Source organism: Hymenobacter polaris (genome assembly GCF_012927305.1).
Lineage (GTDB): Bacteria > Bacteroidota > Bacteroidia > Cytophagales > Hymenobacteraceae > Hymenobacter > Hymenobacter polaris.
The window spans coordinates 1-230686 of sequence record NZ_JABBGH010000002.1 but is presented as its reverse complement, the minus strand read 5'-3'; the positions used below and the strand labels follow the sequence as shown (position 1 = coordinate 230686).

General features: G+C 61.8%; 187 protein-coding genes, 4 tRNA genes, 3 pseudogenes and 1 riboswitch (1 of these 195 cut by a window edge). Of the genes and pseudogenes, 105 read left to right on the top strand and 89 right to left on the bottom strand.

Annotated features, from left to right (window positions below):
• The 6 genes from HHL22_RS11405 to HHL22_RS11380 all read left to right on the top strand — a co-directional run.
• On the top strand, positions 1-80 hold the final stretch of the coding sequence (locus tag HHL22_RS11405; protein WP_169531372.1) for a hypothetical protein. 3388 nt of this gene lie to the left of the window's left edge; the window shows 80 of its 3468 coding nt (coding positions 3389-3468); its start codon lies beyond the left edge, outside the window; the stop codon is at positions 78-80.
• Between the two features lie 188 nt (positions 81-268).
• Positions 269-1537: a hypothetical protein gene (locus HHL22_RS11400; RefSeq protein ID WP_169531371.1), complete on the top strand. Its 1269-nt coding sequence runs from the start codon at positions 269-271 to the stop codon at positions 1535-1537.
• Positions 1538-1685: 148 nt separating this feature from the next.
• On the top strand, positions 1686-3134 hold the full coding sequence (locus tag HHL22_RS11395) for a hypothetical protein (RefSeq protein WP_169531369.1): 1449 nt from the start codon (positions 1686-1688) through the stop codon (positions 3132-3134).
• Positions 3135-3271: 137 nt separating this feature from the next.
• Complete coding sequence (locus HHL22_RS11390) at positions 3272-3958, top strand: OmpA family protein (protein WP_169531367.1); 687 nt, start codon at positions 3272-3274, stop codon at positions 3956-3958.
• A gap of 13 nt (positions 3959-3971) precedes the next feature.
• Entirely contained in the window at positions 3972-4418 is a 447-nt protein-coding gene (locus tag HHL22_RS11385) for an SRPBCC family protein (protein ID WP_169531365.1), read from the top strand.
• Positions 4419-4544: 126 nt separating this feature from the next.
• A complete protein-coding gene (locus HHL22_RS11380) occupies positions 4545-5756 on the top strand; it encodes a class I SAM-dependent rRNA methyltransferase (protein WP_169531363.1) in 1212 nt (403 codons plus the stop codon).
• Between the two features lie 67 nt (positions 5757-5823).
• Here the strand turns inward: HHL22_RS11380 and HHL22_RS11375 are convergent, their stop codons facing one another.
• A complete protein-coding gene (locus HHL22_RS11375) occupies positions 5824-6228 on the bottom strand; it encodes an acyl-CoA thioesterase (RefSeq protein WP_169531361.1) in 405 nt (134 codons plus the stop codon).
• A gap of 158 nt (positions 6229-6386) precedes the next feature.
• Positions 6387-6589, bottom strand: a riboswitch (cobalamin riboswitch).
• Between the two features lie 110 nt (positions 6590-6699).
• Here HHL22_RS11375 and crtD point away from each other — a divergent pair.
• From crtD to HHL22_RS11355, 4 genes are all read left to right on the top strand, one after another.
• The gene (gene crtD, locus HHL22_RS11370; RefSeq protein WP_317172649.1) at positions 6700-8208 is read left to right on the top strand and encodes a 1-hydroxycarotenoid 3,4-desaturase CrtD; all 1509 of its coding nucleotides are present in this window, start codon (positions 6700-6702) and stop codon (positions 8206-8208) included.
• Positions 8209-8295: 87 nt separating this feature from the next.
• Positions 8296-8994: a carotenoid biosynthesis protein gene (locus HHL22_RS11365; protein ID WP_169531360.1), complete on the top strand. Its 699-nt coding sequence runs from the start codon at positions 8296-8298 to the stop codon at positions 8992-8994.
• 52 nt (positions 8995-9046) lie between these two features.
• Positions 9047-9661 (top strand): hypothetical protein, encoded by a 615-nt coding sequence (locus HHL22_RS11360; protein ID WP_169531358.1) that lies wholly within the window; start codon positions 9047-9049, stop codon positions 9659-9661.
• A gap of 110 nt (positions 9662-9771) precedes the next feature.
• The gene (locus HHL22_RS11355) at positions 9772-10365 is read left to right on the top strand and encodes an arylesterase (RefSeq protein ID WP_169531356.1); all 594 of its coding nucleotides are present in this window, start codon (positions 9772-9774) and stop codon (positions 10363-10365) included.
• A gap of 9 nt (positions 10366-10374) precedes the next feature.
• On the opposite strand, the gene HHL22_RS11350 is transcribed toward HHL22_RS11355, so the two are convergent.
• From HHL22_RS11350 to HHL22_RS11340, 3 genes are all read right to left on the bottom strand, one after another.
• Positions 10375-11370, bottom strand: a complete 996-nt coding sequence (locus HHL22_RS11350; RefSeq protein WP_169531354.1) for an ABC transporter ATP-binding protein — start codon at positions 11368-11370, stop codon at positions 10375-10377.
• Positions 11371-11776: 406 nt separating this feature from the next.
• Positions 11777-11859, bottom strand: a tRNA-Leu gene (locus tag HHL22_RS11345).
• Between the two features lie 461 nt (positions 11860-12320).
• Positions 12321-12396 (bottom strand) — tRNA-Gly (locus HHL22_RS11340).
• Between the two features lie 257 nt (positions 12397-12653).
• On the opposite strand from HHL22_RS11340, the gene HHL22_RS11335 reads away from it, so the two are divergent.
• The 3 genes from HHL22_RS11335 to HHL22_RS11325 all read left to right on the top strand — a co-directional run bounded on the left by HHL22_RS11335 (position 12654) and on the right by HHL22_RS11325 (position 14492).
• Positions 12654-13217, top strand: coding sequence for a fasciclin domain-containing protein (locus HHL22_RS11335; protein WP_169531352.1), 564 nt, complete (start codon positions 12654-12656; stop codon positions 13215-13217).
• 229 nt (positions 13218-13446) lie between these two features.
• Positions 13447-13995: a hypothetical protein gene (locus tag HHL22_RS11330; protein WP_169531350.1), complete on the top strand. Its 549-nt coding sequence runs from the start codon at positions 13447-13449 to the stop codon at positions 13993-13995.
• 56 nt (positions 13996-14051) lie between these two features.
• Complete coding sequence (locus HHL22_RS11325; protein ID WP_169531348.1) at positions 14052-14492, top strand: putative signal transducing protein; 441 nt, start codon at positions 14052-14054, stop codon at positions 14490-14492.
• 3 nt (positions 14493-14495) lie between these two features.
• On the opposite strand, the gene HHL22_RS11320 is transcribed toward HHL22_RS11325, so the two are convergent.
• Positions 14496-16010 (bottom strand): alpha/beta hydrolase family protein, encoded by a 1515-nt coding sequence (locus HHL22_RS11320; RefSeq protein ID WP_169531347.1) that lies wholly within the window; start codon positions 16008-16010, stop codon positions 14496-14498.
• Positions 16011-16155: 145 nt separating this feature from the next.
• Here HHL22_RS11320 and HHL22_RS11315 point away from each other — a divergent pair, with 145 nt between their 5' ends.
• The 4 genes from HHL22_RS11315 (at position 16156) to HHL22_RS11300 (ending at position 21115) form a co-directional block, all read left to right on the top strand.
• Entirely contained in the window at positions 16156-17058 is a 903-nt protein-coding gene (locus HHL22_RS11315; RefSeq protein ID WP_169531346.1) for an SDR family oxidoreductase, read from the top strand.
• A 249-nt stretch (positions 17059-17307) separates the two neighbouring features.
• A complete protein-coding gene (locus tag HHL22_RS11310) occupies positions 17308-17877 on the top strand; it encodes a gluconate 2-dehydrogenase subunit 3 family protein (RefSeq protein ID WP_169531345.1) in 570 nt (189 codons plus the stop codon).
• Between the two features lie 88 nt (positions 17878-17965).
• Positions 17966-19648, top strand: coding sequence for a GMC family oxidoreductase (locus HHL22_RS11305; RefSeq protein WP_169531344.1), 1683 nt, complete (start codon positions 17966-17968; stop codon positions 19646-19648).
• A 132-nt stretch (positions 19649-19780) separates the two neighbouring features.
• Positions 19781-21115: a family 1 glycosylhydrolase gene (locus HHL22_RS11300; protein ID WP_169531343.1), complete on the top strand. Its 1335-nt coding sequence runs from the start codon at positions 19781-19783 to the stop codon at positions 21113-21115.
• 130 nt (positions 21116-21245) lie between these two features.
• On the opposite strand, the gene HHL22_RS11295 is transcribed toward HHL22_RS11300, so the two are convergent.
• Positions 21246-22370 carry a DUF6268 family outer membrane beta-barrel protein gene (locus HHL22_RS11295; RefSeq protein WP_169531342.1) on the bottom strand — a complete coding sequence of 375 codons (1125 nt, stop codon included), beginning with the start codon at positions 22368-22370 and terminating at the stop codon, positions 21246-21248.
• Between the two features lie 195 nt (positions 22371-22565).
• Positions 22566-22946, bottom strand: coding sequence for a hypothetical protein (locus tag HHL22_RS11290; RefSeq protein ID WP_169531340.1), 381 nt, complete (start codon positions 22944-22946; stop codon positions 22566-22568).
• 493 nt (positions 22947-23439) lie between these two features.
• On the opposite strand from HHL22_RS11290, the gene HHL22_RS11285 reads away from it, so the two are divergent.
• Positions 23440-24519 carry a Fic family protein gene (locus HHL22_RS11285; protein ID WP_169531338.1) on the top strand — a complete coding sequence of 360 codons (1080 nt, stop codon included), beginning with the start codon at positions 23440-23442 and terminating at the stop codon, positions 24517-24519.
• Between the two features lie 2 nt (positions 24520-24521).
• Here HHL22_RS11285 and HHL22_RS11280 read toward each other — a convergent pair whose 3' ends face one another.
• A complete protein-coding gene (locus HHL22_RS11280) occupies positions 24522-25220 on the bottom strand; it encodes a hypothetical protein (protein ID WP_169531336.1) in 699 nt (232 codons plus the stop codon).
• 22 nt (positions 25221-25242) lie between these two features.
• Between HHL22_RS11280 and HHL22_RS11275 the strand changes: the two genes are divergently transcribed.
• Both HHL22_RS11275 and HHL22_RS11270 read left to right on the top strand, forming a co-directional pair.
• Positions 25243-25491 (top strand): hypothetical protein, encoded by a 249-nt coding sequence (locus tag HHL22_RS11275; protein ID WP_169531334.1) that lies wholly within the window; start codon positions 25243-25245, stop codon positions 25489-25491.
• Positions 25478-26428 (top strand): PDDEXK family nuclease, encoded by a 951-nt coding sequence (locus HHL22_RS11270; RefSeq protein ID WP_169531333.1) that lies wholly within the window; start codon positions 25478-25480, stop codon positions 26426-26428. Before HHL22_RS11275 ends, HHL22_RS11270 begins: the two co-directional genes overlap by 14 nt.
• 469 nt (positions 26429-26897) lie before the next feature.
• Here HHL22_RS11270 and HHL22_RS11265 read toward each other — a convergent pair whose 3' ends face one another.
• Together HHL22_RS11265 and HHL22_RS24060 are read right to left on the bottom strand one after the other, a co-directional pair.
• Positions 26898-28238, bottom strand: coding sequence for a M43 family zinc metalloprotease (locus HHL22_RS11265; RefSeq protein WP_169531332.1), 1341 nt, complete (start codon positions 28236-28238; stop codon positions 26898-26900).
• A 161-nt stretch (positions 28239-28399) separates the two neighbouring features.
• On the bottom strand, positions 28400-32515 hold the full coding sequence (locus HHL22_RS24060; protein ID WP_241738086.1) for a metallophosphoesterase: 4116 nt from the start codon (positions 32513-32515) through the stop codon (positions 28400-28402).
• Between the two features lie 303 nt (positions 32516-32818).
• Here HHL22_RS24060 and HHL22_RS11255 point away from each other — a divergent pair, with 303 nt between their 5' ends.
• Positions 32819-34120 carry a Pycsar system effector family protein gene (locus tag HHL22_RS11255; RefSeq protein ID WP_241738085.1) on the top strand — a complete coding sequence of 434 codons (1302 nt, stop codon included), beginning with the start codon at positions 32819-32821 and terminating at the stop codon, positions 34118-34120.
• Between the two features lie 32 nt (positions 34121-34152).
• Positions 34153-34224 (top strand) — tRNA-Arg (locus tag HHL22_RS11250).
• Between the two features lie 96 nt (positions 34225-34320).
• On the opposite strand, the gene HHL22_RS11245 is transcribed toward HHL22_RS11250, so the two are convergent.
• The 3 genes from HHL22_RS11245 to HHL22_RS11235 form a co-directional block, all read right to left on the bottom strand.
• Positions 34321-36906 (bottom strand): DUF5686 and carboxypeptidase-like regulatory domain-containing protein, encoded by a 2586-nt coding sequence (locus HHL22_RS11245; RefSeq protein WP_169531330.1) that lies wholly within the window; start codon positions 36904-36906, stop codon positions 34321-34323.
• Positions 36907-37095: 189 nt separating this feature from the next.
• Positions 37096-39201, bottom strand: coding sequence for a polyphosphate kinase 1 (gene ppk1 / locus HHL22_RS11240; RefSeq protein ID WP_169531328.1), 2106 nt, complete (start codon positions 39199-39201; stop codon positions 37096-37098).
• 118 nt (positions 39202-39319) lie between these two features.
• A complete protein-coding gene (locus HHL22_RS11235) occupies positions 39320-39817 on the bottom strand; it encodes a SixA phosphatase family protein (protein ID WP_169531326.1) in 498 nt (165 codons plus the stop codon).
• Between the two features lie 175 nt (positions 39818-39992).
• Between HHL22_RS11235 and HHL22_RS11230 the strand changes: the two genes are divergently transcribed.
• Together HHL22_RS11230 and HHL22_RS11225 are read left to right on the top strand one after the other, a co-directional pair.
• The gene (locus tag HHL22_RS11230) at positions 39993-41162 is read left to right on the top strand and encodes a TlpA disulfide reductase family protein (protein WP_169531324.1); all 1170 of its coding nucleotides are present in this window, start codon (positions 39993-39995) and stop codon (positions 41160-41162) included.
• Between the two features lie 141 nt (positions 41163-41303).
• Positions 41304-42452, top strand: coding sequence for a TlpA disulfide reductase family protein (locus HHL22_RS11225; RefSeq protein ID WP_169531322.1), 1149 nt, complete (start codon positions 41304-41306; stop codon positions 42450-42452).
• A gap of 166 nt (positions 42453-42618) precedes the next feature.
• Here HHL22_RS11225 and HHL22_RS11220 read toward each other — a convergent pair whose 3' ends face one another.
• From HHL22_RS11220 to fumC, 7 genes are all read right to left on the bottom strand, one after another.
• A complete protein-coding gene (locus HHL22_RS11220; RefSeq protein ID WP_169531320.1) occupies positions 42619-43110 on the bottom strand; it encodes a DinB family protein in 492 nt (163 codons plus the stop codon).
• Positions 43111-43188: 78 nt separating this feature from the next.
• Positions 43189-43650 carry a DUF6970 domain-containing protein gene (locus HHL22_RS11215; protein WP_169531318.1) on the bottom strand — a complete coding sequence of 154 codons (462 nt, stop codon included), beginning with the start codon at positions 43648-43650 and terminating at the stop codon, positions 43189-43191.
• Between the two features lie 70 nt (positions 43651-43720).
• On the bottom strand, positions 43721-44161 hold the full coding sequence (locus HHL22_RS11210) for a diacylglycerol kinase family protein (RefSeq protein ID WP_241738084.1): 441 nt from the start codon (positions 44159-44161) through the stop codon (positions 43721-43723).
• On the bottom strand, positions 44145-44738 hold the full coding sequence (locus HHL22_RS11205; RefSeq protein ID WP_169531316.1) for a GNAT family N-acetyltransferase: 594 nt from the start codon (positions 44736-44738) through the stop codon (positions 44145-44147). The genes HHL22_RS11210 and HHL22_RS11205 overlap by 17 nt, the downstream gene beginning before the upstream one ends.
• Before the next feature lie 158 nt (positions 44739-44896).
• The gene (locus tag HHL22_RS11200; protein ID WP_169531314.1) at positions 44897-45217 is read right to left on the bottom strand and encodes a hypothetical protein; all 321 of its coding nucleotides are present in this window, start codon (positions 45215-45217) and stop codon (positions 44897-44899) included.
• A gap of 131 nt (positions 45218-45348) precedes the next feature.
• Positions 45349-45966, bottom strand: coding sequence for a hypothetical protein (locus HHL22_RS11195; RefSeq protein ID WP_169531313.1), 618 nt, complete (start codon positions 45964-45966; stop codon positions 45349-45351).
• Positions 45967-46119: 153 nt separating this feature from the next.
• Positions 46120-47523: a class II fumarate hydratase gene (gene fumC / locus HHL22_RS11190; RefSeq protein WP_169531311.1), complete on the bottom strand. Its 1404-nt coding sequence runs from the start codon at positions 47521-47523 to the stop codon at positions 46120-46122.
• Between the two features lie 129 nt (positions 47524-47652).
• Here fumC and HHL22_RS11185 point away from each other — a divergent pair, with 129 nt between their 5' ends.
• The 3 genes from HHL22_RS11185 (at position 47653) to HHL22_RS11175 (ending at position 51395) form a co-directional block, all read left to right on the top strand.
• Positions 47653-47829 carry a hypothetical protein gene (locus HHL22_RS11185; RefSeq protein WP_169531309.1) on the top strand — a complete coding sequence of 59 codons (177 nt, stop codon included), beginning with the start codon at positions 47653-47655 and terminating at the stop codon, positions 47827-47829.
• A gap of 141 nt (positions 47830-47970) precedes the next feature.
• On the top strand, positions 47971-50226 hold the full coding sequence (locus HHL22_RS11180; protein ID WP_169531307.1) for a transferrin receptor-like dimerization domain-containing protein: 2256 nt from the start codon (positions 47971-47973) through the stop codon (positions 50224-50226).
• Positions 50227-50309: 83 nt separating this feature from the next.
• Positions 50310-51395, top strand: coding sequence for a proline iminopeptidase-family hydrolase (locus tag HHL22_RS11175; protein WP_169531306.1), 1086 nt, complete (start codon positions 50310-50312; stop codon positions 51393-51395).
• 82 nt (positions 51396-51477) lie between these two features.
• On the opposite strand, the gene HHL22_RS11170 is transcribed toward HHL22_RS11175, so the two are convergent.
• The 4 genes from HHL22_RS11170 to HHL22_RS11155 all read right to left on the bottom strand — a co-directional run bounded on the left by HHL22_RS11170 (position 51478) and on the right by HHL22_RS11155 (position 54183).
• Positions 51478-52626 (bottom strand): energy transducer TonB, encoded by a 1149-nt coding sequence (locus HHL22_RS11170; protein WP_169531304.1) that lies wholly within the window; start codon positions 52624-52626, stop codon positions 51478-51480.
• A gap of 31 nt (positions 52627-52657) precedes the next feature.
• On the bottom strand, positions 52658-53290 hold the full coding sequence (locus tag HHL22_RS11165) for an RNA polymerase sigma factor (RefSeq protein ID WP_169531302.1): 633 nt from the start codon (positions 53288-53290) through the stop codon (positions 52658-52660).
• Between the two features lie 153 nt (positions 53291-53443).
• On the bottom strand, positions 53444-53839 hold the full coding sequence (locus tag HHL22_RS11160; protein WP_169531300.1) for a hypothetical protein: 396 nt from the start codon (positions 53837-53839) through the stop codon (positions 53444-53446).
• 83 nt (positions 53840-53922) lie between these two features.
• A complete protein-coding gene (locus HHL22_RS11155) occupies positions 53923-54183 on the bottom strand; it encodes a hypothetical protein (RefSeq protein ID WP_169531298.1) in 261 nt (86 codons plus the stop codon).
• A 151-nt stretch (positions 54184-54334) separates the two neighbouring features.
• Here HHL22_RS11155 and HHL22_RS11150 point away from each other — a divergent pair, with 151 nt between their 5' ends.
• The 3 genes from HHL22_RS11150 (at position 54335) to HHL22_RS11140 (ending at position 57139) form a co-directional block, all read left to right on the top strand.
• Positions 54335-54736 carry a hypothetical protein gene (locus tag HHL22_RS11150; RefSeq protein WP_169531297.1) on the top strand — a complete coding sequence of 134 codons (402 nt, stop codon included), beginning with the start codon at positions 54335-54337 and terminating at the stop codon, positions 54734-54736.
• A 118-nt stretch (positions 54737-54854) separates the two neighbouring features.
• The gene (locus HHL22_RS11145; protein ID WP_169531295.1) at positions 54855-55868 is read left to right on the top strand and encodes a hypothetical protein; all 1014 of its coding nucleotides are present in this window, start codon (positions 54855-54857) and stop codon (positions 55866-55868) included.
• Between the two features lie 86 nt (positions 55869-55954).
• Entirely contained in the window at positions 55955-57139 is a 1185-nt protein-coding gene (locus HHL22_RS11140) for an L-dopachrome tautomerase-related protein (RefSeq protein ID WP_169531293.1), read from the top strand.
• On the opposite strand, the gene HHL22_RS11135 is transcribed toward HHL22_RS11140, so the two are convergent.
• A complete protein-coding gene (locus tag HHL22_RS11135; protein ID WP_169531292.1) occupies positions 57115-57618 on the bottom strand; it encodes an RlpA-like double-psi beta-barrel domain-containing protein in 504 nt (167 codons plus the stop codon). The genes HHL22_RS11140 and HHL22_RS11135 overlap by 25 nt on opposite strands.
• 845 nt (positions 57619-58463) lie before the next feature.
• Here HHL22_RS11135 and HHL22_RS11130 point away from each other — a divergent pair.
• The 6 genes from HHL22_RS11130 to HHL22_RS11105 all read left to right on the top strand — a co-directional run bounded on the left by HHL22_RS11130 (position 58464) and on the right by HHL22_RS11105 (position 66195).
• Positions 58464-61415 carry a 2-oxoglutarate dehydrogenase E1 component gene (locus HHL22_RS11130; protein WP_169531291.1) on the top strand — a complete coding sequence of 984 codons (2952 nt, stop codon included), beginning with the start codon at positions 58464-58466 and terminating at the stop codon, positions 61413-61415.
• A 118-nt stretch (positions 61416-61533) separates the two neighbouring features.
• Positions 61534-63195 (top strand): 2-oxoglutarate dehydrogenase complex dihydrolipoyllysine-residue succinyltransferase, encoded by a 1662-nt coding sequence (odhB, locus tag HHL22_RS11125; RefSeq protein ID WP_169531290.1) that lies wholly within the window; start codon positions 61534-61536, stop codon positions 63193-63195.
• A gap of 201 nt (positions 63196-63396) precedes the next feature.
• Positions 63397-64107, top strand: coding sequence for a Crp/Fnr family transcriptional regulator (locus tag HHL22_RS11120; protein WP_169531289.1), 711 nt, complete (start codon positions 63397-63399; stop codon positions 64105-64107).
• Between the two features lie 324 nt (positions 64108-64431).
• Positions 64432-64878 carry a hypothetical protein gene (locus HHL22_RS11115; protein ID WP_169531288.1) on the top strand — a complete coding sequence of 149 codons (447 nt, stop codon included), beginning with the start codon at positions 64432-64434 and terminating at the stop codon, positions 64876-64878.
• A 77-nt stretch (positions 64879-64955) separates the two neighbouring features.
• Entirely contained in the window at positions 64956-65633 is a 678-nt protein-coding gene (locus HHL22_RS11110) for a carboxypeptidase-like regulatory domain-containing protein (RefSeq protein WP_169531287.1), read from the top strand.
• A 181-nt stretch (positions 65634-65814) separates the two neighbouring features.
• Positions 65815-66195 carry a hypothetical protein gene (locus HHL22_RS11105; RefSeq protein ID WP_169531285.1) on the top strand — a complete coding sequence of 127 codons (381 nt, stop codon included), beginning with the start codon at positions 65815-65817 and terminating at the stop codon, positions 66193-66195.
• 90 nt (positions 66196-66285) lie between these two features.
• Here HHL22_RS11105 and HHL22_RS11100 read toward each other — a convergent pair whose 3' ends face one another.
• From HHL22_RS11100 to HHL22_RS11085, 4 genes are all read right to left on the bottom strand, one after another.
• Positions 66286-67533: a glutamate-5-semialdehyde dehydrogenase gene (locus HHL22_RS11100; RefSeq protein ID WP_169531283.1), complete on the bottom strand. Its 1248-nt coding sequence runs from the start codon at positions 67531-67533 to the stop codon at positions 66286-66288.
• 42 nt (positions 67534-67575) lie between these two features.
• On the bottom strand, positions 67576-68364 hold the full coding sequence (locus HHL22_RS11095; protein WP_169531281.1) for a hypothetical protein: 789 nt from the start codon (positions 68362-68364) through the stop codon (positions 67576-67578).
• A gap of 124 nt (positions 68365-68488) precedes the next feature.
• The gene (proB, locus tag HHL22_RS11090; RefSeq protein ID WP_169531279.1) at positions 68489-69571 is read right to left on the bottom strand and encodes a glutamate 5-kinase; all 1083 of its coding nucleotides are present in this window, start codon (positions 69569-69571) and stop codon (positions 68489-68491) included.
• Between the two features lie 131 nt (positions 69572-69702).
• Positions 69703-70695, bottom strand: a complete 993-nt coding sequence (locus HHL22_RS11085; protein ID WP_169531277.1) for an aldo/keto reductase — start codon at positions 70693-70695, stop codon at positions 69703-69705.
• Positions 70696-70957: 262 nt separating this feature from the next.
• On the opposite strand from HHL22_RS11085, the gene aqpZ reads away from it, so the two are divergent.
• The 3 genes from aqpZ to HHL22_RS11070 all read left to right on the top strand — a co-directional run bounded on the left by aqpZ (position 70958) and on the right by HHL22_RS11070 (position 75485).
• Positions 70958-71815, top strand: coding sequence for an aquaporin Z (gene aqpZ / locus HHL22_RS11080; RefSeq protein WP_169531275.1), 858 nt, complete (start codon positions 70958-70960; stop codon positions 71813-71815).
• 138 nt (positions 71816-71953) lie between these two features.
• On the top strand, positions 71954-72655 hold the full coding sequence (locus HHL22_RS11075; protein ID WP_169531273.1) for a DsbA family oxidoreductase: 702 nt from the start codon (positions 71954-71956) through the stop codon (positions 72653-72655).
• Between the two features lie 283 nt (positions 72656-72938).
• Positions 72939-75485 carry a TonB-dependent receptor plug domain-containing protein gene (locus tag HHL22_RS11070; RefSeq protein ID WP_169531272.1) on the top strand — a complete coding sequence of 849 codons (2547 nt, stop codon included), beginning with the start codon at positions 72939-72941 and terminating at the stop codon, positions 75483-75485.
• 290 nt (positions 75486-75775) lie between these two features.
• On the opposite strand, the gene mfd is transcribed toward HHL22_RS11070, so the two are convergent.
• Positions 75776-79246, bottom strand: coding sequence for a transcription-repair coupling factor (gene mfd / locus HHL22_RS11065; protein WP_169531270.1), 3471 nt, complete (start codon positions 79244-79246; stop codon positions 75776-75778).
• A 259-nt stretch (positions 79247-79505) separates the two neighbouring features.
• On the opposite strand from mfd, the gene HHL22_RS11060 reads away from it, so the two are divergent.
• The 3 genes from HHL22_RS11060 (at position 79506) to HHL22_RS11050 (ending at position 81889) form a co-directional block, all read left to right on the top strand.
• Positions 79506-79805, top strand: a complete 300-nt coding sequence (locus HHL22_RS11060) for a hypothetical protein (protein WP_169531268.1) — start codon at positions 79506-79508, stop codon at positions 79803-79805.
• A complete protein-coding gene (locus HHL22_RS11055; protein WP_169531266.1) occupies positions 79806-80552 on the top strand; it encodes a metal-dependent hydrolase in 747 nt (248 codons plus the stop codon).
• Positions 80553-80800: 248 nt separating this feature from the next.
• Positions 80801-81889, top strand: a complete 1089-nt coding sequence (locus HHL22_RS11050; RefSeq protein ID WP_169531265.1) for an NYN domain-containing protein — start codon at positions 80801-80803, stop codon at positions 81887-81889.
• An 81-nt stretch (positions 81890-81970) separates the two neighbouring features.
• On the opposite strand, the gene HHL22_RS11045 is transcribed toward HHL22_RS11050, so the two are convergent.
• Positions 81971-82426 (bottom strand): PaaI family thioesterase, encoded by a 456-nt coding sequence (locus tag HHL22_RS11045; RefSeq protein ID WP_169531263.1) that lies wholly within the window; start codon positions 82424-82426, stop codon positions 81971-81973.
• A gap of 101 nt (positions 82427-82527) precedes the next feature.
• On the opposite strand from HHL22_RS11045, the gene HHL22_RS11040 reads away from it, so the two are divergent.
• The 9 genes from HHL22_RS11040 (at position 82528) to HHL22_RS11000 (ending at position 90779) form a co-directional block, all read left to right on the top strand.
• Positions 82528-83019, top strand: a complete 492-nt coding sequence (locus HHL22_RS11040) for a YajQ family cyclic di-GMP-binding protein (protein ID WP_169531261.1) — start codon at positions 82528-82530, stop codon at positions 83017-83019.
• A 138-nt stretch (positions 83020-83157) separates the two neighbouring features.
• A complete protein-coding gene (locus HHL22_RS11035; RefSeq protein ID WP_262888379.1) occupies positions 83158-83949 on the top strand; it encodes a TerC family protein in 792 nt (263 codons plus the stop codon).
• 596 nt (positions 83950-84545) lie between these two features.
• Positions 84546-84947, top strand: a complete 402-nt coding sequence (locus tag HHL22_RS11030) for a CsgE family curli-type amyloid fiber assembly protein (protein ID WP_169531259.1) — start codon at positions 84546-84548, stop codon at positions 84945-84947.
• Positions 84948-85009: 62 nt separating this feature from the next.
• The gene (locus HHL22_RS11025; protein ID WP_169531257.1) at positions 85010-85426 is read left to right on the top strand and encodes a curli production assembly/transport component CsgF; all 417 of its coding nucleotides are present in this window, start codon (positions 85010-85012) and stop codon (positions 85424-85426) included.
• Between the two features lie 95 nt (positions 85427-85521).
• On the top strand, positions 85522-86934 hold the full coding sequence (locus HHL22_RS11020; protein ID WP_169531255.1) for a CsgG/HfaB family protein: 1413 nt from the start codon (positions 85522-85524) through the stop codon (positions 86932-86934).
• A 190-nt stretch (positions 86935-87124) separates the two neighbouring features.
• On the top strand, positions 87125-87961 hold the full coding sequence (locus tag HHL22_RS11015; RefSeq protein WP_169531253.1) for a hypothetical protein: 837 nt from the start codon (positions 87125-87127) through the stop codon (positions 87959-87961).
• A 283-nt stretch (positions 87962-88244) separates the two neighbouring features.
• Entirely contained in the window at positions 88245-88706 is a 462-nt protein-coding gene (locus tag HHL22_RS11010) for a hypothetical protein (RefSeq protein WP_169531251.1), read from the top strand.
• Positions 88707-88852: 146 nt separating this feature from the next.
• Entirely contained in the window at positions 88853-89221 is a 369-nt protein-coding gene (csgH, locus tag HHL22_RS11005; protein ID WP_169531249.1) for a curli-like amyloid fiber formation chaperone CsgH, read from the top strand.
• Between the two features lie 25 nt (positions 89222-89246).
• Entirely contained in the window at positions 89247-90779 is a 1533-nt protein-coding gene (locus HHL22_RS11000; protein WP_169531247.1) for a carboxypeptidase regulatory-like domain-containing protein, read from the top strand.
• Between the two features lie 76 nt (positions 90780-90855).
• Here the strand turns inward: HHL22_RS11000 and HHL22_RS10995 are convergent, their stop codons facing one another.
• From HHL22_RS10995 to HHL22_RS10980, 4 genes are all read right to left on the bottom strand, one after another.
• Complete coding sequence (locus tag HHL22_RS10995; protein ID WP_169531245.1) at positions 90856-91254, bottom strand: hypothetical protein; 399 nt, start codon at positions 91252-91254, stop codon at positions 90856-90858.
• 72 nt (positions 91255-91326) lie between these two features.
• Positions 91327-94134, bottom strand: coding sequence for a M36 family metallopeptidase (locus tag HHL22_RS10990; protein WP_169531243.1), 2808 nt, complete (start codon positions 94132-94134; stop codon positions 91327-91329).
• A gap of 129 nt (positions 94135-94263) precedes the next feature.
• On the bottom strand, positions 94264-94797 hold the full coding sequence (locus tag HHL22_RS10985; RefSeq protein ID WP_169531241.1) for an RNA methyltransferase: 534 nt from the start codon (positions 94795-94797) through the stop codon (positions 94264-94266).
• A 77-nt stretch (positions 94798-94874) separates the two neighbouring features.
• A complete protein-coding gene (locus HHL22_RS10980; protein ID WP_169531240.1) occupies positions 94875-95504 on the bottom strand; it encodes a TetR/AcrR family transcriptional regulator in 630 nt (209 codons plus the stop codon).
• 147 nt (positions 95505-95651) lie between these two features.
• On the opposite strand from HHL22_RS10980, the gene HHL22_RS10975 reads away from it, so the two are divergent.
• Both HHL22_RS10975 and mutS read left to right on the top strand, forming a co-directional pair.
• Complete coding sequence (locus HHL22_RS10975) at positions 95652-96512, top strand: NAD(P)H-binding protein (RefSeq protein WP_169531238.1); 861 nt, start codon at positions 95652-95654, stop codon at positions 96510-96512.
• Positions 96513-96762: 250 nt separating this feature from the next.
• The gene (gene mutS, locus HHL22_RS10970) at positions 96763-99423 is read left to right on the top strand and encodes a DNA mismatch repair protein MutS (protein WP_169532401.1); all 2661 of its coding nucleotides are present in this window, start codon (positions 96763-96765) and stop codon (positions 99421-99423) included.
• Between the two features lie 140 nt (positions 99424-99563).
• On the opposite strand, the gene HHL22_RS10965 is transcribed toward mutS, so the two are convergent.
• Positions 99564-100004: a hypothetical protein gene (locus HHL22_RS10965; RefSeq protein WP_169531236.1), complete on the bottom strand. Its 441-nt coding sequence runs from the start codon at positions 100002-100004 to the stop codon at positions 99564-99566.
• A 214-nt stretch (positions 100005-100218) separates the two neighbouring features.
• On the opposite strand from HHL22_RS10965, the gene msrA reads away from it, so the two are divergent.
• Positions 100219-100914: a peptide-methionine (S)-S-oxide reductase MsrA gene (gene msrA, locus HHL22_RS10960; RefSeq protein WP_169531234.1), complete on the top strand. Its 696-nt coding sequence runs from the start codon at positions 100219-100221 to the stop codon at positions 100912-100914.
• An 88-nt stretch (positions 100915-101002) separates the two neighbouring features.
• Here msrA and HHL22_RS10955 read toward each other — a convergent pair whose 3' ends face one another.
• A complete protein-coding gene (locus tag HHL22_RS10955; RefSeq protein WP_169531232.1) occupies positions 101003-101419 on the bottom strand; it encodes a hypothetical protein in 417 nt (138 codons plus the stop codon).
• A gap of 121 nt (positions 101420-101540) precedes the next feature.
• On the opposite strand from HHL22_RS10955, the gene HHL22_RS10950 reads away from it, so the two are divergent.
• Both HHL22_RS10950 and HHL22_RS10945 read left to right on the top strand, forming a co-directional pair.
• Positions 101541-102713, top strand: a complete 1173-nt coding sequence (locus HHL22_RS10950; protein ID WP_169531230.1) for a methionine aminotransferase — start codon at positions 101541-101543, stop codon at positions 102711-102713.
• Between the two features lie 211 nt (positions 102714-102924).
• On the top strand, positions 102925-103719 hold the full coding sequence (locus HHL22_RS10945) for an amidohydrolase (protein WP_169531229.1): 795 nt from the start codon (positions 102925-102927) through the stop codon (positions 103717-103719).
• A 105-nt stretch (positions 103720-103824) separates the two neighbouring features.
• Here the strand turns inward: HHL22_RS10945 and HHL22_RS10940 are convergent, their stop codons facing one another.
• The gene (locus HHL22_RS10940; RefSeq protein WP_169531228.1) at positions 103825-106158 is read right to left on the bottom strand and encodes a T9SS type A sorting domain-containing protein; all 2334 of its coding nucleotides are present in this window, start codon (positions 106156-106158) and stop codon (positions 103825-103827) included.
• Between the two features lie 238 nt (positions 106159-106396).
• Here HHL22_RS10940 and HHL22_RS10935 point away from each other — a divergent pair, with 238 nt between their 5' ends.
• The gene (locus HHL22_RS10935) at positions 106397-107695 is read left to right on the top strand and encodes a UDP-N-acetylmuramoyl-tripeptide--D-alanyl-D-alanine ligase (RefSeq protein ID WP_169531227.1); all 1299 of its coding nucleotides are present in this window, start codon (positions 106397-106399) and stop codon (positions 107693-107695) included.
• A 178-nt stretch (positions 107696-107873) separates the two neighbouring features.
• On the opposite strand, the gene rfbC is transcribed toward HHL22_RS10935, so the two are convergent.
• Positions 107874-108422: a dTDP-4-dehydrorhamnose 3,5-epimerase gene (rfbC, locus tag HHL22_RS10930; RefSeq protein ID WP_169531226.1), complete on the bottom strand. Its 549-nt coding sequence runs from the start codon at positions 108420-108422 to the stop codon at positions 107874-107876.
• 129 nt (positions 108423-108551) lie between these two features.
• A complete protein-coding gene (locus tag HHL22_RS10925; protein WP_169531225.1) occupies positions 108552-109670 on the bottom strand; it encodes a glycosyltransferase family 4 protein in 1119 nt (372 codons plus the stop codon).
• 176 nt (positions 109671-109846) lie between these two features.
• Between HHL22_RS10925 and HHL22_RS10920 the strand changes: the two genes are divergently transcribed.
• The 3 genes from HHL22_RS10920 (at position 109847) to HHL22_RS10915 (ending at position 113255) form a co-directional block, all read left to right on the top strand.
• Positions 109847-110137, top strand: a complete 291-nt coding sequence (locus HHL22_RS10920; RefSeq protein WP_169531224.1) for a c-type cytochrome — start codon at positions 109847-109849, stop codon at positions 110135-110137.
• Positions 110138-110220: 83 nt separating this feature from the next.
• The gene (locus HHL22_RS24240; RefSeq protein ID WP_262888378.1) at positions 110221-110349 is read left to right on the top strand and encodes a hypothetical protein; all 129 of its coding nucleotides are present in this window, start codon (positions 110221-110223) and stop codon (positions 110347-110349) included.
• Positions 110350-110477: 128 nt separating this feature from the next.
• The gene (locus tag HHL22_RS10915) at positions 110478-113255 is read left to right on the top strand and encodes a M16 family metallopeptidase (protein ID WP_169531223.1); all 2778 of its coding nucleotides are present in this window, start codon (positions 110478-110480) and stop codon (positions 113253-113255) included.
• A gap of 163 nt (positions 113256-113418) precedes the next feature.
• On the opposite strand, the gene HHL22_RS10910 is transcribed toward HHL22_RS10915, so the two are convergent.
• Positions 113419-114039 carry a Uma2 family endonuclease gene (locus HHL22_RS10910; RefSeq protein ID WP_169531222.1) on the bottom strand — a complete coding sequence of 207 codons (621 nt, stop codon included), beginning with the start codon at positions 114037-114039 and terminating at the stop codon, positions 113419-113421.
• Between the two features lie 91 nt (positions 114040-114130).
• Here HHL22_RS10910 and hflX point away from each other — a divergent pair, with 91 nt between their 5' ends.
• Positions 114131-115492: a GTPase HflX gene (gene hflX, locus HHL22_RS10905; RefSeq protein ID WP_169531220.1), complete on the top strand. Its 1362-nt coding sequence runs from the start codon at positions 114131-114133 to the stop codon at positions 115490-115492.
• A gap of 156 nt (positions 115493-115648) precedes the next feature.
• Here hflX and HHL22_RS10900 read toward each other — a convergent pair whose 3' ends face one another.
• Positions 115649-116179: an SRPBCC family protein gene (locus tag HHL22_RS10900; RefSeq protein ID WP_169531218.1), complete on the bottom strand. Its 531-nt coding sequence runs from the start codon at positions 116177-116179 to the stop codon at positions 115649-115651.
• Between the two features lie 164 nt (positions 116180-116343).
• On the opposite strand from HHL22_RS10900, the gene HHL22_RS10895 reads away from it, so the two are divergent.
• The 4 genes from HHL22_RS10895 to HHL22_RS10880 all read left to right on the top strand — a co-directional run bounded on the left by HHL22_RS10895 (position 116344) and on the right by HHL22_RS10880 (position 124201).
• Entirely contained in the window at positions 116344-117675 is a 1332-nt protein-coding gene (locus HHL22_RS10895; protein ID WP_169531217.1) for a leucine-rich repeat-containing protein kinase family protein, read from the top strand.
• Between the two features lie 321 nt (positions 117676-117996).
• Entirely contained in the window at positions 117997-119115 is a 1119-nt protein-coding gene (locus HHL22_RS10890; protein ID WP_241738083.1) for an efflux RND transporter periplasmic adaptor subunit, read from the top strand.
• A 164-nt stretch (positions 119116-119279) separates the two neighbouring features.
• Positions 119280-122531 (top strand): efflux RND transporter permease subunit, encoded by a 3252-nt coding sequence (locus HHL22_RS10885; RefSeq protein ID WP_169531213.1) that lies wholly within the window; start codon positions 119280-119282, stop codon positions 122529-122531.
• Positions 122532-122785: 254 nt separating this feature from the next.
• Positions 122786-124201, top strand: a complete 1416-nt coding sequence (locus HHL22_RS10880; protein ID WP_241738082.1) for an efflux transporter outer membrane subunit — start codon at positions 122786-122788, stop codon at positions 124199-124201.
• A 194-nt stretch (positions 124202-124395) separates the two neighbouring features.
• On the opposite strand, the gene HHL22_RS10875 is transcribed toward HHL22_RS10880, so the two are convergent.
• The 5 genes from HHL22_RS10875 to HHL22_RS10855 all read right to left on the bottom strand — a co-directional run bounded on the left by HHL22_RS10875 (position 124396) and on the right by HHL22_RS10855 (position 134319).
• Positions 124396-125967 carry a TolC family protein gene (locus HHL22_RS10875; RefSeq protein WP_241738081.1) on the bottom strand — a complete coding sequence of 524 codons (1572 nt, stop codon included), beginning with the start codon at positions 125965-125967 and terminating at the stop codon, positions 124396-124398.
• Between the two features lie 23 nt (positions 125968-125990).
• Positions 125991-127370 (bottom strand): HlyD family secretion protein, encoded by a 1380-nt coding sequence (locus HHL22_RS10870; protein ID WP_169531209.1) that lies wholly within the window; start codon positions 127368-127370, stop codon positions 125991-125993.
• Complete coding sequence (locus HHL22_RS10865) at positions 127363-128319, bottom strand: ABC transporter ATP-binding protein (protein WP_206680719.1); 957 nt, start codon at positions 128317-128319, stop codon at positions 127363-127365. Before HHL22_RS10865 ends, HHL22_RS10870 begins: the two co-directional genes overlap by 8 nt.
• 288 nt (positions 128320-128607) lie before the next feature.
• Positions 128608-131652 (bottom strand): AsmA family protein, encoded by a 3045-nt coding sequence (locus HHL22_RS10860; RefSeq protein ID WP_169531206.1) that lies wholly within the window; start codon positions 131650-131652, stop codon positions 128608-128610.
• 240 nt (positions 131653-131892) lie between these two features.
• Positions 131893-134319, bottom strand: coding sequence for a TonB-dependent receptor (locus HHL22_RS10855; protein WP_169531204.1), 2427 nt, complete (start codon positions 134317-134319; stop codon positions 131893-131895).
• 227 nt (positions 134320-134546) lie between these two features.
• Here HHL22_RS10855 and HHL22_RS10850 point away from each other — a divergent pair, with 227 nt between their 5' ends.
• Together HHL22_RS10850 and HHL22_RS10845 are read left to right on the top strand one after the other, a co-directional pair.
• A complete protein-coding gene (locus HHL22_RS10850) occupies positions 134547-135659 on the top strand; it encodes a sensor histidine kinase (protein ID WP_169531202.1) in 1113 nt (370 codons plus the stop codon).
• The gene (locus tag HHL22_RS10845; RefSeq protein WP_169531201.1) at positions 135656-136363 is read left to right on the top strand and encodes a LytR/AlgR family response regulator transcription factor; all 708 of its coding nucleotides are present in this window, start codon (positions 135656-135658) and stop codon (positions 136361-136363) included. The genes HHL22_RS10850 and HHL22_RS10845 overlap by 4 nt, the downstream gene beginning before the upstream one ends.
• A gap of 173 nt (positions 136364-136536) precedes the next feature.
• Here HHL22_RS10845 and HHL22_RS10840 read toward each other — a convergent pair whose 3' ends face one another.
• The gene (locus tag HHL22_RS10840; protein ID WP_169531199.1) at positions 136537-138147 is read right to left on the bottom strand and encodes a carboxylesterase/lipase family protein; all 1611 of its coding nucleotides are present in this window, start codon (positions 138145-138147) and stop codon (positions 136537-136539) included.
• A 238-nt stretch (positions 138148-138385) separates the two neighbouring features.
• Between HHL22_RS10840 and HHL22_RS10835 the strand changes: the two genes are divergently transcribed.
• Positions 138386-138835, top strand: a complete 450-nt coding sequence (locus HHL22_RS10835) for a DUF7674 family protein (RefSeq protein WP_169531197.1) — start codon at positions 138386-138388, stop codon at positions 138833-138835.
• Between the two features lie 109 nt (positions 138836-138944).
• Here HHL22_RS10835 and htpG read toward each other — a convergent pair whose 3' ends face one another.
• The 3 genes from htpG to HHL22_RS10820 form a co-directional block, all read right to left on the bottom strand.
• Positions 138945-140777 carry a molecular chaperone HtpG gene (gene htpG, locus HHL22_RS10830; RefSeq protein ID WP_169531195.1) on the bottom strand — a complete coding sequence of 611 codons (1833 nt, stop codon included), beginning with the start codon at positions 140775-140777 and terminating at the stop codon, positions 138945-138947.
• 101 nt (positions 140778-140878) lie between these two features.
• Positions 140879-141403 (bottom strand): hypothetical protein, encoded by a 525-nt coding sequence (locus tag HHL22_RS10825; protein ID WP_169531193.1) that lies wholly within the window; start codon positions 141401-141403, stop codon positions 140879-140881.
• Positions 141404-141574: 171 nt separating this feature from the next.
• Entirely contained in the window at positions 141575-142057 is a 483-nt protein-coding gene (locus HHL22_RS10820) for a hypothetical protein (protein WP_169531191.1), read from the bottom strand.
• A gap of 273 nt (positions 142058-142330) precedes the next feature.
• On the opposite strand from HHL22_RS10820, the gene HHL22_RS10815 reads away from it, so the two are divergent.
• The 9 genes from HHL22_RS10815 (at position 142331) to HHL22_RS10775 (ending at position 153338) form a co-directional block, all read left to right on the top strand.
• Positions 142331-142699, top strand: coding sequence for a hypothetical protein (locus HHL22_RS10815; RefSeq protein WP_169531189.1), 369 nt, complete (start codon positions 142331-142333; stop codon positions 142697-142699).
• Between the two features lie 212 nt (positions 142700-142911).
• A complete protein-coding gene (locus tag HHL22_RS10810; protein ID WP_195809277.1) occupies positions 142912-145380 on the top strand; it encodes a TonB-dependent receptor in 2469 nt (822 codons plus the stop codon).
• A gap of 218 nt (positions 145381-145598) precedes the next feature.
• Positions 145599-146561: a cation diffusion facilitator family transporter gene (locus tag HHL22_RS10805; RefSeq protein ID WP_169531188.1), complete on the top strand. Its 963-nt coding sequence runs from the start codon at positions 145599-145601 to the stop codon at positions 146559-146561.
• A gap of 33 nt (positions 146562-146594) precedes the next feature.
• On the top strand, positions 146595-147857 hold the full coding sequence (locus HHL22_RS10800; protein WP_169531186.1) for an MFS transporter: 1263 nt from the start codon (positions 146595-146597) through the stop codon (positions 147855-147857).
• Between the two features lie 175 nt (positions 147858-148032).
• Complete coding sequence (locus HHL22_RS10795) at positions 148033-148431, top strand: hypothetical protein (protein WP_169531185.1); 399 nt, start codon at positions 148033-148035, stop codon at positions 148429-148431.
• A gap of 112 nt (positions 148432-148543) precedes the next feature.
• Positions 148544-148984 (top strand): DUF6526 family protein, encoded by a 441-nt coding sequence (locus HHL22_RS10790; RefSeq protein ID WP_169531183.1) that lies wholly within the window; start codon positions 148544-148546, stop codon positions 148982-148984.
• Between the two features lie 57 nt (positions 148985-149041).
• Entirely contained in the window at positions 149042-150115 is a 1074-nt protein-coding gene (locus HHL22_RS10785) for an NAD(P)H-dependent flavin oxidoreductase (RefSeq protein ID WP_169531181.1), read from the top strand.
• Between the two features lie 68 nt (positions 150116-150183).
• Complete coding sequence (locus HHL22_RS10780; RefSeq protein ID WP_169531180.1) at positions 150184-150486, top strand: DUF4286 family protein; 303 nt, start codon at positions 150184-150186, stop codon at positions 150484-150486.
• A 971-nt stretch (positions 150487-151457) separates the two neighbouring features.
• Positions 151458-153338, top strand: a complete 1881-nt coding sequence (locus HHL22_RS10775) for an acyltransferase family protein (RefSeq protein WP_169531178.1) — start codon at positions 151458-151460, stop codon at positions 153336-153338.
• A 371-nt stretch (positions 153339-153709) separates the two neighbouring features.
• On the opposite strand, the gene HHL22_RS10770 is transcribed toward HHL22_RS10775, so the two are convergent.
• Together HHL22_RS10770 and HHL22_RS10765 are read right to left on the bottom strand one after the other, a co-directional pair.
• Positions 153710-155968 carry a prolyl oligopeptidase family serine peptidase gene (locus HHL22_RS10770; protein WP_169531176.1) on the bottom strand — a complete coding sequence of 753 codons (2259 nt, stop codon included), beginning with the start codon at positions 155966-155968 and terminating at the stop codon, positions 153710-153712.
• Positions 155969-156017: 49 nt separating this feature from the next.
• Positions 156018-156860: a hypothetical protein gene (locus HHL22_RS10765; RefSeq protein ID WP_169531175.1), complete on the bottom strand. Its 843-nt coding sequence runs from the start codon at positions 156858-156860 to the stop codon at positions 156018-156020.
• Positions 156861-156978: 118 nt separating this feature from the next.
• Between HHL22_RS10765 and panD the strand changes: the two genes are divergently transcribed.
• The 6 genes from panD (at position 156979) to HHL22_RS10735 (ending at position 162305) form a co-directional block, all read left to right on the top strand.
• Positions 156979-157326: an aspartate 1-decarboxylase gene (gene panD, locus HHL22_RS10760; RefSeq protein ID WP_169531173.1), complete on the top strand. Its 348-nt coding sequence runs from the start codon at positions 156979-156981 to the stop codon at positions 157324-157326.
• 116 nt (positions 157327-157442) lie between these two features.
• Positions 157443-158489: a lysylphosphatidylglycerol synthase transmembrane domain-containing protein gene (locus tag HHL22_RS10755; protein ID WP_169531172.1), complete on the top strand. Its 1047-nt coding sequence runs from the start codon at positions 157443-157445 to the stop codon at positions 158487-158489.
• 117 nt (positions 158490-158606) lie between these two features.
• Positions 158607-159080: a D-glycero-beta-D-manno-heptose 1-phosphate adenylyltransferase gene (gene rfaE2 / locus HHL22_RS10750; protein ID WP_169531170.1), complete on the top strand. Its 474-nt coding sequence runs from the start codon at positions 158607-158609 to the stop codon at positions 159078-159080.
• Between the two features lie 92 nt (positions 159081-159172).
• Positions 159173-159850: a zinc metallopeptidase gene (locus HHL22_RS10745; RefSeq protein ID WP_169531169.1), complete on the top strand. Its 678-nt coding sequence runs from the start codon at positions 159173-159175 to the stop codon at positions 159848-159850.
• A 193-nt stretch (positions 159851-160043) separates the two neighbouring features.
• A complete protein-coding gene (locus HHL22_RS10740) occupies positions 160044-161207 on the top strand; it encodes an acyl-CoA dehydrogenase family protein (protein ID WP_169531167.1) in 1164 nt (387 codons plus the stop codon).
• A gap of 171 nt (positions 161208-161378) precedes the next feature.
• Entirely contained in the window at positions 161379-162305 is a 927-nt protein-coding gene (locus HHL22_RS10735) for an AraC family transcriptional regulator (RefSeq protein WP_169531166.1), read from the top strand.
• A 102-nt stretch (positions 162306-162407) separates the two neighbouring features.
• Here HHL22_RS10735 and HHL22_RS10730 read toward each other — a convergent pair whose 3' ends face one another.
• The 4 genes from HHL22_RS10730 to HHL22_RS10715 all read right to left on the bottom strand — a co-directional run bounded on the left by HHL22_RS10730 (position 162408) and on the right by HHL22_RS10715 (position 165699).
• A complete protein-coding gene (locus tag HHL22_RS10730) occupies positions 162408-163469 on the bottom strand; it encodes a serine hydrolase domain-containing protein (protein ID WP_169531164.1) in 1062 nt (353 codons plus the stop codon).
• Positions 163470-163604: 135 nt separating this feature from the next.
• The gene (locus HHL22_RS10725; RefSeq protein ID WP_241738080.1) at positions 163605-164360 is read right to left on the bottom strand and encodes a geranylgeranylglyceryl/heptaprenylglyceryl phosphate synthase; all 756 of its coding nucleotides are present in this window, start codon (positions 164358-164360) and stop codon (positions 163605-163607) included.
• Positions 164353-165249 carry a hypothetical protein gene (locus tag HHL22_RS10720; RefSeq protein WP_169531161.1) on the bottom strand — a complete coding sequence of 299 codons (897 nt, stop codon included), beginning with the start codon at positions 165247-165249 and terminating at the stop codon, positions 164353-164355. Before HHL22_RS10720 ends, HHL22_RS10725 begins: the two co-directional genes overlap by 8 nt.
• 78 nt (positions 165250-165327) lie before the next feature.
• Positions 165328-165699, bottom strand: coding sequence for a phage holin family protein (locus HHL22_RS10715; protein WP_169531159.1), 372 nt, complete (start codon positions 165697-165699; stop codon positions 165328-165330).
• Positions 165700-165812: 113 nt separating this feature from the next.
• On the opposite strand from HHL22_RS10715, the gene HHL22_RS10710 reads away from it, so the two are divergent.
• Entirely contained in the window at positions 165813-167021 is a 1209-nt protein-coding gene (locus HHL22_RS10710) for a J domain-containing protein (RefSeq protein WP_206680718.1), read from the top strand.
• Between the two features lie 16 nt (positions 167022-167037).
• Here HHL22_RS10710 and HHL22_RS10705 read toward each other — a convergent pair whose 3' ends face one another.
• A complete protein-coding gene (locus tag HHL22_RS10705) occupies positions 167038-168024 on the bottom strand; it encodes a YpdA family putative bacillithiol disulfide reductase (RefSeq protein ID WP_169531157.1) in 987 nt (328 codons plus the stop codon).
• Between the two features lie 137 nt (positions 168025-168161).
• Here HHL22_RS10705 and HHL22_RS10700 point away from each other — a divergent pair, with 137 nt between their 5' ends.
• Entirely contained in the window at positions 168162-169091 is a 930-nt protein-coding gene (locus HHL22_RS10700; RefSeq protein ID WP_169531155.1) for a class I SAM-dependent methyltransferase, read from the top strand.
• Positions 169092-169223: 132 nt separating this feature from the next.
• Here the strand turns inward: HHL22_RS10700 and HHL22_RS10695 are convergent, their stop codons facing one another.
• The 10 genes from HHL22_RS10695 to gap form a co-directional block, all read right to left on the bottom strand.
• Positions 169224-169643 (bottom strand): DoxX family protein, encoded by a 420-nt coding sequence (locus tag HHL22_RS10695; protein ID WP_169531153.1) that lies wholly within the window; start codon positions 169641-169643, stop codon positions 169224-169226.
• Positions 169644-169718: 75 nt separating this feature from the next.
• Positions 169719-170183: a 3-oxoacyl-ACP synthase gene (locus HHL22_RS10690; RefSeq protein ID WP_169531152.1), complete on the bottom strand. Its 465-nt coding sequence runs from the start codon at positions 170181-170183 to the stop codon at positions 169719-169721.
• Positions 170180-172153 (bottom strand): glycoside hydrolase family 97 protein, encoded by a 1974-nt coding sequence (locus HHL22_RS10685; protein WP_169531150.1) that lies wholly within the window; start codon positions 172151-172153, stop codon positions 170180-170182. The genes HHL22_RS10690 and HHL22_RS10685 overlap by 4 nt, the downstream gene beginning before the upstream one ends.
• Positions 172154-172204: 51 nt before the next feature.
• Positions 172205-172636: a hypothetical protein gene (locus HHL22_RS10680; protein WP_169531148.1), complete on the bottom strand. Its 432-nt coding sequence runs from the start codon at positions 172634-172636 to the stop codon at positions 172205-172207.
• A 10-nt stretch (positions 172637-172646) separates the two neighbouring features.
• Positions 172647-173828 (bottom strand): hypothetical protein, encoded by a 1182-nt coding sequence (locus HHL22_RS10675; protein ID WP_169531147.1) that lies wholly within the window; start codon positions 173826-173828, stop codon positions 172647-172649.
• 80 nt (positions 173829-173908) lie between these two features.
• Positions 173909-176794: a DNA polymerase I gene (polA, locus tag HHL22_RS10670; protein WP_169531146.1), complete on the bottom strand. Its 2886-nt coding sequence runs from the start codon at positions 176792-176794 to the stop codon at positions 173909-173911.
• Positions 176795-177008: 214 nt separating this feature from the next.
• Complete coding sequence (locus tag HHL22_RS10665; RefSeq protein ID WP_169531144.1) at positions 177009-177353, bottom strand: translation initiation factor; 345 nt, start codon at positions 177351-177353, stop codon at positions 177009-177011.
• A gap of 11 nt (positions 177354-177364) precedes the next feature.
• Positions 177365-178162 carry a DUF3050 domain-containing protein gene (locus HHL22_RS10660; RefSeq protein ID WP_169531142.1) on the bottom strand — a complete coding sequence of 266 codons (798 nt, stop codon included), beginning with the start codon at positions 178160-178162 and terminating at the stop codon, positions 177365-177367.
• Positions 178163-178291: 129 nt separating this feature from the next.
• Positions 178292-179167 (bottom strand): diacylglycerol/lipid kinase family protein, encoded by an 876-nt coding sequence (locus tag HHL22_RS10655; protein WP_169531140.1) that lies wholly within the window; start codon positions 179165-179167, stop codon positions 178292-178294.
• A gap of 182 nt (positions 179168-179349) precedes the next feature.
• The gene (gene gap, locus HHL22_RS10650; protein WP_169531138.1) at positions 179350-180357 is read right to left on the bottom strand and encodes a type I glyceraldehyde-3-phosphate dehydrogenase; all 1008 of its coding nucleotides are present in this window, start codon (positions 180355-180357) and stop codon (positions 179350-179352) included.
• A gap of 268 nt (positions 180358-180625) precedes the next feature.
• Here gap and HHL22_RS10645 point away from each other — a divergent pair.
• Positions 180626-180697, top strand: a tRNA-Glu gene (locus HHL22_RS10645).
• 67 nt (positions 180698-180764) lie between these two features.
• On the opposite strand, the gene HHL22_RS10640 is transcribed toward HHL22_RS10645, so the two are convergent.
• The 4 genes from HHL22_RS10640 to HHL22_RS10625 all read right to left on the bottom strand — a co-directional run bounded on the left by HHL22_RS10640 (position 180765) and on the right by HHL22_RS10625 (position 182788).
• Entirely contained in the window at positions 180765-181118 is a 354-nt protein-coding gene (locus tag HHL22_RS10640; RefSeq protein ID WP_169531137.1) for a hypothetical protein, read from the bottom strand.
• Positions 181119-181192: 74 nt separating this feature from the next.
• Entirely contained in the window at positions 181193-181771 is a 579-nt protein-coding gene (locus HHL22_RS10635) for a recombinase family protein (RefSeq protein WP_169531135.1), read from the bottom strand.
• Positions 181768-181989: a hypothetical protein gene (locus tag HHL22_RS10630; protein ID WP_169531134.1), complete on the bottom strand. Its 222-nt coding sequence runs from the start codon at positions 181987-181989 to the stop codon at positions 181768-181770. Before HHL22_RS10630 ends, HHL22_RS10635 begins: the two co-directional genes overlap by 4 nt.
• Before the next feature lie 82 nt (positions 181990-182071).
• Positions 182072-182788, bottom strand: a complete 717-nt coding sequence (locus HHL22_RS10625) for a hypothetical protein (RefSeq protein ID WP_169531132.1) — start codon at positions 182786-182788, stop codon at positions 182072-182074.
• 415 nt (positions 182789-183203) lie between these two features.
• On the opposite strand from HHL22_RS10625, the gene HHL22_RS10620 reads away from it, so the two are divergent.
• The 5 genes from HHL22_RS10620 (at position 183204) to HHL22_RS10600 (ending at position 194600) form a co-directional block, all read left to right on the top strand.
• Entirely contained in the window at positions 183204-184043 is an 840-nt protein-coding gene (locus HHL22_RS10620; RefSeq protein ID WP_169531131.1) for a hypothetical protein, read from the top strand.
• 150 nt (positions 184044-184193) lie between these two features.
• A complete protein-coding gene (locus HHL22_RS10615) occupies positions 184194-184505 on the top strand; it encodes a YrhB domain-containing protein (protein WP_169531129.1) in 312 nt (103 codons plus the stop codon).
• Positions 184506-184878: 373 nt separating this feature from the next.
• On the top strand, positions 184879-190983 hold the full coding sequence (locus HHL22_RS10610) for an FG-GAP-like repeat-containing protein (protein WP_169531127.1): 6105 nt from the start codon (positions 184879-184881) through the stop codon (positions 190981-190983).
• A 157-nt stretch (positions 190984-191140) separates the two neighbouring features.
• The gene (locus HHL22_RS10605) at positions 191141-192565 is read left to right on the top strand and encodes an FG-GAP repeat domain-containing protein (protein ID WP_169531125.1); all 1425 of its coding nucleotides are present in this window, start codon (positions 191141-191143) and stop codon (positions 192563-192565) included.
• A 139-nt stretch (positions 192566-192704) separates the two neighbouring features.
• Complete coding sequence (locus tag HHL22_RS10600) at positions 192705-194600, top strand: T9SS type A sorting domain-containing protein (RefSeq protein ID WP_169531123.1); 1896 nt, start codon at positions 192705-192707, stop codon at positions 194598-194600.
• 266 nt (positions 194601-194866) lie between these two features.
• Here HHL22_RS10600 and HHL22_RS10595 read toward each other — a convergent pair whose 3' ends face one another.
• The 8 genes and pseudogenes from HHL22_RS10595 to HHL22_RS10560 all read right to left on the bottom strand — a co-directional run bounded on the left by HHL22_RS10595 (position 194867) and on the right by HHL22_RS10560 (position 202508).
• Positions 194867-195361 (bottom strand): carboxypeptidase-like regulatory domain-containing protein, encoded by a 495-nt coding sequence (locus tag HHL22_RS10595; RefSeq protein ID WP_169531121.1) that lies wholly within the window; start codon positions 195359-195361, stop codon positions 194867-194869.
• A gap of 271 nt (positions 195362-195632) precedes the next feature.
• Positions 195633-196738 (bottom strand): annotated as a pseudogene (locus HHL22_RS10590) (IS3 family transposase).
• Positions 196739-196874: 136 nt separating this feature from the next.
• Positions 196875-197561, bottom strand: coding sequence for a hypothetical protein (locus HHL22_RS10585; protein WP_169531119.1), 687 nt, complete (start codon positions 197559-197561; stop codon positions 196875-196877).
• On the bottom strand, positions 197561-198895 hold the full coding sequence (locus HHL22_RS10580) for an LVIVD repeat-containing protein (RefSeq protein WP_169531118.1): 1335 nt from the start codon (positions 198893-198895) through the stop codon (positions 197561-197563). Before HHL22_RS10580 ends, HHL22_RS10585 begins: the two co-directional genes overlap by 1 nt.
• Before the next feature lie 121 nt (positions 198896-199016).
• Positions 199017-199733: a ClpP family protease gene (locus tag HHL22_RS10575; protein WP_169531116.1), complete on the bottom strand. Its 717-nt coding sequence runs from the start codon at positions 199731-199733 to the stop codon at positions 199017-199019.
• Positions 199734-199837: 104 nt separating this feature from the next.
• Positions 199838-200122 (bottom strand): hypothetical protein, encoded by a 285-nt coding sequence (locus tag HHL22_RS10570; RefSeq protein WP_169531115.1) that lies wholly within the window; start codon positions 200120-200122, stop codon positions 199838-199840.
• 4 nt (positions 200123-200126) lie between these two features.
• The gene (locus HHL22_RS10565) at positions 200127-200696 is read right to left on the bottom strand and encodes an RNA polymerase sigma factor (protein ID WP_169531113.1); all 570 of its coding nucleotides are present in this window, start codon (positions 200694-200696) and stop codon (positions 200127-200129) included.
• A 300-nt stretch (positions 200697-200996) separates the two neighbouring features.
• Positions 200997-202508, bottom strand: coding sequence for an NAD(P)H-hydrate dehydratase (locus HHL22_RS10560; protein ID WP_169531111.1), 1512 nt, complete (start codon positions 202506-202508; stop codon positions 200997-200999).
• 381 nt (positions 202509-202889) lie between these two features.
• Here HHL22_RS10560 and msrB point away from each other — a divergent pair, with 381 nt between their 5' ends.
• The 3 genes from msrB to sdaAA all read left to right on the top strand — a co-directional run bounded on the left by msrB (position 202890) and on the right by sdaAA (position 206367).
• Positions 202890-203354, top strand: a complete 465-nt coding sequence (gene msrB / locus HHL22_RS10555) for a peptide-methionine (R)-S-oxide reductase MsrB (RefSeq protein WP_169531109.1) — start codon at positions 202890-202892, stop codon at positions 203352-203354.
• A gap of 119 nt (positions 203355-203473) precedes the next feature.
• Complete coding sequence (locus HHL22_RS10550) at positions 203474-205369, top strand: M48 family metallopeptidase (RefSeq protein ID WP_169531107.1); 1896 nt, start codon at positions 203474-203476, stop codon at positions 205367-205369.
• A gap of 101 nt (positions 205370-205470) precedes the next feature.
• Positions 205471-206367 (top strand): L-serine ammonia-lyase, iron-sulfur-dependent, subunit alpha, encoded by an 897-nt coding sequence (sdaAA, locus tag HHL22_RS10545; protein ID WP_169531106.1) that lies wholly within the window; start codon positions 205471-205473, stop codon positions 206365-206367.
• A gap of 156 nt (positions 206368-206523) precedes the next feature.
• Here the strand turns inward: sdaAA and HHL22_RS10540 are convergent, their stop codons facing one another.
• Genes HHL22_RS10540 through ispF form a run of 5 tightly spaced genes read right to left on the bottom strand, consistent with a single transcriptional unit; the run spans position 206524 to position 211641 of the window.
• The gene (locus HHL22_RS10540) at positions 206524-207582 is read right to left on the bottom strand and encodes a hypothetical protein (protein WP_169531104.1); all 1059 of its coding nucleotides are present in this window, start codon (positions 207580-207582) and stop codon (positions 206524-206526) included.
• 50 nt (positions 207583-207632) lie between these two features.
• Complete coding sequence (locus tag HHL22_RS10535) at positions 207633-209009, bottom strand: lactate utilization protein B (protein ID WP_169531103.1); 1377 nt, start codon at positions 209007-209009, stop codon at positions 207633-207635.
• 42 nt (positions 209010-209051) lie between these two features.
• Positions 209052-209423 carry a GxxExxY protein gene (locus HHL22_RS10530; RefSeq protein ID WP_169531101.1) on the bottom strand — a complete coding sequence of 124 codons (372 nt, stop codon included), beginning with the start codon at positions 209421-209423 and terminating at the stop codon, positions 209052-209054.
• Between the two features lie 49 nt (positions 209424-209472).
• Positions 209473-211140 carry a M28 family peptidase gene (locus tag HHL22_RS10525; RefSeq protein WP_169531099.1) on the bottom strand — a complete coding sequence of 556 codons (1668 nt, stop codon included), beginning with the start codon at positions 211138-211140 and terminating at the stop codon, positions 209473-209475.
• Positions 211141-211149: 9 nt separating this feature from the next.
• Entirely contained in the window at positions 211150-211641 is a 492-nt protein-coding gene (gene ispF, locus HHL22_RS10520; RefSeq protein WP_169531097.1) for a 2-C-methyl-D-erythritol 2,4-cyclodiphosphate synthase, read from the bottom strand.
• A gap of 256 nt (positions 211642-211897) precedes the next feature.
• On the opposite strand from ispF, the gene HHL22_RS10515 reads away from it, so the two are divergent.
• From HHL22_RS10515 to HHL22_RS10495, 5 genes are all read left to right on the top strand, one after another.
• On the top strand, positions 211898-212515 hold the full coding sequence (locus tag HHL22_RS10515) for a TetR/AcrR family transcriptional regulator (RefSeq protein WP_169531095.1): 618 nt from the start codon (positions 211898-211900) through the stop codon (positions 212513-212515).
• Positions 212516-212546: 31 nt separating this feature from the next.
• Entirely contained in the window at positions 212547-214193 is a 1647-nt protein-coding gene (locus HHL22_RS10510; RefSeq protein WP_169531093.1) for a TolC family protein, read from the top strand.
• A 105-nt stretch (positions 214194-214298) separates the two neighbouring features.
• Positions 214299-215441 carry an efflux RND transporter periplasmic adaptor subunit gene (locus HHL22_RS10505; protein WP_241738078.1) on the top strand — a complete coding sequence of 381 codons (1143 nt, stop codon included), beginning with the start codon at positions 214299-214301 and terminating at the stop codon, positions 215439-215441.
• A gap of 96 nt (positions 215442-215537) precedes the next feature.
• Positions 215538-218984 (top strand): efflux RND transporter permease subunit, encoded by a 3447-nt coding sequence (locus HHL22_RS10500; protein WP_169531092.1) that lies wholly within the window; start codon positions 215538-215540, stop codon positions 218982-218984.
• A 104-nt stretch (positions 218985-219088) separates the two neighbouring features.
• On the top strand, positions 219089-219355 hold the full coding sequence (locus tag HHL22_RS10495) for an acyl carrier protein (RefSeq protein WP_169531090.1): 267 nt from the start codon (positions 219089-219091) through the stop codon (positions 219353-219355).
• A gap of 572 nt (positions 219356-219927) precedes the next feature.
• Here HHL22_RS10495 and HHL22_RS24470 read toward each other — a convergent pair.
• Both HHL22_RS24470 and HHL22_RS10485 read right to left on the bottom strand, forming a co-directional pair.
• Positions 219928-220041, bottom strand: a pseudogene (locus HHL22_RS24470) (YkvA family protein); the annotation flags it as partial.
• 396 nt (positions 220042-220437) lie between these two features.
• Positions 220438-221139, bottom strand: coding sequence for a C40 family peptidase (locus HHL22_RS10485; RefSeq protein WP_169531088.1), 702 nt, complete (start codon positions 221137-221139; stop codon positions 220438-220440).
• A 326-nt stretch (positions 221140-221465) separates the two neighbouring features.
• Here HHL22_RS10485 and HHL22_RS10480 point away from each other — a divergent pair, with 326 nt between their 5' ends.
• The 4 genes from HHL22_RS10480 (at position 221466) to HHL22_RS10465 (ending at position 227953) form a co-directional block, all read left to right on the top strand.
• Positions 221466-221792 (top strand): DUF4157 domain-containing protein, encoded by a 327-nt coding sequence (locus HHL22_RS10480; protein ID WP_169531086.1) that lies wholly within the window; start codon positions 221466-221468, stop codon positions 221790-221792.
• 421 nt (positions 221793-222213) lie between these two features.
• Entirely contained in the window at positions 222214-223299 is a 1086-nt protein-coding gene (locus tag HHL22_RS10475; protein ID WP_169531084.1) for an efflux RND transporter periplasmic adaptor subunit, read from the top strand.
• Between the two features lie 30 nt (positions 223300-223329).
• Complete coding sequence (locus tag HHL22_RS10470) at positions 223330-226524, top strand: efflux RND transporter permease subunit (RefSeq protein WP_169531083.1); 3195 nt, start codon at positions 223330-223332, stop codon at positions 226522-226524.
• Positions 226517-227953: a TolC family protein gene (locus HHL22_RS10465; protein WP_169531081.1), complete on the top strand. Its 1437-nt coding sequence runs from the start codon at positions 226517-226519 to the stop codon at positions 227951-227953. The genes HHL22_RS10470 and HHL22_RS10465 overlap by 8 nt, the downstream gene beginning before the upstream one ends.
• A gap of 125 nt (positions 227954-228078) precedes the next feature.
• Here the strand turns inward: HHL22_RS10465 and HHL22_RS10460 are convergent, their stop codons facing one another.
• The gene (locus HHL22_RS10460; protein WP_169531079.1) at positions 228079-228810 is read right to left on the bottom strand and encodes an SDR family NAD(P)-dependent oxidoreductase; all 732 of its coding nucleotides are present in this window, start codon (positions 228808-228810) and stop codon (positions 228079-228081) included.
• 145 nt (positions 228811-228955) lie between these two features.
• On the opposite strand from HHL22_RS10460, the gene HHL22_RS10455 reads away from it, so the two are divergent.
• The gene (locus tag HHL22_RS10455; protein WP_169531077.1) at positions 228956-229684 is read left to right on the top strand and encodes a DUF421 domain-containing protein; all 729 of its coding nucleotides are present in this window, start codon (positions 228956-228958) and stop codon (positions 229682-229684) included.
• A 96-nt stretch (positions 229685-229780) separates the two neighbouring features.
• Positions 229781-230467, top strand: coding sequence for a hypothetical protein (locus HHL22_RS10450; RefSeq protein ID WP_169531075.1), 687 nt, complete (start codon positions 229781-229783; stop codon positions 230465-230467).
• Between the two features lie 101 nt (positions 230468-230568).
• Here the strand turns inward: HHL22_RS10450 and HHL22_RS10445 are convergent.
• Positions 230569-230686, bottom strand: a pseudogene (locus HHL22_RS10445) (IS5/IS1182 family transposase); the annotation flags it as partial.

Sequence of the window (230686 nt, the reverse complement as noted above, 5' to 3'; positions counted from 1 at the left end):
TACCCGAAACCCTGTTCTTTTTGCCCTTCAAAAACGCGCTCTACGTGCTCTCGCAGGTGCTGCACGGCCTGCCGGGGTAGAGTTATAAACCAGTCAGCTTAAAAAAGCACGTCATGCTGAGCTTGCCGAAGCATCTCTACCGCGGAAGTAATTCTAACGTTTGGATTAGCTACGCGGTAGAGATGCTTCGGCAGGCGGACGCCAGATGAGCATGACGTTCGTTTATAAAACTCGGCCAGCACCATCCTATCCAAACACCCGCCTTTCCATGACCTTACCCGCCCAAGCCCACCGCCTCTTGCTGGCCGCCCCTTTGCTGCTGGCCAGCACCCTAGGCCACGCCCAGGCCCCGGCCACCCGCGACGACAGCCTGAAGGGCCGCGTGTGGACGGCCACCGCCCAGCGCATCTGGGCCGATACTAAGCCGAGGGCGCCGCAGCCGGCCGCCTGGCCCACCAACGCGGCCTTCACGAGCTGGCTCAACCAGGAAGGCAAAAAGGAGAAAAGCGGCATCGGCCTGCTGCGGGGCGACGTGGTGCGGCAGTTGGGCGCGGGCCACCCCGCCACGGCCGCCCAGGTGGCGCAGGCCATCCTGGCCGAGGCCAGCCAGCCGCCCAAAAGCCGCGCCTGGCTGCAAAGGCTCGACCTGCCTGCCCTGCAAGCCGCCTTGCAAAAAGTAACGCCTACCGCCGCCCTGCCTGCCGCTGCCGCCGATACTGCCCGCCGCGCCGCCCCGCCGGTGCTGGCCACCAACGACTCGGCTATGGCGGCGCCAGCGCCCGCCACCGGCACACTCACCACCACCACGAGCGGCGGCTTTTTCGACCGGCACCCGTGGCTGGCGGGCCTGCTGGGCGTGCTGGTGGGCGCCGCGCTGGTAACGGCGGCCCGGCGCGCGCTGCGGCCGCGCTCGCGCCACCACAGCCGCCGCTCGCCCGAAACCTTAGCCACCCCTTTCAGCATGAACACCACCCCGCCCGACTCGTCGGAAGTACTGCGGCTGCAAGATGAAGTGCAGCGCCTAACGCACTACATCAAGCAGCTGGAAGCCAAGCTTCTGCACTACGAAAATGCCAATCCGGCCGATGCGGCCCTGGCTAGTACTCCGGCCGCCGTGCCCGAGCCCGCCCTGGCGCCGCCCGTGGCCCCAGCCGAAATGCCGCACCCATCGGCCGAGGCCGTCCCGGCCCCAACGACCGAAGCCGCGCCAGCGGCCGATGCGCCGCCCGCCCGCTACGGCCCGGTGCCCGAGACGCCCTACCTCGAAGACCGCAAGCTGACCGACGACCCGCTGCCCCAGTTGGCCCTGATGCTGCTGCCCGACCCCAATAACCCCGCGCAGGCCTCTTTCACGCTTAACCCGCACGTCAACCAAGCCATGCTCATCGGCGACGGGCTGACGCGCCTCGAGCAGTTTTTTGAGTACGAGCCGACCCTAGGGCGCGCCACCCTGGTAGAAGCCGCCGAGCCCGGCCTGCTGCAACGCCAAGGCGACGGCTGGCAGGTGCTGGAGCGCGCCTGGCTGGTGGTGAGCTAGCAGTGCTGAACCGAGCCGCCGCGTATTACACCCAAAAAAGAACGTCATGCTGAGCCTGCCGAAGCATCTCTACCGAACACTAGCGGCGCGGTAGAGATGCTTCGGCAGGCTCAGCATGACGTTCTTTTGTACTACTCTCTGTGCATCCATGACCCTCCAACTCCTCGAAATCGTCCTTATTCTGGCCCTGGTGGGCTGGCAGCTGTTCGTGTTCTGGGGCAACCGCCAACTCATCGAGCGGGTGGGCAGCATGTATCCGCCGGTGGCCCGCCTAGGGGTGAGCCCCGCCTACACGCCCGACGGCGCCAGCTACGACGCCCTGACGGTGGGCGGCGCCAGCCCCGAGTTTGGGCGCGTGGTGGCCGACACCAACGACTACCTGCAAGCCAACAAGGGCGCGGCGGCCGACTTCAACACCCTGCGCGACATTTCGGAGCGCGAGGCCACGCTGCTCGACGAGGAGATTCAGGCCCAGCTCTCGACTCCCCTGTACCTAGGGCTGCTGGGCACGTTTCTAGGAGCCATTATCGGGCTGCTGGCGCTAGTAAACCCACTCAGCAGTGCGGGCACCAGCTTCGGCAACGCCGACGTGACGCACTTTCTGGGTGGCGTGCTCATTGCCATGGGCGGCAGTTTTATGGGCCTGCTGCTGACCCTAGGGGGCAACCAGCTGCTAAAAGGGGCCCGGGCCCGCCGCGACCGCCTCAAGAACGACTACTACAGCTTCTTGCAGCGGGCCCTGCTGCCGCGCCTCAACTCGGACATGCAGCAGAGCATGAGCAACTTGAAGAGCGTGCTCGACACGTTCAATCAGGATTTCTTCGCCAAGATTCAGCAAGATTTCTTTGCCAAGGTGGCCGAGTTTACGCCGCTTATCGGGCGCATTACCGAGAATATCAGCATCCAAAAAGACTTCCTGGAGAAGCTACAAACCATCGGCTACACCGAGCTAGCCAACGCCACCATCAAGGTATTTGACCGGGTGGACGAGAGTGCGGCTTCGTTTGAGAAGTTCCTAGGGTACCAGCAGGCGCTGAACGTGAGCGTGCAGCAGGGCGCCGACACGGCCCGCACCGTCACGGCCCTGCTCGACCGGCTAGGCAGCCTCGAAAAATCGTTGAACCTGGTACCGCAGTATTTGCAGGAGCACGACGCCCGCATTCGGGAGCAGGCGCAGTTTTTTGGGCAGCACCAGGCCATCTTGGCCAAGATGAGCCAGGGCGTAAACCAGGCCCTGAGCGAGGACGCCGCCCAAATGAACCAGGTGCTGACCCGCCGCCGCGAGGAGTTTGAGGCCCAGGCCCAGGCGGCCCACGCGCAGTGGGGCGCCTACTTCCGCCAACTCAACCAGGATAACATCTACCAGAAAATCACCGAGTACCTGAATCCGTTTCAGCAGCTACCCGCCCAGCAGCGGGCCCTCAACCAACTGCAGGAAGAGCAGGCCCGCCGTAGCGCCCAGGCCCTGGCCGCCCTGCAGCAGCCCCTAGAGCAAAACCGCCAGATACAGGAGCAGCTGCTGCGCCAAACCGACCGCACCAACGCCCTGCTGGAGAAGCTGACGCAGCGCAACTGGCTGCAACGCCTGGTGGGGTAGAAAGATACTAGTTAACGTAACATAAAAGGCGGTCATGCTGAGCTTGCCGAAGCATCTCTACCGAACGAGACCCTAGGCAGCGTGATAGAGATGCTTCGGCAAGCTCAGCATGACCGCCTTATTGCCTAGACGCTCCCATGAACCAAAGCCGCCGCGACTTCTTCTGGCCCAGCTACGTCGATTTGATGACGGCGCTGTTCCTCATCATGCTGGTGCTGTTCGTGCTGAGCTACAAGCTGTTCCACGACAAGCAGACGGACCTGGAATCGGCCAACGCCCAGCTGAAGGTGCAGCTACGCGAGAAGCGCAAGATTGACGAGATAAAGGAGGCCCTGAAGCGGCTCGACAACTCGCGCTACTTCACTTACAACCAGACGTTTAAGCGTTACGAGCTGAATTTCGACGTGCTATTTCAGCCCGGCCGCTACGACTTGCCGCCCGCCGCCCAGCAGCCGCTGGTGCAGGCCGGCCGCTTCCTGCTCAATCAGATGCAGAGCCTGCGCAACGACGGCATTCAGTACCTGGTCATCATTGAGGGGCGGGCGGCCATGAACCCCAATTTTGCGCTCACCGCGCCCCAAAACGCTGATTTGCAGGCCGTGCGCGAGCTGAGCTACAACCGCGCCCTGGCCGTGGTGTACCTGTGGCAGCAGGCGGGCTTGCAGTTTCCTAAAAACATTGAGGTGCTGCCCGCCGGCAGTGGCTACCGCGGCGCCGGCCGCTACGGCGGCTACCAGCAGGAGCAGCTCAACAAGCGCTTCATCATCCAGATTCAACCCAAGATTGGCTCGCTCGACAGCGCGCCGGCCCCTAGGGCCCGCTAGCCGTATAGGGGCCATGCACTTGCTTCTTCGCTTTCCGGTGGGCCAGCCGCCGGCCCAGGTAGCAGCGGGCTTCACCCAGGCGCTGTTCGAGGCCCTGGCCCCGCCCTTCCCCAAGTCTCGGTTGCTGCGCTACGACGGCAACCGCACCGGCGACACGGTGGCCATTGAGCTGCGCCTGGGCCCGAAGCGCTGGCGCTGGGTGTCGCGCATCACCGACGACGGCGTGCTGCCCGACGGTACCCACTACTTCGTGGACGAGGGCCAGGAGCTGCCCGCGCCGCTACGCCAGTGGCGCCACCGCCACCTCATCGAGCCAGGGGGGCCTAGGGGCGGCAGCGTCATCGTGGAGGACATCACCTTCAGCACCGGCCGCGCCTGGCTCGACTACCTCATTTACCCCGCCATGTGGGGGCAGTTCCGGCTGCGCGGCCCGGTGTACAAGAGGGTGTTTAATACTTAGTGCTGAGCAAGTAGCAGGCAGTAGGTGCTTACCGACCACTGGCACGTTGGCATTCCGCGCAGCCTTGCGGTGCGACCTTTGCGGCTTCGACCGCCATTACGCACTACTCGTTAAGCACTAAAAGCTATGCCCGCTACCGTCGTTCTCAAGCCCGGCAAAGACCAGTCGCCCCGCCGCCGCCACCCCTGGGTATTTTCGGGCGCCATTGCCCGCCTGCTGGGCGAGGCCCGCGAGGGCGAGGCTGTGCGCGTAGAGGCCGCCGGCGGCGAGCTGCTGGGCACCGGGCATTTCTCGCCGGGCGGCTCCATCGCGGTGCGCTTGTTCGACTTCGGGCCCGCGGCCCAGCTGCCCAGCCCCGCCTTTTGGGAAGCGCGCCTGCGCAACGCCTACCAGCTGCGCCAGCGCCTAGGGCTAGCCAGCGGCCCTAGCCCCGCCGCCCCCACCAACGTGTACCGCCTGGCGCACGGCGAGGGCGACGGCCTGCCCGGCCTCATCGTGGACGTGTACGGCGACGTGGCCGTTATTCAGGCCCACAGCCCCGGCATGTACTACGCCCGCCACGAGCTAGCGGCGGCCATTAAAGCCGTACTGGGCGACGACGTGCGGGCCATTTACGACAAGAGCGCCGAAACCGTGCCCGCCCAGGCGGCGCCCGACGCCCGCAACGGCTACCTGCTGGGCGAGGCCAGCGGCCACGAGCACCTGGTGCACGAAAACGGCCACCAGTTTGCCGTGGATTGGGAAACGGGCCAGAAAACGGGCTTCTTCATCGACCAGCGCGACAACCGCGAGCTGCTGGCCCGCTACGCGCCCGGCCGCCGGGTGCTCAACACCTTTTGCTACACGGGCGGCTTCTCGGTGTACGCGCTGGCGGCCGGCGCCGCGCTGGTGCACTCCGTGGATGCCAGCAAGCGCGCCATCGAGCTGACCGAGCGCAACGTGGAGCTGAGCGGCTACCAGGCCCGCCACGAGGCATTTGCGCAAGACGTGCAGCACTTCTTCAAAAACCCGGCGAGCGAGCAGCCCTACGACCTCATTATTCTGGACCCACCGGCCTACGCCAAGCACCTGAGCGCCCGCCACAACGCCCTGATGGGCTACAAGCGCCTCAACCTGGCCGGCCTGCGCCACCTGGCGCCGGGCGGGCTGCTGTTCACCTTCTCGTGCTCGCAAGTGGTTAGCCCCGAGCTGTTTGAAGGCGCCGTGCTGGCCGCCGCCATCGAGGCCGGGCGGCCGGCGCGCATCCTGCACCGCCTCACCCAGCCCGCCGACCACCCCGTGAGCCTCTTCCACCCCGAGGGCGCCTACCTCAAGGGCCTGGTGCTGGCCGTGGAGTAAGCTGTCAATAACCAGTAAAGAACGTCATGCTTCCTGCGTCAGCACGACGTTCTTTCTGCTCTTACGTTTACCCCGCGGCGGCCACCGGCCGAATGGGCGTGGGCCGGCGCTGGTCGTCTACGGCCACGAATGTGAACGAGCCCGTTACGGCCAGCAGGCGGTCCTCCGAGTACATCTGCTCCACAAATAATTCGACGCGCACTTGCAGGCTGGTAGTGCCTACCCGCACCACGTTGCCAATCAGCTCGACCAGCGTACCTCCCGGAATGGGGTGGGTGAAATCGACTTTGTCGGAAGATACCGTTACCATTTTCAGGCGCGAAAAACGCGTGGCCGTGATGAAGGCCACTTCGTCCATCATGTGCAGCGTGGCGCCGCCAAACAGCGTATCGTAGTGGTTGACCGTGTTCGGAAAAACGGCTTTGAAGATGCGCGTTTCGGCGCGGGCAATCTGGTCGGCGAGGGCTAGCATGGGTAGCAGTTGAGGGGTAATGGCCCAGCGCCCGACTCACCTCCTGCCCACCCTAACTCCTTCATATAGGCCCAGCTACGCCCCGGCCAGCCGCTGCGCCGGGCAGCCGCTGGCCGCCGGCGTGCCAAACCTGATGCGGAGCCTCAAAGCGCGGAGGAAGCATCAAATGGCGGCCGGCAGGTCTCCTGACTCTGTGCCGGCCGGCCGCCCTTCCTTCTCAGCCGGCCCTAGGGCTAGCCAATGGAAAACTAGGGGGCGGAGGCCGCAATGGCACTTACAGTAGCGCGTCTGTGCGGGAGTTTCACCCGCTTCCCTTTTCATTCTGGCCCGAGGGCCAAAAACCGTCCGCTGGTTGATTGTTGAAATCGAAGCAGCTGTAAACCGCCCCGAAGGTAGGGCGCGGCGGCCGCCGGGCGGTATTTTCGTCCGGGCCGGGCAACTTCTACCCCGGCCCCAACGGTTATCAGCCCAGTGTTTACGACAAAACAAAAAAGCCCAACCCCGCGGCAGCCCGTGGCCATTATTGGGGCCGGCGTGGCGGGGCTGGCGGCGGCGGTGCGGCTGGCCGTGGCCGGGCACCCGGTTACGGTGTTCGAGGCCGCCGCTTCGTTTGGGGGCAAGATGCACGAGTTCAGCCTAGGGGGGCCGGCCGGCGCCTACCGCTTCGACGCGGGCCCCTCGCTGTTCACGCTGCCGCAGCTGGTGGACGATATTTTTCGGCTGGCTCACCGCGAACCCACCGATTACTTCCGCTACGAGCGCCTCGACCCCATCACCCAGTACTTCTTTGCCGATGGCACCCGCCTCACGGCCTGGGCCGACGCCCCGCGCTTCGCGGCCGAGGTAGAAGCCAAGCTGGGCGTGCCGGCCCCGGAAGTCGAGCAGTTTCTAACTCGCAGCGGGCGCGCCTACGACGCCACGGCGGGCACCTTCCTGCACAAGTCGCTGCACCGGCCCGGCACCTACCTGCGCGCCGAAACCCTGAAGGCCGTGGCCGCCCTGCCCTCCCTAGGGCTGGCCAGCACCATGCACGCGCGCCACCAAAAAGCCTTCGGGCAGGATGCGCGCCTGGTGCAGCTCTTCGACCGCTACGCCACCTACAACGGCTCGGACCCCTACCAGGCGCCGGCCACACTCTCGCTTATTCCGCACCTCGAGCACGGCATCGGCGCCTTCTACCCCGAGGGCGGCATCTACGCCATTGCCAGCAGCCTGCACCGCCTGGCCGAGGAGTTTGGGGTGAAGTTCCGCTTCAACGAGCCCGTGCGCGAGATTATCGCGGCCGGCGGGCACATCACGGCCGTGCGCACCGACCACGACGTATACGATTTTGGGCTGGTAGTGAGCAACATGGACGTGGTGCCCACCTACCGCCGCCTGCTGCCCAGCCACCCCGCCCCCGAGCGTACCCTTGCGCAGCCCCGCTCTTCTTCGGCGCTTATTTTTTACTGGGGCATCACCCGCGAGTTTGCCGAGCTGGACGTGCACAACATCTTCTTCTCGCAAGACTATAAAGCCGAGTTCGACGCCATTTTCCAACAGAAAACCCTGGCCGACGACGTGACAGTGTACGTGAACATCACCAGCAAGAAAACGCCCGCCGACGCGCCCCCAGGGCACGAAAACTGGTTTGTGATGGTGAACGTGCCCCACGACCAGGGCCAGGACTGGGCCGCCCTCACGCAGCGCACCCGGCGCGCCGTGCTGGCCCGCCTGCACCGGGCCCTGGGCGTTGATGTAGAACCGCTTATTGCTGCCGAGAAGGTATGGACGCCCCCCCAGATTGCGGCCGACACCTCCTCCCTAGGGGGTGCCCTCTACGGCAGCGCCAGCAACAACGCGCTGGCGGCCTTTTGGCGGCACCCCAACTTTTCGGGCCGCCTCGATGGGCTGTACTTTTGCGGCGGCTCGGTGCATCCGGGCGGCGGCATTCCCTTGTGTTTACTTTCGGCCAAAATCGTGGCCGAGCTAATTGGTTAAGAGTTAATTATGAATTAGAAAATTGTGAATTGACATAATGACTTAGTCAGCAATTCGTAATTTCTAATTCATAATTCAAAGCGAATTATGGAGTTTTCGACTATACCCGCGCCGCCGGCTACCCCCACACGGCTGCGGCTGGCGCAGGGACTGGTGCTGCTGTTTCACCTCACCGGGTTTGTGGGGTTAGCTTTCAGCCACGACCCGGCCTTCTACCTCAGGTTCACGCCCCTCACGCTGCTGCTGACGGCGGGGCTGCTGGCGGCGTTTCAGCCGGGGCGGGGCGTGCTGTTCTGGCTGTTTGCGGTGCAGGTGTTTCTGCTAGGCTTCCTGGCCGAGTTTGTGGGCGTGCACGGCGACATCATTGCGCGCCTGCTGGGGGTGCACGGGCCCATCCTTTTCGGCAGCTACGCCTATGGCCACACCCTAGGCCCGCAGTGGGGCGACGTGCCCTGGCTAATTGGCTTGAACTGGGTGGTAGTGACGTACTTGGCCGGTATGCTGGCCGCCTACCTGCCGGTGCCCAGCTGGGTGCGGGTGTTGGTGGGCGCCGCCCTCATGGTGGGCTTCGATTTGTGCCTGGAGCCGGTAGCCAGCCGCCTCGATTTCTGGCAGTGGGCGGGCAACATTATTCCGCTCAAGAACTTCCGCGACTGGTTTCTGCTTGCGCTCGTCACGCAGCTGCTGTTTGTGCGCGCCGGCTTCGTCAAGCGCAATGCGCTGGTGCCGCTGGTTTATTTGGTGCAGCTGCTATTCTTTTTCGGGTTGGGTTGGCTGCTAGCCTAACCGGGGCCTAGGGCGCACCGTTTGAGTGGTACTCGCACTATCTCTTTTCGTTATGGCCACGGCTACCGCTCCCTTCCTTCCCACCCCGCCCGCGGCTACTATGGTATTGCTACGCCAGCAGGGCGTGGCCGCGCCCAGCGAGACCGACCTGGCCCAGGCCGAAAACCTGCCGGCCGCCGCCTTTGCTGCCCGCTACCCCACCCGCACCGAGCTGCTGCGCCACGCCCTGCAGCTCGACCTGGAGCGCCAGAAGCTCGACCACGTGCGCCTTTACCAAGTGTTTCCATCGGCCGTGGAGCGGCTTTTTGGGCTGATTGGCTACTCCATCACCGACCTGGCCGCTACCAGCCCGCAGTACCTGGCCGACCTGCGCCAGCACGCGCCGGCCTGGGAGCTGTTGCAAGACCACCTGGCGGCTTACTCCTCGCCGCAGTTGCAACAGCTGCTCAACGATGGCATCCGGCAGGGGCTGTTTCGCAGTGACATCAATATTCAGCTGGTCACCATCATCATCGTGCAGCAGCTAGGCATCGTGCTCACGCCCAATATTTTCCCACCGATGGCGTCCTCCGCGGAGATATTTCGGAGCGTTTTTTTGTATTACATCCGGGGCCTGTGCACCGACGAGGGCGCCCGGCAAGCCGCCGGGCACTTTGCCCGCATGTAGGCCCTAGGGGCTGGCTCGGTAGCAAGCCCGCGGCCGCCCCTGCCGTCTAACTTTCTGCTGCTGCCCGGCCGCCAGCTCCCTAGGGGGCCGGTGGGCGGGGCAGCTTTCTTATGCAAAACATTATTTTCTTTGGCGATAGCCTAACGGCCGGCTACGGCCTGCCGGCCGCCGATAGCTTCCCGGCCCGCGTGCAGCACAAGCTCGACGCGGCGGGCCTGCCCTACCGCGCCCTCAACTACGGCGTAAGCGGCGAAACTAGCGCCGGGGGCCGCCAGCGCCTGCCCGCGGTGCTGGCCCGCCAGGCACCCGACGTATTTGTGCTGGCCCTAGGGGCCAACGACGGCCTGCGCGGCGTGCCCCTGCGCGATACTACCGCCAACCTGCGAGCCATCCTACAGGCGGTGCGGCAGCAGTTTCCGGCGGCCCTGCTGGTGCTGGCGGGCCTCGAGTTTCCTTTCGACCTGGGCCCGCTGGGCGTGCCAGCCCTGCGCACTTATGCCCAGGAATTTGGCGGCCTGTTTCGCCAGCTAGCCGCGGCCGAGGGCGTCGCCTTCATTCCGCACCTGCTGGCCGGCGTGCTGGGCCGCCCCGAGCTAAACCTGCCCGACCGCGTGCACCCCAACGCCGCCGGCCAGCAGGTGCTGGCAGCCAACGTATGGGCGGTGCTGGCCCCGCTGCTAGCCCAGCGCCATACGCCCGCCTAGCAGTTCCGGCTACTCGCCGTCGGCTAGCGGCACGGGCCAGCCAGGGGCGGCCAACGCTACCGTGCAGGCAGCTCCTACGGCGAGCGGTGCGCTGGCGGGCACCCGCACTACGCTGGCCGCCAGCTGCACTTCTACTTCATAGTAGCCGCCCTGGTAGCGCACGGCCCGCACCCGCCCTGGCTGGCCGGCGGTCTTAGACCGCGTCAGGCGCAACTGCTCGGGGCGCAGCAGCAGCGCAGTAGCCAGCGCGGCCGTAGCTTGGTCGGGCCGGTCGGGGCCATGCAGCAAGCTAAAATCGCCCAGCAGGCCGCCCACGTAGGCGTTGGCAGGCTGCTGGTACAGCTGCTGAGGCGTGCCGCGCTGCACCACTCGGCCCCGGTGCAGCACCAGCAGCTCGTCGGCCCAGCCTAGGGTGTCGGTGGCATCGTGCGATACCAGCACGCTGGTGATGGCCAACTGGCTGCCCACATCTTCCAGCACCTGCTGCAGTTCGCGCTTGTGGCCCCGGTCTAGGTTCGAGAATGGCTCGTCGAGCAGCAGCAGCCTAGGCGACCCCAGCAGCAGCCGGGCCAAGGCCACGCGCTGCTGCTCGCCGCCGCTCAGCTCGTGGGTTTTGCGCGGCAGCAAGTGGGCTATGCGGCACAGCACCAGCAGGCGCTGGGTTTCGGCGGCTGGGCGCTGGCTGGCATAGCGCAGCACCTGCTCGACCCGCAGAAAGCGCGGCAAATCAGACTTTTGGGACAGGTAGGCTACGCCGGGGTGGCCAGGCACCAGCGCATCGGCGGGCCGCATCACGCGCCGGCCGGCCACGCGCACGTCGCCGGTGCTGGGCTGCACTAGTCCCGCCAGCAGCTGCAGCAGCGTGCTTTTGCCGGCCCCGCTGGCACCTACCACCGCCAGGCGCTGCCCCGCCGCCAGCTCGAAGCTAAGTGGCGCCAGTACCTGCACGCCCTGCTCGGCCAAGCTAAGGTTGGTGACGAGCAAAAGCGGAGCAGCGGAAGTCATGTAGCGGGGAGGTGGCGGGAAGGCAAAAATACTGTTTCCTACACGGGGCCGAGGCTGCTACTCTTGCGTAAGTGCTCGATGCCCTAGGCCGGAGCGGTGCTTACTTCTCCGGCCGCCGGCCACACCAGGTGCTGGCTGGTATTAATTAAATGGGCGCCGAAACTGCTGCCCGTCGCACACGCCAGTCGTGCCCCGTCGAGGCACACGTACACCGGGCACCACCGGCTGCATTTTTTCTACTGCTGCGCACAGTAGATAACTAGGCAGCATAGAAATGGCGAAGTTCCCTTCCTAAACGCCACTCTTCTCATCCAGAAGTACCGATTGGCCTTTACGCAAAAAGCCCGGAAAATCGCTTCTACGACGCGAGAAGCGGTTTTCCGGGTCTTCCGGTTGTCGGCTATTGTACCAGAGACGGGACTCGAACCCGTACGTCCGTGAAGACAAGGGATTTTAAGTCCCTCGTGGCTACCATTACACCACTCTGGCTCAAGCAGTTATTTACTACTACAACCCTATTTTTACCGCAATAGCTTCCGGTCAGCGCGTGGCAGTCGGGGCAAAGTAACTGCAAATTTTCTAATCGGCAGTCGTTATCGATGCCAGCGCAGGGGTGCAATTCCAGCGTAATCGACTGGCTTCGCCATTTGTGCAGGCCACATTCCTCACGGCGCCAGGCTTTCATCTCTTCGTTAAGTAGCCGCTTCTTCAGTTCATAAGCGAAGCTGTAAGCGGAATTTTTGACTACGATTTCCGCCCAACGAGCAGGCGGCTAGGCTCCGTTTTGTATTTGCCACCCGTTGACACCAAGCTGATGCGCTTTAGCACCTGCCGCACCGATAGGCGGGCAGCCACAGCCTGCCGAAACTCGGCGCTAGTGCCTCACCATTTGCATGGAGCGACTATAAAGCCATAAAAACAAAAACGCCACCCTAGGGTGGCGTCTTATTTGGAGCGGGAGACGAGGTTCGAACTCGCGACCTCGACCTTGGCAAGGTCGCGCTCTACCAACTGAGCTACTCTCGCTAAAAGTCAATTCGCTGGTGGGCGGCGAATGATGATGCAAAGGTACGCTTTTTTTACTACTGAGCAAGTAGGCAAGACTATTTCAGTCGGCGGCCGAACGTTTTCAGTTCATTCTCAGGCCAAAAAAATTTGCTGTACTCAGGTTTTTTTACTGACCGCCCAGCTGGCAAGGAGTTTTTTTACAACCGCTAAATCCGCGTCGGGAACCAAGGCCGTAGGTGAGGCATCATTCATCCACTCCCCTTTTTCATTTCCTTATGAAATTCTCTTTTGCTTCGCTGGCGCTGGTAACGCTGCTCGGTACCGCTAGCATCCAGGCTGCCTCGGCCCAAACCATGGAAAAAACCGTGATGGTAGGCGGCGCGGCCATGTACCCCTCCAAGAATATCATCGAGAACGCCGTTAACTCGAAAGACCACACCACGCTGGTAGCCGCCGTGAAAGCCGCGGGCCTGGTAGAAACGCTGTCGGGCCCTGGTCCCTTCACCGTGTTTGCCCCCACCAACGAGGCCTTCAACAAGCTGCCCGCCGGCACGGTAGAAACGCTGGTGAAGCCCGAAAATAAAGAAACCCTTACCAAAATCCTGACCTACCACGTGGTAGCCGGCCGCATGACGGCCGCCGACCTCATGAAGGCCATCAAGGCTGGCGGCGGTAAGGCCATGCTCAAAACCGTGCAGGGCGAAACCCTGACGGCCATGATGAAAGGCAAGAAAATTGAACTGAAGGACGAGAAAGGCGGCATCGCTACGGTAACCATCCCCGACGTAATGCAAAGCAACGGCGTGATTCACGTTATCGACAAAGTGCTGATGCCCTAGTGCCCTGGCCTAACCGCCCCTTTTGTCAGCCCGCCGACCTATTCCTGGTCGGCGGGCTTTTGCGTGTTGAGGGGCCTAGGGCCCGGCCCCATTGGTAGCATCGCGGCGCCAAGTAGCGGCCAGCGCCGTAGCTATGAGGCCACCCAGCCAACCCGGCCCTAGGGCAGCCACCCCAGCCAGGCGGCGGGGCTTGGAGCTACGAGCGTAGCGGCGGCCGTAGTTTGGCGGTATGAAAGCCTTTTATAGCTGGGCAGCCCTAGGCGCAGCCGGCCTGGCGCTGCTGCTGACGGCCTGCGACTCGACGCCGCGCGAGCGCCAGGCCGTGGCGCGCCAGGAGCTAGCCAAGCTCGACACAGCGGCCCGCAACGGCGGCCGCACCTTGCACCGCCTAGGCCGCCAAGCAGTGGCCTACGATGCAGCCAACCGCGCCCGGCGCGCCACGCCCCTAAGCCCACGCGAGCAGCGGATTATGGACCAGCAGCTGCTGGGCGGCTACGCCGACCACATCGGCGAGCTAACGGTGCAGACTATCGCGGGGGCCTACGGCGAGCTGCTGCGGGCCACGCGGGTGCGCCAAGGCGGCTGGCAGCTGCGCGACTGGGACTACGCCCAGAACACCTACCAGCGCCTCAACCAGCAACTGGCGCGCATCCGGCTGGATTTGCCGGCGCGCAGCGAGGTGCGCATTCGGGCCTGGCAGGCCGAATTTGTGGCGCTGCGGGCCAGGCGCACGGCCAAAGATTTGCAGACGGCTACCAAGCAGGATAAGAATGATTAGCTGGCGCGGCGCGTTAGGCTTCTACGTAGCCGGCAGTTAGCACCGGCTTTTTACGCATGGCTTCGGCAACCGAAAATATTATTGTGCTCGGCACTTACTACGAGCCCGTGGCGGCGCACCTGGCGCGCACCCAGCTAGAGGCGGCCGGCATCGCGTGCTTTTTAAGCAACGAGAACCTGGTGTCGCTCAACCGCATGTATAGCCCGGTGGCGGGCGGAGTGCGCCTGCACGTGTACGCCCGCGACGCACCTCGGGCTGCCGAGGTACTGCGCGAGCTGCCCCACATGCACGCCGAGCGCGGTGGGCTGGCGGCCGCCCCCGCAGCCGGGGTGGCCCTCACGTGCCCGCGCTGCGGCTCGGCCGAGGTGGGGCGCGACGAGGAAGCGGCCCAGGCTGGCACGGGCAGTTGGTGGGCGGGCCTGCGCACTTGGCTGCGGCGCAACCAGCTGCTGGCTACCGGTGCCAACCACTGCTTCGGCTGCGGCCTCAACTTTTAGAACCTAGCCTTTGGGCGCCGCGCTGGGCCTAGAAGCCAGGCTCCGCCGCTTGGTGGCGGCGCTTGCCTTAGTTTTAGGGGCCGCCGCTGGGGGGCGGCGCACGGTTACGGGCAGGGGGGCGTGGGCGGGCTTAGTGTGGGCCTGCAGCCAGGTACGCAGGTACTCGAGGCCTTCGGGCGAAAACGCCGCCTGGCGCTCGCCGGCCACAATAGGCCATTGAGCGGGGTCGCCCTGAAACCAGTGATTGACGCCCGCCAGCTTGTGGGCTTCGACGCCGTAGGGGGTCTGGCGCAGGCCTTTTTGCAGCACGTTCAGGTTGCGGCTGGCGGCTACTTGCAAGTCGGCGGCGCCGCTGAGCAGCAGCACCGGGCAGCGCACGGCCGCCAGGCGGGCGGCGGGGTCAAAGTCGAGGAAGAAGCGCGACCAGGGCGAGGTGATTTGCGCGGCGCGGGCGCGGGCCATGGGCTCGTCGAGGGCGGTGTTACTGCTGCGCAGCAGGGCTATCACCTTGGTGCGGGCGGCGGCCTGGTTAGGAGTTTGGCGCACGGCGTCGATAATGCGGTCGTAGAGCTGCTGGGCGGCTTTTACCTGGCTGCCATCGGCCCCAATAAGGCGCATAATCTCGCCCTGCTGGCGGCGTAGCACCTCGCGGCCGGGCTGGCCGTAGCCGGCCAGTGATACGACAAAGGCGGGCTCGGTACCGGGGTCGGCGGCGGCCAGTAGGGCCACGTTGGCGCCTTCGCCGTGGCCGAGCAGGCCAATTTGGTTGGCGGCAATGAGCGGGCGGCTGCGTAAGAAGCCCATCGCGGCCTGAGCGTCGGTTACGAGGTCGGCGGTGGTGGCGCGCTGGTAGTCGCCGCCGCTCTTGCCCACGCCGCGGTCGTCGAAGCGCAGCACCGCGATGCCGCGCCGCGTCAGGTAGTCGGCCAGGATGCCAAACAGGTGGTAGCCCTGCAGGTCGGCGTCGCGGTCCTGCGGGCCCGAGTCGGACAGCAGCACGACGGCCGGGAAGGGCCCCTCGCCGGCGGGCACGGTGAGCGTGCCCGCCAGCTTAAACTTGCCCTCCGAGTTGAAGAATGTTACGTCGGACTCGCGGTAGGGCGGGGTGAGGCGCATTTGGCGGGCGGCCTGGGCGGCGGCCGGCGCGGCGCTTTTCTCTAGCACCAGCGGGGCACTTAGGCCCGGCTGCTGCCAGGTGCCTTCCAGCCGGGCACCACCGGCCAGCACCTTGCCCACGAAGCGGCTGCCGGCCTGCTCGATGCCAAGGGTGATGTTGTCATCTTTTAGGGTGACTTCGATGGGCATGCGGGCAATGCGCTGCTGCGGCACATCGAGGGCCCCGTAGTAGGTGCCGTTGCTGAGCGGCACGATGGTGATGCTGAGCGAAAGCGCGCCGCCCGGCACTTTCAGCGGGCCCTGCCACTGGCCGTTGAGGCGCAAAGCGTCGGGCGCCTGCGCCGAGCTGGAGCGGGCGTTAAATAGGAGGCTGGCAATCAGCAAAAAGTATAATTTCCACATAAAATAGCAAGCGGCTAAGAGCGTAAAATACCGGTGGGATAATACCTCGCAAAATAGTAGCGCGGCACCATAATAGCGCCTTTTGCTAGCCGTGGCCGCCATTTTTACGTAAGCCTTAGCCACCTAAAAATCTCTTTTTTTCGCTATGCCTGCCAAGAAGCCCGCCCCCCCTGCCCCACCCAAGCGCCCCACCGCTAAAGACATGGAGCACCACCGCCAGAAGCTACCCTACCCCGGCAAGCAGGCCGACATGGAGCTGCAGCCCCAAAGCAGCCTGGCCGCCTACCGCGCCGCGGGCAAGCTTGAAGGCAAGGTGGCCCTGATTACGGGCGGCGACTCGGGCATTGGGCGGGCCGTGGCGGTGGCCTTTTGCAAGGAGGGCGCCAACGTGGCCATCCTCTTCAACGAAAACCGCGCGGATGCCGAGCAAACGCAGAAAATGTGCGAAGCCGAGGGCCGCCAGTGCCAGCTGCTGCAGCTCGACGTGCGCGACCGGGAGCAGGCCTTTCAGGCGGTGCGGCTAGTGCGGGCCGAGCTGGGCGGGCTCAATATTCTGGTGAATAATGCGGCTTACCAGATGAGCCAGGAGAAGTTTGAGGATATTCCCGAGGCCCAGATTCGGCGCACGTTCGATACCAACATCCTCGGGTATATCTGGATGGCGCAGGCGGCTATTCCGCACCTGCAGGATGGCGACTGCATCATCAACACGGGCAGCATCGTGGGCATCGTGGGCAACAAGATTCTAGTGGACTATACCTGCAGCAAAGCGGGTATCCACGCCCTTACCAAGTCGCTGGCTATGTACTTAGGTGAGAAAAACATTCGGGTGAACGCCGTGATACCGGGCCCCATCTGGACGCCCAATATTCCGGGCACCATGCCTGACTCCGAAATTCGCAAGTATGGGCACGAGGTGGCGCTGAAGCGCCCCGGCCAGCCCGAGGAGCTAGCACCGGCCTACGTACTGCTGGCTTCGCAGGACGGCTCGTTTATGACCGGGGCGCTGGTGCACGTGACGGGCGGCAAGCTGAGCAGCGACGAGTAGCTTGCGGCGGGGCGCCCCTAGGGCCTGGGGCACTCCTAAAGCCAACCGGATTGTGGACAGCAACCCAGGTTATTTTTTTACGTTTGGTAGCTACAACAAGTCTGCAAGGGTAATGGTTAGCTGGTAGCACTGAGGCAGAACCGCCTACTCGCTAGCCTCGGCAGCGGGCCCGCTGCTCCCCAGGGGGCGGCCGACCGCTGAGCACCAGTTGGTCTAGCTCGTTGCTTCGTTTTCACGTCTTCTTTCCGTATGTCCTTCGAGGAACTGCTGCCAACCGACCACGTGTCGGAGCCTACCCGCGCGGCCCTAAGCCAGCGGCTGGCCGAAACTACCGAGCCCTACGAGCCCCAGTTGTTAGCTCCTGAAACCTTTCGGCTGCTCGAAGCCGTGGCGGCCCGCTTGTTTCCGCAGCCCGACCGGCCGCAGCCCATTCCGCTGGCCCCGGCCGTTGATAAGCGCCTGGCCAAGGGCGGCTCCGACGGCTGGCGCTACGACGCCATGCCGCCCGACCGCGAGGCGTATCGCCTAGGCCTGGGTGGCATCGGGCAAATTGCGCAGGCGCTATTTCAAACTGATTTTGAGGCCCTAGGCCCCGCCCAGCAGGATGAGGTGCTCAAGAGCCTGGCTGGCGGCAACCCGCCCGGCGAGGCGTGGCAGGAGCTGCCGGCCAACCGCTTTTTTGAGGAGATGCTGGCCGAGTTGACTGAAACCTACTATGCCCACCCCTGGGCCCAGGACGAAATTGGCTACACTGGCTACGCCGACCTGCCCCGCTGGGAGCGCATCGGCCTTAACGAAAAAGACCCTAGGGAGCAGTAGTGAATGGGTAAATGAGTGACTGAGCGAATGATTTCGCTTGCTCATGCTGCCCAGTCTTCACCAATCCGCTCATTTACTCATTTATTTTATGCCTGACGAAGAAGTTGCCGAAGAAGGCCTGCTGACGCCCACCGAGCCGGCCGTGCAAGACCCGCTGCTGCGCGAGCTGCTGGCCGAAAACGCCGCGCCCGCCGATACGCCCCAGGAGCAGCCCCAGCCCATAGCCAGCCCCAGCGAGGAGGTTGATTGCGTGGTCATTGGGCTAGGAGCGGGCGGGGCGCCATTGCTGGCTCGCCTGGCCCAGGCCGGGCTACAGGTGGTGGCCCTGGAAGCCGGCCCCTGGCACAACCCCGAAAAAGAATTTGCCACCGACGAGATGGCCCAGAACTTCCTGTTTTGGAACGACGAGCGCCTGAGCGCGGGCCAGGACCCGCTGGCGATGGGCAAAAACAACTCGGGCACCGGCGTGGGTGGCTCGACGCTGCACTACACTGCCTACACTCCTAGGCCCCTGCCCGACGACCTGCACCTGAAGCGCGACTTTGGGGTGGGCGAGGACTGGCCGCTGACCTACGATGACCTGGCGCCGTACTTTGAAGAGGTAGAGCAGTTTTTGGGCGTGTCGGGCCCCACGCCCTACCCTTGGGGCCCCGCCCGGTCCAAGGGTTATGCCCTACCGCCGCTGCCTCTCAATAGCGCCGCCCAGCTGATGGTGCACGGGGCCGAGAAAATTGGCATCAACACCTCGCCAGCGGCCAACGCGGCCCTTTCGGGCCCCTACTACCAGGAGGGCGTGGGCTGGCGCCAGGCTTGCACCAACCGAGGCTTTTGCCAGGCCGGCTGCTCGAACGGCGCCAAGGCCAGTATGGACGTGACGTATATCCCGCTGGCCGTGCGCTACGGGGCTGATATTCGGCCCAATAGCTACGTAACGGAGATTGAGAAGAACGAGCGGGGTGAGGTGTCGGCGGTGGTGTACACCCAAAATGGCCAACCCCACCGCCTGCCCTGCCGCCACCTCTTTATCTGCGCCGGCTCGGTAGAAACCCCTAGGCTGCTGCTGCTCAACGGGCTGGCGCTGAACAGCGGGCAAGTGGGCCGCAACCTGATGGCGCACACCGGCGTGCAGGTCTGGGGTACCTTTCCCGAGGAGGTGCGGCCCAACAAGGGCATTCCGGGCGGGCTTATTTCGCAGGATACGCACCGGCCAAAGGATGCGGATTTTGCGGGCGGCTACCTGCTGCAAAGTATTGGCGTAATGCCAGTTACGTTTGCCGGTCAGGTGGCGCGGGGACGCAAGCTCTGGGGCCAGCCGTTGCGCGACTACATGCGGCAGTTCAACCATATTGCGGGCATCAACATCCTGGGCGACTGCCTGCCGCACGCCAGCAACTACCTGGAACTGAGCGATGAGCTAGATGGCAAGCAGGTGCGCAAGCCGCGCCTTCACTTCACGGCCCAGGAAAACGAGCAGCGCATGAACAAGCATGCCTCCGCTATTATGCGCCGCATTTGGGAGGCTGCCGGAGCTACCGATGTGTGGGACTTCATGCGCTACGCCCACGTGATTGGCACGGCGCGCATGGGCCTGAGCGGCGACGATGCCGTGGTGGACCGCGACGGCCGCGCCTTTGACGTGCCCAACCTCTACATCAGCGACAACTCGACCTTCCCGAGCGCGCTGAGCGTGAATCCTGCGCTCACCATCATGGCGCTGAGCTTGCGCACCGCCGATAAGTTTTTGGAGCGCCAGCGGCGGCGCGATAAGTAGTAGCCTGTCCTTGCGAGCGCAGCGAAGCAATCGCACCAGAACGGGGCCGCCACGATGGCTTTGCGCCATTTAGTTATTGTAGTGCGATTGCTTCGCTGCGCTCGCAAGGACAGTCTCTCATTTTTCCACGCCATGAAATCCTTTCTTTCTGATATAACAGCCAAGTATGGCGACCACGGCTACGAGGGCGACCAGTACGGCGGGGCCGCCGGGCACAACGGCAACGGGCTGCCCACGGGCTTGCCCAACAACTTTATGTTTGCTACGGGCATCGAGTGTAGCTACCCTACTATCGACCACGGCAAAACTCGCCGCGACCAGCTGGCCGAGTGCGACCATTATAACCGCTACAAGGAAGACCTAGGGCTGGTAAAGGAGCTGGGCCTGAAGGTGCTGCGCTACGGCCTGCCGTACTACAAGATTCAGCAGGCGCCGGGCAAGTACGACTGGGAGTTTGCCGATTTGGCCATGGCCGAGATGCAGCGCCTGGGCATCACGCCCATCCTCGACCTGATGCACTTTGGCGTGCCCGACTGGCTAGGCAATTTCCAGAACCCCGAGCTGCCGGTGCACTTTGCTGACTACTGCGAGCAGGTGGCCAAGCGCTACCCCTGGGTGCGGTTCTACACGCCCGTAAACGAGATTTACGTCACGGCCAAGTCGAGCGCCAAGGATGGGGTGTGGAACGAGCAGCTCAAGGATGACAAAGCGTTTGTGACGGCCATGAAGCACACGGTGGCGGCCAGCATCATGGGCACCCAGCAAATTGCCAAGCAGCGGCCGGACTGCGTGATTGTGCAAAGCGAGTCGGCTGAGTTTATGCACGAGCTGCACGCCGAGCACACGCCCGCCGTGCAGATGGAAAACTCGCTCCGTTTTCTGTCGCTCGACCTGCTGTATGCCCATCAGCCCAGCGGCGAGGTACTCAACTATTTGTACGACAACGGTATGACGCGCAAGGAGTACGACTGGTTTATGGCCGGCGAGCCGCCCGGCTACCAGGTGATGGGCAACGACTACTACGGCCGCAACGAGAAAATCATGCTGCCTAACGGGGAAATCTGCACCAGCATGGACGTGCTGGGCTGGTATACCATTACGAGCGATTACTACCGGCGCTACCGCAAGCCCGTGATGCACACCGAAACCAACGTCTTCGACGCCAAGGAGGCCCCCAACTGGCTGTGGAAGCAGTGGACCAACATTCTGCGCATGCGTAAGGATGGGGTGCCGGTGCTGGGCTTCACCTGGTATTCGCTTATCGACCAGGTGGACTGGGACACGGGCCTGGCCAAAAAAAACGGCGTAGCAAACGCCTGCGGCCTCTACGACCTCGACCGCAAGCCCCGCCCCGTAGCCGATGCCTACAGGATGCTACTGCAAGAGTACGGCCAGATTACTATAGTGCCCCACGGCGAGTTGTTCGAGGTAACATCCCGGCCCGCCACGCTAAAGGTGGAGATTTAGCGGGCAATAAATCATTAAAAAAGCCCGTCATGCTGAGCCTGCCGAAGTATCTCTATCACGCCGTATTGTTCGGTAGAGATGCTTCGGCAGGCTCAGCATGACGGGCTGCTTTTTTGCTAAGGGTTACGCTTTAGCGCCGCACGCCGGCTTTTTCGAGCAGCTTGCGCGGGGGCACGGCAAATAGCTCGATGCTGACGTAGGGCGTGCCGCCGAGCTTGGTGCGGATAATTCGCTCGCGCGTGGCGTTGGTGTGGTCGAAGGCGTCGAAGGCGTAGTTGTAGCGGAAGCCGCCTTCGGCCCCTAGCCACAAAAAGGAGAGTAGCTCGCGCTCCCAGCGCAGGCGCAGCTTTACCTCGGTTTCGCGCAGCTCCAGGGTGCGCAGGGGCTGCTTTTCGGGCCCTAAGGGTAGCTCCTGGCGCAGGGCAATGAGGTAGTTGGCGCCGTCAACGCTGTAGCCGCCGTAGAAGATGGAGCGGTCGGAGGCGTTGTAGCGCGCCGCTACGCGAGCCGGAAACAGCGCCTCCAGGCCCCAGCGGTCGTTGAAGGTGCGGTTGTAGATGATGGCCGGATACAAACTGAGCCGCCCGAAGGTGTAGCCGTACTGAAAGCCCACGCCCCAGGCGAAGCGTGGGCTGCGCTTCCAGCCGTAAAATGCCTCGGCCGAGGCGCGCAGGTAGTTGGTGCCGTTTTGCAAGTCCTGGCCCGAGTTGTAATCGCCCGACAACTCGCCCTTGACGCGGGCCAAGTACCAGTGCACGGCATCGACGGGCCGAATGACGGCCAGCTGCACGCCGGTACTTTTCAGACCCTTGTTCTCGATGTTGTCGAAGAGGCTGTAGTTGGTGGGGCGGTCTTCAAACTTGAACTCTTCACGGTCGTAATTCAACCCCACAATTACCTTGAGGTGGGGGCGGTTCCAGGCCGGGATGTAGCCTTTGAAAATCAGCCGCCCATTGCGGCGCGCCTGGGTTTGGAAGTCATTGACTCCGCTCACCTGGGCCGTAGCGTTGACACTGAACGGCGCCGTGCGCTCGTAGTGCAGGATAATGCCCTTGCTAGGCCCCATGCCTATTACCGAAGGCACGGCAAACTGCTGCTTATCGCGCAAGTCGGGAGCGTGGCGAGTCGAATCGAGCGGCGTGGGCGCCGGCTCGGGGTAGATGCGCGGCACCTGCTGCGCCTGCGCACCAGCAGTTCCCAGCAGGCAGCCACCTATCAACCAGCTTTTTACAGTTAAAGGCGACGAGCTAGACATACGCAGAACCAAACGGATAGCGGGATACTTACGTGAAGCTTTGGTGGATGGATAATACCCGCGCCTGACCGCCCCGCCCCTAGGCCCCCAGCGGTTGCGAAGTTGCTAACGGGCCTGGGCGGGACCGACCAAAAAGCAAAAAAGCCCCGCTACCGCGTGGCAGCAGGGCTATTCTAGCTAAGGTACTGGGTCGGCTTACGCCGGATTGTCGGCGTCGCCAATTTTGCCGCCGTCGTTGGCTGAACTAGAGGCCGCGTTGCCTTCGCCATACTCCGAGTTATAGGCGGTGGTATTCTTGGTTTCGTTCTTGTGCTCTTGGTCTGAGCCGCCGCCATCGTTGCGGTTGGCGGCCGGCACTTGGGTGCCCGCGTGGCTGCTGCCTTTGGCCGAGTAAGCGGGGGCTCCCTCGTCATTTACATCGTTGCCGTGGTTGCCGCCGTGGTGGCCTGCGCTGTCGCTGGCGGGCTTGGTTTGCTGGTGGCTGCCTTGCTGCTGGGGGTTCACGCCGCTTTTGTTGGCGGGGGTGGCGGCGTCGCTACCGTCGGCCGGCGCTTGGGAGGGAGGATTGTTGGCCATGTGTGGGAAAGGAAAGGGTGATTTTCCTAGGGTGTACGGGCAGGGCCCAGGGGGGTTGGCATCGGCCCTAGGGGCAGGTAGCGGCAGCGGCGTCTCCAGAAGAACTGGCGCAGCTAGAATGAGTTGCTACTCGCTAACTGCCGTTCACGCCACATTAGCCTGCTATCGCTTTTGACTGCCTCACCCTGCGCGACGTGCAAAACCGGTAGCGCAACCAAGCCTGCCAACGTTGCTACTTACACTCTCACCAACATGCTACCCGCCAAACTGCCCCCTTCTTACCTAGTACGGAGAATTTGTGCGCGGCCTCGATGCCGTGGCGGCCACGCAGCGCAGGCAGAGATATGCTTTTTTGAATTTTCACCCAAGCACTGAACCAGCAGGTTACCTTCATGTAAAGAAACTACCGATTTTCTTTACACGTAACTGATAACGTGTAAAGAAAATCGGTAGTTTCTTTATACGTTATAGATATGTTACTCTTCAATAACTAATGACGGCTTCCTCGTGGCAACCTACCCCGCTACCACCCGCCGGCGAGTTGGAAACGCGGGCCATACTTAAAAAGCTGGCTACCGCCCACCGGGCGCTGGCTGAGCTAAAAGGCATTCTGGGGACGCTCCCCGATGCCGAGATTTTGCTGCACACGCTGCCTTTGCAGGAAGCCAAAGACAGCTCAGCAATCGAAAACATCATTACTACCCACGACGAATTGTTTCAGGCGGCTGTGCAAGCCAACGCGCCCATTACCCAGGCCGCCAAAGAGGTGCAGAATTATGCGGCGGCTTTGCAGCTAGGATTTGACTTGATTCGCCAGCACGGCTTTTTAAGCAGCAACCACTTGGTGCAGGTGCAGGCCGCGCTAGAGCACAACAACGCCGGCTACCGCCGCCTGCCCGGCACCACGCTCAAGAATGACAAAACCGGCGAGGTGATATACACGCCACCTCAAGACCATGCTACTATTCTGGACTTGATGAGCAACCTTGAGCAGTACCTCAATAATGATAACCTGAGCGATGCCGACCCCCTGGTGAAAATGGCCGTTCTGCATTTCCAGTTCGAGAGTATCCATCCCTTCTATGATGGCAACGGCCGCACCGGCCGTATTCTAAATATCTTGTACCTGGTGCTGAAAGGCCTGCTCGATTTGCCGGTACTGTACCTCAGCCGCTTCATCACCCAGCACAAGGCTGATTATTACCACCACTTGCAGCAGGTGCGCGACACCGGCAACTGGGAGCCGTGGCTGCTTTATCTCATCGCGGGCGTAGAGCAAACCGCCCAGGAAACCATCGCCCTCATCAAGGCTATGCGCCAGCTGATGCAGCAGACCCAGCAGCAGTTGCGGGGCTATAAGTTTTATAGCCAGGACCTGCTTTATCACTTGTTTCGCTACCCCTACACCCGCATCGAGTTCGTGCAGCAAGAGCTGGGCGTGAGCCGCCTCACGGCCGGCGCCTACCTCAATCAATTGGCTGCGCCCGGTGGCCTGTTGCAGAAGCACAAGCTCGGCAAGAGCAACTACTACGTCAACCAGCCGCTGTTTGAGTTGCTGGCGCGGCTGGGGTAAATTTATTCTCCTGCGTGGGGCGGCAGTCCTTTGTAACGGCTATTATAAATAGCTTGCACCTGCGCCGAAAAAGATTCTAAGCGTAGGGGCGAATCTGCCCTAGGAGCCTCGCCGCTTAGCTCACCTGTGTCGGGGTTCCAGATTACCAGTGCCGCTACTTCGGCCCGATGAAAAGAATCACTTACGTTGGTGCGGCCGGTTAGGCGTTCCAGCGTTTGAACCAATGCCGATAGCCGGGCTGGGCTGATGCACGGAGCAGGAATAATAACCATAAATCCAACTACTGCATGTGGAAACCGCGTGTGTACCATCGTGGCTTCCGTGGCAAGGTCATTCACCATGTTCTGCCAGTTCTTACCTACGCTTTTAGCATCATTCAACGTCTTGGAGTCGAAGGTGAAGCGGATACCATCGGGACGATAGCCAACGTCAAAATTTTGGGGTCGCACGCCACCAATGACGCGCACCGGGCCAACCTCCACGCAATCGGGCTGGGCGGGCTTGAGAGCGGTAGCGCTGGGCGCATAGTCAATTGGGATGCCACCCAGCATAGCGGCTAACGCCCGGCCAACCGTGACATCGAATAGGCGGCCCAAGTCGCTAGAAGAAAAAGGTGAGGTGCGACCTAAACTACCCCCTTTGGCTGTCCAAGCTACTCCAAAATCCAGTAGTTGTTCCGGCGCAATCGTCAGCGCGGGCATGGGTTGAAGAATCGCCTACTAGATGCTGCTTACTTTGCGTGTCATTTTAGTAGATGAGCCACTACCGCATTACATGAAACAGATGACTATCCCGGCAGAATCCGCTGAGCATCTTCGCCTAGCTATAGCAGAATATGATTTGTTGGAGGCGGCACTGCCAGAAGATAGCCTTTGGTCAACCGAAGACTACGCTGAATTACAGCAAATTTGTACTAAGTTGGTTCGTATTATACGCCCCTTCTCAACCAGTATTTCTAATGAAATTGCTTAGTACGAAAGCAAAGAAGCTATTACAGCCATTACGTAAAACTGAGGCAGAACTGAGTCGTTTTTTGGCAGAGCATTGGGTCATGCTTTTTCCTAACTATACATTTATTACTCGCGAGTTCAAATTAGATGGGCAAGTGCGCAGTAGAGGTACAGCTGGAAGAGTTGACATTCTAGCTTACAATCCATCCACAAAGCGGTTTATAGTTATAGAACTCAAAAAAGATAGGGATAAGAATATTAACGACCAAGCGAGTGATTACCGCGAATTTATCGAAGATAATTTCGCCGCGATTTACTTACTTGCTTTAGAACAGCACGAAATAATTCTTCCCAAGTCTACATTAATATCTAAGGATGTAGAAGTTGTTTTAATAGCTCAGGCCTTTAGCCAGCCAGATATAGAGCGTGCTCGTAAGAAAAAAGAAGTAATCACGCTTATCCGCTACGGGTGGTACGAGGAAGGTTATTTTTTACTAGATTTTCTAAATAATGACCCTGATGATGGGATTGAGAAGGAGAATAGCGAGAAAATACGTAAAATTAAAAATGTAATCGATGGCAAGCCAGTAACTACTGAAGTAGATTTGTATTTTGGGGTACTTCACGAAAGCAGCCGTCTGTATAATATATTCTATAATTTCTTGGCAAAGTATGGGTTGCCAGAAGTGCTAGTACAAAGCTCTAAAATAAAATTATCAACTCCTAATGGCCTAACTTTCTCTATAATTGCAAATACAGGCAAGGGAGGATACAAGGCTTTTTTACAAATTAATACTGACTTGGCTTTTACTGATAGCATTAATTTCACAACGGTTGACCGGATACGGCCGGGTCAAAAAAAGAAGGGCAGTGTAGGTAATGAGCGATACGAAGTGTTTATTCAAAATGAAAATCAGCTGTCTGCATTTATTGCTGCAATTGAAAACAAAGTAGGTTAATCTGCTTCTACAAAAGACTACAACTAACTCCTTGCTATTCTTGGCTGCTGGTAGGCTACGCGAGCCTCAGATTCAAATAACTTAGTAGCGCGTAATTGTTACCCTGCTGCTCGCGGAGTTGCTCCGAGCGCTAGTAGCTTAGCCGCTGCGGCCACTGCTAGCTCGCCGTCGCCACAGCTTGGCTCTAGCACTGTATCGGTAGGACGTTGAACTACCCAGTCGGCTAGGAACTGCGCAATAATGGGTGGAGTGTAATAACCACCGCGCAGTTTGGGCGTCAGGGTTTCTTCAATAAGCTCGGTAAGCATCAATACAGAGTAGCTAAAACAGTTGGCATCGTTCACTGCTAAGGTACTTCGCCTAGATTAAACTCAGGCGGCCATTACAAGCTATCAAAACACCGAGAAGCCCCGGCCGCCTCACTGGCAGCCGGGGCTTCTCGATGTTTCCTCCTTATCGGCCTAGGGGGCTACTCCTTTACCACTTGCTGGCGCAGCACGCCCGCGCCAGTATCCACGGCCACGTAGTAGAGGCCCTTGGGCAGGCTAGCTAGCTGCACCTGGCCCTGGCCGTCGTAGCGGGCTTCGGTCATCTCGCGGCCGCGCAAGTCGTACACGTGCACGGCGGCGCGGGCGGCATCTACCCCGGCGGGCAGGTCGAGGGTCAGCTTATCGGTGGCGGGGTTGGGGTAGAGGGCCAGCCGGGTAGCGGGCGAGGTAGCGGCCAGCATAGCCACGGCGGTGGCGCCCTTCGAGGTCAGGATGGCAGCCCTAGCCCCGCCGCTGGCAAAGAGGGCATTCATGCGGGCGCTCTGGCCGGTCGAGAACATGTACATGCAGGCGTCGTCCACGTAGTCCATGTAGTTCATGCTCATGTCGCCCTGGTTCGAGCAGCTCACGTGCGGAAACGCGGGGCAGCCGTAGTTTTCGCTGGCCTGGTTGGGCGTGTCGCTTACCTGGTCCGAGCCGGTGCAGGCGCCGTTGTCGTCGCCCCAGATGTGGCGCAGGTTCAGCCAGTGGCCTACTTCGTGGGTGGCGGTGCGGCCCAGGTCGTAGCTGCTGCTGTAGGTGCCGCCCGCGTATTTGGCGCGGCTACCGAAGGCCGAGTACAGGATAACTACGCCGTCGGTGCTGGCCGCGCCGCCCGGAAACTGCGCGTAGCCCAGCAGGCCGTTGCCCAGGTTGCAGGCCCACAGGTTCAGGTACTGGGTGGCATCCCAGGGGTCGTCGCCGCCGCGCTTCGAGCTTTTTACGGCGTCGTTGGTGCTCCACGATTTCACTTTGGTGGACTTGTGCACGATGCCCGTGGTGGCGGCCCCGCTGGGGTCGCGCTGGGCCAGCACAAACTGCACGCCCACGTTGGCCACCAGCCCAGCGTAGAGGCCGGGCGTTTTGGTATTGTCGGCGTTCAGCTGCTGGTAGTCCTCGTTGAGCACGGCAAGCTGCGACTGCACCTGCGCATCCGAAATATTCTGCGCGGCCGTGTTGTAGAGCACGTGCACCACCACCGGAATAACCACGGGGCCGCTAGTGGCCGCCGTGGCGCGGGTGGTAGCGCCGCCGCTTTGCACCAGGCGCTTGGCGTGCGCCTCGATGGCGGCCATGCGCTGGGCCTGTTCAGGGTTGGCAGCAAGCTGGGCGGCTAGCACTTCCATGGTGCCGCAGGCGCGGCGAGTGATGACCGGGGGCCGGTCGGCGGCCACGTCGGTCCGCTGGGCGGTGGTGCGCAGCTGCTCGGGCGCCTGAGCGTGGGCAAAGAGAGGGGCTAGGCAGCTAGCCGCGGCCAACACCGATAAGTAGAGTTTTTTCATGCGAGTGCAGGCGTGGGAATAGGGAAATAGAAGTACCTAGTTATGAAGAATAAATGATAAATGCAATAAGCCCCGGCGTTCCCGCGCGCCGTGCTTTGGTTGGCCGAAGCGGTGTGCGCGGAAAACGCCGGGGCTAGCAGCAAGCTAGGGCCCCTAGGGCCTTAAAACAGGAAGTCGAACCCCACAAACACCAGCCGCTCCTCGCCTACCGAGTACGTGACGTTGATAACTGTTTGGTCGAGGATGTTGGTGAATACGCCGCCGCCGAAGCCGGTGTGGAACGCGTCGAGGCCGGTGCGCGTGTCGTTGCCCGAGTACACGCGGCCCACGTCGGCTAGGCCCAGCACGCCGAAGGTGCCGGGGAAGAGGTAGGCGTTGTACTTGAAGAGGTGCAGGCGGGCCTCGAAGTTGCCGTAGAGCACGTCGCGGCCCGCGAAGCGCGTGCGGCGGTAGCCCCGTAGGTTGGTGGTGCCCCCTAGGGTGTTGGCCTGGTAAAAGCGGTAGTCGCCAATATTGTGCATCCAGCCCACGCGGCCAGCGTAGGTGAGGCGGAAGGGGAAGTTGGGCGTGAGGTAGGCTTTCAGCTCGGTAGCGAAGCGGCCGTAAGTCAGGCGCTCGCGGTCAAGTTGAAAGTTGTACTGAAACTCGTTGTGCCACTGAATACCGATGCGCGGGTCCTTGGGGCTCGACTGGGCCCCGAAGTCGATGTAGAGTAGCGCGCCCAGGTAGTTGTTGGCCTGGAAATCAGACTGCCGGATGCCGAAGCGCTGGTTTTGGTAGCGCGGGCCCGGCCGGCTACCGTTGGCGTTGATGCTATCGGCAATAACCGACCCTAGGGGCGACTGCTCGACCCGAAACCGGTCGTACTGCGGGCCAAAGCCGATTTTGCCGAAGGTAAATAGCTTCTGCTCGAAGGTGGGCGCCACGTAGAAGCGGTCGAAGCGCACGCGGTAGGCGCTGTTGACCGAGCGGTTGCTAATCTCGTCGTGGCCATCCACGGCGTAATTCTGGGTGTTGTTGCCGATGCCGAAGAAGTTGTAGAGCAACTGCGGGCCGTAGTACTGCGAGGCCACGTGCAAGTCGGTTTTACCCCCAAACACGCTCGTAAACTGCCCGCTGTAGCGAATATTGTAGGCCTCGCGGGCGGGCGCGTAGTTGGCCGTCAGGGTTTGCTCCGAACCAAAGGGCTCGCGCCGGAAGGCGTAGCGCCGGTGCGTGACGCCGCCGCCGATGAGCACGCCATCGTCGATGTTGTAGCCGAAGAACAGTGCCGGGCCGGTGTAGTTGAGGCGGTAGTCCTTGAGGTCAAAGCGATGTGGGTGGTCGTAGCGGCTCACCTCAATGCCGTCTTGCAGGCGCAGGCGGGCCTCGCCGCGCAGGTTGCGGATGACGTTGCCCGTGTCGGCGTCGTAAACCTGGGTGCGGTGCCGGAAGCCCGCCACCCGCGAATCGTCGATGATGGTATCGTGCCCAATGCCGCCAATGATGCGAATCTTGTGGCCCTGGTGCTCGTCGCCGCTTAGGTGGTACACATCCTCGCCGGCAATGCCGTAGAGGCGAATCTCGTCGGTTTTGCGGTCGAAGGTGCGGTCGTAGAGCACTTTAGTGAGCTGGCCTTTCTTGCTGATTTTCTGCATCACCACCCGCGTCTGGTGGTCGGGCAGGCGCGTCACGGTGAATTGCTCGTTTTTCTGCGAGCCGCGCACCTCCACGATGTCGGCCAGCAGGTCGGCGTACTTGCCGGCCACGTCGGGCAGCAGGGCGCGGCGGCTCTTCAGCTTGGCCACAATCTCGGCCCCGTGTTCGGCGTAAATCTGCTTGGGCCACTTTTCGGCAAAAGCCTTCTCAATCACCTCATCGGTCAGCAGGCTTTTCATAATCTCGGCCTGCTTTATCCACTCCGCGCGCGTGACGGCGCTCAAGTACAAGCGGTCGTTGCTGAGGCCGGTTTGGTTGAGGCCCTTGTAGTCGCCGTAGGTATAGCCGAAGTTCTGGAAGTTGCGCACCGCGAACTTCTTGGAAATCAGCGAGGGCAATACCCCGTCGCCCGAGAAGAAGGCAATGTCGCGGTCTTCGGGCACGGCCGTAAATACCTTGTCGCCGTCCTTGGTTTTGCGCTGGGCCCAGCGCCACTGGTCTTCGTGGCGGTCCCAGTCGCCAATCCACATATCAAACAGGCGCGAGCGGGCAAAGGCCGACTGGTCCACGCGGTTGTCGTTGTCTTGCAGCAGCTCTTCCAGCAGCTTGTCGGTGCTTACCAGCTTCTTGCTGTAGCCCAGCGCTTCGTCCATGTCCTGGTTGCCCTTGGCGTCTTCTTCGAGCGCGGCCGGCGTGTTGGCAAAGCGCTGCTGGTACTGCCCTAGGGCCGGGTCGTTAGGAATAAATACCCGGCGCGGACTGGTGTGCAGGATGCCCGCCGCCGTGGCCAGCGGGGGCAGCACAAACGAGGCGTAGGGGTGCTGGGCCGAAATCTGGTCTTGCAGCACGGCCAGGGCCAGCCCGGTGCGGAAGCCCGCGGGCAGCACGGCAGTGGGGTCTTTGTCGATGCCGCGCACCGTGAAGTAGCGGCCGTCCTCGTTGCGCACCTTCAGCGAAGCGGTTTGCTTGCCGCCGCCCACTTTGTAGGGAATCAGCCCGCCCTCGGCCGTCTTGATGTCGAGCACCGGAAAGGCCACCGGCGTGGCCCACTCGGCGCGGTAGTGGCGGCCCAGCAGCCAGTCGTGAAACTTGCCGTGCTGGTTGTAGGCGGGGTTTACGGCCGTTACTACCACGCTGTCGCGGTAGTTGGGGCGCCGGGCGGTAGAGGTAACTACCGGGGCGCCGGTGGGTAGGCCGGCGGCGCGGGCGGCGGCGGTTTCCAGGTCGTCCTTGCTTTGCTTGCCCCGGCGGGTTTGCTTGGTATTGGCTGGGGCGCGGGTGCCCTGCACGGGGCCCGCGTCGGGCTTGAGGGGGCTGACGGGGGCGCCCGGCCCGGTGGTAGCCACCGTGGCGCGGCCCCGGCTCAGCTTATCGTACACCTGCTGGCGATACACGCGGCGGGCGGTTTTGCCCTGGTCAGCGTCGTTGGGCACCAGGTACTCCACCCACACCTGGCCGTCGTCGTAGTAGTTGAGCTTGGCCAGGCCCTTCTCCTTGTCCGAGAACAGCGCGTCGCCGCCCGCGCCGGGCTTCACGTGCTGGGTTTTGCAGCCCGAGCCGCTGGTGATGAAGTAGCCCTGCACGTCGGGATTCTCGAAGTATTGCAGGTTGTGCTCGTGCCCGTTGGCGTAAATAATGTTGGGGTAACGCGCCATAATGTCGAGCAGCCCCTTGCGGTAGGCCTGGTACACGGGCGCCGCAATGTCTTGGGCAATACCGCCGTACATGCGCGCCAGGGGGTAAATAGAGCCGATAATGGGCAGCGGCAAATAGGCGTACTTGCTCACGATACTGAGCGGAAACACGTGGTCGGCAAACGTGAAGTAGCCGCCGTGAATGCCATCCGAGTACATGGGGTGGTGGGCCACCAGCAGGATGTGCTTGTCCTGGTTGTCCTTGATAATCTGCTCGATTTGCGCAAAGGCCTCGTCGGGGGTGCTGGCCCCGCAGGCGTCGCCCACGGGCCGGTTGGCCGGGTCGGTCAAGAACCACTGCGAGTCGAGGGCAATCATCACCAAATCGTCGCGCAGCCGGATTTCGTAGGGCCCCGAGCAGCTGCCGCGTGGCACGATAAAATCGCCGGTGTAGGCAAAGGCCGCCGAGTCGCTGGCCAGGTAGTACTCGGCGTAGTCCTGCTCGCGCTTCATTTGCTCGGCCCCGCCCTTGATGCCCTGAATCCAGTCGTGGTTGCCGGGCACCATGTACTTCTCGCCCTTGGTACCCCGAAACACGTCGAGCTGGGCGCGCAGGCGCGCTTCGGCCGTTTTGCGGTCGTAGGCGTCGGTGGGCGGCATGCCCTGGTTGTAAATATTATCGCCCAGGTACACGGTGGCGCTGCGGCGGCCGGCCGCCAGCAGCTGCTGGTGCAAAAAATTGAGCGACGGCTCCCCTCCCCTATCGACCAGAATCGGGCTGCCCACGTCGCCAATCAGAAACACCGAGTAGCGAATGCGAGTCGAGTCGGGCGGCAGGTTTTTTTCCCAGCCCCGCGCCTTACCGCGGTAGTTGGGCTTGTAGCTGGCGGGGGGATTAAACTCCGATTCGCCGGCTTCGCCCAACTCTTCTAGTTGGGCGTGGGCAATAAGCGGCAACGAAGCAAGCAGGCCCAGGCAGAAAACCAGGCGGTAAAAAAGCATCATAAGGATAAAATTACGCTACACCAGCACGGCGCAAATAGGCAAGCGCCCCTAGGGCCTCCAGGCCACGCCAAGCCGGGGCCGGCTCAGCTGCGCAAGGCGCTGCTACGCAAAGCTCGGCCGTAGGGTTAACTTAGCGCCCCAAGCCGCACGCCACCAGGCAGTTGCTGGCTGGCGGCCGGCCCTGGGGCACACCGGGCGCCCTAGGGCCGGCCGCACCCCCTAGGCTGCACCAACCCGCACCGGCCGGGCCGCGTTGAAAGGGCCGAACCACTTACCCGGTTGCCGTTGTTTCTTGCGTTGAATATGGCTACTACTACCCTACCGGCCGAGCCCGCCACCACCGAGCCTACCGCCCTGCCGGCGGAAGCTAAATCCGCGAAGGCTCCCCGCTCCGAACCGTCGGCGCTGGTGCAGCAGGCGCAGGCCTACCTCGAAAAGCTACTGCCCGCCGGCCTCGACCCGTGCCTTACCTACCACACCCTGGCCCACACCCAGTACGTGGTGAAGCAGGCCCACAGCCTGGCCGACGCCGCCAAGCTGAGCGCCGAAGACACCGAAAACCTGCTGCTGGCCGCCTGGTTTCACGACTCGGGCTACCTCGATACCTACGACGGGCACGAGTACAAGAGCCAAGCCCGCGCCGAAGCCTGGCTGCAAGAAAAGGGCATAGGGACGGCGCGCATTAAGCTGATTAAGAACCTCATCCGGGCTACCCACCGCAACGAACTAGCCACCACCGAGCTGGAGAAAATGATGGTGGATGCCGACATGAGCAACCTGGCTGCCGACGACTACCGCGCCCGCGCCGAGCTTATCCGCACCGAGTGGGAGCTGGCCCTCGACAAGTCGTACAGCACCCCCGACTGGGCCGAGCTGCAGCTCACCTTCATGCTGGCCCACAAGTACCAGTCGGAAGTGGGCAAGGAGCGCTATAAAAAGGCGCTCAAGGCCAACATCGAGGACCAGCGCGACCACCTCAAAAAGGCCGAGAAAAAGGCCAAGAAGAAGGAGAAGGAGCAGGTCGACACCTTTGCCCAGCCCAAGCGCGGCATCGAAACCATGTTCCGCACTATGTACTCCAACCACATGAAGCTGAGCGACATGGCCGACAAGAAAGCCAGCATGATGATTTCGCTTAACGCGGTTATCATGTCGGTGATTATCACCTACCTGGGGGCCAAGTCGTCGGTGCTGGCGCCCACGGGTGGCACCAGCTTCACGCGTAACCCCATTCTGGCCGTGCCCATGGGCATTTTGCTACTCACGGCGCTGGCCTCGGTCACGTCGGCCATCCTGTCGGCCCAACCCGACGTCACGAGTTTCAAGTGGCTGAAGCGCAACCCCGAAATCGCCACTAACCGCCGCGTTAACCTGCTCTTTTTCGGGCAGTTCACCAAGCTCAGTCTTCAGCACTTCCAAGAAGGGATGCGCGAGCTGATGCGCCAGAAAGATATGCTCTACAACAACATGGTAACTGACGTGTACTACCTGGGCGAAGTGCTCGACCGCAAGTACAAGCTGCTGCGCGTAAGCTATTCCATCTTCATGGTAGGCCTCATCCTCACTACGCTTTCGTTTTTGATTGTATTGGCGTATAAGATGTAGTGACTGCGCTAAGTAGCGTATTTTTACGGAATGGCTGCGTAGTTCAAGGGATAGAATAGGCGTTTCCTAAACGCTTGATAGCAGTTCGAATCTGCTCGTGGCTACATAGTTACCTTTAATAAAGCTTGAGCTTTTAAATAAAAAAGGCGGCCGAAGCAATTGCTTCGGCCGCCTTTTTTACTGCCCTTGCCCTAGGGCCCTTACAGCCGGAACTGTGCGCCCACTTTCACCCCAAAATTGGGGGGCGCCACACCGCCGCGCGTGGTAGGCGGCTGGTCGCGGTAGGTGATGCGGTGGATGAAATCGACCCGCAGGAATTTGAAAATATTCTCGATGCCGTAGCCAGCCTCAATGTAGGGCTGACGGCCCAGCGAGGGCAGCGCAAACTGGTTGCCGCGCCCGTCGATGGGCGAGAGCTTGTTGGCATCGGTGAGGCCGCCGTAGAGAAAATTGGCCGTGGCCACTAGGCGCCAGTTGAGGCTACGCACGCCCGGAATAGCGTTCAGGATAACGCCCTCAAAGTGGTGGTCGAGGCGCAGCGACACCGAGCGGTCGGTCACGAACTCGAAGTAATTGAGCAGGTTAAACGAGTTAGCGTTGTAGAAGGGCGTCTGGTTGCCGAGCGGCGTTTTCAGTAGCAGGTACGACACCTCCGACGGAATATAGCTGCCCTCGACGCGGTAGTTGAGGCGCCCGAAGTGACCCGCCGAAAAGCTGTGCGTCATCAGCAGGTTATACTTGTTGTACGTGTTATTGCCCCGAAACCAGTCGATAGTGCCGAAGGTGTAGCGGAAGGTGAACACCGGCCAACGCTTGAGGCCGATGGCACGACGACGGTTTTCGGCTTGCACCAGATTTTCGTCGGGTGCGTAGCGCGACTCCAGCACCACCTCCGTTTGGTGCAGGCGTTCGGGCGTCAGCATGTCGGGGTCGCCACCGGGCCTAGGCTGGGTACGCACCTGAAACTGCGGCACGCTATTCTGGTAGCGCAACGTCACGGTTTGGGTGAAGCCATGGAACAAGTCGCGCTGGGCACTTAGCAGCGCCAGGTCGCGCAGAATGGGTAGGCCCTCCTTAAAGCGGCCCCAGCGCGAAGCGGCTACGAAGAGGTTGTTGTCGGGCAAAAAGTCGTTGTCGAGGAGCGCGTACTGCTCCACATCGTGCCGAAATTCGCCTGTAAGCACCGTCCAGTGCTGGCGTTCGGCAATGTAGTTGGCCCGCAGCCCGTACTTAAAGCGGCCGTCCTTGGTGCCGTAGGCCACGTAGGGCTGCAGCACCCAGTTGCGGCTAAAGGCCGGTGTGGTGCGAAACCCTAGGCGGAAGCGCGCGCCCTCGAAGTTGTTGTAGGCAAAGGTGTTAATGATGGGCCCCAGCTCAATTAGGCCGTGGTTGCCCACCCGGCGGTAGCCGTTGATGAACAAGTCAATCCAGTCGAGGGTGCTTCGCACGGCGGGCAGCTCGCGGGCCGAGTCGAGCACGGCGAAAGTTTGGCGCTCGCTCAAGCTCAGGGTATCGGGCCGGTTTTTATCGAAGTAGCCCTCCGACTCGCCTTTGCGCAGCATGCCGCTCACCAGGCCACTGGTTTCGTTGTCGGTGCCCGGCTCCATCACGGTGTTCACGATGGGCTGGTTGTAGAAGCTGCCCTCGTGCGCCACGTTGCGCTCAAAATTAGAATTAAGCGTGGTGAAGCGCACGCGCATGGCGGCTTGCTTGTCGCCGGGGCGCACGGCCACCACCAGGCGGGTGCGCTGGGCCAGGCCCGGCCCCTGGCTAGGGGGGGTCAGCTCCTGAAAGATGCGCAGGTCGGTAACGAAGTTGAGGTTGGCGTGCTCGCTGGCAATCACGTCGATGCGGCGCAGCGCGTAGTGCTCCTTGGTTATCCAGATGGTGCCCGTAAAGGCCAGGTCGTGGTCGCGCTTGGGCTTTACCCCAATGCGGTAGCACACATCCGGCCCCACCAGCACCGAGTCTTGCAGGTCGTAGTCGTAGGTGAGGCGCCAGCCGGCCGCAATGGGTGAGGCAAAGTCCTTACCCAGAATGTTTTGCCAGTTGGGATAGAAGTCGAAGTTCTGGAAGTTCGAGCCCAGCATCTGACTCAGCACCGAGCCCTCCCGAGGGCCGGCGCCGCGCATCTGCTTGTGCTCGATGTCCTCGCGCCGGTGCAGGGGCGGGCCGTACTTCACGTACACCTTCGAGCCCACCTCGGAGGCAAACAGCGGCAGGGGTGCGTCGGCATCGGCGGCGGCGGCGGCGCCGTGGCGGGCGGCTAGCGCCCGCATGTCTTTCACCACCTTGCGGTTAGCCAGGGCCTTCGGGATGTCGGCCAAACTCACCTCGATGCGGTTGTAAGAGCTAAACTCGGCCGAGGTGAGGCTGGTGCGCTCGTTTTCGGGCTTGTGCTTCTGCACCTCGCGCAGGATGCGCCAGGCGGGGTTTTCGGGCTGGCGCGACGACACCACCACTTCGCCCAGGGCCACGCCGCCGCCCTTCTTCAGCCGGAACAGCACGGTTTGGGTGGGGTCGGCGCTCAGGTGCTTGGCCAGCCGCAGAAACCCTAGGGCCGAGGCCGCCAGCGAATCGGCCGGGCTGCCCAGCGCCAGCTTGAAGCGCCCCTCCACGTCGGCGGTGATGCCGGTGGAGGTGCGCGGCACGAAGATGGACGCGAAGGGCACGGGCTCGCCCGTGGCGGCCTCTACTACCTGCCCCGCAATGACAATTCGTTGGGCTACCGCCAGCCGGCTCTGCACCAGGCAAGCCAGCAACAGCAGCGAAACGCAAAATTTCATAGGTAGAGTTGCTGGAATACGCGCCGGATTTAAAAATAGAAAGGGAAGGCACGCAAGTTACGCAAAGTGCAGCGGCTTCTAAGTAGTTCCGCACCAAGGCGGCAACCGTTTTTTTACCGTCCAGTATCCGAATAATAACATTACCTATTCCAAGCCTTACAGCGGGCGCCTAGGGTCCTACTGCCGAGCTTAACCAGCCCTAGGCTTTTTGGCGCGGCGCGGCCGGGCCAGCTTTTTGAGGTAGCGGTACTCGGCTTCCTGGGCGCGCAGCGGCGGCTGGCCGTTGATGAGGTATTCGTTATCGAAGCCGCGGGCTTTCACGTTGTCGTGGCGCTCCAGGTCCAGCAGCTGGCGCACTTCGGCGCGCAGGCTTTCGTCGAGCACCGGGAAGGCCACCTCCACGCGCCGGTCGAGGTTGCGGGTCATAAAGTCGGCCGACGACAAATAGATTTTCTCCTCGCTGCCATTGGCAAACACGTAGATGCGGGCGTGCTCGAGGTAGCGGTCCACTAGGCCCCGCTGGCTGATGGTTTCGCTCTGGCCAGGCAGGCCCGGCACCAGGCAGCCAATGCCCCGAATCAGCAGCTCGATGTGCACCCCGGCCTGGCTGGCTTCGTAGAGCGCCGCCATCATGCCGGGGTCTTCCAAGGAGTTTATTTTCAAGATGATGTAGGCCTCCTCGCCCCGGCGCGCCCGTTCGACCTCGGCCCCGATGAGGCGCAGCAGCTGGGCGCGCAGCGTGAAGGGCGCCACCAGCAAGTGGCGCAGGTGGGTGGGCGCGGCGCCGGTTTGGAAGTAGCGAAACACTTGGTCAACCTCGGCGGTCATTTCCTCGTGGGCCGTAAACAAGCCGTGGTCGGCGTAGAGGTCGGCGGTGCTCTCGTTGAAGTTGCCGGTGCTGAGGTAGGCCAGGCGGCGGGGCTCATCGGTAGCCTCGTCGCGGCGCGTGAGGAGCAGCAGCTTGGCGTGGCACTTCAGCTCGGGCGGGGTGAAGATGACGTGGGCACCGGCGCGCTGCAGCTTCTCGGCCCAGAAGGTGTTGTTTTCCTCGTCGAAGCGCGCCTTTAGCTCCACTACTACCGTCACCTGCTTGCCGTTTTTGAGGGCTTTGAGCAGGGCCTTGACCACGGCGCTCTTGCTGGCCACCCGGTAGAGTGTGATGCTGAGGGCGCTCACCCTCGGGTCGTGGGCGGCTTCGCGCAGCAGGCGCGTCAGCACCTCGAAGCGCTGGTAGGGCGGGTGCAGCAGGTGGTCGCGCCGCAGCACGGCGGGCAGCAGCGGGCCGGTGCGCGGCAGCGTGGGGTGGGGCAGCGCGGGCCAGGCGGGGTTCAGCAAGTCGCGGCGCCCAAAGTCGGGGAAGCCGAAGAAATCGCGGAAGTTGTGGTAGCGGCTGCCGGCCACCAGCTCCTCGTCGGTGATGCCGGTTTTGTGCTTCACGGCGCGCAGCACGGCGGGGGGCATCGCGGGGTCGTAGAGCAGGCGGGCGGGGTAGCCGGTGGCGCGCTTGGCCAGGCTGCTGCGAATCTTGGCCAGCAAGTCGCCCGATACTTCTTCCTCGATGTCCAGCTCGGCGTCGCGGCTCAGCTTGATGGCGTTGACGGCCACCTGCTGGTAGCCCTCAAACATGCCGGGGGCACCCACCCGCACTACATCGTCGAGGAATAGCACGCGGTGCGGGCTATCGGGGGTGCCCGCGCCGCCGGGCAGCGCCACGAAGCGGCCGCCGTGGCGCTTGGTGGGCAGCTCCATCACCACCACGCGCTCGGCCGGCGCTTTCTTGGCCCTGCTGCCCTTGGCGGGGCCTAGGGGCCGGGTGAGGTGAAAGGTGAGGTAGCTGGCCTGGTCTTTCAGAAACAGGTGGTGCAGGGTATCATCCAGCACCACCGGCGAAAGCAGGTTGCGCACCTCGTCCTCGAAGTAGTGCTGCACCCACTCGCGCTCGGCGGCCGTCAACTCCTCGGGTTCGAGCAGGCAGATGCCAGCGGCTTTCAGGGCCGGCAGCAGCTCCTCGCGGAAGGTGCGGCCAAACAGCTCCTGCTGGCGCTGCACTTCGGCCAGCACCTCAGCCAGCAGGCGCTTGGGGCGGGCCTGGGGCAGCTGGGCGCGGGTTTTCTTCTTGAGCTTGACCAGGCGCCGCAGCGTAGCCACCCGCACCTTGAAAAACTCATCGAGGTTGGCCGAGAAGATGGCCAGGAACTTGAGGCGCTCGAGCAGCGGCACCGTGGGGCACTGCGCCTCTTGCAGCACGCGGGCATTAAAGCGCAGCCAGCTCAGGTCGCGAGGCAGAATTTCCATACCGCAGATTTAACGGATTTAACTGATTTCGCGGATACGCTTGCCGGTGGCAAGCTGACTACGCGGACCCTAGGGCTTAGGGGCATTTGGGTGGCTACTAGGGGCCTAGGGTCTAGGGCTAGCGCTCGTTGCGGGGGTAGTCGTAGAAGTAAAACTCGGCGTTGGCTTGCTTCACGTCAGCCCACTTATCGGCGGTGAAGCGCAGGCACATGATGGCAGCCGTGGGCATTTCGCCGTGCAGGGGCGAGGGCGAGAGATGGTTGGCCACGTCGGAGATGGTGGGGTTGTGACCCGTGAGCAGTACCGCCTCGGCGGTGTCGGGCAGGGCGCGCACCACGCCCAGCAGCGTGTCGAGGTCGGCCTGGTAGATGGCGGGCTCAATCTGAATAGTGTCGCGCTCGTAGCCCAGCTCGCGGGCCACCAGCACGGCGGTGCTCAGGGCGCGCACGGCGGGCGAGCTGACCAGCAAATCGGGGTGAATATCGCGCTTCACCAGGGCCTGGCCCATGCGGGGGGCGTCGTCGCGGCCGCGGTCGTTGAGGGGGCGCTCTTGGTCGCGCAGCTCGTCGAAGCTCCAACTCGACTTGGCGTGGCGCATGAGGTACAGGGTCTTCATCGCAGATTAAACGGATTTAACTGATTTCGTGGATACGCTTGCTAGCGCAAGCTGGCTACGTAGCCGTGAAAGAATAGTGTGGGTGCTAAGCTAGGGGCAGGGGCGCCAGCGTGTATATTGCGGGCTCACTAATCTAGGGTAACCCCTTGGGGGCAAGCACCCTGCCTGTGGTATTATGAAAACATTGCCCACGCGCCGCGCTTTGTCGCTGGCTCTGTCCCTAGGGGCCCCTACCCTGCTGTTTGCCCAAGGCGGCGCCTACACCGTGCAGGGCCAGCTCAGCAAAAAACTGCCGACTGGCAAAGCTTACATCCTCATGCCCAGCCCCACTGGCTTTCAGCTCGATTCGGCAGCCGTAAACAAGGGGCGTTTCACTTTTAAGGGCAATGTGACCGCCCCCGTAAAAGCACAGCTGTTAGTAGCCCAGCCCGGCCATCCCTTCTTCCTGAACCGTCCTAGTCATTATCAACCCATTACGATATTCCTGGAGCCGGGCACCGCGCGCGTCCTCAGTCCCGATTCACTGGCTCATGCTACCATCGGCGGCACAGCGCTCAACGTTGACCAGCAGCGCCTCAAGCAACTGACGCAGCTTACTACCGCCCGCATGGATGCCGTAATGGCCGAGTGGCGCGCTGCCACGCCCGAAAAGCGTAAGGACAAGGCCTTTGAAGACAGCATCGACAAGCGCAACGACGAAGCCGAGGCGGCTAACAACGTGCTACTGAAACAGTTCATCCAAAGCCATCCCAACAGCCTCGTTAGTCTTTATGCGCTAGAAGACCTAGGCGGCTTCGCGCCCGACGCGGCTGTGGTAGGGCCCATCTTCGAGGGGCTGACACCAAGCGTACGCCAGTCGGCTCGCGGGCAACGCTATGCTACCAAGCTCGACAAGATTCGCAAGCTGGCTATCGGTGCCGTCGCCCCCGATTTCACTCAAGCCGATGCTACTGGCAAGCAGGTGAAGCTGAGCGACTTCCGCGGCAAGTACGTGCTGGTAGACTTCTGGGCTAGCTGGTGCGGCCCCTGCCGCCGGGAAAATCCCAACGTGGTGGCTAATTATAACAAGTTCAGGGACAAGAATTTCACCGTACTAGGCGTGTCGCTCGACCAGCCTAGCGGCCGCGACGCTTGGCTAAAAGCCATCGACACCGACGGGCTGGCCTGGACGCAGGTATCAGACCTGAAAGGCTGGAAGAATGAGGCGGCCCAACTTTACGACATCCAGGCCATTCCGCAAAACCTGCTCATCGGCCCCGACGGCCGCATCGTGGCCAAGAATATCCGCGGCGAGGAGCTGGGCCAGAAGCTAGCCGCCGTGCTGCCCACTGCCTCGGCGCAGTAGGTCTGAACCGCGAAGCAGCAGCAACACTGGGCGGCCTAGTGGCTACCCCGGGCCGGTGGCCGGCCTACTCAGCGGCGAGTCAGTTGCCTATTCCTATTGGCTTACGGCCCGTTTTACGCTACTTCGCTACCCCTGCTACTCATGAAACTAACTCGCCTGCTGCCTCTCGCCTTGGCCACCCTGCTGGCCCCCACTACCCTGCTGGCCCAGGGTGGTTCCTACACCGTGCAGGGCCGGCTCAATCCAAAAACGCCGGCTACCAAGGCTTACTTACGCTACTGGGTAGCCCAAAAGATTGTGGCAGATTCAGCCGAGGTAGTGAAAGGGCGCTTCACTTTTAAGGGCCAAGTAACTGACCCTATGCCAGCCTACCTGTTTGTGCTACGGCCGGGCACCAAACCCACTGGCCTTGCTAATCGCAGCTACAAGCTTTATCTGGAACCGGGCACCATCAAGCTGAGCAGCCCCGATTCGCTACCCAACGCTACGCTATCCGGCACCCCGCTCAACGTAGCCCAGGCTCGCCTTGCAACCCAGCTGCGCCCCATCAGCGAGCGTGCGTGGGCCTTGGGGGCAGCGTTCCGCAACAACTCGCCCAAGCTGCAAGACACAGTATTTGCCGCGGACCAAGACCGACGCTTACATGCTGCCTGGGACGACGAGAAGGCCGGGCAGAAACAGTTCATCCGAAGCACCCCGCAAAGCATGGTGAGCTTGTTCGTCCTTGATGAGCTCAGCTACAATATCCTCGACCCCGCCGTGATGGGCCCCCTGTTTGATGGCTTGGCCCCGGCCGTGCGCAATAGCAAGCTTGGCCAAGAGTATGCCATCAAGCTGGCCAGGGCGCGCAAGCTGGCCGTGGGCAACCTAGCCCCCGACTTTACCCAGAACGACCCCAACGGCAAACCGGTGAAATTGAGTGACTACCGCGGCAAGTACGTGCTGGTGGACTTCTGGGCCAGCTGGTGCGGCCCCTGCCGCCAGGAGAACCCCAACGTGGTGGCCAGCTACAACAAGTTCAAGGACAAGAACTTTACCGTGCTGAGCGTGTCGCTCGACCAGCTCAGCGGCCGCGAAGACTGGCTCAAGGCCATCGAGGCCGACCACCTGACCTGGACCCAGCTGTCGGACCTGAAAGGAGGGAACAACGAGGTGGCCCAATTATATGACATTCAAGCTATTCCGCAAAACCTACTTATCGACCCCAATGGGCGCATAGTGGCCAAAAACCTCCGTGGCGAAGAGCTAAGCCAGAAGCTGGCCGCCGTGCTGCCCGCCGCCGCGCAGTAATTGTCTGAACCGCGGATTAAAGCGGATTTATCGGATTACACGGATTTTATGGATGGTTACAAACAGCTAAACTAAGCTCGCTAAAAAGAAAAGGCTGCCTGATTAGACAGCCTTTTTTACGTCCACAAAATTCGTGAAATCCGGAAAAATCCGCGCCAATCAGTGATTAGAGTTGCGGTTGCACTTGGCCGCTCATTTCGCGGCAGTAGGTGATGAAGTCGGAGTTAACGGGCTCCAGGCCACCCTCGCGCATTTTGGTGGCTACTTGGCCGCGGTGGTAGCTGGCGTGCACCACGCAGTGCGTGAGGATGTCGCTTACCTGGCTATCGAAGGCGTCGCCCTGCGAGTTGCTGTACTGGATGTGGCGGGTCAGCTCGGCTTCGTCGGTGGTTTGGCAGAGGTCGGCAAAGCGCTGCGAGGTTTGCTCATGCCAGTGGTGCAGGCCGGCCAGGTCGTGCTCCTGCCACACCTTGAGGGGGCTTTGGGTACCGCCGAGGCGAGCAATCCAGATGGCCTGGGCGTTGATAACGTGGCTGAAAATGCGCAGCGCACCGTGCGGAATCTCTTTGCCGGCGGCCACCGACGAGTCCATGCGGCGCAGCAGCGTTTCGTTGGCCCACACATTGAAGGTACCCAGCTTGGCAATGGTGTTAATCATGAGGGGAGAGGATGAAATTGGTAATCAAACGCAAAAGAACGTCATGCTCATCTGACGTTCTTTATTTTAAAGACTACCTCACCGCGGGTCTTGCCACACGAGCAGCTCGTTGGTTCTGCGCTTGTTAAAATTGGCGCAGCGGTCGTCGCCGCGGCCCGTGATGCCGCCTTCGGGGTGGCAGAGCACGGCGCCATTCTCGTCGTAGAGGGTTGAGTACTGGTCGCAGCACGGCGCCGATTCATAGTACACCGTCTGGTCGCGGTAGCGGTAGCGCGTGATGCGAATAACCGGGCTGCGCTTATGGGTAGAAAGGATGTTTTGGATGCGCTGGCGCAGCCACAGCGGCCGGGAGGAGCTATCGAGACGCATGGCCCGCTCGGGCACGGGGTCTACGGTGTTGGCGCTGGTGGGGGCTACGGTTTCATCGCTCACTAAGCCCGAAACGGGCGGCGTGGTGGGCGTGTTCACCACCACATCCTGCTGGCAGGCCCCGAGCAGCAGCGCCAGGCCGGTGGCCCCCGAAAGAAGTAAAGAACGCATAGTGCGAAGCAGCGTAAAAGGTAAAAGCTTCGCTGCTTTACGCCAAGCGCGCCCAATAGTTAGCGCGGCCCTAGGGCCCCCAGCGCGCCCACACCTTGGGCCCAAACACCAGCAGCCCCACCGCCAGCGCCGCCAGCGCGGCCAGCAGCACAGCCCCGGCGGCCACGTCCTTGGTCTTGCCCGCCAGCGGGTGGTAGCCCGGCGACACCAAATCGGTGAGCGCCTCGATAGCGGTGTTCACCAGCTCGGCCGTCCACACGCCGCCCACGGCCAGCGCCACCAGCGCCCACTCGAGGCGGCTAAGGCCCAGGTAGGCCCCTAGGGCCAGTACCACTACCGAAGCCGCCGCGTGAAACTGCAGGTGCAGCTCGGTGCGCAGCGCCACCGTCACCCCGCGCAGGGCGTGGCCGAAGCTGGCCGCCCGGCGGCGCAGCAGCCCCGGCCGCCGGGCGGGCGGCACCGGGTTGGGGGCCGGCCCTAGGGGGTCTGGAAAGCTAGCCGCGGGCATCATACTCGGCAAAGGTGGTGCGGCGCAGCTCGTCCCACTCGGGCCGAATAATGCTGAAAATCACCGTGTCGCGCCGCAGGTTGCCCTGCGTGATGCGGTGGCTGCGCAGGGTGCCCTCCTCGGTGGCGCCCATGCGGCGCATGGCGGTTTGCGACTTATGGTTGCGGCTATCGGTTTCCAGCTCCACGCGCTCGAAGCCCAGTTGGTCGAAGGCGTAGCTCAGCAGCAGGTGCTTGGCGGCGCGGTTGAGGCCGGTGCGCTGAAAATCGGCGCCCACCCAGGTGTAGCCGATGCTCAGGCGCTGGTCGGCGGGCACGATGTGGTAGTAGCTGGTGCTGCCCGCCAGCCGCCCCGTAGCCCGGTCAATAATGGCAAACGGATAGCGCTTTTCCTCGTGCCGCAGCTGAATGGCGTCGGCCATGTAGGCGGCCAGGCTCACGGTATCGTCGGCGCGGGTGAGGGTGTAGCGCCACAGCTCGGGGTTGAAGGCCACGGCTTTCAGCTCCTCAAAATCGGTGGCTTCGAGCGGGCGCAGGCGCACGCGGCTGTTTTCGAGCACGATATTTTGCGAGAAATCCATGGGCGATAGCGGGTAGGTGAGGCCGCAAAGATGCCCGCTAAACGCGTAACGCCGTGCCATCTGGCTGGGGCCAAGCCCCTAGGCCCTAGGCTGGCTACCAACGCAAACCGCCCCGCACCAAGGCGGTACGAGGCGGTTTGCTGCAGCGGTGGGGCCAACTAGCGCACCTGCCCGTCGTGCTTCTGGCGGTAGATGGCGCGGCTGTCGCGGTTTTCAGTGCGGCGCAAATCCTGGCGCTCCTGGGCGGTTACCACGCCGTCAGCGCGGTCGGCGCGGCGCTCGGCGGTCAGGCCGGCTTCGCGGCCGCGCAGGCGGGCGGCTTCGCGCGGGGTCAGCTCGCCCGAGGCCACCCCTTGGCGGATGCGCGCCCGCTGGTTTTGCTCGCGGGCCCGCACTACGGGCGTGGCGGTTTGAGCTTGGGCGGTGGCCAGGCTGGCTACTACCAGCAGCATAGTGGCCGAAAACAGACGCTTAAACATGGCAATACTGGGAAAGAATGTGGGAGATAAAATGGCCCGCCGTAGCAAGCTGTACTGCCCGTTGGATGCACTGCCAGCGCGCGGGTTTAATGCCCAGTTTAAAAAATCACCACGCTCCCCAAGAGGCACCCCTAGGGCTGAGCGGAGCAGTGCGCCGCCGCGTAGGCCTGGTAGTCGGCGTAGGCAGGCTCGGCCACCAGGGTTTTGAGGGCGCGCACGTGCGGGTCGGCCAGGTTATCCGACTGGCTGCGCAGCAGCATAAAGCGCAGGCCGGTTTGCAGCGGGCCGCAGTCGCCGGCTTCGGCCAGGGCCTTGGTTTTCAGCAGGGAGTAGTCGAAGGCGGCGCGCTCGCTAGCCTGCGAATTGCGCTGGGCGGGCGGCACGGCCCGGAAGTAGTGCAGGTGGCCCACCTCGTGGTAAAGCACCACCACCAGCCGGTTGTCGTCGAAGCCGGGCCTAGGCTGCTCCAGAAAGCGCCGGTCGAGCCGCACCGCCCCATTGCCAAAGGCGGCCGCCGGCGAGCCCAGTGGCCCGCGGGCGTCTACCACCACGAAGCGCCGCAGCAGCGGGTCGTGCTGGCGCACGTCGGCCAGGGCCTGGGTGAACTTGGGGTACTGCCGGGCGGCCTGGGCAAATAGGGCTTGCGCCGTGGCATCGTCAACGGGCGTGGCTTGGCCGAGGCCCTGGCCTTCCTGGGCTTTAGCGAACAGCGGCGCGGCCAGAAGGGCTGTAAGGAGGAGGTTACGCATAGCCGGCTTCTACGGAAATAAGCCCAGGTAAGCTGCTACTAAAGAACGTCATGCTGAGCTTGTCGAAGCATCTCTATCGAACACGACTGGCGCGGTAGAGATGCTTCGACAAACTCAGCATGACGTTCGGTTTACAACAAAGTACCCCTAGGGCTACTTCACGTCGCCCACCATGTCTTCGGGCTTCAGCCACTCGTCGAACTGCTCGGGGGTGACGTAGCCGAGCTGCACGGCAGTTTCCTTCAGGGTCGAGTGGTTTTTGTGGGCGGTTTGGGCAATTTCGGCCGCTTTGTAGTAGCCGATGTGGGGGTTGAGGGCCGTCACCAGCATCAGGCTGCTATCGACGTGCTTCTTGATATTGGGCAGAATGGGCTCGATGCCCACGGCGCACTTGTCGTTGAAGGCCACGCACACGTCGCCGATGAGGCGGGCCGAGTGCAGGAAGTTGTAAATCATCACCGGCTTAAACACGTTCAGCTCGAAGTGCCCCAGGCTGCCGCCCACCGTGATGGCCACGTCGTTGCCCATCACCTGCGCCGATACCATGGTCATGGCCTCGCACTGGGTGGGGTTGACCTTGCCGGGCATGATGCTGCTGCCCGGCTCGTTGTCGGGGATGTGGATTTCGCCGATACCGGCCCTAGGGCCGCTGCTGAGCATGCGGATGTCGTTGGCGATTTTCATTAGGCTCACTGCCACCTGCTTCAGCGCGCCGTGGCTTTCCACGATGGCGTCGTGGGCGGCCAGGGCCTCAAACTTGTTTTCGGCCGTGACGAAGGGCAGGCCGGTGAGGTCGGCAATATGCCGGGCCACGTTTTCGGAGTAGCCAGCAGGCGTGTTGATGCCCGTGCCCACGGCCGTGCCCCCTAGGGCCAGCTCGGCCAGGTGGGGCAGCGTGTTCTTAATGGCGCGCAGCCCGTGGTCGAGCTGGCTCACGTAGCCCGAAAACTCCTGGCCCAGGGTCAGCGGCGTGGCATCCATGAAGTGGGTGCGGCCGATTTTGACCACGTGCTTAAACTCTTCCGACTTCTTCTTCAGCGTGTCGCGCAGCTTTTCTACGCCGGGTATCGTGGTTTCCGTCAGGATTTTGTAGGCCGCGATGTGCATGGCCGTCGGGAAGGTATCGTTGCTGCTCTGGCTCTTGTTTACGTCGTCGTTGGGCGCCAGAAACTTCTTCTCGTCGCTGAGGTGGCCGCCGTGCAGCACGTGGCCGCGGTAGGCGATTACCTCGTTCATGTTCATGTTGCTCTGGGTGCCCGAGCCGGTTTGCCACACCACCAGCGGAAACTGGTCGGCCAGCTTGCCGGCCAAAATTTCATCCGCCACCTGGCCAATCAGTGCGGCCTTGTCGGCGTCGAGCACGCCGGCGTCGCGGTTGGTGAGGGCGGCGGCTTTCTTGAGAATGGCGAAGGCGCGAATAATTTCCTTCGGCATCTTATTGATGTCCTGCGCGATGGGGAAGTTCTCGATGCTGCGCTGGGTTTGGGCGCCCCAATAGGCGTCGGCGGGCACTTGCACCTGGCCCATGGTGTCTTTTTCGGTCCGGAAGTCGCTCATTACCTAACTAACTGAAAGGGTAAATGGGTGGAGAAACGCACTACTAACGGGGGCAAAAGTACGCCGCCCGGCAGCCCTGGCCGGCCGCGGGCCGTACACCCCCTAGTAGCCCCTTTAGCTAGCCAACCCATGAACCAGCCCACTCCTACCCCCGACCCCCACACCGAGCCGCCCGTACCCGTGCAGGGCGACGGTGTGCCCGACTATAGCCACCTCGAAGTGAAAACCGAATCGGACCTGCCCACCCCCGACAAGGCCGGCGGCAGCGCCACCGAGCCCGAAAGCGGCGGCGGCTATAGCGGGTAACGGTGTTTTCACCGCAGAAGACGCGGAGGGCTCCGCAGAGGAAGCGCAGAGGTCGTTCTTCTGCGTTCCTTCTACGAAGCCCTCCGCGTCTTCTGCGGTAAAACACCAATTAGTGCTTTTCTTTAGCGGAAAAAGCACACTATGCCCAACTGCTACTCCTTTTTACTGGCCTTCAGCCTACTAGCTCAGGCTGCCATCGCCCAGCCCGACCCTAGGCCTCTGCTGGGCTTTACGCCCGCCCGCGCCGCCACCGAGTACGCCCTCGAAAGCCGCTTCGACGCGCAGCTCAAGGCCGACGACTTGCGGCAGTGGATGAAGCGCCTGGCTGCCCACCCCCACCACGTGGGCTCGCCCTACGATAAGGACAACGCCGAGTACATGGCCGGCCTGTTTAAGAGCTGGGGCTACGACACGCGCATCGACGTATCGTACGTGCTCTTCCCGACGCCCAAGCTGCGGGCGCTGGAGCTGCTGGCGCCCACGCCCTACACGGCCAGCCTCACCGAAAAGCCGGTGCCGGAAGATGCCACCTCGGGCCAGACCGCCGAGCAGCTGCCCACTTACAACTGCTTCTCGAAGGACGGCGACGTGACGGCCGAGCTGGTGTTTGTGAACTACGGCATCCCCAGGGACTACGAGGAGCTGGCGCGACGCGGCATCGACGTGAAGGGTAAAATCGTGATTGCCAAGTACGGCGGCTCGTGGCGCGGCATCAAGCCCAAGGTGGCCGCCGAGATGGGCGCCATCGGCTGCCTGATTTACTCCGACCCCAAAGACGACGGCTACGCCCAGGGCGACGTGTACCCCCTAGGGCCCTTTAAGCCCGAAACCGGCGCCCAGCGCGGCTCGGTGCTCGACATGCCCACCTACCCCGGCGACCCGCTCACGCCCGGCTACGGCTCCACCAAAAACGCCAAGCGCCTCGACTACCGCAAGGCGCCCACCATTGCCCAAATTCCGGTGCTGCCCATCTCGTACGGCGACGCGCTGCCGCTGCTGCGGGCCCTGGCCGGCCCCATGGCGCCCGAGGCCTGGCGCGGCGCGCTACCTATTCCGTACCACCTCGGACCCGGACCGGCTAAAGTGCATTTGCAGCTGGCCTTCAATTGGAAAACCGAGCCGGTCTATAATGTCATCGCCACCCTCAAAGGCCGCGAGCTGCCCGACGAGTGGATACTGCGCGGCAACCACCACGACGCCTGGGTGAACGGCGCCAACGACCCGCTCAGCGGCCTGGTGGCCGAGCTGGCCGAGGCCCAGGCCATCGGCGAGCTGGTGAAAACTGGCTGGCGGCCCCGACGCACTATTATGTTTTGCGCCTGGGACGGTGAGGAGCCGGGCCTGCTGGGCTCGACGGAATGGGCCGAAACCAACGCCGCCGCCTTGCAGCAGCACGTGGTGGCCTACCTAAATACCGACAACAGCGACCGGGGCTTCTTGAGCGCCGCCGGCTCGCACGCGCTCGAAAAGTTCTTCAACCAAGTGGCGCGCGACGTGCCCGACCCCGAAAAGGGGATGTCGATTGCCGAGCGGCGCCGGGCCCTGGACCTAGTGAGCGGCACGCCCGAAGCCCAGCGCGAGGCCCGCGACCGGGCCGACCTGCGCCTGGGCGCCCTAGGGGCCGGCTCCGACTACTCGCCCTACATTCAGCACCTAGGCATTCCGTCCTTGAACGTGGGCTTCGGTGGCGAGGCGGCGGGCGGCGAGTATCACTCCATCTACGACTCGTTCGACGACTTCGTGCGTTTCAAGGACCCCACCTTTGCCTATGGCGTGGCCCTGGCTCAAACCATGGGCCGCACCAGCCTGCGCCTGGCCGAGGCCGACGTGTTGCCCTTCGAATTTCAGGGCTTTGCCAACAACGTGGCCAAGTACGGCAGCGAGGTAAAGACGCTGGCCGAAACCATGCGCACCGACACCGACAAGCAAAACAAGCTGCTGGCCGAACACCGCTACGAGGCCGTGGCCAACCCCAGCCAGCCACTGCTGCCGCCCAAAGCGCAAGAGGCGGTGCCCTACCTCAATTTCGCGCCCCTTGACAATGCCCTGGCCAAGGTAGAGCAAAGCGCGCAGGCCTACGCCCAGGCCCGCAAAGCCGGCGCCGCCCTGCCCGCCGACCGCCAAAAGGCGCTCGACCAACTGCTCTACCAAGCCGAGCAGCAGCTCCTGAGCACCGAGGGCCTGCCGCGCCGGCCCTGGTACCGGCACCAGCTCTACGCGCCCGGCTTCTACACCGGCTACGGCGTGAAAACGCTGCCCGGCATCCGCGAAGCCGTGGAGGAGCGCAAGTGGGCCGAGGCCGACGAGCAGATAAAGCGCACGGCCGCGGCCCTGGAGCGCTTTGCCGGGCAGGTGAGCCGCGCGGCGGCGCTGGCTGGCCCGGCGCCCGCGCAGTAGCCCTGGCCATGGCCCCCAGTGCCCCTAGGGCCATTGCCACCCACGAAGCTCCTACATTTAGCCACGCAATTTCCTACCTCGCTATGCCCTTTTCTACCTACTACCGCCTAGTCCTGGGCGGGCTGCTCAGCGGCCTGCTGCTAGCCGCCTGCCATCCGGCCGCTACTACCGACACCCCGGCGGGCACCGCCTCCACTAGCAACCCACCAGCCGGCTACTTCCCGGCCCAGGAAACGGGCGTAAAAACGGGCGGCGTGCAGGTTATTCCCATCAGCACGCCCAAGGGTACCTTCCACGTTTGGACCAAGCGCTTCGGCAACAACCCCAAAACCAAGGTGCTGCTGCTCAACGGCGGGCCGGGCGCCACGCACGAGTACTTCGAGTGCATGGAAAGCTTCCTGCCGCAGGAAGGCATCGAGTTTATCTACTACGACCAGCTCGGCTGCGGCAACTCCGACAACCCTAGGGACACGGCCATGTGGAGCCTGCCGCGCTACGTGGAGGAAGTGGAGCAGGTGCGTAAAGCCTTAAACCTCAACAAAGACAACTTCTACCTGCTGGGCCACAGCTGGGGCGGCATCCTGGCGGCCGAGTATGCTTTTAAGTACCAGCAGAACCTCAAGGGCCTCATCATCAGCAACATGATGATGAGCTGCCCCGCCTACGGCAAGTATGCCGATGAGGTGCTGGCTAAGCAGTTGAAGCCCGAGGTGCTGCGCGAAATTCGGCAGATTGAGGCGAAGAAAGACTTCAGTAACCCGCGCTACATGGGACTGCTGGAGCCCAACTTCTACGCCCAGCACCTGTGCCGCATCGTGCCCAATCCCGAGCCCGTGACGCGCGCGATGGGCAAAATCAACCAGTCGCTCTACGTGACCATGCAGGGCCCCAGCGAGTTCGGCATCTCGGGCAAGCTCACTACCTGGGACCGCACCAAGGACTTGCCGCAGCTAAAGATTCCGGTGCTAAGCATCGGCGGCAAGTACGACACCATGGACCCCGCCCACATGGAATGGATTGCTACCCAAGTGCCCAGGGGCAATTCGCTCATCTGCCCTCAGGGCAGCCACATGGCCATGTACGACGACCAGCAAACATACATGACGGGCTTGGTGCGCTACCTCAAGTCGGTAGAAGACGGCAGCTTCAAGCCCGGCACCAAGCTGTAAGGGATAGACAAGTAAGCAAAACAGGCGGTCATGCTGAGCGCAGCCGAAGCATGACCGCCTGTTTTGCTTACTTGTCTATCTCTTACTGAAACGGCACGGCCACATCGACTGCCTGGGCGGCGCGCTTGCCACCCCCGATGCCGGGCACCCAGCCAGCGCCGTCGCACACCAGGCGCTGGGCCTCCTCGTCGTAGTCGGCGCGCAGACCATGCAGCACCCGGATTTCCTGAACTTTGCCATCGGCCCCAATCAGCAGCCGCAGCTGCACCGTGCCCGAGAGTGGCTGCTCAGGCAGCTCGGGCTTGAATTCGGCGGCCTCATGGCGCAGCTTCTCGCGCCAGGCGCTGTAGCCTCCCACCGGCGTGGGCGGAATGGCGGGCGCCGCGGGCATGGCATCGGCGCGCACCATGGTGGGCGCCGATGCCGGGGGGGTAGCGCGCAGCGCTAGGCCGCGCGTCCGTCCCATCAGCCCAGGCGCCGCCGCAACGCTGGTATCATAAGCTGCTTGTTTAGAGGCTGGTGCGGCAGCGGCCATCGGCGTCGGCACCACTACTACTTCCGCTAAGGCATTGGAGGCAGTAGTAGCCGGGGCAACCGAAGCGGGTGCTGGCACAAGCGCGCTAGCATCAGCTGAGGGGTAACTAGTCGCCGCTGCCGAGGCGCTGGGCGCCCGTGAGGCTGCAATAAGTGACCGCTTGGTTTTGCTAACGGCCACGCGGTGCCGGGCCGACCGGGCCGGGCGAGCAACCGCAACTGTGGCCGTCGTCGCCGGCAGTGTCGCGGCGATAGTAGTAGGGGGCTCAGCTGTAGCCGCAGCCCTAGGGGTAGCCACCGGGCGCGCGGCCGTATCGGCCGGCATGTGGCGCTGCTGCCAGGTCCACCAGCCGCCGGCCACCAGGCCAAACAGCAGGGTGGCAGCGGCGGCCAGCTGCAACGCCATCAGGCGATGCCGACGGTGGGCGCGGGTGGCAGGCAGCGCCTGCGGGGCCAGCTGTACCCGGCGGCGCAGGCGCTGCTGCAGCTGAGCCAGGGCTTGGTCGGTGGTGGCGGGCGGGGTTTGCAGCAGGCCTTCTAGCATGTCGGCGCAGCGTGGGCAGGCCAGCGCGTGGGCCTCCACGCGGTGCTGGGCGGCGGGCGCCAGAGTGCCCGCCGCGTACTGGCGCAGCGTGGCCAGCGGCAGGTGGGGGCCGGCCGGGGCAGTTGCGTTCAGTAGCGGGTTGGTGGGCAACATCTTAGTTCAAGTAACAAGTAACGGTGAGCAATTAACAATTTCGCACGCTTTGGCTTAGCTCGCGCTTTAGCATGCGGCGGCCGTTCTGCAGGTGGCTTTTCACCAAGTTCAGGGGCAGGGCGGTGAGGGTGGCGATTTCGGCGTACGATTTTTCTTCGAGGTAAAACAGCTCGAGGCAGCGCCGCTGCTCGGGCGGCAGCTGCCCTAGGGCCGCCTCCAGGGCTTGCAGGTCGGCTTCGTGCTGGGTGGTTTCTTCGGCTTCGCGCAGGGCGTCGGGCAGTTGATGCAGGGCGGCCAGCTCCAGGTCCTGGGCTTCGGGCAGCAGCAGCAGGGGGCCGCCGCTAGCCGTGCCGCGCTGGCGGGCGCGCAGCTCCATCAGGCAGTGATTGCGGGCGGTGGCGTAGAGCCAAGCGCCGAAGTTTTCGGGTGCGTGGGTGCGCAGCTTCACCACCAGGTGCTCGAATAGCTGCATGGTTGCATCCTGGGCGTCCTCGTCGGGCGGGGCCAGGTAGCGGCGGCACACGGCAAACACCTCGGGCAGGTAGCGCTCATACAGCGCGCCCAGCTCGGCCACGTCGCCGCCCTGGCGGTAGCGGGCCAGCACTACCTGGTCGGTAGCCCAGGCCGGGGGCGGCGAAGCAACGGGGCGGCGGCGAAAAAACACGGAAGCAAGGTAGGGCCCAGGCAGCTACAGGCGCAGCCTGCCCCAGCAGGATGCCGGCCGGGCCCGCATTGCACACGCCAACCCCAAAAAAAAGCGCCGGCCCTAGGGCCGGCGCTTTCTGGTAGCACAGCGGTGGTCGTCGCGCCGGCAGGCTTACTGCTGCTTGGCAGCGGCTTTCATGTTCTCCTTGGTTTCGCGGGCCGACTTGGCGGCGGCGTCACCCATGGCGTCCATCTTGCGGCCGGCGGCGTCCATTTTAGCGTCCATCTTGGCGCCGGCTTCGTTGGCATTGGCCTTGGCGTTAGCGGCGGCGGCGTCCATCTTGTCGCCGGCTTTGTCCATCGCGTTGTCAATCTTGTCGCCGGCGGCGTCCATCTTAGCGTCCATCTTCGCGCCGGCCTCGTTCATGTCGGCTTTCACCGAGTCGGTGCTGGGCGTGGTTACCGTAGTGGTGGTGCTGCCATCGGCATTTTTGCTGGTGTCGGTCGAGCAAGAAGCGAGCGACAGGGCAGCGGCGGCTACAAACAGGGTGCTGAAAGCAACTTTCATGGGAAGTAAGAATAAGTGGTGAAGGGTACTACTTAATCAACTCCTCCGCAAAAAGTAACCTATGCGCCGCGCACTATTTTTGGCTACTGGCCCTGCGGGCTCGTAGCGCCCGTGCTGGTGGCGTTGCCCGTGCCCCCTAGGCCGGTGGCCGACTTGGTAGTGGCACTGTCGAGGCGCACGCCGGCGGCATCCTTGGCCAGCATTTGGTGGGCGCCTACCGTATCGGCCGCGGTGGCGGCGTTGTTGTTGGTCGAGTCGGTCGTGGTGGTTTTATCGTTGGGCGTGCAGGCGGCCAGCAGCCCTAGGGCCGCAGCCGGCAAAAAAACAAACAAAGCGCGTTTCATATAGCGTTGCGTGAGGTGGTAAGAGCTGGCTGCTTGTACGTAAGCCCGCGCCTTGCCAGCCAACTTGCCGCGCCCGCCAGCGGGCGCGACCAACTTTTTTTAAGTGGCCTGAGTATAGACGAGCTGACCTTTTCCCTAGCTTCCACGCCTTATGGACTCGACCGCCCCCACTCCCCACACCAATCCTGCTCGTACCGAGCCGCTGCACGTCAGCGATGAGCAAAGCACCGCCTTGCTCACCGACACGCTCAACCTGCTGGGCCAGGGCCTCCCCAACGCCGACGGCACGAGCGGCCTGCACGAGCTGGAGCGCTGGGAGGCCGTGCTCGAAGCCAGCGACCGCCCCGGCCTGGCCAAAACCTGCCAGGAAATCAAGCTGCTGCGCCAGCGCCTGGAGGCGCCGGATGCGCAAGCCCACGAGATTGCCGAAATTCTGGCCAGCCTAGGGGCCGAAACCCAGAAAGTGAGCGAGGAGTCGGCCAACGGCTACGCCGACTCGCTGCACAAGCTGAGCCGCCTGCTGATTAAAGCCAGCAACCTGCTTTCGCGCTAGCCGCTAGGGTAAGCGGGCAAGGGGGTGTGAGGGTAAAAGTTATTAGTTCGTGGGCGTTGCCTCCGCTAACAACTCTTACCCTCCACCCCCTTACCTGCTTACCCTAATTTCGCGCCGCATGATTACCCTGTACGACCCCTTCGAGCGGATGCATTTTGGCCCCGGCCGCTGCTTCCTCACCGGCCAGCCCGTTGGTCCTGCCGACACCGTGCCGGTGTTTGACGATTGGCTGCAAGCTACTTACGGGCTCGCCGACCGGCCCTTCTACCTGCTCGACCACAGCCAAACCACCTACGGCGCCCTGCGCCTGCCGCTGGCACTCGCGCTGCACGAGCGCTTGCAGTCCCTAGGGCACGCGGTGCAGGCGGCCGCGGCGGCGGGCCCGGCGGCGCTGCGGGCGCTGCCCCCAGCGCAGCTGTGGCAGTGGCTGGGCAAAATCTTCTACGGCATCTTCGCCACCGAGCTAGTGCAGCAGCAGCAGCCGCTCATCAAGCCGCAGTATCCTCTTGCCGAAAACAAGCACCTGCTGCACCGCATCCGGTCGTTTTTCCAGCTGCTGCAGGGCTTGCGCGTGCCTACCGACTACGCCGACTTTGTGCCGGGCTCGGTGTTTGTGCTGGAAGCGGACGACGCCTACGAGGCGCCGGTCTTCGAGCTTGACGATGACTTGAACACCTTGGTTATCAGCCTAAAGCTGGGCCCATCGGTGCTGGTGGCCACGCTGATTGACATCGGCTTTATTGGCCAGGCTATGCGCCAGGTGTACGCCGATGCCCAGCGCCCGCTGCACCCGGCGCAGGTGGCCGAGTTCAAGGCCCGCGCCTACTACGCGGCCTACCTGCTGGCGGCCGTGCCCGACATCTACCCGCGCCGCCCCGGCCCTCACGACCCGCCCGGCACCGAGTTGGTGCTCGACGCGCTGGTGGACGACGTGACGGCCACCGTTTTCAACCCTTGGGAAAACCTGGCTTACGGCCACACCCTGGCTGGCCTCTGGCCCCGCTGGGGACTCACCGAAGAAGTTATTTTGCGCAACCCCTTCGAGCCGCTTACCCTACTCTACGATGCCTTAGGGCAGCCTCAGGGCCCGGCCGAAGCAGCTGAACAGTTGGCCGTGCTAGCGTACGGCTAGGGCCAACGCGCCGCCCGCCCCGCCCGTATGCCAAACCCCGGCCGCACGTGCGACCTGGGTTTTTCGGCTCATCCACTACCTTTTCCATGACTACTTTCCACGCTAGCACCCTAGCCGCCCTGGCCGCTACCGGCCTGCTGGCCGCCTGCAATGGCAACTCCAGCGCCGACAACCAAGCCCGCGGCACCCTGCCCGCCGACTCGACCGCCGCCCACGTGCCAGCGCCCGCGCCCGCCAATTCGCCCCTCACCATCGTGGCCGAGATTAACGCCCCGCAGGTAACGGGCGTAGCCGTGGCACCGGGCGACAAGGTATTCGCCTTTTCGCCGCGCTGGGATTACAACCCCACCTACCCCGTGGCCCTGGTGACGGGCAAGACCACCCTAGCCCCCTACCCCGATGCCAGCTGGTGCATGTGGAACGACTCGGTAAAGAATGAGCCCCAAAAGCACTGGATTTGCCCGCAGGCCGGCTACGTCGATACTAAGGGCCAGCTCTGGGTGGTGGACCCCGCTTCGCCCGGCCTCAAGTACACCGTGGCGGGCGGCCCCAAGCTGGTGCAAACCGACCCGGCCAGCAGCAAGGTGGTGCGCGTGTACTCCATCCCAGAGGATGCTGCCCCGCGCAAGTCGTACCTCAACGACGTGCGCATCGACCTGGCGCACAATTACGCATATATGACCGAGTCGGGCACCGGCTCGATGGTGGTGGTGGATTTGACTACCGGCAAAGCCCGCGGCCTGCTCAAGCAGCAGCCCTCCACGCTGCCCGATAAAGGCTTTCTTACCAAGGCCCAGGGCCACGCCCTCATCGACCCCACCGGCAAGCCCGGCCAGTTCAAAGCCGACGGCATTGCCCTGAGTACCGACAACCAGTACCTCTACTACCGCGCGCTGTCGGGCCACTCCATGTACCGCATCAAGACGGAGGTGCTGCGCAACCCCGCCCTCACGGCCGCGCAGGTGAACGCCGCGCCCGAGAAGCTGCCCGACGTGGCCGCCTGCGACGGTATGGAAATCGACTCGAAGAACATGCTCTACCTGACGGGTTTCGAAACCGGCTCTATCCTGAAGTACAACCCCGCCGATGGCAAGGTGGAAACCCTAGTGAAAGAGGAGCGCCTGCAGTGGCCCGATACCTTCAGCTGGGCGCCCGATGGCAAAAGCATGTACTTCACCGTATCGGAGCTGGACCTAACGCCCAACTGGAACAAGGGCGTGGCCCCGGCGCACGAGCCGTTCCGCATCTACAAAATGGCCGCCGCCAAGTAAGCCGGCCGGGCCGGGCGCGAGCGGTGGCGGCGCACCGCATGGCTGGCTACCGGCCGCTGTTTAGGTGTGTGGGTGCTGGCAAGCCTAGGGTGCCTGGTCGGGTGCTGCTGCGTAGCTATTGACTTCACGAGCTGCAGCCGCACGTTCTTGCTTGAAATAGCGAGGTGCTCCTTGGGGCTAGTCAGGATATCGACGCGCCGCCGGTGGCGCTTGTGCATGGTATCGTGCACAGTATATACCCCATCGAGCCGGGGCGACACGCCGCGCACCTGCACTTTGTCGCCGTAGTGAATGCGGCCGCCCCAGGGCTGCAGCAAGTCGTGCGATACCGCCACCCAGCGCTGGCGGCTGCCGTAGCCGCGCCGAATAGTGGAGTTATCGGCCGTCACAAACGGGTGGCTATCGGTTTGGGCGGCTACCGCCTGGTAAACCGTTGCGGTAACGGTGTACACCGGCCCGCCCGTCCGCAACTTTCGCACAGCCCGCCTAGGCGCATTAGACGCTGGGTGGGCTGTTTTTTTGTGGCTCTTCTCGTGCAATTTTGAAGATGCGTGCGGCTTCTTTCGGGTAGCCGAAAAAGCGGGCGAGGGGTAGCTTGTGGCAAGCAGCCCGGCAGCGAGGAGCAGCCTAGGCAGTACCGCCGGGGCAATGTGCATGCAAGAAAAAATAACGTAGCCACCGTTGTAGCTCGGCGGTGCTAGCTCTGGCCGCGGGCAAAATTGCCAGGCCGGATGCTGCTAACGCCCCACGACGGGCAATGATTCCGGAGGCAGCAACTGGCACTTTTACCGCGGCTGGCTGTAGCCCATGCTAATCAGCTAACCCAAGTTGCGGCGTAGGGCCAGGCGGCAAACTCCCCTCCTTAGCCAAGGAGTGGATGTTGGTGCGCAGCGCCAACGGGGGTAGTTGGCGTCGTTGAACGAGTCGGCTGCCGCACCGATAGTAGGTCGTTCAACGACGTCAACCACCCCCGCTTTGGCTGCGCCGAAGCGTCCCCTCCTTAGCTAAGGAGGGGAATCGCCGCCTGGCCCTACGCCGCAACTTGGATTAGCTAGTAGAGCGACTGTTCGCAGGCCCAGCGCTCTTAAGGCAGCTACAGCCGCCGTGTAAGCAACTACCGCTTAATAAAGATGGCAGAATGCTGCTGTTTAAACTACAAATTAAATAGCTAACTTGAGCGACATTCCTTAAAAGGTACACGTTTAGGAACAAGCAATGAACTAAAAATAAGGATTATTCGCACATGCGAATACATATTTTAGGCAGCCATTGATTTTTTCTACTTTTGTATTAGCTAGCCAGCTCTCATTTTCCCACTCACCTCATGGATACTTACTCCTATATCGCCAACGCCGATGTGGCGGCCATCGAAACGCTCTACGAAGCGTACCAGCAAAACCCCGAATCGGTTGACTTTGGCTGGCGTAAGTTCTTTGAAGGCTACGACTTCTCGCAGCAGTTTCCGGAGGGTGCGCCGGTAGTACCAGGTCAAGAGCCGGGCAAGAACGGCAATGGCAGCCCCAACAATGCGGGCGCGGCGCCGGCCGGCCCCACCAGCGCGGCCCCCACGCCCGGCCCCGTGCCGCAGCCCGATGGCTACGGCGTGCTTAACACCAGCGCCAGCACCAACGATGCCGGCCCCATGGCCAAGGGTGCCCCCGCCGCCGACAAGGAAACGGCCGTGCGCAACCTCATCCACGCCTTCCGCAGTCGGGGCCACCTGCGCTCGAAAACCAACCCCGTGCGCGAGCGCAAGGACCGCCAGGCTCGCCTCAACCTCAGCGACTTCGGCCTGAGCGACGCCGACCTCGACATGCCCTTCCGTCAGGGCGAGGCCCTAGGGCTAGGCCAGCAGGCCACGCTGCGCCAGATTGTGGAGGCCCTTACCAGCATCTACGCCGGCACGGTGGGCTTCGAGTACACCTACATCCGCGACCCGCAGGTGCTGGAGTGGTTCCAGCAGAAAACCGAGCACGACGCGCTGGCTTTCAACCCCGATGTGGCCTATAAGAAGCGCATCCTGGAAAAGCTCAACGAGGCGGTGGTATTCGAGAACTTCCTGCATACCAAGTTTCTGGGGCAGAAGCGCTTCTCGCTGGAAGGCGGCGAAACGGCCATCCCGGCGCTGGACGCCATCATCAACCGCGGCGCCGAGCTGGGGGTAAAGGAAGTGATGATTGGCATGGCCCACCGCGGCCGCCTGAACGTGCTGGCCAACATCATGGGTAAGACCTATGAGCAGATTTTCAGCGAGTTTGAGGGCACGGCCACGCCCGACCTCACGATGGGCGACGGCGATGTGAAGTACCACATGGGCTACTCGTCGGAGGTGACCACCACCGATGGCCAGAAGGTGAACCTGAAGCTCGCGCCCAACCCCTCGCACCTCGAGGCGGTGAACCCGGTGGTAGAAGGCTTCGTGCGGGCCAAGATTGAGCACCAGTACGGCGGCGACTACCACCAGATTCTGCCCATCCTCATTCATGGTGATGCCGCGCTGGCCGGTCAGGGCATCGGCTACGAGGTGACGCAGATGTCGCAGCTCGAAGGATACAAGACGGGCGGCACCATCCACTTCGTTATCAACAACCAGGTGGGCTTCACCACTGATTTTGAGGACGCCCGCTCGTCTATCTACTCAACTGACCTGGCGAAGATTATCGACGCGCCCGTGATTCACGTCAATGGCGACGACCCCGAGGCGGTGGTGTTCGCGGTGCGGCTGGCGGTGGAGTACCGGCAGCAATTCCACGCCGACGTATTCGTAGACATGGTGTGCTACCGCCGCCACGGCCACAACGAGTCGGACGAGCCCAAGTTCACCCAGCCCACGCTCTACAACATCATCTCGAAGCATCCCAACCCGCGCGAGGTGTACAACCAGCGCCTGGTGCAGCGCGGCGACGTCGATGCCGAGCTGGCCAACCAGATGGACCAGGAGTTTCGCGCCATGCTGCAAGCCCGCCTCGACCAGGTGAAGCAGCAGCCGCTGCCCTACAAGTACCAGGCCCTCGAAAACGAGTGGCGCACCCTGCGCCGCAGCACCAACGCTGACTTCGAGCAGTCGCCCGAAACCGGCATCAGTGAGGAAGTGGTGCAGCAAGTGGCCCAAGCCCTGACCACCATCCCCGACAACTTCCGCCCCATCAAGCAGATTGATAACCTGCTGAAGGAGCGCCGCAAGATGTTCTACGAAAGCCGCGTGCTGAACTGGGCCGCCGGCGAGCTGCTGGCCTACGGCTCGCTGATGGCCGAGAACCACCACGTGCGCGTCAGCGGCCAAGACGTGCAGCGGGGTACCTTCTCGCACCGCCACGCCGTGCTGCACGATGCCGAAACCTCGGCGCCCTACAACTCGCTCAACCACATGGCCGGCGAGCACCAGGAGCTGAGCATCTTCAACTCGCTGCTGAGCGAGTACGCCGTCCTGGGGTTCGAGTTTGGCTACGCCATGGCTAACCCCACGGCCCTCGTGATTTGGGAAGCCCAGTTCGGCGACTTCGCCAACGGTGCCCAAACCATGATTGACCAGTTCATCGTGAGCAGCGAAAGCAAGTGGCAGCGCATGAACGGCATCGTGATGCAGCTGCCCCACGGCTACGAAGGCCAGGGCCCCGAGCACTCCAACGCCCGCCCCGAGCGCTTCCTGCAGCTGGCGGCCGAAAACAACATCGTGGTGGCCAACATCACGACGCCCGCCAACTTCTTCCACGCCCTGCGCCGCCAGCTGACGTGGAGCTTCCGCAAGCCGCTGGTGGTGATGTCGCCCAAGTCGATGCTGCGCAATCCGCTCTGCGTGTCGCCCATCGAGGACTTTACTGGCGGCCGCTTCCAGGAGGTCCTAGGGGATGGCTACGCCGAAGAAAGCCAGGTAAAGAAAGTGCTGCTCTGCTCGGGCAAGGTGTACTATGACCTGCTCGACGAGCAGCAGAAATCCGAGCGCAAGGACGTGGCCATCGTGCGCCTCGAGCAACTGCACCCCTTCCCGAAGACGCAGCTAGACGCCGAGTTGGCCAAGTACCCCGGCGCCACGCTGCTGTGGGTGCAGGAGGAGCCCGAAAACATGGGCTACTGGAACTACCTGCTGCGCTTCATGCGCCGCGAGCTGCACGACGTCATCGCCCGCAAGCCCTCGGCCTCGCCCGCGACCGGCTACAACAAGGTGCACGTAAAAGAGCAGAAGGACCTCGTGGCCCGCGCCTTCGACGAGCCCCGCAACGAGGTAGCCGACGAGCAAATTAAGGAAACCGCTGAGGTAGCCAAGAAGCAGGACTAAGCAGCCCGCGCGGCTATCGTATTTTGCAGCCGCTGCCGGCCCCAGGCAGCGGCTGCGTTTCCTTACTTAAGTTTATTTAGTACAGCGCACGCTAGCGTTGCCTACCCACCCGCTACCCATGCCCACTGAAATTAAAATTCCCGCCGTCGGCGAATCCATCACCGAGGTCACCATTGCCAAGTGGCTCAAGCAAGACGGCGAGGCCGTGAAGCGCGACGAAGTAATCGCCGAGCTGGAATCGGACAAGGCCACGTTTGAGCTGCCCGCCGAAGCTGATGGCACGCTGAAAATTCGCGTCGCCGAAGGCGAAACCATCAACATCGGCACCGTGATTGCCGAGCTGGACGGCGCTGCCACCGGCAACGGCCAAGCCGCCCCCGCGCCGGCTGCCAGCGGCGCCGACCCAGTGAGCGCCGGCGACAACAACGCCGCCGCCAGCGACCAGAGCGGCTACGGCGGCACCCCCGCCGACCGTCCTAATGCTGACCCTAGCACGCCCGGCGCCCCCGGCGCGGCTACTCCGCCCGCCGCGGGCGGCAGTAGCAGCACGGTGGAAATGAAGATTCCGGCCGTGGGCGAGTCCATTACGGAAGTGACGGTGGCCAAGTGGCTGAAGCCCGACGGCGCCCAGGTAAGCCGCGACGAAGTAATCGCCGAGCTGGAATCGGACAAGGCCACGTTTGAGCTGCCCGCTGAGGGCACCGGCACCCTGCGCCACGCCGTGAAGGAAGGCGAGACGATTAGCATCGGCGCCGTGATTGCACGCATTGAAGGTGGCGCGGGTGCTTCGGCAGCTCCGGCCCCGGCCGCCAATGCTCCCGCTGCTTCCCCGGCTTCCACCGCAGCTCCGGCGGGCGGTAGCAGCAGCTACGCAACGGGCGTACCCTCGCCCGCTGCGGGCAAGATATTGAGTGAGAAAGGGGTGAACCCGGCCGACGTGGCCGGCACCGGCCGCGATGGCCGCATTACCAAAGAGGATGCCCTAGGGGCCCAGGCTAAGCCGACTGCCCCGGCCCCGGCCAAAGCTGCGCCGGCCGCTGCTTCGGTAGCATCTACTAGCTCGCCCGCCCCGACCGGCGACCGGGGTCAGCGCCGCGAGCGCATGAGCAACCTGCGTAAGACGGTGGCCCGCCGCCTGGTAGCCGTGAAGAACGAGACGGCCATGCTCACTACCTTCAACGAGGTGAACATGCAGCCCATCATGGACTTGCGCACCAAATTTAAGGACAAGTTCAAGGAGAAGAATGGAGTGGGCCTAGGGTTCATGTCGTTCTTCACCAAGGCCGTGTGCGTGGCCCTGCAGGAGTGGCCGGCCGTGAACGCCTACATCGACGGCGACAGCATCGTGTACAGCGACTTCTGCGACATTAGCATCGCCGTATCGGCTCCTAAGGGGCTGGTGGTGCCGGTTATCCGCAACGCCGAGAAGCTGAGCTTCGACGGCATTGAGAAGGAAGTGGTGCGCCTGGCCGGCCTGGCCCGCGACAACAAGCTCACCATCGAGCAGATGACGGGTGGCACGTTCACCATCACCAACGGCGGCATCTTCGGCTCGATGATGAGCACACCCATCATCAACGCGCCGCAGTCGGCCATCCTAGGCATGCACAACATCATCCAGCGCCCGGTGGCCGAGAATGGGCAGGTAGTCATTCGCCCGATGATGTATCTGGCCCTGAGCTACGACCACCGCATTATCGACGGCCGCGAATCAGTATCTTTCTTGGTACGCGTGAAGGAACTGCTCGAAGACCCCACGCGCCTGCTGCTCGGCGTTTAAAGTAGAAAATATTATATTTTGCCAAGGTCCGCCTCTTTGCAGAGGCGGACCTTTATTTTTTATTCAAACCTACTAACCCACTTAGGATAAGCTGGTAGAAACAAGTTTATCACGCACCTCGAAACGTTTTTGAACTCCCTTACCTGGTTTCCGCCCATAACTTTGGCGAGTCCTTATATCTCTTTTACTATTATTTAATTAATGCAAAACTTTTCCAACTTAACCTGTCAAAACTGTCCCCATCAAAAAACACCCCTTCTAGGCTGCTGCACCAGCGACGAGTTAGAACAGCTCTCGTCGCAGAAATCGACGCATATCTACCAAAAAGGGCAAACCATTTACCAGCAAGGCAACAAGGTGCTTGGGCTGCACTGCGTGCACCAAGGTAAGATTAAGCTTACCCGCGTGGGGGGCGACCAGCGAGAACACATTGTGCACCTGGCAAAGCCTGGCGAGGTGATTGGCTATCGGGCGCTGCTGGCGGGCAGCCGCTACACTACCTCGGCCGTTGCCCTCGATGCGTGCGTGGTATGCTTCGTGCCCCGGCTCGATTTTATTGGTTTACTGCAATCCAATAAGCAGTTCTCTAATGCGCTGCTGCACATGCTTGCCAATGCCCTAGGGCAAGCCGAAGACCAATTGCTGCACCTGGCCCACAAGCCCGTGCGCGAGCGCCTAGCCGGCGCCCTGGTGGCCCTGCAGCAAACCTATGGCAATGCCGAAACCGGCGGCGAGCACTTCAGCATTGCCCTCACGCGCGAGGATGTAGCGGCCCTGGTAGGCACGGCTAAAGAAACTGTGAGCCGCCTGCTGTCAGAATTCAAGGAGCTGGGCCTTATTGCCACCCGCGGCAGCTTGATTACGGTGCTCAACCCCGAGCGTTTGGCTGCAATAGCCTCGCAGTATGATTAGTAGGCGGGCCTAGGGCCCAGTGCCTTAGCTGCACCGCCGGCCCTAGGCCCGCCTACGCTGCGCAGGGCTTGCGCGGGCGGCAAGTCAAGAATTGAACTGCCAAAAGTCAGGTCCATAAATGACAAAGGTCATTTTTAACAGGGAGCAGATGCAGGAGCTTTGTATCCATCAAACCACTCATTATCAACGCCCCCCTACGCAGTCGCTCGCTCGTTCCTTTTTTTGGTTTAGGCGGCAAGCGCTCGTTTTCGCTTAGCCCGCCCAGCTACCCGCTCGATGCAGGCTGGTAAAGCCCGGCCCGTACCGCGCTCCCAGCCAACTGCCATGACCATTCCTTTTCTACGACGTATTCCGGGCTTGGGCGGGCCCGCCCTGCGGCAGGTAGTAGCGGCCAGCAGCCAACCCGCCGCCCAGGCGGCAGCGGGCGTACTGGCCCAGCTGCTGGCCGAGCTGCCCGAGCTGCTCTTGGCTGCCGTGTTTGAGGTAGCCACTTGCCAGCCGCTGGCTACTTACGCTGCCGAGCGCGAGTACCAGCCGGCGCCGCTAGCGGCGCCGGCCGGGGCCATGGTCCGCCAGCTGCAAGCCAACCTAGCCGCCCAAAACCAGCTGGATGAAGAGTTGCAGGAAGTTGTCTTTACGCTGGCTACGCAGCTGCACTTGCTTCGGCTGAGTGCCGATGGGCAGCAGCTCCTCTACCTGGCCGTGCACACCCACGACACCAACCTGGCCCTAGCCCGCCAGCTAACCCAGCAAGCCGCCGAACGCCTATAAAGCACTACTAATCATTATTTTATTTCCTTACTATTACGGTCCATTTATTTTTTTCCCTTTCACCCTTTTTACTTTTTATGAAACTCACGGCCACCCCTTTCGACCCCACCACTGGCGAGCTACTGCCCGTGTACCGCGATGCCTACCTGCGCGGCGACCTAGCCCGCCACTCGGCGCAGGCAGTTGAAGCCTACCTGAGCCGCGATGCCGACCAGGCCCACGGCACCGTTACTCGCTGGCACGAGCTGCACCAAGCCGAAGAGGCCATCACCCCCAACTGGGTGCAGAAGCAAGTACGCTTCATCCGGGAGCAGCCGCAGCGCTTCCGTCGGCGGGCTTTCAGCCTCGCTACCCTAGGGGCCCTGGTGGCGGGCGCCAGCATGGCCTCTACCATGCACCCCACCACCACGCTGCCCCTGGCATCAGCTACTGCCTCCATGGGCAGTCTGGAATCGGCCGCCGAAGCGGCCGAGGCGAGCACAGCCCGCACCGTGCTGGTGCACGGCCGCATCCTGAATGAGAAAGGCCGGCCGCTGGCGGGCGCCACCGTGCTGCGCAAGGGCACGGCCTTCGGCACCAGCACCGATGCCAATGGCAACTACGCTCTGCGCGTGCCGGTTGATGCGGCGGCCACGCTGCAATACGGCTACGGCGGCTATACCGAGCAAGAGATACCGGCCAGCCAGATTCGGGGTGTGGTCGCCGTCACCCTGCAGCCGCGCGCTGCCGCCAAGCGCCACTGGTTTTTCTTCTAGCCCAGCAGGGCCTAGGCAAGGCCCTGGCACTACGTGCGCTGCAGAAGGCGCACGGGCCGCGCACACCCCTACGCCAGCAGCTCCTACACAACACTACTTACTGATTTTCAAGTTTTTACTTTTCTACCTAGCTAACTTATTGTAGCTGTTCTATTTCCTTTTTTTCTTTTCCTTTATCGCAATGGCGTATTCTAAGAACACCCCCTCGGGCCAGGCTATCGAAGCAATTATCAGCGACTTGCCGGGCCTGGTGGCCGTAGCCGTGGTAGACATCTCATCGGGCATGGCCCTGGCGTCGCATTCCAACTCGCCCAGCATCAACCCCGAAACTGCCGCCGCCTACAATACCGAGGTGGTAAAGCAAAAGCAAAAAGCCATGTCGGCCCTTAAGCTGCAAGGCGAAACGCTTGAGGACATCCTGATTACCCTTACCAATCAGCTCCACCTTATCAAGCTCAACGGGGCTAGCAATAAGTTTATCTACCTGGTAGTCAACTCCCGCGAAACCAATCTCGCCATTGCCCGGGAAGTGCTGCGCGCGCACGCCGCCCTCATCAACTAAGGGCTGCCAGCAGCAGCTTTTTTACTCAGCAACCCGCCGGTTGGCCTACCTAGGGGCCCAATCGGCGGGTTGTTGCGCTGCGGCCCACCCCTAGCGCACCTGGCCCTGGCCGCGCACCAGCCACTTGTAGCTGGTGAGTTCTTCCAGGCCCATGGGGCCGCGGGCGTGCAGCTTCTGGGTGCTGATACCGATTTCGGCCCCTAGGCCAAACTGCCCGCCGTCGGTGAAGGCCGTGGAGGCGTTGGCGTACACGGCGGCGGCATCGACCTGCTGCAAAAACTGGTTTATGTGCGCCGGGTTTTCCGAGATAATGGCCTCGCTGTGGCGCGAGCCGTAGCGGTCGATGTGGTCGAGGGCGGCAGCCAGGTCGGGCACGGTTTTCACGGCTAGGCGCAGGGCCAGAAACTCGGTGCCGAAATCGGCCTCGGTGGCGGAGGCCAGCAGGGCGGCGGGGTAATGGCCGGCCAGGGCCCCTAGGGCCGGCGCATCGGCCAGCACCTGCACGCCGGCTTCGGCCAGTGGCGCCAGCAGGGCGGGCAGTTCGGGCAGGCGGCTGGCGTGCAGCAGCAGGCAGTCGAGCGAGTTGCACACGCTGGGGCGCCGCGTTTTGGCGTTGTGCACGATGGCTTGGCCGTAGTCGAGGCGGCCGGTTTCATCCAGAAACGTGTGCACCACCCCGGCCCCGGTTTCGATGACGGGCACGCGGGCGTGCTGCCGCACGTAGTCAATCAGCCCCTGGCTACCCCTAGGGATAACCACATCCACCAAGCCCACGGCCGTGAGCAGGGCCTCGGTGGCGGCGCGCTCGGGTGGCAGCAGGGTAGCGGCCGCGGCGGGCAGGCCGTGGCGAGCCAGCACCGGGGCCGCCACCGCCAGCAGCGCCGCGTTGGAGTGGGCCGCGTCGGAGCCGCCCTTGAGCAGGCAGGCGTTGCCGGTTTTCAGGCACAGCGCCAGGCTGTCGAACGTCACGTTAGGTCGGGCTTCGTAGATGATGCCCACCACCCCTAGGGGTACGCGCACCTTGCTCAGCTCCAAGCCATTGGGCAGGGTCTTTTCGCTGATAATAGCCCCTAAGGGCGAGGGTAGGCCGGCTACGGTGCGCAGGTCGTCGGCCATGCCGCGCAGGCGCTCGGGCGTGAGGCGCAGGCGGTCGTGGCGCGGGTCGGCGGCGGGCATCCGGGCTAGGTCGCGGGCGTTTTCGGTTAGTACTTGGTCGGTGCTAGCGAGCAGGGCGTCGGCCAGGTCGCGCAGCAGGGCGTCGGTAGTGGTGGCGGGCACGGCGGCCAGCGCGCGGGCGGCTTGCCGGGCGGCAGAAAAAGCGGCGGCGTAATCGGACATAGGGCTAAGCTACAACCAACCCCGCGAGCCACCGCCGCCCGGCTACAGCGCTACGCCCAGCGCCAGCCAGCGAAACCCAATGGCTACCAGCACCAACACCGCCCCTAGCAGCCACTGCGGGCGCGGCAGCCCTAGGGCGCCGGTAGGCTGCACGGGGGCTCGCTGGCCGGTAGCGTAGGCCCGCCGCAGCACCATCGGGCTCATAACCATATTGGCCACCACGGCGGGGTGCGGCGCGGGCAGCGCCAGCAGCACCAGCGCCACCGAGCCCAGCAGCCAGGGCCACAGCACCAGCGCCCGCAGGCCCCCGGTGCGGGCTTCGGGGCTGGCCTGCTCGGCAACCGGCAGCACTCCGAGTAGCAGCGGGCCGGTGCGCCCAATGGCCAGCACCAGGGTGGCCAAGGCTAGCGCGGCCACTACCCAGACCGCCGCCGCCGGCACGTGCAGCCGGGCCACTATTTGCCCGGTATCGCCGCCCGCTACGAAGGGCGCAATCAGCAGGTAACCCAGGAAATTTATCAGCCCAAACAAACCCATATAGAGCCCAAATAACCCCCAGCTGCTTCGGGGCCGCCGCTGGCGCAGCCACCCCAGCAGCAGCAGGCCCTGCCCCAGACTCAGCACCGGCCCGGCCGCGGCGATGAGCACGTGGTCGAGGTTGGTGAGGTGCGCGGACGTGGTGCGGACGGAGGTACTGTAGAGCACGGGGTGGTCACCGAGGGCCAGCGCCATGGCCGCGTGGCCGCCCTCGTGCAGCACTATGGTGAGCAGGTAGGCGATGACGTAGAGGCAAACGGCGTTGAAGGCGAGCGCACGGGTGGCGAGAGGCATGGCAGGCAGCAGGTAAGTAGCGAACGAGTACCCAAACCTAGCCCCACTGGGCAGCCAGCACCGTTTAAATAGTGCTCAAGCCGCTTGATGACGCCCTTAACCGTGCCAAACCGCCGCTCAAGCCCTAGTCCGCCGCCGTCAGAAACAGGTAGTCGTAGTGCACCAGCGGGCGCTGGCCGTGCTGGCCCAGGCGCTCGCGGGCCTTGTCGGCGCCGTATTCGGCCAGGCCGAGGCCTAGGGGGTGGCCGGCCTCATCCACCAGGCGTACCAGGTCGCCTTTGGCAAACTCGCCCTCCAGGCGCGTAATGCCCACCGGCAGCAGGCTGGTGGCCTGGCCGGACGCTAGCAGCGCGGCGCGGGCCCCGGCGTTGACGTGCACCGTGGCCTGGGTTAACTGGGCGTGGGCCAGCCACTTCTTGGTGCCCGAGGCGCGCTTGCTGGGCTGAAACCAGGTGTTCACCACTTCTTCGCGCAGCAGGGCGGGCAGCACGCCGTCGCGCTTGCCGTTGGCAATGTGCACGCTGATACCCAGGCGCGCTACTTTCTGGGCCATCGAGCACTTGGTGAGCATGCCACCGCGCCCAAACTGCGAGCGCGTAGCTTGCACGAAACCCGACAAATCGGGCCCGGCCGGCGCAATGTGCTCGATTACCCGCGCGTCGGGCCGGCTGGGGTCGCCGTCGTAAATACCGTCTACGTTGCTGAGAATAAGGAGCGCGTCGGCGTTGAGCATACTGGCCACCAGGCCCGCCAGCTCGTCGTTGTCGGTGAACATCAGCTCCGTCACCGACACCACGTCGTTCTCGTTCACGATGGGCACCACGCCGCACTGTAGCAGCTCCTGGAAGCAGTTTTGCATGTTCTGGTAGTGCTGGCGGTCGCGGAAGTCCTCCTTCGTCACCAGCACCTGGGCGCACAGCAGCTCGTGCTGGGCCAGCAGCTCGGCGTAGCGGCTCAGCAGGCGCACCTGGCCCACGGCGGCCAGCAGCTGGCGGCTGCGCACGGCGTCGGCCCTAGGGGGCAGCGTGATGAGGCTGCGCCCCGCCGCCACCGCCCCCGACGATACCACAATGATTTCCAGGCCCTGGCGCTTTAGCTCGGCTACCTGGGCTACCAGCTCGGCCTGGCGCGCCACGTCGGGCAGCCCGTCGGCCTGCGTGAGCACGTTGGAACCGATTTTGACAACGAGGCGGCGGTAGGGCAGCATAACTATTGGTTGGGTTTCAACCAACAAAGAACGTCATGCTGAGCCTGCGAAGCATCTCTACTGCGCCGCATTGTGCGGTAGAGATGCTTCGACAAGCTCAGCATGACGGCCTTTTTAAAAGGCAGTGCACCCTAGGCCACTTGCACGCCCGCCAGCTGCTTGCTGATGTAGTCTACCTCTTCAGCGGCGAGCTGCACGTCAATCGCCTTGGCATTTTGCACGGCCTGCTCGGGGTTGCGGGCACCCACCAGCGCCACCGTGATGCCAGGCTGCGCCAGCGTCCAGCGGATGACGAGCTGGGCCAGGGTGGCGCTCTTGCTTTCGGCCATGGGGCGCAGCTTGTTCAGGAAAGCATTCACCTTCTGCACGTTATCGGCGGTAAATAACGGGTTACCGTTGCGCAAGTCGCCGTCGCCGAAGTGCTGGCCAGGCTTGATTTTGCCCGTGAGCAAGCCCAGCTGCAAGGGGCTGTACACCAAGATACCTAGGCCCTGCTGCTGGGCAAACGGCACCACGTCTTGCTCAATGCCGCGCTTCACCATGCTGAACGGCACCTGATTGGATGCCAAGTGAATGGTTTTCTCGGCCTCCGCCATCTGCGGCACCGAGTAGTTACTGACGCCCGCCGCCCGCACCTTGCCCTGCTCAATGAGGCGCTGCACGGCCTCCATCGTTTCGTCGATACCCGTGGTCACGTCGGGCCAGTGCTGCTGGTAGAGGTCAATGTAGTCGGTGCCCAGGCGGCGCAGGCTGTCCTCGCACTCGCGCATGATGCTGTCGCGCCCGGCGTACTTATACACGTCGATGTCCTGGCCGTCGTTGTTCTTGCTCTTGAAGCCGAAGTCGCCCTTGGTGTCGTCCCAGCGCATCCCAAACTTGGTGAGCACCTGCACCTTATCGCGCGGCAGGGTTTTAATAGCCTCGCCCACAATCTGCTCGCTCAGGCCCTGGCCGTAGATGGGGGCCGTGTCGATGCTGGTGACGCCCAGCTCGTAGCTAGCGCGGATGGCGCCCACGGCGTCGTTTTGCTCGGTGCCGCCCCACATCCAGCCGCCGGCCGCCCAGCTGCCAAAGGTGATGCGCGAAACGGTGACGTCGGAGGCGCCTAATTTCTGGTATTCCATGGAAAAGATTAAGTTAACTGGTAGTGCCGGCCCCGGCGGGGCCCACCCGTAGTACGCACGGCCGCCGCCGAGGGCTGGCGCGCCCGCCGCCAGCCCTCGGCGGCCGGTTGGGGCCGGCTCGGCTGAAACCCAGGGCCCTAGGAACCTGACAGCCTGCTTACACCACCGCAAAAAAGAAGCTGCTCGCTTCGATTAATTAGGCAGCTATTGCGTATAAGAGGCCACTTTCTCACCCGGCGCGGCAGCGCCCCACCTTTTCCGTATGGCCAACCTTTCCCCTACTTCCGACAATGCCGTGTATCAGCCCGGCGAATTGGCGCCCGTGCAAGCGCCGCTGCCCAACCGGCTAGCCGTCGAGTTTATTGGTACCTTCTGGCTGGTGCTGGGCGGCTGCGGTAGCGCGGTGCTGGCGGCAGCATTCCCCAAGGTGGGTATCGGGCTGCTAGGCGTGTCGCTGGCGTTTGGCCTCACGGTGCTTACCATGGCCTTTGCGTTTGGCCACATTTCGGGCGGGCACTTCAACCCGGCCGTGAGCCTAGGGCTGTGGCTGGGCGGGCGCTTTACCGGGCGCAACCTGCCGGCCTACTGGGTAGCGCAGGTGCTAGGAGGACTGGCCGGCGCGGCCCTGCTCTACGGCATTGCCTCGGGCCAGCCGGGCTATAGCCTGGCAATCAATGGCCTGGCTGCCAACGGCTACGGCGCGGCCTCACCGGGCGGCTTTTCGCTGCTGGCCTGCTTTCTTACCGAAACGGTGCTCACCATGTTCTTCCTCTACCTCATCCTGGGGGCTACCGATACGCGGGCGGCCAAGGGCTTCGGGCCCATTGCCATCGGCTTGGGGCTCACGCTCATCCACCTGGTCAGCATCCCCGTCACCAACACGTCGGTGAATCCGGCGCGCTCGCTGGGGCCGGCGCTCATCGTGGGGGGCGTGGCCTTACAGCAGGTGTGGCTGTTTTGGGTGGCGCCACTGCTGGGCGCGGCCCTGGCCGGGGTGTCGTACCGCTGGCTCACGGGCAGCCAGGGCACCGAGCCGGTAGCCTCGGTGGCACAGCGCATCTCACTGGCCACTAGCACCATTGGCGAGGTCACGACCAGCTCGCCCGTGCCCAAGCCCTAGGCCCCTTGGCCGGGACCGAACACGGCGGCGCGCGGCGTTGTTAGGAGTAAGCCAGCGGGCTACGGGTGGCTACGGCCTCCACCGGCTCGCTGGCTTATTCTTTTGTCAATAGCTCCTAAACCTTTAATTGTTAGGTATATGAAAGTTGAAATTTGGTCCGACGTGGTGTGCCCGTTCTGCTACATCGGCAAGCGCAAGTTTGAGAAGGCCCTGGGCGAGTTTGCGCACCGCGCCGATGTGGAGGTGGAATGGAAGAGCTTCCAGCTAACACCCAACTTCGTGCCCGTGCCCGGCGAGAGCATCCACGCCTCGCTGGCCAAGAAGAAGGGCGTGCCCGAAGCCGAAGGCCGCCGCATGAACGACTACATGACGCAGGTAGCCAAGGAGGTAGGCCTCGACTACCAGTTCGATAAGGCCATTCCAGCCAATACCTTCCTGGCCCACCAGCTCATCCACTTCGGCGCCCACCAGGGCCGCCAGGATGCTACCAAGGAGCGCCTGATGGCCGCCTATTACCTCGAAGGCCAGAACCTGAACGACCTGGATACGCTGGTGCGCCTAGGCACCGAAGTGGGCCTCGACCCCGCCGCCGCCCGCCAGGCCCTGGAGGCCGGCACCTACGCCAATGAGGTGCGCCGCGACGAGTACGAAGCCCAGCAGATTGGGGTGCAGGGGGTGCCCTTCTTCGTGTTCGACGACAAATACGCGGTGTCGGGCGCGCAACCCAGCGAGGTATTTGCCGAGGTTCTGGCTAAGGTATGGGACGAGGAGCACCCTAGGGCTCGCCCCGCAGTGGTGGCCGACGGCGACAGCTGCGCGCTCGACGGCAGCAACTGCTAATAACGCCCCGAAAGCGCGCCAAAAAGGCGGTCATGCTGAGCTTGTCGAAGCATCTCTACCGCGTAAGTAATTCCTGACGTTGAGATTACTTACGCGGTAGAGATGCTTCGACAAGCTCAGCATGACCGCCTTTTTGGCGCGCTTCTGCCCAGCCGGCCCTAGGGCCGTAAAAAACCCAGTGGCCCGCGCACGCCGCGCCCCGAATAGCCGTTCTTTCATAGCTTCGCCATGCCGTGGAGCGTATGCTTGCGGCAGGTAATTGGCCCACCCTTTTTAGCGTAGTATGCGGAAGTTTTTTGGTGCCGGCCCGGCGGGCTGGCGGACGGGGGCGTTGGCGGCCGCGGGGCTGGCTAGCCTAGGGCTGGCGGCGTTTCGGGGACCGCTGCTCGATAATCCGGTGCAAGTAATTGCCCAGAAGCTGAGCGCTTACTACTCGCTCACGCAGCCCGAGAAGGTATACCTGAGCCTCGACCGCCCCGCCTACGGCACCGGCGAAACCATCTGGTTCAGCGCCTTCGTGGTGGATGCCCTGCGCCACCAGCGCGACACGCTTAGTAAGGTGCTGCACGTGGATTTGCTTTCGCCCGAGCGGCGGGTGGTGGTGCGCCGCACCCTGCGCGTGGTCAACGGCCGCAGCTACGGCGACATCGAGCTGACCGATTCGCTGCAAGCAGGCACCTACCTGCTGCGCGCTTACACCAGCTGGATGCTCAACGGCAACCCTAACCTCGTGTACCAGCGGCGCTTGCAGGTGTGGCCCGCCTCGCCCGACCAAACCGACCAGGCGGGCGCCCCGCTCAGTGCTGCCCCTAGGACCACTACCGCCGCTAAATCTGCCGCGCCCAAGCTCGACGTGCAGTTCTTTCCCGAGGGTGGCACTTTCGTGGCGGGCTTGCCCGCCGTGGTGGGCTTCAAGGCGCAGCTGGCTACCGGCCGCGGCGTCGACATCAGCGGGCAGCTGCTCGATGGGCAGGGCAAGGCCGTGGGCGCGCCCTTCAGCAGCCAGCACGCGGGCATGGGGCGCCTGAGCTTCGTGCCCGCCGCCGGCCAGGCGTACCGCGCCCGCGTGAAGCTGCCCGACGGCAGCACCGCCGACTACCCCCTGCCCGCCGCCCAGGCCAGCGGCTACTCGCTGCACGTGCAGGACGTGGGCCCCGACTTCGTGATTGAGGCGCGCTACAAAGGTGCAGCCGGCGCCCCCGCGCCCGGCCCGGTGGCGCTGGTGAGCGAGGTGCGCGGCTTTTTGGTGGGCCTAGCCCCTAGGCCCATTACCCCCGACGGCGTGCCCGTGAGCTGGAAAGTGGCTAAGAACCGCTACCCCAACGGCATCGCCCACTTCACCCTTTTCGACGCCGCCAACGTGGCCCAGGCCGAGCGCCTGGCCTTCGTGCAGAACGGGCCGGCCGGCCTGCGCCTCACCATCACCCCCGACCGCGCTTCCTACGCCCCGCACCAGCAGGTGCGCCTAAAGGTGCAGGCTGCCGATGCCGCCGGCCAGCCCGTGGCCACCCACTTGGCCCTGAGCGTGGCCGAGGCGGGCGCCGCCGCCCTCGACCCCCAGGCCGGCACCATCGTCTCGAACCTGCTGCTGACGTCCGACCTGGCCGGCTACGTGGAAGACCCCGGCTATTACTTCCAGAGCCAGTCGGCGGCCACCGCCCAGGCCCTCGACAACCTGCTGCTTACCCAGGGCTGGCGGCGCTTTGTGTGGAAGGAGGTGCTGAGCGACACCCCGCCCACCTTGGTATATGCCAATGAGAAAAACCTGACGCTGTCGGGCACCATCACGGGCATGGGCTCGCGGCCGCTGCCGGGCAGCCAGCTCACCTTCATCCAAACCAAGCCGATGCGCAACTTGCTCACGGCCACCACTGGGCCTACCGGGCGCTTCAGCTTCTCGGGCTTTCCGGGCCAGGATACGTCGGTGGTAACCTTGCAGGCGCGGCGCGGCGCGGGCGGAGGCAGCAACGTCACCATTCGGCCCGATATGGGGCCTAGCGTGGTGGGCCCGCCGCTGCCGCCGCTGCCGTTGCCCGCCACCACGCCGGGCGTGGCCGACTACCTGCGCCGCAGCCGCGAGCAGCAGGTGCAGGAGCGCCAGCTGCTGCCCGACGGCGGCGTATCGCGCAATATCCAGCTCGGTAACGTGGCCGTGACGGCCAAAAAGCTGCAGGTGCCCGCCGACGACTCGCGCCGCCTCTACCCCGGCGTGGTAGCCAATACCATCGTCGATTTTGCCAATATGCCGGCCGCGCAGTCGGGCATTCCCATCTTCTCGCTGCTGCAGGGCCGGGTGGCGGGCCTCACCATCAGCGGCACGCCGCCCAACCAAACCATCTCCATCCGCAACCAGCCCACCTCACTGTTTCTGCTCGATGGCATGCGGGTTGATGCCAGCGCCATCAACACCCTGCAGTCGAGCGACGTGGAGGCGGTCGAGGTCTTTAAAGGCACCGAGGCCGCCATTTTCGGGGCGGGGGCCGGCGGCGGCGTCATTGCCGTGTACACCAAGCGCGGCGACAAAAACTACCACGAGAAAAATACTACCGCTACGCCTGGCCTCATCACCGTGAAGATACCTGGCTTCTACCAGGCGCGCGAGTTCTACATGCCCCGCTACGGCGCTCCGGTGATGAACGCGCCCACCTCCGACCCGCGCCGCCTCACCATCTACTGGAGCCCCGAGGTAGCCACCGACGCCAGCGGCACCACCGACGTATACTTTTTCACGGCCGATGGCAGCGGCAACTTCCAGGTCACGGCCGAGGGCCTGAGCCTGACCGGCGAGCCCGGCCGCGGCACCCAGCAGTTCTACGTGGCCCCCAAGTAGCCCTAGGGCCTACTATGACACCAGTGGGAAGAAAGGCAGCTTAGTTGCCTTTCTTCCCACTAGGCTGACCTACGACTGCCGTATAGATTTTATTAACGCTTGCCCCCAGCTCAATTTTTCTGTTAATTGCCTCATCTGCGCAGCAAGGGATGGCGCTTGGGAGCTACCTCTCTTACCTAAACGTGTGGAGTCGGGCAGCGCGCCTTAAGTAGTCAGCCAGTGTTGGCGCAAAGCAGCTAATTCATCCTTAATATCGTCGTGCATAGCAGTGGTTGATGGGCTCAAGTAACTTATGCTGCCACCGTCTCCTCGGCACCCAGCTCTACCAGCAGCCGGTGGGCCAGCGCCACGCTGCTGATGCCGTCGATGCTGATTTGCAACTTGTCTTTCTGCTCTTTCATGCGCGCCGTGCGGGGGTGCGTCTGCACAAAGTTGAGAATGCGCCCAAACTGCTCGCCCTGGAAGTAGGCCTCGCGGCCCGGCCCGGCAGGCAGGTAGGCGCGTAGCGTGTCGCGCTTCAGCGTCAGCTTCTCGAAGCCCAGGTGGCTGGCCAGCCAGCGCAGCTTCACGATGTCTACCAACTGCTGCACCTGCTCGGGCAGCGGCCCGAAGCGGTCGGTCATGCTGGCCACTAGCTTCTGCAACTCAGCCGGCTTTTGGGCGCGGTCGAGCTTGGCGTACAGCTGCAGGCGCTCCGACACGTTGTTCACGTAAGTGTCGGGAATGAGCACCGACAGGTCAGTTTCAATCTGGCACTCCAGGTTGGCAAGCGCTCCAGCGGCCCGCTGCAAAGCCTGCTGGCTAGTACCCCCTAGGCCCTCGCCCAAGAATAACTCCTTGAATTCGGTCTCCTTCAGCTCCGACACCGCCTCGTCCAGCACCTGGTGGTAGGCCTCGTAGCCCAGGTCATTGATAAAGCCCGACTGCTCGCCGCCCAGTAGGTTGCCCGCCCCGCGAATGTCAAGGTCGCGCATGGCTACGTTGAAGCCCGCCCCTAGGTCCGAAAACTCTTCCAAGGTGCTCAGGCGCTTGCGGGCGTCGGCGGGCAGGCCGGCCACGGGTGGCGTCAGCAGGTAGCAGTAGGCCTTGCGGTTCGAGCGGCCCACGCGGCCCCGCATCTGGTGCAGGTCCGAGAGGCCGGCCATGTGCGCCCGGTTGATAATGATAGTGTTGGCGTTCGGAATATCGAGGCCGCTCTCGATGATGTTGGTGCTCACCAGCACGTCAAACTCACCCTCCACGAACTTCATCATGCGCTTTTCCAGCTCGGGGCCTTCCATCTGGCCGTGGGCTACCGTCACGCGGGCGTTGGGCACCAGGCGCACTATCATGGCCGCCATCTCCACGATGTCGCTAATGCGGTTATGCACGAAAAACGCCTGGCCGCCGCGTTTTAGCTCGCGGGCAATGGCGTCGCGCACCAGCGTTTCGTCGAACACGTGCAGCTCGGTTTGTACTGGCTGGCGGTTGGGCGGCGGCGTGGCGATTACGCTCAGGTCGCGCGCACCCATCAGGGAGAAGTGCAGCGTGCGCGGAATGGGCGTGGCCGAGAGCGTGAGCGTGTCCACGTTCACCTTCAGCTCCTTGAGCTTATCCTTGGTTTTCACCCCAAACTTCTGCTCCTCGTCAATAATGAGCAGCCCTAGGTCCTTGAACTTAAGGTTTTTATTGGTAAGGGCGTGGGTACCGATGAGGATGTCGGTTTTGCCGGCGGCCACGCGCTCAGTGGTTTCCTTCACCTGCTTGGCCGTCTTGAAGCGGTTGATAAACTCCACCGTCACCGGCATGTTGGCCAGCCGGTCGCGGAAGGTTTTGTAGTGCTGCATGGCCAGGATGGTGGTGGGCACCAGCACGGCCACCTGCTTGCCGCCCGCCGCCGCCTTAAATGCCGCCCGAATGGCCACTTCCGTCTTGCCAAAGCCCACGTCGCCGCACACCAGCCGGTCCATCGGGTGGGGCTGCTGCATGTCGTGCTTCACGTCCTCGGTGGCCTTGGCCTGGTCGGGCGTGTCCTCGTAAATGAAGCTCGACTCCAACTCGGCCTGCATAAAGTCGTCCTTCGGAAAGGCGAAGCCCGGCGCCTGCTTCCGCTTGGCATACAGCCGAATAAGGTCGGCGGCAATGTCCTTAACCTTCTTCTTAATCGACTTTTTCTTGTTCTCCCATTCCGGCGAGCCCAGCTTGCTCATGGTGGGTGGCGGCCCCTCAGCGCCGCTGTACTTGGCAATTTTGTGCAGCGCGTGAATACTCACCGTCAGCACGTCGTCGTCGCGGTACACCAGCCGGATGGCTTCCTGCAAATGCCCATTGATGTCCACCTGCGTCAGCCCCGCGAAGCGCGCAATGCCGTAGTCCTGGTGCGTCACGTAGTCGCCGGGCTGCAGGGTTTTCAACTCGCGCAGGGTCAGCGCCTTTTTCTTCGAGAACTTCTTGGTTTCCTGGGCCCGGTAGTAGCGCTCAAACAGTTGGTGGTCAGTATATACGGCCAGCCCCAACTGCTCATCTACGTAGCCTTCGCGGAGGGCAATGAGCAAGTGCTGAAACTGCACGTTCGGGTCCAGCTCATCGAAAATGGTGCGCAGCCGGTCGGCCTGCCGCACCGAGTCGGCGGCAATTATCGTGGTGAAGTCACGGGTTTTGTTTTCGCGAATGTTCTTCAGCAGTCGCTCAAAGTCCTTATTGAAGCTCGGCTGCGGCTTGGCCGTAAACTGAAAGTCCTGCGCGTTCTTGAAGTAAAACCGCTTGCCAAACTCCACCACCGCAAACTCATCCAGGCACTTCTTCAAGCTCTTGCCGGCCTCGAATAAGTCGGCGGGGCACGACACAATCTGCATGCCGCCGGCTTCGTCCAGCACCTTCTGGAAGTTTTCCTCGGCCCGGTCAAACAGGTTCGTCACCACGTCCAGCGTCTGCCGCATATCCTTCACCCACAGGCAGGTAGTGCGCGGCAAAAACTCCAAAAACGACTCGCGCCGCTCTTGCAGCAGCTTGGTTTGCACATTCGGAATGATGCTCACGCTCGGGCGCGGCTCCACCGAAAGCTGCGTTTCGGGATTGAACGTGCGGATGCTCTCAATCTCGTCGCCGAACAGCTCGATGCGGTACGGCAAGTCGTTGGCATAGCTAAACACGTCCACGATGCCGCCGCGCACCGCGTACTGCCCCGCCTCGTACACAAAATCGCTCTTCTCGAAGTCGTACTGGCCCAGCAGCTCCCCTAGGAAGTTCACGTCGAGCTTATCGCCCACCTTGGCTGAAAACGTGTTTTGCACCAGGCTCTGGCGGTTTATCACCTTCTCGCTCAGTGCCTCGGGGTAGGTGACTACCAGCGGCGCGGCCCCTAGGGCTACCGCCTCGGCACGGCGGCTGGCGTTCACTTGGTTCAACACCTCGGCCCGCATCAGCACGTTAGCGTTCTCGGTTTCGTCGAACTCGTAGGGCCGCTTGTAGGAGCTGGGAAAAAGCAGCGCCTCGGGCCCATCGGGCAGCAGGTGGCGCAAGTCGGCCATAAACAGAGCGGCCTCATCACGGTCGTGCAGCACAAACACGTTGGGGTGCTCGGCGTGCAAGGTGGCGGCGGCCACCACGGCATCCTGGCTGCCTACCAGGCCGCGCAGGTGCAGGCGCAGCTCGCCGCCGCGGGCAGCCTCGTCGGCGGGGCGGTTATGGTCGGCAGGCTTGGCAGCGGCCAGCAGGCGGGCGGCCAGGGTTTGCACCTCGGGCTCTAGGCGGTATAAGCGAAGAAAATCAGCTACTTGCACAAGGTATGTTGAGGTAGAAATATGCCAGATGCAGGAATGTGAAAATGAGTTAAAAAGCCATTTTTACATTCCTACATTCTGCACATTTCCACATTCTTAAGTTTTCACATTTAGCAAAAAACGGCCAGCCCGGCCGGGAGGTAATTCCGGTCGGGCCAGGCGCTGAGTTCATACAGAAACCGCGTGGCGAAGGTTTCCAGGGCGGCCAGGCCCTAGGCTTTCGCCGTACCTTAGACCCAGAAATTTATATTAGTCCTCTATGAATCCGCGTGACCTGCCCGAAGTAGTTTCCGAGCTAATAATCGAGATGCACGAGGTGCGCTCGGAATTGAATGCGCTCAATGGTCGGGTAGACCGGCTAGAGCGGGTCGTTGAGAATGGTTTTCGCGAGTTGCGGGAAGAGCAACGTGGTATGCGCGAAGAAATCCAAGCCCTGCCCGACCGAATTGGCGCGGCCGTGTTTAAATCGCTAGAACCCTTCTTAAACCGGCTGCTCGACCACGACGACCAACTTAAAAACCAGGAAGGCCGGCTCAATAACTTAGAGAAGCCTCAGTAATTGCGCGGTTCTGCTCACCTGGCCATTGGCCTTATCACGGGCGTAGCGGTGGCGGGGCTGGTGCCCGGCGTGCCCTTCTCGCTGCCCGGCATTGCGCTGGCTGGCTTCTCGGCCCTGGCGCCCGACCTCGACCATCCCGAAAGCCGCCTTACGCAGCGGCTCGCCTTTTCGCAGGGCTACGTGCGCTGGGCCTTCGCCCTCACGGGCCTAGGGCTGGGCGCGTATGCCTACTTCCTGCTAAAGCCGGGCGCCGACCAGCGCCTGAGCTACGTGGCGGCGCTGGCGTTTGGGCTGGTGGGCGTGGCGCTGCAGGGCGGCTCGGCCCGCAAGCTTGCCCTGCTCTTTACGGGCCTGGGCACGGTGCTGGCAGGCCTCTATGCGCAGGCGCTGTGGCTGAGTTTACTGGGCACTTTCGTGGCGCTGGCGCCGTTTACTTCGCACCGGTCCTGGACGCACACCATCTGGGCCACCGGGCTCTGGACCTACATCGGCTACCTGGCCAACCGCGACCTGGGCTGGCACGGCGTGGCGCACTACGCGGGCGCGGGCTACGCCTCGCACCTGCTGGCCGACACGCTCACCAAATCGGGGGTGCGCTGGCTGCTGCCGCTCACCGATTTCTCGTTCAGGATTCCGCTGCTTAGCACGGGCTCTAAGCTGGGCAATATCGTGGAGGCCAGCATCTGCTTGGGCTACGGGTTGCTGGTGCTGGGGCTGGTGATTGGCCGCGCTAGCCTAAGGTTTTGAAATGAAGGGGTTGCGTATTCGCTTGCCGGGCCTTAGCTTCGCAGCGAAGCAAGAGTGTGTGTGCGGAGGAAGTATACTAGCGTGACGTATAACTAACTATAATTAACGCCTGGTCTGCCGCCTGGTATCCCCTCTTTTTGCTGGTTTCTACCCTTGTGCGCCCCCGCCCCCGGTGCGGGCCGGCGCTTTGCTATATACTACATCCGGCTTTTACCTCCTACTCCCCCACTCTTAACATTACCGCATTTATGAACCAGATGAATAGCCCGCTTATCCGGGTCGGCGTATTCTACGACGGCAACTATTTTCTGAAAATCAGCGACTATTATTATTTCCAGCACGAGCGTAAGGCCCGCATTAGCCTCGAAGGCCTGCACGAATTTATCCGCCACCAAGTAGCCGAGGAAGAAGACGTGGACGTGCGCCTGGCGCAAATCACGACCTCCCACTTCTTTCGGGGCCGCCTCTCGGCCACCGAGGCCCGCGATAAAGACCGCCTCTTCCACGACCGCCTGCTCGACGATATCCTGATGAACCTAGGGGTGTGCACGCACTACATGCCCCTGAAAACCCGCGACGGCCGCTTGCAAGAGAAAGGCATCGACGTGTGGCTGAGCCTGGAGGCCCTGGAGATGGCCCTGCACAAAACCCTCGACGTGGTGGTGCTCATCGCCGGCGACTCGGACTACGTGCCGCTCATTCGCAAGCTCAACACCGTGGGCACCCGCGTGATGCTACTAAACTGGGACTTCAAGTACGAAGACTTTAAGGGCGAAACCCGCGTGACGCGCGCCTCGCAGCACCTGCTGGAGCAGGCTACCTACCCCGTAGCCATGCACGCCGTAATTGACCGCGGCTTGCAGGAGCAGGACGAAGTTGTGGAAAACATGTTTGTGAGCCAGAATGAGCCGGCCGCGTTTGCGCCTGGGCCCAGCAGCCCCGGCAGCTTTGCCGCCCCGGCTGCGGCCGCAACTGGCACCCCGGCCGCGGGCCTAGGGGCACCCCGCCCCGCCCGGCCCACGGGCCCCACGGCCGCCGGCCCGGTGGGCACCATCGGCATCAGCACCATCAAGAACCTGAAGAATGGCTTTGGCTTCGTCGTGATGCCGCCCAACAACCTGTTCTTCAGCTACGCCGACTTGGCCGAGGGCGACTTCAACGACCTGCGCGAAGGCGACTGGGTGGAGTTTACGGTGGGCCGCAACCACCGCGACGAGGATTGCGCCCGCAACGTGCGCAAGGTAGCCGCCCCCAACATGAGCGAGGACGGCGACGGTGACGGCGACGACTACGAGGCCAGCAACGTGGACAGCCACTCGATGGGCGCCGTGCTGTAAAGAAGCACTTGAGTAAACACAAGGAGGTAGGGCGCTCCCGTAATCCAGTTAGTTGGACGTGCGGGAGCGCCCTACCTCTGTTTACAGCTGCCGCTTGGCGGCCGGGTAGCGGTTGAAGGTGCCTAGGCCCTGGGCGACTGCTACCTCCGCGGCGGCGCTACCAGCGGGGCGGCGGTAGATAGTAGCGCTGCTTACGAGCAGCGACTGGCCGGCGTGCGTTACTTGGGCCACGGCGCGCAGCTCATCGCCAAGCAGCACCGGGCGCAGGTAGTTCAGCTTAAACTCAACCGTGGATACCAGCTCGTTGGTAGTGAAGGCGAGCGAGAGGGCCGCCGCGCCCAGGGCCGCATCCATGAGGCCAGCCAGCACGCCGCCGTGCGCCACGCCGGGCGAGGACAGGTGCTCGTCGCGCACGACCATGCGGTACTCGGCCTGGCCGGGGGCGGGCACGGCCAGCTCCATACCGTTGGCCTGACCGTAGCGGTTGATGCGGTTGTAGTGGGCTAGGGCGGCGGCCAGGTTGTCGGCAGGAAGCATGGGGCGAAGATGCACCCGCGGTAAGCCCCGTTTACGCACCCTACCTTTGTGGGCTAGCTGCAGCCGGCTGGCTTTGCGCACCTAACCTCTCATTACCCGCTATGGCCTCGTTTGACATTGTGAGCAAGGTAGACCCTCAAACGCTCGAAAACGCCGTGAATACAGCCCGCAAGGAACTGGCTACCCGCTACGACCTGCGCGATACCAAAGGCGGCATCGAGTTGGATAAAAAGGCGAATACCATTCAACTCATTTCCGAAAACTCGATGCGCATCAAGGCGCTGGAAGACATCCTCTTAACGCGCGTTGTAAAGCAGGGCATCGATGGCACGGCCCTCGACTTCACGGCCGAAGAGGTACCGGCCGGGGCGCTGGTGAAGAAAACCATCAAGGTGCGCTCGGGCGTGGACAAAGACGCGGGGCGCAAAATCATCAAGGCTATCAAGGACAGTAAAATCAAGGTGGAATCTCAGATGCAGGACGACCAAATCCGCGTTACGAGCAAGAAGCTTGATGACTTGCAGGCCGTCATCGCGCTGCTGCGCCGCACCGACACTGGCCAGCCCTTGCAGTTCGTGAACATGAAATCGTAGTTTTTAGAATGTGAACAGGTGATAATGCGGAAGATGTGAAGCGCAGTGGCGGCTACTAAATTGCCGACCATCGAGCTTTTACTATTTGTCCGCATTCTCACATTTTTTCCATTTTCCACATTCCCACATTTCAAAGATTTGTCACCTTTCTCCGCGTTTTCAGCCGAGCACTTTGCCGCTTTTGGGCACATTCAGGCCTGGGTTAGCCTCCTGACCCTCACCGTAATGGAGATTGTGCTGGGCATTGATAACATCATTTTTATTTCCATCACGGTTAACCGCCTAGCCCCCGGCGAGCAGGCTAAGGGGCGCACCATTGGCCTGCTGCTGGCGCTGCTGTTTCGGGTGGCGCTGCTCACCAGCATTTCGTGGCTGGTAGGGCTGCGCGAGCCGCTCTTCACCATCAGCCTTCCGGGGGTCATCGACCACTTCGGCGTAAGTGGGCGCGACCTGATTCTGATGGCGGGCGGCTTGTTTTTGATTTATAAGAGCACCACCGAAATTCACAGCAAACTGCAGGGCGAGGAGGAGGAAGAGCACGCCAGCAAGGGCCACGCCAGCCTGCCCAGCATCATCCTGCAGATTATCGTTATCGACATCGTATTCAGCTTCGACTCCATCCTCACGGCCGTGGGACTGGTAGATAACGTGCTGGTAATGATTGCGGCCGTTATCTGCGCTATGATTATCATGATTGCCTTCAGCGGCACGGTGGCCGACTTCGTGAACCGCAACCCCACCATCAAGATGCTGGCGCTGTCATTCCTCATTATGATTGGCTTCATGCTGGTGATGGAGGCGTCCCACAAAGAAGTGGAGAAAGGCTACCTCTACTTCGCTATGGCGTTCGCGTTGGTAGTAGAGCTGCTAAACATGCGCCTGCGCAAAAAGAGCAAGCCTGTAGCGCTGCGCGACTCGCAGTACGACTAAGGGGAAGCCTAGGGTCAGAAAAAGAGGGAGGGGCAGCCGGGCGTTGAAGCTTGGCTGCCCCTCCCTCTTTTTGGGTGCACAGCGCCGCGTGAGGGGTTAGAATCGAGGTAAGCACAGGCCCTGCTTCGCCGCCGCTATCTCTTTCGCTTGCCGCTGCCTAGGTGGGGTTGCTTATGCTTTAAACCAAAGGTGCCCCGCTAAACGCACCGCCCTACAAAGTATAAATACGTGGATGCTATAGGTAATTATACGTGCGCTGTAGTACTATTTAATGATTTGATTTATAATGGTTTTAAGAAAGCTAAAAAACTTGTTAAAATCGTTTAAAAAGCTAGTGGGTATTCTGAAAAAAGCATAAGTTTGTACACGATTTAGCCAAGTTTAGTTGTCACCCATCCCACCTATTTCTTCGCAACGCTGCTTTTCCTATGCCCTGCCATCGGCTACTCTTTCGCTGGCTTTGGCTAGTCTTAGTTAGCCTGGCAGAGGTTTCTACGGGCTGGGCGCAAAGCACCCCGAAGAATGCTGCCCGCCCCCAGCCCGTACCCCAAGCTCCGGTAGCGCCCAAGGTACTGATTACTCCCTCGGCCAAGCCTTTGCCCCCGGCCAAACTAGAAGAAGCCCTCCGCCTGATGCTGCGCGCCGATTCGGCCAGCCAGCACGCGGGCGCCGAGTCAGCCGGCCTGGTACTAGACCAAGCACTTAGCAAACCCGGCCACGATTTCTACGACCTTTTCTACAACTCTTTTGAAGCGCCGCCTGGCAGCAACGACTTTACGGTGCTGGTGGGCGAGCGGCCCGGTCGGGGCAATAGCTCGCTGGTCGTGCTCACCGTCAACGACCAGGAGCTGATTGAAACCCCGCTTCCTACCCGGCTCGACCAAATGGAAGAGCTGGTGGCCCAGGCCGTAGAGATTGCCCAAGGCTTTTTAGTGGAAGCCCAGAATGTAAGCCGCCAGTTGGAGTCGGGCCGCCGCACGCCGCTCGAAGTCTACTGATTACCTAAGTTACTGAAGGTTCGCCCTTCGCTTGTACTGCTCTTTTCTCACCCATTTCTTCTATGAAACAACTTAGTACGCTCTTACTACTGCTGGCGCTGGCCATCGAGACGCACGCTGCCCACGCGCAACGCTTCGTATACACTCCCATCAACCCGGCTTTTGGGGGCAATACGTTCAACTATTCGTGGCTTCAGTCTTCGGCTACGGCCCAGAATCGTATCGCGGACCCCGTAAGCACGTCGGCTACTACCGACCCACTGGCCCAGTTTTCGGCCAATCTCAATCAGCAAGTGCTAAACCAGCTTACTAGCAGGCTCATTACATCGCAGTTTGGGCAAGGTGCCGTGAAGCCTGGCACTTATACTGTAGGGGCGTACCAAGTGCAAGTGAGCCAAGCAACGAGCGGGGTGGTTATCACCGTAACCGACTCAAGCACTGGCAACCAAACTACCATAACTATTCCGAACGGGTTGTAGCATCGGCCTTTGCCGTGCTGAAGTATTGGGCTACTCATCGCGAGTGGCCCGATACTTCGGCCACCCTATTTCCTATCCGCTGCTACCTACCCGTTATGCCTTTTTCTATTGCGCGCCACTTGGCGGCCGGGCTTCTGCTGGCACTCGGTGCCTGCACACCTTACCTCTATCAACATCCCCTAGCAACCCAACCTGCTCGCCTGGGGGCCGAGCTGCGCACACCTGCTCAGTGGGGTGAGCTACCCGCACCACTGACTAAAACAGTGGTAGCCGTCTATAAATTTCGCGACCAGACTGGCCAGTATAAGCCTCAGGAAAACGGCGCTAGCTTCTCGACTGCTGTTACCCAAGGCGCTACCACCATCTTGGTGCGGGCCCTAGAAGAATCGAAGTGGTTTGAGCCCATTGAGCGCGAGAATTTAGGCAATTTACTTAATGAGCGAAAGATTATTCGTAGCACTCGCCAAGAATATACAGAACAAACCGGACAGAAGCAGCCTAATCTGCCCCCATTGCTTTTCGCGGGTGTTATTCTAGAAGGTGGTATAATCTCCTACGACACCAATATTATCACGGGTGGAGCAGGGCTGCGCTACTTTGGGGCCGGCGCCTCGGGCCAGTACCGGCAAGACCGGGTGACGGTTTACCTACGAGCAGTGAGCACTGGCACTGGCAAGGTGCTGAAAACGGTGTACACATCCAAAACCATTCTTTCTCAGCAGATTGGAGCCAGCTTATTCCAATTTGTCGCCTTTAAGCGCTTGCTTGAAACCGAGACTGGCTTCACCTATAATGAGCCCAGCGAGCTTGCCGTGAAGGATGCCATTGAAAAATCGGTGCAGGCATTGATATATGAAGGGTTCGATGAAGGGTTGTGGCTACCCCGTGATTCAAGTGAAGTACATGGCGCTGCTCGCCAAAATTACCTGCGTGAGAAGGCCGAAAACTTGAATATTGATGTACTAGGCCGCCAGCAGATACCACGTCGGACTGCTTTTGCTATAGGCTTGGCTGGTGCAGTCCTGCAGTATCAAGGGGATTATGCCTCGCCCAACTTAACGCTAGGCGCTGAGGCCACCGCGCGCATTGGTCTAGGCGAAACGGCTAGCTTATTTCTAAACGCTGGCCAAATGCGCCTAGCTGCCGGTGCTAACCGCAACTCCTTCAATAGTACTTACAATTATGCTGAGGGAGGGGTGCTGCTGCGCATACTTCCGCGCGACCGCTTTACGCCCTACGTGCTAGCTGGGGGAGGCGCAACTGTGCGCACCTCCTCCGATTTAAGCCGGCGCACACTGCCTCACGTGGTAGCCGGTATTGGGGCCGAATACTTACTTACCCCACGCTTAGGCCTGAGCTTACAGCTAGACAACCATTACTACTTGAACGACGAGCTGGATGGCCTAGTAAATGGCCGCTACAACGACTACTACTGGGGCGCCCGCGCTGGCATTATGCTTTACCTGGGTCGGTCACGAGCCGCGCGCATTAGTAATGCAACCAATTGATATTCAATTTTTTATATATAACTAGAGTGTGTTGAGAGCGTGACACGTAATTATACCTGATTTGTTGCTTTTATCTAAAAAAAAGTTGAAATCATTACCTACCAAAATAGTTCCACACTACTTTTGGCTTGTTCTTCCGGAGAGAGCAAATCTTCTTCAATTCCCACCAACAATCCCAAACCCAAATCGAATGAAAACGCTTAACCACCGCTTGTTACTCGCTGCCGCTGCGCTGTTTAGCGCCAGCTACGCCAACGCCCAGATTGCTTCTTCCTCAATAGGCGCAACGCCTGGGCCGAACAACTTACCTAGTGCTGGGGGATTTGGGTATACTAGCCCGAATGCTACTTTCACGCGCAACGTTACTACCATTGAGCAAGCCGGTACCAACCAGTATGGCTCCGTCATGCAGTCGGGTGACCAAACTTCTATTGGCCGACAGAATGAGGCTACGTTAACTCAGGTAGCTTCTTCGGCAGCGGGTGGCCATAACAATGCGTTCCAGTCGCAAACTAATGATGCTAGTGGGGGTGGTAGCGCCAATGCCCAAAATCGCGCTGCTAACCGAATGGAGGCTACCCAATCGGGTGACTACAGCGTAGTAAACCAAACCCAGCGCGGTAGTGGCAACAAGGCTACTGCCTTGCAGACAGCAGGTAGCTACAGTAACCTGTTGACTCAAAATCAGCTTGGCGTGAACAACCAAGCCTACAGTGAGCAACGTGGAAGCTACAGCCGGTCAACGCAAACGCAGAATGGCCAAAACAACCAAGGAGTGGTTATTCAAACGAGCCCTTCCTATAACAACATAGCAGAGCAAACCCAAACGGGCGATAATAACCGTGCTTATGCTGGCCAAGGCACAATGAATGCTTCAGGTATTGTTGCTTCAAGCGGTTATAACACGTCGATGCAGACCCAGACTGGTAGTGGCAACTTTTCGCGCAACGACCAGTTTGGCTCGGATGACCAAAGCTACGTAAGGCAGAACGGCACTACTAACACGGCTGCGGTAACCCAGCACTAAGCCTGCTGAAGTTTATAAGCCAGGTTCTAAACGTTTTTCTTAGCGCTTTAGAACCTGGCTTATTCTATTTCATGCTTGAGTTTAAGTACTACTTATGAAAGCTCTGCACCAAGCACTTCTGGTTGGGTTTCTTTCGGCTGTGGCGCATGCAGCCCAAGCCCAGCAGCCGGCTAGTGAAGCTGCCACGGTGCAACAGCGGCTAGCTGAAGACATTGGCCCCGACCGACTTTCGTCAGCCCTTAAGTCGCTGGAGACTGCGAGAAATATTTCTCTTTTGTCGCAGATGGGCACAAGCAATAGTGTGCGCATCGACCAGCAAGGCTTGCCGGGCGGCCTTAGCAACCAGGCGTACGTAGAGCAGGTGGGCACCGCTAATGCCCTAGGGCTAGTGCAGGCTGGCAACGGCAACTTAGCTACTAGCTCGCAAAATGGCAATGGCAACCAAGCTGACCTAACGCAGCAGGGTCAAAATAACGCTTCGGCCCTTACGCAGCGCGGCGATAATAACCGCCTGACGGGTGTGGTAGCCGCCGACCGCACTGAACTGAACATCAGCCAGAACGGCAGCAATAACCAGGTCAGCAGTGAGATTCGCGAAAGCCAGCGTAGCTACACCATCAACCAGTACGGCAATAACAACAGCCTGAAGCAGGTGGAGTCCACCATTCAGGCTACGCCGGGCTACACAGTGGAAATGCGCGGTAGCGGCATCAACCTCACTATTGAGCAGGGTAAGGTAAAGTAGCTCGCTTAATAACGAGTCAGTTGCCCAAGCTAAAAAAGGCCAGTTGCCCTAGCAGCTTGGCCTTTTTTAATTCAGGCTATCTGTGTATCTTTAACCCCTTAAAGCTGAACGATTAATCAGCTTCCCACCCTTCACTCTTCTTAGCTATGAACCCTTGGCTTTTGCTACTAGCGGCCTGGCCCGGTGCCGCCGCCCTTGGCCCCGTTCCCTGCCGCGCCCACCTCGAGCTGCAGCAGCAGGATGGCTACCTCTCCATCACGGGCCACTGCACCAACCTGCTACCTACTGCCGCGCGCTACCGCTACGAGCTATCAATGCTGCGCGAAGGCAGCGGCGGACGCTCGCAAAACACGCAGCGCGGCGAGTTTGACGCGGCCCCGGCCCAGGATGTGGCGCTGTCGCACACCCGCATTAACGCTACGGCGCAGGATACCTACCGAGTGCACCTGCGGGTACTGGATTTGGCTGGCCACGTCGTAGCCCAAGACTCGGCTGTGCAAGTGCCCGCTCGCTAATCGTTGCTGCTTCTTTTTCTGCTTCATGTTTCTCTTATTCCGCACCTGGCGTTGCTACCGCGGCACCTGGTTTGCCCTCTTATGCCTGCTGGGTTTGGCCGCTTGCGAGCCCACCCTGGTAGAGCCAGCCTACTACGGCACGCTCACCGTAACCATACTCGACGGCAGCACCAGCCAGCCGCTGGCCAACGTGGCCGTCAGCACAACGCCCGCCACCGGCTCTTACGTTACTGATGCCCGCGGTCAAGTCACCATTAGCCAAGCGCCGGCCGGCACGCTGAGCGTAGCAGCCCGCCGGGCGGGCTACGATGCTACCACCGGCAGCGCCACCATCAGCGATGGGCAAACGCAATCAATAGTGCTACTGCTCAATAAAACGACGTCTACGGCGGCGCCGGGCGCTCCTACCCGGCCTACGCCCGCCACTGGTGCCACCGACCAAGCCACCAGCTTGCGGCTGATTTGGCGCCCGGCAGCTGGCACCCAGGCAGGTGACTCGCTTAAGTACGATGTACTACTATTTGAAAGTAACAACCTCAATCAGCGCACCCTAGCCACTAATACCCGTGACACCACTGTAATAGTCGCCGACCTTCGCTACAACACTACCTACTACTGGCAGGTGACGGCCCGCAACCCGGCTGGTGCCACTGCTCGCGGGCCCGTCTGGAGCTTTCAGACGGTGGCCTTTCCTGATAATCGCTACTTGTTTGCGCGGACTGTAAATGGCAACACGGATATTTATTCTTCGGGCGCTACCGGCACAACTCCAGTGCGCCTGACCAGCGCCGTAACCGTGGAAACGGCTCCGCAACTCAGCCCGACCCGCGATATCATTGCCTACAGCTCGAACGCGAGCGGGCAGTTTCAGCTTTATACTATGAACCGCGACGGCTCGAACCAGCGCCAGATTACGACGCTATCAGTAGAGGGCTACAGCAACGCAGGCGTGGGCTACCGATGGTCGCCCGACGGGGCGCAACTCATTTACAGCCACTACGACCAGCTGTATCGCATTAACCGCGACGGTAGCGGGCTAGTGCTGCTAGCTAAGGCTCCCGCTAACCGGCACTTCCGCGAGTGTGACTGGACCGCTCAGAATGGCGGCCGGCTGGTGGTGCAAACCATTGGGTCCGACCCGTTCGACTCGGAGCTATACCTCTACAAAACGGATGGTACCAGCCCTGTGCAATTGGTAGGCAACCTACCCGGCCGGCTCGATTCACCCAGCTTTAGCGTCGATGGCACTACGGTGGTGTACACGCGCGACGTAGCCGGCTTCAATAGCACCAGCGGGCGCCAGCTCGATGCCCACATCTTCACGCAGAAGCTTGATGGCTCGGCGGCCTTCGACGTGAGTGCAGCTGCTACCAGCAATATTGCTAAGGCTACAGGTACCAACGACTTAACGCCACGCTACACGCCTACCGGCTTCCAACTCATCTTTGTTAACCGCTCAAACGACGACATCAGTGCACCGGATGTATACACCTGCAACCTAGATGGCAGCAACCGTACTAAGCTCATCGAGAACGCCTTCTGGCCAGATTATAAGTAAAAGCTAATTAAGCCGCGTTCCGGCGAGTTAGCCGGCAGCGCTGGTCCCCTACGCTTGGGGGGCCTAGGGCTGCCGGCTAATTCGTGGCCAGCCCCAGGCGCACGGCCAGCATATCGAGCAGGCGGCGGTTTAGCTCGGCGCGATGCGGGCGGTAAAATGCTAGCTCTTCGGGAGTGAGCAGCCCCACCACTATCCCTACCAGCGTGGCGCGCAGGCGGGCGTTGCGAGCCAGCAGGGCGGCGCGCTGGCGGGTGGCCTCGGCGGGGTTGGCGGCCGGGTCGGGCAGGCGGTAGTCTTGGGCAAAGTCTTCGAGCAGGCCGGCGGCTACCTCGTGTTGCAGCTTGAGCAGCGGGCGCAGCACCTGGTGCTGAAAGTCGGGCACGGTGGCGGGCGTGGGAATGGCAGCCGGCTGGCCGGCAATGGCGGGCCTTAGTGCCAGCAGCGCGGCCGGGGGGCGGGGGTAAAAAGAAGACATAGCTTGCTGTACGGTCAGTAAAAAAGCCCGACCGAAGCCGGGCTTTTAGTTTTGCAGCTACCCTAGGGGCTACTAGCGCTCAATAGTCACCTTGGTGGTGTAGGTGCCGCCGGAGGTGCGCACGCGCACTACGTAAAGGCCGGGGGCCAAGGAGCCCGTGCGCAGCTCGTAGCCGGCCTGCTGCATTTGGGCGGCGGGCACGGTGGCGGCGGGCAGCACGGCTTGGCCCAGTAGGTTGAGCAGCGTCACTTCCATGGGAGCGGCGCTGCCGAGCTGGGTGCGCACCGTGAGGCGGTCCTGGGCGGGGTTGGGGAAGGCCTCTAGGGCGCTGCCGCTCACCACGCCGTTGCGGGTGGCCAGGGTAATGGCCTTGGCGGTGGGCGACACGTCGAAGGCCTGCACGATACCCGTTACCTGGGGCACGCCCGAGCCACTTTTGTCGCCCTGCTTGGCGCTGTAGCCCATGCCCCGGCGCGCAAACACGGCCCAGATGAGGTCGGCGTTGGCGGCACCGTTGGTGAGCGTGTCGGCGCGCAGCAGCGCATCGCGGCTATCCAGGAAGCCAGGGTTGCACACCTGCAGCTTGCAGCCATCCAGCACCAGCTTCAGCAGCTTGTTGTTGCCGCCGGTGGCGCTGAAAAAGTCGGCGTTGTAGCCATACTTGTAGATGAACTGCCAGTTCAAGTCCCACAGCACCGTGCACCATACCTCGCCCACGTCGTGGGTTTCGCTGTACTTGCCAGTGGCCGTACCCAGCTGCGCGTAGGTATAGGTATTCTTGGTGATGTCGGTAGTGTAGGGCTGGTTGCGGAAGCCCGGCCCTACGCTGAAAGACTGGCTGTTGTCGTAGGTGGCAACGTAGCGCGGGGTGCTGCCGATATCGCCGGCGTGGGTGGTCATCCAGAGGGAAAAGAAGTCGCTCCAGCCCTCGCCCCCTATCTGGTTGCCCGTAGTGCCGGGCAGGCACCCCGGATTGGCCGGGCCGCCCGTCAGGCGGGTTGAGACGCCGTGCCCAAACTCGTGCGACACCACCCCGTTGTCAAACGAGCCGTCGATGTCGGGCCCTAGGGCCGCCGATACGTTGAGGGTAGCGCCCGCCCGGATGGCGGCGCGCAGCTTAAAGCCGTCGGCTCCGCTGATGAAAATGGCCGGAATGCGAATGCCCACCGTGTCGGTTCCGCCGAAGCTAACCAAGTTAGTGGTAGCCAGCGAGTCGAACACGATAACGGCGGAAGCCCCGTTGGCCTGGGCGCGCTTCACCTTGGGCGCAAACTGGTTGTTGGCGCGCGGATTGAGGCCCGTGAGCTGCGGGCAGCCGCCGCGCTGAATGAAGGCCACGTTGCCGCTCACGTCGCTGGCGTTTACGAAGGGCGTCGCGCAGCCGTGGTCGCCATTGTCGGCCGATACGCCGTCGTTGACCAGCACCAGCTTGCCGGCCAGCGGCTTCTTGGTGAGCGTGGGCCCGAAGGCTACCGCTGCAAACTGGTAGGTGCCCGCTACCGCGCTGGCGCCCGTCACGGTCAGCGCATTGGCCGGCACGTTGTCGAACAGGTACATCTGCATCCGGCCCGAAACTCCATCGGGCGTGGGCAGGAAGTTGGCGTTGTTGCGCCCGCTGCCGTCCTGCGACTCGGCGCGCAGGAAGTCGTTGCCCAGGCCCTGGCCGGTAATGTTTTTGTACTGATAATTGCCTGACGCCTCGTCGAAGCCGTGCGCCATCAGCACATCGTGGAGCATGTTGCTCCAGTAAAACAGGTTGGTGATGCCGGCGGCCAGGTTATTGGCGTTGCGTGCCCCTAGGGTCTGGTCGAAGGGAAAGTCGAAGTTGAGGGCACTCGTGCCATCGGGCGAGCTGGTTGGGCTAGCCAGGTTCGGCGACGTGGAGGCCGTGTTGCCATAATCGTCGTAGGCGGCCACGTTGTTGCCGCGCGTCAGGTACTTGCCGCTGCTCAGCAGCGAGTAGCTATCGGCAAAAAAGCCGCTGGGCGCCTTGCCTTCGGCCACTTGCCAGCCGTAGGGCGAGTACAGGGGGTTGGCCACGCTCAGCGGCACCACCTCGCGGGGGTGCACCGCGGGGTTTTCGTAGGGCACGGGCACCACAGTCAGGCTTCTGGCCGCCGTCACCCCTAGGGGGGCGGGCGCCGGGGCAGGCAGGGCGGCCAGGTTGTAGGCCAGCGCGCGCTGCTGCCGCGCTACCGCCGCGGTGGTGTGCTGCCGAAAGGTGGTGGCCTCGCTCACCACGTAGTCGGTCTTGCTGACCAGGCGGCCCGTTTGGGCATCTACGTGGGCGTTCCAGTAGTGCTGCTCGTCGAGGGTAGCGATGGCGACCGACCACACCAGCACCAGCTGCCCATCCACGGCCTCGTACAGAAGCTGCACCGGAATATTCTCTGCCGAAATGCCGCCGTTGTTGAAGGTGAGGCCGTCGGCCACGCGGGCATCTACCAGCGTGCGCAGGCCCACGGGGCGGGGCAGGCCCAGGGCCACGCTGGTGGCTACCACGGCCTGCTCGGGCGAGAGGGCCGGCGCGGGAGGCGCCGCTTTGGCGGCGGCGCCCGCCACAAAGGCTTGGGTAGTGAGCACCACCTTGCCCGCGGCATTGGTGTGCACGGCGCCGGTGGCGTTGAACACCACTAGGCCATTCACCCGCTGCTGCAAGTACGTATGGGTTAGGCCATTGGCATCGGTATAGCTATCCGTTACCAGGGAGTTGCTCACGTCGGCGGCCGTGAGGCCCTGCGCCTGGGCCCTGGTGGCAAAAGTGGCCAGCGCACCCGGCGCCACAGGCTTAGGCTGCTGCGCCAGGGCGCGGCCGGGGGCCACTAGCGCAGCCGCCACCGCCAGCAACCAATAGCCTGAACGAGTAAACTTATTGCTCATAGAAAGGAAGCAGCAGAGGATAAATGATGGCTGAAAATCAGCCATCACCAAAGGTAATTAGCCCGTCCATAAGAAGCCGGCCTTCCCAGGGGCTGGGCGGCAATTATTTTCTCCCTAATTTTTCACCGTTTAAAATACGCCCAGCTTGCTCAGCACATCCCAGAGCACCACGCCGGCCGCCACGCTCACGTTGAGCGAGTGCTTGGTACCGAGCTGCGGAATTTCCACGGCCGCGTCGCACAGCGCCAGCACCTCATCGTCCACGCCAAATACCTCATTGCCCAGCACCAGCGCCAGCGGCTGCCCTGGGGCCGGCCGAAACTGGGGCAGCGGCACCGAAGCCGTCGTTTGCTCCACGGCCACCAGCTGGTAGCCCGCGGCCTTTAGCTGCCGGGCGGCCCCTAGGGTGGTAGGGGCGTGCTCCCAGGCCACTGACTCGGTGCTACCCAGGGCCGTTTTAGTGATTTCGCGGTGGGGCGGCCGGCCCGTCACGCCGCAGAGGTAGAGCTTTTCGAGGGCAAACGCGTCGGCGGTGCGAAACACGGCGCCCACGTTGTGCAGCGAGCGCACATTGTCGAGCACCAGCACCACGGGGCTTTTGGGGGTTTGCTGAAAATCGGCGAGGGGCAGCCGGTTCAACTCCGGCATGGTGAGCTTGCGCATAGAATGACACGAAATAACGGAACGGGAAGGCGGGCGCGGCCCGGCGGCCAGCCCCGAGCTAGCTGCCCGGCAGGGCCCTAGGGGGCGGCCGCGTCGGCTAGGGCGGCGGCTACCAGGCGGCGTACCGATTCCGGGTCTACGGCTGGCGTGTCGCCCAAGTCGTCGGAGTGCGTGGCGGCGGGCTCGGCCGCTCCGAAGAGCGCCCGCGTGAAGCGAGGATACAGCAGCTGCGCCAGCAGCTGAGTGGCGCGGGCAGCCGGCGCCGGCTGGCCGAGCGCAGTTAGGAACTGCGTTATCCGCGCTTCTACGCTTTCCAGCAGCGCCTCGTGCAGGCGCACGGTACCGCCTTGCGGAAACCGGCTGGTTTCGGCGATGGCCAGTTGAAACAAACTCAGCGGCCGGCTGGAGAGGATGGTTTCGAGAAAGCGCATGCAAAACTGCGTAAGGGCGGCCGGGGGGTCGGGGGCGTAGTCGGCGGGCTGGCCCAGGTGGTGCAGCTGCAAGCCCAGCACCAGCTCGAATACGGCCAGAAATAAGTCTTCCTTGCGCCCGAAATGGGCGTAGAGCGTGCGCTTGGTGGTCCCCGCCTGGGTTGCGACATGGTCCATGGAGGTGCGCTCGAAGCCGGCTGCCAAGAAGGCGTTTTTGGCCGCAACCAATATCTGGTTGCGCAATTCGGCACCGCGCCTGGCTGGTAGCTTGCTCATGGACTCGCAAAAATGCAGCGTAAAAAACAAGTGCGTCAACTAGAAAGTATACTATACCGTATAGTATACTTACATTTGCGGCTGGCGACACAGCAGTATCGCTGCCTCCTAAGCCCGCTTTTTCTATCTTAGAAAACCAAAAAGACCATGCTAGTTGTAACCGGAGCCAGTGGCCACCTCGGCCGGGGCGTATTGGAGGAATTGCTGCGGCGCGCACCCGCCAACCAACTGATAGCTAGCGCCCGCGACCCGCAGAAGCTCAGCGACTTGGCGGCGCGGGGTGTGCAGGTGCGGCAGGGCGACTTTGCCGACCCAGCCAGCCTGGCTGCGGCGTTTGCAGGCGCCGAGCAGGTGCTGGTGGTATCGCCCGACAAGCTGGGCGAGGAAGGCCGGCAACTGAGTGAGAACGCGCTACGGGCCGCCCAGGCGGCGGGGGCCCGCCGGGTGCTGTATACCAGCCACATGGGCACCCACCCCGACTCGCCCTTCAGCGACCACTACGCCATCGAGCAGTTTATGGCCGGGCTGGGCGTGCCTTATACCTCGTTGCGCAACGGCTACTACGCCGAAAGCGCCCTCTCCCACCTCGGGCGCGGATTGGAAACCGGCGAGATTGTGGCTCCCGAAGACGGGCCCGTAAGCTGGACTACGCGCGCCGACCTGGCCGCTGCCGACGCGGCCGTGCTGGCCGGCGCGGGCCACTTCGACGGCCCCACCCCGCCGCTGGTGGCTTCGGAATCCGTCACGCTGGCCGAGGTGGCCGCCATGGCGTCCGAGCTGCTGGGGCGGGAGGTCAGGCGGGTGGTGGTGACGGACGAGCAGTGGCGCCGCGACAAGCTGGCGCAGGGAATGCCGGGCCAGTTCGTGGAGCTGCTACTCAAGTCGTACCGCGATATGCGGGCCGGGGTGTTTGCGGCCACCGACCCGACCCTAGGGCAGCTACTGGGCCGCCGCCCCCAGACCATGCGCGACTTCCTGGCCGAGCGGCTGCAACCGGCCGGGGCCTAGGGCCGCGGGCGCCCGGCAGGGCCAGCCGGCCCCGGCGGCCGAATTTTCCGGCGTAATTTGGAGTTTTGCAGGGCCGCCCGGTAGCTCGGCGGCGCCCATTTCTTTTGTGCCCGGCTGCCGGCCGGCCCCTCCGCTCCCGCCCTCAGTGTCTGCTCCTTCCTCTGTTTCCGACGCGCCCGCCAAGAAGTTTGCCATCAAGCAGCTCGGGCCCGACCACTTTGCGGCCGCGCCGGTGGCCGACACGCCCCTGATGCGCCAGTATTACCAGCTGAAGCAGCAGCACCCAGGGGCGGTACTGCTGTTTCGGGTGGGCGATTTTTACGAAACCTTCGGCGAGGATGCCGTGACGGCGGCCCGCATCCTGGACATTACCCTGACCAAGCGCGGGGCGGGCACGGTGAGCGAAGTAGCGCTGGCGGGCTTCCCGCACCACGCGCTGGATAACTACCTGCCCAAGCTGGTGCGCGCCGGCCAGCGCGTAGCCATCTGCGACCAACTCGAAGACCCTAAGCAAGCCAAGGGCCTGGTAAAGAGGGGCATCACCGAGCTGGTGACGCCCGGCGTGAGTATGCACGACCACACGCTGGAGCGCCGCCAGAACAACTACCTGGCGGCCGTGCACTTTGGCAAGCAGGAAGCGGGCGTGTCGTTTCTTGACATCAGCACCGGCGAGTTTTTGGTGGCGCAGGGCACGCTCGACTACCTGGGCAAGCTGCTGCAAAACTTTCGGCCGGCCGAGGTGCTGTTTTGCAAGCGCAGCCGCACTGAGTTCGAGGGCAGCTTCGGGCCCGACTTCTGCACCTTCGCGCTCGACGAGTGGGTATTTGGGGCCGACTATGCGCACGACACGCTTACGCGGCACTTCCGCACCACCTCGCTCAAGGGCTTCGGGGTCGATAACCTGAAGGAGGGCGTCATTGCGGCCGGCTGCATTCTGCACTACCTGGCCGAAACCAAGCACACGGATATTCAGCACATTGCCAGCCTAGGGCGGCTGGAGGAGGATAAGTACGTGTGGCTCGACCGCTTCACGGTGCGCAACCTGGAGCTGGTGCACGCCCAGCACCCCGGCGGCGTGCCGCTCATCGACGTACTCGACCAGACCCTGACGCCGATGGGCGCCCGCCTGCTGCGCAAGTGGGTGGTGCTGCCCCTGAAGGAAGCCAGCCAGATTCAGCGGCGGCTCGACACGGTAGCGGCCTTAGTAAGCAATGCCGAGCTGCTGGAAGCGGTGCAGGGCCACCTGCGCCCCATTGCTGACCTGGAGCGCCTTATCTCGAAGGTGGCGGTGCGCCGCGTGAACCCCAGGGAGCTGCTGCAACTGGCGCGGGCCCTGGAAAGCATTGCGCCGCTGCGCGAAAAGCTGGCCGCCTCGGGCGTGCGGGCCCTCGAAAAGCTAGCCGACCAGCTGCACGCCTGCGCCTCGCTGCGCCAGGAAATCACCAGCAAGATTCGGCCCGACGCGCCGCTGCTCGTCAACCAGGGCCACGTCATTCAGGAAGGCGTGGATGCCGAGCTGGACGAGCTGCGCGGCCTGGCCTACTCGGGCAAGGACTACCTGGTGCAGCTGCAGCAGCGCGAGCAGGCCGCCACGGGCATCTCGTCGCTGAAAGTGGCTTACAACAAGGTGTTTGGCTATTATCTGGAGGTGTCGAACGCCCACAAGCACAAGGTGCCCACCGAGTGGATTCGCAAGCAGACGCTGGTGAACGCCGAGCGCTACGTGACGGAGGAGCTGAAAACCTACGAGGAGAAAATCCTAACCGCCGAGGAGAAGCTGGGCGGGATTGAGGCGCGCCTCTACCAAGAGGTAGTGCTGGCGGCGGCCGACTACGTGAGCCAGGTGCAGCAGAACGCCCGCGCCGTGGGCGTGCTCGACTGCCTCGGGTCGTTTGCGGCCACGGCCCGGCAGCACCGCTACGTGCAGCCGGTGGTGAACGACGGGCCCACGCTCGACATTAAGGGCGGGCGCCACCCCGTGATTGAGCGCCAGCTGCCACCCGGCGAAAGCTACATTCCCAACGACTTGTGCCTCAGCCAGGACGACCAGCAGATAGTGGTGATAACGGGCCCGAACATGGCCGGCAAGTCGGCGCTGCTGCGCCAAACGGCGCTCATTGTGCTGCTGGCCCAGATTGGCTCGTTCGTGCCGGCCGACGCGGCTGAGGTGGGCATTATCGACAAGATTTTCACCCGCGTGGGGGCCAGCGACAACCTGAGTAAGGGCGAGAGCACCTTCATGGTGGAGATGACCGAAACGGCCAGCATCCTCAACAACCTCTCAACCCGCAGCCTGGTGCTGATGGACGAAATCGGGCGCGGCACCAGCACCTACGACGGCATCAGCATTGCCTGGGCCATTGTGGAGCACCTGCACAACAACCCGCGCGCGCGGGCCAAAACGCTGTTTGCCACCCACTACCACGAGTTGAACCAGCTGGCCGACGACTGCCCTAGGGTGCGCAACTACCACGTGGCCGTGCAGGAGGCCGATGGCCGGGTGCTGTTTTTGCGCAAGCTGCGGCCGGGCGGCTCCGAGCACTCGTTCGGCATCCACGTGGCGCGCATGGCTGGGATGCCGCCGGCGGTGGTGCTGCGGGCCAACGAGATTATGCACCACCTGGAGCAGGAGCGCGCCGGCGCCGGCCTGCCCGAAGCCGTGGACCCCGCCGCCCCCACCGAGTTTGATGAGGTGTTGGCGGGCCTCGACGAGGCGCCTAGGGCCCAGCCGCGGCCGCGCGCCACTACTGCCATGGCCACCCGGCCCACCCTGCAGCTCAGCATGTTTGAGCCCAGCGACCCTAGGCTAGAACAGCTGCGCGAGCTACTCAACACACTAGATATTAACACGCTAACGCCCATCGAGGCGCTGCTGAAGCTTCAGGAGCTGAAGGGCCTGGCGGGGGCCTAGGGGAAGTTATGAGTTAAAAAGCCCGTCATGCTGAGCTTGCCGAAGCATCTTTACCAAACTCGTATGGCGCGGTAGAGATGCTTCGGCAAGCTCAGCATGACGGGCTTTTTAACTCATAACTTTTAATTCATAATTCCTAACTACTTCAGGTAGTGAGCGCGCACCAGCTGCATGGCCGCTGCGGCGTTGGGGGTGCACACGCTGCAGGCGGTGCCCACGCCATTCACGGGGCCCTCGTACTCCCAGGTAAATGCCTTGGGGGCGGCCGTGGGCGAGGTGGCGACGCGCAGTTGGGTGCCGCTGGGGGTGAGGTAGAGCACGCGGCCGTTGGCGAACTGCACCTTGAAGCTGGGCTGGCCGCCCACGGTGGCGGGGCCAGCGTAGCGCAGGGTAGCGTCGCGGCGGTCGGCGCCGTAGCTGTACTGCATGGTGTAGCGCTGGCCGTCTTTTGTCCAAAAGCTGAAGTGCTCGTAGCTGGCCGTGCCAGGCCGGCCAAAAGCGTAGTTGGCCACGGTATTTTGGGCCTGGGCCGGGCGGGCGGCTAGCAGCGCCAGCAAAAAGACTAAGCAGTAGGGCAGCATAAGAAAGAGAGCCGCCTAGGGCGGCAGCGGTGCGCAAAGCTCCTACGCAGCTTTAAGGTAAAAAGCTGCTTTTAAGAACCCTAGGGCCCGTGTCTTGGACCGCGGCGCGGCGGCAAAAACGGAACGCTGCCTGGCGTCTTGCTGTTATAGCTACATCCAACCGCCCGGCGCGCAGCGTATAACCAGCGCCCAGTATTCTTTCTCTCAACGCACCATGACTAAGCTGTTAACGGCCGCCCTTGGCCTCGCCCTCCTGAGTTTTACTTCGTGCGGCTCGGAGCAGCCAGCCCAGGCTAAGGGCTTGGCCGCCGGCGACCCGCCCGCCAGCACCGCCGGCTTCGCGCCCAAAGACCTGACCGGCCTGGCCCAAGCCACCTTCGCGGGCGGCTGCTTCTGGGCGCAAGAAGAGGCCTTTGAGCAAATTAAGGGTGTGAAGCAGGTGGTGAGCGGCTACGCCGGCGGCACCGTGCCCAACCCCAGCTACGAGCAGGTGGCGGCTCAAAACACCGGCCACGCCGAAGCGGTGAACATCTACTACGACCCCAAGGTGGTGAGCTACCAGGAACTGGCCAACATCTTCTTCACGGCCAGCCACGACCCCACGCAGCTCAACCGCCAGGGCAACGACACCGGCCCCGAGTACCGCTCGGTAGCCTTTTACCGCACGCCCCAGGAAAAGCAGATTATCGAGCAAACCATTGCCAAGGTGAACGCCTCGAAAGAATACGATAGCAAAATCGTGACCCAGGTGACGCCCCTCACCAAGTTTTGGGATGCCGAGGAGTACCACCAGGGCTACTTCCGCCTGCACCCCGACAACCCCTACATCGAGGCCGTATCGGCCCATAAGGTGGAGCACGTGCGCAAGCTGTTTCCGCAAGATTTGAAAGCCAACCTACCGGTGCTGTAGCCCAATCGGCCTAGGCCCACCCACGCACAAAAAGCCCCGCCAGCTTGCGCTGGCGGGGCTTTTTGTGAAATTACCCCTGGCGCAGGCCCTAGGCGCGCACCCGGCTGCTGTCGCTGGCGGCCCAGCGGCGGGCCTCGTCGGCATCGGCAAAGTGTAGAGTATCGAAAGGAATGTGGGCCGTGGCCCGCTGCATGATGTTTTGGATGCCCATCTGGTTGAGGCCATCCTGCGACATAACAATGGCGAGGCGCTTCACTCCTAGCTTGGCAAACTCCGGAAACCACACCTGGTTAATCCAGTCTTGGTCGGCGGGGCGAATAGCGCGCAGCAGCGTGTTATTGGCGACGTAGCCCTGGATGCGCAGCGTCCGCATCTGCCGGAGCACCTCGGTGAGCGACGCGCGCAGCTGCTCCGAGTTCACAAAACCCAGCCATTCGGTTTCGAGGGTGGCATTTTTGGGGTCGTGGTGCAGCAGCAGAAAGTTGGTACGATAGATAACTGGCATAGAGGCTAAACGCAACTTTGGTAAACTAATAATTACGAACTATACAAATTTACGCCCTAGCATACGATGCCCCAAGCGCAAAGGATAGGCCTATATTGGCTGGCGCTTCTATTTTTCCACGATGCTGCAGTCCAAGCTTCCCGAGGTCGGGGTCAGTATTTTTTCGCAGATGACGGCCCTGGCGCAGCAAACGGGCGCGCTTAACTTAGCCCAGGGCTTTCCGGACTACGACCCGCCGCTGCTCCTGCGCGAGGCGCTGGCCCGCCACGCCCTAGCCCCTGGCAGCCACCAATACGCGCCCATGCCGGGGCTGCTGCGCCTGCGCCAGGCCATTGCCGCCCAGGTGGCCCGCCTGCTACCCGAGGCCCCCGCCCCCGATGCCGACCAGGAAATAACCATTCTGGCTGGGGCTACCGAAGGGCTCTACGCGGTGCTGGCCGCCGTGGTGCGCCCCGGCGATGAAGTCATTATCCTGGAGCCGGCCTACGACTTGTACGGGCCCGCCGTGCGGCTGCAGGGGGGCGTGCCGCGCTACGTGCGCCTGCCCGCGCCGCACTTCCAGCCCGACTGGGCGGCGGTGCGGGCGGCGTGCTCGGCGCGCACTAAGCTGCTCCTCATCAACACGCCGCACAATCCGAGCGGGGCCGTATTCACCGCCGCCGACTGGCAGGCCCTAGGGCAGCTAGCCGAGGACTACGACGCCCTAGTGCTGGCCGACGAGGTGTATGGCCCGCTGGTGTACGACGGGGTGGCGCCCGGCAGTGCTTGGCAGCACCCCGCCTTGCGGGCGCGCAGCTTCGTGCTGGCCTCGTTTGGCAAAACTTACCACGCCACCGGCTGGAAGGTGGGCTACTGCCTGGCGCCACCCGCCCTCACGACCCAGCTGCGGCGGGTGCACCAGTTCGTCACCTTCGCCGTGAGCACGCCCACCCAGCACGCCCTAGCCGATGCGTTAGAGGCTGACCCTACCGATGCGCACTGGCGCGGGCTGGCCACCTTTTACCAGGCCAAGCGCGACGCCTTCCGGACGGGGCTGGCGGGCAGCGCGTGGCAGCTGCTGCCGGTGCCGGGCGGCTATTTCCAGCTGGCGGGCTACGCGGCTTTTTCCGGGGCCGGTGACCTGGCATTTGCCCAGGAGCTGGCCCGCGCCTGGGGCGTGGCCGTGGTGCCCGTGTCGGCTTTTTACCACGACGGCTACGACCCCGGCCTAGTGCGCTTTTGCTTTGCCAAGGAGGCGGCTACGCTGGCGGCGGCCACGGCGCGGCTGCGGCGCCCGCCCGGCGCTGGCACCTAGCTGGGCGCGCGGCGGGGCCCTAGGGGCTTTTAGCCATCCTCAAGGAGCGCGCTGCTCACCGCTTGCCATCACTTAAGCCGCCCGGTGGTTCGCCTGGCCACCGCGCGGCAATAACCTTATCATTATCAACTATTTATTTATAGATGCCCTACTCACCAGCAGGTAGCATTATCGTGTAATTTATATCCTTTTCTTTGTACTTTTCCACCCTATGCAAGATTTAACGGTTTCGATAGTGCAGCCTACGCTGCACTGGCACCAGCCGGCCGCCAACCGGGCGTTGCTGGCCAGTTTGCTAGAATCGGCCCTCGACGGCTCGGGCCTCACGGACCTCATTGTGCTGCCCGAGATGTTTACCACGGGCTTTACCATGGAGGCCCACACCCAGGCCGAGCCCACCAACGGCCCTACCCTAGACTGGATGCGCGCGCAAGCCGCCCGGCACGGCGCCGTCGTAACGGGCAGCGTGCTGATACAGGAAAATAATAGCTTTTACAACCGCCTGCTGTGGGTGCGGCCCGATGGCAGCTATGCCAGCTACGACAAGCGCCACTTGTTTCGGTTGGCGGGTGAGCACCAGGTGTTTACGCCCGGCCGCCAGCGGCTGGTAGAGGAGTGGCGTGGCTGGCGCATTCTGCCCCTGGTGTGCTACGACCTGCGCTTTCCGGTGTGGAGCCGCAACGAAACCACCCAGCCCTACGACCTGCTGCTGTACGTGGCCAACTGGCCCCAATCCCGCATTGAGGCCTGGAACACCTTGCTGCAGGCTCGCGCCATCGAAAACGTGAGCTACGTGGTGGGCGTCAACCGCCTGGGCAACGATGGCCGCGGCCAGCCCCACTCCGGCCAGTCGGCCCTGCTCACCATGCAGGGCAATTACCTGGCCCAGGCCGGCAACCTGCAAACGGTGCTCACCCGCACTCTGCAGGCGAAGGCGCTCACCCAGTTCCGCCAGGAAATGCAGTTTCTGCTGGATGCCGACGATTTTTCGCTCTCTGCCACCTAGCCGGCCCCTAGGCCTTAGGGTGCGGCGCGGTAGCCAAGGCGCCGCCTGGCAACCTACAGCGAAGTTAGAGTCAGTGAACAGTAGGGGCGCGGCCCTAGGGCCTGGCTACTCGGCCACGGCTAGGCGCTGGGTGGTGCTGGTGCCATCGGCGGCGGTGGCCTGGGCCACGTAGAGGCCGGGCGCCAGGCCCGCCAGGTTGAGCTGGTGGGTGCGGGCCAGGGTGGCGTCGGCCAGCACCCGGCGGCCAGCCAAGTCGAAGAGCACCAGGCGGGTAGGCTGGGCGGTTTCGGCGGTGGCGGCGCGGGCGGCGGGGTTGGGATAGACGCTAAAGGCCAGGGCCGCGGCGGCGCCTGGCTGGGTGGCCAGCACCGCGCGGGGCCGCGGCAGGTAGCTCACCAAGCCGCCGGTTTCGGTACCCAGGTACAGCTCGGGCGTGCCATCCTGGTTGAGGTCGGCGGCGGTGGGAGCCATGTGCAAGGCGCTGTAAGTATGGCCAAGCACGGACGCCGTATACTGCCCGCTAAGCGCGTTATAGAACAGGTTATTGCTACCCGCAAAGCTGCCGCTTTGGCCGCGGAAATCCGCGTACAGGACAATGGCGCCGGTACCGTCGGCCGTTAACAGGTCGGGCTGGCCGTTGCCGTCGAAGTCGGCCACCGCTACGGCCAGGTTGGGGGGGCGGCTGCCGGCGGTGCGCAGCTGGCCGTAGTCGGCATCGGCCAGCACAAACAGGTTATCGAGGTTGCCTTGCCCCGCCGCGCCCCGGTTGCGGAAGTAGCGCAGGCTGCCCGCACCCGGCAACACATTGGTGCCGAGCAGTATATCCACGTAGCCGTCGCCGTCCACGTCGTAAAAGCAGGGCGTATCGTTTGGGGTGGCGGCCAGCGAGCCCGTGCCGCTGGCGTCCTTGAAGTAGCTGACCTGGCTAGGCGTGAAGCTGGCCGCCTGCCCGCGGCCGGCCGCGTTCAGCAGGTAGTACAGGCGGTTGGTGGTGCCGTCGTAGGCCGAGTATGTTAGGTCGAGGGTGCCGTCGCGGTTGAGGTCAACCAGGGCGGGGCGCAGGCTTTCGAAGCGGGCATTGGCCGCCACGGCGGCCGCGCCCAGGCCCAGGTAGTCGTCGCTCACCAGCCGGTACACAGGGCGGCGGGCGGTGCCCACGTTGCGGTAGTAGGATAGGCTGGCGCGGTAGTAGCCGTTCACCTGGTCGCCCTGGTTGCCGATGAGCATGTCGGGCAGCCCGTCGCCGTCGAGGTCGCCAAACGCCGCCATGGCGCCTTCGCTCACGTCGAGCATCTCGCTTTGCAGGAAGCTGCTGTTGGTCAGCGTATAGCTGGGGGTAGCGCTGGCGCTGGTGGCGGCGTTGTGGTACAGGCGCACGCACTGGCGCAAGCTTACCCGGTCGGCCGAGTTGTCCAGCATGTTGGGCGCAATCAGCAAATCGGGCACCCCGTCGAAGTCGGCGTCGAGCTGGTAGGGCGCCGGAAATACGGGCAGGTTGACCGGCGCGGCCGCTGACGGGAAGCTGCTGCTGGCCCCCGCCGGGGCGAGCAAGGCGTCGGTGCTGCTGGCCCCCGAGTTGAGCAGGCGGGTGAGGGTGGCGCAATTGTCGCGCCCGTCCAGCAAGTCGAGCTTGCCGTCGCCGTTGAGGTCCAGCAGCAGCACGTTGTGGCCCTGGCTGTGGTCGGTGCGGTAGGTGGCGCAGGGCGAGGTGTCGCCCACTAGCTGGTAGGAGTTGCAGCTGACGCAGGATACCTGCAGTTGCCCCCAGTAGGTGCTCACCCGGTTGAAGGTGCTGACGCCCCCGCAGGCATCGGGGCTGGCGTTGAGGTACAGCTCGAGCAGCGTCGAGCCGTAGAAGTCGTAGGTCAGAATATCGAGCTTGCCATCACCGTTCACGTCCTGAATGGCGGGCAGGTTGTAGGCCCCAATGTTGAGGTTGGCGGTGTAGCCATTGCCGGCCGGAAACGACAGCTCGCCGTTGGCCAGCACAAAGCTGGGCCGGCCGCTGGCATCGGCCGCGTTGCGAAACACCCGGATGTTGCCGCTGGTCCCGGCCGTAAATAAGTCGGGCCGCCCGTCGCAGTCGTAGTCGCGCAGCAGCGCCCAGCCCGTCATATCGGCCGGAAAAGCGGCGGCGTAGTCGGGGGCGTAGCGGTAGCGCCGGCCGCTGGGGGTGGCCACGCTCAGCCAGGTGTAGCTGCGGGCCGACTCGCGGTCGAAGGCGTAGAGGTCGGGCTGGCCGTCGCCGTCGAGGTCGAGGGCACTGAACTGCGGCGTGTTGAGGCCACCCACCCAGGCCTGGGCTAGCGTATCGGCGCCCTGCACCACCTGGGCCACGCTGCCAAACGCCAGCCCCACGCCTTGGGCCCGCGCGGGCCGGGCCACCCCCAGTGCCACCAGCACCCCTAGGGTCCCCCACCAAGTAAACCGTGTTCGCATCGAAGTAACGTAAAGAAAATGAGCCCCGGCTGCCTAACACCGCCGGCCGGGCCAAGGGTTGCAGCCGCCCGCCAAAAGCCGCTAAAAACTACGGCGGCGGGCGGCACAATTTGGTAACGGCCCCGGCCACCCGATTATTTTCGGCGGGCGGCCCTAGGGCCGGCGCGGGCCAAAAGGCGGGCCCGCCCCACCTTTGCGGGCGCGGCGGCCCTAGGCCGGGTTGCCCGCGCCGCCCCCTATGACTCTCTACGACCACTACCTCGCCGCCCAGGGCCAGGTCAGCACCGATTCGCGCCAGCCGCAGCTAGGCACCTTGTTTTTTGCCCTCAACGGGCCCAGCTTTCGGGGGGCTGCCTTTGCGCCGGGCGCGCTGGCCGCCGGCGCCCGCCACGCCGTGGTAGACGATGCCGCCCTGGCCGCCACCGACGCCGCCCGCTACACCTACGCCGCCGACCCGCTGGCCGCCCTGCAAGCCCTGGCCCAGGAGCACCGCCGCCACTTCCGGGGCCCGGTGCTGGCCGTGACGGGCTCGAACGGCAAAACCACCACCAAGGAGCTGCTCACGGCGGTGCTGGCCCAGAAGTACAACGTGCTGGCCACCAGCGGCAACCTCAACAACCACATCGGCGTGCCGCTCACCTTGCTGCGCCTGCGCCCCGAGCAGCACGAGCTGGCCGTGGTGGAGATGGGCGCCAACCACCGGGGCGAGATTGCCGCCTACTGCCAGTGGGCCGCCCCCACCCACGGCCTCATCACCAACATTGGCAAGGCGCACCTCGAAGGCTTTGGCGGCGAGGAAGGCATTGCCTTGGGCAAGGGCGAGCTGTTCGACTACCTGGCCGCGCACCAGGGTACCGCCTTCGTCAACACCCTCGATGCCAAGTTGCCCGCCCTGGCCGCTGCCGTGGCCTGGCGCATCAGCTACCCTGCCCCCTCTGACAGCTACGCCACCACCCTGCTCGGCGCCGACCCGGCCCTGCGCCTGCGCCTCTGGGATGGCACCGGCGTGGCGGCCCAACTCACGGGCGAATACAACTTCCCGAACATGGCCGCCGCCGCCGCCGCGGGCGCGCACTTTGGGGTGCCTACCACCCAGATAGCCGCCGCCCTAGGGGCTTACAACCCGCAAAACAACCGCTCGCAGCTGCTGCGCACCGTCCGCGGCAACGACCTCATCCTCGACGCCTACAACGCCAACCCCAGCAGCATGGCCGCCGCCCTGCGCAGCTTTGCCAGCCGGCCCACGGCCGCCGACCAAAGCCGCTGGGTTATCCTGGGCGACATGTTTGAGCTGGGCGACAGCGCTTTGGCCGAGCACCAGGCCCTAGGCGAGCTGCTGGCGGAGCTACAGCTACCCAACGCCCTGCTGGTGGGCCCGTTGCTGCAGGCCGCCGCGCAAACGCACCCCGCCGCCCATCATTTCGCCACCAAAGCCGAGGCCGCCGCCTGGCTGGCGGCGCACCCCCTAGCCGGGCAGCTGGTGCTGCTAAAAGGCAGCCGCGGCATGGGCCTGGAGTCGCTGCTAGACGTACTGTAATTCGTTAATAGCAGTGAGTTCAACCAAAAAAGGCCGTCATGCTGAGCCCCGCGAAGCATCTCTACCGGGTAACTAACCTCAAACGTTAGGTTTACTTACGCAGTAGAGATGCTTCGCGGGGCTCAGCATGACGGCCTTTTTTGGTTAACGTTAACCTTAACAACCACTAACGTCCTGCTTAAAACGGGCTATCGAATTCGGCCAGCGTGGGCAGAATGGCATCTTTGGGAGATATCAGCGCCTCGCTGGGCAGCTGCCAGTTGATGCCCAGGGCGGGGTCGTTCCACAGCAGGCCGCCCTCGGCGGCGGGCGCGTAGTAGTCGGTGCACTTGTAGAGAAACAGCGTGTTATCTTCCAGCGCCACGAAGCCGTGGGCGAAGCCGACGGGCACGAAAAAGACGTTGCCCAGCGCGGCGGTTAGCTCTACCGTAGCGTGTTGGCCGTAGGTAGGCGAGCCCGCCCGCAGGTCCACCACCACATCGAGGGCGCGGCCCTGAGCTACGCGCACCAGCTTAGCCTGGGCGTGGGGCGGGCACTGGAAGTGCAGCCCGCGCACGGTGCCGGCCTTCGAGCTGCTTTGGTTGTCCTGCACCCAGTCGAGGTGCGGCAGCCCCAGGCCTTCCATGGTGCGGGCGCTGAACGACTCGAAGAACGCGCCGCGGTCGTCGCCAAAAATGCGGGGCCGAAACTCCAGCAGACCCTCGATGGGGAACGTTGATACTTGCATATGGGAGGTAAAATTAAGGGCAGCTTGGACGCTGCGAGTTTGAGCGCGAGCGCCAGCGAGCATCCTCGCGGTAGCGTCGTCCGGTCTCGCCTGCTCGCTGCGCTCGCGCTCGGACTCGCAGCGTCCAAGCTAATTTTTGCCCGCCTCGGCTACGGCGGCCAGGTACTCGCGCAGCACCAGCTTTTCGTCAAACTTTTCGGCGGCCAGCTGGCGGCTAGCTTCGCCCATAGCAAGCAGGCGCTCGGGAGGCAGCTGCGCCATTTGCAGCAGCTTGGCGGCCAGGTCGTCGGCCGAGCGCACCTGGCAGAGGTAGCCGTTGCGGCCGTTTTGCACGGTTTCGCGGCAGCCGGGCACGTCGGTGGTTACCAGGGGCTTGCCGCAGGCCGCCGCTTCGAGCAGCGTTTTGGGGGTGCCCTCGCGGTAGCTGGGCAGCACCACGCAGTGCGCCCGGTGCAGGTGGGCGGCCACGTCGTCGCTGGTGCCCAGGTAGTCCACGTGGCCCTCGGCCAGCCACTGCTCGAAGGTGGCGCGCGGCACGCCCACGCCGCCGGCTTCGTCGAGGCCGCCCAGCAGCTGCAGGCGCACGCTGGCCGGGCCTAGGGCCTGCCGCACCTGCCGAGCCGCCTCGAAGTATTCCACTACGCCTTTTTCGTAGAGCACCCGCGCCACCATTAGGAAGGTGAAGGGCGTAGCTGGCGGCGCGGCAACGGGCTGAAACCGTGCTAAATCGACACCCGAGCCGGGCACCAAGCCCGTGAGCATGGGCTTCACCAAACCGTAGCGGATGAACAGCTCCCGGTCGTCATTATTCTGAAAAAAAACCTTGTAGGGAAACTGAAACGCGAAGCGGTACAGGCCCCGCGCCACCTTACTCACCAGGTTTTCGACGATGAACACCGTGCCCAGCCCACTCACGTTGTTGATGCACGGAATGCCCGCCAGCCGGGCCGCCAGCGTGCCGTAGATGTTGGGCTTGATGGTGAAGTGCAGCAGCACATCGGGCCGCTCACGCCGGTAAATGCGCAGAAAGCGGCGCGTGAGCTGGGCGTCTTTCACCGGGTTGGTGCCCTTGTTTTCCATCAGAATGGGCACGTAGCGGCAACCCAGCTCGCTTTCCAGTCGGCCCGAGTAGTCGTCGGGCGGGGCGATGGCCAGCACTTCGTGGCCGGCGGCTTGCAAGGCGCGCACCAGCCCGCGGCGAAAATTCCAGATGTTCCAGGAAGTATTAATGACGACGGCGACGCGCAAGCTGTAGATGAGTAAATGAGTAGATAAGTAAATCAGGCCTGTGGCGCTGAGCAGCAGGGCTAGCCTAACTCACTCATTTACGCACTTGCTCATTTACCATCGGCAAAGGTCGGGCGCCGGCGCGGAGCCGGGCGCAGCTTGGGTTACTTTCGGGAAAGTTTTTGCGTTGCTCCTTTATGCTTGCCTATTTTTTGCTGGTGCCGCTGCTGCTGGCGCCGCCCCGCCCAATCTCCGCTGGCCCGCCCGAATCGGGCCAGAAGCTCTTTAGCATCTACTGCGCCCGCTGCCACGGCAAGGATGGCCGCCTAGGCCTCAACGGCGCCCACGACCTAACCAAGAGCAACCTCAACGTGATAGGCCGCACCTATTTGGTAACGAACGGCATGGGCAAGATGCCTGCTTTCAAGAGTGAGCTAACGCCCGCCGAGGTGCAGCGCGTAGTGGAGTACTCCTTAACGCTGAAGTAAGGTATCGCTGTGCGCCACCCACTTTGCTTCGGCTTACTGGTAGTAGGTATGCTGGCCGCCTGCCCGGAAATTGGTTACCAGTAGTGGCGGCCGACAGCAGCTTCCGGGGCTACGTTCACGAAAGCCAGCTTTACCTCTTGGGAAACCTGAAGCTGGTTATCGAGTCGCATGGCACCAGCTTTGGGATTACCAGCGTGGCGCCTTACGACTAGTGCGGCTGGCTTATGCTTATTTATGCGGGCAGACAAGCACTAAAATATATTCTTCTGGGCGTGCAAGAACATAGTGGTTAAGTGCCAGAAAACTGGTTACTTAGCGGCCTCACCTTTTTTCTGCCGCTGTGAAACACTTACTCCTGCTAGGAGGCGCTGGCTTGGCCCTAGGGCTGGCCGCGCTTCCCCACCCCACCCTGGCCCAAAAGGCCGCGCCGCTGCCGGCGGGCGTTACGCAAGTAACTAGCGTCGAGGGCATTACCGAATACAAGCTAGCCAACGGGCTGCGCGTGCTGCTCTTCCCCGACCAAAGCAAGCCCACGGCCACCGTCAACATCACCTACCTGGTGGGCTCGCGGCTGGAGGGCTACGGCGAAAGCGGCATGGCCCACCTGCTGGAGCACATGGTGTTTAAGGGCTCGACCAAGCACCCCAACATCCCGCAGGAGCTGACCGAGCACGGCGCCAGCCCCAACGGCACCACCTGGCTCGACCGCACCAACTACTTCGAAACCTTCGCCGCCACGCCCGAGAACTTGAAGTGGGCCTTGAGCCTGGAGGCCGACCGCATGGTGAACTCCTTTATCGCCAAGAAGGACCTCGACAGCGAGTTCAGCGTGGTGCGCAACGAGTTTGAAAGCGGCGAAAACTCGCCCAGCCGGGTGCTGGAAGAGCGCGTGATGAGCAGCGCCTACCTGTGGCACAACTACGGCAAGAGCACCATCGGCTCAAAGGAAGACATTGAGCGCGTGCCGATTGACAACCTCAAGGCCTTCTACCAGAAGTACTACCAGCCCGACAACGCGGTGCTGCTGGTGGCCGGCAAGTTTGACCCCGCCCAGACCCTAGGGCTCATTCAGCAGGATTTTGGGCCCATCCCCAAGCCCACGCGGGTGCTGGCGCCCACCTACACCACCGAGCCTACCCAGGACGGCGAGCGCGCCGTGACCCTGCGCCGCCCCGGCGACACCCAGGGCCTGGCTATGGCCTACCACATTCCGGCCGGCACCAGCCCCGACTACCCGGCCGTGGATGCGCTGGTGGAAGTGCTGACCAACCGCCCCTCGGGCCGCCTCTACAAGGCGCTGATTGAAAGCAAGAAGGCCGCCAGCACCTGGGGCTACGCACCCGCCCTGCACGACCCCGGCTACGCCTACTTCTACGCCGACGTGCGCCAGAACCGCTCGCTCGACTCGGCCCGCACGGCTATGGCCGGCGCCCTCGACGCGGTGGGCACCACCCAGCCGCCCACGGCCGAGGAGGTGGCCCGCGCCCAAACCACGCTGCTCAAAAACGTGGAGCTGCTGTTTCAGAAAAGCGACGAGCTGGGCCTGACCCTGAGCGAGTACATTGCCACCGGCGACTGGCGCCTGGTGTTTCTATACCGCGACGCCCTGCGCAAGCTTACGCCGGCCGATGTGCAGCGCGTGGCCGCCGCCTACCTCAAGCCCAGCAACCGCACGGTGGGCGAGTTTATTCCCGACAATAAGCCCGACCGCAGCCTTATCGCGCCTGCGCCCGACGCGGCCAGCCTCGTGCAGGGCTACAAGGGCGACCCGCCTATTGCCATGGGCGAAGCCTTCGACGCCTCGCCGGCCAACATCGATACCCGCACCAAGCGCGGCGCGCTGAAGGACGGCCTCAAGTACGCCTTCTTGCAAAAGCAGAACCGCGCCAACGCCGTGAACGCCGAGCTAAAGCTGCGCTACGGCACGGAAGCGACGCTGACCAACAAGCTGGGCCTAGGGTCCGTGACGGCCAGCATGCTGCAGCGCGGCACCAAAACCCGCAGCTACGCCCAAATTCGCGACGCCTTCGACAAGGCCAAGGCGCAGGTGTACTTCTACGGCGGGGGCCAGTCGGCGGGCGTGGCCATCCAGACCGATAAGGCGCACTTGCCCGCGGTGATGGACGTGGTGCTGGACTGCCTGCGCAACCCCACCTTCCCGGCCGACGAGTTTGAGAAGCTGAAGCAGGAGCGCCTGGCCAGCCTAGAAGCCCAGAAGCAGGACCCACAGGCGCTGGCCTTCAACCTGGCGCGGCGCCTGAACGACCCCTGGCCCAAGGACAACATCATGGCCACGCCCTCCTTCGACGAGCAGATTGCCGGCCTCAAGGCCATGACGGTAAACGACGTGCGCGCCTTCTACAAGCAGTTTTACGGCGCCCAGAATGCCACGCTGGCCGTGGTGGGCACCTTCGACGAGCCGGCCCTGCGCCAGCGGGTAGACAAGCAGCTGGGCTCGTGGAAAGCCGCCACCCCCTACGCCCGCATCTCGCAGCGCATCTTCCCCGGCACTGCCCAAAGCCAGAGCCTGCAAACCAACGACAAGGCCAACGCCATGTTCGTGACCATGCTCAAGTACCCGCTGCGCGACGACTCGCCCGACTACCCGGCCGTGTACATGGCCAACTACATCCTGGGCGACGGTTTCCTGAACTCGCGCCTGGCCACCCGCATCCGCCAGAAGGAGGGCGTGAGCTACGGCGTGGGCTCGTGGGTGTCGGCCGACGACAACGACGAAGTGGGCACCTTCAACTCCTACGCCATTTATAACCCTGACAACTCGGCCCGCCTCGAAGCCGCCTACCGCGAGGAAATGGAGCGCTTGGCCAAGGACGGCGTGACGGCCGACGAGCTGAAAGCCGCCAAGTCGGCCGCCCTGCAAGCCTTCCAGGTGCAGCGCGCCGACGACCGCAACGTGGCCAGCACCTGGACCCAGTACCTGACCAACGGCAAGAACCGCACCTATGCCTACGACGCCGAGCTGGAGCAGCGCATCAGCGCCCTCACGCCCGAGCAAGTGAGTGCCGCCGCCAAGAAGTACCTGGACTACAAGAACCTGGTGATTGTGAAAGCCGGCGACTTCGCCCGCAAGCCGGCCCCGACCAAGCCGCAGCCTTAGGGGTAGCCAGGAGCGGCAAAAAAATAAATAGACGGTCATGCTGAGCGAAGTCGAAGCATCTCTACCACATAAGTACCAATCGTTAAGATTACTTACGCGGTAGAGATGCTTCGACTTCGCTCAGCATGACCGTCTTGTTTTTTTCTTCTTTAATAAAGAGTTGTTACCGATTAGATTCCAGAAAAATATCCGCCCATTGCAGCCCTAGGCCCGGCAGCAGCGGGGAGGGCACTGGGCCCGGCTCGCCGTATTCGCCGGCCAAGCGGTAGCGGCCAGTGGCGGCGTCGCGCACAAATACCGTAATGTCTTGCTCCATGGGGGCCACAATCCAGTATTCGCCCACACCGGCTTCCTCGTAGAGGTCGTATTTACCCTTCCAGTCGCGGGCCGCCGTGCCGGGCGAGAGGACTTCCACTATCAGGTCGGGCGCCCCTAGGCAGCCGCGCGGCTCGATTTTGCGCGGGTCGCAGATAACGCAGATATCGGGCTGCACCACCGTATGGATGGTTTCCGCCTCGGCCGCGCGGCCCGGCTGGGGCAGGCGCACGTCGTAGGGAGCTACCCGCACCTGGCAGGGCTTGCCCAGCAAATGACCATAGAACTTATAATTCAATGCTCCCACGATGGCTTGGTGCAAGTCGGTGGGCGCGCTCATGCGGCGCATGATTTTACCGCGCCACAGCTCCACCAACTCCTGAAACTGCCAGCTCAAGTAATCGGCGTAGGAGTAAGTGCCGGCGGGGTCGAGGTCGGCCAGCGAGGTAACGGGGGCAGTAGTCGTCATGAGGTAAAAATACGGCTTGGCACTACCACTCAACGTTTCTACCGTACTTGGTGTTAACCTAGCTAGCGGCCAACTCCGCTACTACTACCCTATGGCCAAAAAAGAAGGCAACCGCAGCGGCACCCGCCACATTGGCGCTACCGATAGCACCCCGGCCCGCCGCGACGCCAAAACACCCCAGCACCTGCTGAAAGTAAAAACCCACGCCACCGCTAAGGAGCGCGAGACCGCCGTGCTGGTGAGCGTGCCCCCGCGCCGCCAAAGCGACCTACAAACCACCGAATACCTCGACGAGCTGGCGTTTCTGATTGAAACGGCCGGCGCCGAAGCTACCAAACGCTTCGTGCAGAAGCTAGAAAAGCCCGACATCCGCAGCTATGTGGGCGAGGGCAAGCTGGCCGAAATCAAGGCCTGGGTGCAGCACGAGAAATCGAGCATGGTAGTGTTCGACGACGACCTCTCGCCCTCGCAGCTGCGCAACCTGGAGGCCGAGCTAAAGGTCAAGATTGTGGACCGCTCGCTGCTAATTCTGGATATTTTCGCGTTGCGCGCCAAGTCGGCCACCGCCCGCACCCAGGTCGAGCTGGCGCAGTATCAGTACCTGCTGCCGCGCCTGACGGGCCTCTGGACCCACTTGGACAAGCAGCGCGGCGGCGTGGGCATGAAGGGCCCCGGCGAAACCGAGATTGAAACCGACCGCCGCGTGGTGCGCGACCGCATCGCGTTTCTCAAGGAGAAGCTCGAAGACCTGGACAAGCAGGCCCATACCCAGCGCAAGACGCGCACCAACACCATTCGAGTGGCGCTGGTGGGCTACACCAACGTGGGCAAGAGCACCATCATGAACCTGCTGGGCAAAGCCGAGGTCTTTGCCGAAAACAAGCTGTTTGCCACCGTGGACGCTACCACCCGCAAAGTGGTGCTCGACAACCACGTACCCTTCCTGTTAAGCGACACCGTTGGGTTCATTCGCAAGCTGCCCACCAAGCTCATCGAGAGCTTTAAAAGCACCCTGGACGAAATACGCGAGGCCGACTTACTGATGCACGTCGTGGATATTTCGCACCCGGCCTTCGAGGAGCACATGGAAGTGGTGAACGAAACCCTGCGCGAGATTGGCGCTTCCGACAAGCCTAGCATCTTGGTATTTAACAAGATAGACCAGTACCAGGCGGAAGAAACCCAGCCCGCGCCGGCCCTGGCCCTGGCGGGTGCCGACGAGGACGACGACTTCCCAGTTGATTTTGCCGAGCCCGCCGCCCGCCCACCGTTGGCCGAGCTAGAAGCCTCCTACATGGCCCGCCTGCACGACCCGGTGGTATTTATTTCGGCCCAGCAAAAGGAGAACATCGACGCCCTGCGCGAGCTGCTGGGCCGCAAGGTGGCCGAGCTGTACCACGCCCGCTACCCCTACGCCCACCCCGGCGAAAGCTGGGCAACGCCGAGTGAGTAGCCTAGGGGTGCTTGAGCGGAAAAGTAAAAAAAGGCGGTCATGCTGAGCTTGTCGAAGCATCTCTACCGCGTAAGTAAACCTAGCGTTTGAGGTTAGCTACGCGGTAGAGATGCTTCGACAAGCTCAGCATGACCGCCTTTTTTATTGAGGCAGCCCCTAGGCCTGCTCGGCCCGCTGCTTCAGATACTCCAGCCAGCGGGCGTTGCCTTTATCTAGGGCGGGCTGCAGGATAGGCTGCAGTAGGCTTACCAGCCAGCCCTCCATGCTTTCTTCGGCGGTTACTTCGGTGTAGCCATCGCGGCTGGCGAACTGCCAGTTGTGCACTGTGAAGGCGCCAAAAGCTGTGCCCGACCAGCCGAAGCGGGCGCCGGACTCGACGGTGTGCAGCGTGGAGTGAATGGGCAGGTAGCCGCTGGCGCTCCAATTGAAGCGGGCGCCATCTTGCGCGGGGCCGGGCAGGTGGGCGTAGGCGATGTCGGGCTGCCAGGCGGGCCAGCTGTTTACCTCGCTCAGCACCTGCCAGGCCCGCTCGGCGGGTGCCTGCACGCGGATGGTGTGCTTGCTGCGCACGGGCGCAGTGGGATTGAGCTGGGAAGTAGGCGCCTGGCGGCGGGTTCTTTCGAGTAGCACCACGCCGGCCACCGCGCCGAGCAGCAGGCTACCGTAGGTAAGCAAACGCTTGTTCATATGAAAGCTGGGAAAAGTCGGGGGAAGTATGGAGGTGCATACGGTAAATCGGCGGCTTGGCTGCCCTAGGGCCCCGGCGGCCAGCTAGCGGGCGCCGGGGCCCTAGGGCAGCCATAGTCCGTGCCGCTGGCCCGAACTTGCCGCCTCACTCGCCTCTGCCCTGCTTGCATACCCTCGCCCAGCTCCGCGCCGGCCACTTGGCCGGCACCACCCGCCTCGACTTGTCGGCGGGCCTCACCGAGTTTCCGCCCGAAATTTTTGACCTCGCCGACTCGCTCGAAATTCTGAACCTCTCGGGCAACGCCCTGCGCAGCCTGCCCGCAGACTTGCCGCGCCTGCACCGCCTGCAAGTCATCTTCTGCTCCGACAACCAGTTTACCGAGCTGCCCGCCGTGCTGGGCGAGTGCCCCAACCTAACTATGATTGGCTTCAAGGCCAACCAGCTACGCACCGTGCCGCCCGCTGCCCTACCGCCACGCCTGCGCTGGCTCATCCTCACCGATAATGAGCTGTCGGAGCTGCCCGCCGAAATCGGCAACTGCCCCGACTTGCAGAAGCTAATGCTGGCCGGCAACCGCCTGCGCCAGCTACCGCCCAGCCTGGCCCGCTGCCAGCGCCTGGAGCTGCTGCGCCTGGCCGCCAACCGCTTTGAGGCGCTGCCCGCGTGGCTGCTAGCCCAGCCGCGCCTGGCGTGGCTGGCCTACGCCGGCAACCCCCTAGGGGCGGCGGCCGAGGCGGCCGCCGTGGCTCGGCACCCGGTAGCCCCCATTGCCTGGGGCAGCCTCACGCTGGAGCAGCGCCTGGGCGAAGGCGCCTCGGGCGTTATTTACCGAGCGGCGTGGCACCGGGGCGCGGCCGTACCTACCGAGGTGGCCGTCAAGCTATTTAAAGGGGCCGTAACCAGCGACGGACTGCCGCACAGCGAGATGCTGGCCTGCCGCTGCGCCGGGCCCCACCCCCACCTGGTGCCCGTGCGCGGGCAGGTGGTGGGCCACCCCACCGGCGCCGAGGCACTGGTGCTAGACCTCATCGACCCCGCCTTTACCATTCTGGCCGGGCCACCCAGCCTGGCCAGTTGCACCCGCGACGTGTACGCGCCGAGCACCGCTTTGGCGCCTGCGGCGGCCCTAGGGCTGGCCCTGGGTGTGGCCCAAGCCGCCGCGCACCTGCACGCGCAGAATATTCTGCACGGCGACCTGTACGCCCACAATATTTTGTACACGCCCGGCGGCGAGGCCCTGTTGAGCGATTTTGGTGCGGCCGCTTTTTTCGACCCGGCCGCGCCCGAAAGCCTGGCTTTGCAGCAGCTCGAAACCCGCGCCCTAGGCTGCCTGCTCGAAGAGTTGCTGACCCATTGCCCGGCGGCCCCGGCCAGCCTGCGCCAGCCCTGGCAAGCGCTGATTAACAGCTGCTTGCAGCCAGCGGTGGCCAGCCGCCCCCTGGCGGCGGCCGTGAGCCAGCGCCTCGCGGAGCTGGCCCGGCTGGCGGCCAACTAAAGCGGTCGCCGTCGTGGTGGCTACTGCTTGCGGCAGTGGGCAAAACCACCGCGGCGGACAGCGGGAGAAAATAATTAATCAACTTTTCATAAATTTTTCGGGCCGTAACTTCGTTTAGCAGCTACCGCGCTGGGCGGGGCCCCCTGGGCCAGCCACCGGCGGCCTGTTTCACCAACGCCCGACTCCTTGCCTTCTCCAACCGCTGCCGCTTCTTCTCAACTGGTTGTTTCTCAAGAATCTGTTCATCAACGCGGGCCGAGCATTCGTCGTACAGGCGGTATGCTCCGCCCGCGTCCTCGTTTAGCTTCCCCTGCGTTATCCTTGCTGCTGGCCAGTGCCCTAGGGCTGGGCTTAGCCGCCTGCACGGCCAAGGCCGAAAAAGATAATTCGAAAGCCGAGGCCCCGCCCACCCTGCCGGTACTCACGCTGACGACTTCGGAGCAGGAGCTTTTTCACGATTACGTGGCTGATATCCAAGCCATTCGCAACGTGGAGGTGCGGGCCCAGGTACCGGGTTTTCTGGAGAAGATTCTGGTGGACGAGGGCAAGCCCGTGAAGAAGGGGCAGCCCATGTTTCAGCTCAATACTGAGCTGTTTCGGCACGACTTGCTGCAGGCCCAGGCAGCCGTGGCCAGCGCCGAAGCCAAGGCCACCGAGGCCCGCGTGGAGCGCGGCCGGGTGCAGCTGCTGGTGAGCAAAAACGTGATTGCCAAAAGCGAGCTGACGCTGGCCGAAAGCAAGGTGCGCGACGCCGACGCCCACGTGGCCGATGCCCGCGCCAGCGTGGCCGACGCCCGCACTCAGCTGAGCTACACGCTGATACGCGCGCCCTTCGACGGCATCACCGACCGCATTCCGCTCAAGATGGGCAGCGTGGTGGACAAGGGCACGCTGCTCACCACCGTATCGGACCTGCACCAGGTATACGCCTACTTCGACATTGGCGAAGGCGAATACCTGGCCCTGCGCCGCGCCCGCGAGCTACACCCCGAGCTGCACCCCGACTCAGTAGACTTGACGATGGCCGACGGTTCGCGCTACCCGCTGGCCGGCCGCATCGAAACCAGCGAAAGCCAGATTGACCCCAGCACCGGCTCGCTGGCTATTCGGGCGCGCTTCGCTAACCCCGACCGCCTGCTCAAGCACGGCAGCACCGGCAAGGTGCGCCTCACCACCACCCTGCCCAAGGCCCTGATGGTGCCGCAGCGCGCCGCCTTCGAACTGCAGGATAAAAACTACGTGTACGTGGTTGACCAGTCGGGCACGGTGCACTCGCGCAGCTTCAAGCCGCAAACGCGCATCGGGCCATTTTACGTAGTGAAGGATGGCCTTAAGCCAGGCGAGCGCGTGGTGTACGAAGGCACCCAGGAGCTGCGCGACGGCCAGCGTATTCAACCCAAAACCGTGCAGATGGATTCGCTGCTGGCCGACGGGGAGTAGGCTCTCACTGTTAGGCCAATGGCTCAGAGTAGAATGTCATGCTGAGCGCAGCCGAAGCATCTCTACCGAACGACACCCTAGGGTATTCCCAACGGCGTGGGAGAGATGCTTCGGCAAGCGGACGCCAGATAAGTATGACATTCTAATTCACTATATTATCCCTTATGCTCGACCTCTTTATCCGCCGGCCCATCCTGTCAATGGTCATTTCGGCCTTCCTGCTGCTGCTGGGGGGCCTGGCCCTCACGCGGCTGCCCATCACGCAGTTTCCCGACATCGTGCCGCCCTCGGTGACGGTGACGGCCAAGTACACGGGCGCCAACGCCGAGGTGTGCGCCAAGGCCGTGGCCCTGCCCCTGGAGCGCGCCATCAACGGCGTGCCGGGCATGACCTACATGCAGTCGGTTAGCAGCAATAACGGCCTGACGCTCATCACCATCTTCTTTGAGGTGGGCACCGACCCCGACCTGGCCTCGGTGAGTGTGCAGAACCGCGTGACCACCATCCTGGACGAGTTGCCGGAGGAGGTAATTAAGGCCGGCGTGACCACCGAGAAGGAGGTAAACTCGATGCTGTTGTACCTGAACCTGACCAGCGACGACCGCACGGTGGGCGAGAAGTTCATTTACAACTTCGCCGACATCAACCTATTGCAGGAGTTGAAGCGCATCAACGGGGTGGGCTTTGCCGAGATAATGGGGGCTAGGGAATACTCGATGCGGGTGTGGCTGAAGCCCGACCGCCTGACGGCCTACGACCTGGGCACCGACGAGGTGATTGACGCCATTCGGGCCCAGAACGTGGAGGCCGCGCCCGGCAAAACCGGCGAAAGCTCGGGCCGCGCCAACGCCGTGCAGCCTCTGCAGTACGTGCTGCGCTACACCGGCAAGCTTTATGAGCCCGAGCAGTACCGCAACCTGGTGCTGCGCTCGAACGCCGACGGCTCGCAGCTGCGCCTCAAGGACGTGGCCGACGTGGAGTTTGGCTCGCTCACCTACGGCATGTCGTCGAAGGAAAACGGGCGGCCCTCGGCGGCCATTATGCTCAAGCAGCGCCCCGGCTCCAACGCCCGCGAAGTGATTGCGGCGGTGAAGGCGCGCATGGCCGAGCTGAAGGAAACCAGCTTTCCGCCCGGCATGCGGTACAGCTTCGCCTACGACGTATCGCGGTTTCTGGACGCCAGCATCCACGAGGTGCTGCGCACGCTGCTGGAGGCGTTCGTGCTGGTATTCATCGTGGTATTCATTTTCTTACAGGACTTCCGCTCGACGCTGATACCCGCCCTGGCGGTGCCGGTGGCGCTGGTGGGGGCACTGTTCTTTATGCAGCTGTTCGGGTTCAGCATCAACCTGCTGACCTTGTTTGCGCTGGTACTGGCCATCGGCATTGTGGTCGACGACGCCATTGTGGTGGTGGAGGCCGTGCACGCCAAGCTGCACCATAACCCCGGCGACCCTAGGGCCGCTACCTCGCAGGCCATGCACGAGATTGGGGGCTCGCTGGTAGCCATCACGCTGGTGATGGCGGCAGTGTTCATCCCGGTGTCGTTTATGGATGGGCCGGTGGGCGTGTTCTACCGCCAGTTTTCGCTTACGCTGGCCATTGCCATTATTATCTCCGGCGTCAATGCCCTCACGCTCACGCCTGCCCTGTGCGCCCTGCTGCTAAAAGCCCCGGAGCATGCCGAAGCGCCCAGCGAGCACGCCCACGATGCCCACGACGCGGCCGCCGATACCACCGCGCCGAGCGGCCACGCCCCGCATCAGCCCGGTTTCTTCGGGCGCCTGGCGGCCGGCTTCAATAGCCGCTTCGAGGCCCTAACGCACCGCTACCAAAGCCTGCTGACGCGCCTGGCCCCGCGCCGCCTACTGACCCTAGGGCTGCTGGCGCTGTTTGTGGCGGGCACCTGGGGCGTGAGCCGCGTTCTGCCCTCGGGCTTCATCCCGACCGAGGACCAGGGCATGATTTACGTGAACGTGACCACGCCTGCCGGCGCCACCGTGGAGCGCAACGAGCAGGTGCTGGAGCAGGTCGAGCGCATCGTGCGCCAGCTCAAGCCCGTGGAGTCGGTTTCGACGCTGGCCGGCTACAGCTTGGTGAGCGAAGTAGCCGGCGCCAGCTACGGCATGGCCATGATTAACCTAAAGCCTTGGGACGAGCGCGGGCAGTCGGTACCCGAGCTGATTGAGGAGTTGGAAAAGAAAACCAAAGGCATCAGCGACGCTACCATCCAGTTTTTGCCGCCGCCCACGGTGCCGGGCTTCGGCAATGCCAGCGGCTTCGAGCTGCGGGTGCTGGACAAGACCGGCCAGGGCGACCTGGCCAAGACGGCGGCCGTGACCAAGGACTTTCTGACGGTGCTGCGCCAGGACCCGGCCGTGGGCGAGGCGTTTACGGGCTTCGACCCCAACTACCCGCAGTACCTCATCCACATCGACCAGGACATGGCCGCCAAAAAGGGCGTGACGGTGGAAAAAGCCATGAGCACCCTGCAAACCCTGATGGGCAGCTACTACGCCAGCAATTTCATCCGCTTCGGGCAGATGTACAAGGTGATGGTACAGGCCGAGCCCGAGTACCGCCGCCGCCCCGACGACCTGCTGGCCCTGCACGTCAAGAACAGCCGCGGCGAGATGGTACCCTTCTCCACCTTCGTGCGCCTCGAGCGCGTGTACGGCCCCGACCAGCTGACGCGCTACAACATGTACACCGCCGCCATGGTGAACGGCGACGCCGCCCCCGGCCGCAGCTCGGGCGAGGCGCTCACGGCCATCGAAAAGGCCGCCAAAAAGGTGCTCCCTAGGGGCTACGACTTCGAGTGGAGCGGCATGACGCGCGAGCAGGTCCTGAGCGGTAACCAGGCCATCTACGTGTTCGGCATCGTCATTCTGTTTGTGTACCTGCTGCTAGCGGCCCAGTACGAGAGCCTGGTGCTGCCGCTGCCGGTGCTGCTGGGCTTGCCCACCGGCATCTTCGGCGCCTTCTTGGCCCTGAAGCTGGCGGGCCTCGAAAACAATATCTATGCCCAGGTGGCGCTGGTGATGCTGGTGGGCTTGCTGGGCAAAAACGCCATCCTCATCATCGAGTTTGCCGAGCAGCGCCGCCGCGAGGGCGCCTCGCCGCTCGACGCCGTGGTGGAAGGCGCGGGTGCCCGCCTGCGGCCCATTCTCATGACATCGTTCGCTTTCCTGGCCGGCCTCATGCCGCTGGTGTTTGCCGATGGGGCGGGCGCCTTGGGCAACCGCAGCATTGGCACGGCGGCGGCGGGCGGCATGTTCGTGGGCACCTTCTTCGGCCTGCTGCTCATTCCGGGCCTCTACCTGCTAGTGATGCGCGGTAAGAAAGCGGAGCCGAAGGAAAAGCAGCCCGAACCCCAGCCCGAGCCGGTAACGGAAAAGGAGTTGGAGGCAGCCTAGGCCCTTTGGCTGCCAGGCGATTTACCCCACCCCCCGGCCCCACCTCGCTTGATGCGCGACATCCTGCGAGGGAAAGGAAACCACGGCGGCGCTATTATCAGCAGTGTATTAGCTGATTCTGCTTTAAAATGAGTTTACAAAAGCCCCTATATAAACTACAGTCAACTATGTGCGCCGCCGCGGCTCCCCCTCTCCCAAAGGGGAGGGGGCCGGGGGATGGGGTAAATCGCCTGGCCATAACACTCAGTCTTCTATTGCTACTCGCCGCCGGCTGCCGCGTGGCCGCGCCCGACGCACCCAGCGCGGGCGCCCGGCTGCCGGCCGCCTTCCCCAACGCCGCCGCGCCCGTCGATTCGCTAGGGGCTGGGGGGCAGCCCTGGCGCAAATTCTACCAAGACTCGGCCCTGACGGCGCTGATAGACACGGCGCTGCGGCAAAACCTGGACTTGCGCGTGGCCGTGCAGCGCGTCGAGCTGGCCAGGGCTGACTACATCGAGCGGCGCGGGGCGTTGTTTCCCACCGTATCCCTAGGGGGCACGGCGGGGCTCGACCGCTACGGGCGCTACACCCTCAATGGGGTGGGCAACTACGACACCAACCTCTCGCAGAATATCACGGGCAACCAAGTGATTCCGGGGCCCATCACGCCCGACTTTTTTGGCGGCTTCCGCAGCAGCTGGGAAATTGACATTTGGGGCAAGCTGCGCAGCCGGCGCCGCGCCGCCTACTTGCGCGTGCTGGCCTCGGAGGAAGGCCGCCGGCTGGTGCAAACCAACCTTATTGCTGAAATAGCCCGCAACTACTACGAGCTGCTGACCCTGGACAACCAGCTGGCCGTGGTGCAGCGCAATGCTCGCTTGCAGCAGGAAGCCCTGCGCCTGATACGCATCCAAAAGCAGGCCGGCCGCGCCACCGAGCTGGCCGTGCAGCAGTTTGCAGCCCAAACGCTGCGTACCGAAAGCCTGGCCTACGAAGCCCGCCAGGGCATCGTCGAAACCGAAACCCGCCTCAACCAGCTGCTAGGCCGCTACCCCGCGCCCATTAAGCGCGGCACCACGCTACCCGAAGCCGGGCTGGTGGGCAAGCTGGGGGTGGGCATTCCGGCCTCGGCCCTGCGCCATCGGCCCGACGTGCGCCAGGCCGAAGCCGAGCTGGCGGCCGGCCAGGCCGACATTGCCGCCGCCCAGGCCGCCTTCCTGCCCTCGCTCACCCTCACGCCCTACCTGGGCCTCAACGCGTTTCGGGCCGACTTGCTCTTTAATCCTAACTCGGTGGTATTTGGGGTCCTAGGGGGTCTCACCGGGCCTATCATCAACCGGGCGGCCTTCCGGGCCGATTTGCGCCGTGCCGCCGCCGGCCGCAACGAAACCTACTACCGCTACCAGCAGGCCCTGCAAAGCGGCTACCGCGACGTGGTAATCGGGCTGCGCGGCCTCGAAAACTACCGCGCCATCGTGGACCTGCGCGCCCGCGAGGCCGCCCAGCTCCGCAGCGCCATCGAGACTTCCAATGAGCTGTACCTGGCCGGCTATGCCTCTTACCTGGAAGTAGTTACGGCCCAGCGCAGCTCGCTCGACGCCGAGCTGAACCTGGCCAACGCCCGCCGCGACCAGCTGCAGCAGGGCATCTTGCTCTACCAGGCCCTAGGGGGTGGCTGGACTGCAGATTAAAGACCGCAGATTTAACGGATTTAACTGATGTCGCAGATACGCTGCTTCGCAGCTGGCTACGTGAACGTTAAAATGCCTTTGCTTAGCCCGCTTACCTCTTCGGCCAAGAAACTATTCTAGGGCCCTCACTATTCGCGTAGCCAACTGCGAAGCAGCGTATCTGCGACATCAGTTAAATCCGTTAAATCTGCGGTCTAGTTAGTGATAGACCGCGTGCCGGCGTAGTAGTACAGCTCGGCCCTGGATTTCTCGTAGCTCGAGCGCAGGCTTTCCTGCTTGATGCGCAGCTCGATGAGCTTGGTTTCGCGGGTGTTTATCAGGAAGATGGTACTCTCGCCCAGCTCGAACTTTTGCAGCTCGGCCCGCAGCAGAATGCGCTGGTTGGTAATCGTTTGGGCCTGCAGCTGCAACTGCTGCTCGTAGGCTTTCAGCGTGTTGTAGAGCGAGTTCACCTGCGTGACAATGGTGCGCTGGCTTTGCTGGCGCTCCAGCTGGTTTTCCTGAATCTGGATGCGGGTGTACTGCAGCTTGCCGCGCTCGGCGCGCAGGAATAGCGGAAAGGAAAAGTCCACCCCCACCTTGTAGTTATCCCAGCCGAAGTTATAGTAGCTGGGCACCTCGGGCTGGTAGAAGTTGCCCTGGCTGATGAAGCTGCCGCTCAGGTTGAGCTTGGGCTTGAGCATTTCGCGGCGGTAGCGCTCCTCGATGCTGTACTGCAAGCGCTTGGCATCGAGCTTAATAAGCGTGGGGTGCTGGCTGGAAGCCAGCTCGCGCAGGCGCTGGTATTCGGCGCGGGTCACGGTATCGCGTACGGGCGTTTCGGGGGCAGCGTAGGTGGGCAGCTCCACGGGCTGGCCGTCCTTGTTCCAGAGGTGGTTGCTGAGCACCAGGCGCGCATTGAGCAGCTCTACTTGCAGCTGCGCGGCCTGCACCAGGCGGTCCTGCACCGTTATCTGGGCCTCCACCGAATCGACGGGAGCCTGGTCGCCAATCTGGGCGCGGCGGGCCGTGGCCTGGAAGCGGCGGTTGGCCAGCGCAATGCCCTCGCGGATAAGCTGCTGCTGCTGATACTGGTAGTACCAGTTCCAGTAGTCCTTCACGGCTTGCAGCCAAACCTCGTTTATCTGCTTCACGCGGTCAGCTTCGGCGGCCGTTACCAGTATTTTGGCTTGGCGCAGGGTGTTGCGGCGCGCATCAATGAGCAAGCCCTGGCCGATGGGAATCGACAAGCCCAAGCCGGCCAGGCCATTTACCGGGGTGCGGGTTTCGGGGTTGGTGTACACGCCCACGTAGCGGTCGTAGCTGGCTTTCAGGTCGATGCCGCCCGGCCAGAGCGGTACCTTCAACTCGTTGCCCCAGTTATTGTAGTACTCGGTGCCCCCAAAAAGCTTGCGGTGGAAGTCGGAGCCCAGCTTGGGGTCAAAACCGCCCCGGGCTTGCAGCACCTGGCTCTGGGCCTCGGCGCCGAGCAGGGCGGCCTGCTTTACGATGGGGTGGTTGGCAAACACCAGCTCGGCCAGGTCCTGCAGCGAGAAAACCTTGGCTGTATCGGCGGGCCGGATTTCTTCGAGCTGCATAGTTTGCAGCGGGGCACGCTCCAGGCCCGATTTGCGGGCCGGCAGCTGGAGGTCTTGGGCCAGGGCGGGGCCGGCCACCAATAGCAGCCAGGCCGTGGCGCCTGCTTTAGCAGCCGCCCCCCCCCTAGGGTAGGCGCGGGCTGTCAAGCTCGCGCAGCGGAAGGCCAGCCCGTGAAGGAATTGTAGCAAGAAAAAAAACGAAGGCATAGCGGCTATTTGTCGGCTTTGCCGGATTCCCCTTTTACGGGCGTGGTGTCGGGCTCTTCTTTCAGGGTGGGCGGGAAGCCATTGAGCTGCCGCCAGATTTCGTACCACACGGGCACCGAGTCGAGGATGACCCAGCCGCGCACGCCCGAGCCCAGGCGCAGCTGCTTGGGCCAGGGCTGGTCGCCGGACTGGGGCTGGGCGGGGCGCACCAGCAGGCGGTACTTGCTGCCGGTGCTGCTCACCACGTCAATCACCGTCACCACGCCGCCGAAGGTGCCCACCGCCGCGCTCGGCCAGCCCGAAAACTGAATGGCCGGCCAGCCATCGAACTGCAGGCGCACGGTGCGCCCGCGCTGAATGAGCGGCACGTCCATGGCCCGCACGTACAGCTCGGCGGCCAGCAGCGGCGCCTCGGGCTGCAGGGTGGCAATGGACTCGCCCTCCTTGATGGTTTCGCCGATGCCGGCCTTGAGGGCGCGCACGATGTAGCCGGTTTGGGGCGCGCGCACTACGTATAGGCCCCGGCGCACCGACACATTAGCTATTTTATTGCGGGTGGCAGCTACCTCACCTTCGTAGCTTTCGCGGCTCGCCACGGCCGTGCTGCGGTCGGAACTGGCCTTGGCTAAATCTTGGGCGAACTTGGCGCGCAGGTTGGCCAGCTCAATGCGGGCGTTGGCCAGGGCCTGAATACTGCTGTTCACCTTGTTGCGCTGCGAGGTCACCTTGGCCAGGTCTTCCTGCAGCTTAAGGCGGCGCGTCTCGATATCGGTGAGCGAGAAGAGACCGTTTTTGTAGCCCTCCTCGTAGCGCAGCAGCCGCGCCTTGGCCGTTTCGTAGAAGTTAGTGATGGCTACCAGGTCGGCGCGGTCGCTGTTGAGGTAGTTTTGGGCCTGCTCCACTTTGTTGCGGGCCGACTCCAATTGCACCTCCAGCGTGGCGCGCAGGGCGGTTATCTGCTGGTCGGTGGCGCCGATTTTAGCCTGGTAGGCTAGTACGTTGCCGCGCTTGGCGGCCAGCTGCTCGCGCAGACGCTCGGGCAGGTTGGGGTCGAAGTACTCGTCCTTAATTTCCGAAATCATCAGCAGCGTATCACCCTTTTGCACGCGCTGGCCTTCGCGCACGTTCCAGTGTTCGATGCGGCCGGCAATCTGGTTTTGCACCGTTTGGGGGCGGTCCTGGGGCGTGAGGGCCGTGAGCGTGCCAACCCCATCGATGGTTTGGCGCCAGGGCATAAAAAGCATGACCAGAAACACCAGGCCCACAACGAGTAAGATACGGCCTAGCTTGCGGCTGGGCTGGGTGCGCAGCAGCTGGGGGCGCGACTGGCGGGCGGTTTTTTCCCACACCTCATCGGCCACGTTTTGGTTCGAGAGGTTAAGCATGGTGCAGGGCGTCTTGAGGCTCTTCGATGGGCAGGTCGGTTACGGCGGCTATCTTTTCCACGCCCGTCAGAATGTCAAAAATGGTGCTTACGCCGGTCATTAATTTTTCTATCGAGCCGCTTATCTGCACGATAATTACTTCAGCCGCAACGAACTGCCCTAGGGTCATTTGGCGCGACACCACGAACAGCGTGCCCGCGATGAGCAAGCCGGCCGTGAGGAAGGTGCGCAGCGCCACGGCGTAGCTATAGTAGGTTTTCAGCACCCGGAAGTGGTCGTTGCGGGCGTGCAGGTACGAGGAAGTCAGCTCGTCGGTACGGGCCAGGGCGTTTTTCTGCGCTTCCTCATTGCCGCGCACGTCATCCAGGTGCTTGGCCACGTGCTCGAGCGAGTCCACCAGCTCGTACTTGTAGGCCGACTCCTCGATGCTCGTGCGCAGGGCGCGCCGGTAGTTGAGGGCGTACACCAGCACCAGCGCCACGATGGTAAACAAGCCAAAGGCGATGAAGATAGGGTGGTAAAAGGCCAGCACGATAACGCCGAACAGCACTTGCAATGCCGCAAAGGAGATGTCAATCAAGAACTTCGTCAGGCCCTTCTGCACCGTCAACACGTCGAAGAAGCGGTTGACCAGCTCGGCTGGGTTTTGGCCGTGCAGCGCCTCGGGCTTAATGCGCGGCAGGCGGTAGGCATACTCAATGGCGGCCTTGGCAAAGATGCGCTGCTCAATGGCTTCAACCAGGGTAAGCTGCCCCACTGTGAGCAGGCCGCCCAGCAGCACCCCGCCCACTACCACCGCGATGAGCAGGTAGGTAGAGCCAAACACGGCGCCCGTCGAAACCAGGTTAAACACGGCCTGCGTGCCTAGGGGCAGCGACAGGCTGATGACGCCCGCCAGCACGGCGTACCAGATAATGTAGCGGATGGTGTCGCGTTCGGTGTCCAGCATGCGCGTAAAGCGTTGCCAGGGGGTGGGCGGCGGCAGGTTTGCCGTAGCGTGTGAAGCCATTAGGTAGAAATAAACTGAGTAGCCTAGGGGTGCGATACTAGCAGGCCTTCGCCGACGAATACTCCCAAGATGAATAATTGATGAAGTGTGCCACAAAGTTCGCGCCAATTGCCAAATAATTGCAAAACGCAGCTCTACCCGGCCAGGTTAAACGCAAAAAGCCGGATTTGGCAGCATGTTGGCTAACACGCTGCCAAATCCGGCTTATTCTTGCTGAAGAAGTTAGGGCTAGGGTTTCTTGGTAGTGTCGGCTGGCGCAGTAGTAGCCGGCGCGCTGGCTTTACGCCCGCCGCCAAACAAACTGTTCAGCCCCTTGCCGATGGCCTGGCGGGCTTTGGCTTCGGCCTCCAGCTTCTTCTTCTGGATTTCCAGGTTTAGCTGCTCCTGGGCGTTTTGCTGGGTTATCTGGGTGGCTTTCTGGGTGCTGTCGGTTTGAGCGCGCTTCTTATTGGCTAGGCCTAGCAGAGCGTCGGTGAGCTTGGTTTTCACCACGTTGGTCACGATGGCCTTGCCCTGGTCCTTGAGGCTGCCGCTGGTCAGCTTCACCTGGGGGCTGGTGATGGTGCCGCCAATGTTGAGCCCTAGGGTCACGCGGTCGGTGCCCTGGATGTTTTGCACGCCCGTCAGGCGCGTAAGCTGGTTGCTGACGGTGGTGCCCAGCTTGCCGGTGGGCGCGTTGATGGCCGTCACGTACTGCAGGGCACCGGCCAGGCTGTTAGTGCCCCCTAGGGTCATCTTAATGTCGCCGACCGTAATGTCAAATGGCTTCACTACTAAGTTGCCATCCACAATTTGAGCGTTTACTATCTTGTTGAGCACCTGCAAGTTCTTCAGGTCCGGCAGCGTGGTGAGGCTGGCAATTTGGTTGAGGGTGGGCGACTGCAACACGCTGGCTTTCACGATGTCGAATAGCCCCGAGCCGTCGAGCGAGGCCAGCTTGGGCAGCATGTCCTGGCCCATCTCGCCGCTCACCTTGAAGTTGGTGTTGAACACGCCCTGCACCACCTGCGCCAGCGGCACCAGCGCCTTTACGGTGTTGAACGAGGCAAAGGCCTTCTGGAAATCTAGGTTCTTGATGTTCAGCCCGAAGTCGAACTTGGGGTGGGCCAGGCTCTGGGTGTTGTAGCTGCCGCTGGTGCCGAAGGTAGCCCCTAGGGTGTTAAACGTTAGGTCTTTGAGCGTGGCTACCTCGTTCTTCACCGTCACGGTGCCGGTGGCGTTTTGCAGCTTTAGGTTGTCGTAGGTCACATTGTCGACCTTGCTGTTCAGCACCAGGTCGAAGTACTTCGGAATGGGCACCACGCCGTCGGCCTTGGCGGGGGCTTTCTGCACGGCGCCGGCGGTGGGCTTCTCGCTCACCGGGTCCACCATAAACTCGTTCACGTTGAAGTTGTGCGAGGTCACGTTCATGGTGCCCTTCAGCGCCTGGCCGGGCGTGAAGAGGTAGCCCAGGTAGTTGCTGATGGTGCCGTTGGCCGCGAAATCGGACGTGCCCGCCGTGCCGTTCAGCTGCTGAATCACAATCTGGTTGTTGTTGAACGTGCCGCTGGCCGAGCTGATGTTCACGCCCTGCGGCAGGTCTTTACTCTTGTAGGTCAGGTTCTTGGCTTGCACCGTGCCGCTGGCCTTCACATTCTGGTAGCGCCCGGCGTCCACGTCGGCCATGTTGCCGGCCGCCGCGATGTTGCCCGATACCCGGCCCGTCACGGTCATGCCATCCAAGGGGAAAATCTTGGTCATCTTGGTCAAGTCCACCGTGCCGCGCACGTTGGCGTCGAAGATGGGCGAGTTGATGTTGTGCGCGGCCAGCCGCCCGTCGAGCGGCTCACCCTCCAGCACCAAGTGAAACTGCGGCAAATCCACGTAGGTGTCGTTCACCTGGCCGGTCTTGTTCACCACCGTGCCGCTCAGGTTAATGTCCTCCACCGGCGCCGGAAACTTGTTCGACTTCACGTAGCCATTCGTGAACTTGATGGCCGCGTTCACCACCGGCATCTGGGTTTTCGAGTAGGTGCCCTTGCCGGTAGCATCCACAAACAGCTGCCCGCGGGCCGTGATGCCGGCCACTGGGTACACCTTCAGCGCCTCGGCCAGGTTCACGTTGGCTTTCACGCGTCCGTCCACCTTCATGGGGTCCAGGCCGTCGATGGCCACGTTGCCATCCACCGGGTTGGTGCCCAGGTCGAGGTGAAACTGCGGGATGTTGACTTTCACGTTGTTAGTAAAGCCCGAGGGGTTGTCCACCTGCATCTTCAGGTTGATGTTCTTGGCCTCCTGCGGCAGCTGCGGGTACTTGAAGCGGCCGTTGGTCACGGCCAGGTTCACGCCGTAGCCGGGTAGGCGCAGCTTGTTTTGCACGCCTTTCACGTACCCATCAAACGCCACCTGCCCGCTGGCCTGCACGTCCTTAAACTGCTTGTCGAACACGCCCGGCACTAGACTCAGGATGTTCTTGAAGTCCGTTGCCAGCGCCTTAAACGTCATGTCGTAGGTGATGTCCTCGGCATTGGGCAAGCCAATGGAGCCGGCGAAGCTGAACGGAAAATCGTTGAGTGTGACCTTATTGTCCTTGAAGGTGTAGAGGTTCTTATTCAGGTCCATGGCCATGGCCACGTCGGCATTTACCTGCTTGTCGGTCAGGTAGTCCACGTCGTTGTAGGTGGCCGTCAGCTTGTCGATGGTCGTGTTCGAGGTCAGGTCAAACACGTTCTTCGTGAAGTCGCCCTTGCCGGTGTGGTTCACGCCACGCGCGTCGAAGCTGAATGGGATGGTTAGGTCGCTGTAGCGGATGCGCCCGTTGTTCATCTTCCAGCCCTGAATGGCCAGGTTCACCGAGCTGGTATCCTGGCCTTTGGCCGCCGCAGCCGAATCCGACACCATGATGTCCCAGTTGGCCTTGCCGCTCTTCAGGATTTTGGCCGAGATGTCGGGCTGGTCGAGCGTCACGCTCTTCACGTCAATCTGCGAGCCCTTAATCACGCTCATCAAATCCAGGCCCACCTTCAGGTCGGGCAGGTAGGCTAGGGTGTCGCGGCTGAACGAATCGACGCCAATCACGCGCAGGTTCTTAATATCCAGCCCAAAATTGGGGAAGGTGCTGAGCAGCGTTACGTCGATGTCGCTGGGGTTGTACTGCACCTTGGCCCGCACGCGCTGCGCTATCTGCTTGTCGGCCAGGGCCCGCAATTTGTCTTTGAAGAGGAACGGCGTGGCGACCAGCGCCACCAGCAGCAGCACTACAAACGCCAGGAAACCAAGCAGAATTTTACGCATCACAGAATAGCTTTTAAGGAAAGGTCAGGCTTTATAACGCGAAAATGGAGCCAATTGCTTCTTGGCCGCGCTTTTTTTCGGTTAAGAAGCAGGTGCCGTCTTAAAAAGAACGTCATGCTCATCTAGCGTCCGCCTGCCGAAGCATCTCTACCGAACACCCCCTAGGCGGCGCGGTAGAGATGCTTCGGCAGGCGGACGCTAGATGAGCATGACGTTCTGGTTGGTTACTGGCTTCCTACCCTACTCCATGCGCGACTTCTCCGATTCCACGCCCGTATCGCGGCGCTGGCTGGCTTTTACCTTCTGGTTGCCAAACTTGTAGCTGAAATTCAGCTTCACGAAGCGGCTTTCTAGCTTGTTGACGTTGTGCGAGTTGATGCCGGCGGCGAGCACATCGAAGCGGCTGCGCTGGGTGTTGAAGAGGTCGGTGACGTTGAGCGTGAGCGTGCCGTTGCCCTTGAGCACCGTCTTGGACACCCCTAGGCTGCTGATAAAGCTCGACCGAACGGCCAGGCCGCCGAAGGTCATGGGCGACATGTAAAAGGCGGATACTTCGGCCTTGAGGCCGGGGCGCAGCGTCAGGGTGTGGTTGCTGGAGAGGTAAGCACCGGGGCTGGCGGCTCCTACGCCGATGGCGCCGCCGGCCTGCACCCGGGCGGCCGTCAGGCCTAGGGTGGTGGCAGTTTGCCACTTGCCGGCCAGCAGCGGCTGCATCAGGGTCAAGGTAGCGTCGAGCTGGTCGGCGCCGGGGTAGTTGCGGAACGAGTTGGTTACTACCTGCGTGGCATCGTCTTTCTGGAAGCTGTCCACGATGACGTTGCTATAGCGGCTGTAGCTGACGGCCGCCGAAACCAGGCTGCCATACGAGTAGCTCAGCTCGAAGCTGTGCGTGAACGCGGGCAAAATGTTGGGGTTGCCCTGCGCGTAGCGGTAGGGGCTGATATAGGTTACGAAGGGGTTGACAACCCCGAACCGTGGGCGCTCAATCTTGCGGCGGTACGAGAAGCCGTACTGCGTTTTCTCCGACTGGTTGTACTGCGCCGACACGCTCGGGAACAGGTTGAGGTACTGGCGCTCCGTAGTTTGGTTCATGGTGAGCGAAGTGCCGGTCGAGTGCGTTTGCTCGGCGCGCAGGCCCACTTGCAGCGACACCTTCTTGACGTCGCGGCTGAAAGTGGCGTAGGCCGCCCGCACGTTTTCGCGGTAAATGAAGTGGTTGGTTTTGCCCAGGTCGGGGGCGAAGGGCTGGCCGGCGGGCGCCTGCTCCCAGCGGATGTCGTTGTCGGTGATGGTCGAAGTAGCTTTCAGGCCGGCCTCCAGGGTGCCTTGGTAGAGCGGCTGCGCGTAGTCGGCCATCAGCGACTTCACCGAGTTGCGGGCCGGCGAGTAGTCGCGCAGCAAATCGGCCGGGGCGGTGCCGTCGAGGGTGCTGGTGGCGTAGTCGTTGTGCGAATCCTTGGCGTAGCCGAAGTAGTCGGCGCTCACGCGCAGCGTCCGGCCCTGGGCAAACTTGGTTTTGTAGTAGGCATTCACCGCGGGGCTTAGTACCTGCGACGCGCCCGACAGGCGCAGCAGCGTGCCTTGCTGCGCGGCGCCGCTCGGGTCGCTGAGCTTGGCCAGGCTCTCGCCGGTGCGGCGGCGGTCGGTGAGCAGGCCCTTGGCCAGCACGCCCACCGAGGTGGTTTTGCTCAGGTCGAGGTCGAAGCCCAGCTTGAGGTTGTTGGTTTGGAGGCGGTGGGTTTCGAGGCTGCTTTCGGCCAGCTGGCTTTCGGCCCCTAGGGTGCGCACGGCGCTGGTGGTGCTGTAGGTCTGGTTGTCAAGGCGGTCGAGGCCGCCGTACACGTTCAGCTTTTCGGTGCGGTGATTGAGGCTGAGGCCGGCGTTGTAGCGGCCGTAGCGGCCGGTGCCTACCCCTAGGGTGGCCGTGCCGTTGGTGCCGAGCTTCAGGCTTTTGCTCGTCACCAGGTTCACGATGGCCGCGGCGTTGGCATCGTACTTGGCCGAGGGGTTGGCGATAACTTCAATCTTATCCAAAGTATTGGCGGGCAGCGCGGCCAGCATGTTTTTCAGCTCCTCGCCGCTCAGGTTGGTGAGCTTGCCGTCGAGCATTACCGTCACGGACTTGCCGCGCAGCTGGTAGCCGCTGCCCTGCTCCAGCACGCCGGGGGCGCGGCTCAGTAGGTCGGCGGCGGTGCCGCCCGCGGCCAAGGGGCTGGCGGCTACGTTGAGCACCAGCTTGTCGGCCTGCCGCTCGATGAAGGGCTTGGTGGCCGTCACCTTCACTTCGGCCAGGGTGTGGCGCTCGGGGGCCAGGGCCACGGCTAGGGGCGCCGCGACGCTAGCGCCCACCGCCACGGCCGCCAGCTGCCGGGTGCGGTAGCCGAGGTAGTGCACTTCCAGGGCGTAGGTGCCCGTCGCCAGGCCGCTGAAGCTGAACGTGCCCTGGTCGGTGGTGATAGTGCTGAGCACGCTTTTGGTGTCGGCCACGGGGCGCAGCACCACGGTGGCGAAGGGTAGCGCCTGGTGCGAGAGGCTGTCGGCTACGGTGCCGGTGAGGGTGCCTAGGGCGGTGGCGGCGGCCGGGGCAGCGGGCGCCTGGGCAGCGGCCAGGGTGGCGGCCGAGGCCAGGGTGCCAGTGAGCAGCAGGGAAGCGAGGGCGTTTTTCATATCGGGAGCAGAAAAGGTGACTGAGGCAGTGACTCCCGGCCGCCAACCGGCTGGGAATGGGACAAAGCAACGGCCGCCCCGAGCCCCCTTTTCGCTTTTTTCGACCACCCTAGGGCCCCTTTCGACTAAGCAGGGGCACCCGATTTTTAGTCGAAAAAACGTCCCGCTTGGTCGAAAAAACCGCCATTTTTTGTCTTCGCCCGCCGCTTATCCGCCACCTTCGCCCCATGCAACAAGCCACCGCGCGGCCCAGCCGCTTCCCCCTGGTTTTTGAGGTGCTGGTGTGGGCGCTCTATGTCGGGCTGTATAAGTACGACCACTACATGGAGAGCTTCACCAAGACGCACAGGGCCGACAACGGGTACTTGCCCTACCCGCAGCTCATTGCCTTTGCGATGGCCGCCACGGTGTACGTCATTCCGTACTATCGCTGGCTGCTGCCGCTGCTGTTGCGGCGCCGGCGCTACGCCTGGCCGCTGGGGCTGGTGGCCGTGCTTTATCTCTGGTGGAGCATCAAGCTGAACACCACGCTGGCGGCCGGAGCCTTCGTTCCGGTTGCCGCGCCGCCGGTACTCACCGAGTTCTACCAGCGGATTTTTCATAATGGGATAGCGCACCCCTTCAGTATCGGGCTGATGTACTATTCCCTGAATTTGTTGAGCTTATTGCTCACCGACGTGCTAGCCTTCAGCTGCGTAGGCTTCGTACGGGTGGCATTTGAGCAGGAAAGCCGGCGCCGCGAAATTGAGAAGGAGCACGCCGCCTTGCAGCTCGAGCAGCTCAAGGCACAGCTGCAGCCGCACTTCCTGTTCAATACCCTCAACAGCATCTACGGCCTGAGCCTGGCCGGCTCGCCCGATACGCCCCGCTTCATCCTACTGCTGTCCGAGCTAATGCGCTACGTGCTCTACGACAGCGGCAAAGAGCGCGTGGCACTGGCCGACGAGATAGCGTTCATGGAGAACTACTTCGAGCTGGAGCAACGCAAATATGAGGGCGCCCGCATCAGCTTCGAGGCCAGCGGCGAGGAGCTAGCCGGGCAGCAGGTGCCGCCGCTGCTCTGGCTGCCGCTCATCGAGAACAGCTTCAAGCACGGCCGCCACCACTTCAGCGACGACGCCAGCGTGGTGGCCACGCTCACGGCCACGCCGGGCCAGCTGTGCTTCGTGGTCGAGAACGACATGCTGCCCAGCCCCCCGCCCGCTGCCGCGCGCCGCAGCGGCGGCATCGGGCTGGTCAATATCCGCCGGCGCCTGCAGCTGTATTACCCCCACGCCCACGACCTGACGCTAACCGAGCACGCCGGCCGCTACCGCGCCGAGCTACTTTTACGCCTATGAGCCTGCCGCTAAGTTCTAGCCCCATCCGCTGCCTCATCGTGGACGATGAGCCGCTGGCCCACCAGGTGCTTAAGCAGTTCATTGCCCAAACGCCCGGCCTGGTGCTGGGAGGCCAGTGCCGCCACGCCATGGAGGCCCACGACCACCTGCGCCAGCACCCCGTCGATTTGCTGTTTCTCGACATCGAGATGCCGCTCATTACGGGCCTGCATTTTCTGCGCACGCTGCCCACCCCGCCCCAAACCATCCTCACCACCGCCTACCGCGAGTATGCCTACGAGGGCTTCGAGCTGAACGTGCTCGACTACCTGCTCAAGCCCTTCAGCTACGAGCGTTTCGCCAAGGCCGTGGCCCGCTACCAGCCGCCCGCCGCGGCCCTAGCCCCCGCCGAGCCCGAAGGCCACTTGCTGCTCAAGGAGCAGGGCAGCCTGCTGAAAGTGCCGCACCGCGACATTCTGTACGTGGAGGGCTGCAAGGACTACGTCAAAGTGGTGACATCCGCTAAAACCTACCTGCACCACGAGACCATGAAGGGCATGGTCGAACTGCTCGGCGCGCCCTTCGTGCGGGTGCACCGCTCGTTCATCGTGGCCGCCGCCCACCTCAAGCTCCTCCAGCCCGAGCAAGTAGTGCTCAGCACCGGCGAGGAAATCCCGGTTGGCCAATCGTACAAGGCTGATTTACTGACGTTTTTTAAGAAGTAGGAGCCCGTCTGCCCGAAAAAGCCCGTCATGCTCATCTGGCGTCCGCTTGCCGAAGCATCTCTACCACGCCGTTCGGGTGTTGTTCGGTAGAGATGCTTCGACAAGCGGACGCCAGATGAGCATGACGGGCTTTTTCGGGCAGACGGACTTTTGCGTCGCTGCCAACCCTAGGGCTACTTGCTGGCGTGCTGCTCCAGATACTGGTAGCGGGCGCGGGTCTGGTCGGGCTCGGCTTTAGTGGCTACGTCGAGGCGCAGGTACTGGCCGTTTTGCTGGCTGGCGGCGGGCCACTGGGGCAGGCCGGGGCCGTTGGGGTTGCCGGTTTTGATGAAGTTGGCGAAGTAGCCCTGCATCTCCTCCGACAGCTTGTAGTCCTCGGGCGTCCAGGCAAATACCTTGTTGGTGGGCAGGTTGCCCAGCGCGTACTCAATCTCGGCTGAGTGCACGGCACCCTTGGCGGGCGGGGCGGGCTTGGCGGGGCCGGCATTGCGCGTCACGCCGCCGGCCAGGTTGGCGGTGGCGTTGCCCATCTCGGGCGTCATGGCGGGCCTAGGGCGGGCGTAGAGGTAGCGGTACACGGGCTGGCCGCCGGTTTGCAGCTGGGCATCGGCCAGCTTCCAGGTGCTGTAGGCAATGAAGCGGTCGCCGGCCAAGTCGGTGGCGGCCTGCTCCACGTCGGCGTCGGTGGCGGCGGGGTAGAGGCGCGCAATGTCGGCGGCCTGGTCGCCGTAGAGCTTCTGCACGGCCGCGGTGTAGTTAGCCACCGTGGGTGCATTGGGGCCTAGTATTCCCTGGTAGCCTGACTCTTGCGAGTTCCAACCCACTAGCAGCGGCACGTGGGCCTGCTGGCCGGCGGCAAAAATCTCGGTGGGCTGCCGGGGCAGAAAGTAGCCATCGACCAGCGGCGAGAAGCGCGGCGCGCCCGGCTTGCCGGTGGCCTCCAGCACCTGCTGGGCCGGTAGCGCCCGCAGCGCAGCCAGGCTGCTGGCCCCTAGGCTAGCACCGAAGGTCGTACCCGTTTGCTCGCCCTGCGCCAGGGTGGGCAGCGGCTGCAAGCCCAGCAGCGAGCCGCTTTCGGCAATGGCGCCTACCAGCAAGTCCTTCGTAGCCGGCGCGGCCATCTGCGCGCTCACCGACCACGAGCCGGCCGACTCGCCCGCGATGGTAATGTGCCGCGGGTCGCCGCCAAACGCCGCGATGTTCTGGCGCACCCACTGCACGGCCGCCTGCTGGTCGAGCAGGCCGTAGTTGCCCGAGGCATGGTGGGGCGATTCCTTGGTCAACTCGGGATGGGCCAGGAAGCCAAACACCCCGAGGCGGTAGTTCACGGTCACGGCCACGATGCCGCGCTTAGCCATGGCCTCGCCGTCGTAGCGCGGCTCCGAGCCGTCGCCGCCCACGAAGCCGCCGCCGTAGAAGTACACCAGCACTGGCCGCTTCTCGCTGGCGGCCTTGGCGCCCGTCCACACGTTCAAATACAGGCAGTCCTCACTCACGCCATTCGAGCGGAAGTTCATGTCGCCGAACAACGGCAGCTGCATGGCCCTGGGGCCAAACTGGGTGGCCGGGCGCACGTTTTTCCAGGCTGGGGCGGGCTGGGGCTCGCGCCAGCGCAGCGGCCCTAGGGGCGGGGCGGCGTAGGGCACTCCCTTGAAGGTGTGAATGTTGGCGCTGGCGGCACCCTGCAGCGTGCCGCCGCTCACGCGGGCCTGGTTGTGGGCAAGGTCTTGCGCCAGCGCCGTGGTGGCCAGCAGCAGGGTGGGGAAAAGGGCGAAGTGCTTCATGGCGGCAAGGTAGGACACCTATCGCCATTGTTGCAGGTCTAGCGTAATAAGAAACAGCGTTGCATTAGTATGATTCAAAGACTATTAGACTTCGCTGGCAAAACAACAAAGTACAATTTCGGTAAGCCTACGCCCCACCGATATTTAGCTTCTTGTTTCGGTAACACTTCGTCAACTCAGTCGCGTTGGCTACTTTATCAACTGAATTGATGAAGTGAATATTAGTTATAACTTCCCCATGATACCTCAAGCTGTTAATATCGAGTTTAGCCAAGGCCATATTAACAAAGTTTTTGTAGCCCTTACTTCAACTGACGAAGAATTGAGAAACTACTTCAGCAAATACATTCACAATGAATATGATGACGACCTATCTGAGAGATTATACTATCTAGACATAGCAGAGATTGCAAGATTTCTTGTTGACAAAGTAGAAATGGAACAAACAATTTTCTTTCAGGACTTATTTGCGCAGATAGAGGTAATACTCTCAAAATGTGATAGCTATGTTGATGAATTAGTCGTTTTTGGACTGTTTGAGAGTATTCAGAACAATTGCAGCCATAGAGCGACTGATTATTACTATAGTTTTGATAAATGGCTACATCCTATTTCAAAGCAAAAATGGGACGGCTTAATTGATAGATGGGAAGGAGAAGATTGGAGAGATAAGGGCATTGATTCATAACAGTTGATGCGATTAGCAGCCTTCATAAGCAACCTGATATTTAAAAATACATAAAGCCCCGCCACCATGCGGCAGCGGGGCTTTTCAGATTCTGGCACCCCTAGGGGCCCTATAGCAGCTCGGTGCTGCGCTTCACGAACTGCGTCAGCGCCTCGCCTTTGAGCAGGCCTTGGGCCAGCAGGGCCAGGTCGAAGGCTTGTTTGGCTACGGTGCTGCCGTTGTCGGCCAGCATCTTGCTGGCTAGGGGGCTGTTGGCGTTCACGGTCACGTCGTAGCTGTCGGGCAGGCTGCCGAACATCTGCATGCCGCCCCCGCCGCCGGTGCGCTGCATGTCCTTCATGCGGCGCATAAACTCGTTGCGGGTGATGACGACCGGAGCATCCTGGGGTGAGAGGGCGGCCACTTTCACGTGCATGGCCGGGTCGCTGATGGCAGCCGTTACCACTTCCTCCAGCTTCTTCTGGTCGTCCTCGCTCAGCACGCTCTCGGTGGTTTCCTCCTTCTCGATGAGCTGGCCCACGGTGGCCGAGTCTACGCGCTTGAAGGTGGTTTTTTCCAGCTTCTGCTCCAGCAGGCCGATGAAGTGCGGGTCGAGCACCTGGTCGAACACCAGCACGTCGTAGCCGCGCGCCTGGGCCGCCGCCACGAAGCCGTGCTGGGCCTCGGGGTCGGTGGTGTAGAGCAGCACCGTGTTGTCGGTCTTGTCCTTCTGGTTGGCTTGCACGTGCTCCTGGTACTCGGTGATGGTGTAGAGCTTGCCGTCCACGCTCTTGAGCAGGGCGAAGTCCTTGGCGCGCTCGTAGAACTTGTCGTCCGAGAGCATGCCGTACTTCACGAACAGGCCGATGTCGTTCCACTTCTCCTCGTAGCCGACGCGGTCCTTGCGGAACAGTTCACCGAGCTTGTCGGCCACCTTGCGGGTGATGTAGGTGTTGATTTTCCGCACGTTGGCATCGGCCTGCAGGAAGCTGCGCGACACATTGAGCGGAATATCGGGCGAGTCAATCACGCCTTGCAGCAGCATCAGAAACTCGGGCACCACGTCCTTCACCTCGTCGGTGATGAACACTTGGCGCGAGTAGAGCTGAATTTTATTGCGCTGGAACTGCAGCTCGTCCTTCACCTTGGGAAAGTACAGGATGCCCGTCAGGTTGAAGGGGTAGTCCACGTTCAGGTGAATCCAGAACAGCGGCTCCTCCATGCTCATGGGGTATAGCTCGCGGTAGAACTTCTGGTAGTCCTCGTCGGTCAGGTCGGCCGGCTGCTTGGTCCAGATGGGCGTGGTATCGTTCACCAGCTGCCCCTCAAACTCGATGGGCACCGGCAGGAAGCGGCAGTACTTCTCCAGGATGCCGCGCAGGCGAGCCTCCTCCAGAAACTCGTCCGAGTCCTCGGCTACGTGCAGCACCACGTCGGTGCCGCGCTCGGCCTTCACGTGCACGCCCTCCGTGTACTCGTCCAGCGTAAACTGGGTGCTGCCGTCGCAGGTCCAGTGGGCCGTGGCCGCGTCCTCCTTATAACTCTTCGACCAGATTTCAACCTCCCTGGCCACCATGAAGGCCGAGTAGAACCCTAGGCCGAACTGCCCGATTATCTGGTCCTTGGCTTGCTGGTCCTTCTCCTTATATTTCTCTACAAACTCGGTGGCGCCGGAGAAAGCAATCTGGTTGATATACTTCTTAATCTCCTCGCCCGTCATGCCCAGGCCGTGGTCCGACACGGTAATCTTGCGGGCGTCCCTGTCCACGGTCACGCGCACTTTCAGCTCACCCAGCTCCCCCTGAAACTCGCCCTGGCGGGCCAAGCTCTGCAGCTTCTGGGTGGCGTCCACGGCGTTGCTCACCAGCTCGCGCAGGAAAATTTCGTGGTCGGAGTACAAGAACTTCTTGATAATGGGGAAGATGTTCTCGGTATGAATGGAAATCGAGCCGGTTTCAGTCATAGTAGGTAGGTGATGGATGGTCACAAAAAAGGTTAAGCCGGGCCCTAGGGCACCTCGCTCAAGCGAAGCACTCAAAGGCTATTCCAAGCCGGGGCGGGCTGTCAGGTTGGCAGCGCCAGGGGGCTAGGCGGTCCGCAGGCGGGCGGGTATTCCGCAAAGCTGTCACGCTCGGCACCGGGCAGGTTGTGGGCGGGCTGCCATTCGGCCAGCAGGCGGGCAAGCGCGGCTGGGTCGGGCACCAGCCAGTGCAGGCCCGCTTCGGACTGCGCGAAGAATTGCACATCGAAGTGGATGAGGCCGCGCAGGGCCGCGAGCAGCGTTTCGATGGCGTGCACGTTGTAGACGCGCGCCGACCCTAGCACCAGCACTACCTGCTGCAGCGGAAGCGGCAGCACCGTTGGCATCCAGTGCGTGGCTAGCCATATCTGGTCGAATACCGACAAGTCGGGCAGGGAATTTAGCTCGAGCTGCACGTGCGTAATCTTCTTCACCTCAGCTAGTTGCTGCAGCGTCACCAAGGCAGGTTGCAGCCGCGCCAGGCTGCGGTCACCCATCCACTCGGCCCGCAGCAGCCCCAGCGCTTCGTCGTGCTGAATGCGAAGCTCAGCGGTGTTGTAAAATGGCATAGAAGACCAGCCACAGCCGTTACCCTTAATACGGATGAGGTAATAAACTGATTGCTAATTACAAATGTCACCTGTGCGCCTCATACTGCGTGCGCGCTTGCTGCGTAGCGCTAGCAGTACGCGCCGTTTTTTATTTATGATGGGTGGCTGGCCCGGCCTACGCAGGTGGGGCTAGCACAGCAGCCGGCTAGTCGCTTGGTTGCTGCTGGGGTGCGTCTCGCGCGCCCACTCGGCCAGCAGCGCGGGCACGCGGGGCGAGTTATCAGTCAGCCAGTCAAGGGCCGCCTCATCCTGAGTAAAAAACTGAACATCAGCCTTAATACGCGCCTGGTACTGCATCAGCAGCGACTCCAGCACGTGGCGGTTGTAGACGCGCTGGCTGGCCAGAATAATAACCAGCTGCGTGACGGGCAGCTGGGCAATGCGCGGCAGCAGCGTAGTGCTCAGCCACAATTGGTCGTATACGGGTAGGTCGGGCTGCTCGCTAAGCTCTAGCAGCAAGCGGCGGGTGCCATGCTGCTGCATTAAGTCAACGAGGCCGCTGGCGGCAGTGCGGAAAGCGGGCGCGTTGCGGCTGCCCGCCCAGCGGACGCGCAGCAGCTGCAATTCGGCATCTTCCTGAATAAACAACGGTGATAGGTGCTTGAAAATCATTTAAATTAGTTGCTGTTGTATTATTCTTTTTGTGCGTCTGTTTCGTTTGTATGGCGCTGGTTATTGCCGCCCAACCTACGGAAAACTCCGAGCAAAAAGCGCTAGCTGTTCGAAAAAAAACTCGACTATAGTGCCTTTGCTAACTGACTAGCTGCCTTTTGCATGGGAGCGCGCTGCCAGAAGAAGGCCATCATTTGCAACATTGGTTCATAAATGCCGTCCCTAGCCGGTATCTTTGCCCTGATGCCGCTGCATCAGTAAGTGCACATTTTTTTGCTGCCTTCCGTGTTCCGCGCCGCGCTTCGCCCTTACTTCGCCGCCCTGCTGCTGCTCTGCCTGGGGCGGACGCTGCTGCCCGAGACGTGGGTAATTTCCTGGCATGCGCACGCGCACACCACCCACGAGCCGGCCTACGCCCGCCGGCCCGCGGCCGGGCCGCCTCGCCTGCTTTTCACTACCCAGCACCAGCACTGCCACGCCGAGCAGTTTTATAACGTGCCGTTTGCCTTGGGTAGTATGGCAGTGCTGCCCCAGCCGCGCGTGCGCCAGCTTTACCTGGCCTGGGCGGTGGCTGGCTGGCCGGGCTACCCGCCCTTGGATGCCCGGCGCGCCCAGCTGCGCGGCCCGCCCGCACTCGGCTAGGCTGCGCCATTGGCTAGGCCCTAGGCCTGGGTAGCGCCCCGCGCCCACCTCCCCCCTTAGTTAGCTGCCCTCTAAGGCGCTTTTAGCAACAGCCAGGCTACTGGTTACCGCAGCCGGCCCGGCATGGCCGCGCCACCAGGCATCCGGGGGCCTGGCGCACCGCCGCGGGCCTAGGGCTGGCTTTTCCATCACGTTATTTTCTAGCTGCTATAATGCGTTTTATCTATTCTACGGGGCTGGTGCTGAGCGCGCTGGCCCTATCGGCACGGGCGCAGCCTACGCCCGCGGCGCCGGCCCGCACGCGGGCGGCCGCGCCGCCCTTCACCGGCCGCCTCACCGATGCCAAAACCGGCGAGGGGCTGCCCGGCGCCAACGTCGTCTTCCCCGACCTCAAGCAGGGCACGGCCACCGACGCCAGCGGCAGCTTCAGCTTCGGCAGTCTGCCTAGGGGGCGCTTTACGGTGCAGATAACTTCGCTGGGCTACAACACCGTGACCCAAACCGTGGATACCGGCAGCGGCCAGCCCCTGAACCTGGCCCTGACGCCGGCCGCTACCGAGATTGGCCAGGTGGTGGTCACGGGCGTGAGCCAGGCCACGGCCGTGCGCCGCTCGCCGGTGCCCACCACCATCGTGGACCGCACGCGCCTCAACCAAACCTCGGCCACCAACGCCGTGGACGCCATCGCCCACACGCCCGGCGTGAGCCAGATTACGACCGGGGCAGCCATCAGCAAGCCGGTGGTGCGCGGGCTGAGCTACAACCGGGTGGTGACGCTCAACAACGGCGCCCGCCAGGAAGGCCAGCAGTGGGGCGACGAGCACGGCATCGAGCTGGACCAGTACGGGGTTGACCACGTGGAGATTATCAAGGGCCCCGGCTCGCTGCTCTACGGCTCCGACGCCATGGCCGGCGTCATCAACTTCCTGGCGCCCGACCCACTGCCCGAGGGCCGCATCACGGCGCAGGGCGTGGCCAACTACCAAACCAACAACAACCTGCAGGGCTACTCGCTCGAAAACGCGGGCAACCTAAACGGGCTGAACTGGCGGGTGCGCGGCACGCGCAAGGTGGCCGCCGCCTACCAGAACCGCTACGACGGCCGCGTCTTCAACTCGGGCTTTAATGAGTGGGACGCCAGCGGCTACGTGGGCGTGAACAAGAGCTGGGGCTACTCGCACCTGACGTTCAGCAGCTTCAACCAGAACCTGGGCCTGAGCGAGGGCGTGCGCGACAGCACCAGCGGGCGCTTCGTGCGCGACGTGGCCCTAGGGGGCGGGCAGGTGGGCAGCCAGGTGGTGAGCGACGACGAGCTGCGCAGCTACACGCTGTTCGTGCCGCGCCAGCGCATCAACCATCTGCGCATCGGTATTGATAACAACCTGATTATCGGCGACCAGGGTGGGCGGCTGGCGGTGCAGGCCAACTACCAGCAGAACCTGCGCCGCGAGTTTGGCGACGCCGTGGCGCCCGACACGCCTAACCTGTACTTCCAGCTGCGCACGGCCGATGCGGCGCTGCGCTACTACCTGCCCGAAATGGCCGGCTGGAACCTGGTAGTGGGCGCTAGCGGCATGCGCCAGCAAAACCGCAACTTGGGCCTGGAATTCCTGATTCCGGCCTACAACCTGAGCGAGGGCGGCGTGTTTGGGGTGGTGAAAAAGACCCTAGGGCCGGTGGACCTGAGCGGCGGCCTGCGCTACGACGTGCGCCGCATCGACGCCCAAAGCCTGTACCTGGGGGCCAGCGAGCAGCCGGTGCCGCCGGGCACGCCGGGCGCCGAAACCAAGTTTGGCGGCTTCCGCAGCACGTTTAACAACTACAGCGGCAGCCTGGGGGCGGCCTACAACGCCAGCGACCGGCTGACATTCAAGGCCGACATCGCACGCGGCTTCCGGGCGCCCAATATTGCCGAGCTGGGCTCGAACGGGGTGCATGAGGGTACCATCCGCTACGAGGTGGGCAACCCCAACCTGCGGGCCGAAACCAGCTTGCAGCTCGACGCGGGCGTGAGCTACGCCAGCGAGCACGTGCGCTTTTCGGTGGATGCCTTCGAGAACAGCATCGATGGCTACATCTTTTCGCGCCGGGTGCTGAACCAGCGCGGCACCGACTCGCTGGTGAGCACCGGGCCCGACATCGGCCTGTTTGAGTACGTGCAGGGCCGGGCCCGGCTGCTGGGCGGCGAGGCCACCCTCGATTTCCATCCGCACCCCTTGGACTGGCTGCACTTCGAGAACTCGTTTTCAATGGTGCGCGCCCGCCAGCTCGACGTGCCCGCCGACCAGCAGTACCTGCCCTTCATTCCGCCCGACCGCTTCCAGAGCGAGCTGCGCGGCAACTTCCGCCGCCAGGGCCAGCGCCTGACCAACGTGTACGCGCGCCTGCAGCTAGAGCAGAACTTCGCCCAAAACCGCTTCTTCGGCGCCTTCGACACCGAAACAGCCACGCCTGCCTACACTTTATTTAATGCCGGCGCCGGCACCGACGTGGCCGACAAGCAAGGCAAGACGTTGTTCAGTGTCTACCTGACCTGCAATAACCTGTTCGACGTGGCCTACCAGAGCCACCTGAGCCGCCTCAAGTACGCCGAGGTGAATTACGCCACCGGCCGCCGCGGCATCTACAACATGGGCCGCACGCTCAGCATCAAGCTGGTGGTGCCGCTGACGCTGAAGTAGGCAGAACAAGCTAGTACTAAAAAGAACGTCATGCTGAGCTTGCCGAAGCATCTCTACCGCGTAAGTAATCTCAACGTCTAGAATTACTTGCGCGGTAGAGATGCTTCGGCAAGCTCAGCATGACGTTCTTTTTTTACACCTGCTTGCCAGCAGAGCGGCGCCCGCTGAATCCCTAGGCCCTGCCCTGCGTTTAGCTGCTAACTACCTACTTTGCAGCTATGGCTCACTCGCACGACTCCCACGACCATTCGCACGCCGGGCACCAGCACGCCGCCCCGCCGGCTGGGGGCCAGTTCAGCGCGGCTTTTGCCTGGGGTATCGGCCTGAACCTGGCGTTTGTAGTGGCCGAGGTGATTGGTGGGCTGTGGGCCAACTCGGCGGCGCTGCTCTCCGATGCCGGCCACAACCTGAGCGACGTGCTGAGTTTGGCTCTGGCCTGGGGCGCGGCCTGGCTGGCTGGCCGGCCCGCCACGACGCGCTACACCTTCGGCTACCGCGGGGCTACCATTCAGGCGGCCCTGCTGAACGCAGCCCTGCTCTACGGGGCCCTAGGGTTCATCTTGTGGGAAACCATCGAGCACCTGCGCCACCCCGAGCCCGTGAAGGGCGGCTGGGTGATGGCGCTGGCCGGCGTGGGAATTCTGATTAACGGCTTCACGGCCTGGCTGTTTAGGGCCGGGCAGAAGGGCGACGTGAACGTGCGCGGCGCCTACCTCCACATGGCTGTGGACGCGTTGGTGAGCCTGGGCGTGGTGGTGGCCGGCGCTATTACCTACTTCACCGGCTGGCAGTGGCTCGACCCGGTGGTGAGCTTGCTGCTACTAGTTGTCATCGCCTACGGCTCGTGGGGCCTGCTGCGCGACACGGTGCGCCTGGGCCTGCAAGCCGTGCCCGACAGCATCGAATTTGAGAAGGTGCACGACTACCTGCTGCGCCAGCCGGGCGTGCAAAGCCTGCATGACCTGCACATCTGGAGCCTGAGCAGCGACGGCCACGACACCGCCCTGATGGCCCACCTAGTGCGCCCCGGCGGGGCCGATGCCACTTGGCTGGCCAACCTCTCGCAGGGCCTGCTTAAGGAGTTCCACATCCACCACAGCACCGTGCAAGTCGAGGACTCGGAGCTGGCCCACGGCTGCCAGAGCGGCTGTAAAGTGCCCGCACCCGCGCTGGCGGTGTAGGTGGTTTGCGGTGGCTGGCCCTACATTTCGGCCATGCAAGCCACCACTCCCCCGCCCACTCAAACCAAGCTGCTCTCGGCCGTCGTCATTGTTGCCTCCCTCGGCTACTTCGTCGATATCTACGACCTTATCCTGTTCAGCATCGTGCGGGTAAAAAGCCTGGCCGACCTGGGCATCGTGGACAAGGTAGCCGTGAAGACTCAGGGCGAGTACCTGCTGAGCATGCAGATGGGCGGGATGCTGCTGGGCGGCATCCTGTGGGGCGTGCTGGGCGACAAGAAAGGGCGCCTCTCGGTGCTGTTTGGCTCCATCCTCATGTACTCGCTGGCCAACCTCGCCAACGCCTACGTGCACAGCCTGGAGCAATACGCCTGGCTGCGGCTCATCGCGGGCATCGGGCTGGCGGGCGAGCTAGGCGCGGGCATCACGCTGGTGAGCGAGAGCCTACCCAAGGAGCGCCGCGGCCTGGGCACCATGATAGTAGCCACTGTGGGCGTGAGCGGGGCCATGCTGGGCTACTGGGTGGGCCAGCGCCTGGGCTGGCGCAATGCCTACCTGGTGGGCGGGGCCCTAGGGCTGGCCCTGCTGGTACTGCGCGTGAGCGTATTCGAGTCGGGTATGTTCCAGCGCACCAAGGAAAGCGGCACGGCGCGCGGCAACTTCCTGGGCCTCTTCACCAACGGCAAGCTGCTGGGGCGCTACCTGCGCTGCCTGCTCATTGGGGTGCCGCTGTGGTTTGCGGTGGGCATCCTCATTACTTTCTCGCCCGAGTTTGCCGATGCCCTGGAGGTGCGGCCCGACGTAGCGGGGCAGCCGGCCGTGTCGGCGGGGCTGGCTGTATTCTGGTGCTACTTCGGGCTAGTGTTCGGCGATTTTCTGAGCGGCGGGCTCTCGCAGGTGCTCAAGAGCCGCAACCGGGCGCTACTCATCTTCTTGGCTTTCAATGCTGTCATGGTTTGGGTTTATCTGTTTGCCATGCGCGGGGCCACCGACACGGCTTTTTACGCCATGTGCTTCGTGATGGGCATTTCGGTGGGCTTCTGGGCCTTATTCGTGACGGTGGCGGCCGAGCAGTTTGGCACCAACCTGCGAGCTACGGTAGCCACCACGGCGCCCAACTTTGCGCGGGGCGCGGTGGTGGGGCTGGTGCCCGCCTTCCGCTGGGCCGAGGCGCACTTCGGGCGCATTCCGGGGGCAGCTTACCTAGGGGGGCTCACTATCTTGGTTGCCATATGGGCAGTGCTCACGCTACCCGAGAGCTTTGGCAAAGACCTGGACTACAGCGAGCCTACCTAGGGGCTGCTGCGTCGCTAAGCCCTAGGGTTTAAAGCAGACCCACGGCGTAACGGCCTATAAACTTGCCGAATGCAGGATAATTCTAAGCTAAAAAGGAACTGTAGCTGCAACAGTGGCACACCGCTTGCTCGTTTAAGGATTGTGCAGCTACATAATGAGTTGCCTCTCTTCTTTTATGAAAAAAGTATTGTTGCTGGCCGTTTTCGCCGTAGCCAGCCTGGCCGCTACCTCGGCCCATGCCCAAACGACTTCTACCCCCGACCAAACTACGCCGGCTCCCACTCAAACCACGCAGGACTTGCAGCAAACGCACCAGCAGCAGCGCGACCAAGCCAATGCGGCCGACCAAACCGTGAAGGAGCAGCGCCGCGCCCTCAAGGCACAGCAAAGCCAGACGCGCGACCTGAAGGCCCAGATGCGCGAGCAGCGGCAGCAAGCCAAGCAGCAAAAGGAGCAGTTGAAAATGGCCCGCCAAAACGCCGACGTAGCCCGCGAGCAGGAGCGCGCCACCAAAAAGCAGGAAAAAGCTCAGAAAGAGGCCGATAAAGCGGCCCGCAAAGCCGGTAATATGTAAGCAATTATTAGTTGGCGCCCGCGCGCTTATCCAAAAAACTCCGGCGCAAGTCGGAGTTTTTTTGTGGGGGGCCGTACTGCTAGCGTCTCTTTGCCGCAACTCCCTAGCCCCCATGGCCGCCAAAAACCCCACGCGGTACTACCCGCTGCACCATTTCGTGCTGCTGCCGCTCACACTAGTGCTCGTCGTCTACACCATCCGGCGCTACGTGGGCGTGGCCGGTGACGACTCCGAGCTGTCGCGCCTGTGGTTTTCGGTGGCGCTGCTGGCACTGTTTTTTCTGGTGGCCCTGGTAATGATGCGCCAGCACTACGCCCTGATGCTGCAAGACCGCGTGGCCCGGCTCGAAGTGCGCCAGCGCTACTTCGAAGTCAGCGGCCAGCGCTTCGCCCCGCTCGAAAAAGACCTCACCCTCAAGCAAATCTTAACCCTACGCCTAGCCGGCGACCAGGAGCTGCCCGCCCTGGCCCAGGCCGCTGCCGCCGAAAAGCTCGACTCCAAGGCTATTTTGGCTCGCATCCACGATTTCCAGTTCGACCCCATGCGGGTGTGAGTGAAGCCACGAGGTGCGGCGGCCGAAGCGCCCGCTGCCAGGCCTCGCCTCTTATCTATGAACGCCTTCTGTGAGCGCCTGGCGCTGTCTTACCCGATTATTCAGGCCCCGATGGCGGGCGTTTCAACGCTGGCCCTGGCGCTAGCTGTGTCCGAAGCCGGGGCCCTAGGCTCATTGGCGGCCGGGGCTGCGCCGGCCGCCAGCACGGTAGCCCAGCAGCTGGCCGAGCTGCAGGCCGCCAGCCGCCGGCCCTTCAACGTCAACGTGTTCTGCCACCAGCCGGCCGCCCCCGACCCCGCGGGCGATGCCCGCTGGCTGGCGTACTTAGGGCCTTTTTTCGAGAAGCTGGGCAGTGCGCCCCCAGCCAGCCTGGCGGAGGCTTACCCGAGCTTTCGGGTGCACGAGGAGTTGCTGCAGGTGCTGGTGGTGGCCCGCCCTAGGGTAGTGAGCTTCCACTTTGGCTTGCCCACGGCCGCCCAAGCCACCGCGCTGCGGCAGGCGGGCTGCCTGCTGCTGGCCTGCGTAACATCGGTAGCGGAGGGCCGGGCGGCGCTGACCCTGGGCATTGAGGCGCTGGTGGCCCAGGGTATTGAGGCGGGCGGCCACCGGGGGGTATTCGATGGCCTGCCGGATACCCAGCAGCCAACCCTGGCCCTGACGAGGCAGCTGGTGCAGACGCTGCCCCTGCCCGTGGTGGCCGCCGGCGGCCTGATGACCGGCGCCGACGTGGCGGCGGCGCTGCGGGCGGGCGCCGTGGCGGCACAGCTGGGCACCGCCTTCGTCGCCTGCCCCGAGTCGGAGGCGAGCGCCGCCTACCGGGCCGCCTTGCTGCAGCAGCCCCCGCTGCCCACGCAGCTTACCGCCGTCATTTCGGGCCGGCCCGCTCGCGGGCTGGTCAATAGGTTTATGCGGGAGATTGACCAGCCGGGCCGGCCGGCCGTGGCGGCTTATCCGCGGGCCTACGTAGCGGGTAAGGCGCTGATAGCTGCGGCGCAGCAGGCCGGTGAGCCGGGCTATGCCGTGCAGTGGGCCGGCACCGGCGCCGGGCGGGCTCGCCCCCTCGCGGCCGCCGAGTTGGTGCGGGTGCTGGCCGCCGAGCTGCAAGCGGCGCTAGCCACCCCACCCAGCTAATCCGTATCGGAAAAGAGCTGGCCGGTATTTCCCTAACGTTACTTTACTGCCGCCTTTGCTTACCACTTATGATTCTCTACAACGTCACCACCAGCCTCGACCCCAGCATTGCCGACGAATGGGTGAGCTACATGCGCGAGCACCACATGGCCGAAGTAGTGGGCACCGGCTGCTTCATTCGCAGCCAGCTGCTGCGCCTGCTCAACGAGGAAGATAACGGCATCACCTACGCCGCGCAGTACTATTCCGTGAGCCTCGACCAGCTCGAGGCTTACCAGCAGCACTTTGCCCCCGAGCTGCTCGCCGAGATGGACAAGAAGTTTACCGGCAAGTACCACTCCTTCCGCACCGTGCTGGAAGTGGTGGAATAACTATTGGTTGCAGGAAACCAGCAAGAGCACGCCAAACAAACGGCGCAAATACAGGGCTGCCTCGAACCAGGAGTTTTATGCGCAGCTTCGAGCATTGCAGCACGCAGGCAGCCGTCAAACGAGTAGCGGCCTTGAGCTAGCTTCTGGGCGCTAGCAGTAACGTTAGTTTTTAGTTAGCTAAGGAGGGTAGACGATTGAAAGATGTTCCGGTCATTTTTTGCTAGTTTTGAAAGCAGGTAGCTACCTGTTATTGTCCAATATTGAGCCTAAGCGTCCATCCGCTAGCTTCGCCTAATCCTGGGCGTGGCTTCAAGTGCGTACGCCACACCTGATGGCGGTGACAAAAGCCTAACTCGAAACTAGCCTGGCCAGTAGCCGCTTGCGCAAAACTCGGGAGAGCTTGGCCTGCTGCGGTAACCACCGCTTGCAGACCCCGCTGCAGGCCTAGGGTCACGGGGTGGGCCGCTGACCTGCCGCAGTAATGTATTAGGGAAGCAATACCCAAAGTCACGGGCAGCTAAGGCTTCAGCTAGGACTATTAGTCTGGCTGCTGGCCCTGGCTGCCCGCACTGCGTTATCAGCTCGAGGCTCTAACAGCCCAATCCGAAATGATGTAAAGGCGCCTCACAACACATTTCGGCACCTTAAACTTGAATAGCTGACAAAATAACAGCAACTGCCTCGTGCTACTACCTGCTGCCACACCTTGCGGTTGACGTTTTAAGCGTACACGACCTTCACTGAACGACTTTGTTGCGTCAAAAGTCTTATTGCATTCAGGGGCTATATGGGCTATCTTACTAAACCTGAACTTATGTCTTATGACTATCTATAAAATTAATATACCTTACACTTAGCAAAACTTTGATAAAGAGAAAACTTATTTGTATTATTGACACCCACTAATTGAGTATTCTGTTCAAACGCTCTTTTTAAACCACTTTTTACCTGCTCAATAATCGTGGTATGCTATGAAAAATACAATCACTCCTAAAACAGGTTTCAGATACGATATAAATGCCCTCAGAGCTATTGCAGTACTTGGGGTGCTTTTCTTTCATTACAAAGTAGATTTTTTAGCCGGTGGCTTCGCTGGAGTTGATATTTTCTTTGTAATATCTGGCTATTTGATGACTAGAATAATTATCCAATCCATCAATCATAATAACTTCTCTTTTAAAGATTATATAGGCAAAAGAACAAGGCGAATAGTTCCAGCCCTACTATGCCTTGTTATTGTTATTTCTACTTTATCGTTTTTCTTTTATTTTCCCGAAGATTATAAAACAAACCAAAAAAGCGCCTTAGCAAGTATTACTTTCTTATCAAATATATTATACTGGCAAAGCTCTAATTCTTATTTCGCACCGTTATCAGATACAAATATTTTTTTACACACTTGGTCTTTGTCCGTTGAATGGCAATTTTACTTAATATATCCGTTAATACTTTTATTACTAGCAAACACCATCAGAAGCAAAAAGATATATCTTTATTTTATCATTTTTTTCACTATTTCACTTATCATTCTGTCACTTATTGCGACAACTTATAAGAATAACGCCGCTTTTTATTTACTTCCTACTAGGTCATGGGAAATGATGTTTGGCGGAATAGCTTTTCTTGCTGAAGGCAAACTTAAGGAAAACAAATGGGGAAAATTCATCGCTTATACAGGTTACCTTTTGATATTCCTGTGCTTTCTACTTCTTGACACGACTATGCTGTGGCCTGGTCTCTACACTTTGCTACCCGTAATTGCTACTTTTTTAATAATTATTGCCAATAATGATAGTGTTAGATTTATTAAATACAGAGCAATTCAATTCTTAGGGGAAATATCTTACTCTCTGTATTTATGGCACTGGCCCGTCTACGTGATAGCTCAGTATTTTGGGATAAAAATGAGCTTAAAATTAACACTACTACTCGTTATAATATCTTTTTTACTGGGCTATATATCCTATACTTATGTTGAGAATATTAAGATTAAAAGCGCGAAGTGGCTATATGCAGCACTACTACCATGCATTACTCTTATTGCCTATTCAAGTTATGCCGACACTAATAACTTTATTTTTAAGGCCAAATCTTTAGAAGTAGCAAATTACGCTACTACGCAGCAGCATAAGCGAGACAAGCAATTTAATGCAGGGATTTGCTTTGCAGAAGTTAAAGATGAAAGCTATGATACCAATAAATGCTTATGCATAAATAAACGAAAGAAAAACGTTTTGCTACTTGGCGATAGCCATGCCGCTCAGCTATCCGAATCACTAAGGAAAAACCTCGATAGCACTAAATTTAATCTGCTGCAAGCTACAGCAGGAGGTATTTTACCAACTATAAAGAAAGTAAATAATGAACGATTAGCTATTAGAAAAATAATAGATTATGTTTATGAAGATTTTATTCCTTCCCATTCCAATGAAATACATTTAGTCATCATTACGGCGCATTGGTCTGGAGCTAAAGGAATAAAGCGGGAGACGATATTACACGGCATCAAGGAATCTATTAGCTATTTCAACAAAAAAAATATTAATGTTATCGTTGTTGGGCAAAGCGAAAGTTACGTAATCCCCTACCCAACAATTGCTGGAAGAAATTTTCAATATAAAATTCAAATTAATCATAATTATTTAAATGATGAAGAATATTTAATGGATAACTATCTACTAAAAAATCTAGACTCTTCTTATATCAGAATTATAAATCAAACTTCATTCCCTGCTTTGTCAGCAAACAATGAGCCGTACATGTGGGATAATAACCATGTCACAGGGTACGGTGCCGACTTAATTGTTAATAAGATATTAGCGAACCCTGCCACAACGAAGTTTTTTAATTGACTTGTTACCTCACCCGCAATAAGTATTATGTTAAGAAGATGACGGCAGCCCTTGCACGAATAGGCTTAGGCCAACACTTTAGTGCACCTGCTAGCATCCAACATGCTAGGAGGAAGGCCATGTAGTAAGTAGCATCGAGGATAGTTCAACTGAATACTGCCAGGCATTGCAAATCCATAGCAGTCCTCCGAAAAGGCGGCTTTCCGCGCGTTAAGCATAGCCCTACTTATGCCTCTTTCAGCCGTTGCTAGGCCCTAGCAGCTACGATTTGGGCTTTGGCAAACATCTTTTGAAGATAGCCAGCACTTGGTTTTTTTATATCTTACAGCTAACCGGCTTTGCTGGGGTAGGACGGAGCTTCGGGCTACTCCTCATAACATTACGCCCATGTTGTAGAACGTGAAGCTCCACACGTCGGCCCACTCGGCTATTTGCAGTTGAGTGCTTTTGCCGGCGCCGTGGCCGGCGTTCACGTCGATGCGGATGAGGGTGGGCCTGAGGCCGGCCTGGTCGGCCTGGAGCTGGGCGGCAAACTTAAACGAGTGGGCCGGCACCACGCGGTCGTCGTGGTCGGCGGTGGTGATGAGCGTGGCCGGGTAGGCGGTGCCGGGCCGCAGGTTGTGCAGGGGCGAATAGGCTAGCAGGTTGCGGAACTGCGCCTCGTCGTCGGAGGTGCCGTACTCGGGCGCCCAGTTCCAGCCAATGGTAAATTTCTGGTACTTCAGCATGTCCATGACGCCCACGGCGGGCAGCGCCACCTGGCACAGGTCAGGCCGCTGGGTCATGACGGCGCCCACCAGCAGGCCGCCGTTGCTGCCGCCCGCAATGGCCAGGCGGCTGGGATTGGTGTAGCCGCTGGCCGTCAGGTAGTCGGCGGCGGCAATGAAGTCGTCGAACACGTTTTGCTTGTGGGGCGTCATACCGGCCTGGTGCCAGGTTTCGCCGTACTCGCCGCCGCCGCGCAGGTTGGGTACGGCCAGCACGCCGCCATTTTCCAGCCACAGCATCCGCGCCACCGAGAAGCTAGGCGTTAGGCTCACGTTGAAGCCACCGTAGGCGTAGAGGTAAGTGGGCAGCTGGCCGCTCTTGGTGTCCAGACCCTTTTTGTGGGTAATGAACATCGGGATACGCGTGCCGTCCTTACTGGGGTAAAAAACCTGGGTCGTCACGTAGTCTTTGGGGTGCACATCAACCCTAGGGGCGCGCCACACGGTGCTGCGGTTGGCGGCCGGGTCGTAGCGGTAAATGGTAGTGGGGTAGGTGAACGACGTGAAGGCGTAGTAGAGAACCTTATCGGTGCGCCGGCCGACAAAGCCAGCCGCCGTGCCCAGGGCCGGCAGGGCCACATCGTGGCGGTACTCGCCGGTTTCGGTGTACACCTTCACCTGCGAGCTGGCGTCGTGCAGGTAGGTGGCTAGCAGGTAGCCCCCGGCCTGGCTGATGCTTTCGAGCTTCTCCTTCGCCTCGGGAATAATGGTGCGCCAGTGCGCGGCCTCAGGCTGGCGCGGGTCGATGGCCACCACCCGGAAGTTGGGCGCGTGGTCGTTGGTGTACACCAGCAGCTCGCCGCCCACGTTGCCGATTACGCTGGTATCGTACTGGTAGCTAGGCTGCACCGTGGTCCAGGCGTGGGCTTGCTTCTGGTCGTGCAGGTCGCGCACCAGCAGCTGGTTGCCGTCGCTCCGGCCATCGGTGAGGGCCAGAAACAGGAAGCGCTCGTCCTCGGTGGTGCCCGCGATGCGGAAGCCCAGGGCCCGCTCGCGGTTTTCGTACACCAGTCGGTCCTGGGCTTGCGGGGTGCCCAGGGCGTGGTAGTATACTTTGTGGTACTCGTTTTTGCCGGCCAGCGCGCTTTCGCCGCCTTCCTTGGGCGCGTCGTAGCGGCTGTAGTAGAAGCCGCGGCCTGCCCAGGCCACGCCCGATACCTTCACCCAGTCGAGCTGGTCGGGCAGGGGCTGGCGCGTCTGCATATCCAGCAGGTGCACCTGCTGCCAGTCCGAGCCGCCGCCGCTGGTGGCGTAGGCCAGGTAGCGGTGGTCGGAACTGAAGTGCAGGCCGGCCAGCGCCGTCGTGCCATCGGCCGAGAATTTATTAGGATCGAGCAGCACCTGGGCTTGCTCCACGGGTTGCCCTAGGGGCACCGTGTACACCACGGCCTGGTTTTGCAGCCCATCGTTTTTGCTGAAGACGAGTAGGTTGCCTTCTTGCTCGGGCACGCCGTAGCGCTCGTAGTTCCAGAGCTGGGTCAGGCGGGCGCGCAGCTTCTCGCGGAACGGAATTTGGGCGAGGTATCCAAAAGTCACCTCGTTCTCGGCCCGCACCCAGGCCTGGGTTTCGGGCGCGTCGGGGTCTTCGAGCCAGCGGTAGGGGTCGGGCACCGGGGTGCCAAAATAGGTATCGGGCTGCGGGTCGCGGCGGGGGGCGGGGTAAGTCAAGGCAGGAGAAAACTGGGGGCGTACCGCACTTTCGGCACGCTCGATAATGGGCGTTTCGGTCAGGGTGTGCCGGTTGGCCACGCCCAGGCGCTCGTCGGGCGCGCGGCGCGCGGTGCCAAGAATGGGCGCGCTGCTACGGCAGCCGGCTACTAGCAGCGCGGCCGCCAGCCAAGTGGCAGCCCTAGGGGTTTGCATAGCATATAAGGCAGTGAGCAGGTGAATTGTTGGGGGGAGGCAGGCCCGCCTAGGGGGCGGCCGGGCCAGTTGTGCGCAGGGCCTCGGCCACGCGCCGGGCCACCAGCTCCTCCACCTGCTGGCGCTGGGCGGCGCTTAGCTCGGCGGGGCCGCGGCCGGCCTGGGTGGCGGCCCGGCGCAACTGGCGCAACGTGCGGCCCAGGCTCAGGCGCAGTAGCACGTACAGCACTAGGCTCAGCAAGCTAAAGGTGAGGGCCAGCGGCGCCAACAAGCGGTCGAGCAGCGCGACCGGGGCAGTGGCCCTAGGGCCGCCGGGCCCCGCCGAAGCCGCCGGGGCGGTGGCAGCCGTGGCCTCGGCGGCTTCGGCGGGGCCGCTGAGGCTGGTTTCGGTTTCGGCCTGCGGAGCCGCGGCCACGGTGGCGGGCGGCAGGCCGGTTTCTACGTAGTCGGTCAGCTTTTTTTCCAGCTCGTGCAGGCCGGCCAGGCGCGCGGGGCTGCGCTGGCGGGCGGGCGAGGCGCGCAGCTTGCCCACGATGGCGCGCACCAGCGCCGCTAGCCGGGCGTGGTTGTCTTGGAGGCCCTGGTAGATGCGGCCGCGCTCCTCGATGGGTGCGTAAAGCAGCGAGTAGATGCGTAGGCTATCGGGGCGCAGGCTGGCGGCCAGGGCGGGCAGGCTGCCGCTTTCGCAGCGCAGGGTGCTTTGCAGGCGCGGGTGGCCCAGGTCGGCGTACACATAGCGGGCCGTAGCGCACCAGATTTGCACCTTGGCCTCATCGAGTGAGGGCTGACCAAGCGGTGTTTGGGCGCGGGCGGCGGGGCCGGCCAGCGCGGCCAGCAGCAACCCCAGCGCCAGCCCTAGGCCCGGTAAAAGACGAAAAAACGGGTGCGGCATACCAACTGATGACGAGAAAACCGATGAGGGCCGGAAAGTACAACGCCGCCGCCTTGGCGCCACCCGGCCGGGGCCTGGGCGAGCAATTATCTTTGTAGGCCGCTTTAGGCAACCCATTATGCAGATTGAAATTTTAAAATCCAAGATTCACCGCGTCCACGTCACGCAAGCCGAGCTGCACTACGTGGGCAGCATCACCATTGACGAGGACCTGCTGGACGCCGCCAACATGGTGGAGCACGAAAAAGTAACGGTGGTGAACGTGAACAACGGCGAGCGTTTCGAAACCTATACCATTCGGGGTGAGCGGGGCACGGGCACCATCTGCCTCAACGGGCCGGCCGCCCGCCGCGTGGCCCTGGGCGATGTCATTATCGTGTTTTCGTACTGCCTCATCGACTTTGCCGAGGCCCGCGCCCACCAGCCCACCGTCATCTTCCCCAACGACCAGAACCGCCTGGCCTAGGCCCTGGCTAGCCGCCCGGTTGCCCTCGGCTCCTTTTTTGCGCCTGCTACCCCTAGGGCCCCAGGGCCGCCTCGGTAGCCGGCCCGGCCCTGGGGCGGGCGGCTTTTTTCAGCTTGATGAAAACCCTGCTTAACATTCTGAAATACGGCCTGCTGCTGGGCATTTCGGGCGCGCTGATGTGGTATGCGCTGCGGGGCCAGGACCTGAGCCGCGTGGGCGCCAGCATTCGGCAGGCTAATTACTTCTGGCTGGTGCTGAGCTTGGGCATCTCGGTGCTGGGCTACCTCAGCCGGGCCTACCGCTGGCAAATGCAGCTCAACGCCTCGCGCACGCCGGCCGGCTACTGGCCCACCTACCACGCCATGATGGTGGGCTATCTGGCCAACCTGGTGCTGCCCCGCGCCGGCGAGGTCATCCGCTGCTCGGTGCTGCGGCGCGTCAGCGGCGTGCCGGTGCAAGTGGCCCTGGGCACGGTCGTGACCGAGCGCGTGATTGACGTGCTGGTGCTGCTGTGCTTGCTGGGGGCCACGCTGCTGCTCGATTTCAAGACCTTCTGGGGCTTTTTTAATGAGGAGCTGCTGGGCGGCAAAGCCGATACGCTGGCTCGCAACCCGCTGCCGCTGGTGCTGGCGGGCCTGGCGGCGCTGGTGCTGCTGCTGGCGGCCGGCTATACGCTCTACCGCAACCTGGAGCGCCTACGCCAGCACGCGCTATTTAATAAGGTGTTGGTGTTCCTTCAGGGCCTGCTCACGGGGCTGCTCAGCGTGCTGAAGCTCGAAAACAAGGGGCTTTTCCTGTTCCACACCTTCTTTACCTGGCTGGTTTACTTCCTGCTCGACTACCTGGCTTTTTACTGCTTTCCCGATACTTATGGCCTAGGGGCCCGGGCGGGCCTGGCGGTGCTCACGTTCGGGGCGTTTGGCATGGCGGCGCCGGTGGCGGGTGGCATCGGGCCGTTTCACGTGTTGGTGCAGGGTGTGCTGCTGGTATATGGCATCAGCAAGGAGGCCGGCATTGCCTACGCGCTGGTAGTACACGGCGCCCAAACCCTGCTGGTGGTGGTGATGGGCGGCATCAGCTTCGTGGCCGTGGCCGCCGCCGACCGCCGCAGCCTGGTGCAGGAAGCCGAAGCCTTGGCCGACGAGCCACTGACCAGTGAGTAGTGAGGTAGTGAGTCGTGAATAGTAAAGAACGTCATTCCTCGGCAAGCTCGGAATGACGTTCTTTACTATTCACCAACTACTAATTATCAACCGCAATTGCCTACCTGATATCCACTTATGACCGCCGATAAAATTTTATCCCCCAAGCAATTGCCTGCCATGCTAGCCGCTTGGCGGGCCGCCGGCGAAAAAGTGGTGTTTACTAACGGCTGCTTCGACTTGCTGCACCTCGGGCACGTGGACTACCTGGAAAAGGCTCGCGCCCTGGGCGACCGCCTGGTGGTGGGCCTCAACACCGATGCCTCGGTGAGCGCCCTCAAGCCCGGCCGGCCCTTGCAGGACGAAACGTCGCGGGCCCGCATCCTGGCCGCCCTAGCCTTCGTGGATGCCGTGGTGCTCTTCGGCGACGACACCCCGCTGCGCCTCATCGAGGCCGTGCAGCCCGACGTGCTGGTGAAGGGCGATGACTACACGATTGACGGAATTGTGGGCCACGAAACGGTGTTGAAGAAGGGCGGGCAAGTACTGACGGTGCCGCTGGTGAAGGGCTACAGTACCTCGGCCCTGGTAGCCAAGGCCCGGCAGCTATAAGCTAGTTGCCAAGTTGGCAGCCTAGGGCCCCTGTGGCAACCAGGCACGGCATTTGCCCATATGCTCATCAGAACTTCATCCTCCTTTTCGCTATGTTTATCCTCCTCATCCTGCTCGCGGCCGTTAGCTACGGCATCCAGTGGCGCCTGCGCAGCAAGTTTAAAGAGTACGCCGAGGTGCACCTGCACTCGGGCCTGAGCGGGCGCGAAGTAGCGGCCAAGATGCTGGCCGACTACGGTATTCGCGACGTGCAGATTATCAGCACCGACGGCCAGCTTTCCGACCACTACGACCCCACCGCCAAAACCGTAAACCTGAGCGCCGACGTGTACGCGGGCCGCTCGGCCACGGCCGCCGCCGTAGCCGCCCACGAGTGCGGCCACGCCGTGCAGCACGCCCAGGCCTACAGCTTCCTCAAGTTTCGCTCGGCCATGGTGCCAGCGCTGTCAGCCGTGTCGAAGTTTATGCCTTTGCTGCTCATTGGAGGCGTATTTTTGCTGCGCTACAGCATCTTGCCCCTAGGGCTGGGCGTGGCGCTGTTTGCCCTCACCACCCTGTTTTCGTTTATCACGCTGCCTGTCGAGTTCGACGCCTCGCGCCGCGCCCTGGCCTGGATGGACCGCAGCGGCGTGGTAACCACCCAGGAGCACGCCGTGGCCAAAGACGCTCTCTGGTGGGCCGCCATGACCTACGTAGTAGCCGCCATTAGCTCGCTGGCCACGCTCGTGTACTACGGTATGATGCTGCTGGGTGGCAACCGCCGCAATTAAAACCAGCTACTGGCTTGCCAGCTAATGCATACGCTCAGGAATAGCGCCGGCCTTAAGCCGGCGTTGTTTTTTGGAAAAGCCTTTAGGTAAATATACCGATTTCAGGACCCTAGGGCTATTGGCGGGCAAGCTTTGCCTTCGAGGAGCCGTATTTTCGCAGTACATTTCATTCTCTCCCTCCCTACCCCATCCCATGCAACCTGATATTGCCACCGCCTCCCCTTTTCAGCTCACCGAAGAGCAGCTGGCCGTGCAGGCCGCGGCCCGCGACTTTGCCCAGAGCGAGCTGTGGGCTGGTGTCATTGAGCGCGACGAGCACCAAAAATTTCCCACCGAGCAAATTAAGCGCATGGGCGAGCTCGGCTTTATGGGCATGATGGTGAGCCCCGAATACGGCGGCTCGGGCCTCGACACGGTGAGCTACGTGCTGGCGATGGAGGAAATCTCCAAGGTCGATGCCTCGTGCTCGGTTATCATGAGTGTGAATAACTCGCTGGTGTGCTGGGGCCTGGAGAAATACGGCACCGAGGAGCAGAAGCGCAAGTACCTGCCGCGCCTGTGCTCGGGCGAAATCATCGGCGCCTTTGCCCTGAGCGAGCCCGAGGCCGGCTCTGACGCCACCAGCCAGCGCACCACCGCCGAGGACATGGGCGACCACTACCTGCTGAACGGCACCAAGAACTGGATTACCAACGGCACCACCGCCTCGGTGTATCTGGTGATTGCCCAAACCAACCCCGAGTTGAAGTCGCGCGGCATCAACGTGCTCATCGTGGAGAAGGGCATGGAAGGCTTCCAAACCGGCCCCAAGGAAAACAAGCTCGGCATCCGGGGTTCCGACACCTGCTCGCTGCTGTTCACCGACGTGAAGGTGCCCAAGGAAAACCGCATTGGCGCCGATGGCTTCGGCTTCAAGTTTGCCATGCAGGTGCTGGCGGGCGGGCGCATTGGTATTGCGGCGCAGGCCCTAGGCATCGCCTCGGGCTCGCTCGAGCTGAGCCTTAAGTACGCCAAGGAGCGTAAGGCGTTTGGCGTGCCCATTGCCCAGCACCAGGCCATTCAGTTTAAGCTGGCCGATATGGCGACCAACGTGGAGGCGGCCCGCCTGCTGTGCCTGCAAGCCGCCGCAGATAAGGATAACCATATTGACTACGCCAAGAGCGGCGCCATGGCCAAGCTGTTTGCCTCCAAAACGGCGATGGACGCGGCGGTGGAAGCCGTGCAGATTCACGGCGGCTACGGCTTCGTAAAAGAGTACCACGTAGAGCGCTTTATGCGCGATGCTAAGATTACCCAGATTTACGAGGGTACGTCCGAAATACAAAAAATCGTCATCTCGCGCGACATCCTCAAATAGGACGTTTTGAAAACGCTAGTTGGCAAGCATTTTGCACAAAACCCAGGCCGATTCAGCCTGGGTTTTTTATTTACATAAATTTTTTTATGCGATATTGCAAACGTTTTTATTAACTTTAGCCCCTGTTAAGACATCCTACCCTCAACAAGTTTCAAATTTTACAATTAAGTTATGGAAGATTACAATAAGGTAATTGAATCATTAGGAGTTCGCTATATTAAAGCCAAGAATTTGGTGTTGCGGCAGTCCGTAACGGTGCGCAATGCCTACGATGTGGGCAACAATCTTATTTTGTTGCATCAAGGAAAAATCACTTTCGGCGACGAAGACCAAACGGTAGAGGAGAACGAGCTGCTCTTCTTGCCCGGTGGCCGCGCTACCCGCGTGGGCTACGGCCAGAATGCCGCCAGCCGCGTTATCTCTAACGACGATTTTATCACGAATAAGGACCGCTTCTTCACCTCCAACGACCAGCTCGACTACATCGGCGACGCCGAGGAAAGCCACAGCTCGGTGGTGTTTGAGGCCAAGGTGTTTGACTCGGTAAACTTTTTCGCCTCGCTCGACGTGCCGGCCTTCGTCATTAAGAAGAACGACCGCCTGGCCAACCTGGTCATCAAGATTATCGAGGAATCGATTCAGGACCTGCCGGGCCGCGAGCGCCTCGTCACCATCTACACCGAAAACCTGGTGGTGGAAGTGGTGCGCTACATCTTGCAAAACAACATGTTTGTGGAGCAGCTGGCCACCAACAGCACCTACTTCAAGGACCCGCGCCTCATCGACCTGTTCAACTTCATCAAGGAAAACCTGAGCGGCGACCTCTCGAACAAGGTGCTGGCGGGCGTAGCCAACGTGAGCGAGGACTACGTGGGCCAGTACTTCAAGATGCTGACCAACATCAACCCGCAGGACTACATCGAATACCAGCGCATGGAGCGCGCGGTATCGCTGCTGCGCACCACCAAGAAAAGCATCCGCGACATCGGCAAGGAAGTGGGCTACAAGGATACCGCTTACTTCTGCCGCCGCTTCAAGATGATGTTCGGCATTCCGGCCGGCAAGATGCGCCGCCGCGAGTCGGCCATGAACATTTAACCGCGGATTAAACGGATTTCGTGGATACGCTGCCTCGCAGCTGGCTACACGGAAAAGGGCTGCCGACGGGCGGCCCTTTTTTGTGGCGGAAGGGCTAGGCTACTACTCGAGCTGGCCTTGCAGGTAAAGCTGCTTGAGGCGACGGTGCAGGGCGTAGCAGGCGGCTTCGGCGGCTTCCCCGCCCGCGTTGGTTAGCACTATCAAGGCCACCTGCTGGCTAGGGTACAGAATGGTGTGGCAATAGAAGGTACCCGCCGTACCGTTGTGGAAGCTAACAGGTGCGCCAGTTGCCGGCAGCTTCAGCACGCCCCACCCGTAGGCGTAGCTGGGCTTGCCAAAATGCAATAGCTGGTAAGTTTTGGCTTTCAAGTAATTAGCATGCCCAAGCAATCCGCGCAAGTGCTTTTGTATCAGGCGCGCATAGTCGGGCAGCGGCATAGCCAAGTCGCCGGCTGGCGCCAGAAAGTCCTGCAGGTGATACGGGTGCAAGGGCCCTAGGGGGGTCAAAACGCTATCGGTGGCTGCCTGCCGCCAGTGGCCCCAGGGCTGCTGCGCATCGCCCCGATTAGGAAACCCTACTACGTAGTGCAGCTTGAGCTTGTGGAAAGCCCTGGCTACCAATTCCTCCCATGAACGCTGGCTGACTTGCTCGAGCATCAGGGCAGCCAGCGCGTAGCCCGCGTTAGAATACGCGTAGACTTCACCCGGACCGGGCAACACCGGGGGCTGCTGCAGCACGAAGGCGGCAAATTGCTGGCGCTTCTGCCTGACCGTGCCGCTAAAGGCTGGTAGGCGCCGGATTTTCGCTCCCGAATCATACGGTGGAATGCCAGCGCGGTGCGACAGTAGCGCAGCGAGCGTCACATCGGCGTAGGCGGGCAGCGCGGTGGTGCGCAAGCTGGGCACTACGTCGAGCAACTTGCTTTCCCAACGAATCTTACCCTGCTCCACCAGCTTACCCGCCAGCAGGCTCGTCACGCCTTTCGTATCGGAGCCGAAGTGGAAGTAATCGGTTAGGGTGATTTGCGTAGTCTGGTCACTGCGCCGCACTCCGCCATACACGTAGCAGATGCGCTGCGGCTGAATAACTGCCGCCAGCATAGCCGGCAGGTGGTACTTCACCCTGAGGCTGTCGAGGGCTTGCTGCGCCGCTGTTTGAGCCATCGCTAGGGACGGGCACAGGCTACTGCCTAGCAGCATCAAACACAGAAAGACACGGACGAACACTGCAGTTGAAGATAAAGCCAGTGGTTACCCTAGGGTACCTTGCAACTCCGTCATTCGTTACTGCCGGTTCAGCTAAGTACTCGGCTGGCTACTACCTGCCTGCCGCACGGCGGCCACCGCTTCGACCAGGAAATTTGGATTGCGCTCCAGATGGTTGCCCACCACTACTAGGTCGGCGCCGGCGCCTAGGGCGGCGCTGATTTTCTCGGCCGTGTTCAGGCCGCCGCCCACTAGTAGGGGCGCATTGGTGGCCTCGCGCACCGCCCGTATCATGGCAGGCGATACGGGCTGCTGGGCGCCGCTGCCGCCGTCGAGGTACAGCAAGCGCAAGCCTAGCTGCTCGCCAGCCATCGCCGTGGCTGCCGCAATGCTAGGCTTATCGTGGGGCAGCGGGGCGGTGCCACTGATGTAGGAAGCCGTGGTGGGGCGGCCGCTTTCGACCAACATATAGCCGGTGGGCAAAATCTGCAGGCCGCTTTGGCGCAGGCGCGGGGCCGCTACTACGTGCTGGCCAATTAGGAAATCGGGGTTGCGGCCCGAGATGAGGGAGAGCAGCAAAATGCCGTCGGCAGCGGCATCTACGTGCAGGGCGTGGCTCGGAAAAAGCAACACTGGCACGTGCGGCGCCTCGGCCTTCAGCAACGCAATGAGGGCAGCCTGATGCTCGGTAAGCACGAGGCTGCCCCCCACAAAAAAGTAATCTACGGGGTACTGCGCTACCTGCCCGAGCAATTGGCGCGTGCGGGTGGGCACAAAGTCATCGGGGTCGAGCAGCACGGCCAGGGCCTTGCGGCCTTGGTGGCGCAGCCCGGCCAGGGTATCAAGCAAGCGGTTCGCGGTAGGCAGGGGCGTCGGCGGGGTAGGCATCCGGTTGCGGCGTGGCGGGGTGGCCATGGGCATAGCCATCATTCTCCCCCGTTGGGGCCGCAAGGTCGGAAGATTTTGCCGTTTCTGGCTCGTCGCTCGTCAGTTTAGCTTTTAACGCCTTGGTAACCAAGGCTGCCCCTAGGCTGGCGGCCTGGCCCAATACTATTTTGCCCAGGTCGCTCTTGGCTAGCGCCACCAGCATGGCGCCGAGCTGACGCTTGGGCTGGGCCTCGGCACCCTTAGAACCAGGGGTTTCCGCAAAATCGTCGGACTCGGGCAGGCGGCGGCTGTCGTCGAAGGGCAAGCTGGACTCGGGGTGGCCATAGGCTTCCGACTGGAAGTCGCCAGTTGCGGTGTCGGCCGCAGTGCCGTGGTAGGAGGTGGAATGCTCGGGGAAATCCGGATAGTCTCCTAAGCCATTATCGTCCAGGTTGTCATCGGGCGTGCCGGGCGTGTCGTAGGCCTCGGTGTCGGAATGGTATACCGTGCCGTGCGCATCAGCGCTACTGCCGAAATACGCATCAGCTTCTGGCCATTGGCCGTCCGGCTGGTCGTCGTCATCTGCCAAATCAAAATCGGCGAAGCGCTGGGTACCGTAATCGCTTGGCTCGTAGCTGCTGGGCCACTCGGCATCGGGGTCTTCGGGGCGACGCTTGCGGCCACCTAGGGCCTTGGTAATTAGCCAGATACTACCCACCAGGCCGGTGCCCACCAGGGCTACGCGGCCCACGTGGGCAGTTTGCTCTTTTAGCTGCGCTACGTCGCCGCGCAGGGCGCGCTCGTATTCCAGCTTTTTACGCTCTAAAAAAGCCTTTTCTTCCTCAAACAGCGGGTTAGTGGGCTCGCTCATATCCTAGGGGTGAATGGTCGGGTGATGCCGGTTGACTGCTTCGCTTGGGTGGCCGGCGCGCGGCTACCCAACGGGTAGCTACCGGCGTTTATCTGACTTATAGATGGTGTTGTTCAGCAGCTTATCGGCCACGCCCTGAAATACCTTTTTGTCGATGCCTACCGCGAAGAGGATAGCCAGCACCAAGTATAACCCTGCCACGATACCAAAACCGGCCGAGGGGCTTTCGAGCGCCTGATTGAGCGCGAAGCCCAGGTAGATGGAGCCAAAAATGACGAACAGAAAACCCAGCATGGCCAGCGCCACACCGTGCACGGTAGCCACGAATATGCCCTTTACTTTCTCTTGGGTTTCAAGGCGTATCAGGTCGATGCGGGTATCGAGGTAGCCGGTGAGGTGGCCAATCATGCCTTCGGGGCGCGGATTTTTATCGTCAGTAATAAAAGCCATACGAGCAGAGAGGTTTTGCAAGTAAATTCGGTTGAGAAAAGCCCGACGGTGAACAACAGCCAGCCGGCTAGGGCGTTCTTTACGAAAAACCGCGGGCCAGGGCTAACTTTCAGTTGGCAGGGCTCAAAAATTACCCGGTGGTGAGCGAGAATTATTACCAAACGCTAGGGGTCATGGTGTCGGCGCCCGCCGCCGACATTAAGCGGGCGTACCGGCGCCTGGCTACCCAGCTGCACCCCGATAAGCACCAGGGCGACCCGCGCTACGAGGAGCGCTTCAAGGCCGTGGCCGTGGCCTACCGCGTGCTGTCGGACCCCGAGCGCCGCGCCCAGTACGACTATAAGCTGCGCCAGGCGGCGCTGGCCGAAGCGCATCGGCAAAGTGCCCAGGCCTACGCCGGCGCCGCGGCGCGGCCGGGCGCCGGTGGGCCTTCGGTGTATAGCGCGCCCACGCCCCCGCCGGCGGCCGCCCCGCCCCTGCGCACCCGCCGCCCGGCCGGCGCCCGCGAGCGCCACTACCAGCCCCGCACCACCCGCCAGCAAGTACGCTTCAACCGCCAGGACTTGTGGCTGGTGGTGGGCATCGTGGCGCTGCTGCTGCTGTTCGGAATTTCGGCCAAGATTGTGATGGACCGCGTGGCCGCCAGCACCAACTACGAGGATGCCCGCGCGGCCTATGGGCGCGGCAGCTGGGAGCTGGCTCGCCACTACCTCGACCAGTCGCTGGGCTTTCGCGACGACCAGGCGCCGGCTTTGCAGCTGCGCGGCCAGCTGGCCCAAGATGCCGAGCACGACCTGCCCGCCGCCCGCGCCGACTACGAGGCCGCCCTGGTGGCCAGCATCAACCCGCTGCCCCCGGCCGAGGTGGCCCGCACCCTGCTGCGTCTAGGCGAGTGCCAGGTGGGCCTGCACCTGCCTAGGGCCGCCGAGCACAGCTACAGCCGAGCCCTGCGCCTCGACACGACCCTGGCCGCCGCCTACCTGGCCCGCGGCGAAAACCGCCTGCTGGAGCTAGACCGCACCGCGCCCGCCCTGGCCGATTTGCAGCGCGGCCACCAGCAGTACCAAGCTGCCAACCGCCCCGTGCCCCTCCCCTACTTGCAGGCCGAAGGGGCCGCCCTGGTGCGCCTGGGCCGCTACCCCGAGGCGCGCGCAGTGTATGAGCAGGCCCTAGGGCGCAACGTAGGCGACGGGCGCACGCTGTACCTGCTGGGTCGCCTGGCCCAGCAAACCGCCGACTCGGTGAGTGCCTGCGAGTTTTTTCGGCGCGGGGCCGCCGCCGGGTACGGCTACGCGGCACAAGCGGCGGCCGAGTGCCGGTAGGGGTTAGCGCGGCCGCCTACCTGGCCGGCACCAGCGCGCCGGCCAGCGCCGCCGCAATCAGCTGGGCGTGGTGGCGGCCGTTCTCGATAAACCAGCGGCTGGTGGCCAGGCCGCCGCACACGGTGCCGGCGGCGTACACGCCGGGGCGGGCAGTCTCGTGCGTTTCGGGGTCGAAGACGATGGGCCGGGCGGGGTCGTTTTCGTCGAGCGGCAGGCCTAGGGCCTCCGTCAGCAGCGAATAGTCGGGCCGGTAGCCGGTGAGGGCGTACACGTAGTCGGCCGGGATGCTGCGCGGGCCCTCGGGCGTGAGCACTTCCACCGCGTGGGGCGTAATAGCCGCCACGGTGGTGTTGAAATACGCTTTGATGCGGCCCTCCTTAATGCGGTTGAGCAAGTCGGGCCGAATCCAGTACTTCACGCTTTCCGACACCTCGGGGCCGCGCACCACCAGCGTGACGCGGGCGCCGGCGCGGGCCAGCGCCAGGGCCGCCTTGGCCGACGAATTCTTGGCGCCCAATACCACCACGTCGCGGTCGGCGTGGGCGTAGGGCTCTTTGTAGTAGTGGTTTACGTGGGGTAACTCCTCGCCCGGTACCCCTAGGCGGTTGGGCACGTCGAAGAAGCCGGTGGCCACCACTACGGCGCGGGCCGCGATTTCGCCCTGGCTGGTTTCCACTACATAGTCGCCCGCCTGGCCGCGCAAGCCGGTTACGCGCTGGTAGAGGCGCAGGTCGAGCTTTTCGGCGGCAGCCACGCGCTGGTAGTAGTCGAGGGCATCTTCGCGGTGGGGCTTGTAGCTGGCCATCGGGAAGGGGTGGCCGCCAATTTCGAGCAGCTCGGGCGTCGAAAAAAACTCCATCTGAGTGGGGTAGCCCACCAGCGAGTTTACCAACGCCCCTTTCTCCACCACGGCCACCGACAGGCCCTGGCGCTGTATTTCAATGGCGCAGGCCAGCCCCACGGGGCCCGCCCCAATCACGACGGCATCTAGCTTATCAGTCATCAGTTATCGAGTATCAGTTATCAAGTAACTGCTTAACCAACGAGGGGCGCTTGAGTTGGGTTCTTTTTCAGACCTTTGCGGCGTCGGGACTGGCGGGAGCACCGCAAAAATGATAACTGATACCTATTGACTGCTAAATGACCAGCCAGCGCCACTGCGACTTGTGCGGAGCTACTGCCTTCCACGCCCTGCCTTTCTACTACCTCTTCGACGGGCAGCGCCTGCAGGGCACCCAGTGCGACAGCTGCAGCCTGACCTTTCTGGACCCGCAGCCCACACCCGCGCAGCTTGAGAAGCTGTACGGCAAGGAGTACTTCACGGAGCGCCCCAACTACGACCGCACCGAGAAGGACAAGACCTTTATTGAGGAAGGCAAGTCCTTGAATTTGAGTCAGGTCAAGGAAGATAAGTTCACCACCTACATGCAACAGCACTACCCCGGCCGCCGGTTTCGGTACTTAGAGGTAGGCTGCGGCCCCGGCTACACCCTTAAGAGCCTGCAAGCCCTAGGGTGGGAAACCCACGGCCTCGAAATCAGCGAGCACGCCGCCGACTATGCCCGCCGCGAGCTGCACCTGCCGGTGGTGACGGGCAACATCGAGACCACCGAGGACTTCCACGAAAACCAGTTCGACCTGGCCTACCTGGGCGACGTGCTGGAGCACCTGCTGTCGCCGGCCGCTGCCATCCGCAAGTTCGGGCGCATCCTCAGCCCCGGCGGGCTGCTGGTGCTGGCCCTGCCCAGCGTCACCAACTTGCCGAGCATGCGCTTAGGTTTTGCCGCCTACCGCGCCCTAGGGCGTCAGCGCCGCATGGACATTCCGCCCTATCACCTCTACGAGTTCACGCCCACCACCATCCGCAAGATGCTGGCCCAGAACGGCTTCTCGGTAGTGGACTTACAAAACCCAGTGAAGCCGCCCCAGCACATTCGCCTAGGGGGCAACCCGCTGGAGCAGGCTGCCAAGCTCGGCAGCCAGTACCCTACCTACTGGCTGAACAAGCTGACTGGCCGCTTCGGCGACCGCATGTTTGTAGTGGCTAAGAATGAGAAGGCGATTGGTTAGTTGGTTAGCAACAACTAAATAGGCGGTCATGCTGAGCTTGCCGAAGCATCTCTACCGGACGGTAATGCGCGGTAGAGATGCTTCGGCAAGCTCAGCATGACCGCCTATTAACTAGCGACCAGCAACTTAACCCTAGGGGTTCTTGCGCAGCACCTTCCAGGCGCCGGTGCTCCAGAGGGCCAGGCCGATGAGGACGGGCTGGAAGAAGAGGCGCATGAGGCGCTTCTGCTCGGTATCGAGGTTCAGGTCGGGGCGGTCGTGCTTGTACTGGGCCCAGTTGCCGGGGAAGATGGCCACGAAGAACGTAGCCAGCCCAAAGCCCAGGCGCACGCGGTTTTCGCCTTTCAGCAGCAGCATGCCCAGGCCGAGGCCCACTTCAACTACGCCCGAGGCCAGCACGGTAGAGTCCTTATCGAGGGGCACCCAGCTGGGCACTTGCGCTTTGAAACCTTTGCGCGCAAACGTCCAGTGGCCAATGCCGGCCCCGACCATGAACGTACCGAGCAGGTTACGGGCTGCATCTTGCGCCCCGGTGGTTTTACCTTCAAACATAACGTAAGGAGCGGGTGGAAAGGCCGCCGGCTATTCTTACGTCCTTCAACCACTTACGGATACGCAGGCCCCTGCTTAGCCAATAGCTTCCACCCGTATTTGCTTGTTATTGAAGACGGTTTGTGCGCCCGCGCGCAGCCCGGCCAGCGCCTGCATAAGCGGCGCGCTAGGCGACACGGCCAGAAACTCCTGGCCCGCGGCGGTGCGCAGGCGCCCCGCGGCCACGCTTACATAGAACACCCCTAGGCTGGTGGCCACGGCCGCGCCCAGGCGCACAGTGTCGGCTGGCAGGTCGGGGCTGAGCTTCTGCAAGGCCCCTAGGAGCTGCTGGGTTTCGTGCAGCTGGGCGGCTTGGCGTTCGCGCTCCTGGCTGGCCATCTCGCGGCCGGTTTCGTACTTGTCGCCGGCGCTGCTCTTGGTTTCGGAGTTGGCCGATTCCTGGGCGGCCTGCACGCCGGCCTGAGCCAGCGCCAGGCGCTCGCGCAAGGAAGCCAGGCAGGCGGCGTGCAGGGCGGATTTGGGGGGCAGAGGTAGACTCATTTTAGTTTTTTCAAGAGCAGCACCTGGCCGCCGCCAGCCGCCAGGGCTAGCGGCAGCGTAGTTTGGCGGCTTACGGCCAGCGTGGTTTTTAGGAGGTGGTTGGGCGCGGTAGCCACGTCGGGCGCATCAGCAAACAAAGTAGCCTCGTACTGGCCGGGGGGCAGGAAATCGAGCTTGAGCGCCAGCGTGCGGGCCTGGCTGCCGGTGAGCGCGCCCACGTACCAATCGGCGCCCTTGCGGCGGGCCACGCACACGTACTGCGCCACCTCGGCCAGCGGCGCGCGGGTTTCGTCCCACACCGTGGGCAGGGCCCGAATGAACTCGTAGCCCGGCTGGCCCTCGTAGGCGGCGGGGTAGTCGCACACCATGCCCAGGTAGCTTTCGAGCACCACGTACATGGCCAGCATGTGGCAGCGCGTGCCCACCATTAGCGGCCGCGTGTACTGGGGCCGAAACTGCGCCGGCGGCACCGCCCGGAAGCCGCCCAGGTGGTAGTCGGTGGGCCCGGCCAGCAGGCGCGTGAAGGGCATGTTGAGGTCGTGGTCGGGCGCCATGGCCGGGCCCCACTTGTTGTTTTCGTAGTTGAGAGTACCCTCGCGGGTCAGCTCGTTGGGGTAGGTGCGCGCGAGGCCGGTGGGCTTGGCCGCGCCGTGAAACTGGATGTGGATGTGGTGCTGGGCGGCCTTGCGCAGCATTTCCTCCTGCATGTTCACCATCTGCTGGTCGTCGCGGTCCATGAAGTCCACCATCATGCCCTGCACGCCCCAGGCCTCAAACTGCGCCAGCGCTTTATCGAGCTGGGCGTAGAAGGGCTGCCAGTGCACCCACACGCGCAGGCCCACGCCCTTGCTGCGGGCGTAGGCCCCTAGGCGTGCCATATCTAGCCCCGGCACGGGCTGGGTCACGTCGGTGTGGGGGCCGGGGGCGTAGCCCTCGCCGTCGTTCTGGTACCAGGCCGCGTTGCCGTAGCCGATAACCGAGTGGTAGTCAATGCCGTGCGCGGCGCAAAAGTCGATGTAGTACTGGTTGAACTCGAAGTTGCGGCCGGGCGGGAAAATGGTATCGGGCAGGATGTCGCCGTTCCACCAGTGGAAGTCACTCTTGCCCGGTTTTAGCCAGCTAAAGTCCAGGCTCGGCGGCTCGTTGAGGCTGGTGATGATGTTCGACTCGAGCAACCGGCCCACCTGCTGGCCCAGCAGCAGCACCCGCCAGGGCGAGCGGTGCGGCAGGGTGGCCTGCACTTTTACTTCGGTTTGGCCCGGCAGCGGCGAGAGGCGGCTGGTCAGCACCCCCTCGTGCGGGCTGAGGTACAGGGTGGCGTAGTCGCGCACGGCCGCTTCGGTGAGGGCCAGGTAGGGCCCGCCGGGGTACTCGGCCAGGGTGGGCAAGTCGAGCAGCGTGTCGGGCCGCACCTGCCCTAGGGGCAGCCGGCTGTAAAACCCCTCGTGCGAGGTGGTGTAGTTGGGCCGCTGCAGCGTGAGCAGCGTCGGGTTGCCAGCTAGCCGAAAGCTGGAGTTTTCGGCCGTCAGCTCGTAGCCCGCCCAGCCCGCCTGCGCCGGAAACTCGTAGCGAAATGCCAGCCCGTCGTCGTAGGCCCGCACCACCAGGTGCACCAGCCGCCTAGCCCCCGCGGGCTCCTGCAAGGCCAGGGTAAGCTGCCGGTAGTGGTTGCGCACCCGGCTGGCCTTGCCCACTGGCAGCGTGTAGTACTCATCCACCGCCGCGGGCTGGGCGGCCAGCACCCGCAGGCCCGCACCCCAGGCCCCGCCCTGCCGAAAAACCAACCCTAGGGTCGATTCTTCCACCACCCTTTTCCCGTGAAAGTCAACCGTATATACCGGCGCTTGCGGCGTGAGGCGGAAACGGTAGGTGAGCTGCCCATCGGGCGAGCGCAAAACGAGCGACTTCTGGGCGAAAGCGCTGAGGGCCAGCAGCCAGGCAGCTAGCAGTAGCAGGAGGCGGGTGGGCATGGGCAGGGCAGTTGGGTGCGGGTAAGGTACACCATCAGTAACTAGCCCGGTTCAACTCACCATTGGCTGCCACTTAATGTCGCAACCTATTCCCGCCTGAATCGGCCAGCTTAGTAGGTTGCGTCCTAGCTCCATAAGGGAGGAAACATCGGCGGCCAGCGAAAACGCGACGCGCTTTTCGGCCGGTGGCGTGGCTTTGTTGTCCATTACGATGCGTAGCGCCGTGTGGCCGGCCTGGTCGAGATAATAAGCCTGCAGCAGCAGGCATTCCAAGCGTGAATTGATGTCGTCGCCTTGCCCAAACGTCACCGTGGCTTGCGTATCAGTCGGAAAATTCAGCAACTGCTGGCCGAAAACCTGGAAGGTATCGGTGTAGCCAAAAAAGCTGATGGCACATCTAATATCCGGCGTCGCCACGGCCACCTTAAAGGTGCAGTAGTGACCTAGGTCAACTTCGCCGAAGAATTGGATAGTTGCGAGCATCTTTTACAGCTTATTTCATTTCGGCGGGTTGCTCGCCCCACTCAACCTTCGTCACCTGCTGCCCCTGCCACAGCAGCGCGGCCGCCTCACTGGTTTCGGGCAGGTCGTTGCTGTTCAGGTTCGTCAGTGCTAGGTTGGGGCCGTAGGTTATGGTAACCGGGTTGAAAGTATACAGGTCGTCGGCAAACAGCGGGTCTACAATCGTAATGCGCTGGCCGTCGATGGCCGCAAGGAAAGTCGTGCGGTGCCAATGCATTAGGTAGATGATGCGCTGCTGGTAGCGCAGCGCTCCGAATAGCTGCACCCGAAAAAAGTCGAAGACTTTCACCACTCCCGGCTCGGGCTGCCTAAAATTATACTGCCAGTCGGCCGCCGCCGTATTCTTAGTAGCGGCCAGAGGCAAGACTTCGGGGTCGGCAATGACGGCGCAGCGGGCATCTCCTTCCATGTGGCCTAGGGAAGCTAACAGCCGGTATTGCCCATCTTCCTGCCAGATACTGGTGGCGCAGGTGGCGCTCACGCAGTGGGTCTGGTTGGTTTGCTTGTTGTAGAAGTACGCCGTGCCGCCAAATTCTCCGCCGCAGGTGGCATAGGCCAGGTAGCGCGCATCCTCGTACAGCTTGGGCTGCTTGCCGAAAGGTACTGGCCGTTTACAAGGCTTCCAGCCACGCTTTTGGGGGTTGTAGGCGTAGTAGCCTTTGGCATTTTGCGCCACCAGCAGGCCCTCTATCAGCCAGTGCCGCTCCCATGTCCCATTATTCAGTTGTTGTTGCAATTGCTCATCGGGCGTAAAGTCGGCCAAGCGATAGCAACCGAACTTCCCGCTTCTGAACAGCGCTACCAAGCAGCCCTGAAATAATACTGAGTACGATACCGGGTAGCCGTGGCCGCGCAGCTGTACTACCCGGTGCGTCAGCCCTAGAGGCTTACCAAGCACCACTTCAAAGCGCAGCTCGCGCCGCTTGCCGCCGCTGGCGTAAGTACTGTCGCGGTGCAGCACTGGCGGGGCCGGCCACGGCAACTGGTTACCATGCCGGTCCACCTCGTCCTTGGCCAGTCGTTCCAGTAGCGGCCCATACTCGGCCGGCACGGTCATGGCCTGGCCGCGCACCGCAGCGGGTAGCCCTAGGGCCACCCCCAGCAGCCAGCCAAAGCAGTAATAGCGGGGCCGCGCAGGCGTAAAATGGAGCATAAGTAACTGGTTTAGGCAACAAGTGTAACAGGAATACGCCAGTTACCAGATGCTTCTTTTGCCTTTTTTCCACACGCTCGCTAGTGCGCCTTCAGCCAGTTGCTGCCAGTGCCTACTTCCACCTCCAGCGGCACGCCGTGGGGCAGCAGCAGGGCCTGGGTCATCAGTTCCTTGATTTTGGGCGTTACGTAGTCCACTTCCTCCTTCACGGCATCGAACACGAGTTCGTCGTGCACTTGCAGTATCATCTTGGTGCCGAGGCGCTCTTTTTCCAGCCAGTCGTGGATGTTTATCATGGCCTTCTTGATGATGTCGGCCGCGGTGCCCTGGATGGGGGCGTTGATGGCGTTGCGCTCGGTGTAGCCGCGCAGCGTGGCGTTGCGCGAGTTGATGTCGCGCAGGTAGCGGCGGCGCTTGAGCAGGGTTTCGGCGTATTCCAGCTCGCGGGCGCGGTTGATGCTGTCGTCCATGAACTGCTTGACGCTCGGAAACTCCTGGAAATACGTCTCGATAATGTCGGTGGCTTCCTTGCGGCTGATGCCAATGCGCTGAGCCAGGCCAAACGCCGAGATGCCGTAGATGATGCCGAAGTTCACGGTCTTGGCCTTGCGGCGCATCTCGCCGTCTACCTCCTCCAGCGGCACGTGGAAGACCTTGCTGGCGGTGCTGCGGTGCACGTCCTGCCCTAGGCGGAAGGCCTCAATCATGGTGGCGTCGCCCGAGAAGTCAGCCATAATGCGCAGCTCCACCTGCGAGTAGTCGGCGGCCAGCAGCAGGTGGTTGTCGTCGCGCGGCACGAAGGCCTTGCGGATTTCGCGGCCTTTTTCGGTGCGGATAGGGATGTTTTGCAGGTTGGGGTTAGTGCTGCTCAGGCGCCCGGTGGCCGTCACGGCCTGGTTGAAGCTGGTGTGCACGCGCCCGTCCTGGCACACAAGCTGCGGCAGAGCCTCCACGTAGGTCGAGCGCAGCTTGCTGAGCTGGCGGTACTCCAGGATGAGGCCCGCGATGGGGTAGTCGCCGGCCAGCTGGCTCAGCACCTCCTCGCCGGTGGCGTACTGCCCGGTTTTGGTTTTCTTGATGGTGCCGCGGCCCACCTGCATCTTGTCAAATAATACCTCGCCGAGCTGTTTGGGCGAGCCGATGTTGAACTCCTCACCGGCTTCCTTAAAAATCTGCGTTTCCAGGTCCTGTACGTAGCCTTGTAACTCGGCCGAGTACTCGCCCATCGCTTCCGAGTCGATGCGCACGCCAGCAAACTCCACGTCGGCCAGCACCGGCACCAGCGGGTTCTCTACCTCGTTGAGCAGCTCCAGCAGCCCTAGGCTTTTTAGCATGGGCTCGAAGACGTGGCGCAGCTGTAGGGTCACATCGGCGTCTTCGCAGGCGTAGTCGCTCACCTCATTGGGCGGCAGGTCGGCCATGGTTTTCTGGTTTTTGCCCTTGGGCCCGATGAGGTCGGTGATGGGCACCGGCGTGTAGTGCAGGTAGGTTTCGGCCAGCACGTCCATGTTGTGGCGCATGTCCGGTTCAATCAGGTAGTGCGCCAGCATGGTGTCGAAGAACGGCCCGTTCACCCGCACCTGGTAGTTCTTGAGAATCAGCAGGTCATATTTGATATTTTGCCCGATTTTCACGATGTTGCTCTCAAAAAACGGGCAAAACTCCTCCACCAGCGCCTGCGCCGTTTCGTCCTGCGGCACGGGCACGTAGTACGCCTCGCCCACGTGCCAGCTGAAGCTGAGGCCCACCAGCCGCGCCGTCATCGTGTTCAGCCCGGTGGTTTCGGTGTCGAAGCTCACCTCCTTTTGCTGCAGCAGGAACCCTAGGAGCGACTTGCGCAGCGCGGGCGTGTCCACCAGGTGGTAGTTGTGGGGCACGTCGGCCAGCGTTTTGGTGCTGCCATGGTACTCCTGGTGCGCCTCGCCGGGCGCAAACTCGCCGTTCTCGGCCGCAATAACCACTGCTGCGCTGCCTTCGCCAAACAGCGAGCCCTGGCCCGCCGGCGCTACTACTTTGGGCCGCCGCGCGCCGCGCCCCACCGGGCCGGCCGGCGCCGCCGGGCGGCTGCCCGCCACCTCGCCCCCTAGGATGCGCGCCGACAGCTGCCGAAACTCCAGCTCCTCGAACAGCGCCCGCAGCCGGTTGGCATCGGGCGCTTCCATCACCAGCTTGTCGGGCTCAAACTCGATGGGCACGTTCACGTGAATCGTGGCCAGCTCCTTGCTTAGCAGCCCCTGCTCGGCGAAGTTGCGCACGTTTTCCTGCTGCTTGCCCTTGAGTTGGTCGGAGTTGGCAATCAGGTTCTCTACCGAGCCAAACCGCTGAATCAGCGTCTTGGCCGTCTTCTCGCCGATGCCCGGAATACCCGGAATGTTATCGCTCGCGTCGCCCTGCAAGCCCAATATGTCCACTACCTGCTCCACCCGCTCTACCTCGAAGCGCGCCAGCACGTGCGCCACGTCGAGCACCTCGGCCGCGTTGCCCATAAAGGCCGGCCGATAAATCTTGATGTGCTCGGTCACCAGTTGGCAGTAGTCCTTGTCGGGCGTCATCATAAACACCTCGAATCCTTCGCGCTCGGCCTGCTGCGCCAGCGTGCCAATCACGTCGTCGGCCTCGTAGCCCTTCATCAGCAAAATCGGGATGTGAAAGCCCTCGAGTATCTGCTTGATGTACGGGATGGCAATGCCAATGTCCTCGGGCATGGCCTGGCGGTTGGCCTTGTAGTTTTCGTCCTTCTCATGCCGAAACGTCTTGCCCGCGTCGAAGCACACGCCGATGTGGGTAGGTTGCTCCTTTTGCAGCACCTCTACCAGCGTGTTCGTGAAGCCCAGCACCGCCCCCGTGTTCATGCCCTTCGAGTTCACCCTAGGGTTCTTGGCGAAGGCAAAGTGCGAGCGGTAAATCAGGGCAAAGGCGTCGAGCAGAAAGAGCTTCTTGGCGGGGGCAGCAGTGGGTTCAGACATGGTAAGGCAAAGTACGGGCTAGCGGCCCTAGGGGTACAACCACAACAAAAAAGCCGGGAGTTTCCGTCCGGCTTTTTAGGTTATAGTTTAGTGCGTCATGCTCATCTAGCGTCCGCCTGTCGAAGCATCTCTACCGAACACTAATTGCGCGGCAGAGATGCTTCGACAAGCGGACGCTAGATGAGCATGACGTTCTTTCTGTATTTCTTACCTCCTACCCCCCAATTTGCTTGGCCTTGTAGCCCTCCTTCAGTAGCACTTCCAGCACCTTGGCGCGGAAGTCACCCTGCACCACTATCTCGCCGTCTTTGGCGCTGCCGCCCACGCCGCACTTGGTTTTGAGCAGCTTGCCGAGGGTTTGCAAGTCCTCGTCGCGGCCCACGAAGCCGGTGACGAGCGTGACTTGCTTGCCGCCGCGCTGCTTCTTGTCGAGCTGCACGCGCAGCTGCTGCTGCTGCTGGGGCGGCAGCGTGGTAGCCTCAGCGGCGTCGTTGGTTTGGTAGCTAAAATCGGGGTTGGTGGAATACACCACGCCCTGGCGGCCGGCGGCATTTTTCATTGGGGCAGGGTTTACACGAGTTGGGGGGCTAGGGCGGCGGCAATACCGTCCCAGAGGGCCACGCGGGCGGCCATGCCCTGGGCGGCTACTTCGGTAGCCTGCTGCCAGCGGGCGGAGTCGCTGCCGCAGAGGTCGCGCACCATCTGCTGGGCCAGCGGCGCGTGGTTGTCCTCGTCCAGCTCAATGTGGCGGTTGAGGTAGTAGATGAACGTACTTAGCTGGTCGGGGAAGCGCGCGCCCAGGTCGGCTACTAGGTTGCGAAACATGTCGGGTATCACATCCTCGCGCCCAAAGGTGAAGGCGGCGGCCACCAGGTGCGGCTGCCCACTGGCAACGACGCTGAACGTGTGCTTCACAAACTCTTGCACGGCCACGGGCGCCTCGGCGGCAGCCAGGGCGGCGGGCACGCTAGCTCCTTCGGCCAGGGCCGCCAGCAGGCGCTCGGCGGGGGCGGGGTCGGCGCCGGCCTCGCGCATGGCGCGCAGGTACAGCTCGAAGTGGCTGGTGGCCTGGCCCTCGGGGTCCACGTCGGTTTCCTCTTCCAGCACAATCTCGTTGATGAGGCGGCGGGTGGCGGGGCTGCCCACCGGCACCCACGGCAGGGTGGTGCAGGTGAGGTCGCGCTGCAGGGCCTTGAGCAGCGACATAAAATCCCACACCGCGAAGACGTGGTATTCCATAAAGGTGCGCAAATCGGCCAGCGTCTGAATGCGGCCATACATGGGGTGGCTCACCATACGCTGGCGGGCCGGCTGCAGCTCGGCTTGCAGCGCCGCGCTAAAATCGGGATTCACGTTGTCGGGGTTCATAAAGAAAGAGAGGCCTAGGCTGGCTGATAACCACCAAGCGGGCGGATTCGCTTCCGGGCAGTTCAAAAAAGCCGGAGTAGCTTACGAGGCTTCGGCCCGGCCGGATTGCCCTAGGCCTGCCCCAGTTGCCTATATGGCCACTTCTAGGGCCAGCGGCAGCAGGGCTACCTCAAACTCGGTGGCGTGGCCCAGGTAGTCGCCGTCGGCGTGGCAGCCTACGGGGGCGGCGGTGCGCACGCTGGCGTGGCGCACGTGGCGGTAGGCGGCGCCGCCGGTGCGCGGCAGCGTACCCAGGGCCATGCCCAGCACCACCCGGGCAGCTCGCCAGGGTGGCAGCGCGTTCATCAGGCACATGTCGAGCAGGCCGTCGCGCAGGTCGGCCTGGGGCGCGATGTAGGCGTTGTTGCCGTACTGCGAGGCGTTGGCGAAAGCCAGCACGTAGCCGGGCGTGGCCAGCAACTCTTGCTCGGCCAGCACCAGCATGGGCACCGGCTCAAAGGTCTGGTACTCGCGCACCGTCACGCGCAGGTAGGTACCCAGGCCCCGGGTGCCGGCCTGGGCAAATACCTCGCTCACCCGCGCATCAAACCCTAGGCCCGCCGTGCAGAAAAAAGGCCGCCCGTTGATAGTCCCCACGTCGATGCGGCTGAAGCTGGGGTGTCGCAGCCGCCGCAGCGCCGCCTTCAGGTTGAGGGGCACGCGCAGGTGCCGGGCCAGCCCATTGCCCGAGCCGCGGGGCACGATGCCCAGGGCGGTGGCCGGCTGGTGCAGCAGGCCCTGGCCCACCTCGTTCACAGTGCCGTCGCCGCCCACGGCCACCACCACGCGGCAGCCCGCCGCCGCCGCCGCCCGCGCCAGCTCGGTCGCGTGGCCCGGCCCGTTGGTGGGGCGCAGCACGTAGTCGCCCTGGGCCGGCGTGCCCAGCTGCTGGTGCAGCAAAGCCGCAAAGTCGTTGCGCCGGCCCGTGCCCGCCGTGGGGTTATAAATAAAGCAAGTATGCGCCATAGGGGTAGTGACTAGTGACTAACTACTAGTGACTAATGAGCAAACAGTAAGTTGGAAACGGCTAGTAGCAACCGCATAGCCGTCCTTTTTAAAAGAACAAATGTCGCTCCGGCAAGCCCCAGGGCCCACCAGAACGACATTCGTCACTAGTCACTAGTCACTAGTAGTTAGTCACTAATATCCTAGCCAGCCATTTTCTCGCCCAGCTTCTGGATGAGGTCGGCGGTGCGGGTCGAGTAGCCAAACTCGTTGTCGTACCAGCCCACTACTTTGGCCAGCGTGCCGTTGCTGGAAGTCAGCTGCGAGTCGAAGATGCACGAGTGGGGGTTGCCCACGATGTCAATGCTTACCAGCGGGTCGGTGCTAAACTCCAGGATGCCTTTCAGCGGGCCCTCGGCAGCAGCCTTAATGGCGGCGTTGATTTCGTCTTTCGACACTTCCTTCTTCAGAATTACCGTCAGGTCGGTGGTCGAGCCGTCCGGCACGGGCACGCGCATGGCAATGCCGTCGAGCTTGCCCTTGAGCTGGGGTAGCACCAGGCCCACGGCCTTGGCGGCGCCGGTGCTGGTGGGGATGATGCTCAGGGCGGCGGCGCGGGCGCGGCGCAGGTCCTTGTGGGGCGCGTCCTGCAGGTTCTGGTCCGAGGTGTAGGCGTGCACCGTGGTGATGTAGCCCTTCTCAATGCCAAAAGCATCGTCGAGCACTTTGGCCATGGGGGCCAGGCAGTTGGTGGTGCAGCTAGCGTTCGAGATGATAGTCTCGTCGCCGGTCAGGGTGTCCTCGTTCACGCCGAGCACCACCGTGGGGATGTTGCCGGTGGCGGGGGCCGAAATCACCACTTTCTTGGCGCCGGCCGTGAGGTGTTGGCCTGCGCCGGCCTCGTCCACGAAGCGGCCGGTGCTTTCGAGCACCACGTCGATGCCCATCTTGCCCCAGGGCAGCAGCTTGGGGTCGCGCTCGGCCAGGGCCTCAATGCGCTGGCCGTTCACGGTCAGGCTGTGGTCGTCGTAGCTCACGGTGCCATCGAAGCGGCCGTGCACCGAGTCATATTTTAGCAGGTGGGCCAGAGTTTTGTTGTCGGTCAGGTCGTTGATGGCCACGACTTCCACGTTGTCGCGCCCCAGCAGGGCCCGAAACGTGAGGCGGCCGATGCGGCCAAATCCATTAATGGCGACTTTAATTTTTGCCATGATAAGGGGGGAGATGGAAGTTGGGCGGGTCACCGCGGTGGCCCAATGAATTACGCGGGCGAAGGTACGGGCTAGGGCGGCTTTTCGGGCGGGTGGTTGCGCCGACGGCCAGATGCTATTTCCTGGCTTCCGGCAGCCCGCCCGCCCCGGAGCCGGTAATTTTTACCTTGAAAATCAACTTCCTGCCCCTTTTGTTTGCCTTTTTTGCTTGTCTACCCTTGTAAAAAAAACTGCTCGCCGTATCTTTGCCCCACGAAAAACGAAAAATGGTCCGTTCGTCTAGGGGTTAGGACAGTAGATTTTCATTCTACCAACAGGGGTTCGATTCCCCTACGGACTACTAAAAAGGCCTTCCTGCTATCAGGAAGGCCTTTTTTATTACTGTTCCTGGCAGTTTTCCTGTCAGTTTACTTCTTTCGGCTTCGAGGAGGCGGGCTGGAAACCGCCTGCGCGGGCCCCTCCGGTATCGAGTCCTCTACCACCACGTAAGTGCGCTCGATGTACTCGATGTGCGGTCGGTAGGCGCGCTTCGAGGCCGCGTAGCCTAGGCTGCTGGGGTACGCCGGCAGCTTGCACACGGCCGGCATGAGCGGGCGCGTCACGATGGGCTCCATGCGCGCTTCGGCGTCGGAGCGGTAGAACAGCGACGTGGCCGCGTGCTGGTGCACGTCGGGCTTGGTAGCGGCCAGCTGCGCCGGCTGGGCCTGCACCGCCGCGGTGGCCAGCAGTAGGCCGGCCGCGGCCAGAAGTAGTCCTCTCATAAATATAGAAGTGAGGGTTGATGAAATGAATCGGCTTCAAATCTTCACCAGCTCCTTCCCTCTCAAAAGGACAGCTACGGCACCAGGTACTTGGCCACGGTGCTAGGCGATATCTGCAGCGCGCGGGCGATGGCCTGGTTACTGGCGCCGCCGGCTTTGAGCCGGCGCACCTGGTCGACGACGTCGGCCGACTTAGTGGGCGCCCCTAGGGTCACGCCGGCGGCCTTCTTCTTGGCCAGGGCCGCCTTCGTATTCTCCGATATCTTAATCAGGTCCTGGGCCGCGATGGTGGCCAGCATCGAGACGATGACGTCGCCGAAAGGCCCTAGGCTATTGAGGTAGGGCTCGGTGAAGGACTTGTAATCTACCCCGTGGTCCTTCAGCTCCTTCAGGTATCGGAGCGTGGCCAGGGCGCCCTCGCGGCTGAAGCGGTCTAGACGCCAGAATACGACCAGGTCGAATTTCTTCTGGTAGGCCTCGAGTAGCAGCCGCTTGAACTCGCTGCGCTCGGCCTTGCCGCCCGACTCCTGGTCGGTGTACACCTGGTGGATGGGGCCGTGCTGCTCGGCGAAAGCCCGCAGCTGGTACAGTTGGTTTTCGGTGTCCTGCCCCTTGTCCTTGGTTGAGACGCGAGCGTAGATGGCAACCTTCACTTGGCATTTCTACTACGAAGAAATTCTTTTAGCGCAGCAACCCCTTCTGGTGTCGAGGCAAAGCATATTGCTTGGCCTTCTGAGTTATAAAAGTGAGCGATGTCACCAAAATGCTCAGGATTCTTGGTCTTTGCTGCGTCGTAATAATGCTGTGCAGCTTCGATTGCTTTGCCGCCAAATAGGGCAAGATAGGTGCCATCTATTTCGGGAGAATTCATGACGTGTTTTTTTAGTGTCCCCTAAACCTACGTTTAGCCCCCAAAAAAGGGATTCAAAAAAATGGCCTAAAAACAGTGCGTTTTACCTGCCAAAGAATTCTAAACCTCTTTCCGCAACATCTGTAAGGATGCGGTTTGTATGTAAAAAATACTTTATTGTGCTTTTAAATACTTCAATATCAGCTTCATGAGTGAATCTATATTCAGGATATTTTGCAACAATAAAATCAATGAGTGGAGTTACTTGATTATCATCTAGCGGTTCGGGAGGTAAACCTGTAGACTTAAGATAACCTAGGATATCAAGCATAACCCAAGCAGGTAATAAAGTTGTTCCTCGATAGAATTGCATTATCGAATTCGTTGCTGCAGCGGCCTTATTCAAATTAGCCATATCCTCAAATAATGTTTTGAATAAATTTGACATTTTTTGGTCCATCGGCACATTATCTACACTAGCTAAGCGCTGTTTCTCCCGCTCTTCTATTTCTCGGTTTGCTTTTTCCAATGCCTGCTCTGCTTGGCTCAACAACTTAGTTTGGTTGTCTGATACTGCTTCGTAAGTAGTTTTTAGGAGTGGTACACCTTGCGTGAACATTTCCATCATGCTTTTTTGATCTGCCAATTGAGCCCGCACATCAGTCAACTGACTCCGTAAGTCTTTTTCATATTCACGTAGGCTTGTCAAATTAGAGTTTAATGCTTCTAAGCGACTTTTCTGCGCTTTATTAACCCAAACGTTGCTTACTACCTGGATGACTGTTAAGAGAGGCAGAATCACATAGAGATAGAAATTCATCAGCTGGCAGAGATTGGGTATGCTGGTAAAGCTACGTTAGCCCTCTAAAATACGAGTGTATTTTAGAGGGCTTGAGGGCTCCAAAAAAAGGCATAAAAAAACGGCCCGAAAACAGTGCGTTTCCGGGCCGCTAAGGCACTCGTAAAAGCCCTCCAAAATACGAGCCTATTTTGGCGGGCTGATCCTTTATAAAGGAGCTGTTCAGCCAGGCTGGGGAAGCTTAGCGAGATAGCTTTCCCACCTAGTTGAATGATGCTGCGCAGGTGAAAGTGCGGCTACGCTACGTTCCCGCCTAACGACCGGTGAGTGGGGCAACTCCCGACAAGCACCTACTTCGCGTCCTGCTAGTTCCGCGATCCTACCTTCACGCTAGCCAGAGGCTAAGCTGATGGTCAGCTACCCTGCTGCCCACCCGATGACGCTTAGTAAACTCCTCACCTTCCTCTTGTGCCTTAGCAGCTTGACGGTCCAGGCCCAGCACGCCGCCCCGCAGTACACGCTGGACGATATGGCCATCACGGTGGAAAAGTTCGATTCTTTGAACAAGGACCAGAACCGCTACAACCAGGACAACCGCATCTATACCGTCGGCAAACGCTTTACCTTCTCCTACGACTACCGCGATCCCACCGGTTGTCGGCTGCAGTTGGCTAAAGCTGATACTGTTAGTAAAAATGGGGTAGCCTGGCAATTGGTACCCGCCACGCAGGGTACTGATAAAGCGGTTTCGCAACTGACGCTCTCCGTTGTGCCGGGCCTGATGCCCTTCCTGCAAATCTTCCCTGATTACAACCAAACCGTCATCCAGTACGACTTCACCCTAGCGGATGGTAGGGTGTGGACCAACGAGATGACGGGCGTGATCGAGAATCCTAAAAACCTGTGGTTGCACCCCCCGCGTACGGGCCTGTTTGCCGTGCTCGAGCTCGACCCCTTCCCCTACGTCAAGCAGCCCCTGCATGTGGGGGCTAGTTGGAGTTGGAAGCTGGCCTTTGGCGACCACTGGGCCGACAAGCACTGGCTGGTATGGAAAGGCAAAAACAAAAACGTAACCCAGTATAAGGTGACGAATAAATTATTACTAAATAGCAAGTTAGGCGCGCTAACGTGTTATGTCGTGGCGAGTGAGGCCACCAGCGCCCTAGGGTCTACCAAGCTGGTGGCGTACTATAATGAGCAGGTCGGCTTCGTCAAGCTCGCCTACACCAATATTGATCAAAGCAGCCTCACGCTCGAGCTGCAACGGGTGGAATAAGCCGGGGCAGCATTATTCCGAATCCCACTGTTTTCCGAATGACTTTTCCGCCTACGCCAACAGCTCCAAAAATGCCGTTTGGGGGGGCGTTTTGCTAGGGGGTTTTTCGAACGCTTTTAATCTTTTATTATTTGAGCGTTTCTTGCATAAATGATTTACCTATTAACTGTTGAAGAAGCAATTCGCTTAGCAAGGGAATGGGTGCGACACCATTCTTCCTCCCTTACCGGCGAACTCATGTTAATTGAGGAAGAGACAGTCACACGGCCCTATAGCTGGTTCTTTTACTATAATTCAAAGCAATTCCTCGCGACGCAGGACTTTGACTACGCCCTCGCTGGCAATGCCCCAATATTAGTTGACAAGCGCGGCCACGTGCATGTTACAGGTACGGCCCATGCCTCAGAGCACTACGTGGCAGAGTTTGATGCTCAATACCAACGGGGCGACTTGCTGTCTTAGTAAGTAAGCCCGCGATAGGGGGGGCGAGAAAACGATGAGTTAACAGGACATACCAACCAGAATGAGTACTATGCACACCGTAGTGCTGGCTACCTATCAGGATGTTGAGGGGCTCAGAAAGCCCTCTCCCGAGCGAGTGGCTCAGAAAGTCCGCCGCGAGTGCGTTTCCAGCGTGTGGCGGGGGGTAGGCAAGACAAAAAAGGATGCGTCAAGAAGGTGCACCTTCCTGAACCTGAAATACTATTTTTAGTATTTAATTTATTAAAAAAAGGGGGGATTTTATATGTTCATTAAGTTAAGAAGGAATGCGATAAGCAGTATTAAAGATACAAGTCGACATTTGTAATTGATTTTCACTGACAAAGTGCATTTTATGGCTAAAATCTACACTTGTAAATATAGTAAAATACTATATTTATGTGCATTAGTTATTTTTGAGGTAATACATGCATGTGGAATTGCTATTGCCCAACCAGCTGTAACTTCAATTAGCCCCCCAGCTAACACTAGAGCTTTACTGCGCACTAACTCAATAGATGTCTCTTTTAACCAATCATTATTGGCAAGATCATCTAGTGCACTCCACATTTATTCGGCTCAGCGGGGTGGATTACGTACAGCCACTACTTCTGCTGTTGTCAACGGAAACACCCTTAGCTTTAGCCCAAGTAACTATCCATTTTTACCGGGCGAAACTCTTTTTGCTACCATTACAAAAGATGTAGCTAGTAGCAGCGGCAACATAGTCATTCCAAAAGTGTTTCAATTAACCGCCGCTACCAGTAGTACTGGTGGCGGCAGATTTCGTCTTGGAATTGAAGTGATGGGTGGGAATAATCCACTAGGAGTAGCTACAGGCGATATAGATGGGGATGGCGACTTGGACTTGCTTACTGCGAATTATGGTAACGGTACGGTAAGCGTGCGTTTGAATGGCGGTGATGCATCTGGTTCAAATACGGGTATTTTTAGCGGTAGCCAGAACGTAGCTGTTGAGAATAGCCCTTACAGTGTTATTGTATCTGATATAGACGGCGATGGTGACTTAGACCTTCTGGCAACCAATCAAAACAGCAATACCGTCAGTATTCGCTTGAATGGAGGAAACGCTGCTGGTTCTAACACAGGTATATTTAGTAATGGACAGAATGTATCAGTCGGGAATCAGCCCAACTTAGTAGTAACAGGCGATATAGATGGTGATGGTGACTTAGACTTGCTTACATCCAACTATTATGGCAATAGTGTAAGTGTACGACTGAATGGTGGCGATAGTCGGGGAACCAATACTGGGGCGTTCGCAGCTCCCGCTATTTCACCCGAGGTAACGGTAGGATATGGCCCAACAAGCCTGCTACTAGGGGACGTAGATGGAGACGGGGACCTCGACCTAGTAGTGCCTAATCAGAATAATACCGTGAGTATTCGCCTGAATGGAGGGAGTACTACCGGTAGTAGTACCGGCATCTTTAGTGGTTCTCAAGAGGTAGCCGTTGGCAATAATCCGCTCGGAGCAGCTTTGGGCGATGTGGATGGGGACAGGGATTTAGATATAGTTACTGCGAACGCTTATTCTAATAATGTAAGTGTCCGCTTGAACGGGGGAGATGCTAGTGGTACCAATACTGGAGTATTTGGCAACGGGACCACGATAATGGCAGGATATAGCCCGGCTAGTATAGCGCTAGGCGACATTGACGGAGATGGCGACTTAGACATGCTCACCTCCAATCAGAGTAGCAATACTGTGAGTGTGCGGCTTAATGGGGGCGATGCTACGGGTTCGACCTCCGGCGTATTCGTAGCACCCGCTTCCGTTAATATTCCGGAGGTGGCAGTGGGTAGCCGGCCTAGCTATCTGGTACTGGCCGATGTGGACGGGGATGGTGACCTAGATGTGCTCACCGCTAATTATTACAGCAACTCGGTAAGCGTACGCTTAAACCAGGCTGCGCTACCAGCTATTACTAGTTTTACCCCTGCATCAGGACCAGTTGGTAGCACTATCACCATTAATGGCACGGGGTTTCAAGGTACTACCGCAATCAATTTCTCTGGTTCAGGAGCAACTACTGTGACGAGTGGCTTTACTGTGAGCGGTAATGGCTCACAACTTACTGGAGTGATAGTGCCGGGAGGCGCTAGTACGGGCGTCGTTAGTGTAACTACGCCAACGGGCACTGTTACCAGTTCGATCAACTTCACTGTAGTCCCAATTCCTACTCTCACAAGCTTCACACCGTCGAGCGGTCAGGTAGGCACCAGCGTAGTTATTAATGGAACTAATCTAAGTGGAGCAACAATAGTAGCGTTTACGGGCACTACTAACAACATCTTAGCTAACAACTTTACAATAAATAGTTCTGGTACTCAACTTACCGTAGCGGTGCCACCTGGAGCCAGTACTGGTCCGCTTAGCATAACTACACCTGGTGGCACTGTCACTAGCGCAGCAAACTTCACGGTTATTCCTGCCCCCTACATAGCTAGTTTCGCACCAAGCAGCGGCGTAGCGGGCACGCGGGTGACGGTGCAGGGGGGTAACCTGACGGGCCTAAGCAGCCTGCGCCTGAACGGGGTAGATGCCACGGCCAGCATCAGCAACAATACGGGCACGAGCCTAGTGTTCACCGTGCCGGCCGCGGCCGCGGCCAGCGGCACCAGCACTGTAACTGGGCCAGCAGGGACGGGTACTAGCACGGGCTTTACGGTTCTGCTACGCGTGGCCAGCACCAGCCCCGCGGCTAACGCCCGCGCAGCTTCCCGCACCAACTCGGCCCTATCGCTGACCTTTAGCGAAGCGGTGACGAGTAGCTCGGCCGCTAATCTGCGGGTGTACTCCGCCCAGCGGGGCGGCCGGCGGGCGGGTACGGTAAGTGTGAGCGGGGCCGTGGTCAGCTTTGCGGCGCAGGGTAGTGCGGCCAGCCAGGACTTTGCCTCCGGGGAGGTGGTGAGCGTAAGCGTGCCGGCTAGTGTGCGCAGCGCCGGCGACGTGGCGGCGGGCAAGCGCGTCTACCAGTTCACCACGGCTACGGCGGGCTCCGGTCGAGGCGTCTTTCACCTGGGTAGCATTCCAGCAGTTGGTCAAAATCCTACCGCAGTAGTATTCGGTGACGTAGATGGCGATGGCGACCTCGACTTATTGATAACTAACCGGGGCAATAATACAGTTAGCGTGCGGCTAAATGGCGGAAACGCCACAGGCTCAAACGCAGGTAGTTTTGGCAATGGTCAGAACGTGGCTGTTGGTACCAATCCCGCTAGCCTCGTGCTTGGCGACGTGGATAGTGATGGTGACCTCGACATGCTTGTTGCCAACAGCGGCGCTAGCACCGTAAGCGTGCGCCTCAATGGTGGTGATGCAACAGGTTCTAACACTGGTGTCTTCAGCAATGGCTCAGACGCAGTGGTCGGTAGCGGCCCTTCGGGTGTGGCACTGGGCGATATCGATGGCGACGGCGACCTCGACCTTTTAGCTACTAATTATTATGATAATACTGTAAGCGTGCGTTTGAACGGGGGGGACGCCACTGGGTCAGCCACCGGAGTATTTAGCAACGGCACTACTTCCGTGGTTGGAGCATCGCCCCAACACCTAGTGGTAGGTGACGTAGATGGTGATGGTGACTTGGACTTTATCGCAGCTAACAGTGGGGCTGGCACCCTGAGCGTACGGCTGAATGGCGGTGATGCAACAGGCTCTGCTAGCGGCATCTTCAGCAGTGGGCAGACTGTGATGGTAGGGGCTAATCCGTATAGTGTAGCGCTAGCTGACATTGACGCCGATGGCGACCTTGACTTGCTCGCTGCTAATAAAGGCAGTGCTTCCGTTACCACTCGGCTGAATGGGGGTGATGCTACTGGATCCAACACGGGAGCATTTGACGCTGGGACTACTGTTTCTGTCGGCACTAGTCCCTACTGGGTAGCCGTTGCCGACCTGGATAGTGACGGTGACCTCGATTTTGTAACCGCTAACCAAGGAAGCAGTACCGTAAGCGTGCGGCTCAATGGCAGTGATGCATCGGGCACGAGCACGGGAGTATTTACAGCTCCGAGCAATACCTCAGAAGTTACGGTAGGCACGAGTCCTTACTGTGTGGCGCTAGGAGATATTGATGGCGATGGCGATTTAGATGTGGCGACAGCTAACCAGGGAAGCAATACGGCAACCGTACAGTTTAACCTGCCCCCCGCGCCAATCATCAGCAGCTTTACTCCCACAAATGGTCCAACAGGAACTAGTATTACTATCAATGGAGCTAACCTCAGTGGAGCCACTACCATTACGTTTACAGGTACTAGCAGTAACACTACGACCAGTGGCTACACCATAACTGGTCAAGAAGGTACTCAAATTACTGGAATCGTCGTGCCTAGCGGAGCTAATACAGGAGTAATTAGTGTAACCACACCTAGTGGCACTACAAGTACTGCGAATTTAACGCTAGCTAATTTTACTGTAACGTCCCCCTACATAGCTAGTTTCGCACCAAGCAGCGGCGTAGCGGGCACGCGGGTGACGGTGCAGGGGGGTAACCTGACGGGCCTAAGCAGCCTGCGCCTGAACGGGGTAGATGCCACGGCCAGCATCAGCAACAATACGGGCACGAGCCTAGTGTTCACCGTGCCGGCCGCGGCCGCGGCCAGCGGCACCAGCACTGTAACTGGGCCAGCAGGGACGGGTACTAGCACGGGCTTTACGGTTCTGCTACGCGTGGCCAGCACCAGCCCCGCGGCTAACGCCCGCGCAGCTTCCCGCACCAACTCGGCCCTATCGCTGACCTTTAGCGAAGCGGTGACGAGTAGCTCGGCCGCTAATCTGCGGGTGTACTCCGCCCAGCGGGGCGGCCGGCGGGCGGGTACGGTAAGTGTGAGCGGGGCCGTGGTCAGCTTTGCGGCGCAGGGTAGTGCGGCCAGCCAGGACTTTGCCTCCGGGGAGGTGGTGAGCGTAAGCGTGCCGGCTAGTGTGCGCAGCGCCGGCGACGTGGCGGCGGGCAAGCGCGTCTACCAGTTCACCACGGCTACGGCGGGCTCCGGTCGAGGCGTCTTTCACCTGGGTAGTACCCTAAAAGCTGGATACGCGCCGACTACCATTGTCGCCGGCGACATAGATGGCGATGGCGACCTCGACTTACTAACCGGGGCAGCAGGCATAGTCATCCATCGTAATGGCAAAAACAACTCAGGTACCAATGTAGGCACCTTTAATAGTACTGCTGATACTAGCATATCAGTTGCTGCCGCAGATTTGGCACTGGGTGACGTGGATGGTGATGGAGACTTGGATATCGTGGCCGCTAGTGGCAATGGCAGTTTTGCTGTATCCGTTCTGTTGAATGGGGGCGATAATACGGGCTCCAATACGGGTGTTTTTGGCAGCCCGGCAGTAGCAACGGTTGGTTTGGGCCCGACCAGCGTGGTGCTAGCAGATGTTGATGGCGACGGTGACCTCGACCTGTTAGCTGCTTGTTCAGGTAGCAATTCGATATCAATCCGCTTAAATGGCGGTGATGCCTCCGGCTCAAATACGGGAGTGTTTTACAACGGCAGTGGCGCATCAATGGAGGCTAGTGTCGAAACCGTAACTGTTGGCGACGTAGACGGCGATGGCGACCTTGATGTTCTCAGTACTTCGTATCGCTCCAGTAATATAACAATCCGCTTGAATGGGGGCGACGCAACCGGTTCTAATACAGGGGTATTTAGTAATGGCAGTAAGGTGGCAGCAGGTATCTTTCCTAGCAAAATAACAATGGGTGACGTGGATGGCGATGGAGACCTCGACTTATTAACTGCAAATAACACAGCGAATACCGTGAGTGTACGGCTCAATGGTGGTGATGCTACTGGCTCCAACACGGGTGTCTTCAGCAATGGCGCCGATTTACCAGTTGGGAATGGCCCGCAAGTTGTGCAGCTCGGTGATGTGGACGCAGACGGAGACTTAGACTTTGCCGTGACTAACACGAAGGATAATTCGGTGAGCCTGAGATTGAACGGTGGTAACGCCTCCGGTTCTAATACCGGCATATTTACTGAATCTCCCCAGCTAGCCACAGTTCCGGTGGGTCAAGCGCCTTATTGGCTCGCCCTGCAAGATGTTGATAATGATGGGGATTTAGATTTGCTCACCACAGAAGGAGGCTTCAATTTAGGCAATAACACGATCGGTGTACGCCTGAATCAGACCACGCCTCTGGCTACCAGAGCCGCCAGTCTAGGTAGCGCGTCTGCCGAACTGCTAGCACTGCCGACAGTAACAGATGGGACTACCCTGCATTATAAGTACACTGGGCAGGCTCTACCTAAGGGAGCTTTCCTAGCGATTTATAGCATGGCTGGCCAGCTACTCAGCCAGCAGCCGCTCACCAGTGCTGCCGGCAGCACCTCTATAAAAGACTGGATTACAGGCTGGTACTTGGCCCGACTTGTGACAACGGAAGGAATCTATACTGCTCGCTTCTATGTGCCCTAAATAAGCACTACCTCAGCTTTTAATGATATAGCAAGAGCTTGATACCAGGCAATCAATACTGTTCTCGTATTACTAGATACAAAGACATCCTTTTATGGTAAGACTTTTTATTTTCTGTAGTCAGCGCGGCCAAAGTTGTTTATGGCAGTATGGCCTAATGGCGCTGATGCTGCTCGGCTCAGTTTCGAATGCCTTGGGCCAAAGTTTTGCGCCTTTTGTAGCTTATTCCTCAGGAACCTATGTCATCCCCTATGATATAGATCTTGCAGACGTAAACGGAGATACTAAACCCGATATTATTATGGCGGGTGGCGGGTCTAATGCAATAGGTGTTCTGCTTAATATGGGCGCAGGCACTTTTCAGTCAGTTATCAGGTATTCTACGGGAGGTGGCAGTTATCCGGCGGCAGTAGCTACAGGCGATGTAAACAGTGACGGTAAGCTAGACCTTGTTTCGGCAAATTACCTTGGTAACTCGGTCGGTGTGCTACTAGGCAACGGTGATGGCACCTTCCAAACAGTAACAATCTATAGCACTGGCACTTACTCTGCTCCGTCCGATGTAGCGGTGGGGGACGTAAATTATGACGGTAAGCCTGATATTATTACGGCCAATTACAATAACAGTACGCTTGGCCTATTTATAAATACTGGTAGGAGCTTTCAACTAATGGTTCCCTACGCTGCTGGTACCGGCTGTAACCCCAGCAGTATAGTTGCGGCCGATGTTAACGGCGATGGGAAAGCGGATTTAATTGCCGGTAACCAGTTTGGTGGCGCGGTTAGTGTGCTGCTTAATGACGGGTATGGTTCTTTCAATCCTGTAGTCCTTTATAATACAAGTCCAGGTGACCATACCTACAACGTAGCCGTGGCAGACCTGAATGGCGACCGCAAACCTGACATTGTTACAGCAAACGCGAACAACAATTCAGTTGGGATAATGCTGGGTAATGGCAACGGCACCTTCCAAACCATGGCTACCCAAGTTATCGGCCCCAACCAGTATGGTTATGACGTAGCGGTGGCCGATATTACCGGCGATAATAAGCCCGACCTGCTTGCGGTCAACGGCAGCTATGATGCGGCAGAAGTACTTCCAGGCAACGGCAACGGGACGTTTCAGCCTTTCAAGTCCTTTAGTACGGGCAGCAGAAGCGCCCCGAATACTGTGGCGGTAGCTGATCTGAATGGCGATAATAAGCTAGACATTGTAACAGGCAATAATGATAACAACACCATTAGCGTGCTGCTCAATACTACGGCCTCCGTCTTAGCTAGCCAACCCATTTCACCTCAGACTCAATTAGGTCTCTGGCCGAACCCTTGCGCAGCTACTGAAGGCTTTACCCTTACTATGTCGGGTCTTCCCACCCGCACGAGTCGACTTGAAGCCACCTTCTTTAACACAGCAGGACAACGGCTATCCAGCGCTGTGTTACCTATTACGCAAGGGACTGTGCAGGGTAAGCTGCCTACTACCGGCTTCCTGCCCGGATTATATATACTTCGCTTAAGTACTTACGATATGCAGGGCACATATGTAAGCAGCTTAGCTGTCAGGCAGGTATGTATAAAATGATTATTATTTAACAGTCGTGATTCTCCCTTCTTATATGAACTCACCTTTAGGTTCATCTTTCTTCAGCTGGCAGCGTTATTTTATAACTGCATTGCTACTGCAAGCCTTAGTGTTGCCCATACGCGCTCAAACTCCTGCGGTGGCAGTGGCTCCTGCCGGGCCGCTCACGCTGTGTGCGGGTGGCAGTCAGACCTTGGTAGCTACCTCGGGACTGGCCGGTGTAAGCTACACCTGGAGTACTGGCGCTACTGGTTCGAGCATCACGGTCACCCAGCCGGGCTTCTACCAGGTTACCGCCACCGCCGCTAGCGGTACCGCTTACAGCAATACGGTGACGGTCAACGCCCCACCACCGGTGAACGTGCAGGTGGTCCCCCGCGACCCGCTCGTGCTTCCGTTTGGTGGCAGCCAGACCCTGACGGCCACGGCTACTATCCCGGGCTTCAACGTGGGGGGTAGTGGCTTTGATAATTCGGTAAACAAGGTGCTGGTGCAGCCCGACGGGAAAATACTGGTGGGGGGGTACTTCACGAGCTATAATGGCAATGCAGCGGCGCCGGATAACCTACTGCGCCTGAATGCGGACGGCAGCCTCGACACGAGTTTCAATCCGGGGGGAATTGGGGTGGGGGGGAGCGTGAGCACGCTCGCGTTGCAGCCGGATGGCAAGCTACTGGTTGGGGGCTTTTTCCGGGCCTATAATGGCAGTGCCGCTGCCCCCGACATGGTGCTGCGCGTGAATGCGGACGGCAGCCTTGACACGAGTTTCAACCCGGGTGGTGCGGGCTTTGACAATGGCGTGCGGGCCCTCGCCTTGCAAGCCGACGGCCGCATCTTGGTTGGGGGAGTCTTCGTCAGCTACAATAGCAGTGCGGCCGCCCCCGATTACCTGCTGCGCCTCACCCCAGACGGTAGCCTAGATTCGAGCTTTAATAACGGGCAGCCCAGCACTAACAGCGGTGTATTCGACCTAGCCGTGCAGCCCGATGGGAAAGTGCTGGTAACCGGCAACTTTACGGGCTACAACGGCAGCCTGGCTGCGCCTGATTACATCTTGCGTCTCGCGGCAGATGGTAGCCTTGATACGGGCTTCAACAGCAGCGGCAGCGGGCTAGGGGGTGACGGCAAGCCTGGCAATACTTACGGAAGCACGCTAGCTATCCAGGCGGATGGCCGAATCCTACTCGGAGGAGTTTTCATCAGCTACAACGGGAGTGCGGGGGCGCCGGATAACCTACTGCGCCTGACCCCTGACGGTAGCTTGGATACGAGCTTCAACAGCGGTGGGGCCGGCTTCAACGAAGGCGTATCTGCGCTGGCGGCGCAGCCCGATGGGAAAGTGCTGGTTGGCGGCTACTTTACCGGTTATAATGGCAACCCCGCGGCGCCCACTCATGTGCTACGTCTCAACGCGGATGGCAGCCTTGACACGGGCTTTAATGCCGGGGGGACCGGGACCGATGCCTACGTGAACTCGGTAGCACTCCAAGCCGATGGGCGGGTACTGGCGGCCGGCTGGTTTGCCAGCTATAATAGCAACGCGGGGGCTTCTGACAACTTGGTGCGCCTCACTGCTGACGGTCGCCTACATAATGTAGACCAAGCTCTGTCAGGGGCCACCTTCGTGTTTAATCCCGGTGCCAGCAGGGGCAGCACGTATTTGGTGAATGCAGCCGGCTCGTACACGGCTACCGCCACGGACCCCGCTACGGGATGCACCTATGGGTCTAATACGGTGGTGGTGACAGTCCAGCCACCACTGGCTACCATACCTGCTGCCCTTAGCCAGCAGGTGCAGCTCTACCCTAACCCCTCCCGCACAAGTACAAGCTTAGAGTTACCTGTTAGCCTCGCCCGTCAAGTCATGACGGCTACCTTACTCGATGCGATGGGCCGCACCGTACGCACGGTGCAGCTGCCCGCCCAAAATTCCACAGTACATCAACTCGACCTGAGTAACTTACCCACAGGCATCTATGCACTCTATCTGCATACGGGTGCTGGCATGGTGGTAAAAAAATTATTAATCAATTAGCCGCGTGCTTTCTGCTAGCCGCTGCGATTTGGATTCTAGCAAATGACTTGAAATGATGCCCTGTGAAAATTCACAATCAAGCATTTTTATAGGCGGAAGTAAAGGAATTTTAGAGCTAGTGAGGAAGTGCTGATTCTCTCACATCTAGGAATTGTCTCTTAACATAACCTTTACTTCTCGGACGAAGCTTGAGAAAGTAGTAGTTTGAGACCAACCTACTTAAGCTTATTCTGCCCTTTTTAGGGTAGCCCCAAACAGGGGGGGTCTTACTTGGTAGCGGCAGACGGAAACAACGAAAGGGGCGAAACGTGGAAGTCATCTGGCTTAATGAGCTCGACGGTGACCAGTGCAGTAGTCGCTCGTTGCAGACGCAAGACTTCGACGTGATGGAAGCCGGCGGCCGACACGTGCAGCGTGTAGTCCCCAGCTGGCAAGTGCGCCAAGTCATAATTGCCCACGAACTGCGCTTGGCGTTTGCGCTCGCTATACACGACGCACCGCTGGTCATTGCGCAGTTCTAGCTCTACCGGTCCAGGCATATGGCTTTCGTAGCGCACGCGCACGAGCGCTGAATGAGGCTGGACTTGGATGAGCGTCTGGAGCCCGGTTGGCTGATACGTAGGAGGACCTTGTAGGGTCTGGGCGGAAATGGTTGGGGTTCTACCCAGTAGTAGCACGACCACCGCCAGGGAGATTACCCCGCGAAACAAGCACACAACAACCGCGTTCAGAACAGCAACTATTAGAAGAGGAAAGAGCATATCGGTCGGCACAGGCACTACTTGTCTAGCGCGCTGAACGGGCAGTGCCAAGAATGGTGCCTTGTTCCTAACACATTACTAGTCAATGCACGAACTCGAAAGCCTAGGAGCCAGCGAGTGCGAATCGTTCGGTTCTGCTACAAGGGAGCGTCCGGTTGTGAGGCAGTCCGACCCGCGGGCGTGGCCGGGCAGCGCGTGACCGACGAAAACTTAGTACTAATGGGGGCAGGCTGTACGCTTCCCCGTCCGGCAAGCCAGTGAGTAGTAGAGGTTAAGCCGCGTATTTAAATTCGAGTGGGGTCATAAAATTTAACGCCTGGTGCGGTCGCTGCGTGTTGTCGTCCTGCAGCATCCACTCCTCGACGAGTTGGCGCACGTGGGCCAGCGAACGAAACAGGTGGGCGTCGAGCAGCTCGCGCCGAAAGGAGCCGTTGAAGCGCTCGATGTAGGCATTTTGGGTCGGCTTACCTGGCTGAATCCAGTGCAGGACAATACCCTGCGCCTCGCACCAGTCGCTCAAGCGGGTGCTGATGAACTCGGGCCCGTTGTCTGTGCGCAGCTGCGTAGGCGAGCCATGACACTCGACCAAGCGCGTCAGCACGTGCACCACACGGGCCGCGGGTAAGAAGAAGTCGATTTCTACCCCTAGCAACTGCCGATTATACTCGTCGAGTACGTTCAAGGTCCGGAAGCGACGGCCATCCGTCAGGACATCACTGATGAAGGCGAGCGACCAACACACGTTGGCTGCTACGGGCACAGTCAAGGGCTGCTTCACCAAGCGCTGGCACACGCTTTTTCAGGCGCCTGGGTAGGTTGAGTGTCAGCGCGCGGTAAATACGCAACGTGCGTTTGTGCTTGATTAGCAGGCCATTTTTGCGCAAGCGGTGGTGCAGCTTCCAGAAGCCCAACGTGCCGCCGCGGCGGCACCAAAGCCGGGGTAACGCCCCGTTAACGCGCGCAAAGCGGTCTGCACCGACTCGTCGTTGCGCCCCGGTACTACCGAGTGGTAGCTATTGCGCGCCAGCCCCACCAGGGCACACGCGCGCCGCTGGCTCCAGCCCTTGCTCACTACGCCCTGCGCTGCCTGGCGCCGCGCCGCAGGGCTGGCTACTTTTTTCGCAGTATCTCCTCCTTGATAGCCTGGTTTTCGAGGCTTAGGTCCGCGAACAGCTGCTTGAGCTTGCGATTCTCTTCTTCCAGGTGCTTGAGCTGGGTCAGCTCGGCCACGCTGGCCCCGGCGTACTTGCTTTTCCAGGCATAGAACGTGGCCTCGCTCAGCCCATGCTCGCGCACAATTTGGACCACGGTCTGGCCGCTGGTCTGCTGGTGGAGAATCACCACAATTTGGGCTTCGCTGAATCGTCCCTTTTTCATTGGTCAGTCGGCAGGTAGTGAAAATACGACTTTCTCTACTCCCAACTGGCCCGCTATTTAGGGAAGCGTACAGGACTACTAAAAAGGCTCTCACGCTAGCGTGAGAGCCTTTTTTTCATGTCGGCGGAACAGCGCTTTATTCCAGCAGCACGCCTAGCTTAATGCCGGCGGGCACGTAGAGCCCCCAGCTGGCGTAGTCGGAGGGGCCGCTGCGGAATTGACTGTCGCCGAAGCTCGACCAGAAGTGGCTTTGGCGCACCCCTAGGCCGGCGTACACGTCGAGCAGGGCGCGGCGCCCCAGCGGCCACTGGTAGCCGAGCTGCGCAGCTACGCCGTAGCGCAGCACGTTCTCGTGGTAGCCCACCGGACCGTAGAGCACGTAGGGCAGGCCGCCGGGTCCCGGCGCCTCGTACCACTGCAGGCGGTCGAAGCGCAGGTTGAAGAACTGGATTTGAGGCGCGTAGCCCAGGTACAGGCCGGTGGGCACGCGGCCAGCGGCCGGCGTGGGGCCTAGGTAGAAGCGGTGCTGCAGCAGCAAACCCACGCCGCGCACGCGGCCGCTGCGGTTGGGATAGTAGGGGTCGCGGGCGGCATCGGGGCGGCCGGTGGGGCCGGCGTACAACTGCGGCCCCAGGGTAAAGCTCTGGCGCGGGTGGCCGGGGCGGGCTCGCTCGGCCTCCAGCCAATAGCCGCTCAGCACCAGGTGCTGCGGGGTGGCTTTGAGGGCCCAGCCGGCGGGCGCCTGGGCGGCGACCGGGCGGCGCAGGCCCAGGCTTAGCAGCGCCTGGGCCCCTAAGGCTAGTAAAAGGCGGCGCGGCAGCATCAGTCGGCCACTATGGGCAGCACGCTCACCTGGCGCAGGGCCGCGCCGCCAACCGAGTACTGGTAAAGGCCCCCCGGCCCCACGGCCAGCAGGTAGTCGCCGTTGGGAATGACGTCGGTGAGGGTAGTAGCAAACTGCTGCACCGGCGTTAGCTCTGGCGCCTTGGTGGTGTCAAAAACCTTCAGCCCATCGTCGCACACGTAGAGGCGGCCGTTTTCGGCCCCTAGGCCCTGCGGACCTACCAGGGGGTAGGTGCGCGCCAACACGGGCCGGCTGATGGTCGTGAGGTCGATGACGTCCAGTTCGTTAGTTTGGGAAGAGCCACAAAGTCCCACTACAAAGTTTGAGCTGTTGGCGTTGCCTCCGCCCAGCGTATTGGTGCGCAGCGTCACGTAGGCAAAGCGGCCATCGACCACCACCGGGTCGCAGCTGCGGGCGTGGCTGATGACGCCCACCAGCTTGGGGGCCGTGGGCGTGGCCGCGTCGTAAACGAACATGCCGGTTTGCGAGCCCAGGAAGAGGTAGTGGTCCTGCGGGAAAATCGTTTCGATGCCGAAGCCCAGCGGCACCACCGGGCCCGCGGCGGGCGCAATGGGGTTTTGCAAGCTAAAAAGGTGCATACTCTGCTCATCCACCGTGTAGAGCATCTGGCCCAAAATACCAAAACGCGCCGTTGAGCCCGCCTTACCGCTTTCGCCCAGCGAGGCGGGCTGGGAGTTGCTGGCCGAGGCGGTGGTAGCAAAAAACACCGGCCCGCTGGTGCGGCTGCTATACATTTTCACCGGCACGGCCTCGCCGGGGGCCAGCTTGCGCCAGCCTACCACCAGCACGTCGGTGGGGCGGTTGATGGGCTGGCAGGCTTCTTCGAGCACGCCGGACGCGGGCATGGGCAGCTCGCGGAAGGCGTTGCGGGTGCGGCTGAACAGGCGGGCGTGGGCGGGGTCGCTGATGTCGATGGCCACCAGGTCGGGGCCACTATCGGCGTAGAGCACGGTGCCCTGGGTGGCCAAATCCACGTTGCCGGGAATGCGCAAAAAGCTCACCGGCCGCGGGTGGCTGGGGTCGCGGTTGTCGATGATGTGAATGCCCTCGTAGCGCTCGTTGATGAAGAGGTAGTCGCCGCTGAGGTAGATTTTGCCGGGGTGGTGCAGGGCCTGGGCGGGCAGCGCGGCCACTGAGCTTTCCAGCGTGGCGCGGGTCATAAACAGCGGCCGGTAGTCGGCGTAGGCCAGGTAGTAGTCGGTGGGGGCAGGCTCCTGGCGGTTGCAAGCCAGGAGCAGTAGCAGACTAGCCAGTAGCAAGCTAGCGGGCAGGGTGGTAAGCAGTTTTTTCATAGGGCAACGGCTGAGAAGTAAGCAGGTGTCTCCTAGCCCCTAGGGGTCGGGTAAGGCCTTGACCGGCTTGCTCCCTCAGCCGTTGCGTGGGCGGCTCAAAAAAATTAACTAGGCCGGCAGCCTAGGTGAGCGCTGGGCCCGCGGCGCCGGGCCGGGCCAGCACCTCGTCAATCAGGCCGTAGGCTTTGGCCTGGTCGGCCCGCAGCCAGTAGTCGCGGTCGGCATGGTCGTGGATTTGCTGGTAAGTTTGACCGGTGTGGTGGGCCAGAATCTCGTATAGCTCGTGGCGCATCTTCAGGATTTCGCGGGCCGTAATCTCGATGTCGGCCGAGGGGCCTTGCACCCCGCCGCTGGGCTGGTGCATCATCACGCGGGCGTGGGGCAGGGCCGAGCGCTTACCGGCCGCGCCCCCCGCCAGCAGCACGGCGCCCATCGAGGCCGCCAGGCCCGTGCAGATGGTAGCCACGTCGGGGCCCACGTACTGCATGGTGTCGTAAATGCCCAGGCCCGCGTACACCGAGCCGCCCGGCGAGTTAACGTACAGCAGGATGTCTTTCTGGGCATCTACCGACTCCAGAAACAGCAGCTGGGCCGTGAGCACGTTGGCCACCTGGTCGTCCACGGCCGTGCCCAGAAACACGATGCGGTCCATGATGAGGCGCGAAAACACGTCGATTTCGGCGAAGCGCGCGGGGCGCTCCTCAATCACCGAGCGGGTCATGGCCGTGAGCCAGGGCCGGGCCTGGGCGGCCACCTGCTGGCAGTGGCGGTCCACGGCCAGGCCGTTGAGGGCAAGGCCTTTGACGGCAAATTTGCGAAATTCTGCTTGCGTAAGCATTTGCTGACTAATGAGATAAATGGGTGAAAAAAAGCAGCCGCGGGCCAGCCACCCCGACAGGGGCAGCCGGGGGCTTAGGGGTACCCAGTGGTAAAAAGGCGGCGCTAGGACCGGCCGGGCCGGGGCCGCCCCCAGCGCACAAACACCTGGCGCAGGCCCGCCACCCAGGCCCAGCGCCCCGCGCTCGGCCCGTAGAGCTGCCGGTGGATGGCGGCTAGCTCGCGGCGCAGCTGCTGGCGGCCGGCCTGGCGCAGCACCTGGTAGGCCTGGCGCTGGGCGGCTACGTCGGCGGGCAGCGGGCCGGGGCCTAGAGGCAGCCCGGCCGCCCCGGCGCCGGGGGCCAGCAGCTGCGCTTCGAGGTGGCGCAGGCGTTCTAGTTCGGGGCGCATGGGGCTAGGCGGTGGTGGAGGTGGCGGCCCGCACCGCGTTGCGCAGGTGCTCGAGGCACTTAAACTTTTGCACCGTGGCCGAGCGCACGCTGTTGAAGCCGTAGGTGGCCGCCACCTGGGTGAGGGGCTGCCCGAAGTAGTAGAAGCTCAGCAGAATGCCGCGGCACTTCTCGCTAAGCTGCGCCAGGTAGCCGCGCACGGCGGGCAGGGGCGGCTCGTCGGTTTCGGCCAGGGTTTCCAGGGGGGCTTCGGCTAGGTCGAGGTGGGGGTGGCGGGTGCGGCGGGCCCGCTCGCGCTGCCAGAGGTGGCGGCTCACCCCGGCCAGGTAGGTGCCTGGCTCGGCAGTAAGCGTAAGGGTGCCAGCCACCATCTTTTCGTAGAAGACCACCAGTGCATCCTGAAACACGTCCTGGGCATCCTGGTCGGTACCGCCCTGCTGCTGCACGTACTGCCGCACCACCGGAAACGTGCGGCGATACAGCTGGCTGAGCGTGGCGGTGCGCTGCGTGAGCAGGGCCTCCCGCCAGTCGGGCGGGGCGGCTACGGCAGGCGGCAAAACGGCGGCGGTGGGCATGGCGGCAAGCACTAGGTGAGTAAGCTGGTTAAGCAATAATCCGCATTACCCGCCCAGTATCACCGCCGCTACTTAAAAAAAATGCCCTAGGGCCGCTGCGGCCAGCTACCAGACTCGTTCCCAAATTAAACTTCCCGAAAAAGAACGTCATGCTCATCTGGCGTCCGCGCAGTCGAAGCATCTCTACCGCGGCAGTATAATTCTAACGTCAGGAGTTAGTTACACGGTAGAGATGCTTCGACTGCGCGGACGCCAGATGAGCATGACGTTCTTTTCAATTTTTCTTGTTTAAGAACAAGTCTACCGCATCAGCGCTTGCAGGGCCGGGCCGATGTGGCGCACCAGGTCGCCAGCCACGAGGCCGGCCTGGCCGGTGTGGGCGGCGGCCAGGTCGCCAGCGTGGCCATGGGCCAGCACCGCCAGGCGGGTGGCCGTCAGGGCGTCGAGGCGCTGGTCGGCGCGCAGGGCCAGCACCAGGCCGGTGAGCACGTCGCCGCTGCCGCCGGTGGCCATGCCGGGGTTGCCGGTGCTGTTGAAGTACACCTGGCCATTGGGCGCGCCCACGGCGGTGTAGGCCCCCTTCAGCACCACGATGCACTTATGCTTTTGCGTGAAGTCGCGCAGCAGTTGCAGGCGGCGGTAGTCGTCATCCACCTTCTCAGTGAGGCGGGCAAACTCGCCCACGTGGGGCGTCAGCACGGTGTCGGGTGGCAGCAGGTCGAGCAGCTCGCGGTGCTCGCCCAGCAGGTTCAGGGCGTCGGCATCCAGTACCAGCGGCACCTGGGCGGTGCGCAGCAGTTGCTCGAGCACGGCGCGGCTGGCCTCGTGCTGGCCCAGGCCGGGGCCAATGCCCACGGCCTGGTAGCTGGTCAGCTCGGGCAGCACGCTGATGAAGTCGGCCTCGGCATCGGGCAGGCACATGGCTTCGGGCCGGGTGGTTTGGATGATGTCGTAGCCGCAGCCGGGCACGGCTACCGTGAGCAGGCCCACCCCGCCGCGCAGGCAGGCGCCGCTGGCCAGCACGGCCGCGCCCACTTTGCCGCGGCTGCCAGCCAGCAGCAGCGCGTGGCCATACACGTTTTTGTAGGCAAACTGCCGGCGCTGGGGCAGTTGCACGTCGGGGCTCGGCGCCAAGGCCGTGAAGTGCCAGGGCGTGGCCGCCTCGGCTATAAATTTTGCGCTCAGCTGGATGTCCTCCACGTGCCACTCGCCTACGTAGCGCGCATTTTGGGGCAGCAGAAACGCCAGCTTGGGCAGCCCGAAGCTGACGGTGTAGGTAGCCTGCACCACCGGCGCCTTGGGGTCGGGCTGGGGCGCGTTGGCCAGCAGGCCGCTGGGCACATCCACGGCCAGCACCCGCACCCCACTGTCGTTGAGGTGGCACACGAGGTCGGCGGCCAGGCCGCTGAGCGGGCGGCTGAGGCCGGTGCCAAACAGGGCGTCTATAACCAGCGTGTCGGCGTCGAGGATGGGCAGGGACTTGGCTGCTAGCTTGCGCACGCTCAGCACCTTAGGCAGCAGGTGCAGGTTGTGCTCGTAGTCGGGGGCGTACTTGTCGGCCGGCAGCAGCACCACGCGCACGGGGTAGCCGGCCTCGTGCAGCAGGCGGGCCAGGGCCAGGCCATCGCCGCCGTTGTTGCCGGGGCCGCACAGCACCAGCGTGTCAGCCGGCTTATCGGCGTGGAAGCGGGCTTCAAACCAGCGCAGCAGGGCCTGGGCGGCGCGCTCCATGAGGGCCAGCGAGGTAATGTGCTGCTGCTGAATGGTAGCCTCGTCGAGCTGGTGGGTTTGGGTGGCGGTGAGGATTTTCATAATGCGTGCTAATATGCAGCCTGGCGGAGAGCAATAGCCCCGGCGCACCCGATGCAGTCTACTCTATACGCGGCTTTTTGGGTTGGCGCTGGCTGCGCCGAAAAACAGCTGGCCGCCGATGCGCCAGCCGGGCTGCTCCAGGCACGCAGGTGCCCTAGGGCGCGGCCGCGACTGCCAGCGCAAAGTTTAAAACAGGGTGCAGCTGGGGCGGCGCAGCGGCTCGCTAAGCGGGGAGGGCCGGCACCGCCGCGGCTGCAACGCGGCAACTATTACCCAGGTGGCCCACCCTAGGCCCCTGCGTTAGTCCAAAGGTCTCGTTCAACTTTCCGGCGTCGGCTTGCGTTTGGAGAAGGAATATTCTTCTAATCCAAACCCGAAACCATGCAAACCTGGAACGACGTCATCCGCCTGGCCAACCACGGCAGCCCCGAGCCCCCCCGCCGCGTGGAGAAAACCAACGCCGAGTGGAAAGCCGAACTAACCCCGCAGCAGTACCACGTCACGCGCGAGCACGGCACCGAGCGCGCCTTCACCGGCGAGTACTGCGAGGCCCACGAGGCTGGCCTCTACGCCTGCGTGTGCTGCGGCACCCCGCTCTACGACTCGCGCACCAAGTTCGAGAGCGGCACCGGCTGGCCCAGCTTCACGCAGCCCGTCGAGGACAACGTAATTAAGTACAAGAAAGACAGCAGCTACGGCATGGTGCGCGTAGAGGTGCTGTGCAACGTGTGCGACGCCCACCAGGGCCACGTTTTCCCCGATGGCCCGGCTCCCAGCGGCCTGCGCCTGTGCATCAACTCGGCCGCCATTAAGCTGGTGACGACCAAGGAGCCGGCGGCGCAATAGCAATTAGCCAATGTCTTTTTAGACGTTGGCAACAAGTAGGGGCCTAGGGTTGGCGTAGCCGCCTTAGGCACTGTAGCTTGGGCGCGAATTGGCGACAACCGCCGGTTCGCGCTTTTTCTATGCCCGGCATGACCCACGAGGCCTTTGCGACCCAGCTCGAGCGCCTGCTGCCCCTGGCCCAGGCCAACCCCACCGCCTACCGCCACCGCGTGCGCGGCTGGGTGCTGCTGGGCTACGGCTTTATTGCGCTGCTGCTACTGGGCTCGCTGGGCCTGATGGGCGGCCTGCTCTGGCTGATGCTGGCCGTGGGCGTGGGCGGCATCATCCTGAAGCTGCTCATTCCCCTAGGGTACTTCGTGTGGAAGGTGCTGCGCGCCATGTGGGTGAAATTTGACGCGCCCAGCGGCCGGCGCCTGACCCGCGCCGAGGCCGGCCCGCTCTACGAGCTGGTGCGCACCCAGACCCGCGCCCTGCGCGCGCCCACCGTGCACCAGATTCTGCTGACCGACGACTACAACGCCGCCGCCATGCAGCTGCCGCGCCTGGGGCTGCTGGGCTGGCCGCGCAACTACGTGCTGGTGGGCCTGCCCCTGCTGCAAACCCTGAGCCCGGCGCAGGCCGCCGCCGTGGTGGCGCACGAGCTGGGCCACCTGCGCGGGGGCCACGGCCGCTTCGGAGCGCTGGTGTACCGCGTCAATGCCTCGTGGGCGCAGCTGGCGGGGCAGTTAGCGCGCGGCGGCGGGGGCAGCCTAGTGCACCGCTTCACCGACTGGTACGTGCCGCGGTTCAACGCGTGGTCGCACCCGCTGCGGCGCACGGCCGAGTTTGAGGCCGATGCCGCCGCGGCCCAGCTCACCAGCCCCGCCGACCTGGCCGAGGCGCTGTGCGCCATTCACTTGCGCGAGCCGGCCCTCAACCGCCTGCACTGGGACGAGCTGACCAAGACCATGGCCCACGAGCCCGCGCCGCCCGCCGACACCATCAGCCGCCTGCTGGCCGTGGCCCGCACCGCCCGCCTGCCCGACACCGAGGAAGCTACCTTACTGCACCGCGCCGTAGAAGCCGAGCCCGACCCCCACGACACCCACCCCACCCTAGGCGAGCGCCTGGCGGCACTGAGCCAGGCGCCCCTAGTGCCCGCCCTACCCCCCGTCACGGCCGCCGAGGCGTGGCTGGGCGCCAGCCTGCCCATCCTGGCGCAGGAGCTAGACGCCGAGTGGGCCAGTGCCCGCACCGCTCCCTGGGGCGAGCGCCACGCCGTGCTGCGCGAGCAGCGCCAGCAGCTAACAGCCCTGCAGGAGCGCCTGGCCGCCGGCGAAACCCTAGGCCCCGATGACGCCTGGACCCACGCCGACCTGACCGAGGACCACGTGGGCGCCGCCGAAGCCCTGCCGCTGTTTCGAGCGCTGGTAGAATCGGAGAAGTATGGCGCTACCGCAAAGTTTTCGGTGGCGCGCATCCTAGTTAACCAAGACGAAACCGAAGGGCTGGCGCTGCTTAACGAGGTGCAAACCCAGCGGCCCGACCTGGCTGGGGTAGCCCTGAGCTTACAGCGCGCCTACTACGAGCGCCGAGGCGACCGCCAGACCGCCCGCCAGCTCACAACCCTTCAGTACCAGCACGCCGACGTAGAGGAAGAAGCGCAGGCCGAGCGCCAAACTGTAGCGGAAAGAGACACGCTGCTAGCCCACGGCCTAGCCTCCGAGGAACTAGCCCCGTTGCTCACCCTGCTGCGCGACCCTACTCACCACGTAGCGCAGGCTTGGCTGTTGCGCAAAAAAGTGAAGCATTTCGCCACCGAGCGGCCTTTCTTTTTGCTGCTGGTGCGGGCGCAGCGCAGCCCCACGCTTAATACCGATGAGGAAATAACTACTTGGGCCGAGCAACTAGCGCCGCAACTGGTGCTGCCCGGCAGCGGCCTGGTGGTGCCAGTAGTGCGCGCCTACCACTGGCTGGGCAAGCGCGCCCTGCACACAGCCGACAGCGAGGTGTACAAAGCGCCGGCTGCCCCCTAGCCTACCCTTTAGCGCCGCAGCGCGACCTTTGCCGGGCCGCGCCGGGAAGCTTTTGCCGGGGCGCTTTGTTATACCATCCTCCCCCTAGCCCACCCCGTCCCATGTCGCTGCTCTTCACCGATTTTGCCTCGTGGCAGGCGCACTGCGCTACTACCGGCCAGCCCCTCTACCAGCCCGTGCTCGACTACGAGATTGAGCAGAAGGGCGCCCAGGAGGAAGCAATTTGGACGGGTCTGCAGCGGGCCTACGACGTGATGCGCGACGCCGTGCACACCGGCCTGACGGGCGACATGACCTCGCGCTCGGGCATGATAAACAACGGGGCCAAGAAGCTGGCCGCCTCGCCCGTCACGGTGCTTTCGCCCGAGTTCAAGCAGCTCATTACCAGTGCCCTGGGGGCCAAGGAAGTAAACTCGTGCATGGGCCGGGTGGTGGCCGCGCCCACGGCCGGCGCCTCGGGCATCTTGCCGGGCGTGCTCACCACCATCCAGCGCATTCATGGGCTCGACGACCAGAAGATTCTGGAGGGGCTACTGGTGGCGGCAGGCGTGGCCCTCATCATCGAGCAAAATGCCTCGCTGGCCGGCGCGGTAGGCGGCTGCCAGGCCGAAACCGGCTCGGCAGCCGCCATGGGGGCGGGCGCCATCGTGTACTGCCTGGGCGGTACCGTCGAGCAGGCGTTCGCCGCCGTGGCTATTACCATCCAGTGTATGCTAGGCCTGGTGTGCGACCCCGTGGCGGGCCTGGTAGAAGTGCCCTGCGTGGTGCGCAACGCCTCGGCGGCAGCCATCGCTTTTTCCTCGGCCCAGATTGCTATCGCTGGCATCGACCCCGTTATTCCCGTTGACCAGTGCGTGGCGGCGCTCGGTGAGGTGGGCCAGAGCATGGAAACGCGCTACAAGGAAACCGCCCTGGGAGGCCTGGCCAACACCCCTAGGGGCCGCGAAATCGAGAAGCTGGTGCTGGTGCAGGACGTCAATATTCTGCCCGACGAATAGCATTCGGCCAGTGCCCTAAAACTATCAGTCATGCTCATCTGGCGTCCGCTTGTCGAAGCATCTCTACCGAACACGACGGCGTGGCAGAGATGCTTCGACAAGCAGACGCCAGATGAGCATGACATTCTTTTTGCGCATCTGGTAGCCCTAGGGCCGCTAGTTTTCCGTGGGCGGCGTCATCAGCAGCACGCTCAAAAAATCCAGGGCCGGCGCATAGCGGAGGCGGCGCGCTTTGTACGCCTGCCAGGCGGCTTGCTCATCGGCTACCAGCGGCAGGTCGGCTTCGCGCAGCAGCTGCCAGCTTCGGCTGAAGTTTTGGTGCTCCGTGTTCATGGTTGCTACTTCCTCCTGGGAGCGTAGCTCGGCGGGCTGCGTGTCGGCCTTGTGGCCGAAGAAGCGGTGCAGCCGGTTCAGGGCCAGCACGCCGGCCTCGAAGCACAGCACCACTTGGCGCGAGCGGGGCACTGCCAGGGTCGAAAACAGCAGATTGGCCGCGTCCAGCAGTAGCCCGGCCGTGAGCACCCACGAGCGTCCGGCCTGCGGCGAGCGAAAAAAGACTAGTACTGGCAGTGAGGTGTGGCTTTCATCAATCTCCACGAACCACTGCTCCCAGGCTAGCCACTGCGCGTCGTCGTTCTCAAAATTGCCGTCGTGGCCCAGCCAGCGCAGCAGGCTGGCGGCTGTCCCCACTTCGCCGGCTCGCAGTTCCACCTGCGTTACGACCACCTCGCGCTTTGAAAATACCTGCGAGATGGTGGGCAAATACGAGATGAGCAGCGTGAGCAGCAGTAGCCCTAGGGTAGCTTCGGAGTAGCTAAAGACGTTGACGGCAAAGCCGCCTTCCGAAGTAGTACCCAGCGTGAGCAGCGAGCTGCCGCTTAGCTCATAGCTCTTGGTAAGGTTGTCGACCCCTAGGGCCCAGTAGATGCCCGTGTAGCCCAGGCCCACCAGCGCCAGCCAGCCAATGGGCAGGGCCACCAGCGCCACCGGCGCGTAGTGAGCCATGATGCGGTCGCGCCGGGCGAAGTTGCTGGCCCGCCGCGCCGACCAATCAAAAATGGCCCGAATACCGCTGAACACGAAGTAGTTGAGGCGCACGGTTTCGTTGCGCGGCAGCACAAACGAGCGAATGGCGCCCGACACGGTAGTAATCACCAGCCAGCCGCCCGCCACTCCGGTCGCAATGCGGATAGCTAGCTCCACGGTATCATTCATGGCAGCTTGTACGCAGCAAAGGCGGCGGTAGCCGATTACCGGGCGGGCACCTACTTGGCAGCGCGCGCCTGCATCAGCTGCCGAAACGACTTGTCAGCCACCTGCAAGCTTTCGCGGCGCTTGCGCCAGCCACTTTGGTCGAGCAGGTACCCGAGGCTGAAATCCTTGAGGCGGCCGGGCAGCACGTCGAGGGCCCAGCGGTGGCGCATGCTCCATCGCCAGAGGCCGATGGCCGCGCGCTCCACGGGCGAGTTGTGGCCTTCCCGCACGGCCTCCTGCCGGTTGAGCAGCAGCAGGTTGTGGATGTTGATGCGCACGGGGCACACGCTGGTGCAGGCCCCGCACAGGCTGCTGGCGTAGCTCAGGTGCTGGTGCTCTTTCAGCCCGCTCAGGTGGGGACTGATAACCGAGCCGATGGGGCCCGAATAGGTGGTTTCGTAGGTGTGGCCGCCAATGTTTTTGTACACCGGGCACACGTTGAGGCAGGCCCCGCACCGGATGCAGCGCAGCGCCTCGCGGCGGTCGGGCCGGGCCAGCAGGTTGGTGCGCCCGTTGTCGAGCAGAATCACCACCATCTCCTCGGGGCCGTCGGTTTCGCCCGGCTGCCGAGGGCCAAAGTACACGGTGTTGTACACCGTTACTTGCTGGCCGGTGCCGCTGGTACTCAGCAGCGGCCAAAACAGCCCTAGGTCGGTGAGCTGCGGAATAAGCTTTTCGATGCCCACCACCGCGATGTGCAGCTTGGGGAAAGCGGCCGATAGGCGGGCATTACCCTCGTTTTCGGTCACGGCCACGCCGCCTTCGCGGGCCACGAGGAAGTTGCCGCCCGTGATGCCGATTTCGGCCGCGGTGTACTTGTGGCGCAGCAGGCGGCGGGCGTGGGCCACCAGCTCCTGGGCGTCGTCGGTGGGCTCGATGCCCAGGTGCTTGACGAAAATATCGGCAATGTCGGCCTTGCTTAGGTGCATGGCCGGCGTCACGATGTGGTAGGGCCGCTCACCATTCAGTTGCACGATGTACTCGCCCAGGTCGGTTTCTACCGACTCGATGCCGCGCCCCTGCAAGTAGTGGTTGACGTGGATTTCCTCGGTGGTCATGCTCTTGGCTTTCACCACGGTGCGGGCCTGGCGCGCTTCGGCCAGCCGGCCAATCTCGGCCAGAGCTTCCTGCGCATCGTTGGCCCACACCACCCGGCCGCCGCGCGCCGTGAAGGCCTGCTCAAACTGCACCAGGTACTGGTCGAGCTTTTCGAGCACTTCCGCCTTGAGGTAGGCGGCGCGGGCGCGGGCCAGCTCGTGGTCGTGGTAGTGGCCTAGGCCTGCCGTCACGGCCGCATCGTACTTACCGATGTTGAAGCGGATTTTGCGGCGGTGCTCGAGGTCGAAGGCTTTGGCTTCGGCATCGTGGAGGAAAGCGGCAGACTTCATTTTCGCACAGAGTTAGGAGGAGTGAAAATGAGTTTCACAGAGTTAATTGGAAAGGCGAATCAGCTGGTCTTTTAGCGAAACGGTATTGAAGTTCAGTAATAAGCCTGTTTTTAGGCCCGAGAGACGCAGATAGTTCAATAGCTGCTTGGAATGAACTGGTGCTAGGGCTTCCACAGATTTTAATTCGATGATAACTCGGCCTTCTACTACCATGTCAGCTCGAAAAGCGAGGTCGAGTCGAATGCCATCGTACACCACTGGCATCTCCACTTGTGTAGCCACCAGTAACCCAGCTTTCCGCAGTTCATGAGCAAGCGCAACTTCGTAAACTGACTCAAGCAGCCCGGGCCCGAGCACCGTATGCACCCGAAAAGCGCTTCCTAAAATTCGCCCCGTCAACTCATCATACTCCATATTCCTCTGCGAAACTCATTTTACTCACCTAACTCTGTGCAAAATCACGCTAGGGTTTATTCGAATCCACCACCGGCCGCGCGTCCTGATTAGCCAGGTCCCAGGCCAGGTAGTACACCAGCCGGGCCCGCGCCTCCAGCTTGTCGAACTCAATCTTGGAAATTTCGTCGCTGGCCTGGTGGTAGTCAGCGTGCACGCCATTAAAGAAAAACGCCACCGGAATTCCCTTCTTGGCGAAGTTGTAGTGGTCGGAGCGGTAGTAAAAGCGGTTGGGGTCATTGGGGTCGTTGAAGCGGTAGTCCAGCTCCAGGCCGCCGCGCTCCTTATTCACGCGCTCCAGCGCCGCGTGCAGCTGCGACGAGAGCTTGTCCGAGCCAATCACGTACACGTAGTCGGGCTTGCCCAAGTGGGCCGAGTCGGTGCGGCCAATCATGTCGATGTTGAGGTCCGTCACGGTAGCAGCCAGCGGAAATACCGGGTGCTCGGCGTAGTAGGCCGAGCCCAGCAGGCCCTTCTCCTCGCCCGTATTGGCCAGAAAAAGGATGCTGCGCCTAGGGCCGTGCCCGGCGTGCGCGGCTTTGGCAAAGGCCTGCGCAATGCTCAGCATGCCCACCGTGCCCGAGCCGTCGTCATCGGCCCCGTTGTACACTTGGCCGTTTTGGATGCCTAGGTGGTCGTAGTGCGCCGATACCACCAGCACTTCGTCCTTCAGGTCAGTGCCGGGTAAAAAGCCCAGCACGTTTTCGGTGCTCACCGCGCTGTGCTCCTGCGGGGCGCTGATGGTGAACTTGGCGGGCTTGAGCTTGCTGGCTACTGATACCTTGGCTTCCGCAGCGGCTGCCTCCGCCGCCTTTAGCTTGGTTTCGCTGGTATTCAGCAACTTCAGCCCCAGCGCCGGCGACACCATGAACAGGGGAGGGCGCCCACCGCCAGCCCCGGCCGTCGTAATGGTGGGCCGCATGATATATGGCGTCAGCCGAGCCATGTTTTTGGCAAAATCAGCATCTTGGCTGATGAGAAAGACGGCGCGGGCACCCTTCTGCTCAGCCAGCGCAATTTTCGCCCTGGCATTGGCGCCCCACTTGGTAGCAGCGCCGTCGGCGCTCAGCAGGGCCTTGCCGGCGGCGGTGCGGGGCTCGCCCGACAGCAGCAGTACGTCTTTACCCTTTACGTCCAGGTTCTTATACTCATCATAATCACCCTGCTCGATGCCGTAGCCTACAAATACGGGCTGCACCGCCGTGGGCTGCTGAAAAGGCGAGCGGCCGCTAGAAGAGTAAAAATCTTCCAGCCACTTGTAGGTTTTGCCCCCCACCACCAGCGTGCCGCCCGGCTGCCAGGCATTGCGCTCTAAGCTGAAGGTTTGCAGGTAAGGATTAGCGGCGTTAGCGGCCACGGGTGCTACCAAGCTGTCGTCCTTAAACTGCTGGGTGATGTAGGCGGCGGCCATTTGCTGGCCCTTGGTGCCGGTTTCGCGGCCCTCATACTCGTCGCTGGCCAGCACCCCTAGGTCGCGCCGCAGGTGCTCCTGCGTGATGTAGCGCTCGGCGTACAGCCGGGCGTAGTCGGCGGGCGGGGCGGGGGCGGCGGGCGCTACCGCGGCTGGGCGGGTAGGCGCCGTGGCAGTCCCGCGCTTGGTTTTCACTTTGACCTTGACGGGGGCTTGGGCGGCGGCCGGCAGGGCTAGGGCGGCCAGCAGCCAAAAAGCGTATCTCATACGGGGTGCTTAAGCGGTTTTATAAACAAGTACCGTGGCGTAGGCCGCTACGCCCTCCTGCCGGCCCACGAAGCCGAGCTTCTCGGTGGTGGTGGCTTTAATGGAAATCAGGTCGGCGTCGAGGCCCATGACTTCGGCCAGCGTTTGCTGCATGGCCGGGATGTGCGGGTTCACCTTGGGGCGCTCTAGGCAGATGGTCGAGTCCACATTGCCTACCTCGTAGCCGCGCTCGCGCAGCAGGCGCAGCACGCCAGCCAGCAGCTTCTTGCTGTCGATGCCCTTGTACTGCGGGTCGGTGTCGGGGAAGTGGAAGCCGATATCGCGCAGGTTGGCCGCGCCCAGCAGCGCATCGCAGATAACGTGAATGAGCACGTCGGCGTCGGAGTGGCCGAGGGCGCCGTGGGTGTGCGGCACCGTAATGCCGCCCAGCCAGAACGGCAGGCCCGCTTGCAGCTGGTGCACGTCGTAGCCAAAGCCGACGCGAAAGTGAAAAGGAGGCATGAGCAAAATAAGATAGGGTTGCAAAGGTACCAGCGCTGGCAGAGCCAATCAGCTCACTAATATTTTGAGCTATTTTTTACTAATATTATTTGCAAATAAAAATAGTCCTATTAAATTTGCATGAAGCGGGAAAGTACTGACGCGCCGGCTGCGTCAGGTAGGATGGCGGGTAAATGGCCCGACGGAATGACGGTAAAATATTATTGGAAACTCAGGAATCAATGAAAGTTTCCGGCGTATCTTTGCGGCCGCATTTATGGAACTCAAAGACCGAATCCTTCAGCATGCCTCGGCGCTCTTCATGCGCAATGGCATCAAGAGCGTGAGCATGGACGACATCGCGACCGATTTGGCGATGTCGAAAAAGACTTTATACAAGGCCTTTGCCAACAAAGACGAGCTAGTAACGGCCACCATGAACTCGCACATGAGCCGCGTGCAGGGCGAGTGCGTGCGCGTGCAGGCCCCGGCGGCCAACGCCGTCGAGCAAATGCTGGACCTGGCGGCCTGGGCCGATGAGCAGTTTGCCCACGTGCACCCTAGCATTTTCTACGACCTGCGCAAGTACCACCCTACTGCCTGGGAAGCCTTTCAACACCACAAAAACACCTTTATTCTCAACCAGATAACGGAAAACTTGCAGCGTGGCGTGGCCGAAGGGCTGTTTCGGGCCGACCTCGACGTGGAGGTGCTGGCCCGCCTCAACCTGGCGCAGATTGACCTCACCTTCAACCCCGAAGTGTACCCGCCCGCCCAGTTTGCACCCCTGCGGGTAAACCGGGTGCTTGACGACCATTTTTTGCGGGGTGTGGTGACGATGGCGGGCTACGAGCTGATTGAGCGCTACCACCAGCCGCTAGCCACCAAGACCTAGCTTCTTCGTTAACCGTTTGGTTTTCAAACCTATGAAAAACTTTGTAGCCGGCACCTTGCTGGCTCTACTCCCCCTAGGACCCACGCTGGCCCAGCAGCCGACCGCTGCTAGCCAGGCGCCGCTGCCTACTGCCCCCGCCAGCGGCCCCCTGGCCCTGAGTTTAAGCCAGGCCGTGCGCTACGCCGTGCAAAACAAGCCCAGCCTGCTGGCTACCCGCCTGGCCGAGCAAACGGCCGCCGCGCGCATCGGCGAAATCAAGGCCCAGGGCTTGCCGCAGGTCAACATCGGCGCCAACGTGGCCGACAACTTCAAGCTGCAACAGGCGCTGGTTAGCTTCCCGCTCTCGCAAACGGTACTAACCCAGCGTGATTTAACGGCGGCTCAAACGGGCACTTCGCAGGTATTAGGCACGCAACTGCTGGAGTTGCCGCCCCAGCCTTTCGCTTTTGGCTTGCAATACGCGGGCAATTCCTCCGCCTCCGTATCGCAACTGCTATTCGATGGCTCCTATTTTTTGGGCCTGAAGGCTGCCAAGACCTACCAGGAGCTAGCAAAGAAGCAAACGCAACAGGCCGAAATAGACGTAGTGGAGCAGGTGAGCAAGGCCTACTATAGCACGCTGGTAGCCCGCGCCCGGCTGGCACTGCTCTCGCGCAATGTGAGCCGGCTCGACACGCTGCTCTACCAGACCAATCAAACCTTCAAGGCCGGCTTTGCTGAGAAGCTCGACGTAGACCGCCTGCGCGTGCAGCGCAACAATTTGGTGGTAGAGCAGCAGAAGGCGCAGCGCCTCACCGAGTTGAGCGTGGCGCTGCTCAAATTTCAGATGGGCCTGCCGCAGCTCCAGCCGGTGCAGCTCACCGACTCGCTCGGCGCGGCCGTGGTGGATGCCGACGCTTTGCGCCGCCGCCTGGGCGTGGCCAGCTTTGCCAACGGCGGCGGGGTTGATGGTCTAGGCTCGGTGCCGACGGCGCCCGCGCCGGGCGTGGCTGGCTACCAGCCCCGGGCTGGCGCCACCGCCACCAACAACGGCCAGCCCGCTCAGGCGCAGGCCGCGTTTAACTACAACAACCGCATCGAGTTTTCGACCCTCGAAACCCAGCAGGCGCTGGCGGGCCTCGACCTAGCCAACCGCCGCACCGGCGCCTACCCCACTCTTCGCCTCACGGCCGCCTACGGCTTCAGCGGCTCGTCGGCAAAGGGCTTGGGCGACCTGTTCGCTTTCCGCGGGCCGAACTCCTTTGTCTCACCGGGTGTGTCTAACCAGAACTGGTTTGGCTTCGGCAACGTGGGGCTGGCCCTGAACATCCCGGTGTTTGACGGTTTCCGGCGCAAGTACCAGGTGCAGCAGGCGCGTATTCAGCAGCAGACGATTGAGCGGGGCTTTGAGACGCTGCGCCAAAGCATTGACCTACAAGACGCTCAGAGCCGCACCACGCTGGTAAACGCCCTGGATGTGCTAGACAACCAGCGCGCCAACCTCGACCTGGCCGCCGACGTGGCCCGCGTCACGCGCATCAAGTTTCAGGCCGGCGTGGGCTCGAACCTGGAAGTAATTACGGCCGAAACCTCGCTGCGCGAAGCCCAAACCAACTACTACGCCGCCATTTACGACGTGCTGGTGGCCAAGGTAGACCGCGACAAAGCCACCGGCGAGCTGTATTCGCAAGCTAAGTAGCCAACTGTATCAGAACGTCATGCTGAGCTTGCCGAAGCATCTCGCGTGGCGCAGTAACTTCTAACATCAGCAACGATGCGAGCGAGATGCTTCGGCAAGCTCAGCATGACAACGACTTTTACGATGCTCAAAAACACCACTTTCCTGCTAGCTGCCGCACTTTTCCTCGCTTCTTGCGGTGGCAGCAAAGACCCGCAGGCCGAGCTAGCCAAGCTGAAGGCCGAGCAGCAAGCCACCCAGGCCAAAATTGCTGACCTGGAAGCGAAAACCGGCGCCAAGAAGGCGGACGAGGAAAATGCGGCCGTGCCGGTATCCATTATTAAAGTAGCGCCCCAAAACTTCCAGGGCTTCCTGGAGGTGCAGGGCCGCGTGGATTTCGACCAGAACTCGACCGTGGCGGCGCGGGCGGCAGGCACGCTCACCAGCGTGCGCGTGCAGCGCGGCGACCACGTGCGCCGTGGCCAGGTGCTAGCCACCATCGACGCCAGCATCCTGGACGCCAACATGGCCGAGCTGCGCACCCGCCTCGACCTGGCCCGTACGGTGTATGAGAAGCAAGCTGGCCTTTGGAAACAGCAGATTGGCACCGAGGTGCAGTACCTACAAGCCAAGAACAACTACGAGGCCCTGCAGCGCAACCTAGGGTCCTTGAACCAGCAAAAGGCGCTGTATAGCGTGGTGGCACCCTACGCCGGGGTGGTGGACAACGTGCTGCCCAAGCTGGGCGAAACTGTGGCGCCCGGCACGCCGGTGGTGCAGCTCAACAGCGGCCAGGGCGGCAAGGTGCTGGCCGACATTTCGGAAGCCTACACCGGCAGCATCAAGGCCGGCGACAAGGCCCTGGTAACGCTGCCCGACCTAGGGGGCGAGGAGATACCCAGCACCGTGCGCACCGTGAGCCGCACCATCTCGCCCACCAGCCGCACCTTCACCACCGAGATTAAGCTGCCCGCCAACGCCGCCGCCAGGCTGCGGCCTAACATGGTGGCTACCGTGCGCATTCAGAACTACGGCAAAGCCAGCGCCACCGTGCTGCCCGTGGACTTGATTCAGCACGACGAGCAGAACGCCTACGTGCTGGTAGTGGGCCACGAAAATGGCAAGCCGGTGGCGCAGAAGCGCGTTATCAAAACCGGCCAGGCCTACAACGGCAAGCAGGAAATAACTAGCGGCCTAAAGCCCGGCGACGAAGTGATTTCGGCCGGCTACCAGAACCTCAACGAAGGACAGTCATTGAAAATAAGCTAGAGTTGCCTAGCTACCCAAGCGGGACGCCTTCCTCCCGGCCCCGCTTGCATGCTATTTCCAAGTATTACACTCCCTTCAACTAGCAGCTAAAAAGCCATGCAGGATATTGAGAAGGAATTTGGACCCACTAGCTGGTCCATTAATAATAAAACGAGCATTTACATTATCACCCTGCTGCTGACGGTGGCGGGCATCTTCGCCTACATCAAGCTGGGCAAGGAGAAGTTTCCCGATATCGTGATTCCGCGCATCATCGTGGCCACGGTGTACCCCGGCACCTCGCCCACCGATATCGAGAACCTGGTGACGCGCCAGCTCGAGAAGGAGATTAAGGGCGTGAACGGGGTGAAGAAAATCAACTCCACTTCCAACCAGGACTACTGTATTCTGGACATCGAGTTCAACTCGGGGGTTGATGTGCAGGTGGCCAAGCAGCTCATCAAGGATGCCGTGGACAAGGCCCGCACCGAGCTGCCCAACGACTTGCCCAGCGACCCTACCGTGAAGGAAGTCAACATTTCGGAGCAACCGATTATGTACGTCAACCTAAGCGGCAACCTGCCCGCCGCGCAGCTCAAGAAGCTGGCCGACGACTTCCAGGACAAGATTGAGGCGCTGCCCGAAATCACCCGCGTAGACATTGTGGGCGCCCTGGAGCAGCAGGTGAACGTAGACGTGGACTTGTACAAGCTGCAAGCTTCGCAGCTGAGCTTCAACGACATCACGGCCGCGATTGCCCGCGAGAACATTACGGTTTCGGGCGGCAGCATCGACGTGGGCGAGCAGAAGCGCGCCGTGCGCGTGGCCGGCCAGTACGTGAACGCCTCGGACATTGCCAACATCCAACTCAAGAACCTGCGCGGCGCCCCAGTGCGCCTCGGGGATATTGCCACGGTTACGGACGGCTTTAAGGACCGCGAGAGCTTTGCTCGCCTCGACGGCGCGCCCTCCATTGCCCTGAACGTGGTGAAGCGCCAGGGCGAAAACCTGCTCGACGCCTCGGACAAGATTCACCAGATTGTGAAGGATGCCGAGAAGACGGCGCCCAAAGGCCTGAAAATCACCATCACCGGCGATACTTCCAACGACACCCGCAATACCCTCAACGACCTGATTAACACCATCATCATCGGCTTTTTGCTGGTGACGTTGATTTTGATGTTCTTCATGGGCACCACCAACGCGCTGTTTGTGGGCTTGTCGGTGCCGCTGAGCATGTTCCTGGCGTTTGTGATGCTGCCCATGTTTGGCTTCTCGCTGAACATGATTGTGCTCTTCGCCTTTTTGCTAGCCCTAGGAATAGTGGTGGACGACGCCATTGTGGTAATCGAAAACACCCACCGCCTGCTGCACGAGCACCCCAACCTGAGCACCGCCCAGGCCGCCAAGTACGCGGCCGGCGAGGTGTTTGTGCCGGTGCTGGCCGGTACGCTTACCACGGTGGCGCCGTTCGTGCCGCTGCTGTTCTGGCCGGGCATCGTGGGTTCGTTCATGTACTTCCTGCCCGTCACGCTCATCCTCACCCTAGGGGCCTCGCTGGTCGTAGCTTTCATCATGAACCCGGTGTTTGCCGTGAGCTTCATGCAGCGCGAGGAGCACCTCGACCGCGTGGAGCGGCCCAAGCTGACGCGCGGCTTCCTCATTGGCATGGGCGTGATGCTGGCCATTGCCCTAGCGGGCTACGCGGCCGGCTCTACCTTCCTGGGCAACCTGATGCTCACCATCATTGTGCTCTGCCTGCTCGATAAGTACGTGTTCGTGTACATGATTGCCGCCTTCCAGCGCAGCGTATTGCCGCGCTTCCAGAACGGCTACGCCCGACTGGTGGAACTGGCGGTGGGCGGCAGCACCTGGCGGCAGCTGGCCATCATGGGCGGCCTGGTGGTGCTGTTCGTGGGCAGCATTATGGCCGTGGGCGCGCGCAAGCCCAAGGTGGACTTCTTCCCCAAGGGCGACCCCAAGTTCATTTACACCTACCTGCGCATGCCAGTGGGCACCCGCGTCGAAGTCACCGACTCGGTAACCAACCTGCTCGAAAAGCGCGTGTACGACGTGATTGGCCGTCATAATCCCGACGTGGAGTCGGTAATTACCAATGTGGCCATCGGCGCTGGTGACCCTACTGACCCCGGTTCCTCCACGGGTGTGTCGCAGTCGCACCTGGGCAAAGTGGCGGTGGCGTTCAAGGAGCTAAGCGAGCAAACCGGCCCCAAGACACACACCTACATGGACAAGATTCGGGAGGTAGTAAAAGGCATTCCCGGCGCCGAGGTATCGGTAGACCAGGAAGCCAGCGGCCCGCCCCAGCAGAAACCTATCGCCATTGAGGTATCGGGCGACGACTACCCCAAGCTGGCCGCCCTCAGCAAGCGCGTCAACCGCTACGTCGATTCGCTGCACATTCCGGGCGTAGAGGCCCTGCGCTCGGACTTGCAGGACCGCAACCCCGAAATTGGGGTGAGCATCAACCGCACCCGCGCCAACCGCGAGGGCATCAGCACGGCCCAGATTGGCTCGGAGGTGCGCACAGCTATCTACGGCTACGAGGCCAGCAAATTCAAGACCCCCGACGACGAGTACCCCATTCAGGTGCGCTACGCCAAGCCCTACCGCGACAACGTGAACGCCATTGTGAATGCCCCGCTCACCTTCCGCGACGCGACCGGCTCGGTGCGCCAGGTGCCCATCTCGTCGGTGGCCGATGTCAACTACGGCGTCACCTACGGCGGCATCAAGCGCAAAGACACCCACCGCCTCATCACCATCTCGTCGAACGTGCTGAATGGCTACGGCCAGAACGACGTGGTAGCCAGCGTAGAGCGCGCCCTCAAGGCCTTCCCTACCCCGCCCGGCTATACCATCCGCATGGGCGGCGCGCAGGAAGACCAGAAGGAAACCAGCGATTTCCTGGGCGTGGCGGCCCTAGGGGCCATCGCCCTCATTTTCCTGGTGCTCGTCACGCAGTTCAACTCGGTGAGCAAGCCGCTCATCATCCTCTCCGAAGTTATTTTCTCCATCATCGGCGTAATGCTCGGGCTGGCTATTACGGGCATGAATATCAGCATCGTAATGACGGGCGTAGGCATCATCGCCCTGGCTGGCATCGTGGTGAAGAACGGCATCTTGCTGGTAGAATTTACCGACATGCTACGCTCGCAAGGCATGAACCTGCACGACGCGCTGGTGCTGGCTGGTCGCACGCGTCTCAACCCGGTTATCCTCACGGCTACGGCGGCCATCCTAGGCCTCATTCCGCTGGCCGTGGGCCTGAACATCAACTTCTACGAGCTGTTCAACTCGGGCCACGGTCACTTCTTCCTCGGCGGCGAATCGGTGGTGTTCTGGGGGCCGCTAGCCTGGACGATAATTTTTGGGCTTTCGTTTGCAACCCTTGTCACGCTTTTGGTAGTCCCGGTGATGTACCTGCTCAATGAAAAGCTCCAAGTCAAGCTCACCGGCCGCGACTACAACGACCCGCACCAGGAGGCCCACGCCATCGACCGCGAAGAGGTAGAGGCAGCTACTCCGCCGGTGCTGGCCTAGGGAATGAGTAGCTGGTCGGTGCGCCGCTTCGTTTGGTCGAATAATTGCGGGGTACTGGCCAGTTACTCATTTTTATTTCAACTATCTCCCTTCTTTTTGCAAGAATGTTTACTGTCGCTACTTCTACCGCCCCGACCCCTTCGAAGGCCATCGAGCAACAAGTGCTCCGCATTATCAGCAAGCGCAAGGATATCAAAGCCGTGCGCCTGCGCCGTACCGCCAGCCTCAGCCGCGACCTGCGCTTCGATACCGTTGATGTCGTCGACATCATCCTAGAGCTAGAGCGCAATTTTCACATCACCGTGCCCGATGAAGTACCCTTCAACACGGTAGGCGATTTTGTGCGCTACGTCACCGCCCACGCCGCCTAAATCACGGATTACGCGGATTAGAGCGGATTTTACGGATTTTGTGGACGATTTGCGCTATAAATCTCAGTTTTTATACTACACAAAAAGGGCTATCCTAAACTAGGACAGCCCTTTTGCATTGCTGAATCAGCCAACAGCTAATGTGAATCGAATCGTCCACAAAATCCGTGAAATCCGCTCTAATCCGCGTAATCCGTGATTTAGCGGACGTTGCCGCCGGTGGCTTCGCGGCCGTCGTTTTCGTGGCGGCTGCCGTCGGTGGTGTTGGCGGCCACGTCGCTGGTGCGGCGGCTATCGGGCCCCATGTCGGCGCCTTGCGTGTGCACGGGCGTAGTCACCGAGCTGCTGGGCGAGCCTAGGCCCGCATCGGTGGCCGACTGGCTGGTTAGGGCCGGGGCGTTGGGCATGTCGTAGGTACCGGCGCTTTTGGCCGAGCGGTTGGTACTGGAGGGCTGCTGCTGGCTGGCGTTGGGGCGCCACAGCTCCTCGTCCGATACGAGCGTGGCCGCCTTGGCCGATTCCCACTCGTGAAACTTATCCAGCTCGTGCTTGATGGACGACGAGAACCACGCCACCAAGGCCACGTCGTCGAGCAAGCCCACTACCGGAATAAAGTCGGGAATGAGGTCGATGGGCGAGATAAAGTAAATAAGCACGGCCACGGCCGCCACTACCGTAGTGGTAGGCAGGCCCGTGTACTCACCCGAGACGCTGAGCTTGATGAGGCGAAAGAGGCTTTGCAGCGTATCCCACACGTCGTGGGCGATGGCGCCAATCTCCTTTTTTTCGCGCGCCTTGTTAAAGGCATCCACTAGCAGCTTTTTGAGGCGCGAGGGCTGCTGGATGTAGCTTTCGGCCGAGGCCAAAAACTTCTTGAAAAATGCGGAGCCGGCAACATCGCCGCCGCTCGGCGGAGTAGTAGAATTGGAAGTAGCCATTACGAGAGAAAATAAAGCTGGGCGCGTGCCCCGCTAGGGCCTCATACTGCGTTCGGCGGGGCGAAGTTATCCGGCGCAAAAAAAACCGCCCCCGGCCGGGCGGCCAGGGGCGGTAAAAAGCCGATAGCTAGCGCGGCTGGTGGCTTATTCGGGCCGGGCGCTAGCGGCGGCAGCCAGGGTTTCGGCGTCAATGGCCACGCCCTCAATGGTAGCGGGCGCCTGGGTACCGGCCACGCGGCCTGCGGCGTAAAAATTGCGGTGGTAGTAGGCTTCGTGCAGCGAGCTAACCATCACGCCGCCACTGCAAGCGGCGTGGGCAAACTTCCCATCCTTGAGGTAGATGCCCACGTGGTAGATATTACCGCGGCCGTGGCTGAAGAACACCAGGTCGCCGGTTTTCATCTTGGTTTTGGCCACCCGCTTCACGGTGCCAAACATTGAGCGCGAGCTGCGCTTGAGGTTGATGCCGTATACCGACTTAAAGACCTTCGTGACGAACCCCGAGCAGTCGGTGCCGCGGCGCGAGCTGGCGCCGTAGCTGTAGGGAGTGCCCAGCCAGTCGGTAATGGTTTGCAGTAGGCTCTTGTTCTCGGTGTGGGCCAGGTGCACCCCTAGGGTCTGGTTGTAGTAGCCATAAGCCAGCGAGTCGCGCGAGGCCGTTACGGCGGCGGGCTCATCAGTGGCCGGCGGGGTAGAGGCACTAGGTAGCAGGCCGGTAAGCAGCGATGCTTCGGCCGCGGCCGGTGCCGGGGCACTGGTCGAAACCGAAGCATCGGGCGCCTGCTCGAAGCAGAACGATAGGGTAAGGGCGGCAGCGGCGAGGCAAGGCAGCAGAAGGTTCTTCATTGTCCGTCGTTGGGGGTACTCCTGGCCGGGCCCTAGGGTCACCAAACCAGCAAAAAGGTTAACAGAGAGTGTGTTTGTTGCGCTAGGCAGAACTGCGGGCCGCAGCGAAAAGTAGAGGTGAAATGAATCGTCTGATATTAGCTTTTTTTAAGTAGCTATGGGTAGTCGACTCGGCCAAAGCTAAGTCAGAACTTCGCAACCAGCCTAGGCTTTCCTTAAAAAAAGACACTTTTTAAGCGAAAAATGCAGCTAAAACCTTGGAAATTGCTCATTTGCCTTGCAACTCTTTATTTCGTCTTTACGTAGCCAGGCCCGAATTTTACACTATGAATCCTCTGAAGACTTTTGTTAATTCCCCGCTCGCCCGAGTGGCCCGTCTGGTGCTGGGCAATAAGGGCAGCGTGGCCATGGTGCTCGGCCAAACCGTGCACCTGAGCGGGGCCACCCGCGCCGAGTTTCTGGCCGACCCCGAGTGGGTGGCGCACGAGGAAGTGCACCTGCGCCAGGTGCGCGACCTGGGGCTGGTGCGTTTCCTCTACCAGTACCTCGTCGAGTCGGCGCGGGTAGGCTACTACCAAAACAGGTTTGAGGTGGAGGCGCGAGCCGGCGCCGCAGCCCACCTGCGGGCGCTGGAAGTCGCTCGGCAGGCTTAGGCATGAACTGCGCTGGCGCGCAGTTCATGCCTTTTTAATGTATGTAGGCTTGCTTTGTAGTACCCAGCCTGTCGGCACTGGCGGTACAGTTCCGGCGTATTCCCGCGGTTTTGCTCTCTCAGATTCGATTATAGCCAGTTATTTTACTGGTGCTCAGCAGCTTGCCGCCGCCTGAACAACGCTGATTGCAAAGCATGTAAAAACATCTATTTAGCAACGCCATCCCTTGATGGTTTTTGTATTTTAGCAGCGCGGGCCCCTAGGCTACCCGCCGGCTACTTACTCCACATGCGGGCCGCTTTAAAAGCACCAGTGCTTGGCGCAGGGCCGGCACGAAGCAGTGCTTTTTAGTGCGCCGGCATCTTTGCTACACCGCCTTTTTCCACTTATCAGTCACTTAGCCTAATTAGGTAAGGTTCTTATGAAAAGTATTTTTTTATGGATGAGCTTGTGCGCGGTTTACTGCTTCACGAGCTGCTCGAGCAAGCCGGAAGAAAAGGAAGAGCAAATCAAGCTATTGGTTACCAGTCCGCTAGTTAAGGATACCACCGTTACCAAGGAATACGTAGCCCAAATTCACGCCTACCAGCACATCGAGCTGCGGGCCCTGGAGAAAGGCTATTTGCAGAAGATTTTTGTGGATGAGGGCCAGGAGGTGAAGAAAGGTCAGCCCATGTTTCAGATTACGCCGCTGGTGTATAACGCCGACTTGCAGAAGTCGCAGGCCGAGGCCAATTACGTGGGTATTGAATACCAGAACACGAAGAACTTGGCCGACAGCAATATCGTGTCGAAAAACGAGCTGGCCCTGGCCAAAGCCAAGTACAACAAGGCCAAAGCCGAGGTATCGCTGGCCAAGACGCACCTGCAGTTTACGTCCATCAATGCCCCCTTCAATGGCATTATGGACCACTTTCAGGGCCGGCTGGGCAGCCTCGTGGACGAGGGCGACCTGCTGACTACGCTCTCTGACAACAGCAAAATGTGGGTGTACTTCAACGTGCCCGAAGCCGAGTACCTGGCCTATAAGGAGCATGCCAAGGCCAGCGACGACGCCGTGAAGGTGAACCTGCTGATGGCCAACAACGAGGTATTTCCCTTCCCCGGCAAGGTGCAAACCATTGAGGCCGACTTCAACAACGAAACCGGCAACATTGCTTTCCGTGCCACCTTCCCCAACCCCAACGGGTTGCTGCGCAACGGCGAAACCGGCAGCGTGCTCATGACCGTGCCGCTTAAGCACGCCCTCATTGTTCCGCAAAAGGCCACCTTCGAAGTGCTCGAAAAGAAGTTCGTGTACGTGGTGGACAAAAACAACGTGGTGCACCAGCGCGAGGTGCACATTGCCTCGGAGATGCCCGACCTCTACATCCTGAAGGACGGCATTACGCCCAGCGACAAGATTTTGCTCGAAGGCATTCGCAAGGTGAAGGATGGCGAGAAAATCAGCTACACCTACGAAAGCCCGCAGCAAGTGCTGCCCAAGCTGAAGGTGTACTCTGAGTAAATTTTGATTGTCAATTTATTAGCGTGAGATATGTTCAGTAAATTCATTCGGCGGCCAGTATTCGCCATCGTTATCTCGGTGGTGATTGTGTTCATGGGCATACTGGCCATCAAGACCCTGCCCACCTCACAGTTTCCCGAGATTTCGCCGCCCATGGTGATGGTGAGCTGCGCCTACCCCGGCGCCAGCGCCAAAGTGCTCACCGAGTCGGTGCTCATTCCGCTGGAGCAGGCCGTGAACGGCGTGCCCGGCATGAAGTATATGACCTCCGACGCCGTATCAGCCGGCGAGGCCAACATCCAGATTGTATTCAACCTAGGCACCGACCCCGAGCAGGCGGTGGTGAACGTGAACACCCGCATCGCGCAGGTGGTAAACCGCCTGCCGGTGCTGGTGCAGCGCGAGGGCCTCATCGTAAACCGCGTGGTGCCCAACATGCTCATGTACGTGAACTTGTATAGTAAGGACAAGGGCACGGACATGAAGTACCTGTTCAACTACGCGGGGGTGAACATGATACCCGAGATTCAGCGCATCAACGGCATCGGCCGGGCGACCATCCTGGGCAGCCGGCAGTACGCCATGCGCATCTGGCTGAAGCCCGACCGCATGCGCGCCTACAACATATCGGCCGACGACGTGATGAAAGCCGTGGGCGACCAGAGCGTGATTGGCTCGCCGGGCCGCATTGGCCGCTCGGACGGGGGCCGCGCCGAAGCCCTGGAATACGTGCTGACCTACCAGGGCCGCTTCAACGACGTAGACCAATACAAGAATATCATCCTTAAGGCCAATGCCAACGGCGAGATGCTGCGCCTCAAGGACGTGGCCGACGTGTCCCTAGGGTCGGAATTCTACGACATCTACTCCAACCTCGACGGCTACCCTTCGGCGGCTATTATGCTGAAGCAGACCTACGGCAGCAACGCCAGCGAGGTAATTGCCAGCGTGAAGGAGAAGCTGGCCGAGCTGAAGAGAACCATGCCCCCCGGCATGGACTATAAAATCAGCTACGACGTGTCGAACTTCCTCGACGCCTCAACTGAGAACGTAATTCACACCCTGCGCGACGCCTTTATTCTGGTGGCCATCGTGGTGTTTTTGTTCCTGGGCGACTGGCGCTCGACGCTCATCCCGATTATCGCCGTGCCGGTGTCGCTTATTGGTGCGTTCACGGCCATGCAGGCGTTTGGGCTGACCATCAACATGATTACGCTCTTCGCGCTGGTGCTCGCCATCGGTATCGTGGTCGACGACGCCATTGTGGTGGTGGAAGCCGTGCACGCCAAGATGGAGGAGAAACACCTCTCGCCGTTTGGCGCGGTGAAGGAAGTTATCGGCGAAATCAGCGGCGCCATCATCGCCATCACCATCCTGATGACGGCGGTGTTCGTGCCGGTGGCTTTCATGAGCGGCCCGGTGGGTATCTTCTACCGGCAGTTCTCGATTACGATGGCCACGTCCATTGTTATCTCGGGCGTGGTGGCCCTAACGCTGACGCCGGTGTTGTGCGCCATGATTCTGAAAAACAACCACGGCCACGCCCGCAAGAAGACGCCCATCAACCGCTTCATCGACTGGTTTAACCGGGGCTTCGAGAAGCTCACCGGCCGCTACACCAACCTGCTGGAAAAGCTGGTGGACCGCCGCGTGTTCACCTTCGGCATCCTGATTGCGTTCGCCTTCGGCATCTTCGGCATCTCGTCCAAGCTGCCCTCCGGCTTCATTCCGGCCGAAGACCAGGGGATGCTGTACGCCATTATTCAGACGCCGCCCGGCTCGACGCTGGAGCGCACGAACGATATTTCGCAGCGCCTGCAGCAGCTGGCTAAGGACGTACCGGGCATCGAAAGCATTTCGACTTTGGCGGGCTACGAAGTACTGACCGAAGGCCGCGGCTCGAACGCCGGCACCTGCCTGATTAGCCTCAAGCCCTGGGGCGAGCGCAAGGAGTCCATCCACGACATTGTGGCGAACCTGGAGAAAAAGGCCCACGAGATTCCGGGCGCGACCATCGAATTCTTCGAGCCGCCGGCAGTGCCGGGCTACGGCGCGGCGGGTGGCTTCCAGCTGCAGCTGCTGGACAAAACCAACAGCGGCGATTACAAGGCGCTGGAGCAAGTGAACGAGGAGTTCATGGCTAACCTGAAGAAGCGCAAGGAGCTGGCGGGCTTGTTCACCTTCTTCTCGGCCAACTACCCGCAGTACGAGCTGAAGATTGACAACGACCTGGCCATGCAGAAGGGCGTGAGCATCGGCAACGCCATGAATACGCTGAGCATCATGATTGGCTCGACCTACGAGCAGGGCTTCATCAAGTACCAGCGCTTCTTCAAGGTGTACGTGCAGGCCGAGCCGCAGTACCGCCGCCTGCCCCAGGACATCCTGAACATGTGGGTGAAAAACGACAAGGGCGACATGGTGCCATTCTCGTCCTTCATGCGCATCGAGAAAACGCAGGGTGCCAACGAAATCAACCGCTACAACATGTACACCACCGCCTCCATTCGCGGCGATGCGGCGCAGGGCTACAGCTCGGGCGAGGCCATTAAGGCGGTGCAGGAAGTGGCAGCCAAAACCCTGCCTAGGGGCTACGACATCGACTGGGGCGGTTTGTCGAAAGACGAGGTATCGCGCGGCAACGAGGCCATTTACATCTTCCTGATTGTAATTGCCTTCGTGTATTTGGTGCTGGCGGCCCAGTACGAGAGTTTCCTGCTGCCGCTGGCGGTTATTCTCTCGCTGCCGGCCGGTATTTTCGGCGCCTTCCTGCTCATCAAAGTAATGGGCCTGGCTAACAACATCTACGCCCAAGTGGGCCTGGTGATGCTGGTAGGTTTGCTGGGCAAGAACGCGGTGCTGATTGTGGAGTTTGCGGTGCAGGAGCACGAGCACGGCCGCTCGGTGCGCGAGGCCGCCATTGCCGGCGCCAAGGCCCGCTTCCGCCCCATCCTGATGACGTCGTTTGCCTTCATCGCGGGGTTGATTCCGCTGGTAATTGCCACCGGCGCGGGCGCCATCGGCAACCGCACCATCGGCACGGCGGCCCTAGGGGGCATGCTGTTCGGTACCGTGTTCGGGGTGATTATCGTGCCGGGCCTGTACTACGTGTTTGGCACGATGGCCGCGGGCCGCAAACTGATTGACGACGAAAATGAATACCCCATTAGCGAAGGATTTGAGCCACGGGTTTTAGTGGATGAAGAACTGGAAGCCCATGCTTAAAAGACGCTTTTACCAAAGCCTGACTGCGGCCAGCCTCGCGCTGGCCGTAGCGGGCTGCAAACTGCCGCAGTTTGCGCAGCGCGACGCCAATCGCCGCCTGCCCGCCACCTACAACAATAGCCCCCAGGACACCATCAGCACGGGCCGGGTGCGGTGGAAGGAGTTTTTCACCGACCCCAACCTAACCGCCCTCATCGACACGGCCCTGCAAGGCAACCAGGAGCTGAATATTACGCTGCAGGAAATTCAGATTGCCCGCAACGAGGTGCAGGCCCGCCGGGGCGAGTACATGCCCTCGCTGAGCCTAGGGGCCAGCGCCGAGGCCGAGAAGCCGGGCCGCTACACCCTGCAAGGCGCCACCGAGGAGGCCATTAATATTCAGCCCGACCGCCGCACGCCCACCCCGCTGGCCAACTACCAGCTAGGGGCCTTCGCGAGCTGGGAAATCGATATCTGGCACAAACTGCGCAACGCCCGCAAGTCGGCTGCCACGCGCTACCTGGCATCGGTGGAGGGCAAGAACTTCATGGTGACCAACCTGATTGCCGAAATCGCCAACTCGTACTACGAGCTGCTGGCGCTGGACAACCAGCTGGCCATTATCAAGCAGAACATTGAGATTCAAGAGAATGCGCTGCGCATTGTACGCCAGGAGAAGGAGAACGCCCGCGTAACCGAGCTGGCCGTGAAGCGCTTTGAGGCGCAGGTGCAGAACACGACCAGCCTGCAGTACAAGACGCAGCAGCGCATCACTGAAACCGAGAACCGCATCAACTTTTTGCTGGGCCGCTATCCTAGGCCCATCACCCGCGACGACCAGGCGTTTAGTGGGCTGGTGCCGCAAACCGTGCAGGCCGGCGTGCCCGCGCAGCTGCTCAGCAACCGGCCCGACATTCGGCAGGCCGAGCAGCAGCTGGTGGCCGCCAAGCTCGACGTGCAGGTGGCGCGGGCTAACTTCTACCCATCGCTGGGCATCTCAGCCGGCGCGGGTTTCGAAGCCTTCAAGCCCGGCCTGCTGTTCAACTCGCCCGAGTCGATGCTCTATAACATCGCCGGCGACTTATCGGCCCCGCTCATCAACCGCGCCGGCATTAAGGCGCTGTATGCCACGGCCAACGCCCTGCAGCTGCAGGCAGTGTACAACTACGAGCGCACGGTGCTGAATGCTTACATCGAGGTAGCTAACCAGCTCTCGAACATCAACAACCTGCAGCAGAGCTACGACGCGAAGCTGAAGGAAGTGCAGGCCCTCAACCAGTCCATCCGCATCTCCAACAGCCTCTTCAAGGCCGTGCGGGCCGAGTATACGGAAGTGCTGTTCACCCAGCGCGACGCCCTAGGGTCAAAATTTGACCTGACCGAAACTAAGATGCAGCAGCTCAACGCCACGGTTAACCTCTACCGGGCCCTCGGCGGCGGCTGGCAGTAAGCTCGGAATCAAGGATAAATAAGAACGTCATGCTGAGCTTGCCGAAGCATCTCTACCACGCAGTATCGAGCGGTAGAGATGCTTCGGCAAGCTCAGCATGACTGCTTTTTGGGTACTATCATCCCCTACAGCTGCGCCAGCCGCCCGCCGTCCACTACCAGCGTAGTGCCGTTGATGAAGCTGGCCTCGTCGGAGGCCATGAAGCAGATGGCGGCGGCCAACTCGTCGGGAGTGCCTATCTGGCCGGTTATCTGCTCGGTGCCGTTTTGCACGTTGGGGTTGCTGCGCAGCATGGGAGTTTCGACGGCGCCGGGCGCCACGCCCACGATGCGGGCCTGAGTATACGGCACCTCCAGGCTGAGGCCCCGGATGAAGGCCTCGGTAGCGCCCTTGCTGGCGGCGTAGGGTACTACGTTGGGGGTGGTTTGGAAAGCGTGCACCGAGCTGATGGCCACCACCACGCCGCCCTGCATGTGCGGCACGCACAGCTGGCAGAGCCGGAACAGCGCCCGTAGGTTCACGCTCATCAGCCGGTCCCAGTCGGCGGGCTTCAGCTCCAGCAGCGGCGTGTAGGTCATCATGGCCGCGTCGCTCACCAGCACGTCGAGGCGCCCGAAGCGGGCCAGGGTGGTTTCGACGGCGTGCACGAGGTCGGCATCGTGGCCCACGTCGGTTTTGATAAAGAGCGCCTCGCTGCCGCCGGCTTTAATCTCGGCTTCTATGGCGTGGCCCGCCGCCACCTCGCGGCCCAGGCACACTACCGTGGCGCCCTCGCGGCCCAGGCGCACGGCCGTAGCCCGGCCAATGCCCGAGGTAGCCCCCGACACCAGGCAAACTTTTTGTGCAAATCGATACATAACTACTAAGCCCTATGGTATTTGCTATGGCAGCTTAAAGCGCTAGCGTGGGGTGGTTGTTTGGTCGTAGGCGGGCCCTAGGCCCCAAATCGGCAACATTTTCATCGGGCATTCACTATTGCGAGCATTTCGCGTAAGCACAGCCATGCCTTATTCGCCGCCTCTGCTAGCCGCTGTTACGCCCTTCGACTGGCAGCGCCTACTGCTGTCCGACCAAGCGCCGGCCGGCTTCCTATTTGAAATAATTTTTCGCTGCCTCGTCACCTTTGCGCTCACCATTGCGGCGCTGCGCATTTCGGGCAAGCGCGGGGTGCGGCAGCTTACGCTGTTTGAGTTTGGGCTGATACTGGTGCTGGGCTCGGCGGCCGGCGACGCCACCTTTTACCACGATGTACCGCTGCTGTACGTGGTGGTGGTGTTCGTCGTCATTATTGGGCTATACGCGCTCAGCAATTGGGTTATCGATAAAAACCCGCGCGTGGAGCGGCTAGTGGAAGGTGCGCCCGAGCTGATTATAGTGGAGGGCGAAATCGACTTGCCCGCTTTCATCCAGGCTAGCCTCACGGCGCAGGAGCTGTTTGGGCAGTTGCGGCAGTACCAAGTCGAGCACCTGGGGCAGGTGCGGCGGCTGTACCTGGAGGCCACCGGCGAGGTGAGCGTGTATTTCTTCGAGCCCGCGCACGAACGGCCGGGCCTGCCCATCTGGCCCGAGCTGTACTGGCACCCCCTGCGGGCGCTGCCCACACCCGGCGCCTACGCCTGCCACGCCTGCGCCACCGTGCGCGAGCTGCCAGCCGGCCCCGGCCCCACCTGCCCGCGCTGCGGGCAGCAAAACGGCTGGCTGCCGGCTTGCACCACGCCGCGCGTCGCTTAGGCAGGCGCCTGGCAACCCCCTAGGCCCTCCTTACGAATACAAACCCTAGGGCGGCCAGTTGGTCGCTTTCTCTCATTTTCTTAGCCCTTCTTTTCCATGCAGCCCACCAACCATGCCCCCACCGGCGCGCCCAACCCCGGTAGCGCCCCCAAAAAACCACAGGTCGACGCCCCGCTGGCGAGCACCGAGCCCACTTCCGGCCCCGAAGGCTCGACCTACAAAAGCTATTCGCAGAAAACTGATGACGGTATTCAGTCCATTCTCGACAGCGGCAAGCAGGCCGTAGAGTCGGGCAAGAAGTGGCTGGAAGACAGCGACCTGGCTGGCAAAGCCAAAGAGCTGCCCCAGAAGGCCAAAGACCTGGGCGAGAAAGCCTTGGATAGCTTCAACGGCCTGACGACCACCCAGAAAGCGGTAGGCGTGGGCGTGCTGGCCGCCGGCGTCGCCTTTTTGCTGACGCGCGGCAGCCGCAATAAGAAAGCCACCCGCGATGACAGCGCCTACAGCCGCCGCTCGAAGAAGGACGACTTTTTTGGCCACCAGCCCCACACCCGCAAAGGCAACGAGCCCCTAGCGCGCGGCGAGCGCCCCTGGGGCACCAGCCGCTACGGCGCCGGCCCCGGGGGTAAGCCGCGCGTGCAGGCCGGCAGCGGCTACGGGCCGGGCGCCCCGCGCGGCGGCCAGCGCCGCGACCAAGGGCCCGCCAGCGGCAACCGCTACGATGCCCGCCGCGGCGGCCACCAAAACCCCAACAACCTCGACGACTTGAGCAGCGCTTTTTAAGTGACTAGCTACTAATGACTAGTGACTAGTGTTGTGTAAACGCTTGCCGTAAGGACAGAAGCGAATTGCACTAGTCACTAGTCATTAGTAGCTAGGATGTGTTAACAGTCACGTAGCCAAAGGACAGTTGCCGCGAGGTGAATAAAGGCTAGAAAATGGGCATCTAACTTGTCGTACCGGGTAGCCACGCGGCGAAACTGCTTGAGGCGGCTAAAGAAG

Excerpts from the sequence above, each read along its gene's own strand:
- HHL22_RS11400 (WP_169531371.1), top strand. The coding sequence starts at position 269 with ATGACCTTACCCGCCCAAGCCCACCGCCTCTTGCTGGCCGCCCCTTTG.
- HHL22_RS11395 (WP_169531369.1), top strand. The coding sequence starts at position 1,686 with ATGACCCTCCAACTCCTCGAAATCGTCCTTATTCTGGCCCTGGTGGGC.
- HHL22_RS11390 (WP_169531367.1), top strand. The coding sequence starts at position 3,272 with ATGAACCAAAGCCGCCGCGACTTCTTCTGGCCCAGCTACGTCGATTTG.
- HHL22_RS11385 (WP_169531365.1), top strand. The coding sequence starts at position 3,972 with ATGCACTTGCTTCTTCGCTTTCCGGTGGGCCAGCCGCCGGCCCAGGTA.
- HHL22_RS11380 (WP_169531363.1), top strand. The coding sequence starts at position 4,545 with ATGCCCGCTACCGTCGTTCTCAAGCCCGGCAAAGACCAGTCGCCCCGC.
- HHL22_RS11375 (WP_169531361.1), bottom strand. The coding sequence starts at position 6,228 with ATGCTAGCCCTCGCCGACCAGATTGCCCGCGCCGAAACGCGCATCTTC.
- HHL22_RS11365 (WP_169531360.1), top strand. The coding sequence starts at position 8,296 with ATGGAGTTTTCGACTATACCCGCGCCGCCGGCTACCCCCACACGGCTG.
- HHL22_RS11360 (WP_169531358.1), top strand. The coding sequence starts at position 9,047 with ATGGCCACGGCTACCGCTCCCTTCCTTCCCACCCCGCCCGCGGCTACT.
- HHL22_RS11355 (WP_169531356.1), top strand. The coding sequence starts at position 9,772 with ATGCAAAACATTATTTTCTTTGGCGATAGCCTAACGGCCGGCTACGGC.
- HHL22_RS11350 (WP_169531354.1), bottom strand. The coding sequence starts at position 11,370 with ATGACTTCCGCTGCTCCGCTTTTGCTCGTCACCAACCTTAGCTTGGCC.
- HHL22_RS11335 (WP_169531352.1), top strand. The coding sequence starts at position 12,654 with ATGAAATTCTCTTTTGCTTCGCTGGCGCTGGTAACGCTGCTCGGTACC.
- HHL22_RS11330 (WP_169531350.1), top strand. The coding sequence starts at position 13,447 with ATGAAAGCCTTTTATAGCTGGGCAGCCCTAGGCGCAGCCGGCCTGGCG.
- HHL22_RS11325 (WP_169531348.1), top strand. The coding sequence starts at position 14,052 with ATGGCTTCGGCAACCGAAAATATTATTGTGCTCGGCACTTACTACGAG.
- HHL22_RS11320 (WP_169531347.1), bottom strand. The coding sequence starts at position 16,010 with ATGTGGAAATTATACTTTTTGCTGATTGCCAGCCTCCTATTTAACGCC.
- HHL22_RS11315 (WP_169531346.1), top strand. The coding sequence starts at position 16,156 with ATGCCTGCCAAGAAGCCCGCCCCCCCTGCCCCACCCAAGCGCCCCACC.
- HHL22_RS11310 (WP_169531345.1), top strand. The coding sequence starts at position 17,308 with ATGTCCTTCGAGGAACTGCTGCCAACCGACCACGTGTCGGAGCCTACC.
- HHL22_RS11305 (WP_169531344.1), top strand. The coding sequence starts at position 17,966 with ATGCCTGACGAAGAAGTTGCCGAAGAAGGCCTGCTGACGCCCACCGAG.
- HHL22_RS11300 (WP_169531343.1), top strand. The coding sequence starts at position 19,781 with ATGAAATCCTTTCTTTCTGATATAACAGCCAAGTATGGCGACCACGGC.
- HHL22_RS11295 (WP_169531342.1), bottom strand. The coding sequence starts at position 22,370 with ATGTCTAGCTCGTCGCCTTTAACTGTAAAAAGCTGGTTGATAGGTGGC.
- HHL22_RS11290 (WP_169531340.1), bottom strand. The coding sequence starts at position 22,946 with ATGGCCAACAATCCTCCCTCCCAAGCGCCGGCCGACGGTAGCGACGCC.
- HHL22_RS11285 (WP_169531338.1), top strand. The coding sequence starts at position 23,440 with ATGACGGCTTCCTCGTGGCAACCTACCCCGCTACCACCCGCCGGCGAG.
- HHL22_RS11280 (WP_169531336.1), bottom strand. The coding sequence starts at position 25,220 with ATGCCCGCGCTGACGATTGCGCCGGAACAACTACTGGATTTTGGAGTA.
- HHL22_RS11275 (WP_169531334.1), top strand. The coding sequence starts at position 25,243 with ATGCTGCTTACTTTGCGTGTCATTTTAGTAGATGAGCCACTACCGCAT.
- HHL22_RS11270 (WP_169531333.1), top strand. The coding sequence starts at position 25,478 with ATGAAATTGCTTAGTACGAAAGCAAAGAAGCTATTACAGCCATTACGT.
- HHL22_RS11265 (WP_169531332.1), bottom strand. The coding sequence starts at position 28,238 with ATGAAAAAACTCTACTTATCGGTGTTGGCCGCGGCTAGCTGCCTAGCC.
- HHL22_RS24060 (WP_241738086.1), bottom strand. The coding sequence starts at position 32,515 with ATGATGCTTTTTTACCGCCTGGTTTTCTGCCTGGGCCTGCTTGCTTCG.
- HHL22_RS11255 (WP_241738085.1), top strand. The coding sequence starts at position 32,819 with ATGGCTACTACTACCCTACCGGCCGAGCCCGCCACCACCGAGCCTACC.
- HHL22_RS11245 (WP_169531330.1), bottom strand. The coding sequence starts at position 36,906 with ATGAAATTTTGCGTTTCGCTGCTGTTGCTGGCTTGCCTGGTGCAGAGC.
- ppk1 (WP_169531328.1), bottom strand. The coding sequence starts at position 39,201 with ATGGAAATTCTGCCTCGCGACCTGAGCTGGCTGCGCTTTAATGCCCGC.
- HHL22_RS11235 (WP_169531326.1), bottom strand. The coding sequence starts at position 39,817 with ATGAAGACCCTGTACCTCATGCGCCACGCCAAGTCGAGTTGGAGCTTC.
- HHL22_RS11230 (WP_169531324.1), top strand. The coding sequence starts at position 39,993 with ATGAAAACATTGCCCACGCGCCGCGCTTTGTCGCTGGCTCTGTCCCTA.
- HHL22_RS11225 (WP_169531322.1), top strand. The coding sequence starts at position 41,304 with ATGAAACTAACTCGCCTGCTGCCTCTCGCCTTGGCCACCCTGCTGGCC.
- HHL22_RS11220 (WP_169531320.1), bottom strand. The coding sequence starts at position 43,110 with ATGATTAACACCATTGCCAAGCTGGGTACCTTCAATGTGTGGGCCAAC.
- HHL22_RS11215 (WP_169531318.1), bottom strand. The coding sequence starts at position 43,650 with ATGCGTTCTTTACTTCTTTCGGGGGCCACCGGCCTGGCGCTGCTGCTC.
- HHL22_RS11210 (WP_241738084.1), bottom strand. The coding sequence starts at position 44,161 with ATGATGCCCGCGGCTAGCTTTCCAGACCCCCTAGGGCCGGCCCCCAAC.
- HHL22_RS11205 (WP_169531316.1), bottom strand. The coding sequence starts at position 44,738 with ATGGATTTCTCGCAAAATATCGTGCTCGAAAACAGCCGCGTGCGCCTG.
- HHL22_RS11200 (WP_169531314.1), bottom strand. The coding sequence starts at position 45,217 with ATGTTTAAGCGTCTGTTTTCGGCCACTATGCTGCTGGTAGTAGCCAGC.
- HHL22_RS11195 (WP_169531313.1), bottom strand. The coding sequence starts at position 45,966 with ATGCGTAACCTCCTCCTTACAGCCCTTCTGGCCGCGCCGCTGTTCGCT.
- fumC (WP_169531311.1), bottom strand. The coding sequence starts at position 47,523 with ATGAGCGACTTCCGGACCGAAAAAGACACCATGGGCCAGGTGCAAGTG.
- HHL22_RS11185 (WP_169531309.1), top strand. The coding sequence starts at position 47,653 with ATGAACCAGCCCACTCCTACCCCCGACCCCCACACCGAGCCGCCCGTA.
- HHL22_RS11180 (WP_169531307.1), top strand. The coding sequence starts at position 47,971 with ATGCCCAACTGCTACTCCTTTTTACTGGCCTTCAGCCTACTAGCTCAG.
- HHL22_RS11175 (WP_169531306.1), top strand. The coding sequence starts at position 50,310 with ATGCCCTTTTCTACCTACTACCGCCTAGTCCTGGGCGGGCTGCTCAGC.
- HHL22_RS11170 (WP_169531304.1), bottom strand. The coding sequence starts at position 52,626 with ATGTTGCCCACCAACCCGCTACTGAACGCAACTGCCCCGGCCGGCCCC.
- HHL22_RS11160 (WP_169531300.1), bottom strand. The coding sequence starts at position 53,839 with ATGAAAGTTGCTTTCAGCACCCTGTTTGTAGCCGCCGCTGCCCTGTCG.
- HHL22_RS11155 (WP_169531298.1), bottom strand. The coding sequence starts at position 54,183 with ATGAAACGCGCTTTGTTTGTTTTTTTGCCGGCTGCGGCCCTAGGGCTG.
- HHL22_RS11150 (WP_169531297.1), top strand. The coding sequence starts at position 54,335 with ATGGACTCGACCGCCCCCACTCCCCACACCAATCCTGCTCGTACCGAG.
- HHL22_RS11145 (WP_169531295.1), top strand. The coding sequence starts at position 54,855 with ATGATTACCCTGTACGACCCCTTCGAGCGGATGCATTTTGGCCCCGGC.
- HHL22_RS11140 (WP_169531293.1), top strand. The coding sequence starts at position 55,955 with ATGACTACTTTCCACGCTAGCACCCTAGCCGCCCTGGCCGCTACCGGC.
- HHL22_RS11130 (WP_169531291.1), top strand. The coding sequence starts at position 58,464 with ATGGATACTTACTCCTATATCGCCAACGCCGATGTGGCGGCCATCGAA.
- odhB (WP_169531290.1), top strand. The coding sequence starts at position 61,534 with ATGCCCACTGAAATTAAAATTCCCGCCGTCGGCGAATCCATCACCGAG.
- HHL22_RS11120 (WP_169531289.1), top strand. The coding sequence starts at position 63,397 with ATGCAAAACTTTTCCAACTTAACCTGTCAAAACTGTCCCCATCAAAAA.
- HHL22_RS11115 (WP_169531288.1), top strand. The coding sequence starts at position 64,432 with ATGACCATTCCTTTTCTACGACGTATTCCGGGCTTGGGCGGGCCCGCC.
- HHL22_RS11110 (WP_169531287.1), top strand. The coding sequence starts at position 64,956 with ATGAAACTCACGGCCACCCCTTTCGACCCCACCACTGGCGAGCTACTG.
- HHL22_RS11105 (WP_169531285.1), top strand. The coding sequence starts at position 65,815 with ATGGCGTATTCTAAGAACACCCCCTCGGGCCAGGCTATCGAAGCAATT.
- HHL22_RS11100 (WP_169531283.1), bottom strand. The coding sequence starts at position 67,533 with ATGTCCGATTACGCCGCCGCTTTTTCTGCCGCCCGGCAAGCCGCCCGC.
- HHL22_RS11095 (WP_169531281.1), bottom strand. The coding sequence starts at position 68,364 with ATGCCTCTCGCCACCCGTGCGCTCGCCTTCAACGCCGTTTGCCTCTAC.
- proB (WP_169531279.1), bottom strand. The coding sequence starts at position 69,571 with ATGCTGCCCTACCGCCGCCTCGTTGTCAAAATCGGTTCCAACGTGCTC.
- HHL22_RS11085 (WP_169531277.1), bottom strand. The coding sequence starts at position 70,695 with ATGGAATACCAGAAATTAGGCGCCTCCGACGTCACCGTTTCGCGCATC.
- aqpZ (WP_169531275.1), top strand. The coding sequence starts at position 70,958 with ATGGCCAACCTTTCCCCTACTTCCGACAATGCCGTGTATCAGCCCGGC.
- HHL22_RS11075 (WP_169531273.1), top strand. The coding sequence starts at position 71,954 with ATGAAAGTTGAAATTTGGTCCGACGTGGTGTGCCCGTTCTGCTACATC.
- HHL22_RS11070 (WP_169531272.1), top strand. The coding sequence starts at position 72,939 with ATGCGGAAGTTTTTTGGTGCCGGCCCGGCGGGCTGGCGGACGGGGGCG.
- HHL22_RS11060 (WP_169531268.1), top strand. The coding sequence starts at position 79,506 with ATGAATCCGCGTGACCTGCCCGAAGTAGTTTCCGAGCTAATAATCGAG.
- HHL22_RS11050 (WP_169531265.1), top strand. The coding sequence starts at position 80,801 with ATGAACCAGATGAATAGCCCGCTTATCCGGGTCGGCGTATTCTACGAC.
- HHL22_RS11045 (WP_169531263.1), bottom strand. The coding sequence starts at position 82,426 with ATGCTTCCTGCCGACAACCTGGCCGCCGCCCTAGCCCACTACAACCGC.
- HHL22_RS11040 (WP_169531261.1), top strand. The coding sequence starts at position 82,528 with ATGGCCTCGTTTGACATTGTGAGCAAGGTAGACCCTCAAACGCTCGAA.
- HHL22_RS11025 (WP_169531257.1), top strand. The coding sequence starts at position 85,010 with ATGAAACAACTTAGTACGCTCTTACTACTGCTGGCGCTGGCCATCGAG.
- HHL22_RS11020 (WP_169531255.1), top strand. The coding sequence starts at position 85,522 with ATGCCTTTTTCTATTGCGCGCCACTTGGCGGCCGGGCTTCTGCTGGCA.
- HHL22_RS11015 (WP_169531253.1), top strand. The coding sequence starts at position 87,125 with ATGAAAACGCTTAACCACCGCTTGTTACTCGCTGCCGCTGCGCTGTTT.
- HHL22_RS11010 (WP_169531251.1), top strand. The coding sequence starts at position 88,245 with ATGGGCACAAGCAATAGTGTGCGCATCGACCAGCAAGGCTTGCCGGGC.
- csgH (WP_169531249.1), top strand. The coding sequence starts at position 88,853 with ATGAACCCTTGGCTTTTGCTACTAGCGGCCTGGCCCGGTGCCGCCGCC.
- HHL22_RS11000 (WP_169531247.1), top strand. The coding sequence starts at position 89,247 with ATGTTTCTCTTATTCCGCACCTGGCGTTGCTACCGCGGCACCTGGTTT.
- HHL22_RS10995 (WP_169531245.1), bottom strand. The coding sequence starts at position 91,254 with ATGTCTTCTTTTTACCCCCGCCCCCCGGCCGCGCTGCTGGCACTAAGG.
- HHL22_RS10990 (WP_169531243.1), bottom strand. The coding sequence starts at position 94,134 with ATGAGCAATAAGTTTACTCGTTCAGGCTATTGGTTGCTGGCGGTGGCG.
- HHL22_RS10985 (WP_169531241.1), bottom strand. The coding sequence starts at position 94,797 with ATGCGCAAGCTCACCATGCCGGAGTTGAACCGGCTGCCCCTCGCCGAT.
- HHL22_RS10980 (WP_169531240.1), bottom strand. The coding sequence starts at position 95,504 with ATGAGCAAGCTACCAGCCAGGCGCGGTGCCGAATTGCGCAACCAGATA.
- HHL22_RS10975 (WP_169531238.1), top strand. The coding sequence starts at position 95,652 with ATGCTAGTTGTAACCGGAGCCAGTGGCCACCTCGGCCGGGGCGTATTG.
- mutS (WP_169532401.1), top strand. The coding sequence starts at position 96,763 with ATGCGCCAGTATTACCAGCTGAAGCAGCAGCACCCAGGGGCGGTACTG.
- HHL22_RS10965 (WP_169531236.1), bottom strand. The coding sequence starts at position 100,004 with ATGCTGCCCTACTGCTTAGTCTTTTTGCTGGCGCTGCTAGCCGCCCGC.
- msrA (WP_169531234.1), top strand. The coding sequence starts at position 100,219 with ATGACTAAGCTGTTAACGGCCGCCCTTGGCCTCGCCCTCCTGAGTTTT.
- HHL22_RS10955 (WP_169531232.1), bottom strand. The coding sequence starts at position 101,419 with ATGCCAGTTATCTATCGTACCAACTTTCTGCTGCTGCACCACGACCCC.
- HHL22_RS10950 (WP_169531230.1), top strand. The coding sequence starts at position 101,541 with ATGCTGCAGTCCAAGCTTCCCGAGGTCGGGGTCAGTATTTTTTCGCAG.
- HHL22_RS10945 (WP_169531229.1), top strand. The coding sequence starts at position 102,925 with ATGCAAGATTTAACGGTTTCGATAGTGCAGCCTACGCTGCACTGGCAC.
- HHL22_RS10940 (WP_169531228.1), bottom strand. The coding sequence starts at position 106,158 with ATGCGAACACGGTTTACTTGGTGGGGGACCCTAGGGGTGCTGGTGGCA.
- HHL22_RS10935 (WP_169531227.1), top strand. The coding sequence starts at position 106,397 with ATGACTCTCTACGACCACTACCTCGCCGCCCAGGGCCAGGTCAGCACC.
- rfbC (WP_169531226.1), bottom strand. The coding sequence starts at position 108,422 with ATGCAAGTATCAACGTTCCCCATCGAGGGTCTGCTGGAGTTTCGGCCC.
- HHL22_RS10920 (WP_169531224.1), top strand. The coding sequence starts at position 109,847 with ATGCTTGCCTATTTTTTGCTGGTGCCGCTGCTGCTGGCGCCGCCCCGC.
- HHL22_RS10910 (WP_169531222.1), bottom strand. The coding sequence starts at position 114,039 with ATGACGACTACTGCCCCCGTTACCTCGCTGGCCGACCTCGACCCCGCC.
- hflX (WP_169531220.1), top strand. The coding sequence starts at position 114,131 with ATGGCCAAAAAAGAAGGCAACCGCAGCGGCACCCGCCACATTGGCGCT.
- HHL22_RS10900 (WP_169531218.1), bottom strand. The coding sequence starts at position 116,179 with ATGAACAAGCGTTTGCTTACCTACGGTAGCCTGCTGCTCGGCGCGGTG.
- HHL22_RS10885 (WP_169531213.1), top strand. The coding sequence starts at position 119,280 with ATGCTCGACCTCTTTATCCGCCGGCCCATCCTGTCAATGGTCATTTCG.
- HHL22_RS10870 (WP_169531209.1), bottom strand. The coding sequence starts at position 127,370 with ATGCTTAACCTCTCGAACCAAAACGTGGCCGATGAGGTGTGGGAAAAA.
- HHL22_RS10865 (WP_206680719.1), bottom strand. The coding sequence starts at position 128,319 with ATGCTGGACACCGAACGCGACACCATCCGCTACATTATCTGGTACGCC.
- HHL22_RS10860 (WP_169531206.1), bottom strand. The coding sequence starts at position 131,652 with ATGCGTAAAATTCTGCTTGGTTTCCTGGCGTTTGTAGTGCTGCTGCTG.
- HHL22_RS10855 (WP_169531204.1), bottom strand. The coding sequence starts at position 134,319 with ATGAAAAACGCCCTCGCTTCCCTGCTGCTCACTGGCACCCTGGCCTCG.
- HHL22_RS10850 (WP_169531202.1), top strand. The coding sequence starts at position 134,547 with ATGCAACAAGCCACCGCGCGGCCCAGCCGCTTCCCCCTGGTTTTTGAG.
- HHL22_RS10845 (WP_169531201.1), top strand. The coding sequence starts at position 135,656 with ATGAGCCTGCCGCTAAGTTCTAGCCCCATCCGCTGCCTCATCGTGGAC.
- HHL22_RS10840 (WP_169531199.1), bottom strand. The coding sequence starts at position 138,147 with ATGAAGCACTTCGCCCTTTTCCCCACCCTGCTGCTGGCCACCACGGCG.
- HHL22_RS10835 (WP_169531197.1), top strand. The coding sequence starts at position 138,386 with ATGATACCTCAAGCTGTTAATATCGAGTTTAGCCAAGGCCATATTAAC.
- htpG (WP_169531195.1), bottom strand. The coding sequence starts at position 140,777 with ATGACTGAAACCGGCTCGATTTCCATTCATACCGAGAACATCTTCCCC.
- HHL22_RS10825 (WP_169531193.1), bottom strand. The coding sequence starts at position 141,403 with ATGCCATTTTACAACACCGCTGAGCTTCGCATTCAGCACGACGAAGCG.
- HHL22_RS10820 (WP_169531191.1), bottom strand. The coding sequence starts at position 142,057 with ATGATTTTCAAGCACCTATCACCGTTGTTTATTCAGGAAGATGCCGAA.
- HHL22_RS10810 (WP_195809277.1), top strand. The coding sequence starts at position 142,912 with ATGCGTTTTATCTATTCTACGGGGCTGGTGCTGAGCGCGCTGGCCCTA.
- HHL22_RS10805 (WP_169531188.1), top strand. The coding sequence starts at position 145,599 with ATGGCTCACTCGCACGACTCCCACGACCATTCGCACGCCGGGCACCAG.
- HHL22_RS10800 (WP_169531186.1), top strand. The coding sequence starts at position 146,595 with ATGCAAGCCACCACTCCCCCGCCCACTCAAACCAAGCTGCTCTCGGCC.
- HHL22_RS10795 (WP_169531185.1), top strand. The coding sequence starts at position 148,033 with ATGAAAAAAGTATTGTTGCTGGCCGTTTTCGCCGTAGCCAGCCTGGCC.
- HHL22_RS10790 (WP_169531183.1), top strand. The coding sequence starts at position 148,544 with ATGGCCGCCAAAAACCCCACGCGGTACTACCCGCTGCACCATTTCGTG.
- HHL22_RS10785 (WP_169531181.1), top strand. The coding sequence starts at position 149,042 with ATGAACGCCTTCTGTGAGCGCCTGGCGCTGTCTTACCCGATTATTCAG.
- HHL22_RS10780 (WP_169531180.1), top strand. The coding sequence starts at position 150,184 with ATGATTCTCTACAACGTCACCACCAGCCTCGACCCCAGCATTGCCGAC.
- HHL22_RS10775 (WP_169531178.1), top strand. The coding sequence starts at position 151,458 with ATGAAAAATACAATCACTCCTAAAACAGGTTTCAGATACGATATAAAT.
- HHL22_RS10770 (WP_169531176.1), bottom strand. The coding sequence starts at position 155,968 with ATGCAAACCCCTAGGGCTGCCACTTGGCTGGCGGCCGCGCTGCTAGTA.
- HHL22_RS10765 (WP_169531175.1), bottom strand. The coding sequence starts at position 156,860 with ATGCCGCACCCGTTTTTTCGTCTTTTACCGGGCCTAGGGCTGGCGCTG.
- panD (WP_169531173.1), top strand. The coding sequence starts at position 156,979 with ATGCAGATTGAAATTTTAAAATCCAAGATTCACCGCGTCCACGTCACG.
- HHL22_RS10755 (WP_169531172.1), top strand. The coding sequence starts at position 157,443 with ATGAAAACCCTGCTTAACATTCTGAAATACGGCCTGCTGCTGGGCATT.
- rfaE2 (WP_169531170.1), top strand. The coding sequence starts at position 158,607 with ATGACCGCCGATAAAATTTTATCCCCCAAGCAATTGCCTGCCATGCTA.
- HHL22_RS10745 (WP_169531169.1), top strand. The coding sequence starts at position 159,173 with ATGTTTATCCTCCTCATCCTGCTCGCGGCCGTTAGCTACGGCATCCAG.
- HHL22_RS10740 (WP_169531167.1), top strand. The coding sequence starts at position 160,044 with ATGCAACCTGATATTGCCACCGCCTCCCCTTTTCAGCTCACCGAAGAG.
- HHL22_RS10735 (WP_169531166.1), top strand. The coding sequence starts at position 161,379 with ATGGAAGATTACAATAAGGTAATTGAATCATTAGGAGTTCGCTATATT.
- HHL22_RS10730 (WP_169531164.1), bottom strand. The coding sequence starts at position 163,469 with ATGGCTCAAACAGCGGCGCAGCAAGCCCTCGACAGCCTCAGGGTGAAG.
- HHL22_RS10720 (WP_169531161.1), bottom strand. The coding sequence starts at position 165,249 with ATGAGCGAGCCCACTAACCCGCTGTTTGAGGAAGAAAAGGCTTTTTTA.
- HHL22_RS10715 (WP_169531159.1), bottom strand. The coding sequence starts at position 165,699 with ATGGCTTTTATTACTGACGATAAAAATCCGCGCCCCGAAGGCATGATT.
- HHL22_RS10705 (WP_169531157.1), bottom strand. The coding sequence starts at position 168,024 with ATGACTGATAAGCTAGATGCCGTCGTGATTGGGGCGGGCCCCGTGGGG.
- HHL22_RS10700 (WP_169531155.1), top strand. The coding sequence starts at position 168,162 with ATGACCAGCCAGCGCCACTGCGACTTGTGCGGAGCTACTGCCTTCCAC.
- HHL22_RS10695 (WP_169531153.1), bottom strand. The coding sequence starts at position 169,643 with ATGTTTGAAGGTAAAACCACCGGGGCGCAAGATGCAGCCCGTAACCTG.
- HHL22_RS10690 (WP_169531152.1), bottom strand. The coding sequence starts at position 170,183 with ATGAGTCTACCTCTGCCCCCCAAATCCGCCCTGCACGCCGCCTGCCTG.
- HHL22_RS10685 (WP_169531150.1), bottom strand. The coding sequence starts at position 172,153 with ATGCCCACCCGCCTCCTGCTACTGCTAGCTGCCTGGCTGCTGGCCCTC.
- HHL22_RS10680 (WP_169531148.1), bottom strand. The coding sequence starts at position 172,636 with ATGCTCGCAACTATCCAATTCTTCGGCGAAGTTGACCTAGGTCACTAC.
- HHL22_RS10675 (WP_169531147.1), bottom strand. The coding sequence starts at position 173,828 with ATGCTCCATTTTACGCCTGCGCGGCCCCGCTATTACTGCTTTGGCTGG.
- polA (WP_169531146.1), bottom strand. The coding sequence starts at position 176,794 with ATGTCTGAACCCACTGCTGCCCCCGCCAAGAAGCTCTTTCTGCTCGAC.
- HHL22_RS10665 (WP_169531144.1), bottom strand. The coding sequence starts at position 177,353 with ATGAAAAATGCCGCCGGCCGCCAGGGCGTGGTGTATTCCACCAACCCC.
- HHL22_RS10660 (WP_169531142.1), bottom strand. The coding sequence starts at position 178,162 with ATGAACCCCGACAACGTGAATCCCGATTTTAGCGCGGCGCTGCAAGCC.
- HHL22_RS10655 (WP_169531140.1), bottom strand. The coding sequence starts at position 179,167 with ATGGCGCATACTTGCTTTATTTATAACCCCACGGCGGGCACGGGCCGG.
- gap (WP_169531138.1), bottom strand. The coding sequence starts at position 180,357 with ATGGCAAAAATTAAAGTCGCCATTAATGGATTTGGCCGCATCGGCCGC.
- HHL22_RS10640 (WP_169531137.1), bottom strand. The coding sequence starts at position 181,118 with ATGAGAGGACTACTTCTGGCCGCGGCCGGCCTACTGCTGGCCACCGCG.
- HHL22_RS10630 (WP_169531134.1), bottom strand. The coding sequence starts at position 181,989 with ATGAATTCTCCCGAAATAGATGGCACCTATCTTGCCCTATTTGGCGGC.
- HHL22_RS10625 (WP_169531132.1), bottom strand. The coding sequence starts at position 182,788 with ATGAATTTCTATCTCTATGTGATTCTGCCTCTCTTAACAGTCATCCAG.
- HHL22_RS10620 (WP_169531131.1), top strand. The coding sequence starts at position 183,204 with ATGACGCTTAGTAAACTCCTCACCTTCCTCTTGTGCCTTAGCAGCTTG.
- HHL22_RS10615 (WP_169531129.1), top strand. The coding sequence starts at position 184,194 with ATGATTTACCTATTAACTGTTGAAGAAGCAATTCGCTTAGCAAGGGAA.
- HHL22_RS10610 (WP_169531127.1), top strand. The coding sequence starts at position 184,879 with ATGGCTAAAATCTACACTTGTAAATATAGTAAAATACTATATTTATGT.
- HHL22_RS10605 (WP_169531125.1), top strand. The coding sequence starts at position 191,141 with ATGGCGCTGATGCTGCTCGGCTCAGTTTCGAATGCCTTGGGCCAAAGT.
- HHL22_RS10595 (WP_169531121.1), bottom strand. The coding sequence starts at position 195,361 with ATGCTCTTTCCTCTTCTAATAGTTGCTGTTCTGAACGCGGTTGTTGTG.
- HHL22_RS10585 (WP_169531119.1), bottom strand. The coding sequence starts at position 197,561 with ATGCTGCCGCGCCGCCTTTTACTAGCCTTAGGGGCCCAGGCGCTGCTA.
- HHL22_RS10580 (WP_169531118.1), bottom strand. The coding sequence starts at position 198,895 with ATGAAAAAACTGCTTACCACCCTGCCCGCTAGCTTGCTACTGGCTAGT.
- HHL22_RS10575 (WP_169531116.1), bottom strand. The coding sequence starts at position 199,733 with ATGCTTACGCAAGCAGAATTTCGCAAATTTGCCGTCAAAGGCCTTGCC.
- HHL22_RS10570 (WP_169531115.1), bottom strand. The coding sequence starts at position 200,122 with ATGCGCCCCGAACTAGAACGCCTGCGCCACCTCGAAGCGCAGCTGCTG.
- HHL22_RS10565 (WP_169531113.1), bottom strand. The coding sequence starts at position 200,696 with ATGCCCACCGCCGCCGTTTTGCCGCCTGCCGTAGCCGCCCCGCCCGAC.
- HHL22_RS10560 (WP_169531111.1), bottom strand. The coding sequence starts at position 202,508 with ATGAAAATCCTCACCGCCACCCAAACCCACCAGCTCGACGAGGCTACC.
- msrB (WP_169531109.1), top strand. The coding sequence starts at position 202,890 with ATGCAAACCTGGAACGACGTCATCCGCCTGGCCAACCACGGCAGCCCC.
- HHL22_RS10550 (WP_169531107.1), top strand. The coding sequence starts at position 203,474 with ATGCCCGGCATGACCCACGAGGCCTTTGCGACCCAGCTCGAGCGCCTG.
- sdaAA (WP_169531106.1), top strand. The coding sequence starts at position 205,471 with ATGTCGCTGCTCTTCACCGATTTTGCCTCGTGGCAGGCGCACTGCGCT.
- HHL22_RS10540 (WP_169531104.1), bottom strand. The coding sequence starts at position 207,582 with ATGAATGATACCGTGGAGCTAGCTATCCGCATTGCGACCGGAGTGGCG.
- HHL22_RS10535 (WP_169531103.1), bottom strand. The coding sequence starts at position 209,009 with ATGAAGTCTGCCGCTTTCCTCCACGATGCCGAAGCCAAAGCCTTCGAC.
- HHL22_RS10530 (WP_169531101.1), bottom strand. The coding sequence starts at position 209,423 with ATGGAGTATGATGAGTTGACGGGGCGAATTTTAGGAAGCGCTTTTCGG.
- HHL22_RS10525 (WP_169531099.1), bottom strand. The coding sequence starts at position 211,140 with ATGAGATACGCTTTTTGGCTGCTGGCCGCCCTAGCCCTGCCGGCCGCC.
- ispF (WP_169531097.1), bottom strand. The coding sequence starts at position 211,641 with ATGCCTCCTTTTCACTTTCGCGTCGGCTTTGGCTACGACGTGCACCAG.
- HHL22_RS10515 (WP_169531095.1), top strand. The coding sequence starts at position 211,898 with ATGGAACTCAAAGACCGAATCCTTCAGCATGCCTCGGCGCTCTTCATG.
- HHL22_RS10510 (WP_169531093.1), top strand. The coding sequence starts at position 212,547 with ATGAAAAACTTTGTAGCCGGCACCTTGCTGGCTCTACTCCCCCTAGGA.
- HHL22_RS10505 (WP_241738078.1), top strand. The coding sequence starts at position 214,299 with ATGACAACGACTTTTACGATGCTCAAAAACACCACTTTCCTGCTAGCT.
- HHL22_RS10500 (WP_169531092.1), top strand. The coding sequence starts at position 215,538 with ATGCAGGATATTGAGAAGGAATTTGGACCCACTAGCTGGTCCATTAAT.
- HHL22_RS10495 (WP_169531090.1), top strand. The coding sequence starts at position 219,089 with ATGTTTACTGTCGCTACTTCTACCGCCCCGACCCCTTCGAAGGCCATC.
- HHL22_RS10485 (WP_169531088.1), bottom strand. The coding sequence starts at position 221,139 with ATGAAGAACCTTCTGCTGCCTTGCCTCGCCGCTGCCGCCCTTACCCTA.
- HHL22_RS10480 (WP_169531086.1), top strand. The coding sequence starts at position 221,466 with ATGAATCCTCTGAAGACTTTTGTTAATTCCCCGCTCGCCCGAGTGGCC.
- HHL22_RS10475 (WP_169531084.1), top strand. The coding sequence starts at position 222,214 with ATGAAAAGTATTTTTTTATGGATGAGCTTGTGCGCGGTTTACTGCTTC.
- HHL22_RS10470 (WP_169531083.1), top strand. The coding sequence starts at position 223,330 with ATGTTCAGTAAATTCATTCGGCGGCCAGTATTCGCCATCGTTATCTCG.
- HHL22_RS10465 (WP_169531081.1), top strand. The coding sequence starts at position 226,517 with ATGCTTAAAAGACGCTTTTACCAAAGCCTGACTGCGGCCAGCCTCGCG.
- HHL22_RS10460 (WP_169531079.1), bottom strand. The coding sequence starts at position 228,810 with ATGTATCGATTTGCACAAAAAGTTTGCCTGGTGTCGGGGGCTACCTCG.
- HHL22_RS10455 (WP_169531077.1), top strand. The coding sequence starts at position 228,956 with ATGCCTTATTCGCCGCCTCTGCTAGCCGCTGTTACGCCCTTCGACTGG.
- HHL22_RS10450 (WP_169531075.1), top strand. The coding sequence starts at position 229,781 with ATGCAGCCCACCAACCATGCCCCCACCGGCGCGCCCAACCCCGGTAGC.